This window comes from Chitinophaga sp. SVR4-12A (genome assembly GCF_056754765.1).
The window spans coordinates 3,114,260-3,307,500 of record NZ_JBPGWP010000001.1; the positions used below are offsets into that span (position 1 = coordinate 3,114,260).

General features: G+C 49.0%; 147 protein-coding genes and 2 rRNA genes (2 of these 149 running past the window's edge). 47 read left to right on the forward strand and 102 right to left on the reverse strand.

Annotated elements, in window-relative coordinates; genetic code table 11:
- On the reverse strand, positions 1-1,689 hold the 5' portion of the coding sequence (locus ACR9Y8_RS12705) for an amidohydrolase family protein (protein WP_481213621.1). 1,356 nt of this gene lie to the left of the window's left edge; only the first 1,689 of its 3,045 coding nucleotides appear in the window; the start codon lies at positions 1,687-1,689; its stop codon lies off the left edge, out of view.
- Positions 1,690-1,860: 171 nt separating this feature from the next.
- Here ACR9Y8_RS12705 and ACR9Y8_RS12710 point away from each other — a divergent pair, with 171 nt between their 5' ends.
- The 3 genes from ACR9Y8_RS12710 (at position 1,861) to uxuA (ending at position 4,871) form a co-directional block, all read left to right on the forward strand.
- Positions 1,861-2,301 carry a hypothetical protein gene (locus ACR9Y8_RS12710; protein ID WP_481213622.1) on the forward strand — a complete coding sequence of 147 codons (441 nt, stop codon included), beginning with the start codon at positions 1,861-1,863 and terminating at the stop codon, positions 2,299-2,301.
- Entirely contained in the window at positions 2,298-3,602 is a 1,305-nt protein-coding gene (locus ACR9Y8_RS12715) for a glycerate kinase type-2 family protein (RefSeq protein ID WP_481213623.1), read from the forward strand. The genes ACR9Y8_RS12710 and ACR9Y8_RS12715 overlap by 4 nt, the downstream gene beginning before the upstream one ends.
- Before the next feature lie 93 nt (positions 3,603-3,695).
- Positions 3,696-4,871 carry a mannonate dehydratase gene (uxuA, locus tag ACR9Y8_RS12720; protein WP_481213624.1) on the forward strand — a complete coding sequence of 392 codons (1,176 nt, stop codon included), beginning with the start codon at positions 3,696-3,698 and terminating at the stop codon, positions 4,869-4,871.
- 87 nt (positions 4,872-4,958) lie between these two features.
- Here the strand turns inward: uxuA and ACR9Y8_RS12725 are convergent, their stop codons facing one another.
- Positions 4,959-5,669, reverse strand: a complete 711-nt coding sequence (locus tag ACR9Y8_RS12725; protein ID WP_481213625.1) for an SDR family oxidoreductase — start codon at positions 5,667-5,669, stop codon at positions 4,959-4,961.
- An 86-nt stretch (positions 5,670-5,755) separates the two neighbouring features.
- Positions 5,756-6,586, reverse strand: coding sequence for an AraC family transcriptional regulator (locus ACR9Y8_RS12730; protein WP_481213626.1), 831 nt, complete (start codon positions 6,584-6,586; stop codon positions 5,756-5,758).
- A 51-nt stretch (positions 6,587-6,637) separates the two neighbouring features.
- Here ACR9Y8_RS12730 and ACR9Y8_RS12735 point away from each other — a divergent pair, with 51 nt between their 5' ends.
- On the forward strand, positions 6,638-7,111 hold the full coding sequence (locus ACR9Y8_RS12735; protein ID WP_481213627.1) for a MarR family winged helix-turn-helix transcriptional regulator: 474 nt from the start codon (positions 6,638-6,640) through the stop codon (positions 7,109-7,111).
- A 120-nt stretch (positions 7,112-7,231) separates the two neighbouring features.
- Positions 7,232-8,539 (forward strand): hypothetical protein, encoded by a 1,308-nt coding sequence (locus tag ACR9Y8_RS12740; protein ID WP_481213628.1) that lies wholly within the window; start codon positions 7,232-7,234, stop codon positions 8,537-8,539.
- Between the two features lie 17 nt (positions 8,540-8,556).
- Here ACR9Y8_RS12740 and ACR9Y8_RS12745 read toward each other — a convergent pair whose 3' ends face one another.
- The 18 genes from ACR9Y8_RS12745 to ACR9Y8_RS12830 all read right to left on the reverse strand — a co-directional run bounded on the left by ACR9Y8_RS12745 (position 8,557) and on the right by ACR9Y8_RS12830 (position 38,487).
- Positions 8,557-8,790: a hypothetical protein gene (locus ACR9Y8_RS12745; protein ID WP_029465766.1), complete on the reverse strand. Its 234-nt coding sequence runs from the start codon at positions 8,788-8,790 to the stop codon at positions 8,557-8,559.
- A gap of 77 nt (positions 8,791-8,867) precedes the next feature.
- Positions 8,868-10,745 (reverse strand): alginate lyase family protein, encoded by a 1,878-nt coding sequence (locus tag ACR9Y8_RS12750; RefSeq protein WP_481213629.1) that lies wholly within the window; start codon positions 10,743-10,745, stop codon positions 8,868-8,870.
- An 18-nt stretch (positions 10,746-10,763) separates the two neighbouring features.
- Complete coding sequence (locus ACR9Y8_RS12755) at positions 10,764-11,786, reverse strand: alpha-galactosidase (RefSeq protein ID WP_481213630.1); 1,023 nt, start codon at positions 11,784-11,786, stop codon at positions 10,764-10,766.
- 47 nt (positions 11,787-11,833) lie between these two features.
- Positions 11,834-14,395: a glycoside hydrolase family 95 protein gene (locus ACR9Y8_RS12760; protein WP_481213631.1), complete on the reverse strand. Its 2,562-nt coding sequence runs from the start codon at positions 14,393-14,395 to the stop codon at positions 11,834-11,836.
- Between the two features lie 6 nt (positions 14,396-14,401).
- Positions 14,402-16,834 (reverse strand): glycoside hydrolase family 2 protein, encoded by a 2,433-nt coding sequence (locus ACR9Y8_RS12765; RefSeq protein WP_481213632.1) that lies wholly within the window; start codon positions 16,832-16,834, stop codon positions 14,402-14,404.
- A 61-nt stretch (positions 16,835-16,895) separates the two neighbouring features.
- Positions 16,896-17,612 carry a hypothetical protein gene (locus ACR9Y8_RS12770; RefSeq protein WP_481213633.1) on the reverse strand — a complete coding sequence of 239 codons (717 nt, stop codon included), beginning with the start codon at positions 17,610-17,612 and terminating at the stop codon, positions 16,896-16,898.
- Between the two features lie 17 nt (positions 17,613-17,629).
- Positions 17,630-19,045 carry a RagB/SusD family nutrient uptake outer membrane protein gene (locus ACR9Y8_RS12775; RefSeq protein WP_481213634.1) on the reverse strand — a complete coding sequence of 472 codons (1,416 nt, stop codon included), beginning with the start codon at positions 19,043-19,045 and terminating at the stop codon, positions 17,630-17,632.
- A gap of 10 nt (positions 19,046-19,055) precedes the next feature.
- Complete coding sequence (locus ACR9Y8_RS12780; RefSeq protein ID WP_481213635.1) at positions 19,056-22,100, reverse strand: SusC/RagA family TonB-linked outer membrane protein; 3,045 nt, start codon at positions 22,098-22,100, stop codon at positions 19,056-19,058.
- Between the two features lie 602 nt (positions 22,101-22,702).
- On the reverse strand, positions 22,703-24,016 hold the full coding sequence (locus tag ACR9Y8_RS12785; protein ID WP_481213636.1) for a glucoamylase family protein: 1,314 nt from the start codon (positions 24,014-24,016) through the stop codon (positions 22,703-22,705).
- A gap of 26 nt (positions 24,017-24,042) precedes the next feature.
- Positions 24,043-25,566, reverse strand: coding sequence for a RagB/SusD family nutrient uptake outer membrane protein (locus ACR9Y8_RS12790; RefSeq protein WP_481213637.1), 1,524 nt, complete (start codon positions 25,564-25,566; stop codon positions 24,043-24,045).
- Between the two features lie 10 nt (positions 25,567-25,576).
- Positions 25,577-29,023, reverse strand: a complete 3,447-nt coding sequence (locus tag ACR9Y8_RS12795; protein WP_481213638.1) for a SusC/RagA family TonB-linked outer membrane protein — start codon at positions 29,021-29,023, stop codon at positions 25,577-25,579.
- Between the two features lie 99 nt (positions 29,024-29,122).
- On the reverse strand, positions 29,123-30,151 hold the full coding sequence (locus tag ACR9Y8_RS12800; protein ID WP_481213639.1) for a FecR family protein: 1,029 nt from the start codon (positions 30,149-30,151) through the stop codon (positions 29,123-29,125).
- 148 nt (positions 30,152-30,299) lie between these two features.
- Positions 30,300-30,899: an RNA polymerase sigma factor gene (locus ACR9Y8_RS12805; RefSeq protein WP_481213640.1), complete on the reverse strand. Its 600-nt coding sequence runs from the start codon at positions 30,897-30,899 to the stop codon at positions 30,300-30,302.
- Positions 30,900-30,945: 46 nt separating this feature from the next.
- Positions 30,946-31,413: a helix-turn-helix transcriptional regulator gene (locus tag ACR9Y8_RS12810; protein ID WP_481213641.1), complete on the reverse strand. Its 468-nt coding sequence runs from the start codon at positions 31,411-31,413 to the stop codon at positions 30,946-30,948.
- A gap of 637 nt (positions 31,414-32,050) precedes the next feature.
- Positions 32,051-33,424: an alpha-L-fucosidase gene (locus ACR9Y8_RS12815; RefSeq protein ID WP_481213642.1), complete on the reverse strand. Its 1,374-nt coding sequence runs from the start codon at positions 33,422-33,424 to the stop codon at positions 32,051-32,053.
- Between the two features lie 742 nt (positions 33,425-34,166).
- The gene (locus tag ACR9Y8_RS12820; protein ID WP_481213643.1) at positions 34,167-34,445 is read right to left on the reverse strand and encodes a hypothetical protein; all 279 of its coding nucleotides are present in this window, start codon (positions 34,443-34,445) and stop codon (positions 34,167-34,169) included.
- A 745-nt stretch (positions 34,446-35,190) separates the two neighbouring features.
- Positions 35,191-35,886: an AcvB/VirJ family lysyl-phosphatidylglycerol hydrolase gene (locus tag ACR9Y8_RS12825; RefSeq protein WP_481213644.1), complete on the reverse strand. Its 696-nt coding sequence runs from the start codon at positions 35,884-35,886 to the stop codon at positions 35,191-35,193.
- Positions 35,887-35,904: 18 nt separating this feature from the next.
- Positions 35,905-38,487 (reverse strand): phosphatidylglycerol lysyltransferase domain-containing protein, encoded by a 2,583-nt coding sequence (locus ACR9Y8_RS12830; RefSeq protein WP_481213645.1) that lies wholly within the window; start codon positions 38,485-38,487, stop codon positions 35,905-35,907.
- A 160-nt stretch (positions 38,488-38,647) separates the two neighbouring features.
- On the opposite strand from ACR9Y8_RS12830, the gene ACR9Y8_RS12835 reads away from it, so the two are divergent.
- The 4 genes from ACR9Y8_RS12835 (at position 38,648) to ACR9Y8_RS12850 (ending at position 42,863) form a co-directional block, all read left to right on the forward strand.
- Positions 38,648-39,451: a mechanosensitive ion channel family protein gene (locus tag ACR9Y8_RS12835; RefSeq protein ID WP_481213646.1), complete on the forward strand. Its 804-nt coding sequence runs from the start codon at positions 38,648-38,650 to the stop codon at positions 39,449-39,451.
- A 112-nt stretch (positions 39,452-39,563) separates the two neighbouring features.
- On the forward strand, positions 39,564-39,911 hold the full coding sequence (locus ACR9Y8_RS12840) for a YciI family protein (protein WP_481213647.1): 348 nt from the start codon (positions 39,564-39,566) through the stop codon (positions 39,909-39,911).
- Between the two features lie 10 nt (positions 39,912-39,921).
- Complete coding sequence (locus ACR9Y8_RS12845) at positions 39,922-41,214, forward strand: RNA polymerase sigma factor (protein WP_481213648.1); 1,293 nt, start codon at positions 39,922-39,924, stop codon at positions 41,212-41,214.
- Between the two features lie 65 nt (positions 41,215-41,279).
- On the forward strand, positions 41,280-42,863 hold the full coding sequence (locus ACR9Y8_RS12850; RefSeq protein ID WP_481213649.1) for an FMN-binding glutamate synthase family protein: 1,584 nt from the start codon (positions 41,280-41,282) through the stop codon (positions 42,861-42,863).
- A gap of 80 nt (positions 42,864-42,943) precedes the next feature.
- Here the strand turns inward: ACR9Y8_RS12850 and ACR9Y8_RS12855 are convergent, their stop codons facing one another.
- The 8 genes from ACR9Y8_RS12855 to ACR9Y8_RS12890 all read right to left on the reverse strand — a co-directional run bounded on the left by ACR9Y8_RS12855 (position 42,944) and on the right by ACR9Y8_RS12890 (position 53,772).
- Positions 42,944-43,684 carry an amidohydrolase family protein gene (locus tag ACR9Y8_RS12855; RefSeq protein WP_481213650.1) on the reverse strand — a complete coding sequence of 247 codons (741 nt, stop codon included), beginning with the start codon at positions 43,682-43,684 and terminating at the stop codon, positions 42,944-42,946.
- Positions 43,681-45,138 (reverse strand): alpha-L-fucosidase, encoded by a 1,458-nt coding sequence (locus tag ACR9Y8_RS12860; protein ID WP_481213651.1) that lies wholly within the window; start codon positions 45,136-45,138, stop codon positions 43,681-43,683. Before ACR9Y8_RS12860 ends, ACR9Y8_RS12855 begins: the two co-directional genes overlap by 4 nt.
- 88 nt (positions 45,139-45,226) lie before the next feature.
- A complete protein-coding gene (gene pgl, locus ACR9Y8_RS12865) occupies positions 45,227-45,949 on the reverse strand; it encodes a 6-phosphogluconolactonase (RefSeq protein WP_481213652.1) in 723 nt (240 codons plus the stop codon).
- Between the two features lie 76 nt (positions 45,950-46,025).
- Positions 46,026-47,528, reverse strand: a complete 1,503-nt coding sequence (zwf, locus tag ACR9Y8_RS12870) for a glucose-6-phosphate dehydrogenase (RefSeq protein WP_481213653.1) — start codon at positions 47,526-47,528, stop codon at positions 46,026-46,028.
- 95 nt (positions 47,529-47,623) lie between these two features.
- Positions 47,624-49,039, reverse strand: a complete 1,416-nt coding sequence (gene gndA, locus ACR9Y8_RS12875) for an NADP-dependent phosphogluconate dehydrogenase (RefSeq protein WP_481213654.1) — start codon at positions 49,037-49,039, stop codon at positions 47,624-47,626.
- A 138-nt stretch (positions 49,040-49,177) separates the two neighbouring features.
- Complete coding sequence (locus tag ACR9Y8_RS12880) at positions 49,178-51,757, reverse strand: phosphoenolpyruvate carboxylase (RefSeq protein WP_481213655.1); 2,580 nt, start codon at positions 51,755-51,757, stop codon at positions 49,178-49,180.
- Between the two features lie 160 nt (positions 51,758-51,917).
- On the reverse strand, positions 51,918-52,751 hold the full coding sequence (locus ACR9Y8_RS12885; RefSeq protein ID WP_481213656.1) for an energy transducer TonB: 834 nt from the start codon (positions 52,749-52,751) through the stop codon (positions 51,918-51,920).
- Positions 52,752-52,896: 145 nt separating this feature from the next.
- Positions 52,897-53,772 carry a sterol desaturase family protein gene (locus ACR9Y8_RS12890; protein ID WP_481213657.1) on the reverse strand — a complete coding sequence of 292 codons (876 nt, stop codon included), beginning with the start codon at positions 53,770-53,772 and terminating at the stop codon, positions 52,897-52,899.
- Positions 53,773-54,603: 831 nt separating this feature from the next.
- Here ACR9Y8_RS12890 and ACR9Y8_RS12895 point away from each other — a divergent pair.
- Positions 54,604-56,664, forward strand: coding sequence for a TonB-dependent receptor (locus ACR9Y8_RS12895; RefSeq protein ID WP_481213658.1), 2,061 nt, complete (start codon positions 54,604-54,606; stop codon positions 56,662-56,664).
- An 18-nt stretch (positions 56,665-56,682) separates the two neighbouring features.
- Here ACR9Y8_RS12895 and galK read toward each other — a convergent pair whose 3' ends face one another.
- Together galK and ACR9Y8_RS12905 are read right to left on the reverse strand one after the other, a co-directional pair.
- A complete protein-coding gene (galK, locus tag ACR9Y8_RS12900; protein WP_481213659.1) occupies positions 56,683-57,873 on the reverse strand; it encodes a galactokinase in 1,191 nt (396 codons plus the stop codon).
- A gap of 159 nt (positions 57,874-58,032) precedes the next feature.
- Positions 58,033-59,076 (reverse strand): LacI family DNA-binding transcriptional regulator, encoded by a 1,044-nt coding sequence (locus tag ACR9Y8_RS12905; RefSeq protein ID WP_481213660.1) that lies wholly within the window; start codon positions 59,074-59,076, stop codon positions 58,033-58,035.
- Positions 59,077-59,138: 62 nt separating this feature from the next.
- Here ACR9Y8_RS12905 and ACR9Y8_RS12910 point away from each other — a divergent pair, with 62 nt between their 5' ends.
- From ACR9Y8_RS12910 to ACR9Y8_RS12920, 3 genes are all read left to right on the forward strand, one after another.
- Positions 59,139-60,266 carry an acyltransferase family protein gene (locus tag ACR9Y8_RS12910; protein WP_481213661.1) on the forward strand — a complete coding sequence of 376 codons (1,128 nt, stop codon included), beginning with the start codon at positions 59,139-59,141 and terminating at the stop codon, positions 60,264-60,266.
- A 124-nt stretch (positions 60,267-60,390) separates the two neighbouring features.
- Complete coding sequence (locus tag ACR9Y8_RS12915) at positions 60,391-61,176, forward strand: SDR family oxidoreductase (protein ID WP_481213662.1); 786 nt, start codon at positions 60,391-60,393, stop codon at positions 61,174-61,176.
- 47 nt (positions 61,177-61,223) lie between these two features.
- Complete coding sequence (locus ACR9Y8_RS12920; protein ID WP_481213663.1) at positions 61,224-61,736, forward strand: hypothetical protein; 513 nt, start codon at positions 61,224-61,226, stop codon at positions 61,734-61,736.
- A 137-nt stretch (positions 61,737-61,873) separates the two neighbouring features.
- Here the strand turns inward: ACR9Y8_RS12920 and ACR9Y8_RS12925 are convergent, their stop codons facing one another.
- From ACR9Y8_RS12925 to ACR9Y8_RS12945, 5 genes are all read right to left on the reverse strand, one after another.
- On the reverse strand, positions 61,874-63,319 hold the full coding sequence (locus ACR9Y8_RS12925; RefSeq protein WP_481213664.1) for a SusD/RagB family nutrient-binding outer membrane lipoprotein: 1,446 nt from the start codon (positions 63,317-63,319) through the stop codon (positions 61,874-61,876).
- A gap of 24 nt (positions 63,320-63,343) precedes the next feature.
- On the reverse strand, positions 63,344-66,541 hold the full coding sequence (locus tag ACR9Y8_RS12930) for a SusC/RagA family TonB-linked outer membrane protein (RefSeq protein ID WP_481213665.1): 3,198 nt from the start codon (positions 66,539-66,541) through the stop codon (positions 63,344-63,346).
- 770 nt (positions 66,542-67,311) lie between these two features.
- Positions 67,312-68,142, reverse strand: a complete 831-nt coding sequence (locus tag ACR9Y8_RS12935) for an N-acetylmuramoyl-L-alanine amidase (protein ID WP_481213666.1) — start codon at positions 68,140-68,142, stop codon at positions 67,312-67,314.
- A gap of 54 nt (positions 68,143-68,196) precedes the next feature.
- The gene (locus tag ACR9Y8_RS12940) at positions 68,197-69,975 is read right to left on the reverse strand and encodes an ABC transporter ATP-binding protein (protein ID WP_481213667.1); all 1,779 of its coding nucleotides are present in this window, start codon (positions 69,973-69,975) and stop codon (positions 68,197-68,199) included.
- A 142-nt stretch (positions 69,976-70,117) separates the two neighbouring features.
- Positions 70,118-72,412: a GH92 family glycosyl hydrolase gene (locus ACR9Y8_RS12945; RefSeq protein WP_481213668.1), complete on the reverse strand. Its 2,295-nt coding sequence runs from the start codon at positions 72,410-72,412 to the stop codon at positions 70,118-70,120.
- 157 nt (positions 72,413-72,569) lie between these two features.
- On the opposite strand from ACR9Y8_RS12945, the gene ACR9Y8_RS12950 reads away from it, so the two are divergent.
- The 3 genes from ACR9Y8_RS12950 (at position 72,570) to ACR9Y8_RS12960 (ending at position 75,483) form a co-directional block, all read left to right on the forward strand.
- Positions 72,570-72,944 carry a hypothetical protein gene (locus ACR9Y8_RS12950; protein ID WP_481213669.1) on the forward strand — a complete coding sequence of 125 codons (375 nt, stop codon included), beginning with the start codon at positions 72,570-72,572 and terminating at the stop codon, positions 72,942-72,944.
- Between the two features lie 9 nt (positions 72,945-72,953).
- Positions 72,954-73,526, forward strand: coding sequence for a hypothetical protein (locus ACR9Y8_RS12955; protein WP_481213670.1), 573 nt, complete (start codon positions 72,954-72,956; stop codon positions 73,524-73,526).
- Between the two features lie 400 nt (positions 73,527-73,926).
- Positions 73,927-75,483 (forward strand): S41 family peptidase, encoded by a 1,557-nt coding sequence (locus ACR9Y8_RS12960; RefSeq protein ID WP_481213671.1) that lies wholly within the window; start codon positions 73,927-73,929, stop codon positions 75,481-75,483.
- A 185-nt stretch (positions 75,484-75,668) separates the two neighbouring features.
- Here the strand turns inward: ACR9Y8_RS12960 and ACR9Y8_RS12965 are convergent, their stop codons facing one another.
- Positions 75,669-76,565, reverse strand: a complete 897-nt coding sequence (locus tag ACR9Y8_RS12965; RefSeq protein ID WP_481213672.1) for an aldo/keto reductase — start codon at positions 76,563-76,565, stop codon at positions 75,669-75,671.
- 142 nt (positions 76,566-76,707) lie between these two features.
- On the opposite strand from ACR9Y8_RS12965, the gene ACR9Y8_RS12970 reads away from it, so the two are divergent.
- Positions 76,708-77,184, forward strand: a complete 477-nt coding sequence (locus ACR9Y8_RS12970) for a VOC family protein (protein WP_481213673.1) — start codon at positions 76,708-76,710, stop codon at positions 77,182-77,184.
- A gap of 2 nt (positions 77,185-77,186) precedes the next feature.
- Here ACR9Y8_RS12970 and ACR9Y8_RS12975 read toward each other — a convergent pair whose 3' ends face one another.
- Positions 77,187-78,530: an alpha-L-fucosidase gene (locus ACR9Y8_RS12975; RefSeq protein WP_481213674.1), complete on the reverse strand. Its 1,344-nt coding sequence runs from the start codon at positions 78,528-78,530 to the stop codon at positions 77,187-77,189.
- Between the two features lie 55 nt (positions 78,531-78,585).
- Complete coding sequence (locus ACR9Y8_RS12980) at positions 78,586-79,851, reverse strand: endonuclease Q family protein (RefSeq protein ID WP_481213675.1); 1,266 nt, start codon at positions 79,849-79,851, stop codon at positions 78,586-78,588.
- Between the two features lie 49 nt (positions 79,852-79,900).
- Between ACR9Y8_RS12980 and ACR9Y8_RS12985 the strand changes: the two genes are divergently transcribed.
- Together ACR9Y8_RS12985 and ACR9Y8_RS12990 are read left to right on the forward strand one after the other, a co-directional pair.
- Entirely contained in the window at positions 79,901-80,563 is a 663-nt protein-coding gene (locus ACR9Y8_RS12985; RefSeq protein ID WP_481213676.1) for a GIY-YIG nuclease family protein, read from the forward strand.
- A gap of 39 nt (positions 80,564-80,602) precedes the next feature.
- Positions 80,603-81,808, forward strand: coding sequence for a serine hydrolase domain-containing protein (locus tag ACR9Y8_RS12990; RefSeq protein ID WP_481213677.1), 1,206 nt, complete (start codon positions 80,603-80,605; stop codon positions 81,806-81,808).
- Here the strand turns inward: ACR9Y8_RS12990 and ACR9Y8_RS12995 are convergent.
- The 7 genes from ACR9Y8_RS12995 to ACR9Y8_RS13025 form a co-directional block, all read right to left on the reverse strand.
- Complete coding sequence (locus tag ACR9Y8_RS12995; RefSeq protein ID WP_481213678.1) at positions 81,805-82,698, reverse strand: hypothetical protein; 894 nt, start codon at positions 82,696-82,698, stop codon at positions 81,805-81,807. The two genes, ACR9Y8_RS12990 and ACR9Y8_RS12995, sit on opposite strands and share 4 nt — an antisense overlap.
- Before the next feature lie 81 nt (positions 82,699-82,779).
- Entirely contained in the window at positions 82,780-84,090 is a 1,311-nt protein-coding gene (locus ACR9Y8_RS13000; protein WP_481213679.1) for a hypothetical protein, read from the reverse strand.
- Between the two features lie 160 nt (positions 84,091-84,250).
- A complete protein-coding gene (locus ACR9Y8_RS13005) occupies positions 84,251-85,213 on the reverse strand; it encodes a DUF1735 domain-containing protein (RefSeq protein WP_481213680.1) in 963 nt (320 codons plus the stop codon).
- A 21-nt stretch (positions 85,214-85,234) separates the two neighbouring features.
- Complete coding sequence (locus ACR9Y8_RS13010; protein ID WP_481213681.1) at positions 85,235-86,833, reverse strand: SusD/RagB family nutrient-binding outer membrane lipoprotein; 1,599 nt, start codon at positions 86,831-86,833, stop codon at positions 85,235-85,237.
- A 23-nt stretch (positions 86,834-86,856) separates the two neighbouring features.
- Positions 86,857-90,315 (reverse strand): SusC/RagA family TonB-linked outer membrane protein, encoded by a 3,459-nt coding sequence (locus ACR9Y8_RS13015; RefSeq protein WP_481213682.1) that lies wholly within the window; start codon positions 90,313-90,315, stop codon positions 86,857-86,859.
- Between the two features lie 223 nt (positions 90,316-90,538).
- Positions 90,539-91,729 carry a FecR family protein gene (locus tag ACR9Y8_RS13020; RefSeq protein WP_481213683.1) on the reverse strand — a complete coding sequence of 397 codons (1,191 nt, stop codon included), beginning with the start codon at positions 91,727-91,729 and terminating at the stop codon, positions 90,539-90,541.
- A gap of 84 nt (positions 91,730-91,813) precedes the next feature.
- On the reverse strand, positions 91,814-92,497 hold the full coding sequence (locus ACR9Y8_RS13025; protein ID WP_481213684.1) for an RNA polymerase sigma factor: 684 nt from the start codon (positions 92,495-92,497) through the stop codon (positions 91,814-91,816).
- A 325-nt stretch (positions 92,498-92,822) separates the two neighbouring features.
- Between ACR9Y8_RS13025 and ACR9Y8_RS13030 the strand changes: the two genes are divergently transcribed.
- Complete coding sequence (locus ACR9Y8_RS13030; protein ID WP_481213685.1) at positions 92,823-93,836, forward strand: phosphatidylinositol-specific phospholipase C; 1,014 nt, start codon at positions 92,823-92,825, stop codon at positions 93,834-93,836.
- Positions 93,837-93,891: 55 nt separating this feature from the next.
- Entirely contained in the window at positions 93,892-95,034 is a 1,143-nt protein-coding gene (locus ACR9Y8_RS13035) for a glycoside hydrolase family 88/105 protein (RefSeq protein WP_481213686.1), read from the forward strand.
- A 66-nt stretch (positions 95,035-95,100) separates the two neighbouring features.
- On the opposite strand, the gene ACR9Y8_RS13040 is transcribed toward ACR9Y8_RS13035, so the two are convergent.
- The 10 genes from ACR9Y8_RS13040 to allB form a co-directional block, all read right to left on the reverse strand.
- Positions 95,101-98,127 (reverse strand): glycosyltransferase family 117 protein, encoded by a 3,027-nt coding sequence (locus ACR9Y8_RS13040; RefSeq protein ID WP_481213687.1) that lies wholly within the window; start codon positions 98,125-98,127, stop codon positions 95,101-95,103.
- Positions 98,128-98,257: 130 nt separating this feature from the next.
- Positions 98,258-101,695, reverse strand: a complete 3,438-nt coding sequence (locus tag ACR9Y8_RS13045) for a right-handed parallel beta-helix repeat-containing protein (RefSeq protein WP_481213688.1) — start codon at positions 101,693-101,695, stop codon at positions 98,258-98,260.
- A gap of 266 nt (positions 101,696-101,961) precedes the next feature.
- Positions 101,962-102,333: a DUF1801 domain-containing protein gene (locus tag ACR9Y8_RS13050; RefSeq protein ID WP_481213689.1), complete on the reverse strand. Its 372-nt coding sequence runs from the start codon at positions 102,331-102,333 to the stop codon at positions 101,962-101,964.
- Between the two features lie 211 nt (positions 102,334-102,544).
- The gene (locus ACR9Y8_RS13055; protein ID WP_481213690.1) at positions 102,545-103,729 is read right to left on the reverse strand and encodes an acyltransferase family protein; all 1,185 of its coding nucleotides are present in this window, start codon (positions 103,727-103,729) and stop codon (positions 102,545-102,547) included.
- Between the two features lie 13 nt (positions 103,730-103,742).
- On the reverse strand, positions 103,743-105,176 hold the full coding sequence (locus ACR9Y8_RS13060) for a DUF6986 family protein (protein ID WP_481213691.1): 1,434 nt from the start codon (positions 105,174-105,176) through the stop codon (positions 103,743-103,745).
- Positions 105,177-105,190: 14 nt separating this feature from the next.
- Positions 105,191-105,532, reverse strand: a complete 342-nt coding sequence (gene uraH, locus ACR9Y8_RS13065) for a hydroxyisourate hydrolase (protein WP_481213692.1) — start codon at positions 105,530-105,532, stop codon at positions 105,191-105,193.
- On the reverse strand, positions 105,529-106,032 hold the full coding sequence (uraD, locus tag ACR9Y8_RS13070) for a 2-oxo-4-hydroxy-4-carboxy-5-ureidoimidazoline decarboxylase (RefSeq protein WP_481213693.1): 504 nt from the start codon (positions 106,030-106,032) through the stop codon (positions 105,529-105,531). The genes uraH and uraD overlap by 4 nt, the downstream gene beginning before the upstream one ends.
- On the reverse strand, positions 106,032-106,778 hold the full coding sequence (allE, locus tag ACR9Y8_RS13075) for a (S)-ureidoglycine aminohydrolase (RefSeq protein ID WP_481213694.1): 747 nt from the start codon (positions 106,776-106,778) through the stop codon (positions 106,032-106,034). The genes uraD and allE overlap by 1 nt, the downstream gene beginning before the upstream one ends.
- Position 106,779: 1 nt before the next feature.
- Entirely contained in the window at positions 106,780-108,030 is a 1,251-nt protein-coding gene (locus ACR9Y8_RS13080; RefSeq protein WP_481213695.1) for an allantoate amidohydrolase, read from the reverse strand.
- Positions 108,027-109,373, reverse strand: a complete 1,347-nt coding sequence (gene allB, locus ACR9Y8_RS13085) for an allantoinase AllB (protein WP_481213696.1) — start codon at positions 109,371-109,373, stop codon at positions 108,027-108,029. The genes ACR9Y8_RS13080 and allB overlap by 4 nt, the downstream gene beginning before the upstream one ends.
- 77 nt (positions 109,374-109,450) lie before the next feature.
- Between allB and pucL the strand changes: the two genes are divergently transcribed.
- Positions 109,451-110,296, forward strand: a complete 846-nt coding sequence (gene pucL / locus ACR9Y8_RS13090; protein WP_481213697.1) for a factor-independent urate hydroxylase — start codon at positions 109,451-109,453, stop codon at positions 110,294-110,296.
- A gap of 1 nt (position 110,297) precedes the next feature.
- On the opposite strand, the gene ACR9Y8_RS13095 is transcribed toward pucL, so the two are convergent.
- From ACR9Y8_RS13095 to ACR9Y8_RS13110, 4 genes are all read right to left on the reverse strand, one after another.
- On the reverse strand, positions 110,298-112,403 hold the full coding sequence (locus ACR9Y8_RS13095) for an LTA synthase family protein (protein WP_481213698.1): 2,106 nt from the start codon (positions 112,401-112,403) through the stop codon (positions 110,298-110,300).
- 68 nt (positions 112,404-112,471) lie between these two features.
- Positions 112,472-113,440 carry an XdhC family protein gene (locus ACR9Y8_RS13100; protein ID WP_481213699.1) on the reverse strand — a complete coding sequence of 323 codons (969 nt, stop codon included), beginning with the start codon at positions 113,438-113,440 and terminating at the stop codon, positions 112,472-112,474.
- On the reverse strand, positions 113,403-115,712 hold the full coding sequence (locus ACR9Y8_RS13105; RefSeq protein ID WP_481213700.1) for a xanthine dehydrogenase molybdopterin binding subunit: 2,310 nt from the start codon (positions 115,710-115,712) through the stop codon (positions 113,403-113,405). Before ACR9Y8_RS13105 ends, ACR9Y8_RS13100 begins: the two co-directional genes overlap by 38 nt.
- Positions 115,709-117,166: an FAD binding domain-containing protein gene (locus ACR9Y8_RS13110; protein WP_481213701.1), complete on the reverse strand. Its 1,458-nt coding sequence runs from the start codon at positions 117,164-117,166 to the stop codon at positions 115,709-115,711. The genes ACR9Y8_RS13105 and ACR9Y8_RS13110 overlap by 4 nt, the downstream gene beginning before the upstream one ends.
- A 130-nt stretch (positions 117,167-117,296) precedes the next feature.
- On the opposite strand from ACR9Y8_RS13110, the gene ACR9Y8_RS13115 reads away from it, so the two are divergent.
- The 3 genes from ACR9Y8_RS13115 to ACR9Y8_RS13125 all read left to right on the forward strand — a co-directional run bounded on the left by ACR9Y8_RS13115 (position 117,297) and on the right by ACR9Y8_RS13125 (position 119,663).
- Positions 117,297-118,169 carry a lysophospholipid acyltransferase family protein gene (locus tag ACR9Y8_RS13115; protein ID WP_481213702.1) on the forward strand — a complete coding sequence of 291 codons (873 nt, stop codon included), beginning with the start codon at positions 117,297-117,299 and terminating at the stop codon, positions 118,167-118,169.
- A gap of 37 nt (positions 118,170-118,206) precedes the next feature.
- The gene (locus tag ACR9Y8_RS13120; RefSeq protein ID WP_481213703.1) at positions 118,207-119,157 is read left to right on the forward strand and encodes a fatty acid desaturase family protein; all 951 of its coding nucleotides are present in this window, start codon (positions 118,207-118,209) and stop codon (positions 119,155-119,157) included.
- Positions 119,158-119,225: 68 nt separating this feature from the next.
- Positions 119,226-119,663, forward strand: a complete 438-nt coding sequence (locus ACR9Y8_RS13125; protein ID WP_481213704.1) for a MauE/DoxX family redox-associated membrane protein — start codon at positions 119,226-119,228, stop codon at positions 119,661-119,663.
- Positions 119,664-119,667: 4 nt separating this feature from the next.
- Here the strand turns inward: ACR9Y8_RS13125 and ACR9Y8_RS13130 are convergent, their stop codons facing one another.
- The 8 genes from ACR9Y8_RS13130 to ACR9Y8_RS13165 form a co-directional block, all read right to left on the reverse strand.
- Complete coding sequence (locus ACR9Y8_RS13130) at positions 119,668-120,294, reverse strand: response regulator (RefSeq protein WP_481213705.1); 627 nt, start codon at positions 120,292-120,294, stop codon at positions 119,668-119,670.
- A gap of 102 nt (positions 120,295-120,396) precedes the next feature.
- The gene (locus ACR9Y8_RS13135) at positions 120,397-121,611 is read right to left on the reverse strand and encodes a lanthionine synthetase C family protein (RefSeq protein WP_481213706.1); all 1,215 of its coding nucleotides are present in this window, start codon (positions 121,609-121,611) and stop codon (positions 120,397-120,399) included.
- A gap of 79 nt (positions 121,612-121,690) precedes the next feature.
- A complete protein-coding gene (locus tag ACR9Y8_RS13140; RefSeq protein WP_481213707.1) occupies positions 121,691-121,843 on the reverse strand; it encodes a hypothetical protein in 153 nt (50 codons plus the stop codon).
- A 38-nt stretch (positions 121,844-121,881) separates the two neighbouring features.
- Complete coding sequence (locus ACR9Y8_RS13145; RefSeq protein ID WP_481213708.1) at positions 121,882-122,079, reverse strand: class I lanthipeptide; 198 nt, start codon at positions 122,077-122,079, stop codon at positions 121,882-121,884.
- 59 nt (positions 122,080-122,138) lie between these two features.
- On the reverse strand, positions 122,139-122,312 hold the full coding sequence (locus ACR9Y8_RS13150) for a hypothetical protein (RefSeq protein ID WP_481213709.1): 174 nt from the start codon (positions 122,310-122,312) through the stop codon (positions 122,139-122,141).
- 78 nt (positions 122,313-122,390) lie between these two features.
- On the reverse strand, positions 122,391-122,555 hold the full coding sequence (locus tag ACR9Y8_RS13155) for a class I lanthipeptide (protein ID WP_481213710.1): 165 nt from the start codon (positions 122,553-122,555) through the stop codon (positions 122,391-122,393).
- Between the two features lie 32 nt (positions 122,556-122,587).
- Positions 122,588-122,764 (reverse strand): hypothetical protein, encoded by a 177-nt coding sequence (locus ACR9Y8_RS13160; protein ID WP_481213711.1) that lies wholly within the window; start codon positions 122,762-122,764, stop codon positions 122,588-122,590.
- Between the two features lie 18 nt (positions 122,765-122,782).
- Positions 122,783-122,926 (reverse strand): class I lanthipeptide, encoded by a 144-nt coding sequence (locus ACR9Y8_RS13165; RefSeq protein ID WP_481213712.1) that lies wholly within the window; start codon positions 122,924-122,926, stop codon positions 122,783-122,785.
- A 309-nt stretch (positions 122,927-123,235) separates the two neighbouring features.
- On the opposite strand from ACR9Y8_RS13165, the gene ACR9Y8_RS13170 reads away from it, so the two are divergent.
- The 4 genes from ACR9Y8_RS13170 to ACR9Y8_RS13185 all read left to right on the forward strand — a co-directional run bounded on the left by ACR9Y8_RS13170 (position 123,236) and on the right by ACR9Y8_RS13185 (position 129,867).
- Positions 123,236-126,400 (forward strand): lantibiotic dehydratase, encoded by a 3,165-nt coding sequence (locus tag ACR9Y8_RS13170; RefSeq protein WP_481213713.1) that lies wholly within the window; start codon positions 123,236-123,238, stop codon positions 126,398-126,400.
- Between the two features lie 40 nt (positions 126,401-126,440).
- On the forward strand, positions 126,441-126,827 hold the full coding sequence (locus tag ACR9Y8_RS13175; protein ID WP_481213714.1) for a cysteine peptidase family C39 domain-containing protein: 387 nt from the start codon (positions 126,441-126,443) through the stop codon (positions 126,825-126,827).
- 53 nt (positions 126,828-126,880) lie between these two features.
- Positions 126,881-128,653: a glycoside hydrolase family 9 protein gene (locus ACR9Y8_RS13180; RefSeq protein ID WP_481213715.1), complete on the forward strand. Its 1,773-nt coding sequence runs from the start codon at positions 126,881-126,883 to the stop codon at positions 128,651-128,653.
- A gap of 89 nt (positions 128,654-128,742) precedes the next feature.
- Positions 128,743-129,867 carry a hypothetical protein gene (locus tag ACR9Y8_RS13185; RefSeq protein WP_481213716.1) on the forward strand — a complete coding sequence of 375 codons (1,125 nt, stop codon included), beginning with the start codon at positions 128,743-128,745 and terminating at the stop codon, positions 129,865-129,867.
- 61 nt (positions 129,868-129,928) lie between these two features.
- On the opposite strand, the gene ACR9Y8_RS13190 is transcribed toward ACR9Y8_RS13185, so the two are convergent.
- Entirely contained in the window at positions 129,929-130,819 is an 891-nt protein-coding gene (locus ACR9Y8_RS13190) for a LysR family transcriptional regulator (RefSeq protein WP_481213717.1), read from the reverse strand.
- Between the two features lie 132 nt (positions 130,820-130,951).
- On the opposite strand from ACR9Y8_RS13190, the gene ACR9Y8_RS13195 reads away from it, so the two are divergent.
- From ACR9Y8_RS13195 to ACR9Y8_RS13205, 3 genes are all read left to right on the forward strand, one after another.
- Positions 130,952-131,347, forward strand: a complete 396-nt coding sequence (locus tag ACR9Y8_RS13195) for a rhodanese-like domain-containing protein (RefSeq protein WP_481213718.1) — start codon at positions 130,952-130,954, stop codon at positions 131,345-131,347.
- Between the two features lie 452 nt (positions 131,348-131,799).
- Positions 131,800-134,916, forward strand: coding sequence for a SusC/RagA family TonB-linked outer membrane protein (locus ACR9Y8_RS13200; protein WP_481213719.1), 3,117 nt, complete (start codon positions 131,800-131,802; stop codon positions 134,914-134,916).
- A 19-nt stretch (positions 134,917-134,935) separates the two neighbouring features.
- Positions 134,936-136,828, forward strand: coding sequence for a SusD/RagB family nutrient-binding outer membrane lipoprotein (locus tag ACR9Y8_RS13205; RefSeq protein WP_481213720.1), 1,893 nt, complete (start codon positions 134,936-134,938; stop codon positions 136,826-136,828).
- Between the two features lie 71 nt (positions 136,829-136,899).
- Here the strand turns inward: ACR9Y8_RS13205 and ACR9Y8_RS13210 are convergent, their stop codons facing one another.
- Positions 136,900-138,096, reverse strand: coding sequence for an acyltransferase family protein (locus ACR9Y8_RS13210; protein ID WP_481213721.1), 1,197 nt, complete (start codon positions 138,094-138,096; stop codon positions 136,900-136,902).
- 311 nt (positions 138,097-138,407) lie between these two features.
- Between ACR9Y8_RS13210 and ACR9Y8_RS13215 the strand changes: the two genes are divergently transcribed.
- On the forward strand, positions 138,408-139,640 hold the full coding sequence (locus ACR9Y8_RS13215) for an acyltransferase family protein (protein ID WP_481213722.1): 1,233 nt from the start codon (positions 138,408-138,410) through the stop codon (positions 139,638-139,640).
- A gap of 109 nt (positions 139,641-139,749) precedes the next feature.
- On the opposite strand, the gene ACR9Y8_RS13220 is transcribed toward ACR9Y8_RS13215, so the two are convergent.
- Complete coding sequence (locus ACR9Y8_RS13220) at positions 139,750-140,508, reverse strand: LytR/AlgR family response regulator transcription factor (protein WP_481213723.1); 759 nt, start codon at positions 140,506-140,508, stop codon at positions 139,750-139,752.
- 27 nt (positions 140,509-140,535) lie between these two features.
- The gene (locus ACR9Y8_RS13225) at positions 140,536-142,311 is read right to left on the reverse strand and encodes a histidine kinase (protein WP_481213724.1); all 1,776 of its coding nucleotides are present in this window, start codon (positions 142,309-142,311) and stop codon (positions 140,536-140,538) included.
- Positions 142,312-142,446: 135 nt separating this feature from the next.
- Between ACR9Y8_RS13225 and ACR9Y8_RS13230 the strand changes: the two genes are divergently transcribed.
- From ACR9Y8_RS13230 to ACR9Y8_RS13240, 3 genes are all read left to right on the forward strand, one after another.
- Entirely contained in the window at positions 142,447-145,503 is a 3,057-nt protein-coding gene (locus ACR9Y8_RS13230; protein WP_481213725.1) for a sensor histidine kinase, read from the forward strand.
- 90 nt (positions 145,504-145,593) lie between these two features.
- Positions 145,594-145,989, forward strand: coding sequence for an Hsp20/alpha crystallin family protein (locus tag ACR9Y8_RS13235; RefSeq protein ID WP_481213726.1), 396 nt, complete (start codon positions 145,594-145,596; stop codon positions 145,987-145,989).
- Positions 145,990-146,112: 123 nt separating this feature from the next.
- Entirely contained in the window at positions 146,113-147,759 is a 1,647-nt protein-coding gene (locus ACR9Y8_RS13240) for a tetratricopeptide repeat protein (protein WP_481213727.1), read from the forward strand.
- Between the two features lie 6 nt (positions 147,760-147,765).
- Here the strand turns inward: ACR9Y8_RS13240 and ACR9Y8_RS13245 are convergent, their stop codons facing one another.
- From ACR9Y8_RS13245 to ACR9Y8_RS13290, 10 genes are all read right to left on the reverse strand, one after another.
- On the reverse strand, positions 147,766-148,851 hold the full coding sequence (locus ACR9Y8_RS13245) for an NAD(P)H-dependent flavin oxidoreductase (RefSeq protein WP_481213728.1): 1,086 nt from the start codon (positions 148,849-148,851) through the stop codon (positions 147,766-147,768).
- A gap of 12 nt (positions 148,852-148,863) precedes the next feature.
- On the reverse strand, positions 148,864-149,244 hold the full coding sequence (locus ACR9Y8_RS13250; RefSeq protein ID WP_481213729.1) for a nuclear transport factor 2 family protein: 381 nt from the start codon (positions 149,242-149,244) through the stop codon (positions 148,864-148,866).
- A gap of 173 nt (positions 149,245-149,417) precedes the next feature.
- On the reverse strand, positions 149,418-150,152 hold the full coding sequence (locus tag ACR9Y8_RS13255) for an SDR family NAD(P)-dependent oxidoreductase (RefSeq protein ID WP_481213730.1): 735 nt from the start codon (positions 150,150-150,152) through the stop codon (positions 149,418-149,420).
- Positions 150,153-150,171: 19 nt separating this feature from the next.
- Positions 150,172-150,390 carry a tautomerase family protein gene (locus ACR9Y8_RS13260; protein WP_481213731.1) on the reverse strand — a complete coding sequence of 73 codons (219 nt, stop codon included), beginning with the start codon at positions 150,388-150,390 and terminating at the stop codon, positions 150,172-150,174.
- Positions 150,391-150,401: 11 nt separating this feature from the next.
- Entirely contained in the window at positions 150,402-150,938 is a 537-nt protein-coding gene (locus ACR9Y8_RS13265; protein WP_481213732.1) for a YceI family protein, read from the reverse strand.
- Positions 150,939-151,014: 76 nt separating this feature from the next.
- Entirely contained in the window at positions 151,015-151,599 is a 585-nt protein-coding gene (locus tag ACR9Y8_RS13270) for a Crp/Fnr family transcriptional regulator (protein WP_481213733.1), read from the reverse strand.
- 80 nt (positions 151,600-151,679) lie between these two features.
- A complete protein-coding gene (locus ACR9Y8_RS13275; protein WP_481213734.1) occupies positions 151,680-153,113 on the reverse strand; it encodes a TolC family protein in 1,434 nt (477 codons plus the stop codon).
- Positions 153,106-156,270 (reverse strand): efflux RND transporter permease subunit, encoded by a 3,165-nt coding sequence (locus ACR9Y8_RS13280; RefSeq protein ID WP_481213735.1) that lies wholly within the window; start codon positions 156,268-156,270, stop codon positions 153,106-153,108. Before ACR9Y8_RS13280 ends, ACR9Y8_RS13275 begins: the two co-directional genes overlap by 8 nt.
- Before the next feature lie 25 nt (positions 156,271-156,295).
- Positions 156,296-157,378, reverse strand: coding sequence for an efflux RND transporter periplasmic adaptor subunit (locus tag ACR9Y8_RS13285; protein WP_481213736.1), 1,083 nt, complete (start codon positions 157,376-157,378; stop codon positions 156,296-156,298).
- A gap of 154 nt (positions 157,379-157,532) precedes the next feature.
- Positions 157,533-157,919, reverse strand: a complete 387-nt coding sequence (locus tag ACR9Y8_RS13290) for a hypothetical protein (RefSeq protein WP_481213737.1) — start codon at positions 157,917-157,919, stop codon at positions 157,533-157,535.
- Between the two features lie 260 nt (positions 157,920-158,179).
- On the opposite strand from ACR9Y8_RS13290, the gene ACR9Y8_RS13295 reads away from it, so the two are divergent.
- Entirely contained in the window at positions 158,180-159,373 is a 1,194-nt protein-coding gene (locus ACR9Y8_RS13295; RefSeq protein ID WP_481213738.1) for a winged helix-turn-helix domain-containing protein, read from the forward strand.
- A gap of 11 nt (positions 159,374-159,384) precedes the next feature.
- On the opposite strand, the gene ACR9Y8_RS13300 is transcribed toward ACR9Y8_RS13295, so the two are convergent.
- Positions 159,385-159,795 carry a hypothetical protein gene (locus ACR9Y8_RS13300; protein ID WP_481213739.1) on the reverse strand — a complete coding sequence of 137 codons (411 nt, stop codon included), beginning with the start codon at positions 159,793-159,795 and terminating at the stop codon, positions 159,385-159,387.
- 182 nt (positions 159,796-159,977) lie between these two features.
- Between ACR9Y8_RS13300 and ACR9Y8_RS13305 the strand changes: the two genes are divergently transcribed.
- Positions 159,978-160,607: a MarR family winged helix-turn-helix transcriptional regulator gene (locus ACR9Y8_RS13305; RefSeq protein ID WP_481213740.1), complete on the forward strand. Its 630-nt coding sequence runs from the start codon at positions 159,978-159,980 to the stop codon at positions 160,605-160,607.
- Positions 160,608-160,609: 2 nt separating this feature from the next.
- Here the strand turns inward: ACR9Y8_RS13305 and ACR9Y8_RS13310 are convergent, their stop codons facing one another.
- Entirely contained in the window at positions 160,610-162,448 is a 1,839-nt protein-coding gene (locus tag ACR9Y8_RS13310; protein ID WP_481213741.1) for a helix-turn-helix transcriptional regulator, read from the reverse strand.
- Positions 162,449-162,791: 343 nt separating this feature from the next.
- Here ACR9Y8_RS13310 and ACR9Y8_RS13315 point away from each other — a divergent pair, with 343 nt between their 5' ends.
- From ACR9Y8_RS13315 to ACR9Y8_RS13330, 4 genes are read left to right on the forward strand one after another with little or no spacing between them, the layout of a single operon-like run.
- Positions 162,792-163,259: a hypothetical protein gene (locus ACR9Y8_RS13315; RefSeq protein WP_481213742.1), complete on the forward strand. Its 468-nt coding sequence runs from the start codon at positions 162,792-162,794 to the stop codon at positions 163,257-163,259.
- Between the two features lie 19 nt (positions 163,260-163,278).
- Positions 163,279-164,256 (forward strand): hypothetical protein, encoded by a 978-nt coding sequence (locus ACR9Y8_RS13320; protein WP_481213743.1) that lies wholly within the window; start codon positions 163,279-163,281, stop codon positions 164,254-164,256.
- Positions 164,237-164,911, forward strand: coding sequence for a hypothetical protein (locus ACR9Y8_RS13325; RefSeq protein WP_481213744.1), 675 nt, complete (start codon positions 164,237-164,239; stop codon positions 164,909-164,911). Before ACR9Y8_RS13320 ends, ACR9Y8_RS13325 begins: the two co-directional genes overlap by 20 nt.
- A gap of 58 nt (positions 164,912-164,969) precedes the next feature.
- On the forward strand, positions 164,970-167,237 hold the full coding sequence (locus ACR9Y8_RS13330; protein WP_481213745.1) for a tetratricopeptide repeat protein: 2,268 nt from the start codon (positions 164,970-164,972) through the stop codon (positions 167,235-167,237).
- Between the two features lie 28 nt (positions 167,238-167,265).
- Here ACR9Y8_RS13330 and ACR9Y8_RS13335 read toward each other — a convergent pair whose 3' ends face one another.
- The 4 genes from ACR9Y8_RS13335 to ACR9Y8_RS13350 form a co-directional block, all read right to left on the reverse strand.
- Positions 167,266-167,655, reverse strand: coding sequence for a Rid family hydrolase (locus tag ACR9Y8_RS13335; protein ID WP_481213746.1), 390 nt, complete (start codon positions 167,653-167,655; stop codon positions 167,266-167,268).
- Positions 167,656-167,755: 100 nt separating this feature from the next.
- Complete coding sequence (locus ACR9Y8_RS13340; RefSeq protein ID WP_481213747.1) at positions 167,756-168,103, reverse strand: nuclear transport factor 2 family protein; 348 nt, start codon at positions 168,101-168,103, stop codon at positions 167,756-167,758.
- 3 nt (positions 168,104-168,106) lie between these two features.
- Positions 168,107-168,535 carry an EthD family reductase gene (locus ACR9Y8_RS13345; protein ID WP_481213748.1) on the reverse strand — a complete coding sequence of 143 codons (429 nt, stop codon included), beginning with the start codon at positions 168,533-168,535 and terminating at the stop codon, positions 168,107-168,109.
- Between the two features lie 125 nt (positions 168,536-168,660).
- Positions 168,661-169,455, reverse strand: a complete 795-nt coding sequence (locus ACR9Y8_RS13350; protein ID WP_481213749.1) for a winged helix-turn-helix domain-containing protein — start codon at positions 169,453-169,455, stop codon at positions 168,661-168,663.
- 247 nt (positions 169,456-169,702) lie between these two features.
- On the opposite strand from ACR9Y8_RS13350, the gene ACR9Y8_RS13355 reads away from it, so the two are divergent.
- Complete coding sequence (locus ACR9Y8_RS13355) at positions 169,703-170,242, forward strand: hypothetical protein (protein WP_481213750.1); 540 nt, start codon at positions 169,703-169,705, stop codon at positions 170,240-170,242.
- 196 nt (positions 170,243-170,438) lie between these two features.
- Positions 170,439-170,630 carry a hypothetical protein gene (locus tag ACR9Y8_RS13360; protein WP_481213751.1) on the forward strand — a complete coding sequence of 64 codons (192 nt, stop codon included), beginning with the start codon at positions 170,439-170,441 and terminating at the stop codon, positions 170,628-170,630.
- Between the two features lie 182 nt (positions 170,631-170,812).
- Here ACR9Y8_RS13360 and mnmE read toward each other — a convergent pair whose 3' ends face one another.
- The 5 genes from mnmE to ACR9Y8_RS13385 form a co-directional block, all read right to left on the reverse strand.
- Positions 170,813-172,195, reverse strand: a complete 1,383-nt coding sequence (gene mnmE / locus ACR9Y8_RS13365) for a tRNA uridine-5-carboxymethylaminomethyl(34) synthesis GTPase MnmE (RefSeq protein WP_481213752.1) — start codon at positions 172,193-172,195, stop codon at positions 170,813-170,815.
- 78 nt (positions 172,196-172,273) lie between these two features.
- Positions 172,274-173,110: an energy transducer TonB gene (locus tag ACR9Y8_RS13370; RefSeq protein ID WP_481213753.1), complete on the reverse strand. Its 837-nt coding sequence runs from the start codon at positions 173,108-173,110 to the stop codon at positions 172,274-172,276.
- A 47-nt stretch (positions 173,111-173,157) separates the two neighbouring features.
- A complete protein-coding gene (locus ACR9Y8_RS13375; RefSeq protein ID WP_481213754.1) occupies positions 173,158-173,751 on the reverse strand; it encodes an ExbD/TolR family protein in 594 nt (197 codons plus the stop codon).
- Positions 173,752-173,822: 71 nt separating this feature from the next.
- Complete coding sequence (locus ACR9Y8_RS13380) at positions 173,823-174,491, reverse strand: ExbD/TolR family protein (protein ID WP_481213755.1); 669 nt, start codon at positions 174,489-174,491, stop codon at positions 173,823-173,825.
- A gap of 70 nt (positions 174,492-174,561) precedes the next feature.
- Positions 174,562-175,134, reverse strand: a complete 573-nt coding sequence (locus tag ACR9Y8_RS13385; protein WP_481213756.1) for a MotA/TolQ/ExbB proton channel family protein — start codon at positions 175,132-175,134, stop codon at positions 174,562-174,564.
- A gap of 963 nt (positions 175,135-176,097) precedes the next feature.
- On the opposite strand from ACR9Y8_RS13385, the gene ACR9Y8_RS13390 reads away from it, so the two are divergent.
- Positions 176,098-178,671, forward strand: coding sequence for a zinc-dependent metalloprotease (locus ACR9Y8_RS13390; RefSeq protein ID WP_481213757.1), 2,574 nt, complete (start codon positions 176,098-176,100; stop codon positions 178,669-178,671).
- Positions 178,672-178,799: 128 nt separating this feature from the next.
- Here ACR9Y8_RS13390 and ACR9Y8_RS13395 read toward each other — a convergent pair whose 3' ends face one another.
- From ACR9Y8_RS13395 to ACR9Y8_RS13425, 7 genes are all read right to left on the reverse strand, one after another.
- A complete protein-coding gene (locus ACR9Y8_RS13395) occupies positions 178,800-179,900 on the reverse strand; it encodes a bile acid:sodium symporter family protein (RefSeq protein WP_481213758.1) in 1,101 nt (366 codons plus the stop codon).
- 13 nt (positions 179,901-179,913) lie between these two features.
- Entirely contained in the window at positions 179,914-181,365 is a 1,452-nt protein-coding gene (locus ACR9Y8_RS13400) for a mandelate racemase/muconate lactonizing enzyme family protein (protein WP_481213759.1), read from the reverse strand.
- Positions 181,366-181,383: 18 nt separating this feature from the next.
- Positions 181,384-182,316 (reverse strand): RraA family protein, encoded by a 933-nt coding sequence (locus tag ACR9Y8_RS13405; protein WP_481213760.1) that lies wholly within the window; start codon positions 182,314-182,316, stop codon positions 181,384-181,386.
- 23 nt (positions 182,317-182,339) lie between these two features.
- Complete coding sequence (locus ACR9Y8_RS13410; protein ID WP_481213761.1) at positions 182,340-183,848, reverse strand: SusD/RagB family nutrient-binding outer membrane lipoprotein; 1,509 nt, start codon at positions 183,846-183,848, stop codon at positions 182,340-182,342.
- Positions 183,849-183,853: 5 nt separating this feature from the next.
- A complete protein-coding gene (locus ACR9Y8_RS13415) occupies positions 183,854-187,285 on the reverse strand; it encodes a SusC/RagA family TonB-linked outer membrane protein (RefSeq protein WP_481213762.1) in 3,432 nt (1,143 codons plus the stop codon).
- A 146-nt stretch (positions 187,286-187,431) separates the two neighbouring features.
- Entirely contained in the window at positions 187,432-188,643 is a 1,212-nt protein-coding gene (locus tag ACR9Y8_RS13420) for a FecR family protein (RefSeq protein WP_481213763.1), read from the reverse strand.
- Positions 188,644-188,707: 64 nt separating this feature from the next.
- Positions 188,708-189,262, reverse strand: a complete 555-nt coding sequence (locus ACR9Y8_RS13425; RefSeq protein ID WP_481213764.1) for an RNA polymerase sigma-70 factor — start codon at positions 189,260-189,262, stop codon at positions 188,708-188,710.
- 219 nt (positions 189,263-189,481) lie between these two features.
- Between ACR9Y8_RS13425 and ACR9Y8_RS13430 the strand changes: the two genes are divergently transcribed.
- Together ACR9Y8_RS13430 and ACR9Y8_RS13435 are read left to right on the forward strand one after the other, a co-directional pair.
- A complete protein-coding gene (locus tag ACR9Y8_RS13430) occupies positions 189,482-190,507 on the forward strand; it encodes a LacI family DNA-binding transcriptional regulator (protein WP_481213765.1) in 1,026 nt (341 codons plus the stop codon).
- A gap of 47 nt (positions 190,508-190,554) precedes the next feature.
- A complete protein-coding gene (locus ACR9Y8_RS13435) occupies positions 190,555-191,367 on the forward strand; it encodes a hypothetical protein (RefSeq protein ID WP_481213766.1) in 813 nt (270 codons plus the stop codon).
- A gap of 63 nt (positions 191,368-191,430) precedes the next feature.
- On the opposite strand, the gene rrf is transcribed toward ACR9Y8_RS13435, so the two are convergent.
- Together rrf and ACR9Y8_RS13445 are read right to left on the reverse strand one after the other, a co-directional pair.
- Positions 191,431-191,542, reverse strand: a 5S ribosomal RNA gene (gene rrf / locus ACR9Y8_RS13440).
- A gap of 133 nt (positions 191,543-191,675) precedes the next feature.
- Positions 191,676-193,241: ribosomal RNA gene (locus ACR9Y8_RS13445) — 23S ribosomal RNA — on the reverse strand (it continues 1,316 nt past the right edge of the window).

A 193,241-nucleotide genomic window follows, 5' to 3' on the forward strand; every position in this document is an offset into this window, starting at 1 on the left:
ATATATTTTACCGATGTCCGGGCCAGTCTTTTTCTTTGTAGTATCAGCCGGGGGCACAAAGGCTTTTGCAAAAACAGCGGACCATTTAACTGCATTGCCGCTGGTGTCCTGCCCGTTGCCGCTCCAGTTGTGATCTGCCAGTACACCACTGAGGCGCAGCGTGCGGCTGCTGCGTTTAGCCAGCGGGAATGCCAGTCTTACCAGTTTGCCGTCCAGCGCAATAGTGCCCGCCAGGGTATCCTGCTGCTGCAGCACAGACAGCGCCGGCGATGCAGGCGTGCCTTTTACCAATATAGTATAGGTAGCGCCCGGGCTAAGGTTCAGGGTGTAAGTGCCCCGTATATCCGTCCAGCCGTCTTCGTTTATTACATAACGTTCGCCCTGCACCCAGTTCTGGAACAACACGGTATTTTCTTTGAACAGGGGGCCTGAAGTGATCAGGAAATTGGCCAGCTTGCCGGCTTCCAGCGTGCCCACTTTATCATCCGCCTTAATAAGCGCAGCGGGAACTTTGGTCAGCGCATCCAACGCTTTCTGTTCAGTCAGTCCGTACTCAATGGCCTTGCGTACATTGGCAAGGAACTGCTTCATATCTTTTATCCCTGCAGCCGTGAGACAGAAGGGGATGCCTGCCTTTTCAAAAGCAGCGGGTTCTGTAGGGGACAGTTCCCAGTCTTTCAGATCGCTGAGCGCCACAAAGCGCGCATCGTTAGGATCTTCTACATCCATGGCGCGGGGGAAGTTCAGCGGTAATATAAATGAGGCCTTTGTAGCAACCATTTCGGGTACACGCTGGTACTCATTACCATTAGCTTTGATGATATACTGCACGCCAAATTCATCGCCTATTTTATCAGCACGCAATACATCCCATTTATCGCCGGCCTCAAAGATCTGCGGCAGGCTTTGTACATCGTTCCAGGCCTGCAGGCTCAGGTTGACGCCTTCTTTTGCAGGTCGGGTCTTATACCATTGCGCATCCAGGTAAGTTTGCCGCAGCAGGGCAATAGATCCCATCAGAGAGCCGGGATAGTTCTGGGTAGAACTGCCTTTGTCAAAAGAATACTGCGCAGAAGCCTTTTCACGGATCACTACCTTGTTCTCCCTTTCATCGGCCAGCGTTACCAGTACGCCGGTGCCACGGGCAATACCATCCTGCTGATGGCTCAGCACAGTACCGAAGCCAGCCTCGCGTAATGTTTTGGCTTTGGTCCCATCTGTCTTGAAGATGTCTGCCGCCTGCACCTCGCTTTTAATCGCCTCATTCCAGCCAAAGGCGCCTTTGGTGTTAGACAGGAACTGCGGTGGCGCCCTGAAGCCTGCAGCGCTTTTCTTAGCAGGCTGAATGCCGTAATCACTGTAGATATCCACGAAAGAGGGATAAATGTATTTGCCCTTGCAGTCTATCACTACTGCATCTTTAGGAATGGCTGCGCCAGGGCCTGCACTAACAATGCGGCCATCGCGTATTACCAGGGTGGCATCCTGCAGCGTGGTAGCGGCATCTTTTACAATAGTGGCATGCGTAAGCGCAAAACAGCCTTCGCGCGGATCATTTACGCCGTTCACAGGAAAAGTTTCCTGGGCTTTTGCATAGGCGCCGGCCAGCAGCCAGGCAAATAGGAGGTAAAAGATTTTGATACGTCTACTACGTAGAACGGTGGGTATTGGTACCGAGGGTTGCTCCATACGTCGTGTTTTAATGTGGCTTTTAATTGGTTAGCGGTTTAGATTCGGATCTTGGCAAAAGCTTAAATTTAATATAGCTATAAATATTTCATTATATTTTTTATGAACGGTTACTTTCAGTACCTTAGTTGCAGGCCAATTTTAAATTCCAGGACACAATATCCTTACTATATGAAAAAAATGATGACGGTTACCGGGGCTTTACTGCTTTGCCTGATGCTTGTGTTTCAGGGGAATAGCTATGCGCAGGCGAAAGACAGCAGCAGTACACATAAAAAAAGCCGTTGGAGCGCAGAGAAAAAGGCCGATAAGATGAGCGACAAATTATACCGTGAACTGAACCTTACACATACACAGGACGAACAGATCTATGCCATCAATGAAGATATTATACGTCGCAGAGACGCTATCAAAGCAGATAAGGGCCTGCCTGCAAAAGATCGTATGCAGCAACTGAAAGCATTGAACGAAGAGCGCTGTCAGCGATTCAAAACAGTATTGTCACCTGCACAATATAAAAAGTGGAACGACTGGGAGATGAAGAAGAGAGAGCAGCTGGAGGCCAAAATGGATAAGAGACAGGAACGAAAAATGGCGAAGCAGGATCGATGAATACTGTCTCCATAGCTACTGCTGTTTTCCGGCAGGCCGTGGCAGCCGTGCAACCGCAACAATTAATTCCCCAACACATACAGATAGAACCGGAAGGTTTACGTATAGCCGGTAAATTATTTCATCTACAGAAAGATAGCCGCATTTTCGTGGCAGGAGCAGGCAAGGCATCAGCCGCCATGGCCCTTGCCCTGGAAAACTGCGGGCTTCCTTATCCGCTGGAAGGCCTGGTGATCACCAAATACGGGCACTCCTTACCCTTACAGCATGTACAGGTGATGGAGGCCGGTCACCCGGTGCCAGACAATAATGGCGTGCATGCCACCCATCAGATGATGGAGCTGCTGTCTGGCGTTAAGACCCGCGACCTGGTACTCTTCCTGCTTTCTGGCGGCGCCTCTGCCCTGCTGGCAGATTATCCTCCCGGCTCCAGCCTTGCAGATATGCAGGCACTATTTGACCTGCTGCTGAAAAGCGGAGCCTCCATCCATGAAATGAACACGGTTCGCAAGCACATCTCTGCTATCAAAGGCGGCCAGCTGGCGCTGCAGATCTATCCCGCCACCCTTTGCACGCTCATCCTGAGCGATGTGGTAGGCGACGACCTGGACGTCATCGGCTCCGGCCCTACCGTACCAGACCGCAGCACTTTTGCAGATACACACGCCATCCTGGAAAAATATAAGCTCTCCCGCCTGATCCCGCTGGCCATTCAAAAATACCTGCGCCAGGGACTGATCGGACAAATTGCAGATACGCCCAAACCAGGTCATCCCGGCTTTAACAACACCTATAATTACCTGATCGGCAGCAATGCCATCGCCCTGGAAGCAGCCGCCCGCTACGCAGAAGAACAGGGCCTTCATACCACACTGCTAAGCAGCAGCGTAAGCGGCAACGCCCACACGCTGGCACAGGCACTGACGCAACAGGCCATCCGGTGGACAGGCCCGCGCCCTGCCTGCCTCCTCATGGGCGGCGAAAGCACCGTGGTAGTAAGCGGCAATGGCCTCGGCGGACGTAACCAGCAGTTTGCCTTGTCTGCCGGTATCACCCTCCAATCGCATCCTCATATCACCATTCTCAGTGCAGGTACAGACGGTACAGATGGGCCTACAGATGCTGCAGGCGCCGTGGTAAACGCCTCCATTATGCAGCAGGCAGCGGCAATGAACCTTGATCCCTTCAAATACCTGGAGAATAACGATGCCTATCACTTCTTTGAGCAAACCGGCGGCCTGATTAAAACAGGGCCTACACAAACCAATGTGATGGACATCATGCTCGCAATTATTGAATAAATATTGAATAAAGTAAAAATTTGCATATCTCCTGAGACATTCTATTTTTGGGGTTTGTACTAAAACATTTTTAATTCTTTTAAACCTATAGATATGCCGAGAATGGAACAGACATGGCGATGGTTTGGCCCCAAGGACCCTGTAAGCCTGCAGGACATCAAACAGGCCGGGGCAACCGGCATCGTAACGGCGTTGCATCATATCCCGAACGGGGCAGTATGGACAAAGGAAGAAATACTTGAACGCAAAGCCCTGATAGAAGCAGCCGGGCTTAGCTGGTCTGTAGTGGAAAGCGTACCGGTGCATGAGGACATCAAAACACAAAGCGGGCGTTTCAAGGAATATATACGCAACTACCAGCAAAGCCTTCGCAACCTGGCGGCAGCAGGTATCTATACCGTTACCTATAACTTTATGCCGGTGTTGGACTGGACCCGCACGGACCTGGCCTACACCGTAGAAGATGGCTCCAAAGCCCTCCGTTTTGAAAAGGCGGCCTTCATCGCTTTTGATCTCTTTATACTCCAAAGGCCCGGCGCTGAGAATGATTATGATGAAATGGATATCTCCCGTGCCAAAGAGCGTTTTGACAGCATGACTGATGCAGAGAAACAAACCCTCCAGCGCAACATCATCGCCGGCCTGCCCGGATCAGAAGAAAGCTTCACCATCCAGCAGTTCCAGGAAGCCCTGGATAAATATAAAGGCATCGACGCCACCCAGCTGAAGCTGCACCTCTTCTATTTCCTGCAGCAGATCGCCCCGGTGGCAGAAGAAGTAGGTGTTAAGCTGGCCATCCATCCTGATGATCCTCCCTTCCCGATACTGGGGCTGCCACGCGTAGTAAGCACCGAACAGGATGCCCGCGAACTGCTGGCTGCAGCCCCCTACGCTTCCAACGGCCTGTGTTTCTGTACCGGCTCTTACGGCGTGCGCGCCGATAACGATCTGCCGGGAATGGTAGAACGCCTGGGAGAGCATATTCATTTCATTCACCTGCGCAGCACCCAGCGTGATAGCCTGGGTAATTTCCATGAAGCCAATCACCTGGAAGGCGATGTAGATATGTATGCCGTTATAAAGAACATACTATCGGTAATGAACAAACGCAATATATCGATCCCTATGCGCCCCGACCACGGGCACCAGATGCTGGACGATCTTCACAAAAAGACCAATCCCGGTTACAGCGCCATTGGCCGCCTCCGCGGCCTTGCAGAGCTGCGCGGCCTTGAGCTGGGTATTGCAAGATCAACGGGGAATAAATGACTGAATGGTTATAAAGTCAGCAGCAGAATATTTGCCTGATGCTTTCAACCCCTGGAGGGTTTAAAACCTTCCAGGGGTTTAGAGCTCCTACAATCCCAACCCTCCATCTACCGTTAATACCTGCCCTGTAATAAAAGTATTGCTGATCAGCTGTGCGATGGCCTGCGCGATATCTTCCGGCTTACCTACCCGTCCTGCGGGCGCTGCCTGCGCATACTGGCTGAATGTTTCCCGGCGGGCCTCCTCAGGCAAGAAATTCCACCATGGCGTATCTATCACACCCGGAGAAACCGCATTGATACGAAGCGGTTTTAATTCTTTGGCCAGCACAGGCACCATCAGTTCCAGCGCTCCGTTAATGGCGCCCAGTCCGGATACTCCCGGCGCTTTGGCCCGCGCGCTGACTGCTGTAATAAAAGTAACACTTCCATTGGCGGCCAAATAAGGTAAGGCTGCCTGCAGGGCCTGCAGCTGGGGAAAGAATTTCTCTTCAAACCCGGCCTTTAACTGTGCCAGATCCAGATCTCTGAACAAGCCACCGCCTTTGGCGCCGCTCAGCGCCAGCACCAGGTGATCAATTGACCCGGCAGCAGCCATGCATGCTTTCAGCGCCGGTGCATCTGCAGCATCTGCCAGCTGTCCTTTTACAGTAGCCGGCAATGTGGCCAGCGCCTGTTCCATCTTCTCCCGGTTACGGCCTGTTATGACCACTTCCGCTCCGTTGTTGGCCAGGAGCGCCGCTGTGGCCAGGCCTATGCCCGAAGTGCCTCCTGCGATTACTACTTTCATCTTTGACATCTTTTGAGTGATTTATGATGACTCAAAAGTAGATGGCCCTGAACGCTGGCTTTTCCCGGTTCTTGCGAACCGTTTTGCATTTCTTGCTATTTTGGCTGTATGCCGATGCAGATAGTGCGGTAATGTTGAGAGTAAGGTTGATTGAAATCTATTTCGGAGAAGTATTCGAAACCGGGTGTTCCCTGTATCATTTCATAACCGCTGTCGGGCAACCAGCGTTGCTTTACATACAGTGCATAATCCATTGTTACATCAAAACCACCCATTACCGGTATCCGGGCAATGGTAGTCCCTCCTAAGGAATAAGACTCCCTGCCGCTGAAAGCTTGCTGAATACGGATACCTGCGAGGTAACGGCATTTGTTCCAGGCGGTAGTATGCGGTGTGTCCAGGAAAACGCCGTAATATTCCGGGTGTGGGCCCAGCAGTTCCCTGGCTGCTGCCCATTGATGCAGTTTCCTGAATAAGGGAATGATATCTGCTTCTTCTGAAAGGTGGGTGATCTCGCAGGCAATATTCACCCGCTCCATACGGGTAATGCTAACCGGGTACTGCTGCACATCCGGCGTAATGGCATCCGTTCTTTCCCGGATAGCCTGTAAGGCTTGCTCACGGTATTGCTCAGCGCTTAGCTGATACCTGGCTTTGAATGCCCGGGAAAATACAGGCTGCGAGCTGAAACCGCAGTCCATTGCAATCGCATAAACGGATTTCTCCGGATAAAACAGCAACTCTTTGGTAGCCTTCTCCAGGCGCAGACGTAACAGGTATTGTTTAGGCGCCTCGCCTACCTGTTGCTTAAAAAGCCGGTGAAAATGGTAAGGTGAATAATGCGCCTCCCTGGCCAGTACTTCCAGTGACAGCTCACGGTCAAAGTGTTGTTGAATATAATATAGTATATTGTCGATTACTTGCATTGCCTGCAACCAAGATAATAAATATATATTTGGCCCTAAAAATAGTGCGTTATGACCAGTCCGCTGGACGACAAATTACAGGAATATATTGCACAGAGACGGAACCTGCTGATACGGGCAGTGAACCTGCTGAAAAAGGAAATGGACAACCGCCTGACAGAAAGTTTACAGCAAAAGGGATATGCCGACTTTAAAATGGGAGACATGGTACTGATCGCCAATATCGCCCCGGAAGGCATTATCAACAATGAGCTGGCTAAAAAAGCACATATCACCAAGCAGGCGATGAGCAAGGTAGTGAAGAACCTGGAAGCCTCCGGGTATATTGTTACCCGCAAACATGAGAATGACAACCGCGCTACGGTGATATTTCTCAGCGATAAGGGAAAAGAGCTGGTCATTGCCGCCACAGAAAGCGTGCTGGAAATAGAACGGTATTACGCCGGCCTGGTAGGAGAAACAGACCTGAACACAGCGAAAGACGTACTAATCAGACTAGTACATTTTGTATATCCGGGCTTATAATGCTGAATCTGGCACGTAAACTGTATGTACCTACCAGCTGTTCAAAATTTTTTCGCGTATTGACCAAGGTTTAATACTTTTATAAGAGAGCAGCCCAAAATCAGAACAAGCGGCGAACGTATGACCTCCACACGGCTTTTATATAACGACGATGAGTATATAGACGGCTTATTGGAAAGCTCCCCGGCCATTATAGATGCTATATACCGGCATTTTGCGAAGAAGATCAGCTCTTACATTCTGCAACATGGAGGGAACAGGAAAGATGCAGCACATATTTTTGAGATTGCCCTTACCGATATCTACTCTTATGCCCGCAGGCATGCCATTGAGCTGACAGCCCGCTTTGAGCCCTTCCTGATGCTTATCTGCAAAATAGCGTGGCGTAAAGAACTGCAAAGGCGCGGTATGGACCTACGGGAAGAAGCCGAAGCAGAAATCGCTGCCCTCGACAATACGCACCTCAAATACGTACAGGAGATTGTGGAGAATGGCAACAAAAAAAGATGCTGGGTACAGCTTTACTACCAGTTAACACCTACCTGCCAGAGCACCCTACAGCAAGCCCTGATCCGTCCTGTGGCCGATGGCGCAGGCACTAATCCGCAGCCTACAGCAGGCCTGCCACCTGAGCTCTCCGCCCCCTGTATGGCCACCCTCATCAAAAGCAGCCTTACCCAGCGCAGCGGCAAGGAGCTCTATCCCGGCAATATTGAACAGGCTGCCCTTTACGTGATGAACGAGCTGCCCGAATCAGAGAAACAGGCATTTGAACAGCAACTGAACGAGCAGCCTGCCCTGAGGGAAATAGTAGAGCAGGGAAGAGAGGCGATAGAATGGCTGCGCCGCACCTTAACGCCCGACAATACCAAACGGGAATTGATGCAGATACTTGCCGACATGCGCCAGCGCTGGTTTTACGGCAAAGACAGAGATACCAACCGCATGGGATGGTATGTAATGGGCATCACCGTATTTGCCATACTAATGGCCGGACTGCTGTTCATCAGCCCCTGGCGCAAAGACGTATACCGGCAGTTTGCCCCTACCGAAATGGTGCACCATCACGTTCCCAATAACGACACGTCCAGACTGTTGCACGAAGCATCGCGCAACTTTAACAGGCGTCGCTTTCCAGCTGCCATTCAGCAGCTGAACCACGTAGTGCAACTCGATCCGTCCAATACCTTTGCACGCTACTACCGTGGAGTGTCCCTGGTTGAGATCAACCAACAGGCACAGGCACGGGCAGATCTGCAGGCAGTGTATAACAGCAACGAACCTATCCGCTACGATGCGGCCTTTTACATGGCACTTAGTTTCCTGAAAGAAAGGGATAAACAGCAAGCCCTGGAGTGGCTCCTAAAAATACCGCCACAAGCGGCTGTTTATACGAAAGCTCAAAAGCTGATGGAGGAACTGAGATAGTTAGGAATTGTCCCGTCTTAATTTAATCTGCTATACTGTATAATGCTCTCTACCTCTCTTTTGATCACCTCATAGATCTGAACCTTGTCTTTCTTGATCAGCACCAGCTGTTGCAGTACCAGGAAGTAGGCTTCTGCCCCGTTTACACTGCAACCATACAGGTGTGCCTTTACAATTTCTTTTTTTACGTCGTCGACACCGATTTCATCAAGTTTCTGATAAATGGTGTACAGGTCTTTCATCCAGCTCATATAAAAACATTTTCATAGGATAGATATATATAAAAATATTCATAATATTTAAAATAAACAAGGGTTCTGAAAAAAAATTATTCCAGCCAGATAAGCGGGTTACGCACGGGCAGATTACGCAATACTTCCTCTACCTGCGGGTTATGATCCAGCTTCAGCCAGCTACGATAATAATCCTGGTTGTTATAAGCCACGGCGCCAAACAACAGGAATGGCTGTGCTACCGGCCAGTTATCCCAATACATCACATCTTTTGCGAAGGGCCAGCTGTGCTTGTCTTTTACATAAGGAGCAAGGTAAGCAATGCCTTTTTGTATGTTCCTGCCATCCGGTGTTGTGTATGTCCACAGGTTGTTATTACTATCGCTGAGTATCTGGCATATCATCGTCATCGCGTCGAGGTTAAACAATGAATAACCGTAAGGTTTGGTACGTCCCAGCTCACGGGGAAAACTGCCATCTGCCGCCATCTGGTTAGGTAATAATACCGTTTTGTAACGCTCCCTGCAGAAGTCCATCCAGTGCTGATCACCTACCCATTTGGCAAACGCCGCTACCTGCATTACCCAACAGGTACCATGGTTATTGGTGGCATTCATTTCATCCTTTCCGTAAGGATGCGTGGTCATCCAGTGCAGGTAACGCGAGAACCACTCCTTTATCGCTGCCAGGTCTGCAGGAGGAATAACACCTGCCTGCTCCATGATACGAAGCGCCTGTACTACTTCCAGGAAGTGAATGGTATCTATAATGCCAATCCCCCTGCCGGTAGCGCGGCCTTTAATGGCCTGGGCGTACTGCAGGTTGGGATTCATCATGGTAGCAGTATCTACAAACCAGGCGCGTGCATGCACCAGCGCCTGGTTCAGGTAAGCTTTGTCCTGGCTCACTACATATGCCGCTGCCAGAGCTCCCATTACGCGGCTAAAACGCACCATTGCGCGACGGTGATCTACAAAATTCTCCGGGTTGGTTTGCCCGTCGCGCTGAATGTACGGACTGTCCGCACTTACCGGGTTAGGCCACCAGTAATCACCTTCAGAATAAAAATCATGTTTGCCGCCTGTACTACGGCTACAGCTATACGCAGTTACCGTAATGGGCTTTTGTTGTTTTGCCCATGTTACTTTTGCCAGTATATCCTTCCTTCGGTCTTTTATGATCTGCTGCAACCAGGCTTTTTCATTACCTGCAGTTTGTTTCAGTGCTACTACGATGCCATCATGTCCCTGCAATTGTACACTATACCTGCCGGAGAATTCGCCCAGGCTTTTACCTGTCCAGTAATCCACCACCTCACAGGGCGCATCCAGTGTAGCGGAGATGGTCTTCGCAGTACTGTCCCAGTTCAGTAACACCAGGTATTTGCCCTGCGGGCCTGATATTCTTCCTACTTCAAATTTGCTGTTCTCAAATGCCGCTGCCTGCGCAGTAGGCGGCACGCTTTTCTTCAATATATTCAGGCGTTCAGGAGAAATAGTAGTAAGATCATCACCGCTCAGCAGCATACCACCGGTAGCATAGATCAGCGCTGCATGAAAACGGTATTCATTGTCCGGCATCTTACCGGTCAGCACCAGGCAATCAGGATCGTTCCACCACAAGCGCCCGTTTTGCCAGGCGCGATACAGGTTTTCACGGCCTGAACGCTCAAAAACAGACCACTGCCGCTTGATGTCCATCGAGCTGCGGGAACCATGTATCAAGCCTAACGAAGGCCATAAAGGATGATTACAACCCAATATAAATGCATCGCCGGTACCTTTCAGGATGGCTTCCATACCGCGGCGGTACGCTTCCACACGGGTAGCTGCCTTATCATAAAAATAACCGCCGTGTATAGCGCCCCAGAAATTGGCGTCCAGCTTAAAGTAGGTACATCCCCACTGCTGCCGCATAGTACGGAACATCTGTTCAAGGTGCTGCTGCACAGCAGGATTGGTACCATCCAGCACATACCAGGGCTTCAGTCGTCAGCCGCCAAAGGTCACCAGGTCACTGCGCAGCGGTTTACCGCCGGCATCTTTTACCAGCCAGTCAGGATGCTCTTTATACACTGTTGAATTGCTGTCGCAGATAAAAGGCGCTACCCATATGGCAGGTTCAAAGCCTTTGTTCCTGATGGTTTGGAGCACCTGCTGCACATTACCGCCAAACGATTTCCCTACAGATAGCCAGTCGCCCATATGCGGCTGATAACCGTCGTCTATCTGGATATATCGCAGCGCCGGTACATTGGTTTTAATATAATCCAGGTTATCATAAATATTCTGCGCCGTAACCCTTGGGCCAAAGCAATACCAGCTACACCATCCTGTTGGCGGCTGTTTAAATGCCAGGCGGGGATGATGCCGGTCTATACGACCGGCAAATTTGTCCAGTAATACATTTCCTTCCATGCCATCCATCAGTGCCCATTCTTCCAGCTCAAAACTGGCGCCGGGTTGTAAGGAAAGATTTTCGAGGTCCATCACTACCTTGATAGTATCCGCGCTCAGGTAAAACTTGCCTACAAAACGACGTGCGCTGGTAAAGCCCAGCAATAGTTGCGGGTTGCCCGCAGGATAAAGGCGCAGTAAATTATAAACGGCGAGGTAGCCATCTGGCTGAGGTATTTTATAGTGTCCGGCGTCGCTGTAATTACCCAGTGTCTGTGGTTTTTCCAGCGTTCCGGCTGTTTGTGTCAGCATCTGGAAACCTTCTGCATAGAAAGGCGTAGTACGTGGCAGTATCCTTCCCGCCTGTGCCAGCACTGCTTCTTTTAAACGTAGCGGCGCACTGCCCGTATTGGTGATACGTGTATTACAAAAATCTCCGTTCCAGCTGCGGCTGATCTGTATAGCAGCCGGTGCAGGTTGTCCATTGGCGCCATACACAATAGCTTTGCTGTTTTTCAGCGCCTGCAGGAACTGGTCTGCCGGCCCTGCCTGTACAACGGCTGCAGGCAGCCATACTGCCAACAAACAGATCAGTGTCTTTTTTATGCCTTGGCTCATATGCTTACATTTATTCTTATCATCAAAAATCTTTTCGTAAGGTTATTTCAGGAGTTCTCCAGGTGATAATGTCCTCCTGCTTTTGTGCTGATATCGTAATCATACGCTTGCTGCAGCGGCAGCTCCGGCAATTTGCTCTTATCTTTTATTTCCAGCTTTGACGGCAATGGTACGGGGTAAAAAGGATTTGTATTCATCCCTTTGGCAGGAGCATAAATAGAACTGGAAGAATGAATGGGCTGACGTACCCGTACACGGCAGTTCCCTCCCAGTGTACTGTAAATATCTGCTGTGACCAGCTTTCCGTTCTCCCATGACAGATCCACTATAAAACCGCCCCTGGCCCTCAGCCCCTTTACACTGCCTGTTGGCCAGGCAGCCGGTAATGCAGGCAGCAGGAAAATAGCACCATCATGGCTTTGCAGCAGCATCTCCGTGATGCCGGAGGTAACGCCAAAATTACCGTCTATCTGGAAAGGCGGATGCGCATCAAACAGGTTGAGATAAGAGCCGCCGGCATCATCTGCTACACTCACGCTGTCTGTAGTAGCCAGGAACAATTGCTTGTTCAGCATCGTATAGGCGTGGTCGCCATCTTCCAGCCTGGCCCACCAGTTGATCTTCCATGCTTTTGACCAACCCGTGCCGCCATCTCCACGCATGAGCAGACTGCGTTTGGCAGCAGCAGCCAGTTCCGGTGTATGACGCGGTGTAATGAAATAGCCCGGGAATAATCCGTATAAATGAGACAGATGCCGGTGATGATCCTCAGGGTCGTCCCAATCCTTATACCATTCCTGCAGTTGCCCATATTGTCCTGCATGGAAGGGATACAGTTTTTCAAGTGTTGAAGTCAGCCTTGCTGCAAATGCATCATCCTTTTTCAACACCCGGTTAGCAAGTATGATATTGTTGAAGAGATCACGGATAATAGAAAGGTCCATTGTGGTAGCAATGCTCACAGAACCTTCCCTTTTGCCCTTCACCAGGAAACTATTCTCCGGGGAAGTAGCCGGGCTGGTCACCCAATTTCCCTGCTCATTTTTTATCAGCCAGTCCAGCATAAATTCTGCGGCAGACCGCATAATGGGCCAGGCAGTATCAGCCAGGAAAGTGCGGTTACCCGTATACTGGTAATGTTCCCATAAATGACGGGTAAGCCAGGCCCCGCCCATTGGCCAGATGGCCCAGCGCGGAGTGCCGCGCGGATCATTGAAATCAATACCGCCGGCGGGGTTGGTCATGGCCCATATATCTGCGTTATGATGAGCCGTCCACCCTTTTGCGCCGTAGTTAACGGCAGCGGTTACACGGCCTTTCCGGGCCAGCTGAGTAATAAAATTGAACAATGGCAGGCCACAGTCAGACAGGTTGGCCGTCTCGGAAGGCCAATAGTTCATCTGCGTGTTAATGTTGATCGTATAATTGGATCCCCATGGTGGTTGCATGGCATTATTCCACAAACCCTGCAGATTCATGGCCGGCCCGCCTTTGCGGGAGCCCGCTATCATCAGGTACCTGCCATATTGATACAACAGGGTGGTCAGCTGCGGATCGCGATGGCCACCGGCGGCGGTATATGCTTTGAGCCTTACATCTGTAGGCTGAGATGCAGAACTGTCTTTACCAAGGTCCAGGGATACTTTGCTGAAAAGTGCTGTGTAATCTTTTTTATGCTCTTCTAACAACTGTTCATAGCTCTTCTGTAAGGCAGCCTGCAGGTAACGCACGGCTGCTGCGCCCGCGTCTTTTCCTGCTTTGCCGGGAGATTTATCCGGACCGTTATAGCTGGTGCCGATAGACAAGAGTAATACTACTTCTGAAGCACCCTGTACTTTCAGCCCGGCGGTATCCGCTTTTATGGTCCCATCTTTTACGCGGGCCCGCAAATGCACTTCATAGTTCATGCCCTCTCCTTTTTCATCTTTTGCATACACGATCTGCCTTGGCTCGGAGGGCCTGTTGGCTACATACTCCGGCGCTTTTCCTTTCATTACCAAATAGCGCGCAGTTACCGCTTCTGTGTGATGCGGCATCTGGTTCTCAAATCTTGTATGGAAGGTAATAGCCCCGCTGCGGCTCGCACTGAAGCGGATCACCAGCAGCTGTGCAGGATAACTGATGAATGCTTCACGGGTATATCTTACACCATCTGCAATAAAAGTAACAGTAGCAACCGCATTGTTCAGATCCAGCTCACGGCGGTATTGCTCAGGCGTGCCGCTAATACTGTTTTCAAAGAACAGGCTACCCAGCGTAAGGTAACGGGCGCTATACAGTCCCATCATTTTACGTGCAGCCTTATCCGCCTCTATATATTTCTCTTCAGAGAGCAGCTGCCGTACCTGCGGCAATATTTCTTTTGCTGCCGGGTTGTTACCGTCGCGTGGACCGCCAGACCACAGGTACCCTTCATTCAGCTGCAGCTGCTCCTGTTTTATTCCGCCAAATACCATGGCGCCTATACGTCCGTTGCCCAGGGGCAAAGCAGCCGTCCATCCTGCAGCGGGCTGCTTATACCACAGCTTCAGCAGCGAATCAGGAGGTGTGGCTGCCAGCACCGAAAAGGAAAACAACAGGAAAACGGTAATGATATAGTAAGGTCTCATATTCGCTTATAATGTGATGAAAGCAGATGGTATGCCTTTTACGCCCGCCGCGGCTACACTTTGCCCTTTATTCAAACGCACGCTGATCTGTGCCTGTCCGTTGGCCAGTTGTACCTTACGTGAACCGGTGGAGGTTCCCAGGTCATCTATCAATACACCGTCACCTGCAATGGAAAAGGTCACATCATCATTTGCGTCCAGGCAAAGCAGGTGCTGTGCATCTACCAGCTTTACCTTTATCAGCGCGGTATCGCCTGATATTGTCTTTTCCAGCAGCAGCTTTGCAGGCCTGGCCCATTGTGCGCTCTGGTATTCAAAAGCTATTTCATTTGTTACAGTTTGCTTTCCTTTACGGGCTACTACTTTTACCTGGTAAGCGCCCTTATGCATGGGCAGTTCCCAGCGAAGGCCAGCCGCCGGAAAATCCTGGCTGTTACGCTTTTTCACACCATAGCTCTTTCCGTTCACAAAGAGCTCAGCTTCCGGACAATTGGAATACACCCATATGGTTTTAAGCTCTCCTTCCCTGCCCCAGCGTACCGGCCATGTATGACCGTAGATATGCGCCATCGGCTTTTCGGTCCAGTAAGACTGGAACACGTAATAGCTTTCTTTAGGTATAAGATCGCGCCCTACCACACCTTTCTGGTTCACATAAGGCACGGGGTTCTCAGGGCGCAGCGGCGTGGAAAAATCCTTGAAGATCCAGTAGGCGCTGCCTGTCAGCTGCGGCAATGTTTCCTGTTCTTTCAGGTGCCAGTCTATCAGCCGGCAGGCATAGGTTTCAGACCAGTCTCCGTCTTTGGAGGCGCGCGCATCACCGCCTTTCAAAGCGAAATCGCCAGTCCGCTCATCGGCTCCTTTGCCAGTGGCTATTGCCTTTATAAAGGCTTCCGGCTCTTCAGCGTGGCGTCCCTGGTGACTGTCAGCGCCCCATTCTGCATGAAAGAAATGCGGCACATCTGCAATGGCCTTTAAGGTTTCCTGTTTGTATTCCGTATAACGGCCGCGATACCAGCCTGCCCAGATAGAAGGAGAATAAACATCTACAATATCCTTACAGAAATCGCAACGCCGGATAGTGGTTTTACGGGTACTATCCAGGGTATGTGCCAATGTATTCAACTCGCTCATAAAAGCGCGTATCTGCTGCTTGTCAAATTCGGGGAAATCTCCCGGCCAGTCGTTCTCATTGCCAAGGCCCCACAATATCACGGAAGGATGATTGCGATGCTGGCTGATCATGTTCTTCAGCATACGGCGGGCCTGCTCCTTATATACTTCGCCTCCCAGTCCACCGCGGCACCAGGGGATCTCTTCCCACACCAGTATGCCCAGGCTATCACAAAGGTCCAGCACCAAACGTGATTGCTGATAATGCCCGAGGCGTATAAAGTTGGCGCCCATATCTTTTATCAGCTGCATTTCATGCCGTATCATATCGTCTGTAAGCGCAGCGGCCACACCGGCGCCGTCTTCATGCCGGTGTGTACCCTGCAGTAACAGGCGCTTGCCATTCAGCAGGAAAGGCCCATGATCTGTAAATGTAAAAGAACGGAAGCCGAAACGCCCGTTCCACACTGCTTCACCGGCAGCGCTTTTAAGCCGCGCCTGCACGGTATACAGCTGCGGCGAAGCCGGCGACCAAAGCGCCGGCCTTTTAATAGCAAGATGATGGAGCGCCTGTTCATCATCCGCTGTGCTCATCTGTTGCGACCATTGATGGACTGTTTTGCCCGCGGGGTCCTGTATGCTGAACTCCAGGCTGGCCTCCCTGATGTGTTGAGGGTTCCTGAAAACAGCGCTCAAGTCTATCTCGCCTTCTTTTCCCTGCGTATCCGTACGCGCCTGTATTTGTAATTGGTCAAATGATAATGCAGGCGTATATACGAGGTTTACATTACGATACAATCCGCCATACACGTTGAAATCAGACATGGTAGAAGGGATCATCTCCGCATCCCTCGCATTGCTGCAACGTATCTCCAGCGGTACCCTGCCTTTGTAGCGTTTGGCCGCAGGGCTTTGTAAGAACTGCTGTACGGCGTCTGTAATATCCACGGTCCACTCATCATACCCGCCGGTATGACTGCCTGCTTTGATGGTGTATATATACACATCGGTCTTTTGCCCGGCGCCTTCAAAATGTAAGAGGGTACGGCCCTGCGCATAAGGGTTCTGCAGCTCAAGGACCGTTCTGTACCAACCGGGGCCCTCGTAATAATTCTGGTCCGGGTCTACGGCGTCCCTGGCATTAAAGCAATGTGGCAGCGTCACCTTTTCCCATAGCGGCACAGATTCCGGGCTGCCCTCGGTAACGGGCCGCACTGCCTCCCATGCACTGCCCAGGTCTTGCCGGATAAACTCCCATGGCTGTGTAAGCCGGCTTTGCTGCTGCGCCCCGGCCGATTGTAATACACCAATTATCAGTACTGTCAAAAGCAGGTTTCTCATCATTATTTATTCCCTATTGTTGATTCTAATATAAGGCGCAAAAGCGCTATTTCACCCCAAATTCCACCACGCGGTCTACCACGTGGGCCGGGCCATTAGTATTTAACAGTCCGGCAGTGCGTACCGTGGTGGCTCTTACTGAGTTCAGAAAATCGTTGATCTTGAGCTTGGAATCCCTGTCGTTCACTATCTTCAGCGTCATAATACTCTGCGGGTTCAGTGGGTCGGCTCCTTCGGGCAGCAGCGTATGTACCGTGTCGTTCTCTATGCCGATAGAACCGAAGGAATGTTCGCCCTGGACGATCAGGTAGAGCAGGTAGTTCTTTACCTGTTCTTTTGGATATTCTGTCCAGCTTTTGGCGGCACGTGTTTTACCGGGAATAGGATTGCCGTTCGCATCACGGTCCGGCACCAGGTAGCGGCCAAAGTAACAGTCGTTGGTCGTTTTATTTTTGTCTATCCGCAGCACCGCATCTTCATGTAACAGGATAAAGGTCTTACCGGTCTGTGTGTAAGTAGTAGAATCAAGGCCTGCATAAGTAATTCCTTCGAGCATCAGGTTAAAAACAGAATCCTGCCCCGGTTGATTCCTGTCCATCATAAAACGCCAGACGGTCTTATTGGTATGCGGGTCTGACACATGCGGCTCAAAGTCCCAGTCTTCCTGCATATCCAGCCCTGCAATTGTGCAGGCGCTCAGGCAGCTAAAGCCGATGCATAGCAGCAGCCATAATCTATATCTGTTAGTTAGTATTATTTTCATAACACGGTAATTTTTATTTACTCAGAATAGGGAGGGTTCTGCCTGAGCAACAGGTTACTGTTAAGATTATTCCTGTGGATCGGGAACAGGGCCAGCCTGATGTCATTGAACCCTGGGCCACCAGGTACACGCTGTTTCAGAATCGGGTCCATTACGGCTATCAGCTTACCGGTACGGATCAGGTCAAACCAGCGACGGCCTTCCAGGAACAGCTCCAGCTGACGTTCGCGCAGGATGCCGTTCTCCATGGCCGCTTCATCTGCAAAATCTGTGGCGGTGAATGCTGGCAGTCCTGCACGGGTATGTACCTGGTTCAGTGCAGCAAGCGCGCTTGCCCTGTCGCCTTTTTTGTTAAAGGCTTCTGCCCTCAGCAGGAGAATATCTGCCAGGCGGTATAGCGTAAACTGCACATTGGCTTCTGAGCTTCTCGGAAAGATCTGGTGCCCGTCCTTATTCAGCTTAACGGCAAAGAACTTATGCATCTTGTCGCGGTTGTCGATCGTAAGGTCAACAGACAAACCGCCCCTGATGTCTGCCGGTGTAGCCACAAAATAGTTCCACAATGTGTCTGTAACAGAGAAGTCGCTGTTGGTTTCATTGGCGCCTATCTGGGATGAGATGCCTGCGCCGCCGTCCACCAGGTAATCCCAGGTAAGGCTCCAGATATTTTCCGGCGTGTTGGAAGGATCCGTGAACAGCTTTTTCCAATCGGCAGTAGCTGCCAGCGAGTACCATTTTAAAGCCATCAGCTTGTCAGACCAGGCCAATGCATTGGTATAGTCCTTTCTCCACATATACACTTCTGTAAGCATGGCCGCTACAGCGCCCTTATTTACCACGTAAACGGATGAATGATCGGTATTGAGCATATCCCAGGCTTTCTGCAGGTCAGGAATGATAATGCCTGTAAAGATGCTGTCTGCTGCTGTTCTGGGCTTGTAAGGGCTCCTGGTAAGGTCGTCATACGGCTCCAGCCATACCGGCGCATCGCCCCACAGGCGCACCAGCCAGAAATAGCAATATGCCCGGATGCTAAGGCACTGTGCCGTATATTGGGCCAGGTTGGCCGGTGTTACATTCTTTACGCCCGGCGCATATTTCATCACCATATTGGCACGTAGGATGGTAACATAAAAAGGCGCCCAGTCTGTACCTGCAGTGGTGGCGCTTAAGCCGTTCTGTGAATACTGCTTGTTACCGTACTGTGTCACATCCATATTGTCTGAACGGCCATCTCCCCAATACACCCAGTTATCGTCAAAGCATCCCTGTACGCCATCATAAACCCCGGCCATCGCAGCTTTAATATCGTCTTCGGTTTGCCAGAACTGTTCCGGTGTAAGTTCGCTCTTCGGTCTTTCATCCAGGAATTTGTTGCATCCGGCAGAAAGCATTCCGCAAGCGATCAATATTATGAGCAATATCTTTTGCATAACGTTGTCATTAAAAGTTAACATTCAAACCCAGTCCTACTTCCCGGCGGCGTGGATAGCGGCCGTTGTCCTGCCCCATCTGCAGCGCATTGCCGGAAGAGAATTCAGGATCGTACCAGCTGTAATTAGTCCAGGTGGCCAGGTTACTGCCCCATACATATACGCCGGCTCCTTTCACCTTTATTTTTTGCAGCCAGTCCGCTTTCAGCGCATACATCAGCTTCACATAGCTCAGGCGTATAAATGAGCCGTCCTCCAGGTAACGTGTGCTGATACGATGATTCCACGCGGTGTTGGATTTTACCCTGGGCACGTCTGTTACATCGCCCTGGTTTTGCCAGGCGTTGTAGATCACGTATGGCTGCGGAATAATGTGGGTAGTGTTGTAATTATTCAGCGTGGCAGCCGCATTGTTGTAGATGTCTGCTCCCCAGCTTACATTGAAGGTAAAAGAGAGCGTAAAGTTTTTATAGCTAAGGTTATTGATCCAGCCTGCATAGAACTTAGGTTGCGCCCTTCCGATAATGGTACGGTCGGCATCATCTATCACACTGTCCTTTCTCAGGTTGGCGTATTCCACATCACCGCCCTTCAGCAGCTGGCCGTTACCATACATTCTGTGCACAGGGCCTTCGTACTTCTGGCCGTTGAAGGTATAGCCCACAAATCTATTGTTATCGAATACCGGCGTCAGGCGTTCCCAGTTATCAGTATATGCATTGGATTGATCATAGGCATATACTCCCTTGTATATGAACCCGTAAAAATCGCCGAGGCGGCCGCCTTCCTGGACCAGCCATTTATCACCGGAGATAAATGTTTCGCCGTTGTACAGCTGCTGTATCGTTCCTTTCTCAAAGGAGATGTTGAAGATGGTATTCCAGCTAAAATTACGTGTACGGTAGGGCGTAGTATTGAAGGAAAACTCAAGCCCTTTGTTCTGTATGCTGCCGAGGTTAATGCGAACGCTCTCGTAACCGGTCTCTGATGGCAGCGGACGCTCATACAAAAGATTACTGGTGGTCTTTACGTAATAGTCGGCCGTAAACAGCAGGCGGTCATTGAACAGGCTCAGGTCCACTCCTACATCAAATTGTTTGGTGCTTTCCCAGCTCAGGGTAGGATTACCGAAATCTGCTGTGGGCACGGCGCCGGTTACCCCGTTATAGTAAGAGCTGCCAAAGGTGATACCCTGCATGGCGTCGTAGTTGCCGATACGCTCGTTACCGGTTACGCCGTAGCTCACTCTTAATTTGGCGTCTGAAAGGTACCTGCGCGTCCAGCGCATGAAACCTTCATCACTGAAGCGCCAGGCGGCAGATATGGAAGGGAAGTCGCCCCAGAGATTGGCTTTACCAAAGCGGGAAGATCCATCGTGCCGTAGCGTGGCATTCAGCAGGTACCTGCTTTTAAAGCTGTAACCCAGCCGGCCGAAGAAAGAGGCCATGCTGTGGGCCGAAGCACCCGTTCTGGTACCGCTGTTCACCAGCTGTGCAGCAGCGTTGGAAGTGAATATATTTTCGCTTACGTAATCACTGCCCTTGATATCAAAGCTGTTGGTCCGCGCTCTCTCTGCACTGAAACCAGCCATCAGGTTCAGACTATGATCTTTATGGATAGTCCTGGTATAGTTTAAATAAGCCTGGTATTGCCATCCTATATTCAGGTCGAAGCTTTCGCCGCCGTCATTACGGGTAGGGTTGGAAGCGCTGATGATCTTGGGGTTGAAGTCGGTTCCATGCGGCAGTGAAAGGTCGACATTAAAGCTGGTGGTGAGCTTCAGGTCTTTCAGCAGTCCTATTTCTACAAAATTGTACAAGCTGGTGCCATAGGTTTCCGTTTCATTCTTATCGTACAAGGCGTTGGCCAGCGGGTTCCGTCTTCCTCCCACGTACCCTGTCAGTGATCCGTCAGGATAATATACCGCAAAATTGGTAGGCCGCTGGAACAGCTGGTTGAAGGTTGTGCCTTCATCAATACCGTTCTTGTTCTGGTAATAGAATTGCATACGGTTGCCATACCTGAACCTTGAAGACGGCGTGTAATCTATATTGATCCTGGCACGGGCGGTTCTGGCCCAGCTGTTTACAATAAGCCCTTTGTCGTCCAGGTATTGCAGGCTGGTATAATAACTCAGTGCCTTACTGGCGCCGCTTATGCTCAGGTCTGCCTGCTGGCGCAACGCATGCTGTCCTACCAGGTCCTGGTAATCATTATCGGCATTGTAGCTCGGGTTCAATGAGTCGGCCGCATTACTGCTGCCCGGGCTCTGTAGTTTCCGGAACAGCTTTACTTCATCGGCATTGGCCTGGCGCAGCTTATGCGCCAGCCTGCCAAAGGTGCTCGAATAACGGAGGTCTATACGGGGCTTCCCTTCCACTCCGCGTTTGGTAGTGATAATAACTACGCCGTTGGCGGAACGGGAACCGTATATGGCTGCAGACGCGGCGTCTTTCAGCACTTCGATACTCTCGATATCATTGGGGTTGATGTTGCCCGCGCTTTCGCTCAGCACACCATCTATCACATACAATGGATTGTTGCCGGCACTGGAAAAAGTGGAGTACCCGCGGATACGGATGGTGCCTTCCGCACCGGGCTCTCCCGCATCGTTCATTACCAGTACGCCGGCGGCCTGGCTTTGCAGGGCGTCAATAAGATTTACCGGCTGCCGCTTTTCAAGGGCATCGCGGTTGATGGAAGTAATGGCGCCGGATACATCCCTTTTTGCGATGTTACCGTAGCCGATAGCCACTACCTCGTCCAGTTGTCTGCGGTCCTGCTGTAAATTGACCTTTAATTTGTTTGCGCCTCCCTCGGGCGTTGCCAACTCCTGCTGCAGGTGGCCGATAGCAGAAAATACCAGTGTGGAGCCCGCAGGCGCATTGGTAATACTGAAATAGCCATCCGCATTCGTAGTGGCGCCCATACTGGTTCCCTTTACCCGTACCGTTACCCCGGGAAAGGGCTGATTGTCGGCGGTGAATACTTTACCGGCAACCGTTACATTTTGGCTGTAAACAGCTGTTATGCCCAGCAGATAAAGGGGTAGCATAAGACATAACACCTTAAGGCATCGTAGAAAATAACCCATAAGAAAAGATTGTTGATGTGTGAAACAATGGCGCGTGACAGCACGTGTTTTGGTTGATAGGGAGTCCGTTCTTTTGCTATTAGTTTTTCCAAACGTGGCGCTACAATTATAATACAGAAACAAAGCCTGTGGAGATCATAGCATATCAGTGGTCATAACGTCTGTCCAGATCACGCAAACGATTGCATAAATAGAGTTAAAGTTTTGGCATTTTAGTGTACGCATTTTTGGTGATAAAAGAATTGTAAACTTTGTCTTACCCCCTGCAGGGTAGAACAGTGGATGTTGTGAGATGATCTTTTTTCATAACCGGAATCTATTCCGAAGTTAGGCAATCGATTGCATAATAATACACGTTATTTTATCAAAGACAGATAGGATTTTACCTGGAAAGACTTATAGTATTTTACCCACCTTCTCCTTGCTTTATCCTTGCAGTATCCTTGCTCTATCCTTGCTGTTTCCTTGCTCCCCCAGCTTTTTGTTAAAATAATACCAGGAAAAGAAAGAGGCTGGCCAAAACGACCAGCCTCTTGGCTATTTTATCGCTGTCTTGTAAGCTCCTACCCTTTTGGAATAGCCGGACTTGTAAACTCCAGTTTCTTAAGGGCCGCCTGTATTTCGGGAACGGACATGAATAGTTTCCACAAAAGCCCGCTGCGGTAATTCTCTATCATCACCACGATCGGTCCCTGGTCTATAGCCAGGTACTGGTAATCAAACCAGTTATGTGTTTCGCTGAACGCGTCGTAAAAACCATATTCTCCCCATAAACGGTCTCCCACCTTATAATAAAAGTACCTCAATGCCTGCATTGAATACTCCGGTGTATAGGGGAAAGATGACAGCGCAGCACTAGGCGTGATCACCCCCAGGTCATTAGTGGGAGAATGGGCATTGTAGAACTCATGGTTGTCGCTGGCGGTCAGTCCCCAGCAATCCGCCCCATAGCCCTTATACCCCTTGGGATTCTTTATACAGTACTCCCGGTTAATTAGGGTATGGTTCCTGTTCTGCTCCCAGTAATCCGCATAACGGTCCTTTAGGCCCCGGGGATCCAGCCCCAGGAAGGAATAATGGGTAAAGAACAGCGGACCGCCGTATTCAAAGCCAAGGGGCAGCTTAATACCATAGTATTCCTTCCCGTTCAGGAAGTGGCTGCTCTCTGCCCAGCCATTGTGGTATACCTTGGGCGATATGGAGTAATTGGGAGATGCTGCCGCCAGTATATAGGCGATCAGGCACTCATTCCAGCCCCGTATCTGGTGGTTCATGGCCCAGCCGTTATTAGGTGACCAGTGCCAGTATAAGATATCCTGCCCGTCGCGGGTATACCAGTTCCATTCCGCTTCATTCCACATCCAGGTGATCTTGTTACGCAATTCCGTTTCTTTGGCAGTATTGCCGGTGAAATACTGGCGTACGCATAGCAGCCCCTGGAACATAAAGGCGGATTCTACCAGGTCCCCTCCGTCGTCTTTACGGCCAAAAGGGATGGTCTTGCCCGTTGCCCCGTTCATCCAGTGCGGCCAGATACCATGATAATGGTTGGCCGTCCACAGGAAGTTCACGATCCTGAGCAGGCGGTCCAAACCTTGCTCCCGGGTAATGAACTTCCTTTCAATGCCTACCAGTATGCTCATCACGCCAAAGCCTGAGCCGCCGATGGTAACCGTATCAGGCGTGGTAGTACGCTCCGGCGCCAGGCCGGATACGGGGTGGGCAAACTTCCAGAAATAATTGAAGGTACGTTGCTGTACCAGGGTCAGTAAAGCGGAGTCGCTCAGCTGTTCCCTCTTTTCACTCCTTTTCTGCTGCGCCTGTACCGTCCCCAGGACGGACAGGAACAGCAATGCTGTTGTGGTGATCAATCTCATCGTCTTCTTTGAACTTTTACTCATTATTAATAACCCGGATTCTGTTGCAGCTTATTCTGGCTGAACTGTATCTGGGTAGCCGGTATGGGGAACACTTCATTCTTTCCCCTTACGAATGTTTTACCGTGCGCCTGGAACGCAGCTGCTGCGGTGCCGGGCACCAGTGCATCTTCTCTTACCAGCTCAAAGAAGCGGTCGTGCTCCATGGCCAGCTCCACCCTTCTTTCATGCCAGATATCCTGGCGGGTAAGCGTAGCTTTCGGCAGCAGGCCGGCACGCTGGCGCAGAGCAGTAATATCGGTGATCGCAGCGCCTTCATTACCCAAAGCTAATGCAGCTTCTGCATGTATCAACAATATCTCCCCGTAACGCAGGATACGCAGATTCTTGGGCAGACGGTCTGCATTACCGCAATACTGCTCACGGGTACGGCTGTGGTATGCTTTATAGTTGTAACGGTCGTTCTCCACACTATCCCTGCCGGGAACACGGAAACCATCCCACAGTACGGTGCCGCCCGGGTTAACGAATATGATGGTGGCCTCCCTGCGTTTGTCTCCTGCCTCATAGGCATTTAAAAGACTCTGAGAAGGCGTACCAAAGCCCCAGCCCAGGTCTGCCCAACCACGTTTGCCACCGGCACGCGGCCCCTGGCAAACACTATATACTTCAATTGCGGCATCGCAGGAAGCATTGATACCCGCCTGCACTTCAAACAGGGATTCACTACCGTTTTCACCCGTTTCTCTCCAGATATTTGCATAATCAGGCAGCAAGGAATAAGCGCCTACTTTACCGGTAATAATAGAATCGGAAAGGCTGTATGCACGCTGCCAGTTCTGGCGGTATAAAGATACCTTGGCCAGCATACCTGCAGCGGCACCTCTCGTAGCACGGCCAGACTGGCTGCCAGCTTCGCCTTTGACGGGCAGGTTAGCCAGCGCATATTCCAGGTCTGCAGCGATGAATTGATACACGGCCTCTTTGCTGGCTTTGGTCTGGTATTGGTCGCTGCTGGCCTCAGTAGGTGTCAGTATTTTATCTACCAAAGGCACCCCGCCAAAGAGGCGTACCAGGTTAAAGTAAAGATAAGCCCTGAGGAAACGTGCCTCGCCCTGCAGGCGGGCTTTTATTGCTTCATCGATAGTAGCAGGGCCTAATACCTGCAGCGCTTTATTGGCGCGTGCAATGGCCTGGTAATAGCCAGACCATATATCATTCAGGGAACTGGTATTGGGGTCCATCGTCAGGTTGTCCAATGCGCCCTGTGTAGCAGCGGCATCATCCGGGTTACTGCCTTTGTCGGCATCGTCTGACGCAATATTGGTAACTCCTATATACGGGAACCCATGTATGTTACCCAGCCAGAGATTATTATAGATACCGGTTACCAGGTTCTGCGCAGCTTCCGGATCACTGATGGATGCTTCTTCATCTATCTGCCCCTGCGGCTTTACATCCAGGTAATTATTACAGGCTATCAGGGCGGCAGAAAGCACAAATCCCAGGCACACGGTTTTAAACACGATACTTTTATGTATGTTCTTCATAACTCTTTTTTTAGAATGAGACATTTACACCAAAGGCAAACGTACGGGTCGTCGGATATGCATTCAGCTCAATACCTGCATCCAGTATCCCGCTGGTGTTATTGGTATTGTTGGCGTTGCTGCTGTTACCGGTCCCTGATCTGTTGTTGACCCTGTTATTAATGCTGTTGTCGAAATCAATAGTGCCGCCGGGCAACTCAGGACTGAAGCCACTGAACTTTTTAAGCGTGAACAGGTTCTGCGAGGTAAGGTATACCCGGAACCGGCTGATACCAATAGCTTTCAGCTTTTGCGAAGGAATAGAATAACCAACAGTCAGGTTATTGCAACGAAGGAATGCGCCAGACTCCACAAAGTAAGTGGATGCAGGCATGGACGACGTCAGCAGCTGCGGATCTGTAGTGGAAGGACGATCAGGCCTCCAGCGATTGTCAGCAAATTTAGCCTCTATGTTATCGGTAGTCTCATAACGGAATGCTTTCTTACCGTTATAGATCTTATTACCACCATTGCCGTAAAAGTCGGCAGTCAGATCAAAGCCCTTATAGTTCAGGCCCAGGTTAAAGCCATAGTAGAACTTGGGCTGATAAGAACCTACATATTGCCTGTCGTTATTATCGATCATTCCGTCACCATTGGTATCCTCGTATTTCAGCTCGCCTGGTTTAGCGCCGGGCTGTATCACTTTACCGTCTTTGTTCTTGTAGCTGTCTATTTCGGCCTGGTTCTGGAAAACGCCCAGGGATTTCAGCACGTAAAAGCTGGCCACCGGCTGCCCGTTGTCGGTACGCGTTACAAAACTTTGCTGGCCAACGCTACCGCCCAGCAATGCCTGCCCGCCTGCGAGGTTGGTGATCTCATTCTTGTTAAAGGTGATATTACCGCCTACGCTATAGCTCAGGTCCTTCGTGATGTTATCCTTCCAGTTCAATGATACTTCATAGCCGGTGTTCTTGAAGGAAGCTGCATTGGTGATGTAAGCATTGTTCGGGTCGCCCAGTATGCTGGGGATATTCACTACTACCAGCGCGTCTTTGGTTTTCTTATTATAATAATCCACTTCACCGCTCAGGCGATCATTCAGCAGGGTAAATTCCACGCCAAAGTCAAACTGGTGAGTAGTTTCCCATTTAAGGTTCGCATCTTTCGTATCCTGCAGGGCGGTACCCAGCGAGATCATATTATCAAAGAAATACGGCAGATTCACGGTAGCGGTATTGATATAGGCATTGGTGGGAATATTATCGTTACCCAGTATGCCCCAGCTGCCTCTCAGTTTCAGGAAGCTGAAGGTTTTCTGATCCTGCATGAATGGTTCCTGCGAGATCACCCAGCCTACTCCCACTGTTGGGAAATAACCCCACCTTTCACGGAATTTGGAACTACCATCTGCACGGATAGAAGCGCTTAAGAGATAACGGTTATCATAACCATAATTCACGCGGCCTACAAATGACTGACGGGCGTATTTATCACCGCCGTTGTATACTTTCGATTGTACGTCCGGGTTACCCAGGTCCAGGTACCACAGGTCTTCGCTTTCGGGCACATTGATACGGGAGCCGGTCAGGAAAGTGCTGTAAAAACCTTCTGTAACAGAGCCACCCAATAAGGTCAGGCTGTGTTTGCCAAAGGTCTGGTCAAATGTTACGGTATTATCCCATACCCATCCCTGTGAGCGCGAATTATCAGTGGTCAGCTGGCTGTTATCTACGCGCTGGTTACCGCCCGCCACCAGGAAGGTTTTGTCATCATTAAGGAATTTGTACTGGTAGATGCGGTCATTGCTCCACCGCAGGTCTGCATTGAAAGCAGAGCGGAAACGCAGGAACTTGACAGGCGTAAACTCCAGGGCCAGGTTGCCCTGTAAGCGGCTATCCTGCTGGCGATAATTCTTTTTATCGAGCGACAGCAAGGGATTAGCTACGTTGCCCCAGGCAGAGGTATTACCATAGCGGCCGCCTTCTTCCGGGATAACGATAGGTGCGGCGCGATAAATATTACCATAGATGCCGTTCAGGTCTACGTTGCGCCCGTCGCCCCTTGAATAGGACAGCTGCGTGCTGAATTTCCACTGGTCGGATATGTTTACTTCGTTATTGGCGCGCAGTGTGAAACGGCGGAAAGTATTTGTTTTGATGATACCATCATCCTGTATATATCCACCACTGAAGAAATAAGTATGTTTCTCTGTACCACCGGATACAGACAGGTTGTGATTCATCTGGAAGGCTTTGCGCAGCACGTTATCATACCAGTTGGTAGAGCCCGGATATGCCACCGGGTCATTGATCGGGTCTTTGCTTGGGGCCGCGTCTTTCAGGTAATCAATATACTGGTTCCGGTCTGCCATTTTCACCAGGTTGGAGGCCTGACGGAAACCTGCATTGGCATCATAACGCACCTCTGCTTTACCGGCCTTGCCTTTGCGGGTGGTGATGATGATCACACCGTTGGCAGCACGCACACCGTAAATAGCGGCGGAGGCATCTTTCAATACGTCCATGCTCACGATGTCTGCGCTGTTGATGTTACGGATATCATCCGTCAGCACACCATCCACCACATACAATGGATTAGCGCCTGCCATTACAGAGCCGGTACCGCGTACTCTTATTTGCGGTTGCGTATTAGGCTGGCCCGAGCTGATGATCTGCACACCGGCTATCTTGCCCTGGGCAGCTTGTGTAGCGGTCAACACGGGTTGCTTTGCCAGCTCCTCTCCCTTTACGGAAGAGATAGACCCGGTGAGATCTCTTTTACGCTGTGTGCCGTAACCCACTACCACCACCTGTTCCAGCTGCTGGTCGCCTGACTGCATAACAATGTTTATACTGGCGCGCCCTGCAATGGCGATCTCCTGCGACTGATAACCCAGGTAAGAGATCTGCAGGGTGTCCTTACCTTCCGGCACGTTAATGCTGAAAGTGCCGTCGGGGCCAGTAGTACCTCCTACCGCGGTACCTTTCACACGAATGGTAACACCTATCAGCGCTGTGCCGCTTTGATCCGTTACCTTGCCTTTAATGGGAGCAGCCTGCATAAGGGCCGGGGCTGTGCCTGTTCCACCTTTACCGTTTGCGTCTTCCACGGTGTCTGCAGCTTTTATAACATAGACATTGCCTTCTATCTGCTTGCACTGCAGTTCCAGCGGCGCCAGTAAGGTTTGCAGCAGATCCTGCAATGATGCATGTTCGCTGTTCTCCAGTACCTGTGCCGGTACTTCCTTATTGGCTACCAGCTTTGCATTGTAAGCGAAACTGATGCGGTAAGCCTTCTCCAGTTGCTGCAACGCAGACCGTAGTGGAATGGTAGCTGATCTTGATGAGGGAAGCGGTGTGTCCGAACCTGCGGACTGAGGGTGTTGGTAAGCAAGATCCTGCGCCTGCACAGTAAAGGCGGCAGCCAGGAACAGCACCAGCAAGGAATTGCCCTTGTAAGTACCTGTTACTTTCATAACGATTTGTTTTGTTTACGAGCGTGAAATTAACTTGAGCGCTTAGCTGTTAGCTATTGGCTTCCAGCGCAGGCATTGCTAAAAGCTAATGGCTAAAGGCTAGCGGCTCAATAGAAATGTACTGTCATCTTGTTGTTGTAACTGCGCGCTAAAAGCTTCCTGTATAGCTTTCAGCACTACTGTATAATCTGCCTGCTGTAAAGTGGCGCTAAATTGTTCCTGTGAAAGAGAACTATCTGCAAAAAGCACATGTATTCCGTATTTATTATGCAACTGAAGGGCAACATCATCCAGTCGTGTATTCTCAAACACCAGCGTATGGTCAACCCATGCCACATATTTTTCCGTTGCTACTTTACGACGTATATAGCGATTATCATCCGGCCGGTATTCCACCAGTTCTCCCGGTGTCATTACAATGCGCGATGCTTTGCGGGTATTATCCTGTAAGGCAACTTTGCCACTGTGCAGCACTACCTGCGAATGTCCATTGTAATTATTCACATTAAATTCCGTGCCCAGCACCTCTATATCGAGCTCACCTGCATGTACGGTGAAAGGTGTTGCCATGGAGGGATCCTGCTTTACGATAAAATAAGCTTCTCCGTCCAGCCATACTTCTCTTGTGCGCACATCTTTCCGGAAGGAGGTAGCGCGTAAGGAAGAGTGTGGCCCCAGTATCACGATCGAGCTGTCCGGCAATACCAGGCGCCGGTTTTCTCCAAACTGGCTGGTGTAAAGCGCCCGCTTGTCTGCAGGCTTTAACAGCCAGTATGCGCCCAATGCCATCGCTCCCAGTACGCCGGTAAGTATGGCGGCGCGGCGCCATCTCCGGCGATGATCAGTACGCTCATAGCGCATGGTTTCCGGCATGGCTTCGTCCATCTTTTGATGGAGTGTGAGCCATATACGATCATAACTTTCCTGCGGCATGTTGTGCCGCTCATATTCGAACGATAATAGCATAGCGCGCGCCTCTGCTATTACCGCCTGCTTTTCAGGATAATGCTGTTGCCAGGCCTCCCAGAAAGCCTGGTTCTCTGCATCAGGTCGCAGTACCCAGTCTATAAAAAAATCATCGGCCAGGAAATCAGCCGCGGTAAAATCTGCGTAGTCTTTCCATTCCATAGCAACAGCGCTGGTTTTATCAGGTGGTTTAATACATAGAGGAGCCGTTTCCGGTTTTTATCCCTTCTGAATGGAAAATATTTTTTCTGCTTGCTGTAAAGAGGATGAATGGTTTCCCGGAGGTATAACAAACAAAACAAAGTAAAGGTTAAGCTTTCATAGCAAGATAGCAGAGCAGCAGCCAGAACGGGAAGTCGGCCAGCTTCTGCCGCAGTTTGTCAAAGGCTTTGTAGATCATTTTATACACCGACTTCTGATCGATATCCATAACAGCAGCGATATCTTCAAAGGAGAGGTTCTCGTAGAAACGCAGGTACAGCACTTCTTTCATACGGGGAGGCAGCGCGTTCACCGCTACCTTCACCTGTTCGCGGCGGCGCAGACTGCTTTGCTGGGCTATGAGCCTGCTTTCAGGAGAGATCACAATTTCAAAGCTCGCCTCATCCATTAATCCAACGGGTATATTTTTACGCACATTGCTTATTTTTCGCAACAGGGCGCGGCGATAGGCTTTTACAAGATAAGCGCGTACATTGGAAACCGGCGAGAGCTGGGCACGATGCGCCAGGAGGTATTCAAATACATCCTGTATGCAATCTTCTACAAGGCGCGGGTCTGCGCATTGTTTACATCCGTAATTATAAAGTAACGGCGCAAAGCTGGCATATAATGTTGCAAATGCTTCCCGGCTGCCTTCCAGAAATTGCTGCCATGTAGCAGCATCCCCCTCCCTAGAATGTAAGGCCATGCGGCAAGATAGGAATTTATTTGGAACCGGCGTGTATGCGACAGGGTCATCCGCGCATTGCCTTCACAATAGCGGCGCTTCGCGAGTTAACTTCCAGCTTGCGGTAAATGTTCATGATGTGGGAACGTACTGTGCCGACGCTGATATGACAGAGCTCTGCAATTTTCTTATAGGTATGCCCGTCTACCAAACGGTCAAGCACCTCCTGTTCGCGGGGAGAAAGGCCATACTGTGTAATATCGGTTTGCGAACGGCGGTTGAAAAAGGCCAATACTTTCTGTACAGCGGCAAGGTTGGTTTCAAGCGCTGCTTCGTACACCTGGGTAATGAAATCTGTTAATGAGCCGGGAGCAAGGCCGGGGATGCCGTCAATAGCGTTTAAACGGGGAGCTATACTTGTAATGGACTTCTTATCCTTTTGCACAGTGAGCAGCAGCACATTTATTTCAGGATAAGCGGCTTTGACAATACTTGCTGCTTCGATGGCACTTAGGCCAGGGATATCAAAATCCATGAAAACAATATTGCATATGTCCTTAGCAAGTTGTTGTAACATCTCCTGGGAGTCACTATGTATGCCCGCGACTTCAAGCATATCCGCTCCATTTAAGTGACCTGCGCTGTCACGCCGCACTTTTTTCATAATATTTCTTTTGGGTTTATTATTTTGTGAAATCTTCGCACAGTACTGCAAGTTCTCTCAATGACGTAAGGCGCTATCGTAAAAATTAAGAGGACACAATTCTCTATAACGAAACAAATTTGAAACAAATACCCTCAGCAGTCAATCGGATATATATCTGGTTTTTATAAAATTATTAATAAACAAATTAGTTTATATTATTTATATAAGCAATACGTGGATACCTGTGCGATCAAATAGCTAAAGTGGACAACTAATTTGTGCTCAATCCCTTAAAGTGGAACTTTTGTCGGTCTTCGGGGGAACGCTCCCGGCCGGGTTATAGCATCCTGAGGAAAATGATACAACCGGCTTTTTCTCTAATTTGTCATAGGATCATTATGGCATGATACAGGATTATATGGATATATCGGGTCTTTATTATGCATAGGATAAGCGGCCCATTGCCGTTTGATACAAGTTATAAAAAAAACGGCAATGGACCACTGCGCCAATATCGGAAATAATATTAGTTTAAAATGAGTTCTATCACCGGTATCTCCACGTCGGGTTTCTTAACAGGCAGGCTGAGGTTAATGTCATTTTCCTCCTGGTTCTTACCCAGGCTATGATGCATAGCGGGCTCGCTCATCTTTATTTCTGAAGCATCATGCAGGAACTGAGCATATTTTATCTTGCCTTTATAGCCGGGTAAAGTAAAGTTCTGCAGTGGGTAATCCAGCAGATGTACATACAGGCGTTTGGTGGCAGGGTTATAGGTCAGGAGGCAGTTATCCGGTTTTGCAAAGGCTGCCGGCGCCTGTGTACAACCGTAAATAGAACGGCTGTTCACCTGCATCCAATCGCCCATGGCTTTTAATGCCTGCTGTGCCCGTACATCAAAGGTGCCGCGTGCGGTAGGGCCTACGTTTAACAGGAGGTTACCGCCCTTGCTCACTGATTCTATCAGAAGGCCCAGGAGTTGCTTAGTATCTTTCCAGGAAGTTTCATCACGATAATAGCCCCATGAGCCGGAAAAGGTCTGGCAGGTCTCCCAATGCACTTTTTTGCCGTTACGTGTAGGCCATTCCGATACTTTATATTGTTCGGGCGTCACAAAGTCGCCGCCGTCTTCATACTCCCCAAGGTCCAGCCGGTCATTGATGATAATATCCGGCTGCAGCTTGCGGATCATTTTAATCAGCTCAAGAGAATTCCAGTCGTTATGGTCTTTCCCATGGTTTCCGGGGAATGAGAAGTCGGTCCAGAGAATATCAATTTTACCATAGTTGGTGAGGATCTCTTTCACCTGGTTAAACAGGTACTCCCGGTATTTGGCCATATCCCTTCCCTGGTTCAATTTGGCGTATTCTGTCGTATCGTTGGGGCGTTGGGGATGCACACGGTCTATCGTATACTCCGGGTGATGCCAGTCGATCAGCGAGTAGTAAAACCCTACTTTCAGGCCTTCCGCCCTGAAAGCATCCACCCATTCTTTAATAATATCTTTGCCATAAGCTGTTTTAGTAGCTTTATAATCTGTATAACGCGAGTCAAAAAGACAGAAGCCTTCGTGATGCTTACTGGTGATCACGGCATATTTCATACCCGCAGCCTTGGCCATCCGCGCCCATTCCCGCGGGTTGTAAAGATCCGGGTTAAAATTGTCAAAGTATTGCTGGTAGTCTGCATCCGTGAGCCGTTCCCTGTTCTTAACCCATTCATGGCGGGCAGGCAATGCGTACAGGCCCCAGTGGATGAACATACCAAAGCGGTCATTCACCCACCATGACAGGCGCTTTTCCTTTTGTTCAGGTGTTTCATTGAAGATCTTCTTTTCCTGCGCGGAAAGCTTCGTTAACAGGAAAAGGCTGCACAGTAAGAGTAGCGTACGTTTATTCATTTTGTTCAGTTTATGTTATGTGAAAAGCAGGCAGTGTAGCCCTGTCTGATCGTGGAATGCACGGGTTTCATGATGCAGTTCAAGTTCGTGGAATTTATCGGTTTTTTATAATAGTGAATTAGCGAATGATGATACTGGAGTAACGGGCCAGCCCCTGCATCAGGCTTACTAATCAACTGGTTTTCAATATCCGGACCTTAAGTACAGGCCATCATAACGCGGGTAGCGCCTGAAAATTCGGGTATTAACCTCTTATTAACGGATGACGGTAAATACTGTTGTAACATTGTGCAACGTAATTCAGCAAAACGTATTCTTTTTCCTATCGTTATATCTAACGCCTGAGTGTCTACTCCGGCGGTTTTATCTTCTTCCCCATCTTCCCGTCCGGATTTACTACATCGTGTATTAACTATTTGCTATTGAATATTTTAAAGCAGGCAATGGAACGGCTGTAAAAAAACAGCAGGTAACTTAAAAGAAACCTGCGTTGCTAGTTTGTAATCTAAACCGTCTTTTATATTCAGTGTGAGAATTGAATATCCGTTAATATTCTCGCATGAAATTCAGGCTTTAAATTTTCTTATTAGTTAATATGCCGTTAAAGAGGAAGTTAATACGAGGTTAACCAAAAAGAATAGCCAGGGCACAATGGCTATGATAGCAGGAATAGTACCTGTTATGGGGCTGGATCATTATTGCTTATACGTATATACGTTCAGTAAAGAGATGGACTGGCGGTCTACCACCAGTCAATAAAAAGGGAGAAGACCATGGTTCCGGCAGTTACCAGGTTCTTTACAAAACGGATATTAAAACCGCCCTTCTCTGTATAATAATAACTTTCTTTATACCTGTCATATTCAATAGGCGCTCCCAGATCCTTCATCATTTTGAGAAACTCATACAGGGTTCTTTCGGAAATACGGAGCCTTTTGGCTAACTGGGCGGGTTTGCCGGTACCTTTAATGCGAATGAGGTAATCGATCGTTTGTAACCTTTCAAAATAACGCTTGGGCATGTGGCATAGGGGGTTTAACGATTAATGGAATTTACAGCATACATAGCATTATACCAAAATATTTTCATATACCGCAGTTATGTCACATGCAGGCGTTGGCAATAGGTTGATAATAAACGGATTTTCTCTGTTCATGATATATGGGTTTTTCGAGGGTAAAGTAAAACAGCTTCTTACTACCGGTCAGGCGTTCGCTAGCTGCAATTTAGCATCCTCTACTGCAATAGGGTCGCAGTTAATGTACATGTGGTAAAAATGGCATTTATTATCAGGTTTTTACAGCCTTGAAAGGAGATGGCCAAGGCTTTTAAAATGCCGTACAAACAGGAGATTCTGCCTTTTTATAGGAAGCCCCCGGTGAAAACCGGGCGCGCAGAGATCGGCCTATAATTTTAGAGGGCCTGTAAGCCCTGGTTAAAAAGATATATCCGATCTCCCTTCGTGCAACAAATAGTAATTTTTAACACTGATTAAATCATTGCAACAATGTTAGGGCTTTATTTAGTTTTAACAGTTAACTGCACGTTAACAGCAGAAATAAAAAACCTTGCCGGCCATAAAGACCGGCAAGGAGCAGAACCCTGAAAGGATCGGAAACAGACGCTGATAGCATAAAAGCAGGAAAGCACTACAGCACCGCCCTACCTTCCTTTGGTACAATTAACATCATACCTGCTGCAATTATACATTGGTTTATTTTTTCAGCAGTTAATTGAAAGTTAATCCCTGGCGGAAAATCGTGCGATCATTGCCGTAAGAAATGGGAAACAATGGTCTGTACCACATTACCGGCTTCATTGTCATAATGATGTCCCCCCGGCAATACCATATGCTGATAGTTGGAAATATGCAGCTCCTTCAGATCAAAATCTTTCTCCCCCTCGCCAAATAATAGTAACAAAGGATGGTCAGTGATCCTGTTAATTGCCTCCGGTACACTCAAACCATTCTTCATGGTTTTACCCAGCATTTCCGATACATGCACCTCCATATCCGTAAAACGGGAAGGCGACATGAATACCAGCTGCTTTGTCTGCGCCCGCAGATTGGCAGGCAGGTTATTAAAGATAAAGGGCAGCACATCCGCCCCCATAGAATACCCCACCAGCAAAAAGGTCTGGTGCTTCCACTGTCGGCCGTAGTATTGCAGGAGGGCGGCTACATCGGCGCCTGCCTCTTCGGGTGTCTTCTTCTTCCAGAAATATTTGAGCGCGTTCAGGGCTACTACCGCATATCCCTTGTCGCTGAACGCATCCACCATATTGACGCTGAACTTCTTCATTCCCCCGTCGCCGGTAATGAACAACACCAGCGGACGATGTTCACTGCCCGCCGGCGATACCGCCGTGACGGGCAGCTGGTCTATCGCCCTGCTCTGTGCAAAGCCCGTAGTTAACAACATTTGGAGGAAGACCATTAAACAGATAGATCGTATATGCATAAATCCGGCTTTATTATCCTAAGGTTGCATCACCTTGCTTAAGGCATTGGGTAATTGTATCAGGTCAAAATCATGTTCATATACCAGGTATTTGTTGGTCCACATAGTGGCGTATTTTTCCTTGAACTCCCGCAAGCCATGATAATGGCGAAAAGCACGGATCTTCTCATACGCAAACTTTACCACCTGCTCTGCCGTGTTGCTGGGTTGTACAATGCCCGACATGGGTACCATTCCCAGGTTCAGGAACTGCATGTTACGCTGCTGCGCATCCTGTATCAACGCAATGATCAGTGCATCCATACAGCCGCCCGGCGCATCCGTACGCTTGCGGATCAGGTCATAGGTACATTCTCCCGGCGCATAATCAGGTATCATGTTAAGAAAGGCCGCCACCTGCCCCTCTGCATTACTTACCGTAATCACATCCTGCCCCGCTATCACTGCTGCGTCAAACAAACCCTGGGAAAAGGTCATCTCTTTTACTTCATATTGCTCCAGCCACTCGTCAGACACTATCTTCAATTCCTGTACCAGGGCAGTAGAAAGAGGGGCCCGGTGTATGGTGGTCGTATAACCTTTGGCGTTAAGACTGTTCAACGCATTACGCAGTGATTTTTTATCTTTCCCGCTAAGGGTAAATGTGCGTATGTCCAATATCGCTTCCTGCCCTATCAGCAGCTTCTTTTTCTTCAGCCGGTTAAAGTAGTATACACTCCCTTCATCCACACGATAGAAAGCCGGCCTCAGTCCCATCTTTCTGCATTGCATCTCAAATTCCTGCAAAAGCAATAGTTTATCATCTTCGCTGCATACCGGTTCTTCCAGCACAATGGCAAAGCCATTGGCCACCCGGTAGGCAATGAAGCCCTGGTGCACATCCGATACGTACAGCAGTTTATCCTCTCCTACCTTGAAATAATCCATCGCCGAATCGCCATACTGGCTCAGGTAGAAACGAGCCTTCTCCAGCGCCGTATTACTTTGCTGGATATGGAGATAAGGACGGATAATAGTATAGAACAGGAAAGCCCAGGCACTTACGCCCAGCACATGTATGGCGCTCAGAAACTCCCTCCCGAAACGGGTAACCGGATGCAGATCTTCGTCATTCAGCAGCAGAAAACCATGAAAGGCCGCGCGCAGCGAATGCTGCCAGGTAAAGTCTATACCAAAATGCCGGGCCTTTAGAAAGTAAAAGCCGGTAGCGCCAAATACCAGCACCACGGCAAAGGTGGCCAGCGCCGTCATCACCCCGATATTAATCAGCTGCGGATTGCTTCTCACGCGATACTGCTCCGCGGTAATCAATAATATCACCGCTGTGATCAGCGCCAGCGAAGCTTCCTCATAATCCAGCGCCTTACTCATGTGCCCTATGACCGATAACAATGATACTACCAGGGCCACCACCCAGGCGCCACGTAAACCGCGGAACAGGAAGGTGGCTGTTACCAGCAATACCAGCCCGAGAAAGATCACAAAGAGGTTGGAAGCGTGTATAGAATCACCAGGTATATAGGTATGCAGCAAGCGTAAGCGGTAGGCCAGCGGCGGCGTAAGCACCGAGAAGATATTCACCATGCCCAGTAAAAAGATCAATACCGGCGGCACCAGACGCAGGGCCAGCTCCCGCCCTTTCAGGGCAAATGGCAGCAGTCCGCCTGATAAAGGCAGCCAGAATTCGAACAACCTGTACAGTAATGTTATCTCTACTGCCTGCACCGGGGTATAGCCATAATTGCCCAGCAGCCAGGCCAGTGATAGTTCTATGGCGCCCAGGCCACGTAAAAAAGGCGAAATGATCAGGAAAATGGTAGCTATAATATAGCCCACACAGGCGGCCTCAAAAGAAGGGGTCACGCCAATGGCAAGCATTCCCAGGTATAAATGCCCGATACCTGTCAGCTCTATGGCCACAGAAGCCAACACGGTCTGCACAAATGCCCTGCGTTGCACATTAAAGGCAAAGATCTCCTGCAGTTGTTGTATAAACGCAGGAAAATACCGCAACAACATTTTGTATACCACTCCCTGCTGTTGCATGGAACGGACGATCCATACTACGCCCGCCAGCAACGCACAGATAGCCGACAAAGCCGGTACGGCCCGCCCCATGGCAGGGTTGCGCAATATGGCGATCACTACCACCGGGATACCCACCAGGAATACCGATAAGATGCCCACATAACCATAGATACCCGAAGCCTGGTGTACCTGCTGCTTATTAACATCAGCAGCCCGCAAACGCGGCGGCAGATAGGCCAGTGAGCTCACTCCGCCTGCCGGAAGGAACACGGACAATAAATTACGCTTCAGGAACAGCTCTATGCCCATACTTAAACTTAAGCGTGCGCCCACCGCTTTAAAACTGTATTGATACATCAATGCCTGCAGGCAGATGTATACTAAAGTAAGCACTATGCCCAGCAACATCCACACCCGCTTAGCCTGCTCAATGGCGGGTACCAGGGCGCCTAATTCATGTCTTTCCTGCCTGAAAAAGTAAATAGCCAGCAGCAGGAACAGCACCGACAGCAGTTCCTTGAGATGCAGCTTCCGTAGTAAAGGTGTTATTTGCAAGGGATACTTCAAGGGCATAACGGGCTACCTTCATTTTAGTAACACACAAAGCTACAGCTAAGTTGTGTGGGCCAGCCGCCACCAGTTTAAGTTTAAGTGAATTTTAATACCCCCAACCTTTAAAAACGGCACAATTATTCGTGCCTCAGTACGCGGGAGATATCAATTTATGCGGTATATGCAATGGGGAAAACTGATATATGACAAAATATACGCCTGGGTAAAGATAGCTATCGCTATGCTGCCCAACCTGGCAGTGGCCGCCATCGTATTAGTACTGTTTGTTTTACTGGCCCGGCTGATGAAAAAGCTGGTATTCAAACTGGTATCACGCCTGTCTGATTCAGCTGCACTCGCAGGACTGTTTTCCAGCGTTGCCTATTTCATGGTTCTCTTTATAGGCCTCTTTATTGCCCTGGATGTGCTGAAGCTGGACAAAACCGTTTCTTCCCTCCTGGCTGGCGCCGGGATCATAGGCCTGGCCCTGGGCTTTGCCTTCCAGGACCTTACCGCCAACTTCATTTCCGGCATCTTCATCACCTTTCGGAAACCTTTTGAAGTAGGCCACCAGATTGAAACCAACGGCTTTACCGGCACCGTTGAGAATATACAGCTGCGCTCTACTACCCTCCGTACAATAGACGGCCTGCACGTAATAATTCCCAATAAGGATATTTTCCAGAAACCCATTATCAACCACTCCCTCACTCCTGAACGCCGGGTAAGCCTTACGTTCAATGCCCCTATCACTAACGAGCAAACCGGCCATGCCCGTGACCTGATCCAGCGCGAACTGGCCGATCTGCCTCATATCGCTACCCATAAACCCTGTAAAGTACTGTTTTCCAATATAGACGGGGCCAATGTTAAAATAACCGTCTCCTGCTGGGTGAACAATGAGAACGTGGATATCTACGACGAAAGCATGCACGCCATTATCAAGGACGTAATAGCCGTACTGAAGGAGAACAAACTGGTCTGACCCCACAAAAAACCACCCCTTCTGAAAAATTTTCGGGATTTTTGTCCTGCACAGATTTTTCCGCCCGTCATTACACTGTTAACAGCATTAATAACCTACAAACAATTTAGTCATGAAAGACTTCATGTTCATTTTCAGCAACGGCAGCAGCTCCGGACAATTATCCCCAGAACAGATGCAGGACAATATGCAGCAATGGTTTGCCTGGATAGAAAAGCTGAAGGCCAATAATACTTATGTGGCAGGAGAAGCTTTGCTGCCCGGCGGTAAAACCGTAAAAGGCCCCAAAGGAGTAGTAACAGACGGTCCCTTTGCAGAAAGCAAGGAACTGGTAGGCGGCTTCTTTATCATCCGGGCCGCCTCTATCGAGGAAGCCACCGAGATCGCGAAAGAGTGTCCCGATCTGCCACTGAACGGCAATGTGGAAGTCAGAGAGGTAATGAAATTCGACAACATGTAAACAAGGCATTATGCCATCCAGCCCCTCCTCTCCGCAACAAATTGTAGATCATCTTTTCCGGCACGAGTCGGGAAAGATGATCGCTGTATTGACCCGCATCTTCGGTATGCACAATCTTAGCCTGGCCGAAGATGTAGTGCAGGAAGCTTTTCTGAAAGCCGTTCAGACCTGGGCTTTCGATAAGGTACCCGATAATCCCTCTGCCTGGCTGATGACAGTAGCCCGCAATAAAGCGCTGGATATTATCCGGCGGCAGCAGCATTTCCAGCACCTCTCTGGTGAACTGGCCTATCACCTCCGGTATACCACAGAAAGCACGGTGCGCCAGCTGTTCCTGGATACTGAAATTACCGACAGCCAGTTGCGTATGATCTTTGCCTGCTGTCATCCGGCCCTGAAAGAGGAAGACCAGATAGCGCTTACCCTGAAAACCGTTTCGGGTTTTGGAACAGTAGAAATTGCCCGCGCACTTGTCACCAATGAAGCGGTGATACAGAAACGCCTGTACAGGGCCAGGCAATTCATTAAAGATCATGACATACAGCTGGAGATCCCCAGCGGACAGGAACTGGTGCCTCGTCTTGAGACGGTCTACACAGTGTTGTATCTCCTGTTTAACGAAGGCTATAACTCACTGAAAGCAGATGAGCTGATACGAGAAGACCTTTGCATGGAAGCCATGCGCCTTTGCCTGCTGCTTACAGAGCATAAAGTAGGTAAACAACCTGCTACCTTCGCTTTATTATCTCTCATGTGCTTCCAGGCCTCCCGTTTCGATAGCCGGGTAGATGAGAACAACGCCATTGTATTATTGCAGCACCAGGATCGCAATACCTGGAACCGTGACCTGATCAGCCTGGGATACCGCTACCTCGGCCAGTCTTCCCAGGGCGAGCTCCTGACCGTTTATCACATTGAATCAGCTATTGCTGCAGAACATTGTCTCGCCGCTTCTTTTGAGCAAACCAACTGGCATCGCATGCTGCAGCTATACGATCTGCTGCTGGAAGAAAAACCAATGCCAGTAGTATGCCTTAACAGGGCCATTGTACTATCCCAGCTGGGCCACAAAGAAGAAGCCATTCATGAGATCATCACTATTCCTGACATAGAAAAATTACTCTCCTCCCATTACATTTACAGCGCCGTATTGGGTGACCTCTACCTGCAGAACGGCGACATTGCGAACGCCTGTAAATATCTCACACAGGCCCAGCAGCTAACCATCTCACATGCAGAACAACAGCTGATCAGGGAAAAATTACAACGCATTACCAGCAACGGAAACCCGCAGGCCAACTGATAGTTTTTCGCGTCCTTCACGATTCATTCTTTATTGTTGCTACCTTTACGCCCAAAGAATCAGTTATGGCAAAAAGATTTCTGGTATTTGCAGTGGGCAGCATAGTGCTCATTGGCGTAACAGGTTATTTTTTTCATTGGGTATGGTGGCTGCTGTTAGTAGTAATGCCGCTGATTATCATGGGGATAGTAGATATGCTGCAGACCAAACACGCTATCATGCGCAATTATCCCATCTTCGGCCGCATGCGCTACTGGATGGAAGATCTGCGCCCGAAAATATACCAGTACTTTGTAGAAAGTGATACCGATGGCAGCCCGGTGAACCGGATAGACCGTTCTACCATCTACCAGCGCGCCAAAAGGGAATTGGATACGCAACCTTTCGGCACGCAGTTTAACGTATATGCGGAAGGGTATGAATGGATGGCGCACTCCATACAACCGCAGGATTTTGAAAAGATGGAAAAGGATCCGCGCGTAATTATCGGCGGTAGCGAATGCACACAGCCCTATGCGGCCAGTATCCTGAACGTATCTGCCATGAGTTACGGCTCCCTGAGCGCCAACGCAGTAGAAGCGCTGAACGGCGGCGCACGTTTAGGCAATTTTGCTCACAATACCGGCGAAGGGGGTATCAGTCCCCATCACCTGAACCAGGGCGGCGATATCATCTGGCAGATCGGCACCGGCTACTTTGGCTGCCGCAACGAACAAGGGAACTTTGACGATACTTCCTTTGCAGAGAAAACTGCATTGCCACAGATAAAAATGATAGAGCTGAAGATCTCCCAGGGCGCTAAGCCCGGCCATGGCGGTATCTTACCGGCTGCCAAGAACACGCCTGAAATTGCTGCCATCCGCCGCGTGAAACCTTATACCACTGTTTTTTCTCCGCCCTATCATACTGCTTTTAACACTCCCCGTGAAATGATGCAGTTCCTGGCACATATGCGCACACTGAGCAAGGGAAAGCCGGTAGGTTTCAAACTTTGTATAGGACAGCCCAGGGAATTCTATGCCATCTGCAAGGCGATGATCGCCACCAACATTTATCCTGACTTCATTACGGTAGATGGTGGCGAAGGCGGCACCGGTGCGGCGCCTCCCGAGTTCTCCAACTCTGTAGGCATGCCCCTGATGGACGCCCTCTCCTTTGTACATGACACACTAACGGGATTCAATATACGTCACAAGGTAAAGATCATCGCTTCAGGGAAAATACTGACCGGCTATCATATACTACGGGCAATGGCGCTGGGCGCCGATGCCTGCAACAGTGCCCGTGCCATGATGATGGCCATTGGCTGTATACAGGCCTTGCTGTGCAATACCAACAAATGCCCCACCGGTGTGGCTACACAGGATAAATGGCTTGCCGCAGGATTAGTGGTGGATGACAAAAAGCACCGTGTAGCCAACTACCACCGCGATACCATAGAAAGCGCCATGGAACTGACTGCCGCGGCGGGATTAACAGATCCGCATCACATTACCCGCAGCCATATTTTCCGCCGCGTGTTTATGAACCAGGTAAGAAGTTTTGAAGAAATATATCCCAGCGTTGCTGCGGGCCTTTATTTGAATGGACAGGTATCGGAAACACTGAAAAAGGAATTGGAGATAGCAAGTGAAGACAGGTGGAATTAACACTCCCTGCCCGTCATTGCGAGGCCCTCAGCGGCTCCTCGCAATGACGGGGATGAGGAAAGCGACTGCGTAAACCGGTACTACAACCTATAAAAATCCTGTCCGTTCTGATACAATATCCTCCTCGCACTCTCCCTCGGAAAATTATCTTTGATCAACTGCATATCCTCATCCTTAAACGGCTCCGGCGCCCTGGTAGACGGCAGATCCGTACCAAACATCAATGCCGCAGGATTTACATCCATGATTGCCTGCATGGCTTCTACCACATTAAAATTACAACGGCTAAAGCCAGTCGCTTTAACCTTAGCGCCATAAGATACCAGCTCCAGCAAATACGGCAAGCCTTCTTTCGACAATCCCAGGTGATCTATGCTCACCCCTGGCAATAGCTTTAACACCGGCAGCAGATCCTTCAGCATAACTGAATTAATATACAGCTCCGTATGCCATCCCACCAGGTCAAACACACGGCGTGCCAGGCGCTCCAGGTGCTCCACTCCTTCTGAGCCTCCCCGCTGCACATTAAAACGTACCGCCCTTACCCCTGCTTCATGCAAACGCTGTATCTCTCCGTCCGTTATATCTGCAGGTATCTGGGTAACACCCACAAAGCCGGAGCCCAGGGCCTGCAAAGCAGCTACCAGGTATTGCTGGTCAAATGCCTGGAAGGAACCAGATACCACCGCGCCCCCTGTAATGTTCAGCTGCTGTACCCTTGCCAGGTAATCTTCCGCAGAAAATGCCGGCGGCAGGTAACCCTGGTTGGGCACCAGCGGATAACGGGGGTCGATGATATGAAAGTGTGCATCAAAGATCATGATCTGGCTATTTTTACCACAAATATTTTATAGGGCACATCACCAGGATGCAGGGCACTGAGATCGATCACACAATCCTTACCCTGCTGTTGTAAGCGGACGTTTGCTTTGCTGCCCAGGATACTGGCGCTGGCGCCGCCGGGCGCTGTATAGTCGCGGATCAGCAGCCGGGAAGTATAAGCAGGTACGATACAATAAAGGTCATTATTTTTTTGGGTAAAGAACATTTCAATATTGGCATGTTCTTTAGACGGCTGTACCATCTTCACCACATCATACTCCGCCATATATGCGGCCTGTTTTACGGTAGGTTGTTTACCCGGGCTCCACTGACGCGTAGCTTTCCAGGCAGTAGTGCCATAGACAGCCTCTCCGTTCACCTGTAGCCAGTCTCCTATATCAACCAGTCTTTGCTGCATGATCACAGGTATGCGGCCATCTGCTGTAGGCCCGATGTCCAGCAGGAGATTTCCCCCGCGGGAAACAATATCGATCAGCGCCAGCAGCAGATCATGGCTGCTTTTATAGTCATTCACATTCTCCATACGGTTGTATCCGTAGGACTGACCTATGCCCCTGCTTTCCTCCCAGATCACGCCCGGTTCCATACCGCTGCCGTACTCTGAAGTGAGATAGGTGCTGGCGGCATTGTGTCCGCGGGTATTGCTACCCCAGCGGTCGTTCACTACGATCTCTTCTTTCACCGGTGATTCATTATACAACCACGACAACAAAGAGGGAGAATGCCATACGGAATCCGGCAGGTCCCACTCACCGTCAGAAAAGATCACGCTGGGCTTGTAACGGGTCACCAGGTCTTTGAACTCCGGCTCCATCACCTGCCTGATGTATTGTTGTTTATCAGCAAGCCATAAAGGGTTGTACCACTCATACAGGGAGTAATAATATCCCATACGCAAACCTGCTTTTCGCACAGCATTGGTAAGGTCTCCCAGCAAATCGCGTTTGGGCGTGCCAGTTACAGCATTCCAGGAGCGGCCCCATGCCTTATCAGCCCAGGGACTGTTCCATAAACAGTATCCTTCATGGTGTTTGGAAGTAAGCACTACATAGCGGGCGCCTGAGCGGCGGAAGATATCAGCCCACTGATCAGGGTCAAACAATGAAGCAGTGAACTGCGGTTCAAACTTTGCATAAGGGAAATCCTTTCCGAAATTCTTTTCATGAAAGGCCTGTACCTGTTTGTGCGATCCGGCATCCTTTGTCATCAGGTTATACCAGTACCATTCTGAATATCCGCCGGGGCCTACCACCGCATAAGAGGGTACGGCATACACGCCCCAGTGAATGAAGATGCCAAACTTTGCATCATGAAACCAGCCGGGTATTTTGCGCGTATTCAGCGATTCCCAGTTGGGTGCATACTGCTGTGCCATACATGGCTGCAGCCAAAACGATACCAATAACAGTAACAGTGAGAAGGTTCTCTTCATGAAGTGGAATATTAACAGCTGGTAAAATAATGAATATTCCCGCCACCTGCAATCATTTCCGCTTCAATGCGGCTGCCGTTTCCTTGTGTTATTCCAGCGCGCTGGCGGCCGCTTCGTCTACAAACCAATGCAGCTCGCCCTCCTGCGGGCGGATCAGTTGAGAGGGAAATTGCTCTGCATTGAAAGTACCTTCTATCACATTCTTAAGGGTAAGTGCTTTACCTGCACCTGTGGCCATAAATACCACGCAGGCGGCACGGTTCACTACCGGTGCAGTGAGGGTAACACGGTACATATGTTGGGCCGGCAGGAAAAATGATTTTACCCAGGCCTTTTGTTCCTGTACGATCGGCAGGCCGGGGAACAGGGACAGTGTATGCCCGTCATCTCCCATGCCCAGCAATACCAGGTCGAAGGTAACTTTGAAGTTGTCGAAATATGCTTTCAGGAGCTTCTCATATTCTTCAGCAGATGCTTCCGGCAGCAGATCTGTACGCATTACATGGATGTTCTCTTCCGGCACACCCAGAGGGGTCAGCAGGGTTTCATAAGCCATGCGTGCATTGTTGCGTTCATCGTCAAAAGGTACTACCCGCTCATCGCCCCAGAAGAAATGGATCCTTTCCCAGGGTATCATCTGGCTGTAAGGTTCCTTAGCCAGCAATGTATACAGCTGCTTGGGCGTGCTACCGCCAGAGAGCACGAACGTGAAACGTTCATTCTCCTGTAGTACTTCCTGTATATAATTGCTGATCCAGGCTGCCAGGTTCTCGCTGAGTTGCTGGGGGTCTTTGGCGATGTGAAGCTCCATATTTATTTTTTGATGTGCTGAACGCAAAATGCGAGACTCATTAGCGTTCACATTTTGCGTTCAGCGTATTAAATCACTACTTAGTTAAGTTGATCCAGGCGTGCCCGTCCTGTGCTATCAATGCATCTGCATCATTAGGTCCCCAGGAATCCGGCGCATAGTTCGGGAAGTCCTGCGGTGTGCGGTTCTCCCATGTTTCCAGGATCGGCATGATCACCTTCCAGGCTGCCTCTACCTGGTCTGCACGCATGAACAGCGTTGCATCTCCTTCCATTACATCCAGTAGCAGTGTTTCATATGCTTCAGGCGCATGTTCTCCGTAGGCGGCATCGTAGTTGAACACCATCTCTACAGGATCCAGCGTCATGGTCTGTCCCGGACGTTTAGCCTGAAAGCGGATACGGATATCCATTTCCGGCTGTATGCTGATGGTAAGACGGTTAGGCCTCCAGGTCTCTGCTGATTCCGGCGGGAACGCATAATGCGGCGCCTGGCGGAACTGCAGCACGATCTGTGTTGTTTTCTGGTGCAGGTATTTACCGGTGCGCACATAGATGGGCACACCCTGCCAGCGCCAGTTATCAATGTAGAATTTTACCGCAGCGTAGCTGTCTATATTGGAATTGGTATTGACGCCTTTTTCTTCGCGGTAGCCTACCACTCTTTCGCCTTTCTTCCATCCGCTGGAATACTGGCCGCGTACGGCATATTCGTGTACTTTATCGCGGCTGATGGGGCGGATAGCATTGAGCACATCCACTTTCTTGTTCCTGATCTCATTGGCGTCGAAAGATACGGGCGCTTCCATGGCCACCATACATAAGAGCTGCAGTATGTGGTTCTGCACCATGTCGCGCAGCGCTCCTGAACGTTCGTAGTAACCACCCCTGCCTTCCAGGCCAACGCTTTCTGCAGCAGTGATCTGGATGTATTCAATAAAGTTGCGGTTCCATACCGGTTCAAACAGGGCGTTGGCAAAACGCAGCGCCAGTATGTTCTGCACAGTTTCCTTACCCAGGTAGTGGTCTATACGGAAGATCTGTTCTTCAGAGAACATGCGGGTAAGCAGGGCATTCAGCTCATGCGCGCTTTTCAGGTCATGGCCGAAAGGCTTTTCAACCACAATGCGGGTACTGTGCGTATCGCTGCAAAGGTTCAGTTTACCCAGCTTTGTTGCAATGGCAGGCACCAGCTGTGGCGCTACTGCCAGGTAGAAGATCACGTTCGGGTGTTGACCCCATTCCTGCTCCTTTGCTTTCACAAATTCGCTGATGGCGTCGTAAGACTCAACATTCTCGGCATCCATCTGCAAAAAGCTGAGATGTTGCGAAAAGGCATCCCAATGGCCATTCTGCTCACCTTTACGACGGGAGAACTTGCTGATCCCGTCCAGCAGGTGTTTGCTGTAAGCCTCATTGGTGTAGGCGCTTCTGCCTATGCCAACAATGGCAAATTGTTCTGGCATCCAATCGTCCAGGAAAAGATTGTATAAAGCGGGCGATAGTTTCCGGTAATTCAGGTCGCCACTGCCACCAAAAATAAACAGCACGGAGGCAGGCGGGCGCTTGTGGTCTTGCATATATCGATTATTTAAGAAAGCTTTTAGCCTTTAGCTTCTGGCTATTAACTACTGCATTAGCTAAAATGCTAAAGCTGGCAGCCAATAGCTGTTCTTCAGTGTTGTTCCCAAACAGTATGGAAGGTACCTGGCATGTCTATACGCTGGTACGTGTGTGCTCCGAAATAATCGCGCTGTGCCTGTACCAGGTTGGTAGGCATGCGCTCGGTACGGTAAGCGTCGAAGTATGACAGTGCTGCCATAATAGCGCCCACCGGTATACCTGCCTGTGCGGCCTGCGCCACCACGGTACGGGTATTGGTCTCTACTTCATTTACCAGAGCCGCCACATCCTTGCTCAGCAGGATATTCGGCAGGTCAGGCGATTGCTCGTATGCCGTTGCATAGGTTTCCAGCAGTACGGAACGGATAATACATCCGCCTCTCCATACTTTCACCGCCTTTGGTAAAGGTATTTCCATTTTCAGTGCAATGGAAGCCTGGTACAGCTGCGACAATCCCTGCGCATAGCTCATGATAGTGCCAAAGTACAGTGCATCCTCTACCAGTTGTATCCAGGTGTCTACCGGTGTATTGACCTTAGCGGCAGGGCTTTTATACAAAGCGGAAGCCTGTACTCTTTCTTCTTTATAACCGCTGATGGTGCGTAACGATACTGCGGTGTCTATTACAGGTATCGCCACCGGCAGGTCCATGGCCTCCTGTGAGGTCCATTTACCCGTGCCTTTAGATCCGGCCTTGTCAGAGATCACGTCTACCAGGCGCTGATCGGTCTTGTCATCCTTTTGCAGGAATATATCTGCGGTGATCTCTACCAGGAAAGATTGCAGCTTGCCTTCATTCCATTTGCGGAACACCTCATGTAAACGGTCGTTGTCCAGTCCTGCGTGCTTCAGCAGCGCATATGCTTCACTGATCAGCTGCATGATGCCGTACTCAATACCGTTGTGCACCATCTTTACATAGTGGCCGGCGCCTTCTTTACCCAGGTAGGCTACACATGGCTCTCCCTTTACTTTGGCCGCAATGGCTTCCAGCATCGGCCTTACTTTTTCATAAGCTTCCACGTCGCCGCCGGGCATAATAGCCGGACCGGTACGGGCGCCCATCTCACCACCGGAAACGCCGATCCCCATGAAATGGAGCTGCTTTTCCCGGAGGTATTTTACTCTTCTCAGTGTATCTGTATAATGAGAGTTACCACCATCTATTACTACATCACCGGGCTCCAGCAGAGGCAACAGCGACTCGATCACATCATCTACGGGCTGTCCTGCAGGCACCAGCATCATAATACGGCGCGGGCGCTGTAACAGCTGTACCATAGTAGCCAACTCTGCTACGCCCTTAACCGTTGTACCTGCCGTGGCGCCAGACTCCAGCGCAGTGGTCTTGGTAGCATCCTTATCAAATCCTATTACGGAGAAACCATGGTCGGCCATATTGAGTAACAGGTTCCTGCCCATTACACCCAGACCGATCATTCCGAAGTCATATAAGCTGTTTGACATAAGCAAAAGTAAAAGTGAAAGTAGTGGTAAAATTAGAACAAATACATTTATAAATTATTAACTCTCGACCGTAAAATGATCCGGATCAGTGAAAAACACAATAAAAACAGTGATAATGACAATCCGGTGGCAGTCTCATTAGGCAGAATTCCGGCCCGCATTGATAATACCAAAAGAGCAACGCACTACCAGCTTTTCAAATACCGCCTTTTGCTCCTTGCCTGCCCCCTGCTTTTCCGCCTCACGGATACGGGTAAGCGCGTACTGCTGTATGGTAACCAGCGGCAATACGATCCTTTCCCGCATCTGTATGGACAACTGGTCAACAGGACTGTCTGCCATCAGGGAAGATTGGCCCGACAGCTGCAGCAGGTACTTCTTCGTGAGCTCAAACTCGTCCCGGATCATCCTCCACACCGGGCCGTAGCGCTCATCTTTGGCCAGGTGGGCGGTTAAAGGCATATAGCTCTTGATCATCGCCATTTCACAGTTGTCCAGCAGGGTTTTGAAGAAAAGCGAACGTTTATACAGCTGCCGCAGGGCTTCCCACTTGCCCGCCTTTTCCAATTGCTGCAGTGCAGATCCCACGCCGTAGAAGCCAGGCACATTCTGTTTCAGCTGGCTCCAGGCGCCTACATAAGGCACGGCCCGCAGGTCGTTGAGCGTAAGCCTGGCTGCCGCATTACGTTTGGAAGGACGGCTGCCGATATTGGCCTCTGCGTAATACCGCAGCGGACTGGTATGTTCCAGGTAATCCAGGAAATCGGGATGTTGTTTCAGCTGGTTAAAGGAGCGGTAGCCTTCATCTGCCAGGGCCTGTAACAAGGCTTCTTCTTCAGCGCTCAGGGTCACCTCTCTTGAAGAGAACAGCTCATTGGCAATACCTGCATGGACCAGCTGCTCCAGGTTATACTGGGCCGCGTCTATGGTACCGAAATTGGAGCTCACAGTTTGCCCCTGTATGGTGAGCTGGATCTCCTTATTGGCAATGTTACGTCCCATAGAGGCGTAGAACTGGTGGGTCTTGCCCCCGCCACGACCGGGAGGGCCTCCGCGGCCATCAAAGAACACGACATCAATACCGGCTTGTCTTGACAATTGTGTCAGCTCCTCTTTGGCCTTGTAGATACTCCAGTTGGCCATCAGGTAGCCGCCATCCTTGGTGCCGTCAGAAAAGCCCAGCATGATGGTTTGCTTATTGCCACGCCTTTGCAGATGCTGGCGATAGTCTTCATTCTCATACAGGGAGCGCATTACTTCTCCCGCCTGCCGAAGGTCGTCAATGGTCTCAAACAAGGGCACAATGTCCACGCTGAGTTGCTCTTTTTCCCAGCCTGCCAGCAGGAAAAGCCCATAGATCTCTATTACGTTCAGTGCACTGGTGCTATGGCTGATGATGTAACGATGACAGCCTTCTTCGCCATTGGCAGCCTGTATGGTCTGCATGGCTTTAATAGATTCGAGCGTATCATATTGCAGCGGATCCTTTAACTGGCTGCTGCTGATACGGCCTTTGATATTCAGTAATGCCTTTATTTTATCTTCATCGCTGAGGGATGCATAGTCTTTGGGAAGCACATCGCTTTCAGCGGCAATAGTTTCCAGTAAGGGCCCATGTACCGAGCTGTCCTGCCGGATGTCCAGGGTGGCAAAGAACAGTCCAAACAGCTCCACCTTGCTGATCAGCGATTCTACCAGGTGCACAAACAGCCCGTTATGCTGTTCCAGGATGGTAGTACGGATCCGCTGCAAAGTATCCAGTATCTCATCGCGGCAAAGGTTGGTTCTATGACCGGGTATGAACAGGTTACCGTATAGTTTCTGCTCCAGTGCTGCCAGTTCATTCTCTACACCACGGAAAGTAAGGCGGCGTTTCAGCCTGCGCACATCCAGGTAATAGCATTTGATAACAGCGCTCCGCAGGGCATCTGCCACCTGCAGGGTAGTGGCCGCCTTTACAAAGGGGTTGCCGTCACGGTCGCCGCCTGGCCAGAAGCCCATCCGGATCAGCGGGTTGGCTGAGCTTACGGCTTCCGGGAAATGCGATTTCAGGTAATACATAATACGTCCCGCGGCCTGGTAAAATACATTTTCCAGGAACCACACCAGGCTGATGGCCTCATCATAAGGGGTTGGCTTCTCCTTTTTGAAGAAAGGCGTTTTACCCAGCTGCTGCAGGTACATATTCACCTGGGCAGTGTTATCGCTGATAAGCGCTTTGGAAAGGTCGTTGATAATGCCCAGTACCTCGCCGGGGTAGAACTGGGTGGGGTGGGCCGTTAACACCAGCCGTACGGCAAAGTCTTCCAGCTTCTTCGCCAGTTGCTCTTCCTTCTGGTACTGTGTTACGGCGGAATGCAGGTGCCGCAGGGTACCCGCCCCCTGCATATCATGGATATCGCGGAAGGCGGCATCTTCCAGGGCGTCGAACAGCACTACCTGCCGTTCTGAATATTGTACAAAACGAAACAGCAGGTCCAGCTGCTGTTGCTCATCCCGGTAGGTGGTATATTGTTCAAAAAATGAGTTCAGTATCTCCTGCGGGCTTTGTTCTTTAGCGAACCCTTCCTCGCAGTGCAGGAGGAAAAGGGACAGAAAGATGCCTGTTTTTTCAACCCTGTGGAAGGGTAAGGCAGTAAAAAGGCTGTTATAGAGCTGAAATTTAGTTCCTACCAGGTTCCTGAATAGTTGCAAAGTATTATTAACCGGTGCTTCCATGAATGCTGATTTGCTGATTCCCGGACGACAAAGTACGAAAAAAATTGAGGGTTTGAAAGTTTGTGGGAGGAGAAGACCGGGGGCTGGGCTACAAACAGCAAAAGGCCCGGCCTTACGGCATCGGGCAATTGCTTTCCATCGGCTGTTTTGTGTTATTTGATCAGTTACTTAACCTGAAATTCACAGGGATGGAATATAACACCGAAACGTTCCGCCCGTTCTGCCGACCGGGTTTCCATTTCGGCATTGCTTTTATGACGCGGGTGGCTTCCTGTTCCAGTCCTCCGCCTTTGGCCGCGCTAATTACTTTTACATCTTTTATATTTCCTTCATAGTCTACAACAAACTGTACTGTCACAATTCCTTCAATACCGTTTTCCGCAGCAATGTTCGGGTAGCGGATGCTCTTGCTAAGGTAGCTGAAAAGCGCACCCTCCCCTCCCGGGAAAGAAGGCATTATTTCTACAGTGACCCATGGCTTATCACTCTCATCCTTTTCTTTTGGGGCAATGAGTACGTCTCCGGAACCTGTTTCAGGAAGTAATGATGGATCTATACCGTCTTCAACACCAGCAGTAGTTGTCACTCCTACGGATTTGTTCTCAAATTCACTCATACGTGGAGGAACATCCTCCGGACTGACTTCATCATTCCTCGTAATCACAGGTGGCAGAAATTTTACAGAAGGTCTTGCAGGAGGTGGGGTACTGGATGGAAGGGCCGGCGGGGGAGGTGTTCTTGTTTCAGGAGGTAATGATGTCAGTTTCACAACATCAACAACCGGCCTGTTAAGTAGGTGCGTTTCCGTTACAGAGAGGCGATTGCTCAATGCATATCCGCCAATGATCAACATCGTAACAGAAGCTGTACCTACTATAGCATTGCGCACCCGCCTGTCATACTTACGACGTAAGTCATAAGCGCCGTAATCTTTATTCCTTCCATTGAACAGGATATCAAGGAAGTCATTCCCGGAGATAGTAGCTGTGTTCATGGTATAAGCTTTACAATTAGATGCAGACGAAAAATAAATTCCATACAGAAAAATAAAAAAACTGAAAAGCCGCTACCAACGCAGCGGCCTTTCAGCAGGTTTCCGACATCTAATGAGTAAAACTGATGTACTGGTAATAAAGATACTATGTAGCGGGAGCAGCTGACGGAACCGGCGGTTTCTCTTCTGCCGCCAGCTCACTGCCCTGTTTCTTTGATTTAAATATGGGATATAAGACCTGCGCATACCACTCTTCTTCATGATAATCCTCCAGGCCATACTCAGCAGGATACTTACGTGTGATCTTTGCGGTACCGAATATCACATCCCACAGGAAGAACATGTTACCGTAATTACCATTATAATGGCCTACACCATCCCTGTCGTGCGCCGCATGATGCGCGTGATGGGTAGCCGGCAGTGAAATGGTGCGCTCCAATACCCAGGCCAGCGGATGCAGCCACTTAATATCATACAGCGGTTTATCCCAACGGATACTCGAATGCGCCATAGTAGTAATAATACCCTTCACGCCTTTCACTATCAAAGCCGGTAATCCAAGCCCCAGGTACGTCAATGTTACCGTAGCGTAGATCTGCGGAAATAATACGGTATAGATAAAGTTCTGCCGGCTGGCCATTGCCATGCCCATATAGGGAGCAGAATGATGCGTGCGATGAAACTTCCATAACCAGGGCACTTCATGATGCAGGCGATGGTACCAGTATTGCGTAAGATCATCCGCCACCGCCAGCAGCAGCAATCCCCAGCCAAGGGGCACCCAGGCAAATGTATTACGCAGGCCCGGGATCACAGCTGGTAAAAACGTAAGTGCGAAGTAAGAGATGATCACCGGCATCAATACTCTTCCTAACAATATACTGGCAAGGTCAGTGAGCTTTTCGTTGGTCTTCCAGTTCTTGTAAAGCCCGAATGAAAATTCCAGCACACCTGTTACCAGCAATATAACAGTGAGCCCCCACCCGTTCAGGTGTTGAAAGATCAGTTTTACTGTTTCCATTTTTAATTACTAATTAATAATGAAGAATGAATATCGACATAACTATGATCTGGTAAGACACTTGTTCCGCGCATTATTAATTATTAATCATTCATTATTAATTAATGCACGAAGTGCTTCAGTACCTGTAATATCACCCACACAAATAATAAAGGCAGCAGGTAAAGCAGTACGCTCACCGCCAGCTTGCGTATAAGCAGCCATACATCTTGCCATGTCATAGTAAAAAGGTTTATCCGTATTTTGATAAAATACCAGCCCAGATTGATATCCGGGTCGGGATCACCTATCTTGCTAAAGGAAGTATTATATCTATATGCAATTTCAGATCGAAGAGAAAGGTTTGCCGCAGAGATGCCACGGGGCGCGGGAGGCACATTACATAAAATTTACCACCAATAAATTCGCAATATGCCAACCCCGCAGACCTTACCGGGCGTTTATTTACAGCTTACAGCAAACAACGCTTAGCAACAACAGCAACCGCAACGGGCACTGCTTACAGAATGATAATAAGTAGTTTGGATAACCACCTCACCCCTTAAAATAGCATGTTTAGATACATGGGCAAACTGTTGCATAACAGCAATATTTTTCTTGGTTAATTTTTGATCGGCTGACAGTATCCTGCTGGTGAGACATGTACTGCCGGAGCACTGAGCCTTGCACTCCAGGGTGGTGGTAAATTCTTTGTATTCCCTATAGAATTGGTAGACAAATATACATCGCTTATTCAGATTTCCAAAGAACTACGCAGAATTTTTTTTCAGTTTCACCACCGGTCATGTTAATAATGGCAGGCTCCCGAATATTTTCTACATTAGTTCCCGTATGAAACGAATGCTATTCTTTCTGACAGGTATATTGTCTGTAACGGAAATCGCTGCGCAAACCGCAGATACCACGCGTCAATTGCATGAAGTAGTAGTGGAGGCCTACCTCAACAAACAGCACCTCTTACAGGTTCCCACTTCCACCAGTGTCATCACCGCAAAACAGCTGCAGCTGCAACCCGGCATTACCCTGGTGCCCGCCATGAATACGGTACCGGGCGTACGAATGGAAGAACGCTCTCCAGGCAGCTACCGCCTTTCGGTAAGGGGCAGCTTGTTACGCTCGCCCTTTGGCATCCGCAATGTCAAAATCTATATGGATGAAATGCCCCTCACCGACGCGGGCGGTAATACCTACCTTAACCTGGCCGATCCCGGCGCCATACAAAGCACAGAGATCCTGAAAGGGCCTGACGGCAGCCTGTTTGGCGCCAACTCAGGCGGCGTGATCCTGCTGCATCCCCTGGGTTTGAACGGTGCAGACAGCACCCGCCTGCAGGCCACCCTGCAAGGCGGCTCCTACGGGCTATTCCATGAAAAGGCGAGCTGGCAGCAACAGTATGGGCCCTATCAGTTGAGCCTGTACCAGGCTTACCAGCGCGCTGATGGTTATCGCAGCAACAGCGCATTGAAAAGATATTATGTACAAACTGCACAGCAATGGCAGTATAACGCGCATAACCGTTTAAAACTGCTGGCTTTCTATAGCGACCTTTCTTACCGCACTCCAGGTGGATTGACGGAGTCACAGGCCCTCGCCAACCCGCGGGCGGCACGTCCTGCTACCCCTGCCCTTCCCGGTGCAGTCACCCAACAGGCAGCCGTGTATAACCGCACCTTCCAGGGTGGACTGGTGCATGAGTCCAACATCACTTCGCACTGGCGGCACGTGATCACCGTCTTCGGCGCCAACACACATTTTGAAAATCCTTTCATTACCAACTATGAAGCGCGTGACGAGAACACTGCCGGGGCTCGCACCTATATCTCCCTGCATGATCAGGCCATAGGTGCTAGTGGTCTTCTTTTCAACTGGAATACCGGACTGGAATGGCAGGCGACTAATACCGACATCATTAACTACGGCAACCGCGCAGGTAAACGCGATACTATACAGGCGGCAGACAAGCTTACCGCACAACAGCATTTTTACTTTACCAGCCTGAGTGTACGACTACACGAAAAATGGATCTGGGAAGCAGCCGTCAGCTTAAACTATTTTCACTATACATTTAATGAAGCAGGGAAGTCAGACAGTACCCGCAAATTCAGCGCACAGCTGATGCCGCGTTTTTCAATGTCTTATCTTATCACAGACGATCTCGCCGCCCGCGTTACAGTAAGCCGTGGCTACTCCCCTCCGGCTATTGCAGAAGTACGCGCCTCAGATAACATCATCAACACCAGCCTGCAGGCAGAGAATGGATGGAACCACGAAGCAGGGCTGCGCTTCAACGGGCGCCGCAACCGCTTCTGGATAGATGCATCCGTATATTACTATCACCTGCAGCATGCTATTGTAAGAAACCTGCATGACGATGGCACGGAATTTTTCAGGAACGCCGGCTGTACCAGGCAGACCGGTGTTGAAGTGCAGGGCATGTTATGGCTTTTGTCGCCACGCAGACAGGGCATTATAAAAGGTATACAATGGCAGGCAGGATATACGTACAGCCATTTCCGTTTCAGTGATTATGTAAGTGCGGGACAGGATTATTCAAACAATCAGTTAACCGGCGTGCCCAAACAGGTGATCATCAACAGCCTGCTTATACAGCTGCCTGCAGGCATCTACCTGTTTGGCCAGCATAATTTTACCGACCGCCTGCCACTGAACGATGCCAATACTGCCTATGCACGTTCCTATCACCTGGTACAATGCAAAGCAGGATGGCAGCTGCCGCTGAATAGTAAATGCCGTATGGCTGTTTTTGCCGGGGCCGATAATCTGCTGAACCAGTCCTACAGCCTGGGTAACGACCTCAATGCTGTAGGTAACCGGTACTATAATCCAGCCCCGGGACGAAACTATTTCGGAGGAATATCGCTTATGCTATAGCTAATAGCTAAAAGCTGGTTAATACAATCTGCAACCATCTTCAATGCTGGTCACGTATGCTTTCAATGGTACATTGAACTGTTGCTGGTAACCGTGACCAGCTTTTGCGATAAAGTCGTTCACCGCATCCTTCCGCACTACGTTAATAGTGCAACCGCCAAAACCGCCGCCCATCATACGGGCGCCCAGTACCCCAGCCGCACCGGAAGCCATCTCCGCCAGCCAGTTCAGCTCCTTACAGCTTACATCATACAGTTTGTCAAGCCCTTCATGGGTAGCAAACATGCGCTGACCGAATGCTGCCAGGTCATTACGCAGCAGGTCATTACAGGCATCCTGCAAACGCGCGATCTCTTCTACCACATAGCGGCAACGGTTATACGTGATATCATGCTCCGGCTTAACGTAGGCATCCAGCATATCCATACTAACCTGGCGCAGGCTGCTTACTTCCGGGTGATGCTGACGTACCAGCGCCACGCCGCGCTCACATTCCGCCCGCCTTGTATTGTATTCAGATGATGCCAGGGAATGTTTTACCTGCGTATCCAGCAGCACCAGGCTGATATCGTCAAACCGGAAAGGAATGTATTCATGCTCCAGCGATCCGCAATCCAGTTTGATCAGGTGCTGACGCTTTCCGAAGATGCTCGCAAACTGGTCCATGATACCGCAACGAACGCCTACAAAATTGTTCTCCGCTGCCTGGGCGATCAGCGCCATGTCCATCATGGAGATGTTCAGCTCAAACAGGTTGTTCAGCGCAAACAGCACCGCGCATTCCAATGCTGCGGAAGAGGACAGACCGGCGCCCTGCGGAATATTACCACCAAATGCACATTCAAAGCCGCCTATCTGGTACCCTCTTTGTACCAGCTGCGCTACCACGCCCAACAGGTAATCCGGCCAGTGCTGGGGAGAGGCCTGCAGGCTGTCCAGGCTCCCGCTGTAATGATCGTCCAGGTCCAGTGCATGAAATTGCAGCTGAGCGTCGTTCCGTTTTGTAATGCCCAGGTAAATGGCCTTGTCTATGGCGGCCGGTAATACAAAACCATTGTTGTAATCCGTATGCTCCCCTATCAGGTTGATACGGCCGGCGGCGCGCACCAGTAAAGGCGCCGTGCTGAAGTTTTCTTTACAGAAAGCCTGTAAGGTGGCTGCCGGATCGGCATGCTGACGGAAGATAGTTTGCGCGTGTTGCAGTTCCATGTGGAATTATTTCTTTGTATTTTCTTCGTAATCGATTACGTCACTGTATAAAAGGGTTTTGAATATTTCCCTTAAATGATAAAAGTAATCGTTTACTTTCTAATATGCAATAGGATAAGGGAAGTTCTCCCGACCTCTTATGCTCTCATAATTAATTACTTATGATTTTCGTTGGCTGGATTGCCTGAAAACAGGCACCGGTTCCAGGATGATCCTGGACTTGGTATGGCTTTTTACCGCCCCTCCCCCTTCTTCTATCATTTCCAGGAGGAGCTTAAAGGCTTCTTTGCCCATTTGAACGGTTTGCTGGTCAATGCTGCTCAGACTGGGGCTGATATGCTCCCCAAATCCTTCATTGGCGAAGCCCACTACCCCAAAGCTGGCCGGTATGGCGACCTGGCGGTCTTTTAATTCTTTAATGGCCCCCAATGCGGAAAAATCCTCTACCGCAAACGCGGCATCCGGCGGCTGGGGCAATTCCAGGAAATGGCGGATGGCCTGCCGTCCGGCATCTATGGATACATTCCCGTAGTAGATCAGGGACTCATCCACTGGTATATGGTTGGCCGCCAGGGCGGCTTTATAGCCTTCCAGGCGATCGCGGAATATCTTGAGATGCTGCTGCCCCGCAATGTGGGCAATGCGCCGGTAGCCCTGCCGTAACAAATGTTCCGTGGCGTACATGGCGCCCTTATAATCATCTACCACTACAGAGGGGATATTTAGACTATCATTGGCGCGGTCAAAGAACACCAGTGGCAGGCCCCTTTCCTTGATCTCCAGGTAATGCCCGAAATCGGTGGTTTCCTTGGCAATAGAGGCCAGGATACCGTCTACACGGGTGCCCAGGAAAGTAGCGATCCCTTTCTTTTCGAACTCCGTCTGCTCGTTAGACTGGTATATCAGCACATTATACCCGTGCTTATTGGCCATGTTCTCAATGCCATGTATCACAGAGCCGAAGAAATTGATCTCCGCGCTGGGAATGATCACCCCAATGATATTGGTACGGCCCGAGCGCAGCGAATAGGCTATCCGGTCGCGATGATAGTTCAAACGCTCGGCAGTATCCTGCACCAGCTTACGGGTACTTTCACTGGTACCCTTGCGGTTATTCAACGCCCTGGACACAGTTGCCCCTGTAAGATTCAGCTCCCTGGCTATATCAGCTATGGTTACTTTCCGGCTCACCAGTTTATTCATTTGCCGCTAATGTAGGAAAAACAGCGTTTTTTACGTATTATTCGAAATTAATTCCTTCACGTATGTCGACAGCACCACAACGCTTTCTACCCCTGGATGTGTTCCGGGGCATGACCGTATGCTTCATGATCATCGTAAACACACCTGGTACAGGCGTGGCTTTCGGGCCGCTGAACCATGCCCACTGGCACGGCTGTACGCCTACAGACCTGGTGTTTCCTTCTTTCCTTTTTGCCGTAGGCAATGCCATGAGCTTCAGCATGCGTAAGTACGACCAGTTGGGCAGAGGGGCGGTGCTGTCCAAGATCTTCCGCCGTACTTTCCTGATCTTCCTGCTGGGATTCCTGATGTACTGGCTGCCCTTTGTACGGCACTCCCCTTCCGGCGGCTATGAATTCATCCCCCTGGGAGATACCCGTATACTGGGCGTGCTGCAACGTATTGCGCTTTGCTATGGCCTGGCTTCGCTGATGATCTACTTCCTGCCTAAAAAAGGCGTATGGGCTTTATCCGCCATCCTGCTGCTCGGTTACTGGGCAATACTCTGGTGCTTTGGCGATCCGGGCGATCCGTATAGCCTTCACGGTAATGCCGTGCTGAAATTTGACAGGATCATACTGGGCGACAGCCACCTGTACAAAGGAGAAGGTTTTCCCTTTGACCCTGAAGGGCTGTTAAGTACCCTGCCCGCTATTGTAAATGTGGTGGCAGGCTATTACACCGGCCTGTTTGTACAACAGCAGGGCAAAACACAACAGGGCCTTAGCCGCCTGATCATAGCCGGGGTTGTACTGATCATCGCCGCACAGCTGTGGAACCTGGCGCTGCCCATCAACAAAAAAATATGGACCAGCTCTTATGTGCTGTACACCGTAGGTATTGACCTGCTGCTGCTCTCACTGCTGATCTTCATTATTGATTTTAAACACCTGACAGGCTGGACCGGCTTCTTTACCGTGTTCGGTAAGAATCCACTGTTCCTCTACCTCCTGTCGGAAGTGCTGGTAATCTTCCTGTACTTCTTCCAGACAAGCTCCGGTAAGTCTGTATATGTGTGGATCAATGAAACGATCTTCCAGCCCATAGCGCCCGGTAAGGTAGGCTCATTGCTGTTTGCCGTGGTATATATGCTGTTGTGCTGGAGTGTGGGCAAAGTGCTGGATAAAAAACGTATATACGTACGCGTATAAAAGAAAGAATGAATAATTAATAATGAATAATTAAGAATTAAGAAACCAAGTACCGGGATAAGGCGTTAGTATTGTGGCCATTATTAATTCTTAATTATTCATTATTAATTAAATTGCGGAAACCATGGAGCTTTCATTAAAAGGGAAGACTGCCCTTATTTGCGGTAGTTCCCAGGGAATAGGTTTGGCGATCGCCAAAGAACTGGCTGATGCCGGTGCGGAATGCATCCTGATGGCCAAAACAGAGGCGCGCCTCCAGAAGGCAAAGGAGGCGCTGACTTCGGGCCCCCAGCAACAGCATCACTATGTAGTGGCGGACTTCCGCGACCCCTCCTGGGTAGAGCAGGTGATCAATTCTCTTACAGAAACCCGCACCATCCACATATTAGTGAACAATACCGGCGGGCCGGCGCCCGGCCCCATCCTGGATGCAAAAGCACATTCTTTTTCAGAAGCTTTTAACCAGCACCTGGTATGTAATCACATCCTGTCGCAGGCCGTTATCCCGGGCATGACAGCAGCCGGCTACGGACGCATCATCAACATTATTTCCACCTCGGTAAAAGCCCCTATCAGGAACCTGGGTGTTTCGAATACCACCCGCTGGGCCGTAGCAGCCTGGGCAAAAACACTGGCCAGCGAGCTGGCCCCTTATGGCATCACCGTGAACAACATCTTACCCGGCTCAGTTTCCACCTCCCGCCTGCATTCCATTATTGCCACCAATGCAGAAGCCCGCAATATGACGGAAGCAGCAGTAGAACAGGAAATGCTGGCCGAAATACCTATGAAACGTTTCGGACAGCCGCAGGAAGTGGCCGCACTTGCAGCTTTCCTGGCCTCGCCTGCCGCCAGCTATATCACCGGCACCAATATTACAGTAGATGGAGGTAAAACACCCGTAGGCTGATCTTACATTAAGGCATCAATATTGCATTCAACCATAAAACACTATCTATGAGACTCCCGAATATCAAATGGGGCCTGACCCTGTGCAGCCTGTTATTACTCGCCGCCTGCGGACAACGAACATCGCCCGGCGAAACATCCGGCCAGGCAGACAGCGATTCCGTTGCCGGCCCCAAGGCCATTACCGCAGCGCCAGATCTGGGCCCTCCGCCAACCGTACCGGATACCCAGTTCGTGATCGTAGATTCCATGGTGAACATAAAGGTGAATAACGAAGCGGTACCCCGCCGTCCCGCCGCTTTAGACAGCACACTGGCCGCCTCCTGGATACAGTTTTATAACAGCGGGAAAAAGCTGCCCTCCTTTCTCCGCTTCAAATACCAGGGTACTGTCATGATGGGCGCACGTGGTAACATCATGGACCAGGTAGCACATGTGCAGGACTCCCTGAGAAATCACATCGCGCAGGATAAATACCAGCAAAATTTCAAGCAGCTGGATGCAGGCAAACAAAAGGAACTGGCGAAGGATTTTCCCATACTATTCCAGAAACAGCTTTAACACAACTGTCATATAAACAAAAGCTGCAAGCCGCAAGCTACAAGCTACAAGTATTAGCCGGAGTAATAAGCAGAACGCTTAAATTACCCTTTAGTACTTGCAGCTTGTAGCTTGCGGCTTGCAGCTCTATAGCTTTATCACTTTACATCAAACCACAGCCTGGTGGTGAGCAGATCGGCTCCCTGGCTGGCTACTGCTGCGCGATAATTCACCCTGTTCACGGCTTGCTCCGTGGAAGGATAAGTGAAACGCAGCGGTATCAAACCATTCAGCGCGCCTGTATAGGCGGGTGTCAACCGGGGATAATCCAGGCGGCGCCATTCTGCAAAAGCTTCGAGGCTATTGCCAAAGAGGGCCAGCCATTTCTGATCACCGATAGACTGTTTGTAATTAGCCGTGTTATAGGCTACACTTGCCTGCGCCAGGTAAGTGGCTACATCCGCATCGCCTACGCCATATTGCTTTAAGGAAGCGCTTATCGCCTGCCTGTAATAATCAGCGGCAACACCACCGAGTAATCCTCTTTGTGCAGCTTCCGCCTTTATAAACAGCAGCTCAGCATAGGTGAACAATACCGCAGGCGCGGTAGTAGCGGTAAAAACAGCACCTGCATCGGAGGTTTTATCAAAACCCAGCCTGGCGGCAGAATCAACGGATAATCCGTTGGTCACGCCAATGATCTGGTGTACACTGGTATCTTTAGGATTAGCGGCATAGATGGTAAGCCGCGGATCATTCAGCGCCTTCAGCTTATCCACGATCGCTTTGCTGATACGGTAGTCGTTACGGGTTTCGCGGTTACGGCCTACCGGGTTCTGGTTGGGAGAAGCCAGGTAGTTCAGCTGCACATTCTCTGCGTTGGACGCTATCAGCAGCGCATCATTGGCGCCTATCTCATCGAATACCGCTTTGGCCTCAGCCGGCAGCCTGTCTGCAATACGCAGGGCAATACGCAGGCGCAGTGAGTTGGCAAACTTTTTCCACCGCAGCATGTTGCCGTTAAACAGCAGGTCGCCCTGGATAGGGTTGCCTGCTACATCGATCTGTGCTGCCGCCGCTTTCAGCTCAGCCAGTATACCGGTGTAGATATCTTTCTGCTCATCATACTTCGGCGTAAGGTATTGCTGAATATTGGCGGCCTGTGAATAAGGAGCATTGCCGAAAAGGTCTGTCACCACCTGGAACAGCCAGGAGCGCATGATCACAGCAGTTGCTTTATAGTTAGGATTTCCCAGGGTATCGCCCAGCTGGCCCAGGGTGGTAAAATCCTGTATGCCTTGTGCATAGAAATTGCTCCATACCGTCTGGATATTGGCAGCAGAAGGAATATACCTGTCAGGGTCCGTGTACTGGATCTTGGCCCAGTACTGGATGTACAACAGGGTGCCTTCCATGGTAGCTTCCGGTCCCCAGTAAGTATCCACGCTGGATTTAATGCCATTGCTGAGCAGGTAGTCCGGCTGGGGGTCCGTCACCTCATTCGGGTTGGTGTTGATCTCCTCCAGCTGTTTCTTGCAGGACGCCAGTAAAACAAGTACCGGCAATGCCCACAATAATGTATATACGATCTTAAATTTTTTCATGTTTTTTCAGTTTCGCGTTCACAATTAAAATGATGCCCTGAGGTTGATACCAAAGCTGCGGGCAGTAGGTATCTGGAGGGTTTCCAGGCCCTGGCCGTTACCCGTATTGAAAGCCGTTTCCGGGTCAATATTGGGCACCTTTTTATCAATGTACCAGAGGTTCCGGCCCGTAAGGGTCAGGTTCAGGTTCTGGAAGCCCCAGTGGCGGATCAGCTCATTGGGGAAGGTATATCCTATCCTTACTTCCCGCAGCTTGATGAAAGATGCATCATATACACTGCTTTCATTGAGGCTGCTGTTGTACACCGCTTTATAGTAGTTCTGGGCAGCGAGTATGCGGGTGTTCTTTTTGCCATCTGCGGTTACGCCGTCAAAGATGATCCCGTCGTGATAAACAGTCTCTCCACCTGGTGTGCCGGCGTTATGCGCGGCCAGCTGTACCGGGGTTGCTTTCTTATCATTACCCGGATAGTAGTAAGCCAGGCCTCCGTGCTCTTCATCGCGGCCGGGCAGACTGGCTGCCAGTACACCGGTATAGATCCCGGTATAGTTGGTGCCAGACCACAGCTGGCCACCCTGCTTGGTATCTATCAGGAAGCTTACGCTGAAACCTTTAAAGGAAAGAGTATTGTTAATGCTGCCGATCCATTTAGGCGTATAATACCCCAGGATCTTTTTGTTAGGATCAATCGCCGGTGTACCATCAGCATTTACCACGATCTGTCCTTCCTCATTGCGCAGATAGGCTTTGCCGTACAGGGCGCCGTAACGTTGCCCCTTACTTGCCAATACCTGCATGTTTCCGCTGCTACCCAGCACATAATCATTCAGGAAACCGTCTTTATCCAGCTCCACTACTTTACTGATGTTCCTGGAGTAGTTGATGTTCACATCCCAACGGAAACCGGAGGCGGTGCTTACAGGGCTTCCACCCAGGGTAACTTCCACACCGTGGTTATTGATCTTCCCTGCGTTCAGCAGTTTTTTCGTATAGCCGGTAGTGGGGCTCACATCTGCCAGTAATATCTGGTTCTTACTGCTGGAGCTATAGTAAGTAACATCCAGGCGGGCGCGGTCTTTGAACAGGCCTACTTCAGTACCTACTTCTGTAGCAGTGGTGATCTCCGGCTTCAGGTCTTTGTTCAAAAATTTATCAGACACTGTTAACAGCGGCTTATCGCCAAAGGGCTGGTTAAAGGGATAAGTGTTGATGATCTGGTAAGGATCTGCATCTTTACCCACTTGCGCCCATCCGCCGCGGATCTTCAGCAGGCTAAGTACATCGCTCTCCAGGTGCAGGGCTTCGCTCAGTACCAGACTGGCGTTCACGGATGGATAGAAATAAGAATTATTATTTACCGGCAGTGTGGACGACCAGTCGTTACGCGCTGTAAAATTCAGGAAGGCATAATCGCGGAAACCCAGCTGCGCAGATGAGAACAGGCTGTATACCCTCAGCTTGGAAAAATAGCTGGTAGAGATCACCGGGTCGCGTGAGTTGTTAAGGGTATATACCCCCTTTACGGCCAGCTTAGGCGCCTGCTGATAGTTGTTCTCATACTGGTTGTTGCGCACGTTGCCGCCTACCAGTACATCCAGGTTAAAGTCCTGGTTCAATTTTTTATTGGCATTCAGGGTAAATTCCGCATTGGTTTCCGTTACTCCGTAGTTATCTTCGGTATAAGAGCCAAAGGGCGTACCATTGGTGCCGTAAGCCACTTTATACTTACGACGGTCATTGTAATAGTCCGTACCTACACGCAGGTTGGCTGTCAGCCAGTCCAGCACCTGGTAAGACAGGCGGGCATTGCCGAAGAAGCGGTTACGCTGCTGCCCCACGGTGTTCTCATACTGGATCCAGTACGGGTTGCTGTAATAGCTGTGGTTCCAGTTATAATCATTGCCCTGGGCGTCTTTATAATTGCGCAGCAGGCGGGTATCTACCTGGCGGCCAAACCAGATGAACTGCAGGGTAACACTGTTGCCCCTTTTGCCATCTACGCCCGGCAGGTTGTCGGCGCCGCCTCTCACATAAGTACCGTATGTGCTCAATGTAAGTTTGGGCGTGATACGGTAGGTGCTGTTAATGGTGAAAGTATTGCGGGTGATACCGGTATTCGGCAGCAGGCCGGTCTGCTTGGTATTGTTGTAAGAGAAACGGTAGTCCAGCTTTTCATTGCTGCCGGAAAGCGACAGTCCATTGTTAAATGTGGACCCGGTCTCATAAAAGTCGCGTACGTTATCCGGGTGAGCTACCCAGGGCGCCGGCTGGCCATTAGAAAAGAACTGGCGGATCGGTCGGCCGTCCAGTTTCGGGCCCCAGCTTTCATCCACCCCGTCGTTCAGGCCACCGCCTTTACCGTCTACGTAGTCAAACTGTCCACCGGAACCTTGTCCGTATACATCCTGGTACTCCGGTAATACCAGCAGCTTTTGCATACTGGCGCTGGAGTTAACCGTGATACCTAATCCCTTGGTGCCCCGGCCAGTTTTCGTTTTCAGTACCAGTACCCCGTTGGCAGCGCGGGAACCATAAAGGGCCGCCGCGTTGGGACCTTTCAGCACGCTCACAGATTCAATATCATCCGGGTTCAGGTCGGAAATGGCATTGGGAAAGTCGCGGGCATTGGCTACGCCTACACCCAGCTGGCTGTTATCTACCGGTATACCGTCCAGTACGAAGAGCGGTTGGTTATTGCCCGCAATGGAGGTCTCGCCCCTGATCACGATACGGGAAGATCCCATATCGCCCTGGCTGTTGGTGATGTTCACCCCGGCAATTTTACCAGACAATGCGTTCACCAGGTTGGTCTCCCTGGCTTCTGTGATATCCCTGGATTTTAATTCCTGTACGGAATATCCAAGGGACCTTTTCTCGCGGGAAATGCCCAAAGCCGTCACCACTACTTCCTTCAGGCTGCTTTCCGTGCTTTCCAGCGAGATATTTATAGCGTGGGTGGCGCCTACAGCTATGTCCACCCCTTTGTACCCTATGTAGGAAAAATGCAGTGTATCCCCCTCGGATGCACTGATGGCATATTTGCCGTCTGCATCGGTCTGCGTCCCCCTGTTAGTGCCTTTCACCGTAACAACGGCGCCTGGCACGCGCTGGGCATCGGCTTTAAAAGTGACCACCCCCGTGATCTTCGCATCCTGTGCATAGCCTGCCTGCAGCCAAAGCAGCAGTGCCAGCAGGAATACGGTTGTTTGTAAAAATCTCATGATTGTAGCTGGTTTTAGTTTATTTTGACAAAAGAAGGTCTGTTGCGTACCAAAGACCGCAATAAGAGGCGCGCCGCCAATAGATTGATAGCTTAATTAAAAAGTAAGAATGCTGTTAACATATGCCCTGCCGGGGCATACACATTTCAGTTTGATGTGAAAGGAAATGAATATGAGTCTGGCGTTTCCTACAGTAGCACGAAGCATAAAGCAGCGTGCGCATATAGTCTGTATCTGTCTTCATTTTACAGCATGGATTAAGGTTCCGCGGGCAAAAGTATAAAATTTAACAATATTCTACAAATTATATGGACTAAATGGAATAGGCAATCTCATCAAGATAAATTCAGGAAGGGCCTGGTTATTATTCCTCGTAGCTATTCATCCGCACTGTAAACCTATTCCAAATCGATGCTCCTTTTCGATTACTCCGACTGATCTCCACTTACCATCCGTATGAGATCCGGATTAAACCGGAGGTGTACCTTACGCCCAATCGGGCTGAAACGCCCGCCAGTTCTATCTAAACCGGGAGATATTCCCTATATATTCCCTTTCTAATCCCTTATTACTCCCATTTTTATCCGTTTCTTATTAGGAAGGGAATATCTTGGGAAGTAATTGGTAGTGCATAAAGGTCTGTTTGAAATGACCAAAAAAGGCCGACACAACCTGGATACAGTACACAAAGGGGTATAAGCGGATCGCCCCCGGGAATGACTAAGTCAGTACCCGGGGGCGATATTCCTGGAAGTAATAAAATAAGCGGATTACAGGCTCTGCTCCATCACGCTGTACAGGATCTTCCTGGCGCCTTCATTCAATTCCGTGCCGGTAGTAGAATCGGCCGGGATAAAGTGCCGCTTGAAGGCGGCAATAGCGGCGCTGCTGTCTTTTACGCTATACCCGATGATGCGCAGGGCCTGGAGATTGTTGAAATTTTCAGGCAAGATCACCTGGGAGGTATCCCCGTACCAGAGGCCAAAGCCTTTCTCAGCCAGCTGCTGCCAGGGAAACCAGGCGCTGGGATCTACCTTGCGCCCGGGGGCAATATCCCCGTGGCCAATAAAGTTAGGGGTGGGAATGTTATAACGGTGCTTCAGGGTATCCAGGAGGATCAGCAGGCTGCGTACCTGCAGGGAGTCGAACGGCTCTGTGCCGTTATTATCCAGCTCTATGCCAATGGACGAAGAATTAATGTCCGTAAGATTGCCCCAGCTGGCTACTCCGCCGTGCCAGGCGCGCAGGTAGTCGTTCAGCATCTGGTGCACAACCCCGCCCCGGCAGATCACGTAATGCGCGCTTACCTGGGTACGGGTAATGGTGAAGGTTTGCAGGGTCTGATCACAACTGTTCTGCGCCGTGTGATGGATGATCACCAGGTTAGGCTTGCGCATATTGAAATTGGTAGTGCCGGCCCACCAGGTCACATCCTGCACAGAATCTATATGCACCGGGCCTGGCTGCAAACGCAAAGTGCTGGCATAGCCTTTGGCCTGTTGCTTATAGACTTTATTGGTGCTTTTATATGGCGAATAGGAGCAGCAATATAACATTACTATCATCGCTACACAGAGTAGCGGCTTAAGAACGCTGTTCATTTTCAAATGATTAGGTCGATAAATGGAAGCCAACTTTATGCCAAAAAGTTCGGTTTACTGGTAGTGGCGGCCTACGGTATCCTTCTGGTGTTTCCAGAGCTCCTGGAATACCGGGCTATTATTACGCAGATGCTCAAAGGTGCCTTCATCTATAATGTATCCCTGCCGCAGAATATATACGTAGTCAAATTGTCCCAGGAGATGCAGGCGGTGCATGGATGAGATCAGGGCCTTGTCTGAAAAGGCCTTGAACAGCTTATCATAGATCATCGCTTCTGTTTTGGGATCTACGCTGCTGGTAGGCTCGTCCAGCAGCACTACCTCGCTTTCCCGGGCGGCCAGGATGCCGCGTGCCAGCGCCAGGCGCTGTTTTTGTCCGCCGGAGAGGTTCACGCCCTTTTCCCGGATGTCTGATTCCAGGCCCTGTGGCAGTTGTTTGATCACCTCCGTGAAATGCGCGCTTTCGCATACGCTCATAATGTCTTCCTCGCTAAAGGGCAGTCCCAGGGTAACGTTATAGGCAATGGTATTTTCGAAGATCTCCGGTTCCTGGGGGAAAAGGGTGACCGTTTCGTTGATGGTGGACAGCTCGTATTTCCTGCCATCTACGGTCAGTTCCATGCCCGGCTCGGGATTATATAAGCCCCGGAGCAGGGAGAGCAAGGTACTTTTACCGCTGCCGCTTTCGCCAATCAGGGCAATCCTTTTGCCGCGGCCTATTTCTATGTTCAGGCGGTGCAGGCTCTGAGGGGCGTGTTCCGCATCATAGGCCTGCCGGTGAGAAAAGTTCAGCCCTTTGATGCTGATAGACTGCCAGTCTGCCGGCAGATCAGTAGGCGCGTCCGGGCGGTGCTGCTGCTCAAAGGCTTGCTGGATGCCGGCGGCCGTTTGTACGGAAGTGTTATGCTGGATGATATCTGTATACTGCCAGGCAAAATTGTAAAATACGCTGGTGAACTGGTTCACATATCCCACCAGGGTCACCAGGCCGGCTACCTGGAATACCTGTCCCGGGGTCCAGTTCTGCAGCACATAGCCCACCGCCAGCACGCAATAGATGAGGGTCACCAGCATATCCGCCACAAACCATTTCCATTCATTGATCCTTACATTTTTGCGGAAGGGCGGCAGGATCTGCATGACCTTGCCCATTAAGCCGGTTTCCATGCTCTTTTCCAGCCGCAGGGTAATGACCGTCATGATATTGGAAAGGCTGTCGAACAAGGTGGAAGATACCACATGTTCCTTTTCATTTACCTCGTCCAGGGTTTTGATGAAGGGTTTGTCGAATTTGAAGATCACCCAGATGGTGAGTGCGCCCAACAGCACGCCGATCATGCCAAAGAGCGGTGAAAAATAGACCATCGCTATGATGGAGAAGATCAGCTTATTGATAGACTGCAGGTACATGAAGCCCTGGTCAAAGAAAAGCTTCAACGCCTCGTATGCCTTACGGATACGGTTAATGGTAGCTCCGCTGTGATGGTCCTGCTGCCATTTTACGGGCAGGTGCAATGCCTGGTGATAGCGCTCCTGCAGGAAGTTGCGGCTCAGGTTAAACGCCAGTTCCCGTTCCATTACACGGGCAGGCCCGTGGAGGGACCATTCCAGCACTTTCAGGCCGAAGTAACAGCCCGCGTATATGAGGGCGTAACGTAATACGGCGCCTGTGTTCTGCTGCACTTTACCTACGAACCACCCGAACAGCACGGGATAGATAGCGGCAAGAATAGCGGAGCAGAAGAACATGGAGTATACCAGTACATATTTCTTCCGTTCATGGCGCGCGTAGTGCCAGGCGGTACGCAACAGCGAGATATAAGGGTTTGCCATCTTCACCTTTTTTAAAAGTTTGAGGTTTGAGGTTTGAAGTTTGAGGTTTAGACAAGTATACCTTCCCGGTCATTTGTTCTAAACCTCCAACCTCTTACGAACCTCAAACCTCAAACGTCAAACATAAAACCCCAAAGTTAAATTATTTCAGCTTCTCGTCGCGGGAGAAGGAGTAAGGAGCAGCATCAGCAGCTGTTCCTCTTGTTTTGGAAGGCGTAGCGCTCATGTCAAAATTGATGGCGCCGCCCTGCTGCAGCTGTTTGTGGTCAAACCAGTTCTTCGTATATACCTGGCCATTCACTTTCACAGCCTGTACATAACGGTTCTGTGCATTGTTGGCCGGTGCAGCGATCACCAGCTTTTTGCCGTCTTCCATCGTTACGGTCGCTTTTTTGAACAGCGGCGCACCGATCACGTATTGCTGGGTACCCGGACAAACCGGGTAAAAGCCCAGGGCGGTAAATACATACCATGCAGAAGTTTGCCCGTTATCTTCATCACCACAGTAACCATCGGGTGCGGGCGTATACAGCCTGTTCATCACCTCGCGCAGCCAGTACTGGGCTTTCCAGGGCTGACCTGCATAGTTGTACAGGTAGATCATGTGCTGGATGGGCTGGTTGCCGTGCGCATACTGCCCCATGTTCATGATCTGCATTTCGCGGATCTCGTGGATGGTCTGGCCATAGTAGCTGTCGTCATACACGGGCGCCATATGAAATACGGAGTCCAGCATGCCGGCGAACTTGTCTTTGCCGCCCATGAGGTCTGCCAGGCCCTGTACGTCGTGGAATACAGACCAGCTGTAATGCCAGCTGTTACCTTCTGTAAACGCATCTCCCCATTTGAAGGGATTAAAGGGCGCCTGGAAACGGCCATCCTTGTTCTTGCCACGCATCAGCTTTGTTTCCGGATCAAACACGTTGCGGTAATTCTGGCAGCGTTTAGCGAAACGGGCAATTTCGTCTGCCGGACGTTTCAGCGCTTTGGCCAGCTGGTAGATGGTAAAATCATCATATGCATATTCCAGCGTGCGGGCAGTGTTCTCGTTGATGTCTACATCGTAGGGCACATATCCCAGCTCGTTGTAGTATTTGGCGCCTTTACGGCCAACGGAGGTCAGCGGGCCTTCGTTCTCGGAGTTCTTCAGCAGCGCTTCGTAGGCGGTGTTCACATCAAATCCCCTGATACCTTTCAGGTAGGCGTCGGCAATGATGGAGGCAGAGTTGGAACCGATCATACAATCGCGGTGACCGGGGCTGGCCCATTCGGGCAACCAGCCGCTTTCCTTATAGGCGTTCACCAGCCCTTCCATGATATGCCCGTCCATAGTAGGATAGAGCAGGGTAAAGAAAGGGAAGGCAGAACGGAAAGTATCCCAGAAACCATTATCAGTGAACATATAGCCCGGCAATACCTTTCCGTTATAGGGGCTGTAATGCATTACCTGGCCTTTGGCGTCTATCTCATAGAACTTGCGGGGGAAGAGCATGGCCCTGTACAGGCAGGAGTAGAAAGTACGCGTCTGATCCACCGTGCCGCCTTCTACGCTTAAGCGGCCCAGTTCTTTATTCCAGGCGGCTTTGGCCTTCTGCTCTATTTCAGCAAAAGAGCTGTTGCCGATCTCCTGCTGCAGGTTCAGTTCTGCCTGTTCGGGGCTGATGAAGGAGGAGGCTACTTTTACGTTCACCTGCTCGCCCCTTTTTGTGGCGAAGCCGATCACCGCGCCTACATGGTCATCCTTTGCTTCCAGGCGGCCGGGCGCCAATGCTTTGTTGGCGAAGGTAGCCTGGTAAGTAAAGGGCTTATCGAAAACCAGTACGAAGTAATTTTTAAAATTGTCCGGTACACCGCCGCTGTTCTTGGTGGTGTAGCCAATGATCTTGCCTTCCTGTGGCAGTACTTTCACATAGGAGCCTTTGTTAAGGGCATCCACTACTACAAATGCGCTGTCCGTAGCCGGGAAGGTAAAACGCAGGCGTGCAGCCCTTTCTGTGGGAGTGATCTCGGTAGTTACGTCGTGATCTGCCAGGTAAACGCTGTAATAGTAAGGCCTGGCTATTTCAGATTTGTGGGAGAACCAGCTGGCCCGCTCATCTTCGTCGAAGCGCACTTTACCGGTAACCGGCATCACGGCAAATTGTCCGTAATCATTGATCCAGGGGCTGGGCTGGTGGGTTTGTTTAAAGCCTCTCAGTTTCTCTGAATGATAGGTGTACGCCCAGCCATCTCCCATCTTGCCGGTTTGTGGCATCCAGAAGTTCATGCCCCAGGGGCAGGCGATGGCGGGATAGGTGTTACCATTGGACAGGCTGAATTTAGAGTCGGTACCCATCAGGGTATTCACCCAATCAGCCGGATCTGTGACCTTGTCCACGGTTTGCGCCTGGGCCAGGCCCGATGCCAGCACCAACGCAGTTGCAATTATTTTCCTCATAGTACGATAACGTGATTTTAGTCCCGATAAAGGGTGTAAAAATAATGGTTCAGGGGAATGTTGTTCTAATTTTTATCAGCGACAGGTGTGTTTTAACTGTTTTACATTTAAATGTTTTTTGCTATATTTGACTTTTAACCCCGTAATCACTAATACCATGAATACGAATACCCCTAAGGTACTTCTCCTTATTATAATTGGTGTGCTGGTCGTTAACCTGGCCTTCAACCTCTTTGGTTCCAGTACGCTGAAACAGGCTGCCAAGGACCTGGAAAATGCGCGTAAGAGCATTGATACTGCGCTGGTACAATTAGGCGACGCCCAGACCCGGCTGGACTCTATCCAGGTTAATCTTGACCGCCAGCGGGAAGTGATAAAGGGCATTTACGTGCGCACAGAGCTGATGGACCTGGAAAAGAAGGTAAAAGATGCCAAGAACAAAGCCCAGGCAGACAGCATCAAAGAAAGGATCGCCAACCTGAAGGATTTTCAGCCCGCGGATTCTACCATCATTCCAATTGTCAATCTTTAAACACTTCCTATGCTACAACATCTTAAACTATACGGGCTGCTGCTGTTGGCCCTGGCCCCTGCACTGAATGCGCAATCACAAGGCAAACTGAAAGTATTTGATCAATGCGCTGTAAAAAGCGGTTTCCGTTTAACAATGGGAGATACCATCCTGGTAAGCTGTGACAGCGTCATGCTGATGAACAGCCTAACCTTCCAGATGTACGAAACGGCTTACCAGGCATATCGCAAACAGAACCCGCGCACGGCGGAGATCATTAAATCATATGAAGCGCTGGTGATCCGGCAGGATAGCATGATCCTCGAAAACCAGCGGGATTATAGTGCCCTGAAATTGAAATTTGACACACTGTTCAATTCCTCACTGTCGCAGATCAACCAGACCAGCCAGGATATAGGCACCGTGAAGCATGACCTCAGCAATGTAAATAATACATTGAACAATACACAGGTACTGATCTCCGATGCACTTGACAAGGTGAATACTGCGAGGCGAAAAAGCTTTTTGGACAAGCTGTATTGGGGTATAGGCGGTTTGGGTATAGGCGTGGCAGTTACGGCAATATTGATGGGGATTAATTAAAATGTTTGAGGTTTGAAGTTTGAGGTCTGAGGTGCGTTAGAGGTTGAAAGTTCATGATATGTCTGCTGTACGATGTTAAAGTGCAGGCGAGGCTAACAGCTGTTGGACCTGTAACCTCTAACAAACCTCAGACCTCAAACTTCAAACCTCAAACATGTCATATTTGTTTAATCCGTCCCAGGCAACTGACCATGGTCAGCTTCCGTATTAAAAGAAATTCGTAATATTAGGTAGGGACCCGGTGCTTTCACCGGTCATTTTACGCTTTTCATCGACTTGTTCGCAGAAACGCACTTTTTTTCCGTTAATATATAGAACAGAACATTACCATTGCAGGATCATCATCTTTTCAGAAAGCCAACGAACATCCTGACATAACAGCAATAAAATGGCATGTGCAATGAAAAAACATCGACTATCGCCTGGAGTACCTATGTTAATGGTGAGCCTGCTATGCAGTATTATTTTCTTCTCCTGTAAGAAGGATAAGACAGCGCCGCAGGACAACAACAATAACAATAATAACGGGGGCGGCGCTACTTCCTCCACCACTGATGAGGATTCGCTTAAATACCTGATGTACCGCATTATGCAGGTGACCTATGCAGATGGCGGACGTAATTCGGGCAACGGCCTTCCTACCTATTACTGGTACAACCAGGTACCTACCCTGGACCCTTTCAGCACGAATTACAGTACTGCAGAGAACCTGCTGTCTACCATGATCAGCTATCCGCAAGTGAACGGTCAGAAAATAGACCGCTACAGTTTCCTGGACCGCACCGGCTCACTGGCCAACAAACTGCAGAACGGGGTGATCGAAAAGACGCAGGGTGAAAACGGCAACTTTGGGATGGAAGTGACCTTTGCATTGGATAACAATAATAAAAGCCACCTGCTGGTGCTGTATGCCGATAAGAACTCTCCTGCAGGCGTAAAGGGCATACAGCGCGGCTGGGAGATCACTGCCATCAACGGGGATAATAACCTGTCTTACGACGGCAGCACCGGCGCCAATACCACCAAAGTGACCGATGCCGTGTACAACTCCTCCTCCTCGACCTTTACCTTTAAAACACCTGCCAACGCTACACCAACTATCACGCTGACCAGCGGTTCCTACAATGTGAACCCGGTATTGTACGATACTATTTACACGGTGAACGGGAAACAGGTAGGATACTTCGTATTATACACCTTCTCCAGCGTAACCAGCAGCACAGGATCTTCCACCGTTACTAAACAGGTGCTGGACCAGGTGTTCAGCAAGTTCAGGTCAGCCGGGATCCGTGAGCTGATCGTAGACCTTCGCTACAATACCGGCGGCGCCGTATCTACCGCGCAATACCTGGATAATGCCATTGCGCCTGCCAGTGCACAAAGCAAGGTGATGTACTACTACACCTATAATGATAAACTGACCCAGAACCTGGCTGCCACCGGCCTGCCTGCCTCTATCAGCTTTGGCAGCACGGGCGGCCTCAGCCTGGATCATGTATTCTTCATCACCGGCGGGCAAACAGCCTCTGCCAGCGAGCTAACACTCAATAACCTGAAGCCGTATATGAACGTGAAGCTGGTAGGCGACACCACTTATGGAAAACCAGTAGGGTTCTTCAGCTATACCATCTCTGATCACGACGCTTCGGGGAGTGAAAAATACCTGGCCGATCTCTTTGCCATTAATTTTGAAACCAGGAACGCACAGCAGTCCGGCGGCTATTACAGCGGTATCAAACCCGACCAGGCAGCAACAGACTATGTGAACGTTCCCTGGGGCAATAGTGAAGACGACAACCTGAGCAAGATATTCAGCTATATCAGAACGGGCGCGTTCCGCCAGGCCAGTACAGAACGTGTAGTTGCCAATCCGAATGCCCGTATCAACATCAAGCGATCTATCACCCCCGGACAGTTTAACGGGATGGTAGACTTTGACATCAAGACTAACAGATGACCGGTAACAGCCGTCTATCCCTCGATAAAAAACGGGTTATGTAGATCTTCACATAACCCGTTTCCTTTTATATTTACTGCATGGTGGCGCCCACGGCTATACGCAGGGAGTTAGCACAGCAAAATACGCTGCAGTTGAAACTGATCTTCCCAGAACAGGGAAAGGTACTTACATTTTAAACGCCATCAACGATGGTCCTGGTACTGGTTGATTGGTACGGCCTGGCGCAGTTGCTCCATTTCAGCAGCGGAGAGCGAAGGCGCATTTACGGCGGCAACTGCATCGGCTAATTGTTCCGCTGTGCGTATGCCTACTACTGCCGATGTGATAGCCGGGTGCTGCAATACAAAACGCAAAGCCGTTTGCGCGGGCCCCCGTTGTGCAGTGGTCAACGCCTTTACGGCAGACGCAGCCTGCTGTACCTGGTCAGCGCTGTAGTTCAGGAAAGGCGCAGCCGGTTTATTGACCAGTAAGCCTTTGGCCACACTGCCACGGGCCAGCACACTGATGTTATGCTGACGTAACAGCTCCAGGATTTCCTCTTCCGGACGGCGGTCCAGCAGGCTGTACTGCATCATCACACTTACTATGCGGGAGCGTTTTATATATTCGCGGATCACGTTGGGCCGTATCGAAGAAATGCCGTAGTGGCGGATCTTGCCTTGCTGCTGCAGCAGCTCAAATGCCTCAATGGTCTCGTCTATAGGATCCTGCAGGGTACCGCCGTGCAGCTGGTACAGGTCTATATAATCGGTTTGCAGACGCTGCAGGCTGCCTTCTACCGCGGAAAGGATGTATTCCTTGCGCGGATTCCAATCCCAGCCGTTACCACCCGGACGCGGCTGATTTCCTACCTTGGTTGCGATGATCACCTCTTTACGTTTGCCCTGCAGGGCTTTACCTACCATTTGTTCGTTACGGCCCTGATCGTAAATGTCTGCTGTATCAAAATAGTTGATACCGGCGTCCAGGGCCTGGGCGATGAGTGCCGCATTTGCTGCGTCATTCCCTTGTAAGGACATAGCGCCGAAACTTACCTGGCTGATATTTAAACCGGAAGAGCCTAGCGGATGATAAAGCATAAAAAAAGGTTTGAGGTTTGAGGTTTGAAGTTTGAGGTTTGTTAGAGGTTAGAGGTCCAAATTTTATACGGCGACCTGCCTTGAACTTCTCACTTTTAAGGAACTTCAGACATCAAACTTAAAACCTCAAACTACAAATTTTATGTATTTTGGGATAATGAAAAAGCTGATCATCGCCGGGCTGCTCACAGTGGCCGGTATAACGGTACAAACCATGCAGGCGCAGGCACAACATAAAGGCGCCATCCTGAACCACGTCGCCATATCGGTATATGACCTGGAAAAGGCCACCACCTTTTACAGGGATGTAGTAGGTATTGATACGATGCCGGAGCCTTTCCACGACGGCAAACATACCTGGTTTAAAGTAGGCGAGCATGCCCAGCTGCACCTGATAGCGGGCGCGAAAGAGATCACCCAGCACGACAGGGCTTCCCACCTGTGTTTCAGCGTACCCTCTGTAGATGAATTTGTAAAACGCCTGAACGAGCGCCATATCCCCTTCATTAACTGGGTGGGAGAAAAGCAAAAATTCAATGTACGGGTAGACGGCGTAAAACAGCTGTATATCCAGGATCCTGACAATTACTGGGTAGAGATCAATGACGACAAATACTAAGCTTATTTGGCGCCTTCCAGCTCTGCCCGTGTAGAGCGGTCCTGGTAAGGACGGTACTCCGCGTTCTCTATTTTCAGCACTACGGGGTTAGGCCACTGGTTATTGGTGTAAAAGCGCTGTCCGTTCACGGCGCTGATCACCAGTCCCATGGGTGTGCTTTTTACATATACATGTGCATCGAAATCCTTTTTATATTCCACCAGCTCGCTGCCAAAGCCCAGTACAGTTACTTTGGTCTGATCGCTGCCCTGCAGGTTTCTAAGCACCAGTTCCTTCCGTTCGCCGTACTTCCATTCGGTGCCCGCAGGTACAAAGGCGTAGATCGCCTTACCATCTTTTGACTGGGTGAACCAGATCTTTCCTTCACGGATGATCTTCCAGGGACGAATGCCTGCAATGGCTTCTTCATTGGCCAGGTTCCAGAGGGCCAGCTCACGCAGCAAGGCATCCTGTTCTATCTGGATCTCACCGTCTGGCTTAGGCCCTACGTTCATGAGCAGATTACCACCTTTAGCCCTTGTTTCGATCAGCATGTCGATAATGGCAGTGCCTGATTTCTGAGGATCGTTGGTGGGCTTGTATTGCCAGTCGGTTCCCATGGTAAAGCATGCCTCCCAGGGGCCGGGCACTGGCTGGTCTGGCAGTTCCTGTTCAGGTGTTCTCATTTGGCCGCGGGTAACAACAATATCCGGCTGTAGCTGCCAGGCATATTCTTTCAGTCCTTCAGCAGGGCCATCAAAAAAGATGAGGTCTATTTTACCATATTGAGTAAGCAGCTCTTTTACCTGCGCCTTATCATAGGCCATCAGCCCGGGATTGTTAGCCGGAAAATGCTGCGGCACCTGCATTCTGCCAATAGGGATCTTATGCTGGTAGAAATAGTAAAAATCTTCAGGAGAGAAATATAGTCCGATGGCAATACCTTGCCTGCGGAAGGCGGCGATGATCTCCTTCAGTGCATCGCGTTTAAACGGCGTGCGCATGATATTGAAATCGGTGGTCCTCGTATCCCACATGCAAAAGCCCGCGTGGTGCTTGGTAGTGAACACTACATACTTCATGCCCGCCAGTTTAGCGAGTACAGCCCATTCTTCAGGATCAAACTTTTTGGGATTAAATGTTTGCGGCAGGGTTTTGGTAAATTTCTCCAGGTATGCATCGGAAGCGCCGGCCATAGAATGGCTGATGACTGCGCCCACCTGTACATCCACGCTCCAGTGGATGAACATGCCGAGGCCCATATCCATGAACCACTGTTCCCTTTCGGGCTTATTGGCTGACTGCTGCGGGAATACAGGCGCACACCAGAGCAGCAGTGCACCCAGGAAGAATAAATACCTGTGCATAGAACCGGGCTTGTTTATCTATACAAGATACGCTCAAAAGGGATTGAGCGGTAGTTTAAAAAAACGAAGGCCGGTTCAGTTCTTGTTCATTGAATATTTTAATTACGCCATATAGCCCGTCGTAACCAGGCACGGGCTTTACTTCGTGATCGCGCATACGGCGTATGGCTTCTGCCAGTACAGGGCTGCCCTGCCGGCGTATATCCTCTACCGGTACTGCCTTCAGCAAATTGAATTCGTTGCCGAAAATGGAAATGGCCTGGTGGAAATCTTTCAGTACTGCCTTAGTGCCAGGCCCGCTCTTCCTGATCTCCGCCAGTATTTCGGGCAGGGGGATGATGTAATCAAATGCCGGTGCGTGTTGTGGCGGTTGCGGCGCTTTACGGTCTGCCAGCTTTTGTATGCGGTGTAGTACGCCTACCGTCAAGAGACCGCCGCATTCGGGGCAACGGCCATTGTACGAGACCGTTGCTTCCGGCAGCAAACAAACGCCACAGTTACGGTGACCATCGTGATGGTACTTACCTTCTTCCGGGAAGAATTCATAGGTACCAACGAATCCCTGCCTTGTTTTCATAGCGTTGAAAAGTCCGTCGTAGCTACGTTCTGTATTGAACAGTGTAGCCTCCCTGCCCAGCTTGGGCGCAGAATGCGCATCTGAATTGGAGATGAGGGTAAAACGGTCTAAGGCGCTCCATTGCCAGTTCATAGCCGGATCAGAGGAGAGGCCGGTCTCAATAGCGAAGATGTGCCCCGAGAGATCGCGGAAGCATTCATCTACACTATCGTAGCCGCCTTTGGAGCCAAGGGTGGAGAACCAGGGCGTCCATACGTGGGCGGGCACGAGATGAGATCTTGCTGAAGATTCCAGGACTATTTCCAGGAGATCACGGGATGGCAGGCCCAGGATGGGGCGGCCGTCAGACGCCAGGTTGCCGATGGCAGAGAGCCGTGCATTGATGCGGGCTACGGTCTCGAAATCCGGCGCATATACGAGATTATGGTTCTTTCTTACTTTATCGCCGTGCTTGTAAATAGAGCTGATCTCTGTGGAGAGAAGGAAGCGCACGTCGATGTCCTGCACTTTCATGCCTGGCAGCGCGGGATCAGCCGGTGGATGTTTAAGCCGGAAGAGACCGTTGCCATCAGGCTCCAGTTTTTCCTGCAGCTCCTTAAACCACTGTGGATGCGTGAAATCGCCGGTACCGATGACGTGGATACCTTTGGTACGCGCCCATTGGTACAAAGATTCCAGGTTGAGGTCTTTGCTGGTTGCGCGGGAGTAATGCGAGTGTACGTGCAGGTCTGCGATGTAGAACATAGCGACGAAGTTAGGATCAAATTGAGAAAATTACCTTATTTTCGTTTTTATGGAGCAGCTGCAAAATGGCCATTCCGTTTACATCCTGAAAACCGGGAAGAACCTCTACAAGATCGGCAAAACGCAGGATCTTCAGAAGCGGCTTGCCTCCTATCATACCCACCTACCCATCCTTTTCCGCCTCGTAAGACAATACCTCACGCCACAGATGAGCAGCCTGGAAGAAAGCCTCCATACTGTATTCCAGCACAAACGTGTAAAAGGAGAATGGTTTGAGCTGACACCTGCCGACCTGGTAATATGCGACAATATTGCCCGCAGCTTTGAGCAGGCACAATGGCGCAGGCAATCGTCTTCCAGGAAGAACAGGGAGATCCATTACAGCGGCAACCCGATGCTGCAGGTGATGGAAGCCAACGAAAAATACCTGCACGACTACTCGAGGATAGCCGACGACCTGCGGCTCGGCCTGAGTATAGACGAAGTATTTGCACTGCACGATGGCGAAGTAAGTATGACCATCATCGCCACCGTCAGGAAAATATTGCAATACCGCACGCCTAATGCCGAGCTCCTGGGACAGTGGTGGTACATTGTGAATGACCTGGGAACGGGTATGAGCGAGCATAAAATAGCTGAAAAATATAAGGGTCAAACCAGCCGCACTACCATCAAAATGATCAAACGGATACTCGAGAACCAGCTGTACTAAAAATTCCGATTCCCAAACCGGATTTTGTAATTTACCCATATGAAACGTTCCTTTTCCCTTCTCCTGCTGTTGTGCAGTGTCATCACTGTTTTTGCTCAATCCAAATCTGCCAGTACCAATGACTATTTTCCGCCGCGCGGGGAATGGGAGCATCGTCAGCCGGCGTCTCTGGGACTGAAAGCAGATAAACTGCAGGCGGCTATCCAATTTGCCAGGGATAACGAAGCTAAATATCCCCGCGACATGGAGCTGACGCAAGCCATACAATTCGGCAAGGAACCCTTCAGCGCAGGCGTTGGCCCATTCTCTGAACGTGGCGAGCCCACCGGTGTAATTGTGTACCATGGATATATTGTGGCGGAATGGGGTGAGCCTTTACGGGTAGACATCACCAACAGCGTGACCAAAAGCTTTCTTTCTTCAGTAGTAGGCCTGGCAGTAGACAGGGGCCTGATCCGCGATGTGCACGACACCGTAGCTTCGTATATCCCGCCCATTGAAGTATATGATCCGCTGACACCCAATGGGCATCCGCTTTTATACCCTTTTACCAGCGCACATAACCGCACTATTACCTGGGACGATATGTTGCGGCAAACCAGCGACTGGGAAGGAACGCTTTGGGGCAAACCTGACTGGGCGGACCGGCCGGAAGGCACTAACCCGGATGTATGGCTGCATCGCAAAAGGAATACCCCCGGCACTGTTTATAAATACAATGATGTGCGGGTGAATGCGCTGGCCCTCGCGGCAACCTGCGTATGGCGGCAGCCTTTACCACAGGTGCTAAAGACGAATATCATGGACCCTATTGGCGCTTCCAACACCTGGCGCTGGAATGGTTACCGTAATGCCTGGATCGTAGTGGACGGCGCACCGGTACAGTCAGTAAGCGGCGGTGGCCACTGGGGCGGCGGTATGTTCATCCATGCCTATGACATGGCGCGTTTTGGACTGCTGACCTTACACAGGGGTAAATGGAATGGTAAACAGCTGCTTTCGGAACAATGGGTAAAGCAGGCCTTAACACCTACCCAACCGCAGCCCACCTATGGTTATATGAACTGGTTCCTGAACACCGATCACAAATTATTGCCAAGCGCCCCGGTGACAAGTTTTGTGCACATCGGCAATGGCACTAATCTTATTTATGTAGACCCTGAGCATGACCTGGTGGCGGTGGTAAGATGGATAGAGAATAAGTCGATGGATGAGATGATCAAACGGATATTGGAAGCCATTTAATGGTCCATTAGCTCCAGCAGGAGATCACGTTGAATCGTGAAAGGGAATTCGCCCTGGCAGCCGGTATAGGCGGCGTCGCAGTTCAGCTTTAGTTTCAGTGTGAGCGTGTTGCTCATCACGGCGCGGGTGATCTTTCCATCGCGCTTTTGCAGGGTGCTCGTAATATAAAAGACCTCTTTTCCAAACAGCACGTTGACTTTACCATTGGCAGTTGGCCTAACCATTTGAAAATTATTAAGGGTATCTTTCACTACTGGCGTATGCATCTCATCCAGCAGGTAATGCAGGCAAGGCGCAGCAGGGGGTAAAAAGTCAGTTTGTATCACTACGCTATCTTTCGAATCTTCCAGCATTAATACGGTCATCTGAATGCAGTCATCTCCTGATATAATATCTTTTCCATTGGCAAAATTACCCCGCACCGGCTCCGGTTTAGTATAGTGGTCACCTTTACGGTTTAGCTGCTGTACACCGGAGGCGGGAGCCACCGCAACAAAGAAAGTATTCAGATCAGTGATCTCGCCGGTCATACCGGGTACTGTAATTGCAGGCAGGTCCAGTTTTCCCTTCGGGTGTAATGAAACACGGTAAGGCCTCACTTGTACCGCCTCGGAACTCAGGTCTGCTGTATCCTTTTGACTGAGCACCTTTTTAGAGATCCAACGCAGCTCATCGGCAGGAATGCCATTACTATCTTTTACTACTTTCAGCTCGCATACGGCGATGATCCGGGATTGCCATTTACCGTTGTGGGTAACATTGGTGGTCAGACGGTAGTGGTAGGTTTCTCCGGCGGCATAGTGGCGGGAAAAGGAGGAAGATGACTGTGCTGCCGTCAATAACGGGGAGCAGCACACGAAAGCGGCCAGGTACAGCATTAACTTACACATCAGATATAGGTTTATCCAAAAATAAGCTTTTCGACCCTGAAATATTACCAAATTGTTACTAGGAAGGTTTAGCTGCTTGACCTATTGTGCAAGCGGGCCTTTCTTATTACCTATTTCCAAACTGGTTTGTATATATCTGCCGCGGCTGTTCTTTTTTATCACCAGGTATTTCCCTTTGTATAACAGCAATGGCGGTATGTGATTGCCAGTCTTTGAATAAACGATATCAACGGCAACAGCGCCAGCACCGGATCTTCTGAATTCATCCGCGTAATAGGCGCTGAACAGGCAAGGGCAATCCCTCAGCTGCGTTGCAGGAATATTATACGCCCACCTTGGCTCTGCGTCATAAAACATAAAACCGGGCCGGCCCAGCGAATCTTTTATTGCAGCGTTGAATATACTATAGTCTACCGGGCCGGCTAAGCCTGGATTGAAAAATCTTTGCTTGTCTTTCATCCACAGCAGATAAGCGAAATTCATTTTGATCGTATCCTGCGTCAGTGTATCAATAACAGGTACCCGCGCATTTACGCTCTGCTGGTCTACTGTCAGGATGTCTTCCTGGTTCAGTAAGGCGCGCAGCTGTGCTCCCATCATTGGTCCGCTTTCGTACAGATGCCCGTGCCCAACATGAATAATGGCCTTTGCACCGGGATTGCTCTCCAATACTTTCACGATATTGGCGGCCTGGTTTTTCTCTCTGACGTTTGTAAGATAGGTCCAGGTTACTTCACCTTTTTCATTCAGGATGATTGTCATAGAATCTTTAGGCTCGTAACTGATGTATTTCATTGAGCCGTTCTTGTCAATCTTTATACTGTCATCCCAATACTTTTTCATAGCTACCTTGGAATAATCGTAGCCTTCCACTTTGTAACCTGTTTTTAAGGCATAGCGGATCAAAGACGCATAGGCAGGCTCATTCAAATAAATGCCATCGGTACTGACCGGGTATTTCTTAGCCATTATGGTATTGTTGGCCCAGATACCTTCGGCCATAAAAATTCTGTATCCTTGTTTATAAAGATCCAATAACAGGGATTTGGTGAACAAGCGGTGCTCCGGGTGGCTGTGCCCTTCATTGATCAGTAATACCCGGTATTTAGACGCCTCTTCCAGGATCAGGTTTCTGGCGTCTACCACTTCCTTATCGGTCATTGAAAGACGTACGGTGGGCGGTGGTCCCATAAGGGTATCTTCATACTGCCAGCTTTCGCGGTAGTGGCCGGACACCGATAGCGCATTCAGGTTGGCATTCACATACCCGAACTTTCTTTCTTTTTTGGCGACAATTGAATCGGGGAAATCATAGTTTGGGTTACCAGCTTGTTCCTGGGCGTGAACATGATAGGCAAGCAGGAGTAACAACAGGGGGACGAGCCACTTCATAGATAGCGGTTTCTGGTAAAACGGTTACAGGGCCGTTTTATTTTTCACAAAAAAGATATAGCCCTGCCTTAGCAGGGCTATATTCTCGCTTATGAAGGGAAGCCTTCGCACAGACTTCCGGACGTTATGCCTGAGCATCAGCTGGACAGCTGTTATCTCATTATCTTGGTGATTTATATGTGAATTTTTCTTTGAAGTAAGTTCTGGGCGCGCCGTTCTGGATCATGATATAGCTTACTTCAAAGGAGGCAACGGTACCATCGCCATTAAACGTGATCTTGTTAACCCCGGTGGGATCCAGTTGGCCGGAACGTTTGTTAGCGCCTGCCTGCTGGCCGTAGTAATTGGTCACGTCGGTGATATTTCCATTGGCGTCAAAGATGAATACCGGGCTAAAAGTACCATAGTATGAATTGCTTGTTCCGCTCTTGATAGGATGGCCATAAGTGCTGGCCACGTTAGGATCGTACATGGCAATTGAATTACCGTTGTAGGTGATCAGATCCATATCCAGCGGATAGTAGCCCGTGATGGTGGAGGCCGCCTGATCTGTCAGCGTGCCAGACATGGTATACACACCGTCGTAAATATTGCGGGCGGCAAATGAGTAGATCGCCGTGCCGAAGTTGCCGCTGATAATGCCGGAAGAAACGGACTGGATTTTCAAGGGCAATGCATAGTTGACGTTGAAGTCAAAGCTGCTGTTATTGGTAATGGCCACCTGTACCTGTATTTTCCGGCTACCGGCTTTGATCACTGCGGTAGCTGGCAGACTGTATATCTCCTTGGGCGGCAATGCATAATTTGTTCCTTCGTCTGCATTATACGCGGCCAGTGCAGCCGAATCAACGACGAGGTTTACGGTGATATCCTGCGGAGCATTTTCTGCCCCTGAATAGCTCAGATTAACATTGATCGGGGAAGATTTTCCGCTTGGGAGGCTGCCCAGATCTATCTGGTACCTGGGATGTACGGCGCCCGCGCTGGATACGATAGAGCCTGTATTGGCAAATTCCACCACGCTGTTTGACTGTGAGGGATCCACAGCGAGGTGGTCCTTCACACAAGACGTGAATGCCAATGCGATAATGGCAAGTGAAGCTTTATTTATAATCTGTTTCATCAGCATGTTTTTGTCTTTTAATTATTGCAAAGCCCAGAAAATAAATGACCTGGTATTGCTTATATCTTTAGGCATATTGGTTGAATTGTTGGAAGCCTCTGTAGTGGGATACAGTACCCTGGTAGGCAATTTATCCGGGCGGTTGATGATGGATTGCGTAGATGCAAAGGTCTGGTAAGGATCGCTGGAGCCATTTACAATCGCCGGATAGTGTGTTCTGCGGTACTCATTCCAGGCTTCGTGGCCATGGATAAAGTTCAATGCAATATACTTCTGTGTGATGATGGCTTCTATCTGTTGTTCCAGACCTGCCGCCAGTTCAAAATGAACGAGGTAGCTGCCGCTGTTATCATCCATATAGGCAGCGTAATCTGTTTCGGGTACCCAATCAGGATCATAAGTGCCGTCTGGTTTCAGGTACAGGTATTTGAAGGAGGCCAGTACGCCTGCATCGAAAAGGGCCTTTGCATTACCACCGGTGGAGATGCCGCGTACAGCTGCTTCTGCCTGCAGGAAATAGCTCTCAGCAGCCAGCATCAGGGGTTCTCCCCAACTTGCTGCTTTTAATATACCGATGCTGCCACCGCCGGTGGTGCTGCCTCTGTCTGATCCTGCATTGGCGCCGGAGAGCCATGCGCCGCCTGATGGAGCAGAAGGCACGCTGTTGCTTTCAAAGCCCAGCTGGTTAGCAGGTGTGCTCGGAAAGTTATAGTAAATGGCATATCCCCTTGCATCAGACAATTTCTGGCCATTATAAAAGCCCATAATGAAACGGCTGGGTACCCAGGCCCTGTTGCCATTTGAACCATCGTAGCCAAATACCCAGGAGTTCCATGAGGGATTCTGCTTTCCGTTCTCCCTGGCATAACCGGGGTTTACGATCGCATCGGTAGTAAGGAATCCGGCATCGTCGAAGGTAGTGTTAGCGAATGTAACCTTACCGCGTGCACGGATCATCAGGCGGAGCTTCAGGGTATTGGCCAGCTTTTTCCACTGGGTAGTGCTGCCTCTGAACATCGGATCGGTTCCTGAGCCCAGGGCTTTTACATTGCTGGTGCTGCTGGCGTGCTCCCGCTCTTCAGTAGCCTTGATAACGAGGATAGCAGAATCCAGTTGAGCAGCCAGGTCGGCATAGATCACTTCTGCTTTGTCATAGGCTGGAGTAAGTTCAGCTGTTCCTTTCAGCGCTTCCTTATAGGGCACATCATTGTAAGCGTCTACCAGCATCTGGAAGTTCAGCGCCTTTATGATCCTGGCGGCTCCGTTGAAATAGCCGTAATCGGGATCCTGGTTGGTCTTATCTATCACAAACTGGCAATCTGTCAGCACATCATAGCCAATGGTCCACAGGTTGCTGAAGGTGGAGTTACTGAACCCATAAGTAACAGATGTACCAAAGCCGCCATAACCGCCGGCGTTGGCACTGTAACCTACCAGCTGGGAACCGTAGGTATTATAAGCGTTGATATTGCTGGCGGTATAAACAATAGCCTGTGGCAATACTACTTCTGCGGTAGCGGTTGTAGCCTGGTTCGGGTTATTGTTAATGTCCAGGTATTTTTTACAGGAGGTACCAAAAACTACGATCCCTGCTGATATAAAAAGTATGAGCTTCTTCATTTTTGCTGTTTTTTAAGATGCGGTTAAAATGTCAAAGACACAGTAGCGCCATAGAAACGGGAAGGCGGTGTCTGTCCAAGACCGGTAAGGCCTATACCGTTGCTGTCATTACCTGCATCGCTATATTCAGGATCTGTATAATAGTTGGATTTAGCCAGCCATACAAACAGGTTACGGCCCTGCAGGCTAATGCTCGCAGCTTTAATGAACCGTGATTTAGACAGCAGGGATGCCGGCAGATCGTAAGTAATGGATACTTCCCTCAGCTTCCAGAAATCACCGGAGGTTATGTAGTTGGAAGCAATGCCCCTGTTCTCTTCATTGGTCCAGAAGCCGGAGTTACCATTGCCATCCACCACGGTGATGTTGGTATTCTTAATGTAAGTACCTGGCTTGTTAGGATCTTCATATACTGAGTTGGGGAACACGAAACGGTCGCGGTTAAACGCAGCGCTACGATAACCGGTGCCAGACCAGTCCAGTTCGCCACCCATATTATTATACACCATATAACCTCCGCGGTATTCAACCAGGGCGGTAAAGCGGAACTGCTTAAAGCGGATGTTGAGGTCCAGGCTCAGGCGGTTGCGGGGAGTAGCATTACCCAATATTTTGATAGTATCATCCAGCAGCGGGGTGCCTGTAACACGGTCTACCACCACATGCCCTTCCTGATCACGGCGGTAGTCCTTACCCATGATAACAGGGAATACCTGGCCGGCTACGGCATATGAACCGGTAGCATTGGAATAAGTGGCAAGGGATAAGCGGGGCAGATCCGCGCTGATGTTGTTCACTTTATTATCCAGGTAAGTATAGTTACCACCTACTGTTACGTCCAGGTTGGCGGTTCTGACAGGTGTAAAATGCGCAGTTACTTCCAGGCCTTTGCTGGTTGTTTGACCGCTGTTCACGCGGTAAACAGAATAACCGGTGGCATTGGATACAGTAGTGCTTACCGTTTGATTATCTGTTTTTGTATTATACCAGGTTAAAGCAGTAGTAATGCGGTCGTCCAGCAAATTGAGGTCAAAGCCAGCCTCATAGCCTTTCGTCATTTCCGGTTTCAGGCTGGGAGAGATGAGCACGTTGTTCACCGTATAACCAGCTACACCGCTATATGGATAACCGTTTGCCTGGCTGAATGTCTGTTGCAAGTAGTAGGCTCCAAAATCTGTATCGAAGGAGGGGCCCAGGTTCACCTGACCAACTTTTGCCCAACCGGCCCTCAATTTCAGGTAGGATATTGTTTTGTTGTCTTTCAGCGCCATGATAGCGTCGCTGGCAACGAAAGAGAGGTCTACTGAAGGATAGAAGAAAGACCTGTTCTCAGGCGCCAAAGTAGATACCCAGTCGTTACGGCCGGTACCATGCAGGAACAGGTAATTTTTATAGCCGATACGGAAGTCGCCGTAGAAGCCCATTTGGCGGGCCTTGAAATTGGTTTCAGCAGCTGAAGGATTGGAGGTGCTGTTGCTCACGTTGAACAGGCCGGGTATCGTCAGGCCATTAGCGCCTATAACGATGTACTTGGCTTCATCCTGGCGCCATTGACCGCCAGCGATCAGGTTAAAGCTGAAATCTCCGAACTCCTTGCGTGCCTGCGCAAATGCGTCTGTCAGCAATTCTGTGGTATAACTGCTGGCATCACCAACAGATGCGGGAATATCGGATTTAGAACCACTGGTGGTTTCTGCGTAGGTAGTATAATCAAATGCACCTACTGTTCCTTTCAGCGACTGATTACGGGTGGAAATACCCTGGCGTGCGGTAAGGTCGAGCCATGATGTGGGTGAATATCTTAATTCCAGGTTACCTGTCAGGTAATCCTTTCTTTCCTTGGCGCGATAGTTATCCAGCGTAAAATAAGGGTTCTGGTACCAGGGATTATAGAAACCGTTCGGGTTGGCGAATTTATCGGTCTTCCAGTTCTTATACTTGGTGATATCCACGTTCTGCGGCATGTTCAACAGCTGCGTGTACATGTTGGAGGTTTGCGTGGTAATATCATTTCTCTTCTGTGTATAACCGATCGCATAAGTAGCCAGCACTTTTTCGCCAATTTTGCGTGTGCCGTTTGCTCTCAGCGTAGCGCGGTTAAATTTATCTTTAGGCGTAGTGCCTGTGATGGTGGCATATTGGCCGGAGAGATAGAAGGTTGACTTTTCATCACCATTGGTCAGCGAGAAATCTGTCTGGTTGGTAATACCTTTTTCCCAAAAGTTATTATGCTCTTTGTTTGCGCTATACATGGCAGAATCCTGGCTGCCGTCTTCCAGGGGAACGCCCAGGTCTTTTTTGGTACCATCAAAAGCAGGTCCATAAGACTGGTTTTCCAGGTTGGAGAACAGGGGGCGGCCGTTTTCATCATAACCGTATGCGCTACCACCTGCGCCAAATCCGTACTGTAGCTTAGGGAAGAAAGCTACGGATTCAACGGTTGTTGTATTGGAAATTTTGATGGAAGTAGTGCCATTCTTACCCTTTTTTGTGGTAATGATCAGGGCGCCGTTGGAGGCCTGGGAGCCGTATAGTGCAGCGGCGCCGGCGCCGTTCAGCACTGTCAGGTTATCGATATCTTCAGGATTGATATTGCTCAGCACTTCGTTGGGCACGATCACATTGTCCAGCACTACCAGGGCCTGGTTGTTACCGGTAAGCGAGCGCTGACCTCTTAATACGATACGGTAGTTGGGATTTACGCCACCGTTGGTAGCGTTGATCTGTAAGCCGGCCACCTTACCCTGCAGGCCACCTGCAACGTTCACCGCTTTACCTGCGGTGATGGTCTCTGCATTTACTACGGTAGTGGCGGTACCTACTTCGCGGCGTTTAGCCTTGATACCACCTGCCGTTACGATCACCTCTTCCAGTATGGATGTATTTATTCTTAAGGTGATCTTCAGCGGACCAGCAGATTCCACTTTTATTTCCTGTGAATCAAAACCTACAGACCTGATCACCAGGGTGGCGCCAATGGGCGCCTCCAGTGAGAAATGCCCGTCGGCGTCTGTAACGGTACCTTTATTAGTGCCTTTGATCTGCACCACGGTGCCGGGTATGGGAGAGCCGTCGGAGCTCAGCACCACCCCGGTAACGGGAGGCGCAGCCGGGGCCAGGTTTTCTTCCGGCGTAATTTCGTTTGCATTGCCGGGCTTTCTTTTAATGATCACTACTTTGTCTACAATGCTGTAGGTAAGCGGCTGCTGGTGAAAGCAGAGGTTCAGCACTGATTCGATGTTCTGGCTTCTGACATCGAGGTTGACAGATTGTGTTTTCTCCAGATCCTCTTTGGAATACAGGAATGAGTAACCTGTTTGTTTCTGGATCTCCTTGAAGGCTTTCGTAAGCGGGATGTTCTTCAAAGAGAGGGTGACTGATTGCGTGTTGCCGGCGCTGGCAGGCAGGGATGCAGCGATAAGCGAGGCGAATAACAAGCATAGCGTAACAAGCCTGTTCTTACACCGTACGGTGAAAGTCATAGATTAGATTTTGGTTGATGAATAAAATTCTAAATACTTTGGTTTAGATCACCCGGGACAGATACGGGATGCGACCGGTATTTCTCACCGGGTATTAACTTTTGTTGTCCTCTCTACATTAATAGCTGGCTGTTTTTTAGATGAACAATAGTAACGATTTCTCTTTCCATGTTTACACTTGGATAACGGTTTACTTACGGTTTTTGAATAACAAGTTTCTTACTTACGGTTCTGCTACAGTAATTTTTCTCCCATCGATCCTGAAGCGCAGCCTGCCTGTGAGCTCGAGCATGGTCAATAGTTTAGAGACCTGCACGTTCCTGGGTATGGTGCCTATAAAATGATCGGGGATGCGGGCTTCATAGACTATCTGCGCATCGTACCAACGGTTCACCTGCCGCATAATGGATGCTATATCCTCATCATTGAAAGAGAACATACCATCTTTCCAGGCTACGACAGATGCAGTATCTACCTCATTCTTCACACTGAAACTCCCGTTTGGCGATACCTGTAACTGTTCTCCCGGTTTGAGCAGGCAGCTGTTGGCGCCCTTGTTGATCTTCACGGCTCCTTCGAGCAGTGTTGTATTGATGACTGGTTCATTGGTGTAGGCATTAATGTTGAACTTAGTACCCAGCACCACTATCTCCATTCCGTTCACTATTACTTTAAATGGCCTGGCAGCATCTTTAGTCACTTCCAGGTATGCTTCACCGGTGATGGCCACCTTACGTTCTCCGGGCCCGAAGGTCAGCGGATATGTAATAGAAGATGCTGCGTTGAGCCATACGCGGCTGCCATCAGGCAGTATTAATCTGAACTGTCCGCCGCGGGGAGTGGTTAATTTGTTGTAACCTGTTGTCCGCGCGGTGCTGCCGCTGCTATTATAAACCAGTTCGCCGCTGTCCAGCCGGAGAAAATTTCCGCTGGCCAGCTGCTGCCGGCTCTTGTCGTCCATATCGTGCAATGCAAAGGAAGCGCCGTTTGCCAGGGTCAGTATGGCTTTGTTGCTTCCGGGCGGTATATCGTTCCTGAACCTGTCGGCTATGGTCAATTGTTGCGGTTGCGGCCTGTGGGCCAGCAGGAACCAGATACCCGCCGAAGCCACCAGGATAACTATAGCCGCCGCTACCAGCGGGCGGGTAAACAAGCGCTTTACGATGCCCTTTTTCTCTGCTGTAGCAGGCTTCTCCTGCTGCATGATCCTGTTGTACATATCATCCCAGTTAACTTCCGTAAGGTTGTTGCCTGGGGAGATATGATGGAGGTGGTCTTCTGCCAGCTCATGCAAGTCCTGCCTCATTTCAGGTATCCGCACATATTCAAAAAACTCCTGTAATTCCTCTTCAGTACTTGTTCCGTCAATATATTGCTGATATAAGTAGGCTAAGCGTTCGGCAGTACCCCTCATCTTGGTGGTGATTTGGTCTTACATATATATAGACTGTCTGGAAAGATCATAGTACCGGAAAATTCAAAAAAAAATTTCCGGGCACTAAAAAGCCGGCCCATCCTGGAAGAGCAGGTAACTAAATTGCATAAAGAAAGCAATAGCAAGCAGCTCAGAATGACCGGAGAGATACATTCTAACATATTTCAATATGTCAGTCAGATTGTTTTTGACTGTCTGTACAGACATGTTCATACGCTGGGCGATCTCCTGGTGAGTTAATCCATCCCGGCGGCTTAACCAGAAAATGGTCTGCTTCTTTTCGGGCAGCCGGGCCAGCGCCTGATAGATCAGCTGCTGGCTCTCCTGTGCCTGCAGTAATTCCTCCGTGGCGTTGTTGGCGTCTGAGATAGTATCATAGATAGCCTGTATGGCCTTCTTATTCCTGGCAACGCTGCTAAGGTGGTCCAGGGCGCGGTTACGGGCCATGGTATAAATATATTTACGGGGATAGCTTACCTGGGAAAGCTGTGCCCTGTTCTCCCATAATTTCAGGAAGATGTCTTGTACGATTTCCTCTGCGTCTGCAGTTGAGTGAGCTATCTGGCTGGCGAAAATAAAAAGCCGCTCCCTGTATAATTCAAACAGGCGGCGGAAAGCAGGCTCCTCCCCTTCCGATATACGGATAAATAACTCCACTTCATTGTAGGCGTTTTCCTGCATTTCATCCGTGTACAATTGTCCCTCGCTGACCGGATGGACGCGCTCCTTTACTTTGTCCGCTAACATGTTTTCTTTTCGATGGCATACGTAATTCTGCCTGCGGCAGCTCATTCCCTTCTTGTGCGAATTCCCTATGCCAGTTTCAATGAACCGGTCTGCTTCCCTAATAAGTTGTCGAAATAAAATTAAAAGAAAAATTATTTCTATTTATGAAAATTTGGCAAATACCACTTTCGTGTATAAGCTCCTGAAAGAAAAGCGCTTATTTTGGAACAACAGTTATCTGCGTGCGGGTATACGTTCCGGTTGTATTATTTTATTGTTATACCTGGGCCCTCCCGCCGACAGACTGCCAACTACTTGTATTTTTGCGAAACCTACAACTGTTTCTATGAAAACGCAGACTTTCATTGCCGCTGTTCTGTGCCTGGCGGCGATGTTATCACAGTTTGGCTGTGTGAGAGAAGTATATAGTTATGACGCAAGCCCCAGTGCCGCTCCATCCGTCGATGCTACTGTATCTCTGAGCAGCTGGATGGCCACTCTCCCCGACCAGGTAAGCCTATCACAGCTTTCACTACCCGGCTCGCATAATGCCGCGGCAAGGTATGAGCATATCGGCGGCACTGCCAGGTGCCAGGCCCTCACCATCAGCGAGCAGCTGCAGGCAGGCATCCGCTTCCTGGACATACGCTGCCGCCACACTGGTGACAGCTTTGTGATACACCACGGGTATGTATACCAGAACATGGACTTTGACGATGTGATGAAGGCCTGTACAAAATTCCTGGAACAGTATCCCAGCGAATGCGTGATTATGAGCATAAAGGAAGAATATACCCCCGCCCATAATACGCGTTCCTTTGAAAGAACCTTTGATGATTATGCCCGCCGCTATGCCGGTAAATGGTACCTGGGCGCAACCGTTCCCACCCTGCATCAGGCCCGTGGCAAAATTGTGCTGCTCCGCCGGTTTACCGCCCAACAGCTGCCCAAAGGCATTGACGCTTCCGGCGGATGGGGACGTAATACCACCTTTACGATCAACAGCCGTGAGGCCCGCCTCAGGGTGCAGGACCAGTTCGTAGTGCCGGATGATCATGCTAAATGGACCTGCAGCACAGCGCTGTTGACAGAAGCCCGGGACCGTAACCCCGATGCCCTGTATATAAATTTTACCAGCGGCTACCGGCCGGCTTTATTCAGTATCCCCAATATCAAGCACGTGGCCAATACCATGGGCTCCTACCTTAAGGAATATTTTACTTCCCATCCCCGGGGCAGGTTTGGTATTATTGCCATGGATTTTGCAGATGCCAGCAAATCATCCCTGATCATCACTACCAATTATCCTCCGGGAGGCAGGCCGCCGGTGTTAACCTACGCGCTAAACAGGGGAAAATAGAATCAGCCCGTTTATACAGGAGTGTTAACTTAGGCATTGCCTAATATAAACACGTATGAAAAAAAACACCCACCTGCTGGCGATGGTATGTATCACTGCCCTTATTGGCCATACCTCCTATGCACAATCCAAAAAAGAGAACGGAGACCTTACCCATTTTCCCAAAGGAAGCACCCCTGAAGAAGTTGGTAAACGTGTAGCAGATCATTTTATAGCAACGCCGCATACCAATTTTGGGCGCACAACACCTCCCAAATTTATTACCTACCCGGAAACCTGCACCTGGTACGGCGCGCTGACCTTTGCAAAAGTAACGAGGGACAAAGCCATGACCACCAGGCTGGGGGAACGCTTTGCCCCATTGCTGGGCGCTGACTCTGCCATGATACCCAAACCGGACCATGTAGACTATTGCGTGTTCGGATCTGTTCCGCTGGAATTATATATGCAAACCGGGGATCAGCAATATCTGAAGGTAGGCCAGCATATAGCGGATAAGCAATGGGGGCCGCCGGAAGGCCCGCGTGCAAAGCCCGAATCACAGGTATGGTATGATAAAGGGTATACCTGGCAAACCCGTTTGTGGATAGATGATATGTTCATGATCACGGCCGTACAGGCACAAGCCTACCGGGCTACGGGCGACCGTAAATATATAGACCGTGCTGCCAAAGAGATGGTGATGTACCTGGATTCGCTGCAAATGCCCAACGGGCTGTTCTACCATGCACCGGACGTACCATTTTACTGGGGCCGCGGCGATGGCTGGATGGCCGCCGGCATGAGCGAACTACTGCGCTCATTGCCTAAAGACAACCCCAACAGGGCCCGCATTATGAAAGGATACCAGACCATGATGGCCTCTTTGCTGAAATACCAGTCGCAAGATGGTATGTGGCGGCAGCTGATAGACGACCCGGCTTCCTGGCCCGAAACTTCCTGCACCGGCATGTTCACTTTTGCCATGATCACCGGGGTAAAGAATGGCTGGCTGGATGCAAAGACCTATGGCCCTGCCGCACGCAAGGGATGGCTGGCGCTGATCTCCTACCTGAATGAAAACAACGATATACGGGAAGTGTGCGAAGGCACCAATAAAAAGAACGACCGGCAGTATTACCTGGATCGCGGGCGCCTTACAGGCGACCTGCATGGACAGGCGCCGGTACTATGGTGTGCATCTGCACTGCTGCGATAGCAAAGAAAAAGTCCATGGAATATACGCCATGGACTTTTTCTTTATAATGATGATGATCTTCCTGAACTAGTTCAGCATCTGTTTTTGTTTCTCTCCCGTAAATGCCGCTTTCATCTTTTGCAATTGCGGTATAATATATTCTGCAGCTCTTTGGTAATCCTGCTGAAGATCGCCGGAAAGCCTGGAAGCCGGTAATGACTGGTAATAAGCGATCTGCTGTTGACAATCCTTAATGATCTTTTCTGAGATAGTGTTGGCCTTTTCCGGGTTACCGGCCAGATAGTAGGCATATGCCACCTGCATAGCGTTGATATTATGGAAATTGCCGGGAGATGTCATGCCGTAGGGAAAGTTCTCTTCCTTAATGTTCCTGTCCATAGTGTCCAGTACATGCAGCGCACGGGTCTTATCTCCTTTTGCAGCCAGATCAATGGCCAGGCGGGCGTAGCTGTTGCGCAGCTGCTGCAGCATGTTACGGTTAGTCTCATCGAAATACACGCCCTTTACATCAGCGCTGCAGAAGGCAAATTTGTTCATCAGGTTATCGAACATCTTGGCGGTGTTGACTGGCGCGTCATTGCCCACAGGCGCTCCATTATTTGTTTCTTCAGGAGCCAGGGGCACCAGGCGGTAGGTGAGCCCCTCACTGCGCAGGTAATTATCCAATCCTGCAGCGCGGGCGATGCTCGTGTTCGCGAAATACACCGGGCGCTCCCAATTATTGGCAGCCAGGATATCCAGCAGGGCCAGGTCATTCTTGAACAGGGCATTCTTACCGACCTCGAACGCTACCTGTGGAAGCACCCGGGCGCTATCGGCTGCGTTTACGGTACCATTAGCGATCACGCGGGACTTATCTACGGGCAGGAATAAACGCTGTGACGGCAGGAAGTTAATATACTCTCCTGTATTGGTCATGAGCTTTGCACGCTGATCATCACTGCCAACAAACTGCATTACCTCTTTTACGTTATAGAATTTATCCTGCGGGAAGATACCAGCGTCGTGATACATTACGTAGTCATGCTTATCGCCTTTGTACTGTTCTGCGGCCCAGGTCATGGGTATGGGCGCGCTTTTATTCAGTTGTCTTCTTAGCTGATTGATGTACCAATCAGCAGTGAGCAGACTCATATGGACAATACGAACATCCGTGCGGATACCTTCCACTTCCTGGGCATACCATAAGGGATAGGTCTCATTATCGCCTATTGTAAAAAGAATGGCATTGGGCGCGCAGGACTCCAGATAATCGCGGGCAATATCCCTGGCCAGCACTTTATGCGAACGGTCATGATCATCCCATTCCTGAAAGGCCATCAGCGCCGGCACTGCCAGCAGGCATCCCAGGATGGCGGCAGGAGCTGAGAATGCCCAGCGCGTACGCTGTTGAAGATAACGATGCAAGGCCAGCACTCCCAGGCCAATCCAGATGGCGAACGCATAGAAGGAACCTACATAAGCGTAATCACGTTCTCTTGGCTGAGCGCCCGACTGGTTGATATATAATACGATGGCAAGACCGGTGAAGAGGAACAGTAGTCCTACCACCAGTGTATCCCCACGTCTTTGTTTAAAATGGAAAAAGAGCCCTATAATGCCCAGGATCAGGGGCAGGAAGAAGAGGGTATTATGGCCTTTGTTTTCTTTCAGACTATCGGGCATTTTGCTCTGGTCACCGTATAGCAGGTTATCTACGAAGGATACCCCCGAGATCCAGTTACTGTCGCGCACATTACCGAAACCCTGTATATCGTTCTGCTTGCCGACAAAATTCCACATGAAATAGCGCAGGTACATGAAGTTTACCTGGTAGCCCAGGAAGAAATTCATATTGTCTTTGAAGGTGGGTTGTTCTCCCTCAGCCAAACCCAGCCATTGCCTATACGCATCTACATGGCCTGTTTCATTACTGTTATCCCATATGCGGGGGAACAGCATCATGTCCTTGCTGTCAAATACTGCTTTATAACGCTTGCCTGCTTCTTCGTACTGCGTAGCGCCTTTGGTATAAACCGTACCTGTTTCTTTGTACTCCACCGGTTTGGCGGTGAACACCTGGCCGTACAGCAGTGGGAAATCGCCATACTGTTCCCGGCTCAGGTAACGTTGCAGGGTTGCCGCGTTATCTACGTTATACATATCAATGCCGGGATTGGCATTTGAACGGATAATAGTCGTGATATAAGTTGCATAGCCGATGAAAAGGAAGGTGGTACACAGCAATGCCAGCTTTACAAAATAACGGCGTTTACGGTATGCCCAGCGAATGCCGAAGGTGAGCAGACCTATCACTAATGCCACAAAGAACAGGGAACCCGAATTGAAGGGTAATCCCAGGCTGTTCACAAACCATATATCCAGCTTGCCGGCAGCCATGGCGGGATATTGGATGAAGCCTACCTGGATGATACCGGTAAGCGCACAGGCCAGCGTCAGCGCTATCAATGCACCTCTTACCGTTGGCTTGTAACGGCGGAAATAATACACCATTACGATAGCTGGGATGGTCAGGAGATTCAACAGGTGAATACCGATAGAAAGACCAATGATATAAGCGATGAAGATCAGCCAGCGGTCTGCATATGGCTGATCTGCTTCCCCTTCCCATTTCAGGATAGCCCAGAAAGCCATTGCCGTAAAGAGGGATGACATGGCGTACACTTCGCCTTCTACTGCAGAGAACCAGAAGGAATCGGAAAAAGTATAGGCTAATGCGCCTACTACGCCGGCGCCCATGATGAGCACCAGCTGTTCACGGGACATCACTGTTCCCGCCTTCACCAGCAGCTTGCGGGCAAAGTAAGTGATGGTCCAGAAGAGAAAAAGGATGGTAAAGCCGCTGGCCAGTGCACTCATCACATTTATTCCCAGGGCAGCCTTGTCGGGCGGCAGCCACATGGTGAACAGGCGGCCCAGGAGCACAAACAGCGGCGCACCTGGGGGATGAGGGATCTGTAGCCTGTACGAGGCGGCTGTAAATTCGCCGCAATCCCATAAGCTACCGGTAGCTTCCATGGTAGAGATGTAAACGGTACACGCTATCAAACACACGATCCAACCGGTAATGTTGTTGGTCTTGTTGAAGTTCATTTTAAATGGTTTTCGTTTGAGCGAAGGGTTGGTGAGTGCTATTAAAATAAGACATGTATCCTTAAAAGTATGTTAAAGTTAAGGGCCGCTAAATGGCGGCCCTTGTTCTTAAAAAATGGCTGGTTCCTGTTTATTCTACGCGTAACATCTTAACTGACCTGTTAACATGGCCGGCATCTAAGCGGAGTATGTAGATACCCGGCGGTAAATACCCTGGCTGCCAGTTAAGATTATGTTTACCGGCAGGCATTACGGCATCCAGGAGGGTACTTACTGTCCTCCCGTTGCCGTCAAAAACAGCCAGCCGCACTTTGTGTGGTATGGGCATTTCAAAAGTGATAGCGGTGGTGGTACTAAAGGGGTTAGGATAGTTCTGGTATAGTTTTATTCCTTCCAGTCTGGCTGCCAGCATTTCTGCCTCTGTAGGTATAAATCCTTTATCGGTTTCCATTACCGGAGATTGTACTATTGGCGTCTGTTCCAGTGCCCTTAGCGCTGCAATAATCTTACGGGCGGCTGTGATCAGCTGTTCTCCTTTTACTGCTGGCAAACGGCCGAAAAAGCTGAAATTAACGAAGAACCTTACTACGCCTGTGAACAGCTGCGTTGCGCCGATTGCGGCCCCAATATTGCCATCATTATAGAAGCCTTGCGCAGCGCCGAGTATTGCGTTCAACAGATCAGCCTGGGGACGGGTAAGATCGCCGGTGCTTACAAGCGCATTAACCTGCGCACGCAGTTGTGCAAACTGTGCAGCAATGGTATTGGCTTCCTGTACGGTAATCGTTACGCTGCTCTGGTCATCTTCAGTCGAAACGCCATTGCCGGGGGATGAATCAGGATCTGCGACGCCGCTGGCGGTTACTTCTGCGGTGTTGATAAAAGTGCCAGCACTTGTGACAGTGCCTGTAATGGTCAGCACTGCCTGGCTACCGCTGTTCAGATTGGCTAATTGCCATTTACCGGTGGCATTGTTATAAGTACCTAACGTTGCCGTTGCCTGGCCAAAAGTGATGCCAGCCGACAGGAGATCGGTTACTTCAATACCCGTGGCAGCGGAAGGGCCATTATTTACCAGGCGGATAGTGAATGTTACTGTATTGCCTACGGAAAGCTGCACCCTGTCTGCCTGTTTTACCAGTTCAAGATCTGCGGACTGCAGTACTCCGCCAGACAAGCATTTACTGAACTCACTGGTATTATTGTCAGGGTCAGTAGCGGTGGCGGTTACCACTGCACCTGCAGGCAGGCTTACTCCTGTGAGCGGTGCACTAAAAGCTACATTGCCATTGCCGTCTGTAGTTACCTGTTGCGTGCCCAGGAATGTTTCACCCTGACCAAAGCCGGTAGGACTACAGCTTGAATTTGAAAAGAATTCGAGTTTGAAAGTAGTGTTAGGCCTGCTGTTGAGCGTACCCTGTATGGTGGTATTCCCACCTGAGGAATTCATGGCTGTTAATACAGGATAGTTCTGCAGATTATTAGGACCGGTGTCCGGATCGCCTGCATCGTTAGGCGTGACACCATCATTTCCCAGGTCTATTCCCAGGCCCTGGTTATTGAAAATGCGGTTAGCGCTCAGCACAATACCTGTGCCGGAGGTTTCCAGCAGCACACCTGCGCCGTTACCATTGATGGTATTATGGCCAATGGTGGCGGTGGCCTGATCTTTCAGGAGAATAGCGCCTCCATTATCGGAAATGGTATTGCTGTCTATCCTTGCTGTAGAGCTGCCGTCGAGCACGATGGCAGTACCGGTGTTACCGGTAATTGAGCTGTGTGTAAAGCTGTTGCCACCCAGTTTTACATCGAAGAGATAGAATACGGCGTCTCTGTCTTTATTGCCATGTGCATCCAGGTTTTCCAGGGAGAATTTGAAGAGATCGATACTGCTCTTCTCACCCTGTAGTCGCAATGCCGCCCCCAGATTCAGGGAAAGATCAGACTTATCGCCCAGAAAAATGTCTGCCTTTGCTCCGCCGAATGCAGCTAAGGCGAGGCTCATCCCATCTTTACCATTCTCGCTGCCGGAGATCTTTAAGATCCTGTACTGAAGATCCGCCTGGGATTGCAGCTGTATTTTACCTGAAGCGCCTTCAGCGCCGTTCTTGAGATACACATCCCCATTGATGGTAATAGTAGCCCGCACGCCGGGCGCAAAATCATACAGGTATTTAAACCCGATACCAGCATTCGCCTCCCAACGGTTGGTCCTGATGTCTTTCTTGCCGGCAGCTTTAAAGATGATATTGGCGCCGGTTTGTCCATTCTTCGCCGTGTCTCCGACGATCAGCCAGTTGATGGTGCTGTTAAGGGATTCCTCGATATGAAGCCCCAGGTCGTTTCCGATATTCAGGTTATTCAGGTAGTTTACATCAATGGTACGTCCGGGCCCAAAGGTCAGCTTGGCGCCCACCTTTATTTTGCCTTTCATATCATTGTCCTTGATATTGTAAGCGCCGTTGGCATTGAGGTAAATATCCAGCCCTACTGAATCAATATTCGTAAGGATGTTTCCCTGCACCAGCAGTTGCTCTCCCGCCCGGGTGGTAATACCGGCTCTGAATTTAGCGCCCGTGCCATCCTTACCAATGAAGTTGCCTATGATCTCTACACCTTTCGCCAGACTTCCTTCAACTCTTACTCCCTGCTCAACACCTACAATATTATTGCCTTGCCCGGGTTCGGTACCGCCAATCCTGTTTTGTGGGGCGCTTTCATCAAACACGCCTCCTTTCAGGTTGGGCAGTACTACAGTTCTGGAAAAGTCCTGGCCGATCATATTCCCTTCCAGGATGTTACCGAAAGCGCTGTTGGGCTGGCCTGTCTCTGCCGGATCCCGGCCCAGGATGTGAACGCCCCATCCTTTGTTGGCAGATATAATATTGCCTGATACGCCCTTCCCACCGATCCTGGTATTGGGAGTATTTTCTATGAAAATGCCATCACCGCCGTTACCCCTGTCGAGGGTACCTGTTTCATCAGTTCCGATACGGTTTGATTGCAGCAGGTGTCCTCCGTCACCCGGTGGAGGAGTGCCTGCTATAAAAATACCGTGAGAACTAAAATGGGTGATGCCTAAAAAGCTTACTTCGCTTTTACCACCCAGTAAGCGCAGGCCGATGGCATTGCTGCCTGCCATACTGCCGTCTATTTCAACACGGCGGGTATCGCCGCTCTGGGTAACGCTCAGGGCCAGTATGGTTACAGAACCTAAAACGGGCGGTAAAGGTCCCAGGCCGGTGCTGCCTACCTTGATGATGATAGCATCTGTTCCCGCCGGGGCGTCTGTTATTTCAAAATAGATGTAGTTATGGTCCAGGTTGCGGTTGCCATTATGGTTCTGAATGGCAGCGCGGAAGGTACATTGTTCTCCTGGTGTGTTGGGGTCTACATCACACATGCCGTCATCGCCGATCTCTCCTGCATCGGGATCGGCGGCGTCGCCCATTGTGTTTACGGTGAATGTTTTACCGGTTTGGGCCCTGATCTTAAGGGGCACAAAGAGAAAAGCCAGTAAGAGAAGCATAATAGTAATGGGCCCTGATACTTGTAGAGTGCTTTTCATAAGAGTTGTTTTTTGGGGCGTAAAAGGGTAATACAAGCTTGCTACAATGTGTTCACTGCATTATATCCTCAGTTCGCAATAAGTAGGAATGCCTCAGCGGCAATAAGTGTATATCGGAGAATAGTTGGCTGGTTAAAAGAAAGAAGTGGAAACACTCTCGAAAGCAGGATTCACAATGTTGTTGAAAAGGCCAGGATTATCTATCTAAGCACATAGCTCGATTAGGAAGGGAAATTACAAAATTTGCTGCGCACCACCAAATGATTTTATGCAATCCGTTGCTTATAGGCCGCTACTGCAGCGGTTATGAGGACATTCAGAGCGGAACTGGTGATGAGGTCTGGTGTTTTGATCTCAACATAGCGGTGCACTTTTCCAGTGCCCGTAAGGAGGTGTTCAGGATCAGGCAGTTTACTGCCCCTGTAAAATCCGAGTTTGATACCTTTTTTTGATGGAATGATGGTGCAGATCAGGTCCTGATAACCGAAGCCATAGCTATAGCCGATGATGTTGGCAGAAGCATCAGGCATTTCGATGATATTAGGCAGCACAGATACCAGGTGATCACGCAGCTGCATGCCCAGGCTGAATACTGTTGGTTGATATTTGAGAAGGATATCGTGAATAGTTATTGCCATAGTTGAAATTCTAAGGGCACTTAACATTATACATTCTTACAAAACAATTTAATAACGGGTTAACTTAATTGAGATTAAACTCCCTTTCAATTGACTCCATTGCTGCTTTGTAAGCTATTTCTTCTCTATCCATATGCAAACTGTATTTGTCTACAAATGTAAATGAACTTTCAATACGTTCAGCAAACCTACTCATTTATGTAGTGATAAATCACCCTGCTTTTTTCATTTCATTATCTACACCATTTGCCTGAATCGCTTTACTGTTACGTGTTAGCACTCTATCCCTCCACTTCAGAAAAGGTTTCTCAATGATGTAGTGCATCACCAATCCAGCAAGTATTGTTGACACCATACATATCAACATCATCCAATTATTATCAAGTTGAAATCCCCATTTATTGATCCAAAGCTGCGTTACATGCACCACTCCTTTATGGCTTAAATAAATGGAATAAGATAAGGTGGCAATAACGCCAGTGATCCTTGTGCTTGCCCGGTATAAAAAACAACGAGGGCTTAATGCAGCTATTACCATCGCGCCAAATGCAATGGCAATTAAAGGATAGCCAAATACAGAAGCAGCGAATGTAGAAGAATCTTCATACAAAAAGTAAGCACCGGTAAGGAGCACCAGACTCAATAACAGGAATTTATTCCCGTGCCTTGTAATACGCTCCTTTAACTGCGGTTTGAACTGAAATACACCTGCTATACAAATACCTGCCAATAGGCCATCTAAGCGCGTGTAAGTAGGATAGTAGATCCATTTATACCAGATATACCAGAAGCCTTCCGCTCCTCTCACGGGCGCAATGAAATGTAGCCACGAATATATCCGGAGCACAAAGCCGCCTGTAAAAAGCGCCAAGACCAGGTAAAAGGCCAACTTGGGTTTTGAGGACCTGACAAAGAACAAAACAACGAAAGGCAACAGCAAATAGAACTGCTCTTCAATGCAAAGCGACCAGGCATGAGAAAAGGCGCGTTCTTTTGAGAGATCCAGGCCGAAGTTCTGTGTAAAGGTGAGGTATTTCCAAAGCGGCGCCAGACCTTCTGTTTCCCTGAACGACGGAACGGTGAAGTATAGCGTTAATATAAAGAGATAGGCTGGGATAATGCGAAAGAAACGTTTGATATAAAACGCTTTTATCTGTAGAGGCTTCTCTTGTCTGACATCACTGAACAGTTGTCCGGCAATCAGAAAACCGCTCAATACAAAGAACAGGTCTACGCCAATCCATCCAAATTTCCCTATGTCATTCAACCACTCTGGATGATTAAACATACGATAGTGGCATAAAAAAACAAATGTAATGGCAAGGGCCCGTAAATGATCCAGACCAGCATATTTTTTACCGGATGCTTTAACTTGCATGTTTCCGCTTAAATGCATGATAATTGGGTTACTATTTATTTTTTCTTCGTCCTTCTAATATCCGGTAAAAAGACCGGCTCCTGATCTCTTCCAGTGTGAGGCCGGTAGCCAGCGCATCCTCTTCCGAAATCGCACCACAGTTCATGGCTTTCAGGAAGAAGTTAAGCAACCCCTGACCAGTGGCTGCGTCATCAAATATATCCCTGGTAAGCGTGGAGATGGCGGCACGTTCTACAAATGTTTTGAGACGGAACACCGCATCTTCATAACTGCTTAAAAAGAAATTGTAAGTAGCGGCGTAGCGCATGGGCAACTGGGCAGGATTAAGGTCCCAGCCCTGGTAGAAGCCGTTGATAAGTGAATGCATGGTATGATTATACCCCACCCGCCATGCCTTGTGCACAGCCGCACGGTTCTCTGCCTGCTGCTCAAATGTGAGATCATCGCCACGGTGCGGGCCTATGGGCATTACATTGGTAGCGCCGTCTGACAGGAAAATACCTGTGCCACCTAAGGCCACTTTCGTCATATGATGTGCAAAATCACAAACCGGGTGCGCCATGGTCTGGTATTTAGCCGTGATACCACAGGATGCGGTATAGTCATAAGTACCAAAATGGGCGGCAATACAACGGCCTTCTCCTGCTTTAATGATCCGCATCAAAGGGTTACGGCCTTCATCATCCATAATGATCTGGGTGGCCTCCACCATGGTTTCCATTTGCAGTGCTCCGGGCTGCAGACCATGCGCCTGTTCTATCAGCTCAAACAGCCGTACCAAAGTAGTTACCTGCTCGGGGATCGTTACCTTGGGCAGCATGACCACAAAATTAGCCGGCAATACACCATTGGTGGCTTGCAGTAAAGTGCTAAGAAAAAGGTCGAGCGTGCGTACCCCCCGGTGCTTCAGGTCTTCCGTAAAAGGCTTGATACGGATACCGATAAATGGCGATACTGTTTGCTGCTGCATGCCTTTTGCCAGCTCCTGCGCCGCTGCAATAGCAGTGGCATCCTCTTCATCATTGGGGCGGTTGCCGAAGCCGTCTTCGAAATCGATCCTGAAATCCTCTACGGGCTCTGTCTGCAGCTTCTTTATCATCTTATTGTACACCGTATAGGCCAGCCAGGCAGGTTCTTGTCTGCGCGTGGTTTCCGCTAAATTGTCCAGTTTATGGGTAAGCGTTATAATATCGCTTTGCAGGAAGGGCAAGTGCTCATAACCGGGCAATTCCAGCACCCTGGCCAGCACGGTAAAATCAGGGGAGTACGTTTGCAGGCTTTTCAGCGCCACCTCTCCCATCTTTACACAGGTATCTGCCTTAAACAGGTTGGCGCCTCCATATACCGTATGCACGGGCTGCCGGTCTGTTCTATCACCGGGATAGACCTGCTGAAACTTCCGGTTGGCCGCTCCTAAGATATCCAGCAGCCGGGCCTGTTCATTTTCTTTGATGGATAGTTGCATGATGTGCAGGTTTGTCAGGAACCGCGATAAGTGGAGTAGCCGAAAGGGCTTAACAGCAAAGGCACATGATAGTCCTCACCCTTGTCTACATAGAACACGATCTCTACAAAAGGATAAAAAGTGTCGGTGTCCATTTGCTCGTAATATTCCTCTGTGGCAAATTTCAGTTTGTAAACGCCGGCAGACAATACTACATCGTCCCCGATCATATCTCTCAGGCGGCCGTCGTCATCAGTGGCACCGCCGCCAATGGCTTCCCATTCGTTGTTTTGCTGCCGGTATAAAAAAACTGTCAGGTCTGCTGCTGGTTTACCCTGACTGACGTCTAAAACATGGGTAGTTATTTGTCTCATCATATTAATAGTTTTTCCAGTCTGATTTTGGTGATCTTCTCCTGTTCAGCCATCGCCACGTAAATCTCCTCTCCGGGCGTATGAGGCAATCGCTCTTTGAGCAGGCGTAATATTTCAGCGGCTGATTTGCCGGTGGCACAAACAATGAATATATAACCGAATTTTTCCAGGTACTGACGGTTGCCTGCTGCCAGCTCCTCCAGTATACTTTCTGATGCCTGCTGCACAGCTGCCTGCTCACCCGCAGCCCATTGGGCTGTAGCGGCGAACTTTTGTTTTAACGAAGCCAGGTCTCCTATCTGCGGGTGATGGGCGAATGCCTCCTTCCAGTCATCCTCTGTACAGCTTCTCCATATACTGCTTGCTGCATCAAATAATCCGGCGGTATCCTTTACCGGGAAACGCCCGCTCATACGCTCTACCCATGCGGTAGCGCCGCAACACCGGCGAAGTGCTTCTTTCAGTTGCGGCAGCGAAAGGCTATTTAATGCGGTAAGGGTCATTATACCGTAGTTGGAAAGCGGTTTACGTTCTTGTAATAGATATATACTGCCGGTTCCTTGCCCATGGCAGTAAACCATTGCTGGCAGTAAGGAGCCATCCAGATAGCATCCCCTTTTTTGATGGGATACCATTCATGATCCAGCATATACACGCCCTGGCCCTGCAGGTATAAGAGTCCATGCTCCATAATATGTGTTTCCACAAAAGGCAGATGACCGCCTGGATCGTATGTAAAGATATTCACGGCCATATCGAACGACAAATGCTCTGGCAACAGCACCTGTAAACGCAGGGCCGGATCGCCCAGGAAGGCAGCGCCTTCCACCGGTGCAGCGTCGCCAAATATGACCGGCGGCACATCATAACCTTCCAGTTTTTCATACACTTTATGAAAAGTGAGCAGCTGGGTACCGGCGGTTGCATAGCCCAGCTGGTATGATCTGCCAACAGGTATGTACAGGAAATGCCCCGCCGTCAGCACTTTCTCTTCTCCATCTACCGTGGCGGTACATTCACCGGATATGACGTAAAAAAATATCTGCGCAGCGTGTGTACGCCCTGTTAAACGCCCGTCTTCCTGCAGCGTGATCAGCATCTGGCACAGGTGTGCGCCCATTTGTTCATTAATGATCACATTCACGATGCAGTTTGTCCAGCCGGGCACTGTACTGTTCACATATCCGTCCGGGCTGATCACCGCGTGGCTGCTTTTTACGACAGACCTGGTCAATGCTGATATCTCCATATTAAGGTTGATTATGCTGATGAATCATTTGTTGTAAAAAATTATCCCCTACCTGCAAGGCAGCGGCAATATCCTTTAATTCCACATTTTCGAGGGGATTATGGCTGATACCTTTGTAACACCGTACAAACAGCATGCATACAGGAGCTACAGCTGCAATGGCTACCGCGTCGTGCCCCGCGCCGCTGACCAGTTCCAGCGGTTCATAACCGGTCTCTTTTACTGCGCCGGTCAATATTGCGCTTAGTGCAGGATCACAGTTAACCGGACTGGTTTCCTGCACAGCTGTCCACTCAAAGCTGATATTACGGCGGCTGCATATAGCTGCAACTGTTCGTTGCAGTGTTTCATATACTTCAGATAACATGCGGCCATCAGCGCTTCTCAGGTCCAGCGTGCAGGTAATGGCGCCGGGTATTACGTTGCTGGCGGCATTGGCTACCTGCAGCTTTCCTACCGTGGCAACGATCTGCGTTTTATACCGCAGGGCGGTGCTTTCTACCGCCAGGATAAATTCTGCCGCACAACACAGCGCGTCGTTCCGCATATCCATCGGTACGGTGCCCGCATGACCGGCAATGCCTTCAAAGGTGATCTCTGCTCTTTTCTGCCCGGCAATAGCTTTTACAATGGCCACAGGGATATTCCGGTCATATAGCACCGGGCCCTGTTCTATGTGCACCTCAAAATATCCCAGCCAGTCGCTTGCAGCAATGGCATCTGCCCCCAGCAATGCTGTACTGCTGCCATTGGCATGTATCACATTGCGGAGCGGAATGCCCGCAGCATCCTTTCTATCCAGTAAAGCCGGTTCAAAGGCGCCGGCCAATACTTTGCTTCCGAGATAAGTGGTATGAAAACGGCAACCTTCTTCATCGCTAAAAGCTACCAGCGCAATGTTAAAGGGCAGCGCAATATGGCGCGGGGCCAACTGCTCCAGCAGATCCAGCCCCATTATCACTCCCAATGGGCCATCAAACTTACCGGCATTCAGCACTGTATCCATATGTGAGGCGATTACCAGCGTTTTGGCGCCTGGCAATGGGCTACTCAGCAGTGCCCTGACATTCCCGATGTTATCTATCCAGGCATGCAGGCCTGCCTCCTGCATCCAGGATTGTATCGTAAGTGCTGCTTCCCTCCAGGCGCCGGAACCAAAGGTACGGGTAAGGCCCTGCTCCGTTTCACTGATGGAAGCCAGCTCCTCTATACGGGCCATGATCTTTTCTGCTCTTTCTGAATATCCTTTCATGCACGTTGTCTTAATATGCTGTTCCCCGCATGTTCAAGCGGGAATGTTCCATTGTCAAATACTTTTTTACCGGCCAGCCAGGTGGTGGTTACGATGCCATATAAAGTTTCCTGCAGGTAAGGCGTGATCTTATGCCGGTGATGCAGCATATCTCCCGTAACGGTAAAAGCGGCTTCCGGGTTCCACGCCACGAGATCGGCATCATAGCCAGCTGCGATCTTCCCTTTACGTTGCTGCAAACCTGGCAGCAGGGGCGGCGCCTCGCATAGCCAGCGAGCTACAGCAGTAAGGGGGATGCCTTTTTTCCTGGCGGCTGTCCATAATACCGGTAAGGCCAGCTGCAGGGAAGCAATACCGCCCCAGGCACTGGTAAGGTCTCCGCTTTGCAATTGTTTCAGCGCCGGCGGGGCAGGCGAATGATCTGTAGCTACAAAGTCGATCACGCCCTGTTGCAGTGCCTCCCACAGCAGCTCGTTGTTGGCTTTTTCACGAATGGGAGGAGCGCATTTAAACTGCGTTTGCCCATCCGGTATATTCTCTGCATTAAAGTACAAATAATGCTGCGCAGTTTCTGCTGTGAGCGGAAGCCCCTTTTCTTTTGCCGCTTGTATCTGCGGAAGAGCAGCCGCAGCAGATACATGCACAATATGCACACGGCAGCTATACTTTTCGCATAAGCGTATCATCAAGGCTATGGCAGCAGTTTCCCATCGTGGCGGACGCGAATGCAGGTAGCGGCGGTAAGAAGGGTCAGGCCCGGTTACACGCGGCGCCTGTTCATCGCTCAGCTCACAGTGCACCAACAAAGGCAGACCATGGCGGGCTATGACAGGCATTACCTTCTCCAGGTGCACTGCACTTACATTGGGAAAATCGTCAATACCAGAAGGTGTAAGGAACGCTTTAAAACCAAGCACCCCTTTATCAATTAAAGCGTTTATTTCATTTTCGTTACCGGGTACCACTCCTCCCCAATAACCGCAGTTGGCATGCAGCTGCTTAGCGGCTGCATGCAGTTTAGCTTCAAAGGCCGCCGGGGTAGTTGTCACCGGCGATGCATTCAGGGGCATATCTACGAGGGTGGTAATACCTCCGGCAACAGCGGCCCTGGTAGCGGTTTCAAAACCTTCCCAGTCTGTTCTGCCTGGTTCGTTGATGTGTACGTGGGGGTCGGTGATACCGGGCATCAGCACCGCATCCTGCAGATCTACCGTCATTACTTCCGCACCTGCAGGGAGGGCGTCAGCTACAGCAGCTATCCGGCCGTCTTTTATCAAAACAACCGCTTTCCTTATTCCATCAGGCGTCACAATATTATTTCCGCTGAGAGCCAGGTCAAACATAGCGCGGTACCGGTTTTATTAAAAATAGAATTAATTCTTTAAATTAGGTTACGCTAAAGTTAAGTAAAACAAGGGCTATGAAGATCAAACTTGGCGAGAACATGTACGGTAAAAATGCGGTAAACCTCTCAAAGATCATCCGCCATGCAGACCATCATGAGTTCCGGCAGATATCTGTCGATATATCGCTGGAGGGCGACTTTGAAACAGCCTATACTCAGGGAGACAATAGCAGAATTTTACCTACTGACACGCAGAAAAACACCGTTTACGCACTGGCAAAGGACCATTTTACAGGATCTATAGAAGATTTCGGGATCTACCTGGCCAGTTATCTCCTGGGCAATAATCCCCAGATATGGCAGGTGCACGTGGGCATAACAGAACATTTATGGAGCCGGATGACTTTTGACGGCCACCTGCATCCGCATGCCTATGCGAGCAGGGGTTCAGAAAAGCGTACAGCCCTGATCACACAGAACAGGGATGCGATCACAGTTAATTCCGGCTTTAAAGACCTGCTGATATTAAAGACCACCGACTCAGGGTTTGAAAATTACATTAAAGACAAATACACCACCCTTAAAGAGACCAGCGACCGTATACTGGCTACCCAATGTGAAGCCAGCTGGCTTTATGCTATAGCACACCCGGATTTCAGCACTGTTTATAACGGTATCCGCAATACGCTGTTACGCACTTTTGCCTTTCATAAAAGCATGTCTGTTCAGCAAACCCTTTTTGACATGGGCAAGGCAGTGCTGGAGGAGCATGCAATGGTAAAGGAGATCAGCCTGATCATGCCTAACAAACATCATATTCCTTTCAACCTCGAACAATTTGGCATGCAGCATAACAATGACATTTTTATTGCCACTGATGAACCATACGGCTATATTACCGGTACAATAAGCAGGGAATAAATTATTTGCTGTAACCTTTATGCCTGATCAGCCAGCTGGCGCACTGGTAATAAGCAATAGCCTCCTGTACCAGGCTGTCTGTAAGTGGTGTTTCCGTTGCCTGGCCGTTGGTAAAATCGGGGATAAATTCCTTGACAGTCTTGATAGGCGACTGTATGATCAGCCGTTTATCTTTCAAATAGCCCAAACCCTGGTAGGTACTTATAAAAGCCCGCTGCCGGTCTTCCGGCACCGCAAAAACATCCTGTCCGAAAAATTTGCTGCGGTAGCTAAATTTCAACAACCCGAGTATTGTAGGCGCAATGTCTATCTGCGCGGTAAGCCGGTCTGTTACCTGTGCGGGAATATTGGCCGGTGAATAGATGAGCATAGGGATATGATAACCTGTTACGGGCAATGCTACACTGCCGGCGCTGCCGGCGCAATGGTCTGCCACTACTACAAACACGGTATGATCAAACCAGGGCTTTTGCCTTGCTTCGCGGATAAATCTGCCGATCGCATAGTCTGTATATTTCACAGCACCTTCACGCACCTGGCGCGAAGGTGGAATATCGATACGCCCATCGGGATAAGTGAAAGGGCGGTGATTGGATACCGTCATAATATGTGCGAAGAAGGGCTTGCCACCGTTATAATTGCTATCCAGGCGCTGAAGAGCAAGGGAGAACAGGTCTTCATCTGCCACTCCCCAGATATTGGCATAGTGAACCTGGGCCGGTTTCAAGGCTTCCCTGTCTACCACCTTATAACCGTTGTGACTGAAAAAATACGCCATGTTATCGAAGTAACTGTAGCCTCCATAAATGTACTGCGTGGTATACCCCTTTTCATGGAAAACCGCACCCAGAGAGAACAGATCTTCATTGCCCGGGCGCTTTACAATGCTTTGTCCGGGAGTAGGCGGAATGGACAGGGATAAAGCTTCCAGGCCCCGTACCGTTCTGGTACCCGACGCATACAGATTTGTGAAGAAAATGCTTTCATGTGCCAGGGAATCCAGGTTAGGAGTAATATTGCCGGTATTCCCAAAGGCATGCATAAAATCTGCGCTCAGGCTTTCTACGCTGATCAGCACTACGTTCAGCCGTTTCTCCGGCTCCCGGTAGGTGATCTCCCGTTCGATGTTGAATACATTGTTACTGGTAAATGTGCTGCCGGGCGCCTGTAGCTGTTTATGCAGGATAGCGAAAGCCGTGCTATCCGGCAGGGTACGATAAAATTTAAAGAAGTCCAGCTCATTATGCCGGAAGGCCGTGCCAAACTCGAACATGCCATTGCCTGCCAGCTCGTTCACATATTCATTTTTACTGAATTGCCGGAACTGACTGCTCATCATCCAATAACTCACCAGTGGCAAACATAGCAATGCAAAAGCTACAAGGGAGCGCTGTGCAAAAACAGGCGGCTGTTCAACAGTGCGGGTCAGCGGGCGGCGGATCAACCATACCAACAGGATCGTACACAGACCCATGCCTGCCATTAGCCAGCCAACAGGATAAGATTCCCATACGTCCCCGATCACCTCCGTGGTGTACACCAGGTAATCTACCGCGATAAAGTTATAACGCACCCCGAATTCATTCCAGAAATACCATTCTGCCGTTGCATTGAACAGCAGTACAAAGCAGATGATCGTAATATCCAGTATCAATACCGCTTTCCGCCAGTACAGCCGGATCCGGTGACCCGCCAGCGCAAGGAAGAGAAAAATACCCAGGCGGAACATGCAGTACCGGATCAGTATCTTCCGCAGGTCTTCATTAAAATCTTTGGGTATCAGGTCTGTCAGGAGCAATAAAAGTATGATGCCTGCAGCGATCACTGCAACGGGCCATTTCCATCGGGAACTGTAGATGCGTTCATTCATCCACCACAAATGCAGTATCATCGGGATGATGATGTATGACGTTACGGTAAGATCGTAGAGTAAGCCGATGCCGAAGATACCGGCTATGTTTGTAAAACTCCAATTTACGCCGGCAGCAGTTTTGATCAGTAATAGCAGCCGGGTAAGAAATGAGACTGATACTACGAGGATGCCTGTTAAAAGTACGGGATAATAGTAACGCGCCAGCCTGGCGTTTCGACTTCCAATCTTGTTCATGCTTAAATCCAAAATGTACAGGGGATGCAAATTCCGGATAAAATCTGGAGCAAATCTGTAGCGGGCTGCTATGGCCGGTTCTTTACCCCAATGATCTCAGCTGCAATGCTGATGGCAATTTCTTCGGGGGTGTGACTGTTAATGGGCATTCCAACGGGGGCATAGATGGTAGATAGCTGTTTTCCGGGGATACCTTCTTCCAGGTATCCGTCAAACATGGTTGCTATTTTGCTTTTACTCCCAAGGATACCAAAATACCTGAATGTCTTATTTAGCAGCGCCCTGATGGCAATATCATCAGTACGGTAGCCAAAGGTCATCACCACTACAAAATGTTGATAGCCGGACGGTATTTTCTGTGCCAGTTCGCTGTAATCCTCTACGGTATATTGTTCATGCGCAAAGCTGTTCTGCAGCAATGTATGCAGGCCGGGACGGTCATCATACACATGGACATAGAAGTCCAGTTTGCTCATCAGCTCCGACAAGGCCAGGGCACAATGCCCGCCGCCAACTATATGCAAGTGCTGCCGGTACCCGATAGTTCCCCGGTAACTCCAGTCCGCCGGAGAAACCATATTTAGCTCATGAGCAGCGCCCTGGATGTCTCCCCACTCAAAACTGAGGCCCGATGGAGAGAGTTGTAATATGCCATATTGATGCTGCTGCAGGCATGCGATTATTTGCTGCACGGGCTGGATATCCGCTTCTTCTACGGGATAAAGGAGAATTGTTTGCTCACCGGAGCAGATCATTCCACTCTGGTCCTTTGCGGCTTGTTTGTTATGGATCTGCTTTCTGATGGAGATCCCCGCAGTGTGCTGCTGGAGCTGCTCTTTTACCATCTCCACAAACTTATGTTCCATGATACCGCCACCCACAGATCCTTCCATTTGGCCGGCAGCATTCACGGCCATCAGGAAACCTGCGCGGCCGGGGCTGCTCCCGTCACTTTGCAATACATAGAGCAATGTGACAGGGACATGCTGTTCTAAGCTGCTATTTATCAACTGCCAGGTGGCCAACTGTTTCTGCATGCTGTTGAGAGGCGGCGTTCACCGGTTTTGAGTATAAAGCCATCAATACTTTTTCGGGCGTCATGGGAGCTGTAAATGGAATATCAGCAGCAGGGTTAAATGCGCTGATCGCATTCCTTAATGCAAACCAGGCGCCTATGCCATACATCAGCGGCGGTTCACCTACTGCTTTTGAGCGGAAAATGGCCAGGTTATCCTGCTTTGTTTCCAGTTCATGGATCGTTATTGTTTTAGGTGCTGCGTAAATATCCGGCACCTTATAGGTGGAGAGTGCATTGGAGCGCAGGTGGCCGTCGGCATCGTATATCACTTCTTCCATGGTCATCCACCCGATGCCCTGTACAATCCCGCCTTCCATCTGTCCTTTATCTATAGCGAGGTTCATGCTGGCGCCAAAGTCGTGCACCACCTTTACCGCATCCACGGTATAAGTACCCCGCAGACAGTCTACGGTAACTTCCAATATAGCGGTACCGTATACATGATACGCAAAGGGATGCCCTTTTTCCCTGGCAGGATCAAAATTTATTTCAGGGGTGGCATAATGTCCGTGTTCCGAGAGGCTCACTCTTTTCATATAGGCGGCCATCAAAAGCTGCTTCCAATCCCAGCCGCTAGGCTCGTTATTTAACATCACTTGTTCATCCTGCAGGGTAATGGAAGTGGGCGGCGCCTGCATCTCATCTGCCGCCACCTGTTTCAGTCTGTCGACGATCGCATTGCACGCAATCCAGGTAGCTTTACCATTCAGGTCTGCGGTAGCGCTCGCGGCTGAAGGGGAAGTATTTGCTATACGGAAGGTGCTGGTGGGTTGTATCCTGATCCTGTCGGGATGAATAGAAAAAGCGCGGGCGGCCACCTGAACAATCTTGGTATTTACCCCCTGCCCCATTTCTACAGCACCGGTGCTGATGCTCACACTGCCATCCGTATATACGTGCACCAGCGACCTGGCCTGGTTCATCAACGTTTTGGTAAAAGAAATACCGAAACATACGGGCATGAAGGCCATGCCTTTCTTGTATAGTTTATTAATCGCATTGAAAGCCGCCACAGATCTTTCAATGGCAGCAGCATCGTATAGTGCCGCTGCTTTTTCCCAGCAGGGTAGCGCTTCACTCTGGGCACGCTGGCCGTACGGAAACTCATCACCCGTCTGATGCAGGTTCTTTTTCTGGATGAGGGAGGCAGGCACACCTAGTGAGGTGGCAGCTCTGGCGATAGCCGCTTCAATGACAAACATACCCTGCGGACCTCCAAACCCGCGGAAAGCCGTATTAGGCGGCAGGTGTGTACGGCAGCTGTATGCGGTGGCTTTTACATTGGGAATAAAATAGGAATTAGTGCAGTGGAACAAGGTACGTTCCAGTACTGCCGGTGAGAGGTCTGCTGCTGCGCCGGCATTCTGGTAAAAGGTAACCTCATAGGCCTGTATCTTCAGTTCACTGTCCAGCCCTATCTTAAAATCCGCTGCATAGGGATGACGTTTGCCTGTCATAGTCATATCCTCCATCCGGTGCAGGGAATATTTAACGGGCTTCTTCAGATGATGTGCAGCCAGGGCGCAGAGGGCCGCCCAGGTATTGGCCTGATCTTCCTTACCGCCGAAACCTCCGCCCAGGCGGGTCACCTCCACATCCAGCTGATGCATAGGGAGGCCCAGCGCCTTTGAAACGGCCCGTTGTACGGCAGTAGGCCCCTGTGTGGAAGAATAGATCCGGATCACATTATTCTCCTGTGGAACAGCGTAAGCGCCCTGTGTTTCTATATACAGGTGCTCCTGTCCGTTTGTGTAGGTAGTGCCTTCAAATACATGTGCACATGCTAACCAGGCTTGAGCTGTATCGCCCAGTTTGAAGGTGCGGGGCGGGATGATCAGCTCACCCAGGGCCTGCGCTTCACGTGGGTCGGTAATTACCCGTAGCGGGGTAATATCTGCTTTTATTTTCTTCACTGCAGCTTTGGCTGCTTCAGCGGTGCTAGCTACCACAAAGGCCAGCGGCATGCCGCAATAATGCGTTTCTTTTTCGCCAAACAACGGCTCGTCGGGAATAATGCCACCGATCTGGTTCTCGCCTGTAATGTCCTTACAGGTAAATACCCTTACTACGCCCGGCATCTGCGCCGCAGCAGCAGTATCCAGGTGATTGATAGTGCCGTGCGCTACCGGAGACCCGAATGCGGCCCCGTATAAAGTTCCGTTCAGCACCGGGATATCATCCAGGTAAATGGATTCACCCCTTACATGCGTACGTGCATCAATGTTATTCATTCTGCAACATTTAATACCTCTTCTATTTTCAGTTGGGGGAAGAGGGTCAGGAAATGCGCCTTGATCAGTTGCCCGAGCAACAGGCGTTTATAATCCGCACTGCCCCTGGCATCGCTGATCGGGCTTATTTCTGTTTGCGCCACCGCGACGGCATCATTGATCAGGCCTTCTTCCAGGTGTTTACCCTGCAGGAAGTCCGCCGTCTTTTCCAGCAGCATAGGAACGGGGCCTATCCCTCCGGCGGAGATATTTACCTGGGTAATGGTATCCTGTTCCATTAAAATGCTGATAGCGGAATTCACGCTCGCTATATCCAGGTGGGTGCGCTTGCTCACCTTTTCAAAATTGAACATACGGGAAGCGACAGGTAATTGGAACCAGATCTTCTCAATATATTCTTCCGGTGATTTACTTAATGTTTTATATCCTCTATATAAATGGCGGAGAGGCAGTTCTCTTGAATGGTTCCCGTTGCCCAATACCAATGTAGCATCCAGCGCCAGGAAAAAAATGGTAAAGTCGCCAATAGGGGACGCATTGATAAAATTGCCGCCTATGGTGGCCATATTTCGTATGGGGGTAGACGATACCAGCTTTACATACTGATCTATGTGCGGGAAGTATTCCCTGATCAAAGGCGATGCCTGCAGATCTGTAACTGTTACAGAAGGGCCCAGCACGCAACGATCTCCATCTTTGCTAATACCGTTGAGCGGCTGCTGGTCAAACAGGAAGCGAATCGCCTTTTGTTTCATCTCCCCGGGTTTCTGCACATATACATCTGTTCCACCGCCCACGAAATGCGCTGTTACATCTTCTGCCGCTTCAAATTCGCCATTGAGGGATGCGGTTAATGCATGCAGGCGTTCCTTAATACCGGCAAACCAGGCAGGCAGCAGCTGCTGTGATACAGCAAAGGGTACCGGGCTGGTATCATTACGCGGTTCCAGCAATTGCGCTACACGGGCAGCAGCCCGTTCTATGGATTTATAACCGGTGCAGCGGCAGATGTTGCCGTCAACAGCCCTGATAGCATTGGCAGCAGTAGGCGGCTGTTTACCGAGGCAAAAGCCGGCCAGCGACATAACAAATCCCGGCGTGCAGAAACCGCACTGCGTGGCAGATTCGTCATACATAGCCTGCTGAATGGGATTCAGGCCATCTATATTGACGCCTTCTATCGTTACTACATGTTTGCCGTGTGCATTGCCAAGCGGCGTAAGGCAGGACGTAAATGAGCGGTATTGCAGCTCATGACCGTTAAGGGTCCCAATGAGCACGGTACAGGCCCCACAGTCACCTTCGTTACACCCGATCTTGGTACCGGTAAGATGCTGGTGGTAGCGGATAAAATCCAGCAGCAACATGCCGGGCGGCATATCGGTATGGATGGTGTCATTATTGAGAATAAAAGTGATCAAGGCCTGTGATGCTGGTCTATCTAAATTTACCACAATTAAGGCAATAAAGGACAAGGCTTCCCTATTTTAGGAAACATATCTGAAATACCATTTTAATATTATGAAAACTAACTATTAATACATTATATTTACCGGATTAGCTAAACAAACAACTAAAGAGCAATTGTCCCTGTTCCTGTATTACCTGGCTCTGCCATTTGTTTACCTGGTATCGCTGCTGCCGTTTCCTTTGCTTTACCTGTTATCAGACGGTATCTATTTTCTGCTTTACTATGTAAGTGGCTACCGCAAAAAGGTAGTTGAAGAGAACCTGCACAACGCTTTTCCGGATAAAAGTGAAAAGGAAATAAAAAAGATCTGCAGGGACTTTTACCGCTACCTCTGCGACCTCTTTCTCGAGACTTTTAAAACGCTTACCATCAGTAAAAGTAAGATGGTACAACACTGCAGCTTTCATCCTGACACCGTGGCACTGTTTGAGCGGCTGGCGGCAGACAAAAAAAGCGCCATACTGGTAATGGGACATAAGGGCAACTGGGAATGGGCAGGTAATACCTTCAGCATACTTTGCTCACAACAGCTGTATGTGATCTATCATCCGCTGGCCAACCCGCATTTCAACAGCCTGATATATAAGATGCGCACCCGCTTCGGCACCCGGCTGATCGCGATGCAGGATACTTTCCGGGATATGCTGGCACACCGCAACGAAGTAAATGCCACTGCCTTTATAGCAGACCAGACGCCGCATCCGCAAAGCGCACATTGGATGACCTTTCTGCAACAGGACACTCCCGTATTCAAGGGCACTGAGAAAATTGCGCAAAAGATGAACCAACCGGTGGTATATGTGTCCGTACAACGGATAAAAAGAGGATACTATACCGTGATGGCGGAACTATTGTTCTCTCAGCCGGCCGGCGCAACAGATGGAGAGATCACGGTGGCCCACACGAAAAAACTGGAAGAAGATATTATAGCACAACCGGCAACATGGCTATGGTCTCATCGCCGCTGGAAACATAAACGCATTTAAAATACTGTACTCCTATCCTATGCTAAATGGAAAAGAATTGATTCTGGCAACCAAGCCGTTTGCCAAAGAGATCAGATATAAAAGCTGGCTCTATACCTGTTCCACGCTTACCTTATTGCTGCTGTCATTAGCAGGCACACTGTTCATGCCACATTTTACCCTACAGCTCTGCTGCAGCGTGCTTTCCGGCCTGCTGATCGTGCGTATGTTCGTTATCTATCACGACCATCAGCATCATACCATCCTGCAGAAATCGTGGCTCGCAAATGTGATCATGACCGCTTTCGGTATTTATGTGCTGGCCCCTACCAGTATATGGAAGCGTTCTCACGATCACCATCACAAACATAACTCGAAGCTGTTCAGCGCAGATATCGGTTCTTATCCTATTTTCACCAGGAAGAAATTCCAGTCATTGCCTTCAGGGCAAAAGCGGGTTTACCTGGCTACCAGGCATCCAATGACTATTGCCTTCGGTTATCTGTCCATGTTCGTCCTGGGCATGTGTTTAAAACCTTTTTTGTGCAGCCCGCGCAAACATGTTGACTCCCTGCTGGCGTTGCTGCTGCACATAAGCGCCACCGTACTGGTGATCCTGCTGTTGGGCTGGCAAAGCTGGCTATTCTTTATATTTATTCCATTCTTTGTGGCCTGTGGAATAGGCGCCTATCTTTTTTATGCCCAACACAATTTCCCGGGTGTTTCTTTCAATACAAATGAAGACTGGTGTTATCATGAAGCGGCATTGCTATCTTCCAGCTATATTGAAATGCACCCGGTAATGGCGTGGTTTACCGGTAACATCGGCTATCACCACATACATCACCTGAATGCGCGTATTCCCTTTTATCGCCTGCCGGAAACGATGAAAGCCATTCCGGCCCTGCAACAGCCTAAGACCACTTCGCTGCGGTTCCGGGATATATATGCGTGTTTCCGGTTAAAGGTGTGGGATGCAGACAGTAAAAAAATGGTGGGTATTTCCTGAGCAATGGTCTGGTGGAGATATTGTTAATTGCATTTTTTTTGCTAATTTGAATTAAGCTCCAAACTACTATGAGAAATACTTTGCTGGTGGTCATCACCTTCCTGTTAACCGTCCTTTTCTTCTACGCAGCAACCGTCAAGGCTCTCGACTATAGCCGTTTTATAGACAGCATGGGACAATCGCCGCTACTGGTACATTTCAGCAAACCGCTGCTGGCCCCTGTTATCCTTGGCCTGGAATATATGGCGGCATTATTGATCAATATCCCGGCAACGAGGAAAGCGGGCATGTACCTCTCTTTTTTCATCATGCTGACATTCAGCCTGTACCTGTGCGTGCTGTACTTCTTCTTTGACAACATCCCCTGCTCCTGTGGCGGCATTTTAGGGAATATGTCTTACCCCGTCCACATCGGGTTCAACGTTTTCTTTACGTTATTGGCCCTGTATGGCGTATTGCTGAGCGGTAAAAGCCAGAAGCCGCATAAATTGCGGGTGATTGCATAAACGTTTATACCAGCAGCTTTCTGTCTATTGCACATTTCACCAGCATGGCAGAGTTGCGGGCATTGAGCTTGGCCAGCAGGTTTTTGCGATGGCTGTCTACCGTTGTGGCGCTGATGAAAAGTTTCTCTGCTATTTCGGGATTTGTATAGCCTTCTGCTATTAGCAGCAGGATTTCCTTTTCCCTCCTGGTAAGGTGCGGGTACCGTTTGCCGGCCGGCCTGGACTCGTCTTTCATGGCCTGCGCCGCATCCACCGAAAGATATGTTTTACCGGCATGCACATCGTGGATGGCCTGCAGCAGCTCCTCCTTATCAGCATCCTTTAATACATAGCCACTGGCGCCGCTGTCCATCATACCGCTCACGTATTGTCTTTCTTTGAAAAAGCTGAGCCCCAGTACTACTACTTCGGGATATTTAGCTTTAATAGCGGCGCAGAGGTCGATGCCGCTAATATCCGGCAGGATGCTATCCATCAGGATAACGTCAATGGGATGGTCTATGAGGAATGACAGGCAGGATTGTCCGTGGCGGGTTTGTCCTACCAATTCAATATCAGATTCAGAACGCAGAAGGGAGCAGAGGCCCTCCAACACTAATGGATGGTTATCTACAAAATACAGGCGGATCATGGTTATTAATTTACAACAAACACTATTTTGGCACAGTTAACCCGGGCTAATCTGGAAATACAGGTTTAGATTACCACAGTAATATAATAAAAAGCGCTGAAATCACGACAACAATAAACATCTGTCCCAGGCGGGAACGGTATCTTTATCCAACGAGGCGATCAGGGAAAGCCCTATGCCAGTAATGCCTTCCAGCAGGTTATAGCAGTTCTCATAGGAAGGGCTGTGAAAAAATTTATATCCTGCGGGACCATCCTCCCAGGTATTCATCTGAAGGGTCTGTTGGGTCCAGTGCGCGGCGCCCTGCGCCAGTAAAGTATCGCCGGTAGCCAGAGAGGCCCGGTGGAAGATCTGCGCGATACCCGCGCTGCCATGGCACAGGCAGGCATCGTTCACGCTGCCATTCCTTTTGTCCCTGTTTTTAATGGTATGTTCAAAAATATCGTATGCCGCCTGGCGGTATTGCTGATTTTGTGTACGATGACCGGTATTCCACAGGGTAATGGCGATACCCAGATCTCCGTAACACCATCCTAACCTGCTTTGCTTACCATGCAGGGCTTCATTGTTCATGCCTACCAGGGAGGGGTACAGGGAAGTAACGCCGGCTTCCGGCTCATTCTTTAGGGACAGCAGCCAGGCCATACTGCGGTCTATCAGCGTTAGTGCGGTATCAGTGGCAATGCCTTTTTCGTATACCATTCCCAGGATGGTGATGATAGCCGGCACACCATGCGCCAGGCCCAGGTTGAAGCAGTCCTGCTCACCCAGCTCCTGGCTGGTGCGCGAAAAATGATCTTTCCAGCTAATACCGGATGGCGTTTCCCTGGCGGTACTTTCCAGGAGCATTACCACTTCCTTCAAATATCTTTCTGCTGTTGGATGAGGCAGGCGTTCCAGGAAGTAGAGGGTAATGCCCAGGCCCTGGTGGAGAAAATCGTAGTTATTATTGCGCAGGTCAGTTTCCATGAAATCACCCAGGATACTGTCCGCCTCTTCAAAAATATCCTGCATACCATCTCCTTCGGCAAAGCCGGCCTGCATCAGGTGCTGTATACACCAGCCGATGCCTGCAACGCCGCTGCAATGGGAAAGAATCATTTCCTGTTCAGACAATGCCTGTATGCTTTTCAGCAGCACCTCATGCACTTTCTTCAGGTGTTTCTTTTTACCGGTGAGGTTGTGGTAGTAAGCGTAGAATAATGCAGTACCGCTATATCCGCTTAGCAGGCCGGGGTGAGGTTCCTGCTCAATAAAGCTGTCGAGTACCTGGCTGATCTGCTGTAAAACTTTGCCTGTCTGTTTTGCTTGATCCATAACGTAATTAAATTTAAATAGCAGCAACACAAATTTTCAGGTGCTGCTGCTAAAATACGAGTTATCAGTGTTACTTACACTAACAATCAAAAGTGCGTATAACGGTAGTGGTAGGGCAAACGCCTACATTGGAAATGGCTTGGGCATCTGCTCCGTTTTTCACTTTGGCATTGCTCAGGCTTGCGATCCTGATCTTACCCAGGTTCAGTTTTTTTGCTGTTAACTTTTTCATAAATCGTACTGCTTAAAGGAAATGATCAATTGCTTTTTTTAGAAACGGCAGGAATCTTCGCTGCATACTTCCGCGCCCTGGCTGATATTGTCTGTGCAGATGCGAAGGCTGCAAAGTACGCTGCAGGTACCGGCGGTAAGGGCCATGCCACCTTTCAGCATTTCCTGTTTGGAGGTGCTCAGGCTGGCAATTTTGATCTTGCCCAGGCTAAGCTTTTTGCCTGATTGCTTTTTCATATGCATACTAGTTTTTAGGGTGAATAAATAATAGTTTCCGTGTTATTCCGGGAGCAGCATTACACCATGGTGCAGTCTTCAATTTGTCTGCTGAAGCAGTCAATAATCTCAGATTGGCAGGCGTTGCTCACGAAACTGTAAGCGGGATCTTTTAATGCATTTTGTTTTGTCTTATTCAGGTTGGCAATTTTAATCTTACCCAGGCTTAATTTCCTGGCTGCTTGCTTTTTCATAAAAAGGTGGGTTTAGGATGATAAATAGATGAAAGTCCGCCATGCATACAGCGGACTTTCTTATTCATAGCTTAATTTTTAGAAAATGCAGGAGTCATCACTACAGAGCTGCGCAGTGGTGCTCACACAGGCGATTTTTATAGAGCCTGCCATGCCGCCGTTAAGGGCTGCCTGTTTTGATTTACTAAGACTGACAATTTTAACTTTTGCCAGCTGCAATTTTTTGGAAGTTTTCTTCTTCATCAGATTACAGGTTTTAATAAAGCTTCCCGGTGTTATCTGAACTGATCAGGCGGTGGAGGCGTAGTGCATGGCCTTGTAGGGCAAAGCACACTACAGGTGGTCATGAAGGTTGCCAGTACTTCGCCTTGCGGCATTCCAGACGTTGACTGGCTGAGAGGGGCAATTTTAATTTTGCCCAGGCTGAGTCTTTTTAAGGGTTGCTTTTTCATGATGAAAAGATTTTAAAATTATACCAGATCAGGAGGTGGTGGGCATTTTAAAGCGAGGCTGCAACCTGTATAGGTAGGTTTCTGGCCTTCCTGTGCAGCGCTGTTCAGTTTAGCGATCTTAATCTTGCCAAGAGACAGTTTCTTTTCCATTCCTTTTTTCATAATGAGGACAGTTTAGATTTGAGAGATAAGAGTGATATAAAAAGTATAAGGGACGCCCAATATGCTGTACCCGTCTTGCGGATACTTCATATAAGATGTCCCCCATAAATGTTGCTACATTCCGGCTATATGCCTGACAATTCTTAAAAGTAAATAAAAATACAAGTAAGGCGCCTCATGTAAAAAGGGGATTTTTTACATTTACAGCTATATACTACTGCCGCCAGCTCACAAACAAATATCCCCGTTTAAGGGGATGTATGCCATTATCCAAATATGCTAATTTTCATTTTTAACAACCCGTGAGACATGATAGCCGCCAAAGATTTTTATTTAATAAGAACGCCCCTTCTGCCACTGAACTTCCTGGATCAATTCAATGATATCTCCTGGCCGCAACTGCATGATAAGGTCAAAACCATTTTTACCCAGCCTTACCTGCTGGAAGCCATCTATGTTGCCTCTCCCGAACTGTACCGGGAATTGCTGAAATGGCAGGAAGGCCGGCTAACAGATGAGAAAGAGGTAAATAAACTGGTATCTGCACTATTCAGGTACCTGCTGCGTATGTGTACACGCTGCACACCATACGGGCTTTTTGCAGGATGCGCTACCGGCCGCTTTGATGAGGCCACAAAGGTGGTGCTATCTCCTATCGAAGCACATAAAAAACACTGCCGGCTGGATATGAACTACGTAGCGGAACTGGCTGCCATGCTCACCCGCATACCGGCTATCCAACAGCAGCTGATCTATTTTTCCAATAATTCGCTGTACCAGATAGCCAATACCTACCGGTATGCCGCATTTACCATCCGGAACAAGTTCAGGCATTATGACCTGACATCGGTGAACTGCACCGAATATCTTGAAAAGATTATTCATACCGCCACCAATGGCGCCACTATAGACACCCTGTATCAATGCATTGTAGATGATGAGATCACCGGGGCGGAAGCAAGGGAATTCATACAGGAGCTGATCGACAGCCAGATACTGGTGAGCGAGCTGGAACCGACCGTTACCGGCGACGAGTTCTTCAACCGTCTTATTCAAAAGCTGGATACCCTGGCGCATTCCGGGGAGCTGACAGCTACGCTAAAAAATATCCGCAGTTTGTTGTTAAACCCGGCGGCAAGCACGGATAAATACCTGGAAACGCATGCACTGGTAAAAGAGCTGCTGCCAGATACCAACAGTAAAGACCTGGTACAGACCGACCTGTTCCTGGCTACCCGGTACAATACCATCAGCCATACGCTGATCAACTCCATACAGCAGGAGCTCATCCCGCTCTGGAAATTAACGCGGCCCAATAACAACGGAGACCTGCAGCAATTCTCCCGTGCTTTCAGGGAACGTTATGAGGAACAGGAGATCCCGCTGGCCATTGCCCTCGATGCAGAAACAGGCATAGGATACGCCGGCAACAGTGGCGGTCATGCAGATAATACGCCGCTGATAGATGATATCTTCATCCAGAAGGCGCAGGAGAATAACAGCATTTCGTGGAGCAAGCTGCATGAGTTCCAGCTGAAACGCCTGCACGAATGTTTAAAGCTGCAGCAACAGGAAATTGTGCTGACGGATAAAGACCTGGACGATCTGAAAACAAACGATACACCTGCACTGCCAGACAGCATGTACCTGATGGGCAGCATACTAAGCAGCAGCGCAGCCGCGGCCGATGAGGGCAATTACCTGTTTGAGCTAAGCACCTGCGGCGGCCCTTCAGCAGCCAACCTGCTCGGAAGGTTCTGCCACGGAGATACGGCACTCACGGAGAAAGTAAAGTCCTGCCTGGAAGAAGAAGCACAAAGACATCCTGACCACATTTACGCCGAGATCATACACCTGCCCGAAGCCAGGGCTGGAAACATCCTGCTACGGCCACAGCTGAGAGAGTATGAGATCGTATACCTGGGCAATGGAAGCGTTGACGCAGCACACCAGATACCCGTAGCAGACCTGATGGTGAGCATACGGCCGGATAATACCATTGTGCTCCGGTCAAAAAGGCTGAATAAGCGGGTAATTCCCCGTTTAAGCACAGCGCATAATTACCGGGCCGGCGGCTTACCCATCTACAAATTCCTGTGCGACCTCCAGTTCCAGCAACTGAACACCGGGCTTGGCTGGCACTGGGACCACCTTGGCAATGAACCCTTTTTACCAAGGGTACGCTACGGAAAGATCGTTCTCAGTAAATGCACCTGGGTACTGCAAAAAAAAGATTACCCTGAGCTGACGGCGAAAGATAAAAAAGGAGGCGCGGCCATCCAGCACGCTCCCCTGTTCCGGAAAATAAGAGAACAACTGCAGCTACCACGCCATGTCGTAATTGCAGAACGAGATAATGAGCTGCTTATTGATATGGAGAATGAAGCCTGCTTACACATTCTGGCCTCCACACTGATCAAAAAGGAGCGGGTAGTATTGCAGGAGTTCCTGCACACAAACGGCCAATGCTGGGTAGAAGGCGCCGAAGGCCGCTATACCAACGAAGTGATCATTCCGCTGAAGAGCACTGGTGTCAAGTCGCAACAGGCTGCCAATGTCCCCGCCCGGGCGGCACAGCTTCCCCAAAGACGTTTTGTTACGGGCAGCGAATGGCTGTACGTAAAAATATACTGTGGCACCAGCAGTGCCGAAAAGATATTAAAGACGGTGATCAAACCCCTGACAAAGGAACTGGTAGAAGAAGGCCTTATCGATAAATGGTTCTTTCTGCGGTATGCCGATCCGGAACACCATATCCGGATCAGGTTCCATCATGCCAGCGATCCGGCATTCTGGAAAACCGTACTGGAACGGCTGTACGCCGCTCTCCGGGAAGACCTGGACAACGGGCTGGCGTATAAGATCCAGACAGATACGTACGAACGGGAGATCGAACGTTACGGAGCCGCCACCATGGAATTAAGCGAGGAGCTCTTCTATTACGACAGTGAAGCCGTACTGGATACCATAGACCTGCTGGAAGGAGAAGAAGGCGAGCATTACCGCTGGCTGCTGGCCGCCAGGGGCATTGATATGTTGCTACAGGATGCCGGCTATACGCTGCACACCAAAGCAGCCTTACTGAAAAGGATGCAGCAAAGTTTCTTCCAGGAATTTGGCGGTGACAAGGGCCTGCAGAATCAGCTGAATGATAAATACCGGGAACATATGCGGCAGCTTGCCAGTTTCCTGGACCCGCAACAGGATAATGACAACAGCATAGAAGAAGTGACAGCCATTTTCACCTTACGCTCCATGCGCACAGTGAAAGCTTTGCAGATGGCGGGTGTGCCTGTTGATGAACAGCTGTCCAGCTACATCCATATGTTCCTGAACAGGATGTTGCTGTCTAATCAGCGCAAACATGAACTGGTGATCTATCATTGTCTGAGCAGGTATTACGAATCGCAGATCGCCATCCAGAAAAAACAATTACAGCAACTACCCAGCAGTCATGGCCTTCCCAATATATAAGCAGTTGGCGGAAATGGATTGTGGCCCCACCTGTTTGCGGATGATCGCCAGACATTACGGCAAGCATTTCGCCCCCGGGCTGTTGAACAGGTTAACCCATATCACCCATGAAGGCACTTCCCTGCTGAAGCTCCGTAAGGCGGCAGAGAAAATGGGATTTAAAACGCTGGCGGCCGCCGTTACCTTTGAGCAGCTGGATAATGAAACGCCGCTTCCCTGTATCGTGCTCTGGAAGCAAAATCATTTTGTGGTGATCCCACCCCAGAACTATTCCAGTAATAACTCCCGTAGCAAAATACTGATTGCAGACCCGGAAAAGGGGCTGGTAAAAATTGACAAGACCACTTTCCTGGAAAGCTGGATAGAAAAAGACAGCAACCAGGGTGTAGTATTGATGCTGGAACCCGCCAAAGCTTTCTACCGGTAAAAGGTGCCTCATATTTATTATCTTACTCCATCTAATTAAGTTTTCTTCATTACATGGGAAAGATCCGTTATTCTCTTGCCTGCGTGCTGGCAATGCTTGTGCTGACTGCTGCGGCACAAAAAGCACCCGGCCCTGTACGCATTAATCAGCTGGGATATTATCCCGGGGCAGCAAAAATTGCCATTGTAAGTGTACCCGCCGGCACGCCGGTCCAGCGCTTTTATATTCTCGGGCTAAACAAACGGGATACTGTTTACCGCGGTAGCACAGGAAGTACGCTGGCTGCTGATTACTCCTCCGTACATACGCAGGTGATTGATTTCAGCGGCTTGCGGCAGGAAGGGAATTTTGTGATCGCTGTACCCGGTCAGCCACTCTCCTACCCTTTCCAGGTAAAGCCTCACGTACATCACGATGCAGCTGCTGCGCTTATAAAAGGATTTTATTATCAACGTGTGTCCATGCCCCTGGATATTGCTTATGCGGGGAAGTGGGCCAGGCCTGCAGGGCATCCTGATACAGCAGTGCTGATTCATCCTGCCGCGGCCAGCTCCCAACGACCGGCAGGCAGTCATATCGCCTGTCCGGGCGGATGGTACGACGCCGGAGACTACAACAAATACATCGTCAATTCCGGCACCACCATGGGCACTTTATTGTCTGCCTATGAAGATCTGGCGCCTTACTTTGATACCCTGAAAACCAATATACCGGAAAGCGGTAATAACATTCCAGATCTGCTGGACGAGGTATTGTATAACCTGCGCTGGATGCTCACCATGCAAGACCCTTTTGACGGAGGAGTGTATAATAAATGCACCAACGCCTCTTTTGACGGTATGGTAATGCCGGGTGTAACCAAAGCGCCGCGCTATGTGGTACAGAAAGGCACTGCCGCCGCGCTGGACTTTGCGGCAGTAATGGCGCAGGCCAGCCGGGTATACAAACGGTTTGACAAAGCGCTGCCTGGCTTGTCTGACTCCTGCCTGCATGCCGCCCTGCGCGCCTGGCAGTGGGCAGATCGTAATCCGTCCGTGGAGTATAACCAGGACAGGATGAATCAGCACTATGAGCCTAAAGTATCTACCGGCGGTTATGGCGACAAGACCTTTACGGACGAACGTTTCTGGGCCGGGGCCGAGCTGCTGGCCACCACTGGTGAGCAACAGTATTATACAGCCCTGGCGCCTTACCTGCCGGATAGCCTGTCTCTGCCTTCCTGGTCGGGCGTCCACCTCTTAGGCTGCTACACCTTACTGCGCTTTGAGCAGGCTTTAGGCGCCGTAGCTGCCACGGATATCAGCGCCTTACGGAGGCGGTTCATCCGGTTTGCGGATAGGCTGCTGCCCAATGTTCAGCGGAGCGCTTTCAGGACGGTAATGGGGCAAAGCCGGCGGGATTTTATCTGGGGCAGTAATTCCGTGGCCGCTAACCAGGGCATTGTATTGATAAACGCCTACCTGCTGACAAAGGAGAAAAAATATATCGCCCATGCGCTGACCAACCTCGACTACCTGCTGGGCAAAAATGCCACCGGTTATTGCTTTATCACGGGCATAGGCAGTTTCTCACCCATGCATCCGCACCACCGGCCTTCTGTGGCAGACGGTATTGCCGAGCCGGTTCCCGGCCTGCTGGCAGGCGGGCCTAATCCAGGCAGGCAGGATGGCGTCCATTACGAGTTTACAGCGCCCGAAACCGCTTATACAGATAATGACGAAGCCTATGCCTGCAATGAGATCGCCATCAACTGGAATGCCCCTGCCGTGTACCTGACCGCTGCGCTGGAGGCGCTGGAGCGTGAAGCCGGGTATACGAAAGATTAAATATGGCAGCGGTGAAATATTGCATAATTTAGCAATTGCGGAAACGTTAATACATTGGTACGTTCATCTATTATTTAATCCATCACATTATGAAACTGAGGATAAAAAGGATCCTGATACTGGCCGCGCTCATTTTACCGCTAGCGTTACAGGCGCAAACAAAGCTCACCGATGCCCTGATCAATGAATTTTCCGAAAAGGCGGCAGAGCGGTTCCAGCTGAAGAATGATCCGATACTGGTATTTATAACAGACCAGATGTCGCGCAGCGGGGCCGGTGGCCTGGAGATAGACAAGACCATGGTAGAGCTGAAAAAAGACCCTGCCGCCCTGGATGCTGCATTGAAATACCTGTACCAGTACAGCGACTGCAATCGCCAGCAGCTGATCGCCAACCTGCGCTCCATGAATTTTCCGAGCAACAGCACATTTGCCCTGGCCACCTATACCGTAAATAAGTTCAAGGGAGAGGCCAAAGAGCTGATAGAGGAAAAGGCCACCCTTGCCAAAACCGGTCAGATCGGCGCTACGCCAACGGCCCCGGTTGTTCAGGCGGCTCCCCCTGCCCCAGCACCTGCTGCCGGCAATGCAGCCAGTACAAGTGCCAGTCCGGCGGCAACGGCAACTGCTCCTGCAACAGCTACCGCTCCTACCGCCGCTGCGCCGGCCCAACCCGCTCCTGCAGAAGATCCTTACGACTGGGATGTACGCAATATATTTCCCATTACCAGCCAGGAACAGCTGGTAGCCAAATATGGGCCGGCAAACGTAGCTACACGCGACGTATATGACCTGGAAGGCAATAACCTTGGCCAGGGATACATTGTTTTCCCGGACACAGACAACGAGATGGAGCTTTTCCTGGATGGAGACAAGGGCAAAGTGATCACCTTCACCAAAGAAAATTCAAAATGGAAATCTCCCTTTGGTATCAAAGTGGGCGACCCGCTCGAGAAGATCGTTAAAGTTAACGGCCGCAACTTCAGGCTGAATGGCTTTGAATGGGTAAACAGTGGTATGGTGGACAGCTGGGAAGGCGGCGCCATGGATGGTAAAGGCGTAACACTTGTGTTTAAAGCGATCAACAGTGGCGACCCGAAATTATATGACCAGGTGACCGGTGATAAAAAAGTTAAGACCGATCAATCTGTATTAAAGAAGCTGGGCGTTGTAGTGGAAAAGGTTTCTTTTAAAACCACTCCTGCCCAACCTTAACCGTTATAATCAGACTTGTTATTCAAAGATGCCGGCGCTATTGCAGCCGGCATCGCTCATTTTATCCCAGTACGATCTCCTTCTGAAGGAATTCAATAAAGCGATGCTGGTATTCGGGACATTGTTTATTACTTAATGTGGCCGCAAAATGCGTTCTTTTCAAGCCGTTCCGGCCAATTCTGACCGCCTTCAGCGTACTATCTCTCAGGTAGGGTTGCAAGGCCCATTTGGCCATTACCATGATACCCATTTCTGCCTTTACCATCTCTATAGACGCTTCAGTCAGCGGCAGCACAATGATCTTTTTAGGTGAAACACCTGCGGGCTCCAGCAGGAACTGGTGTACAGTAACTGTTTCCATGGGCAGGGAATGGATGATAAGATGCTGCTCCGCAAAATCTTCCGCTAATACAAACTTCTTAGCGGCCCAGGAATGGGTGTCTGGTACAACGGCTACCATTTCGTCCTGGAACAATTCTGTGTATACAATGTTGTCGTCCTTTACCGGATCACTGGTAATGGCAATATCCAGCTGGCCTGACAACAGTTTTTGCAGCGGGTGATGGGTAGCTTCCATAACGATGGTCAGCGCCACGTTGGGATAGATGAGGTGAAACTGCTTCATCAGGGAGGGCAGCCAGTGATAGCTGGTATAACACTCCGTGCTCAGGCGAAGCTCTCCGGCCTCACCGTAGATCAGTTTTTTTATCTGTAGCTCCGTATCCGACATGCGGGACAGGATGTCGTTGGCCATCTCATATACTTTCTCTCCCGCTTTTGTGAGCACCATTTTTTTATTGATCCGATGAAAGATCCTGGTGCCGAGATGGTACTCTGCCTCCCTGAGCTGATGGCTTAATGCAGATTGCGTGAGGTGCAGTTTGTCTATCGCCTTGGTAATACTGCCCTCTTCCACTATCGCCTTTATCAGTTTCAATTGCCTTATTTCCATAGGCTATAAAATTACAGGTTCCCTTTTAGGACATCTATTAAAATTTCAGATGATGATCATGAATTCTTTGAGTTGGCGTCAGCCGATGCTCCTGCTTAGTTTTGCGTATCATCTTCAACAAAAAACATACTTATGACTGCACAAATTGAACATTACAAGAACAAGCTTGCTTATGAGATAGACGCTGCCGATCTGTTTGATGCTTTAAACAAGGGAGAGCAGATCGTAGTAATAGACGCCAGGAGCACGGCCGGGTATGAGCAGGAACATATACCGGGAGCGATCAGCTTTCCGCACCGCACGATGAACGCCGATACGACAACCCATCTTGATAAGAACGCTTTATATGTGACCTATTGTGACGGCATTGGCTGCAACGCTTCTACCAAGGGCGCGCTTAAGCTGGCGCAGCTGGGCTTTCGTGTAAAGGAACTGATAGGGGGGCTTGACTGGTGGAAGCGGGACCAGTATACCACTATTGGCAGCGCAGGTGAAGAAAGGAAACTCGGAATAGCGTGTTTTTGCTAAGTACATTTATATAAACCGGGGAGGACAGGAAAGTTTTCCATGTCCTCTCATCTTATCTTGTTCACCTCATTCTCTCATCTCTTTCTAATCTCTCGCTAACATTTCAATCGGTTGCCATCATTCCCGGATAACACTAATGTTGCATTTAGTGTTCATGAGCATTTCTTAATTTGCTAAATCGTTTTATGGTATATATATTGGGCAAAATTTTTTCAACCTAATATGCGCAAAAGTTTCACTATGATCTAAACACGTCAATAGTAAAAATTAAGGCACGTTATCATTAAAGGTTTAAACTAAAACAAGAGAGACAAACACAGGGACGATTTGTAGTCAACCAACACTGGTGGAGCTAAGCCACGTTTTTAGCTTCCACCGGGGAATCACTTTTCTATCATTTATTCTACAGCATTAGCTGCCATTTATTCACTCTCAATCGTAAACAACAATCTATGAAAAGATTACTGATCTTTTTATGCCTGTTCTTATCTGCATACCAAATGGTATCAGCTCAGGAGAAACGAGGCGTCACGGGTACTGTGAGGGACGCAGAAGGAAATCCCTTGCCCGGCATCACTGTTCTGGAAAAAGGAACTAACAATGGCGCCGTATCAGATGGCGCCGGTAATTTTAAACTACAGGTAAATCCCAATGCCACACTGGTGCTTTCAGGTATCGGCTTTGTAGCGCAGGAGATCCCCGTATCCGGCAAATCCAGCGTGGATGTGCGTATGGCAGTAGACAATAAGAACCTGGGTGAAGTGGTTGTAACTGCGTTGGGTATTAAGCGTGAAAAGAAATCGCTGGGATACGCCCTGCAGGAAGTAAGCGGAGAATCGCTGGCCAATGCCAGGGAAACCAACATTACCAATGCGCTTACCGGTAAAGTGGCTGGTTTGCAGGTGGTACGCTCCAGCAATGGCCCGGCAGGTTCTTCCAAGATCGTGTTACGCGGTTTCAACTCACTAGTCGGCAATAACCAACCGCTGATCGTAGTAGACGGTGTACCAATGGACAACTTTACCGGTGCCACCAACAACGATTACTGGAACCCTTCCAGGGATATGGGTAACGGCTTGTCAGACATTAACCCCGATGATGTGGAGAGTATGTCTGTACTGAAAGGCCCTAGCGCGGCTGCGCTGTACGGTACCCGAGGTGGAAATGGCGTAATACTCATTACTACTAAAAGCGGCAAAAAGCAAAAAGGGCTGGGTATCACTTACTCTTCCCAGATCGGTTATTCTGAGCTCTTTACTACGCCTAAAAAACAAAATTCTTTCGGACAAGGTACTGAGGGAGTGTTTGATGCTAATTCAGAAAATTCCTGGGGCCCCCAGATCAGCGGACAAACTGTAAAGGATTGGTCTGGCAGGGATGTGCAGATGCAGTCATATGACAACCTGGACGCCTACATCAACAAAGGCCTGAACTTTAAGAATACAGTCTCTTTCCAACAGCAGGTGAGTAATGGAACTTCTATTTACTCCTCTGTTACGCATCTGACCGATAAAGGTATTATCCCCGGTAGTAAACTGGAACGTACCAACCTGACAGCCCGCGCCGTATCCCGTTTTGGAAAGGGAGACCGCTGGACTACCGACACCAAGATCCAGTACATTAACTCGAAGGCAACGAATCGCCCGAACGGTGGTAATAACGACGGTAACGTATTTAATACACTATACATGCTTCCTGCAAACCTGAACATCCGGGACTTTAGCGCTGCCACCAGGGAGAACGGAAAAATGCTATGGTATGGTTCCAGCCAGAAAGTAAACCCTTACTGGGCGCGGCAATACGACCTGAATCAGGATGCAAGGGACCGCTTCATAATGAGTGGTTCATTGAAATATGACTTCACCTCCTGGTTGAACGCTGAGGTAAGGGCTGGTGCTGATATGTATACTACTGACTATGAAGCAAAGCGTTATGCCGGCAGCCCATCACCAGCGAATGGCAGCTATACCAGCGGAAAACAAACCTTTAATGAGGTGAACTACAGCGCCTTAATCAATGCAAGGAAGGATAATCTGTTCGGTAAAATAGGTGGGTCAGCTTCTGTGGGAGGCAACCTTATGAGGCAAAAGAGCACCCGCCTGGAAGGGAGTTCCGGTGAGTTGCAGATACCCAATCTCTTCGCCATTAACAACAGCAAAAATAATCCTTCCATCACTGAATCCTATAGCGAAAAAAGGATCAATTCACTGTATGGTACTGTTGGCCTGAACTGGGATGCCTATTGGTTTGTGGATGCAACGTTCCGTAACGACTGGTCTTCTGCACTCGCTTCGGCCAACCGCTCATTCTTCTATCCTTCCGTAAGTACATCACTGATCGTAACAGATATGATAGACCATCTGGGCGGACAGGTTCCATCCTGGATAACCTATGGCAAGATCCGTGCATCTTACGCGCAGGCGGGCAATGATATGGCCCCTTACCAGTTGTACAACACTTTTGACGTAACTAAAGACCCCAACGGCAATACCGTTATTAAAAGAAAAAATACGCTGTACAATGATAATGTAAAGAGCGAGTTGCTCAAATCTACTGAACTTGGTGCTGAAGTTCGCTTCTTTAACAATCGCCTAAGCCTGGATGCTACCTGGTATAAGTCCAATGCTACCAACCAACTGATTATCCTCCCAATGGACCCGCTTAGTGGCTATACGGGGAGAATCATCAATGCCGGTAATGTTGAAAACAAAGGGATTGAGTTAATGTTAAATGCACGAATGCTGGATGATATTAAAGGCTTTTCCTGGGATATGGGTGTGAACTATTCTGCCAACAGGAATACTGTAAAAGAACTGGCGGATGGTATCACCTTATACCCTCTTGGCGGCTTTGATGACGTACAGGTATACGGCTCTGCCGGTGAAAAGTACGGTGAAATATGGGGTACTGCTTACCAACGTGTAGAAGATGCAAACAGCCCCTATTTCGGAAAGATCATTGTAGATGATGCTGGATTACCCCTGTCTACAGGGAATAAAGTAAGACTGGGTAATCAACAGGCAACCGGTCTGCTGGGTGTAACCAATACTTTCTATTATAAGGGCATTTCCCTCGGCTTCCAGGTAGATGCACGTTTCGGCGGACAGATATTCTCCGGTACACTCAACTCCATGCAGAGAAGCGGTACCTGGGAAGGCACTGTTGTGAACGGACAGCGCGGCGAATTTGTAGTAGATGGTGTGAAGTACGATGCCAATTCAAAGACCTACAGCCCGAATACTAGCGCTGTAACTCCCCAGCTTTACTGGGTGAACGCTATCGGCCGCAATAACGTGGGTATAGTAGAAGCCAACCTCTATGATGCATCTAACGTTCGCCTGAGAAATGTGCAGTTAGGCTATTCACTGCCCGCTAAATTACTGGCCCGCACCCCCATTCAGCGCGCCAGCATCGGCTTCTCCTGCAATAACGTATGGATGATATCCAGCCATGCGAAAGGCATCGATCCCGAGTCTGTGTTTGCCACCAATACCAATGCGGTTGGTTTTGAAAATGGAAGCGCACCTACTTTCCGCACCTTCCTGTTTAACTTAAACGTTACTTTCTAATTGCTGAAAAAAGAATCGTATGAAAAGTATCATAAAAAGTGCATGTTTGTTGTTTGCAGGAGCAGTGCTTATGCAATCATGCTCAAAATTCGACGAGCTTGGCACAGACCCGAAGTCTGCAAGTGAAAGCCAGGCAGAAGTAGAATATGCCATCAACGGCTCCATTATTGGCGCACAGATGAACCCTGATGTGGCCGAACGTTCATTCGTATTATACTGGAAAACAGCCGCACGTCAGCACAGGCAAGGTGGCTTATCCAGCGGCGGATATGATGACGGCTGGACAACCGCATACTACAACCAGGTATCCGGCTGGCTGAACGGCGTTAACCTGGCAGTAGAACTGGCGCAAAAGAAAATAGCTAACGGTACTGCACAGCCTCATACCAATAACCTGCTACAGGTAGCCCGTATATGGCGCGCTTACCTGATGAGCGAAGCTTCCGATAACTTCGGCCCTATTCCGATCGAAGCCTTTCAGGGAGTAAACCCGGAATTCTCCAGTGTGAAGGATGTATATTATGCTATCCTGAAAGAGCTGACAGAAGCCGTAGCAGCGCTGGATGTAAATGTTGCCAATCCTAATAATCTGAGCGCTTACGATCCGGCCTTCGGATATGATTACAACAAATGGAAACGTTATGGCAACTCCCTGCGCTTACGCCTCGCCATGCGTTTGTCTGAAGTAGACCCGGCTAAAGCAAAAGCAGAGTTTGAAGCAGCTGCCGCCACCAACCTGCTTATCACTGAAACAGACCATACATTCAAGGTACAGGAGAAAGACGGATGGAGCGACCTCTCAGGCGTAATGAGCCGTGAATGGAATTCACAGTTGCTGTCTGCCACACTCAATAACCTGTATATCGGTTTAGGCGGCATCCGTTCTGCTGACCAGCTGCCTGATTCCCTGCGCCCTTATATCAAGCCGGCTGACTGGCTGGGCCTTAAATTCTCAAACCATATTACTACCCTGACCAACGATCCTGTTGCTGGTTACTGGTTTGATGGTTTGCCGGATTCAATTGACCCACGTGCTTACAAGGCATTCATCATACCCGGTCAGTTCAACAACCCGAATTTCTCCTTCTATCCAAGCTATACCAATGATGCCAGAACCGTTGTACGTAGCATGGACGGATATGGAGATGTAGACGCCACTTTCACCTGGAACGCTGCCACTACCGGCGATTGGGGCGACAAAGGCGCCAAAAACTTCCTGTACAGCTACATTGGCACTAATCCCAGGCTGGGCCAACAGTTCAGGAAAAGCACCAATCAGCGCATCTTTTTTGCTCCCTGGGAGACTTACTTCCTCCTGGCAGAAGCAAGCGTAAGAGGTTGGGCTTCTCCGATGTCCGCTCAGGCAGCCTATGAAGCAGGTATACAAAGCAGCTTTGAATACTGGGGAGTTACCCAATACCTCGGCGCTTATCTTGCTTCCCAGAGCTATAACAGGGCAGGTACCTCTGTATCCTGGTCACATATCACAGAGCCGCCCGCTGCGCATACCATGAAATATAAAGATGCATACAGCAAAGCGGATGGTACAGCTAACATCGTTTATCCGTCCAATACATTGTATAAAGGCGGTAGCGTAAAGAACGACCTGCTGACCAAGATCATTACGCAGAAATTTATTGCGCAAGTGCCCTGGTTACCGCTGGAAGCATGGAACGATCAGCGCAGGCTGGGTCTACCCTTCTACGAGAATCCTGCTATAGAAAGGCCGCTGCCTAACCTGCCGGCTTTGAATAGCAGCAACTATATGACCAGCAATATCGCCTTCTTCCCACAGCGTATCAAATATCCCAGCAGCCTTGCCAACAGCAATCCTGCAGGATATCAACAGGCAGTACAACTGCTTGGCGGTGCAGATGGCGTGCTGACACCTCTGTGGTGGGCAAAGCATTAATGCATAACATCACGTAAATAAAAAAACCGGCTGTATAAGCCGGTTTTTTTATTTATATCTAAAATTATGCTCTACTCTGCTAACTGCGATGTCCTGATAGAGGGCACCAGCTCCGGCGGATATCTTTTATCCAGCAGGCGTTTACCCATCAGGATAAACGGTTTCTCCAATGTTCTGTATAAAACATACCCCAAAGCAAAATTGATCGCAACAAAAAGGGTAAGGGCAACGATAACAGTAGTCATCTTTCCAAGGCCCAGTGCAATAGTAAAATGTAATATTGCCGGCAACAAAAGCATGTGCAGCAGATACAGGGAATAAGAAATATCTGCCCCAAACTTGCCTACTTTCCCGGAGAATATTTTCTTACCCGCTTCAATAGCATTATACATCCAGGCAGGCACCCTTTCCTTTAGCTCATGCGTAAACATAAATATGGTAATCACCAGTGTCACAGCAAAGGAGATGGGCGGGATCACACGCACACTGAGCACCAATATGAAAAGTAAATAATAAGGGCTTAACCGCTTCAGCAGCACCTGCGATAACAACATGCCCACTATAAAATAAAGGAACTTATGTATGATCAGCGAAGGCGCACCAAAAGTAACCAGCCTGCCGGGCTGCGCCCAGTTACCGAATAATTTGTCTGCCGCTATATAGAGAGCCACTGAAGCCAGTATGGTCAGCGGTACTCTTAACTTCGGACGCTTTGTAAAGAAAAGGAAGAGAAACGGGAAGATAATATAGAACTGCATCTCCAGCGACAAGCTCCAGGCTGGCCCTAACAAGCTCACGTTCCGCCCCGGTATAAACCCATGCAGGAAAGTAAGGTGCAGGAAAACATCCCAGAAATCAGGATACTTGGTCGGATCGTAGGTGGTGTCAAAACGAGGTGCATGCCCTGAAAAATATTGATAACTGTCATACAGAAATCCTGTATTGACACTAAAGAGCAGGTAGGAGGCTAATATGGCCAATGAATAAAGCGGGAACAGGCGGAAAAACCTTCTCAGGTAAAATTTATTAACCGTTGATGCCGCACTGGGTAACTCCTTATCTTCCCTTAATGTGTAGTGATACATCATCAGGAAACCGGTGATCACCATAAAGCCATCTACCGCGGGAGTGGCGTCCATAAATGGCCTCATGAAAAAAGGAAGCTGTGCAAAAGAAGCGCCGCCGATATATTTATAAAAATGCCCCAGTGCTACCCATAGTGCCAGGCAAAGTCTTATTCCGTCCAAGAATTTAGTATCGTGCTTCAAGGCTTGCAGGTTTTTTAATTAGATTGGTTTTTGTAAAAGTACATGATTCCCCGAAAAGTTAGAAACAGGTTCAGCGGTCAGTAAATGGCACATACTTTGCAAAAACCAGACCGTTAAAACAGGCACAGGAACATTGCTTTTTTCTCAGATATGTAAACACGTGAACCTAAAATATCATTATACAAAGGCAGTACAGTACCTTTATCGCACTTACTTATTTTAGGAATACTTATCTACTTGTTTTAGGAATAGCAAAAACCGCCAGAATGCGTCAACTTTAATATTACAATAACCTAGCTATAAAAGGAGTAATGGAAAAACCTATTTCAACAAACCAGCCAACATTTGACACCGCTTTCCTTAATGGATTAAGAATACTATTGGCCTTGTGGGTGGCAGTGGGGCACTTTTATTATTATATAGGAGCAGACAAGGTCTTTCCTCTTCCTCTATTAGGCAAGGTGCTTCATCATAATTCTTCCGCCGTTAGCGGGTTTATGATCATCACCGGCTTCCTCATGACCTTCCATTATACCCTGCGTGAAAGAAAAGAGCTGCCCGAGAAAAGGGAAACATTCATCAAATTCTGGCTGAGACGTTTCTTCAGGTTGTATCCCATCTACTTCATCGCTATCATGGTGGCATTTTTCCTGCTACCCGTTACCAGGGATTTCGCTCATGCCAATGTCACTTTCTTTACCGGCGAAACGCCTCACTTCAAGTGGACCTATGATCCTGCGCTGAGCCCAGGCTTTAAAGACCTGTTTTTACACCTCACTTTCCTGCATGGCTTTTTCCCTGTAATTAATGCAAGCATACTGGGACCTGCATGGAGCCTTTCTCCTGAGGTGCAGTTCTATGTTATCTTTCCCTTGCTATACCTGCTATTCTTTTACAGTAAGCGGAGTAATTTTTTAAAGCTGCCCCTGATCGTTTTAATCGCAGGCGCTTTATATATATTATCATACAAACTTTTCGGTGATGCCTCCCTGGTAAGAAAAGCCCGTATAGTTGACCTCGGGCTGCCAACCCTGGTTACTTACCAGCTGATCTACTTTGTAACAGGTATGATCATGGCCAAGGTACTGATCAATAAAGCCGGTTATTTTCACTTATTCTTCTGTTCATTCATCTGTATCTGCCTGAAGGTGGATATTTTCACCATCGGCATATTGGTCACTATCCTGGCCTTTATGTTCAGTGAAGAACTGAAGGATAACATGCCGCGCTGGGCCTATCGCATCCTGATCTTCTTTAAAAAGCTATTAGGTGGCAAGGCCGGTACCATGGGCGCCAACCTATCCTACTCTTTGTATCTCATACATAGCTTCACCCTGCAGATCATCCTTTTCTACGCCACCAAACTGCCCGCAGGCAAACCACTCATTGTACTGATCGCGTTTGTTGCGTTCCTGGTGATCAATTTACTGCTTAGCTATGTGCTCTACCGGTGGGTGGAAGAGCCATTTATCGCCATCGGCAAACGGATCGTAGACAAAAAATATCCTGCCGAAGTGAAGGTGAAATATACGCCTGCTCCTTAATTCACGCTCTTTTAAATATAATAAGGCCGGTGCTACAAATCGTGTAGCGCCGGCCTTATCTGCACCTGGCACTTAGCGCCATGAGCCGTCATATGCCTTCGCAATGATATTACACCAGCCTTCTGGACATTAATTGCACAAATTCTTCCTTTTTCTTGGGGGAGATAGCGATCATGGATTCATCGCTCATGACAGCATAACCACCATCGGTCCTGATCATTTTCTTCACCTCCTTTAAGTTAATGATATGGGAGTTATGTACCCGAAAGAAACCATGCCCGCTAAGCAGCATTTCATATTCTTTCAGGTGCCTGCTTACCATAATTTTGCGATTGTCTTTTATAAAAAACGTAGTGTAAGGGCCGTTAGCTTCAAGGCGCGTTATATTGTTCAGCTGTACAAATTCAATTCCCTCAGCGGTAGATAAGCTAATGGAAAAATCCTCCCCATCAGGGCGCTGCAGGTTCTTTATTAATAATTCCAGCTTGTTATCGGCATCTTTCTGCCTGAGGCTTTCTATGGCAGTAGCTACTGCCTGTTGCAGCTCTTCGAGGTTAATAGGTTTTAACAGGTAGTCAACCGCGCTGAACCTGATCGCTTTTATCGCGTAGTGATCATATGCCGTGGTAAAGATCACGCGGAAATTACGCTGGGCCACCTTTAATAAAACATCGAAGCCTGTGCCCGACTGCATCTCAATATCCATAAAAACAATGTCGGGCAGGTGGGCATTAATGAATGATACGGCTTCTTCTACATTAGCGGCAGTACCGATCACTTCTATCCGCGGACAGAATTCTGCCAGCAGGTTTTTGAGGAAATCCCTGCTGAGCATTTCATCTTCTACGATCAATGCTTTATAGGTCATTTAATTGATTTTGATGGTTCAGGTAAGTTACGAAAATGGTGCGTCAAATAATGGCTGCGGAATATACAGGCAGGCCCGGTTAACCATTTCTTCGTTTATGTCATTGTCTACGGTATGCCGGAGATCGATCTTGCCCACACCCTGGCGGTTAAATAAGCGTATACGCCTGGACAGCACACTTTCTTCCCCGGAACTTATTCCTTTTCTTTTCTCCAGCTGAACTGCACTTTCGCGGCTGATACCGTTATCTGTCACATGCACCCACAGGCCGTCTTGCTGCAGGTTAAAATCAATGCTTATCTTTCCCATCCTGTTATCCTCTATATTTAATACTCCTTTATATAGCGCTTCCTCTACCAGGCTATGTACGATCAGTGGCAGGATCGGCGCCTGCCAGGTATTCTCCGGCAATGTTATCGTATAATCAAACTTGCCCGGGAACCTGGTTTGCTCCAGCCACAAATACTCCTCCAGCAAAGTTGCCTCATCCCTTGAACAGATATAAAGCTCATCACCAAAATGGATGATCTTTCTTAAAAATGTAGAAAACCTGTTAATGTACTGAAGAGATGCCTTTTTATTGTCTGCTGTTATAAAGTACTGTATTGAATTAAGAGAATTGAAAAGAAAATGGGGATTCATGCGGCCCTGCAACACTTTCAGTTTCAGCAACTGGTTCATTTGCTCTATCTGCTCGTTCTGTTTAACGATCAGCTGGTTTCGCTGGGCCAACTGTTGCACCAGCCTTTTCCGGGTAAGATAGCGGCTATAGAATACGGCAGCAAGTAATAAAATCACAATGGCCGCGGCAAGCAGCAGGCGTTGCTCCATTCGTTGCCGTTCCACTATCAATGCCGTGTCTATCAACCGTTGTGTTACAATCTCCCGCTCCTTTGTAAGCAGCTCTATGTCGCTCTTACCAGCGCCCAGTGTATCCTTTGCTGAAATATCGAGAATAATGCCGGCAACCTCTTCGCCAAGATATTTTCTGATAAGTACGGATACCAGCATGCTGGCTTCAGCACTGTTGAAATATTGGTCTATAGGTTCATCCCAATCACTTTTTCTCGGGTAAATGGCGGCAAAACCTTCCCTTCTTACGTCGAACAGGCGTTGCCGCTTTACTTTAATACCACGCTGCAATGCCACTACATAGATGGAGACCGGCACATAGCCAATACCGGATGGATCTGCAGCAATATCCTTCAATACTTCATAATCATTGACCGGGCTATGATTAACCGACAGCGGCGGGTAATACCGTTCTTTCAATGATAGCAGATCCTGCTCCATGGTAGTGCCCTTCATGGTATAGCCCCTCATTGTTCTTAACCTGCTCACCAGCTGTGTGCCTGCGCCAAAAGCAGGCATACCACTGTTAGTTACCAGCACGTTCAGATCCGGCATATAGGGCGGCGAGAACTTTACCTCTTTTTTCCTTTCAGCAGTAATCGAATAATAAGACAAGGCGAACAAGCCACTTGCATCTGAGCGGCTGATCCGCGGATAGATATTCTCAAACCCTTTTGCATCCACCCAATTGATCTTTAGCTGTACGCCATACTGCCGCTCCATAAATCCCCGGAACCCTTCCATCAGCTCATATTCAATTCCAAGAAGATTTCCATCTTTACCACAATAAATAAACGGCTCTATCTCGTCCCATAAAACGGTAATAGTACCCTGTTTTCGCTGTGATACCTGCTTCCAGGAGTCGGTTTCCCCGCCGGATGGAAAAGCTGCCGCTATAGCCATCCCCGGGCCAAGTAACAAAGCGCTTATAATGTTCAGGAACCTCCGCATGCATAGGCTTTGATCTAAGGTCACAAATTTACCATCACCCGGTTCTTTGGCTTAATGAATGGGGCATTTGAGTTAACGGATAAGAACCCTGGTTTTTGTTTAAAAGTCAGGTATCCGTTACTTTTATTAAAACAATTGTCACGCCTATATTCCATACTTGTTCTTATCCTGGCGTCCTGCCTGCAGCTCTCCGCACAGGAACTTTCCTTCCGGCACCTGACTACCTCCGGCGGCTTATTAAGCGACCTGCGGTTGGTACTTACGGAGGACCGGCAAGGCCGTCTCTGGATTGGAAGCGAAGAAGGGATCAATGTATTTGACGGCTATCAGCTGAGCAGCTATAGCGTGCCGGGCACTTCAGGACTTGTCACCAATAATATCATCAACATACACTGCGATACCCAGGGTACTATCTGGATCTATACACCAGCAGGTATTCAGTACAAAAGGGAGAACGACAGCCGCTTTCGCATATTCAGTCCAGGCATAGCAAGCAGGGGCGGCGTGCTGTTTTTTGGCAACAGCCCGGAAGGGCAACTACTGCTCCTTTCGGCAGACCATCTATACCAGGTAGATCGCCAAATGCAGCTAAAGAGGCTCCCGGGACTTTCTCCGCTATTGCGGCAATATGGAATACCCTTAGCCTTTGAGCACTTCCGGAACAACGAATGGCTTATCGGGTTCAGGGACAAGCTCCTGCTGATAGATACCAGGGAACAGCGGCCGTTAAAAGAATTTGCCTACGGAAAATGCTGGACGGCCTGCAAGGTAAATGACAGCACCATCCTGGCAGGAAGTTTCTCAAAAGACACGCTCGCACTTATCAACATCCATTCAGGCGCCACAACATATATCAATAACTGGCCGGTTGATGATGGCAAACCAATAGGCGGATATGCGGGTACCATCCGGCCAGTCGGCGGCAATAAATTTGTGGTGGCCTGCCGCTATTACGGAGTATATATTATCGATCTGGAAAAAAGAAAAGCATATCATCGTACACACACGCCCGGAGATCCGGGCTCTATAAGCTCCACTTATTGCAGAAGCCTGTTTGTTACCCGGAGCGGCACATTGTTCGTGCATTCCCGGGGCCTTTCGTACACGCCGCTATCCAACACCCAGTTCCGGCTTAAAAAGCATCTTATAAACAGCGCCGGCGACAAGTACGATGGTGGCTTTAATACGTTCTGGCAGGACAGCCATAAAAACCTGTGGATCGGTACTAACAGTCATCTTGCCTGCCTGAACAAACAAACGGGCGTCAGTACCTACTATCCCTATTACGATCCGAGCGGCGGCCTGCGAAAATACAAGACCATCCGCAGCATCGTTCCCGACAAACGCAACAGGATATGGGCTGCCACCTTTGGCGGAGGCATGGGCATGCTGCAGGCGAACGGCACTTTTGAACAATACAGGCGAAACGCACAGGATGCAGCACATACGCTCCCAAGCAATGATATACACGCCATTGTTGCAGACATTCATGAAAACTTTATTATCTGCACCCTTGGCGGGTTTGCCTACTTTAACCCCTTGACCAAAAAAATGCAGACATTTTTTGATCACCCAAGGCTGGAGGCAATTGCAGACCGTGTTACGTACTACGCCATGGCAGATAGCAGCGACAACTGGTGGTTGGCACAGGCAGACGGTCTGTATTTCTACAACAGGCAAAAAGATAGCCTGCGGCGGGTTAAGCTACCTATCAGGCATACAGACCGCAGCATCAGGGCACTGGCCCGCGACAGTGCAGGTATGATATATGCCGGCGGAGCTTCAGGCCTGTTCATGATCTCGCCTGGTACCTTCACTGTGCAAAAAGTCATAAACAGCGAGGCCGGTCTGCCGAGCGATAATGTAATGGACCTGTTATGTGATCAGGCAGGCAAGGTCTGGATCCTGGGAAATATCGGCTTGTCCCGCTATGATCCATTAAGCGGGCTACTGGAAAGTTTCGATGCACGGGACGGGCTTGAACAGAGCAATCATGGTCAGTGCAATTTTCATATGGCGCCTGATGGAGAAATATTCGCCGGCAGCGCAGCCGGCTTCAATCATTTTTATCCCCGGGAAATAAACAGCAGAGCAACACCTTTACCGGTGTTCATTACTTCACTTGGACTTAGAGATACTACAATCAGCACACTTCAAAGAGCCGCCTACCAGTTGGAACATCGCCAGAACAACCTATCCATCTCTTACCTGGCCGTTGATTTCCAGCTGGGCCCATCCGTACAATACCGGTATAAACTCAGCGCTTTTGATTCCGCTTATGTTTACGCCGGGCAACAAAGAACCGCCCGGTATACAAACCTGAAACCGGGTAACTACTCGTTCACAGCAGAAGCGTCTATCAACGGGAAGGACTGGTATGCCGCACAGCACCCTGTCAGCATAACGATCCGCAAAGCCTTCTGGGCCACCTGGTGGTTCAGGTCACTGGCGATATCATTGTTCCTCCTGCTCGTTTATCTGCTTTACAGATTCAGGATCTGGCAGATCAATAAAGAAGCCCGCTTAAGGACCGACTATGAAATTAAACTGAATGAACTGGAAAACAGTGCGCTCCGCACACAAATGAACCCTCATTTTATTTTCAACTCGCTCAATACGATCAATTCTTTTGTTAACAGTAATAACAGAGCGCAGTCTAACCAATACATCAGCAAATTTTCGAAGCTCATCCGGTTGATACTTGACCATTCCCGCCAGAAGAAAATCACATTGAGAGATGAACTGGAAGTGGCAATGTTATATATACAGCTGGAACAGATCCGTTTCGAGCACCGTTTTCAATTCGACATCCACGTAAACGGTGCAGATCCTGACATTACAGAGGTGCCTCCCCTGATCATTCAGCCTTTTGTGGAAAACGCCATTCTGCATGGCCTGCTTCCCAAAAAACAAGCAGGCAAACTGAAAGTAGAGATCATAAAATATCCATCCTGCATTCAATGCATCATTGAGGATAATGGCATTGGACGAGCTGCCGCCCGCCATATAAAGGAGAGTTCAGGCTACCACCGCCAGTCGCATGGTATGGAGATCACTATCAAGCGGATCGCATTGTTTAATAAAGAGAACGGTTTGTCTGCTGCTATCACGATCACTGACCTGCAGAACGAAAACGGGCAGGCTACCGGCACAAGGGTGGAGATCCCCCTGGCCTATACTGAATGCTTCTAATAGAAAAGGCCGCCCACCCCGAAAAATATTCTCCCGGTTCATTCGTCTACCTCTATAGTACTACTATTATTCACTTTAAAAGAGTAGACCATGAACTACAATCAGTCATGCGCCGCAAAAGGCAACTACGGAAACAGGGGAAAGCACCTGTTTATCCGCTCAATGGAAAGAGCCGCTGTAAACATTTACAGAACGGACACCAGCTACGAAATGCTGGTATTTGCCCCGGGCCGCATCCGGGAACATTTCAATGTGGAAGTAAAGGGTAATGAGCTCGTCGTTTCCTACATTCCTCCCGAAGGCTTTCCCCGCCCTGAATGGGTCAGGCGCGAGTATAGCCGCGGAGGTTTTGTAAGAACCTTTACCCTGAATGAATCCATTGATGCAGCCAATATTGCTGCAAAGTATGTGGATGGCGTACTGCAGGTAAGCCTGCCGCTTATTCCGGGTAAGGAAGCTGCACAACATACCATCACAATTGGTTAGGCAGCTGTTCTGATCGTATCTGTCATGGCCTGGGAACGCGGTTCTCAGGCCATGTTTATTTTAGCGGAATTTCGTATTTTGTATAGGTCAACTCACCATTTTTTTCCGCCACAAGATACGTTCATGAAAAATTACCTCCTCTTACCGTTTATGTTTTTGTTTGCCCTTACGCAGGCACAAACAAAACTTACTGTTGCCGACTGGCAATCCGACCTGCGCTTTCTGCAGCAAACCATTCATAAAGATTACCCCTTCCTGTTCCATAAAATAACCGCCGCTCAGTTTGATGCGGAAGCAGATAAGCTGTACGCGGCCATGCCCACCATGCAGGAGCATGAACGTATCGCAGGACTGGTTCGTATGGTAGCCTTACTGAAATACGGGCATACTGCCCTCCGCTGGCGGGAGTCTCCGTCGAAATATCATTCTGCTCCTGTTAACTTCTACTGGTTCAGTGATGGTATTTATGTAGAAGGAGTAAGTAAGCACTATTCATCCATACTAGGCGCCAAACTGGTCAAGGTGGAGGGCGTTCCGGTAATGCAGGCCCTGGAAGCGGTTAAGCCCCTGGTGTCTGCCGAGAACGACCAGTTTTTCAAAGCATACGGGCTTGATTACCTCGGTAACCCTGAAGCCTTACATGCCCAGCGTGTAACCAAAACACTGAAAAAAGACCTTACCTATACTTTTGAGAAAGACGGCAAATCATTTGAACAAACAGTGGCCACGCTGGATACATTCGCACCGCCACGGGACTACGGGTTTATATCTGGTAAAAAAGATTGGTTAACGGTGCGTGATACCAGCGCTACACCTTATTACCTCAAAAACCTGGATAAGATCTATTACTTTGAATACCTGCCTGCCACTAAAACAGTATATGTGCGGCATAGCCAGATACAGGATGATCCGCAGGAAGCCATCCCTGCTTTCTATAAGCGGCTTTTTGAATTCATAGACAAAAATGATGTGGAACGCCTGGTGCTGGATGTACGTCTTAACGGCGGCGGTAACAATACTAAGAACAAGCCTATCATCACCGGCATCATAGAAACCAAAAAGATCAATCAACCTGGAAAATTCTTTGTGATCATTGGCCGGCGCACTTTTTCTGCCTGCCAGAACCTGGTGAATGAGCTCAGTAATTACACCAACGCATTATTTGTGGGAGAGCCTACCGGCGAAAATCTCAACTTTTATGGCGACAACCACCGGGTAGAGCTGCCTAAGACAAAAACACCCGTTTACCTGTCGTTTGCCTGGTGGCAGGATAAAGATCCCTGGGATAATGGCCCCTGGCTGGCGCCACAGCTGGCGGTAGATATGAGCTTTAACGATTACAAGACCAATAAAGATCCTATGCTGGACGCCTGTCTTAGTTTCTCGGACAAGGAAGCTATTATAGATCCAATGGCACACCTGCGGGACTTATTCATGGCCGGTAAAAAGGATCAGCTGGAAGCAGACGCTAAAAAAATGACAAAAGACCCAAGATACCGCTACCTGGACCTGGAAGGCCAGTTTAACCAGGCCGGCTATCATCTCATCAATGCCAATCAGCTGGATAATGCCATCTGGGTGTTCGAATTAAATACCCGTCTCTACCCCGCTTCCGCCAATACGTGGGACAGCCTTGCAGAAGCTTATCAGAAGGCTAATCAAACAGACAAAGCACTGGAATACTATAACAAGGCCATCAGCCTGGATCCCAACAGCCTTGCCGGAGAACATGCAAAAAAAGCTATAGAACAAATAAAAGCAGGAAACTAAAGCTCCTTAAGCGTTGAAATGATTGAAAGCGGCACTTGTTTCTTCAATCAAAGATTGCATCAGCTGCTTAGCGCTGCGGTGTTTGAGCACCGGTGCAATCTGTCCGCCCCAGAAAAGTATCATATCCCATTTCTTTTGTTCCAACGCAGCCTTTCTGAGTGAAGACATGAAGGTGGTTTGTAAAGGGAAAGGCAGGATTTGTTTTTCTTTCGCTACCAGGTCCCGGGCGATCCTGCTGCTGAGGCCACGCCCCAGCCGTCCTGTAAATGCCCTGGACAATGTTGTGTACTTAGCGGCATCAGAGAATAACATTTGCTTATGAACAGGCAGCGCGTTCGATTCATCCGTGGCCAGGAATGCGGTGCCTACCTGGACGGCTTCTGCCCCTAGCGTTAAGGCTGCCGTTATCCCTCTTCCACTTGCGATGCCCCCTGCGGCAATGACCGGGGTCTTTACTTTTTCTTTGATCAGCTGTAACAGCACAAAGGTTCCTGTGGTAGACGCTTCGGCAGGCGCCAGGAATGAGGGCCGGTGACCACCTGCTTCAAAGCCGGAGGCAATGATCAGGTCTACCCCGATATTTTCAAGGGCTATGGCTTCGTCCAGCGTAGTAGCGGCGCCAACGGTGGTGATCCCAAGCCTGCGCAGCTGGTCCATCACATCATCAGGCAGCAGTCCAAACATAAAGCTGAAAACTTTAGGTTTGATGTCCAATACCACCTGCAGCTGATCCCCGAACCTGGACTTAAAGGGAGCAGGTTGCTCAGGCGCCGGTATGCCCAGCTCGTCAAAGTATGGCTGGAAGGTTTTCCGGGCCAGCTCATACTGCTCATCACTCACCATACCATCCCGGGCGTCGGTATCAGATACCCAGAGGTTCAGGTTGTAAGGCTTATTTGTAGCCGCTTTGATCTGTTTATCCACGTCATAGATTTCCTGCGGGCTTAAAGTGTAGGCCCCATAGCCGCCCAGCCCTCCGGCATTGGATACCGTGGAAACCAGTTCAACTGAAGAAAGACCGCCTCCAAAAGGCCCCTGCAGGATGGGGTAATCGATGCCTAATAATGCCGTTGCTCTTGTATTATACCACATGATTGCAATATTTTATACGTTCGTATCCGTGATCATTTTATTAACAATGCGCCACTGACCATTTATTTTGTGAAAAGACAGGAACTCATGGTAGAGGAAATCATACATCTTCACCCTTACCTCGGCTACGCCAATAGAATTCACTACCCTGATATTCAAAATTTCACCTTTAAAAGGCTTACCTGAGTCGCGGGGGGGCTGGCGATTCTTTACGCCGTCCAGGTATTGGTCAAGTGTTTTAGCATACGGCACTCCCTTTACATCTCCGAAAAGCAGGATACCCGGCTGGTAGATCTTATCCAGCGCATGAAGGTCGCCTTCATAGATGCCCTTGAAGTAATAGTCCTCTAATGCCTGTGAGATTGCTAAAGAATCTTGTTGTTGCGTTTCCATATTGGAAGGTTTTAAGGGCTGACCAAAGTAAAGCAGTTTCGTACTATTTTAACAGTCTTCTCCTTGCTCTCTCTATGCTTTCTCCATGCTTTCTCTATGCTTTCACTATGCTTCGGGCACTTATGGTAAAATAGTATCACTACTCAACTTTTCTGGCCAGCCCGTTATTTTAATTAATTGAGATGATGTCCTGCTCCCGCACCGCCATCTACATTGATGATGGCGCCTGTTATAAAGTTACTCTTCGCAACCGTATATGCCATCTGCACAATATCTTCAATCTCCCCCACCCTGTTTACCAGGTGAAGACCGGCCAGTTTATCCACTTCATCACCATGCATAGGTGTACGGATAGTTCCGGGAGCAATGGTGTTCACGCGGATGTTCTGCTTACCGAACTCGGCGGCCAGCTGCAAGGTTAGTGAATGAATAGCCCCTTTGCTGGACATCGGCGCAGTAATAGGCACGCCACCCAGGGCATGGCTTACCAGCGGAGTACCAATATTGATCACTACCCCGTCATGTTGTTTCAGCATTTGCGGGATAACAGCCTGGGTGGTAAAATAGGTACCCTTCAGGTTAGTATCCAGGAAACGGTCCAGGTAAGATTCGTTCACTTCCAGGAAAGGTTTGGTCTCAAAGATACCTGCATTGTTTACCAGCACGTCCACAGCACCGAACTTTCCAATGGCTGTAGCCACCAATTGCTCGCCGGTATGCTTATCGCTCACATCGCCGGCCACCATGGCCAGGTTAGGTCCGGCTCCCAGTTCCTGGTATGTTTGCTCGAGCTTTTCCGGGGTGGTGGAATTGATCACCACATTGTCTCCCTTTTCAAGAAAGTATTGTGCTATTCCCTTACCAATCCCCGAAGATGCACCAGTTACTATGATAGTTTGCTTTTTCATATGTAGTTCGTTTTTACTTTTATTTTTTATCAGCGGTGATTCCCTGTTCGCGTAAAACAGACACCTGGTCGCCTGCATATCCCCAGTCATCCAGCGCTATTTCCTGTATGACAACATGGGTAAGGTGGGGATCTTTATTCAGCACATTGGTGATCACATCTGTCACCCCTTTTATCAGTTGCTGTTTTTGTTCGCGGGTGACGCCTTCGCGGGTCACTTCAATTTTTACGTATGGCATTGTGGTAGTTTTTATGCCAGAGACGGCTCAGCGGCTGCTTTGGCGGTGATGGTTACGTTCAGATCAAAATCATTGTAGATAAGGGTGTCTCCCAGGTCTTTAAAGAAATTGCCTGAGCGGAATTTGATACCGTATTTCGTACGGTCTATTACGATCTTACCGGAGGCGCTAAGGGTGTCGCCGGCAAGGCTCACATTGGCATCGAAACCAACAGGATGCGTAATGCCCTTGATGGTCAGATCTCCTTCAACGTGGTTATCATGTACCCTGCTGATCTCAAATGTGGCTTCGGGGTAGCGGTCAATAGCAAAGAAATCGTCTGATGCCAGGTGCCCTGCAAACTGTGCGTTTGTAGCGGGGTCTGTTACGTCCAGGATCTTAATGGAGGTGGTATCGATCACGAAGCTGCCGCCTGCCAGTTTGCCTTCATCCAGTGTAAGAGAACCTTCTTTAATGGCGATCGTGCCATCATGTGCACCGGTTACTTTCCGGCCAACCCAGTCAATATTGCTCTGGGAAACTACGATGTTAAATTGTTGCTTTTTCATATCCTTTGGTGTTTTTATTGTTAATAATTACAACACAAAGGACGGACAGAATCCCGGGGTGATTACGTGACCTAGATCACTTTTTGGTGTGGGCGTTATACAAACGGCTCAGGGTCTCTCTTGAAACGCCCAGGTAGGCGGCAATCAGGTGTTTAGGCACCAGCTCGTATAACTGGGGATAAAGCTTCATCAATTCTTCATAACGCGTTTTAGTATCATTGTTCATCAGGGACAACAGTCTTCTTTGTGAAGCTACATAGCCCCTGTTGGTGCGCCAGCGGAAAAAATGCTCTACCTGGTGTATCTCACTGCAAAGCTTTTCACGATCGGCACTACTCAGGCTCAGCACATCGGCATCGGTAATACAGTCTACATTGATAGTGGCCCTGGTTTGAGAATACAGCGCGTTGTAGTCAGAGGTCCACCAGGTTGGCATGGCAAACTGCAGGATGTGCATTTTAACCTCGTCATTAATGTAGAATGATTTAAGACAACCGGCAAGCACAAAGTATTCACAATCTACCTTGTCTCCTTCCCTGATCACCACCTGGCCCTTTTTGAAAGAATGTGGCTGGAAATGGGAGAAGAAATAGTCAAACTCCTCATCACTTAAGGCGGCGGTTTTGGCAATATGCTCTTTTAAGATTGCGTTTGGTTCCATCGTCTCCAAAATTAAAAAATTATAGCCGGCAAAAATACCGGCTATAATATACTGCGCTACCAGGTGTAAAGGACCAAAACTTAGTTCCATCCACCTCCCAGTGCCTGGTAGATATTCACCATGGCATTCATCTGTGCTTTTTTCGTTTCGATCAGCTCAAATTTTGACTCCAGCGCGTCACGTTGGGTCAGCAGTACTTCCATATAGTCAGCCCTTGCAGATTTGAAAAGGTCGTTTGAAATGGTGATTGACAGGACCAGTGCATCCACTTCTTTTGTTTTCAGATCATAGCTCTTCTGCAGGTTAGTGATCTTTGACAGTTGATTGGCCACTTCAATATAAGCGTTCAGGATAGTACGCTCATAGTTGTAAACGGCCTGGATCTGCTTGGCATTAGCGCTGTAGTAGGTAGCTTTGATCGCATTTTTATTGACCAATGGCGCAACCAGGTCTCCTGCTACGGAATACAGCATAGACTCGGGTGTTCTCAGCAGGTAGGACGGATTAAATGCGTTGTAGCCAAAAGCCGCAGAAATACCTAAAGACGGGTAGAATTGGGCCTTGGCCACCTTAATGTCCAGGCGGGCTGCCGCCAGGTCCAGCTCGGCCTGTTTAATATCAGGACGGTTGCCTAATAACTGCGACGGAATACCTGCGTGAATGGATGCAGGCACTGCGCTGCTGAAAGCCTGGGCATTCCTTTGAATGGGCTGCGGATACCTGCCCACCAGGAAATTGATCTTATTCTCCGTTTCGGTGATCTGTTGCTGAATGTTGAACTGAAGGCTTTTTGTATTGAGCACTTCTGCTTCAAACTTCTTAACCGCCAGTTCGGTAACGCGGGCGGCGTCTTTCTGCGCTTTCACTATTTCCAGGGCATTGGTCTGGATCTCAATGTTCTGCCTGACGATATCCAGCTGGTTGTCGAGGGCCAGCAGCTCATAATAAGAATTGGCGATTTCAGCGATCAGGTTGGTCACCAGGAAATTCCGTCCTTCTACGGTAGACAGGTACCGGGTAACTGCTGCTTTCTTGGCATTGTGCAGTTTATTCCAGATATCCACTTCCCAGTTGGCATACACCCCTACCAGGAAGTCTGGCAAGGGGTCCGGCATTTCTTTTCCCGGTTTGATCTCGGTAGTAGCGTCGCCGGCGCCCTGGCTGGTATACCTGCCAACCTTTTCAAGACCGGCAGCCCCTTTTACACCAACAAAGGGCAGGTACTCTCCTTTCCGGGCCCTTACCTCATTCCTCGCGATCTCTATTTCCTGTAAAGTGATGTTCAGCTCCTGGTTGTTCTTTAAGGCCGTATCGATCAGCGCTGCCAAGTAAGGATCCGTAAAATATTCCCTCCACTTCACCGTTGCCGTATTGGCGCTGTCCTGCGAGCTATTATAGCTCGCAGGCACCGTTTTGTTCTCTGTTTTTTCTACCAGCGCTGGCACTTTACACGCCGCATAGATAAAGGGGATGCAGGCGAGCCCCATGTATTTATATATACTTCTTCTAAACATTGTGATCAATTTCTTCAGTTAACGGATTTTCGTCTTCATCTCTAATGAGCTTCCGTTTTGCTGCGATGACGCCGAACAGGTAGTACAGACCGGGAATGATGATCACCCCGAAAATGGTACCGATCAACATACCCCCGGCAGAGGCAGCACCAATAGTACGGTTACCAATGGCGCCGGGGCCTGTAGCAAAGACCAGGGGAACCAGGCCGGCGATAAACGCAAGTGAAGTCATTAATATCGGGCGGAAACGCGTTTTGGCGCCTTCGATAGCCGCCTCGAGCACCGTGGCGCCAGAGCGGTGTTTCTGAACAGCAAATTCCACGATCAGCACGGCGTTCTTACCCAGCAAACCAACCAGCATTACCAGTCCCACCTGGGCATAGATGTCGTTTGAAAGGCCCATGACCTTCACCAGCAGGAATGCGCCGAAAACGCCCGCAGGCAAAGAAAGGATCACCGCCAGCGGCAGCAGGAAACTTTCGTACTGCGCAGCCAGGATGAGGTAAACAAACGCAAGCACAACCAGGAAAATGTAGAGTGCTTCATTGCCACGGCCTACTTCATCTTTTGAAAGGCCTTCCCAGTCTATACCATATCCCCGCGGCAATGTTTTTGCAGCTACTTCCTCGATTGCCCTGATCGCTTCACCGCTACTGTAACCGGCTGCAGGCTCGCCCCTGATGGCCGATGAGGTGTACATATTATACCTGGTGATCTCGTTCAGGCCGTGCGTCTTTCTGATAGACATGAAAGCTGAATAAGGCACCATCTCATCACGGTTGTTTTTCACATACAGCTTCATAAGGTCGTCCGGCAGCGCCCTGTATTCAGGAGCAGCCTGTACGAATACCTTGGAGAAGGTACCGAACCTGATAAAGCCCAGCTCGTAGGTACTTCCTATTAAAATGGAAAGGTTATCCATCGCCTTACCAATGGACACGCCTTTCTGCATCGCAGCCTGGTTGTCTATCACCAGCTCATACTGGGGGTAATTGGCGCTGAAGAAGGTGAATAAACCGGTCAGCTCCTTACGTTTACCCAATGCCTCCATGAAATCGTCATTCACCTTTTCCAGCTCTCTGTAATCATCGTTGTTCGTTTTATCGAGAAGACGCAATGCAAAACCACCTGCGGCGCCGTATCCTGGTACTGCCGGTGGCCCGAAGAATTCTATGGTGGCGCCGGGAACGTCGTGGCATTTCTCTTCCAGCTCACGGATGATCTCCGTCACTGAATGTTTACGCGCCGACCAATCCTTCAGGTTGATCAGACAGGTGCCTGCGTTAGATCCGCGTCCTTCCGTCAATACCTCATAGCCCGCCAATGCAGAAACAGATTGAACACCGTCTACACGCAGCGCAATTTCCTGCACCCTCTTGGCGATCTCATTGGTTCTTTCCAGCGTAGACCCCGGAGGCGTTTGCACGATAGCATAGATCATACCCTGGTCCTCATTCGGAATAAAGCCGGAAGGCAGGGTGTTGCTAAGGCCGAAGATCCCGAAACAAAAGGCCAGCAACAGGACGAAGGTGACCAATCTGCGGTTCACGATCACTTCCAGCAAGCGGGTATATCTTCCCGTTAGTTTCTCAAATCCCCTGTTAAAGGCGTCGATGAATTTATCTACGGGTGATTTTTTCCGCGGCTTTCCATGATTATTCTTCAATATGATCGCGCAAAGCACGGGTGTAAGCGTCAAGGCTACTACACCGGACAATACGATAGCTGTAGCCATGGTAATGGAGAACTGGCGGTAGAAGATACCCACGGGGCCTGACATAAATGCCACAGGAATAAACACCGCTGTCATTACAAAGGTGATCGCCACGATTGCACCCGCGATCTCATGCAACACCTGCCTGGTAGCCTGGTAAGGCGATAGGTGCTTTTCCTCCATTTTCGCGTGCACAGCCTCTATCACCACAATGGCATTATCCACCACTATACCGATGGCCAGTACTAGTGCGAACAACGTAATAAGGTTGATCGTAAGGCCAAAAAGCTGCATGAAGAAAAAAGAGCCTACCAGGGATACGGGAACGGCCAGTGTTGGAATAAGGGTAGAGCGCCAGTCGCCCAGGAACAGGAACACCACTATGGCCACCAGCACAAAGGCTTCTCCCAGTGTATGGAGTACTTTCTCAATAGAGGCATTCAGGAAAGCAGAAACGTCATAACTGATCTCGTATTCCATTCCCGGAGGAAAGGAAGCCTTGAGCTCCTCCAGTTTGGCTTTCACCTCCTTAATAACCTGGCTGGCGTTACTGCCATACGTTTGTTTCAGCATGATAGCTGCTGAAGGGTGATTATTCAGGTTACAATAAATATCGTAAAATTCGCTTCCCAGCTCAACATCCGCTATATCTTTCAGGCGAAGGAGCTCACCGTTCGCATTAGCGCGGATAATAACATCTTTGTACTGTTGCGGTTGATTATACCTTCCCTGGTACGTCAACACATATTCCAGCGATTGTGATTCTTTACCGTCGGCTCTTCCCAGCCTGCCGGGTGAACCAATGATGCTCTGGCTGCCCAGCGCCTCCATCACTTCATCTGTTGATACATTGTATGCCCGCATCCGGTCAGGTTTCAGCCACACACGCATCGCATATTGACGGCTACCCAGGATCTGGGCGTTACCGATGCCCTTCACCCTTTTCAGCTCATTCAATATGTTAACGTTCGAATAGTTGTAAAGGAACTTCTCATTTGCCTGAGGATCCTTACTGTAAACATTCACATACATCAGCATGTTGGGCTGCAGGATGTTCACCACTATACCTTCGCGTTGCACCAGTACAGGCAGCCTGTTGGTTACCTGTTCGATACGGTTCTTAACGTTTACTACCGCCTGGTTAGGATCGGTTCCCAGGTCGAAAACCACCTGGATATTTGCTTCACCGGCGCTGGTCGCGTCTGAAGTCATGTACTTCATACCCGGCACGCCGTTTACGGCCCTTTCCATTGGAATGAGCACAGATTGCACCAGTACATCAGCGCTGGCCCCCGGGTAGGCTACACTCACTATTACCCTCGGCGGCGCAATAGAAGGGAATTGCGATGTGGGAAGGGTATTAATAGCCAGTATGCCCATGAAGACAATGACAACAGATATCACTATCGCGAAGACCGGCCGCTTCATGAATATATTAAACATGTTCTTTCCTTTTTTAGTCTTTATTTTATTCGGTTTCCACCTTTAAATGCGCGAGTACCGACCTGGGCTCTTCATAATCAAATGTGATCTTATCATTGTCTTTTACTTTACGCAGGCCCTCCAGCAGGATCTTCTCATTTTCATTCAACCCGCTTTTGACCACGTATATATCCGGCATCTCCACATCAATGGTAATAGGCCTCAGCTTCACTACGTTGTCTTTATTCACTACATATACATACTTCTTGTCCATGATCTCCATGGTGGCTTTCTGCGGGATCACGATGGCATTCTTCAATTGTGCATCCATCAGTATGCTGCCTGTTTCTCCGTGCCTTAAAAGTTTTTCCGGGTTCGGGAAGGTTGCCCTGAATGCGATGTTGCCGGTTTCATTGTCAAACTCACCTTCAATGGTTTCTACCACGCCGGGCTGTTTGAACAGCTCCTTGTTGGCCATCAGCAGGTTCACTTTCGGCTTGCCCTGGTTTTTCACCGTGGCTTCATAGTTCAGGTATTCCGGCTCTGAAACGTTAAAATATACCCACATGTGGCTGTTATCAGACAGGGTGGTGAGCAGGTCGCCTTCGCCTACAAGGCTTCCCAGCTTTAAATGCAGGTGGTCAATGATACCATCAAAGGGAGCCCTGATCTCTGTAAAAGCCAGGTGAGCTTTAGCCAGCGCTAATTCAGCCTTTGCCTTTTCATACCTGGCATTGGCCATCGCCAGTTCATTTTTGGATACCACGTTGCGGTCTGCAAGGGCTTTGGTGTTCTGTAATTCTATTTCGGCAGTTTTGGCTTCCGCTTCTGCTTTGTTTGCCTCAGCCTCGTAAATGGTGGGCATGATCTTAAACATGAGTTGTCCGGCCTTTACAAACTGGCCTTCATCAACATAAATGCCCTGCAAATAGCCTTTTTCCTGCGCCCTCACTTCAATGTTGCGGATAGAGCGGATCTGGCACACATACTGTTTCGTGTATGCGGTGTCCATTTTCATTGCGCTGGTAACGAGAAATTTAGTGGAAGCTTCTTTTTCTTCCTCTTTTTGTTTACAGCCTGTGTGGCACAACAAAGCCCACGAGCCAGCAAGCATGAGAATTCTTTTCATGATATATTATGTGTTCTTGATTCGGATTCAGGTAATTCTTTCCTGCGGGGACATGACATAGGGAGCCGCTGTAGCGCACAGCGCTATGCAGGAAGAACTGTAAAAAATGTTGGTGAAGAGATCAGGCGAATATTATTGCCTGAGGGGTGCAAAATCAAATCCTGATGACCAGGTGGATGATAAACTTGTAAGAAGAGAGATAAGAAAAATGCTCGCAGAAAGGCAGTGCGCCTTCAAAATATCGGTAGACAGTGGTGGGTTCGTAAGCGTTCAGAAAGGCGATGAGGGTGTTACCGGTCTCTAAATATTTCCTGAAAAGCGCCGACTCCTCATCTTCCTCCTCTATTTCGATCGCTTTGATCTTTTCCCTTCCCTTCTTGGTCTTAGGTGAAGGCGCCGTGCTGATCTCGGCCTTCTCGTATCGTAAGCAGGAATAATGGATATGCGGGCTTCTGTCAAAGACTTTCTTCGGCGTATAGCCGATGACATTGTGACAGCTGAGGGCGTACCCTCCCAGGAGAAGCACACATATTGACAGCAAAAATTTAATTACTACCCTCATCATTCAGCTTCAAAAATACAATGAAGTTTATAAAATAGGTATATGGATTTCGTTACGCTCAAAAAAATAAAAGCTTTCCTATTCAGTGGAAAGCTAGCAAATTACCCTTGCTACATATCGTAACAGGCGCCGTAAAATTAGTAACAAAGTAGGCAACCTGCAAGCCTGCGGGGTAAATTAGGGGTAATTTTAAGGAAGCTTTAAGGTGATTGAATATTTCCGTATTTTACTTAACACGTATGAAACAAGTCACTCTTACCATACCACAAGCCAGAAAAATAATCCTGCACGCCGCAGGATTATCTAAGCAGGCGCAATTTGGAAAAGGACGTGAAGCGGTCTTTAAAGTCATCGACCATCTTGGTTTTATCCAGATAGACACCAACTATGTTGTCGAGCGTGCGCATCATCATGCCCTTGCATCGCGCGTGCCTGACTATAAACCGGAATGGCTCGAAGAACTACAGGAGGACGGAAGGATCTTTGAATTCCTTACTGCCGATTCAGGATTTCAGCCCATGCATAACTTCCGCTTCTCACTGCCCGTGAAGCACGGTTTCTTATCAAGTAGGAAACCATTGACCCCGGCGGAGACCAATCTTATGAACAGGGTGCTGGACAGGGTAGGTAGAGAAGGCCCCCTGATGGTAAAGGATTTTGAAAATGACCGCCAGGCGCCCAGTGCGGGCTGGTGGGATTGGCGGCCCTCTAAAGTGGCCCTTGAACGCTTGTACCTGGATGGAAGCCTGATGGCCACCCGTACAAAGGAATTCCTGAAAGTCTATGACTTGCCTAAGAATTTAATCCCGCATGATATTGATACTACGATGCCAACACCGGAGGAATATGCAAGGCATGTCATCCGGCGTGAACTGAAAGCCCTCGGTATCGCCTATACAAAAGAGCTGGCCTGGCGTACCCGTTACGTGAAAGATAACCTTGTCAAGAAGGAATTGCCAAAACTGGTAGAGGAAGGCGAGATTTGCCCTGTTGTCATAGAAGGTCTTAAAACGGCCCCGCTTTTCATGCATCCTGATTATAAAAACAAAAAGATCCAGCTGTCCGGCGACGTATTTATCCTTTCTCCGTTCGACGTATTAAATGTCTTCAGGCATCGTTTAAGAGACTTCTTTAATTTCGACTACCAGATAGAATGTTTTGTTCCGGAAGCAAAGCGCAAGTATGGATATTTTTCACTCCCTATACTAGCCGGTGATACCTTCGTTGCAAGGATGGATTCAAAGGCAGATCGGAAACAGCGGGTATTGATTGTTCATAACCTTCACTTTGAGCCTGTGAAATTAAGCGAAGAGGTGATCGATAAGCTTGTGGAGGCAATTAAGGCATTTGCACAATTTAACCGCTGCATGGACGTCAATATTGCGAAATCAAATAACAGGCAAGTGCTGAAGACCATCAGGGAACGTCTCTGAAGAACATTTCTTTAACCGCCAATTTTATCGAAGCGGATCACGCTGATTATTATTATTAAGAAGAAAAGGGTCAACTGAAGCGGGTAAAAGCGGTTCATGCTTTCCCTTATACTCATTGTATGCTGTATAAAATCAGCACTGTGAGCGGTAACAGTTTCCCGGAGTTTATGCCCTTGCTTATTGCCTACAAATAAACCATTCAGCACTAATAAAGCCACCAATACCATTTTTATTTTAAAAGATGTTCCCCACCAGGCACTTTTTTCCGACGCCAGCAGCATGATCCCGGTAAGTATTATCGTTCCGGCCCCTGTCCGTATAAAGGCGCCATATTTAGCCATTAATGGGATCAGGCTAAGAGATCGGGAATCCCCTTGATCTGCAAACTTCCAAAAGGTCTTAAAAGTTAAATAATCTATCATTGTGGTGCCAGCCATTATTACAATGCCGGTAATATGCAGGGCCAGTAATACCCGGAGTACCAAATATGTCTTCATATTTACTTCTTTTTAGTTGTTTTATACTGCTAAATAAAACCTTTTGGTAGTATAAAACAACTATTTAGTATTTATTTTTTATTTTTACATCCAAATAGTAGTAATCAATGAATCTAACTGTTGAACTGGTACGGCTCTGGGGAGAATATGAGCAAAAGCACCCTCATGCCACTATTGAAGATTTTTGTCGTAGTCAATTAACAGGGTCAATAAAAAGGGAAAAAACGGTTCAACCGGAATGGCAATTGCATCCTGATCTGAACGGCGCATTAATTAAGCTGATCAGCCGTATCGGTAAATTCCAGGAGATCTATGCCAACAAAGCATTGGATGGAACAGGCTTAGACCAGATTGAAGAATTTGGTATGATGGTTACCATTTTTAATTTGAAAAACCCGATCAAGTCAGAAGCGATCTTCAGCAATATGCTCGAATTGTCCAGTGGCACGAACATATTAATAAGGCTGAAAAACAAGGAGCTGATCACTGAATATGATGACGCAGAAGACAAACGGGTAAAAAGACTTCAATTAACCCACAAAGGAGAAAAAGTGCTCATGAATGCAAAGCAACAAATTCTAAAGGTGGTGGCTATGCTGACACAGGGCTTAACGGACGATGACAAACAATTATGTGTTCAGATACTGAGCCCTATAGATGCCCGGTTCTCTCCTGTTATTCAAAAACAAAAGAGCAAAACATTTGAAGAGGTATATGAAGAAAACCAAAAGTTATAAACTCAAAGTGTGATGCTTCCTTGTCCTCCCAGCCCCTGCAGGAAACTATTCAAATCATCTTCTTTTTCAAGTCCCAGCTTTTGCTTGATCCTGTAACGGCTCATTCTTACACTTTTAGCTTCAATATGCATCAGTTGTGCAATTTGACGGGTATCCATCTTAAGATACAGGTAAGCGCAGAGCTTCAGATCAAGTAAGGTGAGCTTCCTTTGCGCCCTTTCGCTAAGCAGGTTAAAAAAATCCGGATGTACCTGCTGTATCTGCAATTTTGCCTGTTCAAAATTGCTGTCGAGCACCATTTCTTCTTTAATGATCTTCTCTATATTGACCTTCTCTCCTTCTGCGAGTTTATGCTTTATATCGAGCAAGGTCCGGTTTTTATGCTCCAGCTGCAGTACATTGGCCATTACCTCTTTTTTCAGTTGCTGCTGTTGTGTTTCCAGGAGCTGTTGTTCTGCCTTCAGCCTGGCCTGTTCTTCCTTCTCCAGCTTTATCTGCAAGGCTGATTCCTGCCTTTCCAGTTGCAGTTGCTTTTCCCGTTGTACATAGTATCGTGCTCTGAAACGATAAGCCATGAACATAAAAAGTAATCCTATACCAGCGGCAAGGGCTATACAGCCGTACAGGTAATTCTGCCTGCTGCGGCTTCTCTCCCGTTCCTTCAGGATCCGCATTTCATTATTCTTCTTTTCCGTTTCATACTGGATTTCCAGCTTCTGGGCATTGAGCGCCTGTTGCTGGTTAAAATTCTTGTTATTATATGCCGTTACTTCCTTTTGAAAATCCAGTGCTTTCTGGTAATCTCCCTTTTGTGCGTAAAAAATGGACAGCGCCTGCACCACATTGATCATTGTATAATAAGAATAAGGCGGCTGCTGGGTTTTCATCACCTGGTAAGCCTCTGACAGATAGTTTTCTCTCTCAGTCTCATTTCCTGCCCGGCTGGCATATTCACTTAAGATGCCCAGACTGCTGCTCACCACCTCCTGACAGTTCGCTACACCCTTTGATACCTTCCTGGCAGTATTAGCGTAATAAATTCCTTTTGCCCGGGCCTGCTCGTCGGTTTCAGGATAATATTTCAGATAGCAGTTGGCGAGGTTGATACAAGCAATGGCATAGGTAAAATCCGCCACTTGTCCGGGGTACCTCTCGTAAAGATCTTCCACCCTGTTCAGGTAAAACAAAGTACTGTCAAGCTCCTGCCGGCTTTTAGCAGCATTAAAGTTATACTCATGCGCTACTGATAGCGCCATATAACAATTGCTTAGCAGGTTATAATCTTTTGTACGCAGGGCGCTTTCAGTGGCTTTCCGGGCATAGTGGTTTACCCGGGCTTCATTATTCCAGTCTGAATAAACGGCGTAAAGCCGGTAATAGACCTTGGCGGTGATAAAAGGATCATCTGCCTTTTCAAGCTCCTTTAGTGCCTGGTTACAGTACCTCACCACGTCTTCCCCATTATCCAGCATTTTGAAAAGCAATACCTGGGAATAATAACCGTATGCCATGGCAAGCGGATGATTGGCCTGTTTGGCCAGCGCTAAAGCAGAATCACTCACCTGCTTCAGCGTACTGAATTGCTGTGTGTTGATCTTTATATCCACCAGCAAGGTGTAAGCCTTTACCGCATCAGTGTAGTTCTTGTGCCGCAGGGCGATGTCAGCACTTTGCCGTGCCCGGGCCTCGGCCGCCTTATAGTTTTTATTCATCCTGTATATTTCCACCAGCTGATTCAATAAGGGCGGTTTCTCATCGTCTTCCAGCCTGCTATGATCAATCACCGCCGCTAAGCTGTCAGACAATCTGGTTTGTGCAATGCTGCCGGAAGGTATCACCATAAAAATGCACATTACTAATACATGGAGGCAGGGTTTCATGCGGCCAAATTACAATAAAATCAGCAGCAGCCACTCTTTCTGGCGCTTTGCCTTAGCTATAGTCAATATTCATAAGGTACTATAAACCAATAACTAATCAACCTTGTAGACATTCTGTATATGCCCGTTTTGCAAAAAGTAGATGTACTGTAGGACACCGGAGTTTGGAAACAGGTAAGGGTTAAACAGAAATTTGCAGGTATTAAAGATAATAGTTTCAAGAAGTAAATAGTTACCCATGATAAACCATATATATATAAAAGTCATGCTAATGCTGTGTATGATGGCGGCAATAGCTTGCCAAATGCCCGCATCTCCCGAAAAATACTTTGATGCGGCGGCCCTGAATGCCGGTGCGATATCACATTTTGGCAGCGATTATTTCATTACAGCCCTGGAATACAGCAAAAAGACAGCAGGTACGGGTGAGTATAACTATGAGCAGCAGATAGGCTTTGCCATTCAGCGGGTAGAGCGTTATCTGAAGAACGTTGATGGCCTGATGTCCACCAAAGATACCAAAGCATTACTGGATGCATCCAAAGACCTCTTCCGGTTCACACTCGACAGCTACCGTACTGATCACCTGCGGATAGCCAGAATGATTGATCGCCAGGCGCCGCAGGAAGAAATAGCCAAAGCGATGGAAGCCCTGGATAAAAAATCGTATGAAGCATTTCAGGCCAAGTATGACAAGTTGTACAACATCGGCACTCAATATGCCAAAGACCACGATATTCAATTAGTGGAAATGCCAAAATTTAACCGGTAAGCCGCAATAACATAAGACTATGAGAAAATTTGATTTTGGACTTTCTTTCTGGTCCTTATACACGCTCGGCTTTACCGTCGTGCTGCCAACGGTGCTATACTATACTACCGGCGGACTGGAAACTCCGCCTGAAGAAAGCGCCGTTATGGCCTTTATGTACCTGGGGCTTGGCATCGTCATCTGGCTGACCGCCCTCCTCTTATATAGCCGTTTTTTTATTAAGCTGATCTTTGGAGATAAACAACGCTTAGAGAAAACGGCGATGGAAGGGAAAACGATTACGGCGAAAATAACGGGTAAAAGACAGGTGGGTACCATGCGCGATTCAGCGGTGCTCGATCTTAAACTGGCATTTAACAATTTTGCAGGTACAGCTATAGAGATGCCTTACCAACTGAACGATGGCAAACCTTACGAAAACCGTTTTGAAATAGGCAATACCATCGAGATGCGCGCCAGTTTAGACGAACGAAACCCGGTATTGGTTCCAAAAACAATGCAGGCAGTGCGCAATAAAGGCATCGTATTGCTCTATTCCTTTATTTTTCTACTACTGCTGGTAGCTGCAATCGTCTATCCGATTTTTTCTTACCAACTGGAAAGCCAGGGGTCTGGCTGGCGTTTTCTAAAGTTTACACACCCCTGGATCATGGTGCCACTCATCAACTTTGCTATTGGAGCATTTATATGGGTCATCTCTGGTTTTATCGGAAAAGCATCGGGCGATCCGGCGCAACCACTCCGCCTGGTATTGTATGGGATAAAGACCACCGCAACCATTTTAAATTACCGGCAGACAGGCATGTATATTAACGAGCAGCCACAAGTACAATTCGAGATCGAATTTATTGACCAGCAAGGTTTCAGGCAGACTGTCCTTTACAAAAAATTAATTTCATTATTAGAGGTACATAAAATCAGCACAGGACCCAAAGAGATCATATATCTGCCTACCCAACCTCAAAATATTGTATTGTATGAAGACCTTATGTTATAACGCATTTGCTGTTTTGCTGAGCTTTTTCTTACTGGCATCCTGTAAAGAGGTGAAAAAAAGCATTGAAGCGACCTTATACCCGAAGCCACAGAAAAAAGCGCAACCAGCAGCCGGCCCGACATCCTCTACTGTAGTTTCCCCCTCATCCGGTAACTTTTCAATACCGGAGCAACAGTCGTATAAAAGCATTTTTGAAAGTGCCGCGGCGCTGGACAGCATTCAACAGGAGCTCAGAAACATTCCCCATTTTAAAGGGAAAAAGCTGTTCTTTCTCCGCGGCTTTTACTTTTACGATTATCAGGGTGGCATTATTTCTATCGACTTGCAAGACCCGGACAAACCTGAAAATGTTGACACCTATACCTACAGTAATGGAGAATGGAGCATGCGTCAACCCGTAAAGATCAGCGGACATTTCCCGCTTAAATTCCTGCTCGCGCCCCTGGATGAAGTAAAATTCAGCACGGCAAAAAAAGTATATGATGCCGGAGTGGAAAAATCGAAAACAATTGAGGGAGCAGAGCCCATCACCCATGTCTATTTTAACCAGATAAAAGAAGTACATGTAAAGGAATGGTACCTGATGATAAGTGGGGCCAGGCACAATTACCAGGTTAAGTTTGATGTAAACGGAAACTTTATGGCAATGAAATAGGTGAAACAAATAACACACAAAAAAGTCCCATGCAAACCAATAAAAATAAACGGTAACCATGTTGAATGTAGAACAATTGCAATCGCTTTACAACCAGGGGGATTATCACAAATGTCTTGAAGAAATAAATCTCTTGCTGCTTTTTAATGCTCAGGATATAGAAGCCCTGTTACTGAAGGGACGTTGCCTTTACCAGATAGCTCTGAACGAGGCAGCGCCGGACGATACCAACGGATTCACCGCTGCCAGCAGGAGCTTTGAGGACGTGCTTAGCCTGTCTCCTTCAAATGAAGAGGCAATGACTTTCCTGGCTTATATCAATATTTTCGTCACACAATCCAATGTGGAGGCAGCCATCAACTACTGCACCCGGCTCACTGCATCTCCCCATCCGGAACTGCAGGCACGCGCTATGGGCTATCGTCACCAGGCTTACTGCCTGAGCGGCAATTTTGATCTTGCCCTTGAAGACCTGGCGTCGTTAATTGAGCTGACCAGGGAAATTTATAGCAAGCACCTGCCTACCTTAGACCAGGAGCTGGGCAACATATACTTTAGAAAAGGAAGGGTGCACCTGGAAGGATATGGTGACCACATCAGGGCCCTGGAAGCTTTCAGACAGGTGCTCAAACACCGTCATACCGACTTCAGAGTCTATTGCCAAATCGTGGATATAGCGCTTGATAACGGAGATTATGATACCGGCGGAGAAGCCGCTATCCTGGCGTTCTTTTCGGATACGCAGGAGGAAGAAGACCGGTTGGCGCTCTATCACAGGCTGGATGAGCTAAACCAGCAAGGCGTCATTCATCAACCGCTGGTGCAGGCGATGTTCATTGGACAGAGAATATTTGCTGAAGCATTAGGGACAGACACTACCAGATTACTAAACTTCGCAAAACAGTACATTCAGATCTATCCCAACTGGTATGTTGCCTATCACTATACCGGTACTGCCTTATATGATGCCCGCAGCTATGAAGCCGCACTTCCCTATCTTGCAAAAAGCCTGGAGCTGGGCGGCACCGCCTTTGGCCTGCAGCGTTTCATCGAATGTGCTTACCATGTGAATGGTGAATTGCCTGCTATAAAAAAGTGGCCAGATGGCCCTCCTGTTGATTACTACAATGCGGGGGTAATTTTTGCTGAATTTGAGGCGCTGATGGCTGGGACACTTGCCGCGCCGGAACTACTGAAGATCAGAACTGCATTCTACCGCATCTCCTATGAAGGCTTTTATGGTTATTTCTATAACAATAAAGAGACAGCCAAATTCACCGAGGGCCACATTTTTGCCATGTGCTGCAACAATTATGGCATAGCGTTAAGTGAAGGAGGGGAATACGAACAGGCCGTTGAAGTCCATACATTGGGTTATTCCATTTCTCCCTTCTGGGAACAATCGAGCAGCCTGGGAACCGCCCTCTTGCGGCTGGAAAGATACAAGGAGGCCATTACTGCCTTTAACCAGGCCCTGGAAGACGGGCACAACTATCTTGATTTTGCCGACTATATTCAATTAAAAGGGGATATACTGACAGCTACTTTCAGCCTCGGACGCACAGATGAAGTGAAGACACTGCTCGAGCGTACCGAAGAAGAATATAATAATTTCATCAGCGACCATGGCGCCAAACTTTCCGAAGAAGAATTATTTATATTGAGCGAGCGCTATATTACCGTCCAGAATACACGGCATGACCTGCTGAGCAGCGCAAGTATAGAAGATGCCATCAAAGCCTGGCAGGAACAGTTAGAGAAACACCCGGATGACAATTCGGCGTGGTTCATGCTGATGCAAAACTATTACCAGCTGAAAGATTACCACCAGTGCATTGCCTGCGCTAAAAATTACCTGTCCGTAAAAGGGAAAGCCATTAAACCGGAATCCATTCTGAAGGTGCATTACATGCGTGGCGTTTCATATCTGAACACCGAAAAGTACCAGCAAGCTAAAGAAGACCTTACTAAGGTACTGAACAGCATAGATCCGGCAGATGAAGGTATGCAGTCGAGTCTATCCAATGTCAACATGCTGCTCGCAAAATGTTGCTATCTGCTGCAGCAATGGGAAGCATGCAAAACCTATGCCCTGAACACTGTTGGCTGCTATAACAATAACGGCTGGAAATGGGATGAAGAGTGCATCACCGCGGCGCTTCAATACGCGGATGCCTGCATGGCTACCGGTGACAAACAGGCGGCCATCGGGACTGTAAACACGGTGCTGGAAATGTCGCCGGGAAACGACGAAGCATTGAAACGGAAAAAGGAATGGAAACCGGGCGGCTTATTTTCTTCCATGATCAGCCGCTTTGTTAAATGATCACGTAATTCATTTATACCTTACGTGATTACTGGCGCGCAACAATTTTGATCTCCACCAGCTGCCCGGGCAATGCCAGTCCCTGTACCACCACGATCGTACTTGCCACGCTCTTCGGGTTGGGATAAAATTCTGCTTTGTTTTTTCTCCGGGCTTCAAATGCAGTCTGCATATCCAATACATACAGTACTTCTTCCACCACATCATCCATCGTCATGTTGAAGCCGGTCAGTAATTTTTTAATATTCACATAAGATTGTTTCATCTGTGCTTCCATGCCCTCAAGCAAGGTACCTTTCTCATCGTGACCAAGCTGTCCGGCTATCCATACCGTATCACCTTTTCTTACGGCTTGTGCATACCCGTAATCATCTTCCCAGGGCATACCCAGCCCTTGAGATTCTTTTTGTTGTTGCATAGTCTTTATTTTATCATTAATAAAAATATCATTATCGCAAAGCCGGCGTTATCCGATATGAAAGCGTCCTGAAATCTTATCCGCCCCAAAAGCCTGGGGACTAATTTTTAATCACGAAAGCCCTCAATTCAACCATCTTACCATCACGAAACCGCCAGACGTCACAGTACGAGTAATGGACCTCCTTGCCCTCGTCGTCCTTCATTGTAATAATACCGAGTGCCGTCACAAAATCTCCTTCAGCAATTAGGTTCGTGACCGTAAACTTTGGCGGTTCCGTGTACGCGCCTGCCATCCACTGGCGAACAGCTTCTTTTCCTTTTAGTGTTTTGTCGCCTATAAATGTCCATACCGTATCCTCCGAGCAGAACGAGAGGAAGCCCTCATAGTCGCCTCGCGTGATAGCCTCGTTTGCCCTTTCTAATATTGCTTTATTATTCCCGGACATAAGTTACTTTACCACTTCACTAACCAAAATTACCGGAGCTATATTCGTATAATTCGCAAAGTCAGCCCTTATAGCATCCCTGTTCGGACCAATTGCCGCCTGATACTCACTAAGGCTCTTTACATAAAATGTTCCGATGGCCATATAGGGCAATGGTTGATTGGGAATGCCGCTGGCAATGCCTTTTTCAATGGTGTATTTTACCAGGTTTGAACCTAGAAACCCTGCCACCATAGGCATGTGCTTAGTTTCATAATACTCCATATTAAATGTTTTGCCTTCTGCAAAAGGGTACATGATAGATACTTTGATCAATCCTTTTTCAGCAGCAGCGGAAGCGGGGTTCTCGGATGCAGGAGATTGCTTTCCCTGACTAAATGCAGCAATGCTTGCCATCAGCATCAGAAACGATGTTATGAGTCTAAATTTCATTTGTATTTATTTATTTGAATAAAAAATAAGCTCAAATTCTATTTCCCGATACAAAAAAAATAAATATCTTGATTATCAACAATTCAGATAACACGAGGGGCACAATAGGGGCAAAAAGATTCATCTTAAGAGCTAATTTCAAGTTTATATCCTTTGCCACGTATAACAACAATGTTGATATTGGGATCAGGTTCCAATTTTTTTCTAAGTTTTGATATGAACATATCAAGGCTGCGGCCTACTATAACACCTTCATCCTCCCAGATCTCTTTTTGTAGCCTGCTTCGCTCTATGGTCTCATTTGGAGAAGATGCAAAAATCTGCAATACGCGGGTTTCGGTTCCGGTCAGGTTTATCGCGTTTCCATTTATTATGAGCTTACGGTTCTTTGCATCAAACAACATTGAGCCCAAAGTGATTGTAACTGTATTTTGACCATCACCTAGGGGTCTCTGCGGCTTAACAGATCTCAAAAAAATGAAACCAACAAATGCTAAAAATGACAGGCTGCCCAAAATATATCCACCCTTTGCTGTATTTATTGCTGCCGGTTTAAATTTAATGTTGATCATGTAACATCCTTTGGGTTGCACTCTTCCCCTACAAGCTATAATATCATTTCTTTTATTGTTGGATATAGCGTATCCATAGGCAATACTGGAGTTGCTACAATTCAGAACATTAACAACATAATCACTTGAGAGGGGGTCTTTGGCCAACAAACTCCGGGTAGTATTCACCAGCGACTCCGGTTGAAAAGTAAGCTCATTTTCAAAGCTGATCTGGTATTCATTTTCGGCGATCTTTTTTACCGGAAGCACCCTGGATTTACTGTCGCCCGACTGGGTGAGTAGTTCATCTCCTATCCTCCGAAGCAAAACTTCCCTCCTGGCAATATCAAAGTCGTCACTGCCGATCATACTAAAAGTCACGCATGTTGCAGAGATAAACAGGAGTAGTATCAATCCCCACAGGTATTTGCGTTTCCCGGAAAGTAGCTTTCGGCTATAAACCATACCTTTTTACGATTTATTTACAAAGGTTACATTTTTATTTACAATCCAAGTTCCTCAGGCTGAAATATATCAAAGTATTTTTGGTGCACCAACTTTGAAAGGATATGAAAAATAAAAAAAATGTCTTTTATCATTTAAACCAACAAAAATTATGAAAAAAATCATTTATGCGCTAATCTTATCGCTGGTTGTGGTAAGCGGGCTGGTATATGCTAATCGCGAAATTAAAAATGAAACTTCTAAAAGGCCAACCCCAAAACCCCTCTCCGCTGCCGAAAGGGAAGCCCAACGGAAAGAATGGGAGGCTACCCCTGCAGGTATAAAGTACAAAAAATGGGTAGCTTCTCCTGAAGGTAAAAAAGTGTTTGCCGGTGCTGCAAAAATAAGGAAGAATATTAGTGATTATACTAATATGGAGGCTGTTGTGACGGATCTTTCTCTTCCGCCGGGATCAAGATTAGGTTTCGGTGTGATGGCCAGGATCAATGGTGATGATTATATTGTAAAGTTTGAGCCGGAAAAGTCTCAACTTGAGCAACTGCATAGCTTGAAAGTTAACGACAAAATAATCATAAGAAGCCATACCGTATCGCACGCGCCCAAGTATTCATACCCGATAATATCGGCCGAATATGCAGAACGAGATAATAAAGTAATTTTTAAACGTGTCCCTCCCAAAGGCGGTTGCTGAGCAAATAAATTATGAAATACATAGAAGTATATGCTTTGTTCCTAATGGTTTTGAAACTGCCGGAGGTCCAATTTTCATTGGCACCAACAGCGGCCTTTTTAAAACTGCTAACAGTGGCATAACCTGGAAACATATCCATGCCGGAGGCGGGGTAGGGAATTTGGCTGAGTCGAATGGCGTACTGTTGGCGATCAGTATGAGCAGGATAATAAGATCTACCGATAATGGCGAAAACTGGGCGGTGGTGGACAGTGAGGGTGGTGTGGCTTTCGATGTAAAACAGATCAAAGGTGGATTCGCTGCTATCACATCCGGTTCAGCGTCGGATACGAGGAGGCTAAGGACATCCTACGACGGCGGTAAAACCTGGCAGCCCATTGGATGTTGAAAACTCAGATTAACATTCAAGGATTTCATGTCTGCCGGGGTCTTGCCATTGATATTTTCGTCAAGAGCTTTACCCCGGGCAGACATAATCTTATTTGAATAGCTAAGCTACCGCCTACATCGGATCGTCATACCCCATTGTAAAAAACGAACCTTAAAATAGTAAAGGGTTTCATATACTTCCTACTTCCCGATACAAAACTTACTAAATATAAAATCCAACTGATCCTCATTCGTGATCTCCCCTGTTATCTCTCCCAGGAAATGCAAACACCTCCTGATATCCAGCGCGAGCAGATCTCCCGGCAAACCGCTATCCATCCCTTGTTTCACATCCTGTAATGACTGCAGCACAGATTGCAGTGCCGCATAATGCCTGGCATTAGTAACAATAGTGGACTCTGTATTAATATCCCCGCTCATTACCCGCTGCACCAGCATCTCTTTCAATGTATCAATATGATCATGCGCCTTTGCAGAGATGAACAGTATACCCGGAATACCTTTGAACTTCTCCTGCACCGCTCTTTCTCCAAGCACATCCATCTTATTTCCCACCAGCAAATGGTTAACCCCATCCTGTTCAAAAACATCCACCTGCGTGCGTAATTCTTCTGCACTTACTTCATTCACATCGAACAGGTATATTACTACCCCTGCTTCCTTTATTTTCTCCAATGTCTTTTGCACACCAATGCTTTCAATCGTATCCACACTCTCCCGGATCCCCGCCGTATCTATCAACCGGAAAAGCACTCCTTGTATATTCAATACTTCTTCGATCGTATCCCTTGTAGTACCTGCAATATCGCTCACAATGGCCCTGTTCTCATTCAGCAGTGTATTCAGCAAAGTAGATTTCCCTGCATTAGGCTTCCCAACAATCGCCGTATTCACCCCGTTCTTGATCACATTCCCCATCTGGAAAGAATCCGCCAAATGCTTCACCACTTCCATGGCAGTTTTGATCAGTGCATACAATTGCGTGCGGTCCGCAAACTCTACATCTTCCTGGCTGAAGTCGAGCTCCAGCTCTATCAGCGCAGAAAAACGGATCAGCTGTTCGCGTAAGGCCTGCAGCTCTTTAGAGAAGCCGCCCCGCATCTGCTGAATAGCCGTCTGATGACTGGCGGCAGAGTGGCTGGCAATCAGATCCGCTACTGACTCAGCCTGTGCAAGATCTAACTTACCGTTAAGAAATGCCCGCATGGTAAATTCACCCGGCTTTGCCATACGGGCGCCCGCCTGTATACAGGCGTCAATGATCTGCTGTTGAATATAAGGAGAACCGTGGCAGGAAAGCTCCACAACATTTTCACCGGTATAAGAACGGGGACCTTTAAAGAGACTAACCACCACTTCGTCGATGATCCTTCCCTGGCTCACGATGTTGCCTACATGCAGCGTATGGCTGGCCTGCTGCAGCAGGTCCTTGGAAGGGAAAAGGGCATTACAGATAATGATAGCCTGTGGCCCGCTCAACCTGATCACTGCAATGGCGCCTATGCCCGGGGCCGTAGCCAGGGCCACAATCGTTTCATCGTATCCTGTAAGTTTTGCCGACATAAGGCAGCAATATAGTACAAATAAAAATTCCTCACCGGCGTACCGGTGAGGAATTGCAAGAATATTGTTCTAACAGTACTACTCCTGTAAAGTAAAGCGGATGGGCAGGTTGAACTGTACGGATACCTGACGGCCGTTCTGCTTACCAGGTTTCCATTTGGGCATGGTTTTCACCACGCGTACAGCTTCTTCTTCCAGACCACCACCTTTTGCGGCGCCAACTGTTTTAACGTCTTTGATGGTACCTTCAGAGTCTACCACGAATTGCACAAACACTGTTCCGGAAATACCGTTCTCCTGTGCTACGCGCGGATAACGGATATTCTTGCTCAGGTATTTGGCCAAGGCTTCCTCTCCACCCGGGAAGGTCGGAGGTTGCTCCACGAAGGTGAAGATCTCTTCTTTAGGAGGCGGCGGCGGTGCTTCTACCACACCAGAACCTTTGCTATCTTCCAGCAATCCCGGATCGATACCGTTGGGATCACCTTCCATAGTTTTGGTACTTACCGCTTTGTCCTTTATTTCTTCCACTTTTGGTGGTTCTTCTTCCGGTGGTACTTCCGCATCCTTTTTAATTACGGGCGGAGTAAATTGTACAGAGGGTTTTACCGGCGGCGGCGGAGCAGGAGGAGGCGGCGGAGGAGGCGGAGTCTTCGGATCATCCGGCAACTTGATATCCTCCATCTTGATCTGCTCTATAACGGGCTTCTTGGGGTTTCTGGCCTCAATGCCCTTTATAATGTTACTAACAACATAACCACCGATCGCCAGGAGACACACGGCGCCAGTGCCGATAAGGGCATTGCGTACGCGTTTCTCATATTTTCTTCTCAGTTCATAAGCCCCATAATCCTTATTCCTGCCCTCAAACAGGATATCAAGAAAATCGGCTTTTAGTACTTTAGCTGAATCCATTGTTGCTTGTTTATGGATGGATGCAAAAAATTAGATAATTCCACAAATTACTGGGAGCCACCAGCATTCGCTGTTTCGGTTTGCTTGATCCATGTCTTATCCTGATCGCTGATATCAACGGTAGCATAGCGCTGGATGCGGTTAATGGCCATTTCGTCTAAGATGTCCACGAAGTTCTTGTAAGTAGCATCGTCGTCTGCTTTGATGATCACTACCACATCTTCCGGTTCACCCTTGGCGTTCCTCAGTTGTGCAACTTCATCCCTCTTTTTAATGATCACATCCCGTATACCATCTTTGTTGGCAAAGCTGGTTGCTTTGAAGAAGTTCGGATCAGCGGATGCGTTCGGGTCCTGGGCTAAGCCCGCGTAATAATAAACCCTGTTATTTTTTCCAAGCAGTATGGTAAGGGCTGTACTCTCCTTCACCTTGTTCTGTTCCTTCTCATCTTTGGTATCTTTCGGCATGATCAAGTCCATTGTTTTGGGCTTGGACATGGTTGTCGTCAGCATGAAGAAGGTAATAAGGAGAAAACCTAAGTCCACCATTGGCGTCATATCCACACGGGTAGAAAGTTTCTTCGATTTCGTACCCTGGTGTTTTTTACCACCACCACTACTGCTGGTATCCATTTCTGCCATAGTAGCTCTTTTTTTTGGTTTTTAATTGGCAGCGTTCTTTCCGCAGAATGAACCTGCCGTTTACTTAAATATTATTCTCCGGCTTTCTTGGTAGCACCTTGCTGTCTTTGGAATTCTGCTGCTGCAGATCCGGCAGGCGCTTCTTCCAGGTTAGTTACCAGGTTGAGCTTCTGTATCTTCAGATCCTTAAATGTCTGCATGATCTGCTTGATCTTAGGATAAGGCGTACCATTGTCCGCCTTGATACAGTACTGCAGCCTGGGGTTTCCTCCCTGAGCAGTCCTGGCGTAGTTAACCCAGGTAGCAAGTTCGTTGTTGGCAGAGTCTGCGGGGATACCGGTTTCTACGCCGGATGCCTTACGCTGCTCCATCTTCATATTCAGGTAGCTATTCAGGTTCTTTAATTCAGTACCCACAATAGCGCCAACTATGAAGTTATTCATCGCCTTCTGGTCAAGATTGAGGTGGAACTGTGAGTTCAAATCCTCGATCAGTTTCTTCCGTTTGGGCTGCCCGTCCATGCTAAAGAATATCCTGCCATCCTTGCCCACAGTAAGCAATATTACATCGGAGTCGGGAAGAATCTTGGTATTAATAGAAGACGGAGTAACCACAGTTACCGGTTCCTCCGGCTTAAAACTGGTGGCCAGCATGAAGAACGTGAGCAACAGGAACGCAACGTCACACATTGCGGTCATGTCGATCGTGGTACTCTTACGGGCCATTTTAACTTTTGGCATGTTTACTCCTTTTTAGTTTGTACTTTAATTAGATTCAGATTCACTGATTTTCCATACAAATAATTAAAAATTATTTGTGGTTGGCAGCAAAGCTCTGAGTTAATGTAAAGCCAGACTCATCGATAGCGTAAGTGATGCTGTCGATATTGGTAGTGAAGTAGTTGTACATGATGATGGATACAGCAGAAGTACCGATACCCAGTGCGGTGTTGATCAGCGCCTCGGAGATACCACCTGCCAGCTGAGCAGAGTCAGGAGCACCACCGGTTGCCATCGCAGAGAACGCGCGGATCATACCCAATACTGTACCGAACAGACCTAACAGGGTAGCGATAGAAGCGATAGTGGACAGGAACACCAGGTTCTTTTCCATCATCGGCAGTTCCAGTGCAGTTGTTTCTTCGATCTCGTTCTTGATAGAAAGGATCTTCTGATCAGTATCCAACTCAGTGTTGGTGATCATCTCTTTGTATTTTTTCAGACCTGCTTTCAGTACGTTACCAACAGAACCTTTCTGTTTGTCGCACTCAGCCAGTGCAGCATCTACGTTTTTGTTAGCCAGGTGATATTGTACTTTCCTTACCAGTTCACTGCCGCTGAATTTACCTTTGGCTTTAGACAGATAGAGGAAACGCTCGATCACGAAAGTCAAGCAGATTAAGAGTACTGAAATCAGAATAGGTACCACAAAACCACCCATGTAAACTGTGCCGAACCATTTACCAATGCCTTCCTCAACTGGATGTGCGCCAGGACCTGTGTGCCCTCCCTGGAAGTTGGCAGGATTACCTAATACGAATACGTAAAAGAGAATACCTATAGCCAAGCAAATTGGAACCGCCAACGCCGCAAACAGGTTGGATGATTTTTTCGGTTGATGAGAAGTCGTTGTCGATTTGGCAGCAGCTGCAGTCACAGTTGTTTTAGTCTCAGCCATGTTGATTGAATTTTAGTGTTAAAAATTAAACTATGGTTTTTTTGTATTTCCGTTTGTTGAATTAAATAAATGTAACACTTACAATTACCTGAATTCGCAAATATTGTACGGTTGCCTTAAAAAAACAAGTGCTGCTCAAAAAATCTCACAAAATTTAACCTCTCACACAAAAGCCCATCTGAAGGACTTCTTTCCAGTTTTATTGAGCATACACTTTAAACACAAAACGAGTAGCAACAAAGCAGTGGCCTATTAAACCCTTTACCGTTACTGTCCTTGAAAATCGAAATTTATTGATTTTTTTTCAAAGTTGGACGCACAATTTAAGGAAATTTTTAAATGTTCCAACAAATTTTACAACTATTCGTTTTAAATGTTTTTCGCCACAGTAGCAGGTCTTAACTTATAAGCCCGGCAAAACATATGTTACTCCTGTATTCAAAGCCCTCATTCCCATAATAAAGCATCGGTTTAGCAGTTATATATCAAGAACAATATCAATATAAACACTGACAATTCAATAAAATCCAGGAGATTCCTTCCATTCTTAAGACAATTATAACGTTTATGGAATTTCCTGATAAGTTACTGCTTTATATATTTATTTGCAACTGCTGCCCAAAATAGGCAGCCAGATCAAAGATCAACCCTCGTATAAACACTATGAACATGCATGTAAAAAGCAGATTTGTCGCGATTGCGGCGGGTATACTCTGCACGGGTATCCTCCTTGGGACGCAGGCCTCTGCACAAAGGAAAAAGAAGAAACAGTCTGAAGCTGCCGCTGCTGCCGCCGCCAAAGACACCACCGTAAAACCGCCTATGATACCACCGCAGGGAACTCCCAAAGCCAATCCCAAGCAGTTTGAGGAGCTGATACCTGCCAGCAGCAAGGCTGACTCCGGCTTATTCAATATATATAAGGTGGACGATAAGGTGTATTTCGAAATAGCCGACTCCCTCCTGGGCCGCGATATCCTCGTGGTAAACCGGATCTCCAAATCGGCAGCCGGCCTCCGCGCCATGTTCTATGGCTACAGCGGCGACCAGATCGGTGAAAATGTGATCCGCTTTGATAAGGGCCCTAATAACCGGATCTTCCTTAAAAACGTTTCCTATAGCGAAATATCAAAGGATAGTACCCAGCCCATGTTCAATGCGGTGATGAACTCCAATATACAGCCCATCGCAGCCGCATTTGACATTAAAGCCTTCTCAAAAAATAGTAACGGCTGCCTGATCGACTTCACCGATTATATCAACGGCGATAACGAAATCCTCTTCTTTGACCAGCGCATGAAATCAGGCCTGCGCCTGGGAAGCGTACAGTCAGATAAATCCTATATCGTTGATGTACGCTCCTACCCTATCAATACGGAAATTAAAACCGTAAAAACTTATTCCAAGAGCAGCGGCGGAATGGGTGGTCCCGGCGGCCCCGGCGGCAATGCTACCCTGGAGCTCAACAGTTCCCTGGTGCTGTTGCCCAAGGTGCCCATGCAGCCCAGGTACTTCGATCCCCGCATCGGGTACTTCACCACCAGCGTCACCGATTTTGATGCCGACCCACAAGGGGTGAAACGCGTACAGATGATCACGCGCTGGCGCCTGGAACCCAAACCGGAAGACCTGGAAAAATATAAGCGCGGCGAACTGGTAGAGCCTAAAAAACCGATCATCTTCTATATAGATCCGGCCACCCCCGCCAAGTGGCGTAAGTACCTGATCCAGGGGGTGAACGACTGGCAGCCTGCCTTCGAACAGGCCGGCTTCAAAAACGCCATCATCGCCAAACTGGCGCCCACTCCCCAGGAAGATTCTACCTGGTCGCTCGAAGACGCCCGCTTCTCTGCCATTGTATACAAACCTTCGGATATCGCCAACGCCAGCGGCCCCCATGTACATGATCCCCGCTCCGGCGAGATTCTGGAAAGCCACATCAACTGGTATCACAACGTGATGCGCCTGCTGCGGAACTGGTACTTTGTGCAATGTGCTCCCAACGATCCCCGCGCCCGCACCATGGAATTCGACGATGAGCTGATGGGAGAACTGATCCGCTTTGTATCCTCCCACGAAGTTGGCCATACATTAGGATTGCGTCACAACTACGGCGCCAGCTCCGCCTATCCGGTGGAGAAGCTGCGTGATAAAGCATGGGTAGAGAAGAATGGCCATGCGCCTTCTATTATGGACTACGCCCGCTTTAATTACGTGGCCCAGCCGGAAGACAGCATTACAGGGGCCGACCTCTATCCCCGCATCAATTATTACGACAAATGGGCCGTTGAATGGGGCTACCACCTGGTACCCGGCGCCCATACTGCGGAAGAAGAAAAGGCCACACTTAATAAATGGACCATTAACCGCCTGAAAGACAAGCGCTACTGGTTTGGTACCGAAAGCAATCCGGATGATCCCCGCTCACAAAGCGAAGACCTGGGCGATGATGCCATGAAAGCCAGCTATTATGGGATCAAAAACCTGCAACGCATAGTGCCCAACCTGATGGCATGGACCCGCGAAGCCAACGAAGGATATAGTAACCTGGGCGACCTGTACCGCGAAGTGAACGGACAGTTTGGCCGCTATATGAACCACGTAGCCAAAAACGTAGGCGGCATCTGTGAAACGCCTAAAACCGTTGAACAGGAAGGCGCCGTGTATGAATGCGTGCCCAAGGCCACCCAGCAGGCGGCCATACAGTTCCTCAACCAGCAATTGTTCACCACACCACAGTGGCTGCTGGATAAAGATATCCTGAACCGTACCGGAAATGACGCTACCAATGTGGTATTGACCCGTCAGGATCCTGTATTGGACCGGCTCCTGAGCACCAATACCCTGAACAAGCTCCTGAACGCATCTGCCACGGAAGGCAGCAAAGCTTACCAGGCCACCGAGCTGCTGAACGACCTGAAAAAAGGCATCTTCAGCGAAGTATATACCCATAAGCCGATCGATATCTTCCGCAGGAACCTGCAAAAGGCCTATATCAGGCATCTGTCCGAATTGCTCTCTCCCGGTGGCGGCTCCGGCGGAGGCGGCGGCGGTATGGTGATCATGTTCGGCGCACCGCCCGCAGATCCCACCCGCACTGATGTGAGCAGCATTGCCCGCGCCCAGCTCACCTCCCTCAGGAACGAGATGCGCAGCGCAGCAGCCGCTATGCCTGATAACATGAGCCGTTATCATCTGAATGATCTCGTGGAAAGGATCAATATGGCACTCGAGCCTAAATAAAAGAGTTGTCAGTTATCAGTGTCAGTCGTTAGTCGTTAGTCGTTAGTCGTAAGCTGTTAGTCATGCCAATCCCTGACAACTGACAACTGACAACTCACGACTAACGACTAACGACTAACGACTTACGACTAATAACTGACAACCACTTTTTCCGTTTCATCATCCGCCTTTCTTCCTTTCCACCAGGTGGCCAGCGCAGAACCCGTGATATTCATCAAAGGACCGAATACAGCCGGCGCCAGGCCTACGGTAGACAGCTTTCCCATCGTCAATGCCAGGCCCGAAGCCAAGCCGCCGTTCTGCATGCCTACTTCCAATGCTACCGTACGGCAGTCCTTCTCCGGCATTCTGAATAAACGGGCGCCCCAATAACCCAGGAAATAGCCGGAGACGTTATGCAGTAAAGTAGCAATGACCAACAACGGCCCCACGGTTAACAGGCTATCACGCCCGCTGGCAGTGATCACCACAATGATCAGCCCAATACTGATCATAGATACCAATGGCATGGCAGCATCCAGCCATTTAAATTTGCCATGCAGGAAATGATTGAACACCAGCCCCAATACAATCGGCAGGATCACGATCTGGATAATATGCCACATCATCTCCCAGAAAACGATCTCCACCAGCTGTCCTGCCAGGAGCTTCATCCACATCGGCGTAATAAATGGCGCCAGCAGGGTAACCGTCGCCGTTATAGATACGGAGAGCGCCAGGTTAGCGCCTGCCAGGTAAGACATTACATTGGAAGCCAGCCCGCTGGGACAGCTGCCTATCAGTATAATACCCGCCGCTATCTCCGGCGGAAAATGAAAGATACGCGTGATCGTAAAACCGATCAGCGGCATAATGGTATAGTGACCAATAATGCCTACGCCAATGCCTTTCGGCATTTTAGCCACCTGCGCAAAATCCGCCCAGCTCAGGCCTGTGCCCATGCCGAACATGATGATCTGCAGCAAAGGCACGATCAGCTTTGACAGTTTAAAGCCTCCTACAGTGATGAAGTGCTGCGGATAATACATGGCCAGGCTGACGGCGGCGAAGATCATTACCGTGTACGAAAAGCCTTTGAGCAGGGCGTTCCCCCTGAAGGCAAATGCCAGTAGTGCAAAGAACAGCATCAGGAGCCAGCCTCCTATGTGATGCCATTGCAGAATAGTGATGGCGATGTAGGCGATCAATGCCGCCATGGCCAGATAGGCGGATAGTGTGTATTTATTCATAAGTGGTATTGCTTTAACTCCAGAGGCGATCCCAGGAACGGCTCTCGTCCCAGTCAGGCGTTGGAGCGAAATAACTTTTGTCTTCCGGCAACAGGTGCTTCTTGATCTCCTCATCATTCAGCTCTATTCCCAGTCCCGGTTTATCCGGCACAATGGCGAAGCCTTTTTCTATGAGCGGCTTGTCCGTCTTCACCAGGTTGTTCCAGTAAGGTACATCCAGCGAGTGATGTTCCAGCGCTACAAAATTCTGTGTAGCTGCAGCACAATGCACATTGGCCATGAAAGAGATGGGCAGCCCCGCAAAGTGCATCGCCATCGCCACTCCTTTTTCCTCACCATAATCGCCAATACGCTTTGTTTCCAGGATGCCGCCTGCCGTGGCAAGGTCAGGATGTACCATGTCTACTGCGTGCGCGTCCATTAATTTAATAAATTCTTCCTTCAGATAGATATCCTCACCTGTAAGCGTCGGCGTTTCAATGGCATCGGTGATCTGTTTCCATTGCTCCGTGAACTTCCAGGGGATCAGATCTTCCAGCCAGGCCAGGCGGTAAGGCTCTACGGCCCTGCCCAGGCGGATGGCATTATTATGATCGAAATGTCCATAGTGGTCGGAGGCCAGCGGTGTTTCGTAGCCTACGGCTTCCCGTACTTTGGAAATACGTTCTGCCAGTATATCCAGCCCTTTGGGCGTGATCTGCACCTGGGTGAAGAGGTGCTCCGTTCCACCGTAGGTCATGGGCTGGTTGGTCCACTGACGGCCTACATCCCAGAACTTATTATTCACCAGGGCGCCGGGCGTATCTTTCAGCAGCTCAATGCCGAAATCCATTTTCAGGAACGTATATCCTTTATTCTCCAGGCGGTCTTTCAATTTAGCGGTGAATTCCGCCGGATCTTCTACTTCAGGCGTGTCTGCGTACAACCTTACGCGATCGCGGTATTTACCGCCCAGCAACTGGTATACGGGCACACCATAGGCCTTGCCCGCGAGATCCCAGAGTGCCATTTCCACACCAGATACTCCGCCGCCCTGCCGGCCATGAAAACCGAACTGCTTGATGCGTTTGAAGATCATCTCCACGCTGCAGGGGTTCATGCCCAGGATACGGCTTTTCAGGAACAATGCATAGCGCCAGCTGGCGCCATCCCTCACTTCTCCCAGGCCATAAATACCCTGGTTGGTATCTATGCGGATAATAGGACAGCGGCCGGTGGAGTTCATGCACACAGCATAGCGCATATCCGTGATCTTAAGGTCAGATGGGGAGGAAAGGCGATTCACTTTGGAAGTGGCATGCGCCAGGGTATCTCCCAGCGGGGAAAACATAAAACCGCCCAGGGCCAGGCCGCCTAAGGCAGTCTTCTTCAGGAAGGAGCGGCGATCATTTTCTGGCTGTACTTCCGTATTAGCGGCGCTTTCCTGTACGCCTAATTTTGCGAGGAATTTTTCTGAAGGTGTCATTAGAAAAAATTTAAGCGTTTACCATGTTCTGTTTTTCATGAATTGGTCGAGCTCCTGCCTGCTCATCGGGAGTTTATCACCCTGGGTGTCCAACCATTGCAGGAAGTCTTTTTTGATGGCATCCGTCCACTGCGTGTCTATCTGGCCAGGCGTGTACTTACCTTCCCGCAGGCGCTGATGCCCGAACTGATCACGCAGGGCGATGAACTCCGCATTCAGCACTACCTCTTCCAGCAAATGCGCCGGAATGAAGATCACACCGCCTTTTTTAGCCAGCACCACATCACCGGGTAATACGGTGGCGCGGCCGATACGGATAGGCACATTGATACCCGCCAGCATCATCTGCTGAATGTAAGAGGGATCATAACCCTTTATCCAGGCTGTGAAACCATCGATCTCTTCCAGGCCTTCCATGTCGCGAACAGACCCATAGAAGATGACCCCATTCTTTGATTTCGCATAAATAGAATTGCCCAGGTTATCGCCGATCAGGGTGCCGTCTACTACTTTGCCGTAGCTGTCTGCCACGTACACATCGCCGTTCGTCAACACATCTATGGGCCAGGAATTGGTGCCGCCAATGCGGCCTTCCGCCTTGCCCTTATCTTTGATCAGCTGATCCATATCCGGGCGCATCGGCATGTACTGCGCAGTGACCACCCTGCCTGTCATCACCTGGTTTTGCCGCAGCAGCATCCATTCGCCTTCAAACTGGTTCTGATAACCTTTGTTCCGGAGAATGCCCCAGGCTTCTTCAATAGAGATGTTTTTCAGGCGTTGCAGCAATGCATCCGGAACTTTGGGCCTTCCGTCCGCACTGCGCTCTCCTTTCCAGGCGGGTGTGAGCGCCTTGATCTGATCAGATGTGAGGGTTACCTGCTGCGCCAGGGCCTTGCCTGGTTCATACAGGCAGCCCAGCAACAGGCAGTAAATGAGGAGCTTCTTCATATAATGTTACTTTTATTGCCATGCTATTGTACATCCCACCACATGCGAATATTGAGCTCGTCGGCGCCCTGGCGTGAAAGCGCTTCGTTGTAATGTGTGGTGTTCAGTGATATTTCTGTATCGGGATAACGCAGACGGCGAATGCTCTCGCCCCGCGGGATATCCTGTGTGGCATACGTGTTGGCGGATATAACGGGAAAGCCCGTACGCCTCCAGTTGGCGTAAGCCTCTGTTCCATTCATCAAACAGGCCACCCAGTATTGAGTATTGATCTGTTCCAGGCCATTAGCCGCATCATAGCTGTGGGTGGCCCAGTAACTGTTAATGCCCGCATCCGGGATCACGGCAGTACCGCCGTACACCGCCAGCTGCTGCATATGCGCGGTCACACCCTGCTGGTATAAGACGGATGGATCACCGGCTATCCAGCCCCGCTGCGCTGCCTCTGCCAGTAGCAATTGTGTTTGTGCGTAGGTCACGTGAAAGCAGGGGGCCGTAATATTGCCCAGCGTCAATCGGTCTATCTGCGAATACTTGTATAAAGAGCCGGGGTATCCGGGTGCAGAAGCGATGGTGGTATTATCATAACCGGTGGGCATCCCTGCCTGGTGCGCAGGATCTTTATCCTGCGTGGTCTGTGCGGGATCTTTCGTAGCGTCTCCATAGATCACGGCAATAGCTGCTAAACGCGGATCATTGTTACGCTGAAGGTAATTGATGAATGTTTGGTTCAGATAATAGTTCGCCTTTTCAGAGCCGTTCAGCTGGTTGCCAAATGCATTGGTATAAGTGGCTGAATGCGGCATTAAACAATTATCTGCGTTGGATGTCATTACGCCGCCCTGGAAAGCCTTCTTTGCATAGACCTGTGCTTTTGCAGCGTCTACTTTTGACAGGCGCATAGCGATGCGCAGCAGCAATGAATTGCCCAGTCGTTTCCATTTACCAACATCACCGGCGTAGAACAGATCATTCTTTTCTGCCCTCCTGGCTGGATTGAGGCCGTTCACTGCTTCATCCACTTCTTTCAGCAGATCACTGTAGATCAAATGCTGCGGATCGTATGGGGGGAAATACTGTGACTCGAGAAAACCTTCTCCTGCCTGTGCGTATGGAATATCGCCATACGTATCTGTGAGCACCTGGAAGAGGTAAGCCTTCCAGATACGCGCCATATGATAGAGATTGCTGCGGGCGCTGTCGTTTTTAGTCTTATCCAGGATGTCTACCACGTTGCGCACCAGCGGATAGTATTGGTCCCACTGCAGCCTTTCTACCGCGGGGTTCTTTTGATTCACATTACCGCCCGCCAGCACGCCCAGGAAGGGATGCATGGTGTGCTGCACGATGGCGCTCTGATAGGTGAGGGTACCGGATCCCCAGGAGGCATTCAGCTCCGCCTGTGCCAACAGGTAGGCCGGATCCAGCGAGGAAGGTAATACAGGATTAGTATTGATCTTTTCAAAATTCTTATCGCAACCGGTTATTACAACCAGGCAGGCAATCCAGGTGATCATGATGTATTGCTTCATACACATCAGAATTTAACATGTACATTAATACCCATACTACGCGTCATGGGAAGCCCTCCCGATTCCAGCCCCTGCAGGTTATCACTGGCGGCTGTCACCATTTCCGGGTCTATATTGGGTGTATGCTTGCTGAGCACCGCCACATTGTTGGCCACGAATGATACCGCCAATCCCTTGATCACACGCTGCGTTTCCAGCATCTTCGTAAAATCGTAGCCGATGGTGATCTGCCGCAGCTTGATGAAGCTCGCGTCATACACAAACTCTTCCGCTATATTGTTGTTGCTTCTCACGGATTCGTAATAGGTTTGCACCGGTACCTGCACCGTGTTGGCAACATACTTTCCAGGTGCAGCGGGATCTTCCATCACACCTTTGCCTACTACATAGCCTTCTGCCCTGCCAACCAGTGTGGCCTTATGAAGGCCATGCCGCCAGAGATTGAAATTGGTATTCGAAATCAGCTTATGGCCAAACTTACCATCGATCAATGCAGAGATCCTTACGCCTTTAATAGTGAAGGTGTTGGTAATGCCGCCGGTCCAGGTAGGAATGGCGCTGCCGAATGTTTTCACCACATCATTGGCCGGGCGGCCATTCTTGTATACGATCTGCCCGTCGGGTGCGCGGAGATAGGAAGTGCCCTGCAGGGAGGCCATGGGTTTACCTACTTCATGCGCCAGGCGGCCGGTGTATTCGCCGGTGCCTACGATGATGCTTGGCTGACCGGCAGCCAGTTCCAGCACCCGGCTGGTGTTGTGTGCACCGTTGAGATTCAGTTCCCAGCGGAAATTCTCGCTTTCTACCGGTATGCCGGTGAGCAGCATTTCTACTCCCTGGTTACGTAGCCGTCCTACATTCACCAATGTAGCGCTGTAGCCGGTGGCGCCGGAGATCTGTACAGACAATATTTCGTCTATTGTATTCTTCCTGTACCAGGCCACGTCAAAACCAATACGGCCATCAAACAAGCGACCTTCCAGCCCTGTCTCAAACTCTTTTACTTTCAGCGGGCGCAGATGAGGATTCGGACTGAGCGTACCTGATATGCCGCCCAATGCCACACCCATATGCGGATTGGGATTAAGTATATAATACAGGTTATTCTGGTAAGGATCTGTATCTCCTCCCACTTCCGCATACGCCACACGTAGCTTACCAAACTCCAGCCAGGCAGGCAGTTTGAAAGCATCCGTGAATACGAAGCTGGTGCTTACAGATGGGTAGAGGTAGTTATTGGAATTGGGATTGAGCGTAGAGAACCAGTCATTACGCGCCGTGATGTTCAGGAAGAGATAATTCTTCCAGGACAATTCCGCCGCGCCGTAGAGCGAATTCACCCGTTTTTCGTTGTAGAGATATTGCGGATCCTTGATCTGCCCGTTCTGCACGGTGTACAGGTCACGGATAAAGAAGTTGTCTACTTTCACATTATTGTTCTCAGCGATCTGCACCATCTGGTTGCCGCCCAGCGTAAGGTCCACATCTATATTGCCGAATTGCTTATTTGCACCAACCAGGAAATCGTAGTTACGCTCCCTGAACTTCACCACCTCCTGGTAATACTGTCCATTGAAGCCCGTGGTGACAGGCCCCAGGAAACGGGTACCTGTTGGCACATTATAATCCTGCGAGCGGGTAAAATAATCCTGGCCGATACGCCCCTGTATATACAGCCATGGTAAAAGGTCATAGCGAATGGAAACATTGCCTATCAGGCGGTCGCGCACAATATTCTCAAAGCGTTCATAAGCGATCCAGTAAGGATTGGAACGCGGTGTAAAACGGGAGATGTTACGCTCATTGCCATTCTCATCTTTGCGATGATCTTTGAGATCAGTGAAGTTCATCGTATTCGCCAGCGTATATACGGTAGTGTTAGCATTGTACTGCTGCACAAATACGTTGGGCGGGTTCTGGTGTTTTTCGTGCGAGTAATTCGCAAATACATTCACCCGCAGCTTTGAAGTAATGTTGTAGTTCAATCCCAGGTTGATCGCCTGTCTTCTGTATGTTGAATTGGGCATGATAGACTGGTTATTCATGTCAGACAGCGAGAGATTGAAACTGCCCTGGTCATTACCGCCGGACATGGATACCGTATTGCTCCAGGTAAAACCGGTACGATAGAATTGATTGATGCGGTCCTTTACTGCTGAATAAGGTTTGGTTTGTCCGTCAAACTGGATGGTAGGCTGATTATCTATCCGCTCGCCGAAGCTCCAGGTACCTGTATTACCTGCTTCTGCTATGGTGGTAGGGCGTTTCCCCTGTTCGCCCTGGCCATATTCATACTGGAAATCCGTTTGATCAATAGGGCGGTCTACCACGAAATTGCTGTTCACTTCTACTCCGATCCCCTGGTTCTTTTTACCGGAGCGGGTAGTAATCACAATAGCGCCGTCCTTTGCACGAAAGCCGTACAGTGCAGCGGCGGTAGCGCCTTTGAGTATATTGATAAATTCAATATCATCCGGGTTGATGCTGAGCAAACCATCGCCGCCATCTGTATAAGATTCTGCCCTTGAGGTGTTGCCTTCCGCATCATTCTTGCGCGCGCCATAGCTGTTGTTATTGATAGGCACCCCGTTCAGGATGATCAGTGGCGAGTTGTTACCTTTGAAAGAAGAGGCGCCCCGTATACGGATCTTACTGGAACCTCCTGCGCCGGTATTCACGGAGCTCACATTGAGGCCGGCTACTTTACCCTGCAAACTGTTGCCGATGTTAGGCGTTCTGTTCACCGCTACATCCGCGCCCTTCACCGTAGTGGCGGCATATCCCAGCTGCCGGGCTTCTTTCTGGATCCCCAGGGCGGTAACCACTACTTCGCCCAGTTTGGTGAGGTCTTCCGCCAGTTTCACGTCCAGCACCGTACGGCCGTTCACTGGTACTTCCTGGGAGATATAGCCAATAAAGCTGAACACCAGCACCGAATTATTATCCGGTACCGTTAGGCGGTAATGACCGGTGGCATCAGATATGGCGCCTGTTTTCTGCCCTTTCAGTACGATGCTGACGCCAGGCAAAGGCGCACCACGGGCGTCTGTAATAGTACCGCTCACCGTGAGCGGCGGTGCATATACCCTGGCTGGCGATGAAGTAATGTGAGCAATGATAATAGTCTTGTCTACGATGTTGTATCGCAGCTGCCGTCCTTTAAAGCACTGGGCCATGATCTCGGGCACTGTAGCTTTTGTTACATCCAGGGATACCAGCGTATCCCTGATATCATCGTCGTTGTAGAGAAATTTGTAGTCGCTGTTGCGCTGGATGATCTCAAAGAGCTGATCCAGCTTTACCCCTTTCAGTTTCAGGGTAAGCTTCACTTCCTGGGAATAACCTGTGGCATGTAGTTGCAGGATACAAGCCAGCATAAGAAAGGTAGTGATACGCATAGCAAGCAGAATAACAGCAGGCCATAACTTTTTTTTCATACCTTAGTATGGTTATAGGTTAGACAATAGGCAGGCCGTCCGGGTCCAATTGGAGGCTTACCATTTGTTTACTGAACACAGGCCGGAAATGTTAGCGCATTCCCGGTCTTTCTTTTTAAGGTGATACTGTTCTTTACATGCAGCTATTAAGGAGCTTTTAACACTGAGATATTTTTATCATTGATCGTGAATTTTACTTTCTGTGTCAAAGCCAGCATTTCCAGCACTTTCTGTATAGATTCATATTTACGGATAGTACCTGTAAAACGGATAGCTGTAACAGATGTATCCGGGTATTTTAGCTCCACATCATACCAGCGGCTCAGCTTGCGCATGATGCTGCCTATCGGCTCGCTGCGGAATATAAAGAGGCCGTTCTTCCATGCCAGCGCCTCTTCCAGGTAGGCTTCCTTTACTGTGATCTTTTTGTTCTCCCATACACCCTGGTAGCCGGGGCGCAGGCGCACTGGCCTGGCAGCGGGATTGTCAGTTGTTCGCAGCTCCACTCCTCCTTCCACCAGGGTAGTATTCACATAGTTTTCATCCGGATAGCCTTTTACATTGAATTGTGTGCCTGTAACGGTGACGGATATATTGTTTATGCTGACAATAAAGGGTTTGCTTTTATTCTTAGCGATCTCAAAATAGGCTTCTCCTGAAAGATATACCTCACGTGTATGGCCGCTGAACTGGGTGGGAAAACGCAGGGAGGAAGCGGCGTTCAGCCATACTACAGAACTATCCGGCAATACTACCCTGTACTCTCCGCCGCGCGGTATTTCAAGCGTGTTATACACCGGTGCATCTGTAGCGCCGACAGCTGAATAAGAAAGTACCGCCGCGCTGCTCTTAACGTGGGTACCATCTGCTTCGGTAAATGCCTGTTCGGCCTTATCTTTCAGCTCTACTACCTTCCCATTGCCCAGTATGAGACGGGCCTTGCTGCTGCCGGGAACAATTGGCTGCGGCGCAGGCGGTTCTACCTTGGCAATAGCAGGGGGCACACTGGTATCCGGACGATGCAGCATCAGGTAGAGAAGCCCACCTATTCCCAGCAGCATCCCTGTGATGGCAGCTGCATACAGGAAGATCCGGTAGCCGATATGAGGACGGGGCCTTTCGGCTATCAGCTTTGGCTGCAGGCGGTTCCAGGCAGCGCCTGTACTAGCGGCATCCGGCATGGCCAGTACCTGTTCGCGCAGCGTCGCATCATCATTTATCTGGTCCCACAGGAGTTGATTCTCTGCAGAGGCCTTGATCCATGCCCTTAATACCGCGGCTTCGTGCTCAGCCAGCTGGTCCCTGAAATGTTTAGCGATCAGGTCGGCTATCTCCAGATGTTTGTTTACCGGATCCATGTGTACCATTAGAACAACCCAATTGAAAAAGCGGGTGAAAAGAAATAAGAATTTTTTTGAAAGATCATTGCAGCAGCAACAGGAGGATGCTGATGATCCTGAACCATCCTTTCAGCAGATACAGCCCGCGGGCTTTCTGTGTTTTGATGGTATTGACGGATACATGGAGGAGGCTGGCGATCTCATTATTACGCATGCCCTCGAGGTATCCCAGCTCTATCACCTGCTTGCAGCCGGGAGGCAGCTTATCCAGGGCCTCCCGGAGCTGTCCGGCCACTTCCGCCTGGATGAGCCTGTGCGTCACAGTAGGCTCATCTGCTTCACTGGTTTGTACGCCGGATTCGTGGTGATGCACCACCCGTTGGTGCTTGAGAATATTAAGGCAGGCGTGGCGGGCGCTGATATACAAGAATGACCGCAGGGCAGCAAAACTGGTGAATTGCTGCCGGTGGCGCCATAGCTTCATAAACGCTTCCTGCACAACGTCTTCCGCTTCTATATCATGCTGGAGGATTCCCCGGGCGAAGTAACATAAGCGTGGATACAGCTGCTCAAACAGTTGGCGCAAGGCAGCCTCTTCGCCCTTTTGCAATCCGGCAATGAGATCAGTTTCTTTCATGTAAACCAGATCTTAAACGAGCCTGAAATCAGTTTTTCCGTGGAACAGTAATTAAATAGTGGTAAAAATTATGAATAATTAATCGCTTTATCAAGCCCACATGGAAGGAAGTTTTGATTTTCTGCAACAAACTATGGATTGCAATATGAATGAAAGTTTCAATTGTAATTTAAATTGCTTAATATAGCCTATTATTTGTCATTATTGAAGCCTCAAAAAGTGAAAGAACGTAATAAGATAACCATATATGACATTGCACAGGCACTGAACCTGTCAGCTTCTACGGTATCGAGAGCATTACAGAACAATCCGCTGATCAACGACGAAACGCGTGACAAGGTTCAGAAGGCAGCACAGGATATGGGCTACGTACCTAACTGGATCGCCTCGAGCCTGCGGAAGAAACGCTCCAATATCATAGGGCTGATCGTTCCACGCACGTCAATGTACTTCCAGAGCACTGCCATCAGCGGTATACAGCACGAAGCGCATAAATACGGCTTCAGCATTATGATCGGGCAGTCTGATGAAACAGTGGCCATGGAAAAGGAGCTGGTGCATACCTTTTTCTCCCTGCGTGTGGACGGGCTGCTGGCAGTAGCCTCTATGTTCACCACCAATTACGAGCATTTCAGCCCCTTTATCAAGAACAATATTCCCCTGGTGTTCTATGACCGCGTGCCGATCGATTTCCCTGGCTATTCCATTACGGGGGATGACTTTACCGGGGGCTTCCTGGCAACAGAACACCTGATCAGGCAGGGTTGCAAACGCATTGCGCATTTCTCGGGGGTGCTCACCTGCAACCTGTATCAACATCGCCTGGCAGGCTATAAGGCAGCCCTTGCCAAGTATAATATTCCTTTTGACGAACGTTTGCTGTATATTCACAACCTGACCACTGATGCCGCCACGAACGCAGCACAGCTGCTGCTGACCAGCGATCCTTTACCGGATGGGCTGTTTGCCGCGAATGATACCTCTGCAGTGGCTTTTATCCAGGAAGCCAAGCGCAGGAATATCCGTATACCTGGGCAAATCAAAGTAGTAGGTTATTCCAATGACCTGTCTTCACGTATCATCTCTCCTTCCCTCACCACCATTGAGCAATCCGGGTACAGAATGGGCCAGAAGGCCGTCGAAACTGTAATACAGCTGGTTAACCAGGATGATACCGTAAAAGTGACCAAGAATTTCGTGTTCCCGGTTGAGCTGATGGAAAGAGAATCCACGCAGGCATCATAAACTATTAGTTTTTAGCTGGCGTATATATCTTTGAATAAACCTACAACATGAAAAGACCTTTTGCGATTCCCTATTTGCTGGCAGCAGGCCTCTTCCTTGCCTCCTGCAACAAGTACATCTATGTACCTAATACCGTGAATGCACCTTTATTAAAAGAAAAGTATGAATTCAAGGGCAGTATCTCGCCCACCAATTACCAGGCAGCATTTGCGGTAGCCGACAAGGTGGCCATAATGGCCAACGGGCAATACGTGTACCGCTGGAACCTGAATGACAATGACAGCAAGAACAATGATGACGACCTGTTCCTGGACAAGTATACCCGTGGCGGTGTATTTGAAGGCGCCGTTGGATTTTTCCAACCTTTAGACAGGAAGAAAAGAATGGTATTCGATACCTACGCTGGTTTCGGCGGCGGGCGTTTTAAAACGCTGGACCGGGCCTATAACGACGATGGCAGCACTGGTGTGGTAAACGACTACCAGCTAACCACCCGGTTCAGTAAGTTCTTTGTACAGCCCAGTATTGGCTTTGTACACCCGGTGTTTGAAGCAGTGTTCAGCAGCCGGGTATCTGTGTTGAATTTTTATGGAATGGGCGCAGGTGATAAAGCCTTTGCCGGACAAGAAAGCCAGCGGGCAGAATTCCTGCGGATCAGCAATGGCACACATGCCTTACTGGAGCCTGCCTTCACTTTCCGGGTAGGATATAAATATGTGAAGTTCCAGTCGCAGCTTTCCTTTATGTTGCCTTTTGATGATGCTACCTATGGCGGTTATGAATTGAATGAATATTTCCAGCCGGTATCTGTGGGGATGGGAGTGAGTATTAATATCGGGCAATGGTATAACAAACAATAACTATTAGCTAAGAGCTATAAATGAAAAAGGCCCTGGTCAAATGACCAGGGCCTTTTCTAATAAATACGGCGGCTACCTACTCTCCCGCATTGTGGTGCAGTACCATCGGCCATGAGGGGCTTAACTTCTCTGTTCGGAATGGGAAGAGGTGAACACCCTCGGCATAACCACCATAAGATCTTATGCCAGCTGTCAGCTTTTAGCTATCAGCTGTTAGCGCCGCACCTGGTTTAGCTAAGGGCTAAGGACCAGCTGCTGACTGCTTCAATAATGTACATATTGGGAGTTGTATACAAGTGTATTAAATAAAATTAAAGCTTACGGGCAATTAGTACTACTCGGCTTCGATGTTACCACCCTTACACCTGTAGCCTATCAACGTCATAGTCTCTGACGGCCCTTAAAAGTAAACTCATCTTGAGGTTGGTTTCACGCTTAGATGCTTTCAGCGTTTATCCATGCCGTACATAGCTACTCAGCACTGCACCTGGCGGCACAACTGATACACCAGCGGTACGTACGACCCGGTCCTCTCGTACTAAGGTCATGTCCTCGCAATTTACTAACGATCACAACAGATAGGGACCGAACTGTCTTGCGACGTTCTGAACCCAGTTCACGTGCCACTTTAATCGGCGAACAGCCGAACCCTTGGGACCTTCTCCAGCCCCAGGATGTGACGAACCGACATCGAGGTGCCAAACCTCCCCGTCGATATGAGCTCTTGGGGGAGATCAGCCTGTTATCCCCGGAGTACCTTTTATCCTTTGAGCGATGGCCCTTCCATGCAGAACCACCGGATCACTTTAGCCAGCTTTCGCTCCTGCTCGGCTTGTCTGCCTCACAGTCAAGCACCCTTTTACTAATGCGCTCTTCGTACGATTACCAACCGTACTGAGGGTACCTTTGCGAGCCTCCGTTACTTTTTAGGAGGCGACCACCCCAGTCAAACTACCCACCAAACAATGTCCCCCTTGCAGGGTTAGACTCTAAGTAACAGAAGGTTGGTATTTCAACGATGACTCCACGACTCCTGGCGAAGCCGCTTCATAGTCTCCCAACTATCCTACACATCTGTCACTCAAAATCAATGTTAAGTTGTAGTGAAGGTTCACGGGGTCTTTCCGTCCCGTTGCGATTAACCGGCATCTTCACCGATACTACAATTTCACCGAGCTCGTGGTAGAGACAGTGTCCAACTCATTAGACCATTCGTGCAGGTCGGAACTTACCCGACAAGGAATTTCGCTACCTTAGGACCGTTATAGTTACGGCCGCCGTTTACTGGGGCTTCAGTCAAGAGCTTCACCTTGCGGCTGACTCCCTTCCTTAACCTTCCAGCACCGGGCAGGTATCAGGCTCTATACGTCATCTTACGATTTTGCAGGGCCCTGTGTTTTTGTTAAACAGTTGGTTGGACCATTTTACTGAGACCACATCACTGTGGTACGCCTTATCCCGAAGTTACAGCGTCAATTTGCCTAGTTCCTTTACCACGGATCACTCGAGCACCTTAGGATATTCTCCTCGACTACCTGTGTCGGTTTACGGTACGGGCTGCTATAACCTAACCTTAGAGGGTTTTCTTGGAAGTCTGTTTAGGGACATTATCTGCGCTGCCGAAGCTTTGCAGTACTATCAGGTTCAGCATCCCCGGCGGATTTGCCTACCAGAGATATACCTACTCCCTTTAACGCACTATTCCGTAAGTGCGCAGTCCTTTCACTCCTCCGTCACCCCTTCGAAATTATAGCAGGTGTTGGAATATTCACCAACTTGCCATCAGCTGCGCCTCTCGGCTTTGCCTAAGGACCCGACTAACCCTGATCCGATTAACGTTGATCAGGAACCCTTAGTCTTACGGTGATAAGATT

Coding starts and splice junctions, on each gene's coding strand:
- ACR9Y8_RS12710 (WP_481213622.1), top strand. CDS start 1,861: ATGAAAAAAATGATGACGGTTACCGGGGCTTTACTGCTTTGCCTGATG.
- ACR9Y8_RS12715 (WP_481213623.1), top strand. CDS start 2,298: ATGAATACTGTCTCCATAGCTACTGCTGTTTTCCGGCAGGCCGTGGCA.
- uxuA (WP_481213624.1), top strand. CDS start 3,696: ATGCCGAGAATGGAACAGACATGGCGATGGTTTGGCCCCAAGGACCCT.
- ACR9Y8_RS12725 (WP_481213625.1), bottom strand. CDS start 5,669: ATGTCAAAGATGAAAGTAGTAATCGCAGGAGGCACTTCGGGCATAGGC.
- ACR9Y8_RS12730 (WP_481213626.1), bottom strand. CDS start 6,586: ATGCAAGTAATCGACAATATACTATATTATATTCAACAACACTTTGAC.
- ACR9Y8_RS12735 (WP_481213627.1), top strand. CDS start 6,638: ATGACCAGTCCGCTGGACGACAAATTACAGGAATATATTGCACAGAGA.
- ACR9Y8_RS12740 (WP_481213628.1), top strand. CDS start 7,232: ATGACCTCCACACGGCTTTTATATAACGACGATGAGTATATAGACGGC.
- ACR9Y8_RS12745 (WP_029465766.1), bottom strand. CDS start 8,790: ATGAGCTGGATGAAAGACCTGTACACCATTTATCAGAAACTTGATGAA.
- ACR9Y8_RS12755 (WP_481213630.1), bottom strand. CDS start 11,786: ATGAGCCAAGGCATAAAAAAGACACTGATCTGTTTGTTGGCAGTATGG.
- ACR9Y8_RS12760 (WP_481213631.1), bottom strand. CDS start 14,395: ATGAGACCTTACTATATCATTACCGTTTTCCTGTTGTTTTCCTTTTCG.
- ACR9Y8_RS12770 (WP_481213633.1), bottom strand. CDS start 17,612: ATGAAAATAATACTAACTAACAGATATAGATTATGGCTGCTGCTATGC.
- ACR9Y8_RS12775 (WP_481213634.1), bottom strand. CDS start 19,045: ATGCAAAAGATATTGCTCATAATATTGATCGCTTGCGGAATGCTTTCT.
- ACR9Y8_RS12780 (WP_481213635.1), bottom strand. CDS start 22,100: ATGCTACCCCTTTATCTGCTGGGCATAACAGCTGTTTACAGCCAAAAT.
- ACR9Y8_RS12785 (WP_481213636.1), bottom strand. CDS start 24,016: ATGAGATTGATCACCACAACAGCATTGCTGTTCCTGTCCGTCCTGGGG.
- ACR9Y8_RS12790 (WP_481213637.1), bottom strand. CDS start 25,566: ATGAAGAACATACATAAAAGTATCGTGTTTAAAACCGTGTGCCTGGGA.
- ACR9Y8_RS12795 (WP_481213638.1), bottom strand. CDS start 29,023: ATGAAAGTAACAGGTACTTACAAGGGCAATTCCTTGCTGGTGCTGTTC.
- ACR9Y8_RS12800 (WP_481213639.1), bottom strand. CDS start 30,151: ATGGAATGGAAAGACTACGCAGATTTTACCGCGGCTGATTTCCTGGCC.
- ACR9Y8_RS12805 (WP_481213640.1), bottom strand. CDS start 30,899: ATGGCCTTACATTCTAGGGAGGGGGATGCTGCTACATGGCAGCAATTT.
- ACR9Y8_RS12810 (WP_481213641.1), bottom strand. CDS start 31,413: ATGGATTTTGATATCCCTGGCCTAAGTGCCATCGAAGCAGCAAGTATT.
- ACR9Y8_RS12815 (WP_481213642.1), bottom strand. CDS start 33,424: ATGAATAAACGTACGCTACTCTTACTGTGCAGCCTTTTCCTGTTAACG.
- ACR9Y8_RS12820 (WP_481213643.1), bottom strand. CDS start 34,445: ATGCCCAAGCGTTATTTTGAAAGGTTACAAACGATCGATTACCTCATT.
- ACR9Y8_RS12825 (WP_481213644.1), bottom strand. CDS start 35,886: ATGCATATACGATCTATCTGTTTAATGGTCTTCCTCCAAATGTTGTTA.
- ACR9Y8_RS12830 (WP_481213645.1), bottom strand. CDS start 38,487: ATGCCCTTGAAGTATCCCTTGCAAATAACACCTTTACTACGGAAGCTG.
- ACR9Y8_RS12835 (WP_481213646.1), top strand. CDS start 38,648: ATGCAATGGGGAAAACTGATATATGACAAAATATACGCCTGGGTAAAG.
- ACR9Y8_RS12840 (WP_481213647.1), top strand. CDS start 39,564: ATGAAAGACTTCATGTTCATTTTCAGCAACGGCAGCAGCTCCGGACAA.
- ACR9Y8_RS12845 (WP_481213648.1), top strand. CDS start 39,922: ATGCCATCCAGCCCCTCCTCTCCGCAACAAATTGTAGATCATCTTTTC.
- ACR9Y8_RS12850 (WP_481213649.1), top strand. CDS start 41,280: ATGGCAAAAAGATTTCTGGTATTTGCAGTGGGCAGCATAGTGCTCATT.
- ACR9Y8_RS12855 (WP_481213650.1), bottom strand. CDS start 43,684: ATGATCTTTGATGCACACTTTCATATCATCGACCCCCGTTATCCGCTG.
- ACR9Y8_RS12860 (WP_481213651.1), bottom strand. CDS start 45,138: ATGAAGAGAACCTTCTCACTGTTACTGTTATTGGTATCGTTTTGGCTG.
- pgl (WP_481213652.1), bottom strand. CDS start 45,949: ATGGAGCTTCACATCGCCAAAGACCCCCAGCAACTCAGCGAGAACCTG.
- zwf (WP_481213653.1), bottom strand. CDS start 47,528: ATGCAAGACCACAAGCGCCCGCCTGCCTCCGTGCTGTTTATTTTTGGT.
- gndA (WP_481213654.1), bottom strand. CDS start 49,039: ATGTCAAACAGCTTATATGACTTCGGAATGATCGGTCTGGGTGTAATG.
- ACR9Y8_RS12880 (WP_481213655.1), bottom strand. CDS start 51,757: ATGGAAGCACCGGTTAATAATACTTTGCAACTATTCAGGAACCTGGTA.
- ACR9Y8_RS12885 (WP_481213656.1), bottom strand. CDS start 52,751: ATGAACACAGCTACTATCTCCGGGAATGACTTCCTTGATATCCTGTTC.
- ACR9Y8_RS12890 (WP_481213657.1), bottom strand. CDS start 53,772: ATGGAAACAGTAAAACTGATCTTTCAACACCTGAACGGGTGGGGGCTC.
- ACR9Y8_RS12895 (WP_481213658.1), top strand. CDS start 54,604: ATGAAACGAATGCTATTCTTTCTGACAGGTATATTGTCTGTAACGGAA.
- galK (WP_481213659.1), bottom strand. CDS start 57,873: ATGGAACTGCAACACGCGCAAACTATCTTCCGTCAGCATGCCGATCCG.
- ACR9Y8_RS12905 (WP_481213660.1), bottom strand. CDS start 59,076: ATGAATAAACTGGTGAGCCGGAAAGTAACCATAGCTGATATAGCCAGG.
- ACR9Y8_RS12910 (WP_481213661.1), top strand. CDS start 59,139: ATGTCGACAGCACCACAACGCTTTCTACCCCTGGATGTGTTCCGGGGC.
- ACR9Y8_RS12915 (WP_481213662.1), top strand. CDS start 60,391: ATGGAGCTTTCATTAAAAGGGAAGACTGCCCTTATTTGCGGTAGTTCC.
- ACR9Y8_RS12920 (WP_481213663.1), top strand. CDS start 61,224: ATGAGACTCCCGAATATCAAATGGGGCCTGACCCTGTGCAGCCTGTTA.
- ACR9Y8_RS12925 (WP_481213664.1), bottom strand. CDS start 63,319: ATGAAAAAATTTAAGATCGTATATACATTATTGTGGGCATTGCCGGTA.
- ACR9Y8_RS12930 (WP_481213665.1), bottom strand. CDS start 66,541: ATGAGATTTTTACAAACAACCGTATTCCTGCTGGCACTGCTGCTTTGG.
- ACR9Y8_RS12935 (WP_481213666.1), bottom strand. CDS start 68,142: ATGAACAGCGTTCTTAAGCCGCTACTCTGTGTAGCGATGATAGTAATG.
- ACR9Y8_RS12940 (WP_481213667.1), bottom strand. CDS start 69,975: ATGGCAAACCCTTATATCTCGCTGTTGCGTACCGCCTGGCACTACGCG.
- ACR9Y8_RS12945 (WP_481213668.1), bottom strand. CDS start 72,412: ATGAGGAAAATAATTGCAACTGCGTTGGTGCTGGCATCGGGCCTGGCC.
- ACR9Y8_RS12950 (WP_481213669.1), top strand. CDS start 72,570: ATGAATACGAATACCCCTAAGGTACTTCTCCTTATTATAATTGGTGTG.
- ACR9Y8_RS12955 (WP_481213670.1), top strand. CDS start 72,954: ATGCTACAACATCTTAAACTATACGGGCTGCTGCTGTTGGCCCTGGCC.
- ACR9Y8_RS12960 (WP_481213671.1), top strand. CDS start 73,927: ATGAAAAAACATCGACTATCGCCTGGAGTACCTATGTTAATGGTGAGC.
- ACR9Y8_RS12965 (WP_481213672.1), bottom strand. CDS start 76,565: ATGCTTTATCATCCGCTAGGCTCTTCCGGTTTAAATATCAGCCAGGTA.
- ACR9Y8_RS12970 (WP_481213673.1), top strand. CDS start 76,708: ATGTATTTTGGGATAATGAAAAAGCTGATCATCGCCGGGCTGCTCACA.
- ACR9Y8_RS12975 (WP_481213674.1), bottom strand. CDS start 78,530: ATGCACAGGTATTTATTCTTCCTGGGTGCACTGCTGCTCTGGTGTGCG.
- ACR9Y8_RS12980 (WP_481213675.1), bottom strand. CDS start 79,851: ATGTTCTACATCGCAGACCTGCACGTACACTCGCATTACTCCCGCGCA.
- ACR9Y8_RS12985 (WP_481213676.1), top strand. CDS start 79,901: ATGGAGCAGCTGCAAAATGGCCATTCCGTTTACATCCTGAAAACCGGG.
- ACR9Y8_RS12990 (WP_481213677.1), top strand. CDS start 80,603: ATGAAACGTTCCTTTTCCCTTCTCCTGCTGTTGTGCAGTGTCATCACT.
- ACR9Y8_RS12995 (WP_481213678.1), bottom strand. CDS start 82,698: ATGTGTAAGTTAATGCTGTACCTGGCCGCTTTCGTGTGCTGCTCCCCG.
- ACR9Y8_RS13000 (WP_481213679.1), bottom strand. CDS start 84,090: ATGAAGTGGCTCGTCCCCCTGTTGTTACTCCTGCTTGCCTATCATGTT.
- ACR9Y8_RS13005 (WP_481213680.1), bottom strand. CDS start 85,213: ATGAAACAGATTATAAATAAAGCTTCACTTGCCATTATCGCATTGGCA.
- ACR9Y8_RS13010 (WP_481213681.1), bottom strand. CDS start 86,833: ATGAAGAAGCTCATACTTTTTATATCAGCAGGGATCGTAGTTTTTGGT.
- ACR9Y8_RS13015 (WP_481213682.1), bottom strand. CDS start 90,315: ATGACTTTCACCGTACGGTGTAAGAACAGGCTTGTTACGCTATGCTTG.
- ACR9Y8_RS13020 (WP_481213683.1), bottom strand. CDS start 91,729: ATGAGGGGTACTGCCGAACGCTTAGCCTACTTATATCAGCAATATATT.
- ACR9Y8_RS13025 (WP_481213684.1), bottom strand. CDS start 92,497: ATGTTAGCGGACAAAGTAAAGGAGCGCGTCCATCCGGTCAGCGAGGGA.
- ACR9Y8_RS13030 (WP_481213685.1), top strand. CDS start 92,823: ATGAAAACGCAGACTTTCATTGCCGCTGTTCTGTGCCTGGCGGCGATG.
- ACR9Y8_RS13035 (WP_481213686.1), top strand. CDS start 93,892: ATGAAAAAAAACACCCACCTGCTGGCGATGGTATGTATCACTGCCCTT.
- ACR9Y8_RS13040 (WP_481213687.1), bottom strand. CDS start 98,127: ATGAACTTCAACAAGACCAACAACATTACCGGTTGGATCGTGTGTTTG.
- ACR9Y8_RS13045 (WP_481213688.1), bottom strand. CDS start 101,695: ATGAAAAGCACTCTACAAGTATCAGGGCCCATTACTATTATGCTTCTC.
- ACR9Y8_RS13050 (WP_481213689.1), bottom strand. CDS start 102,333: ATGGCAATAACTATTCACGATATCCTTCTCAAATATCAACCAACAGTA.
- ACR9Y8_RS13055 (WP_481213690.1), bottom strand. CDS start 103,729: ATGCATTTAAGCGGAAACATGCAAGTTAAAGCATCCGGTAAAAAATAT.
- ACR9Y8_RS13060 (WP_481213691.1), bottom strand. CDS start 105,176: ATGCAACTATCCATCAAAGAAAATGAACAGGCCCGGCTGCTGGATATC.
- uraH (WP_481213692.1), bottom strand. CDS start 105,532: ATGATGAGACAAATAACTACCCATGTTTTAGACGTCAGTCAGGGTAAA.
- uraD (WP_481213693.1), bottom strand. CDS start 106,032: ATGACCCTTACCGCATTAAATAGCCTTTCGCTGCCGCAACTGAAAGAA.
- allE (WP_481213694.1), bottom strand. CDS start 106,778: ATGGAGATATCAGCATTGACCAGGTCTGTCGTAAAAAGCAGCCACGCG.
- ACR9Y8_RS13080 (WP_481213695.1), bottom strand. CDS start 108,030: ATGAAAGGATATTCAGAAAGAGCAGAAAAGATCATGGCCCGTATAGAG.
- allB (WP_481213696.1), bottom strand. CDS start 109,373: ATGTTTGACCTGGCTCTCAGCGGAAATAATATTGTGACGCCTGATGGA.
- pucL (WP_481213697.1), top strand. CDS start 109,451: ATGAAGATCAAACTTGGCGAGAACATGTACGGTAAAAATGCGGTAAAC.
- ACR9Y8_RS13095 (WP_481213698.1), bottom strand. CDS start 112,403: ATGAACAAGATTGGAAGTCGAAACGCCAGGCTGGCGCGTTACTATTAT.
- ACR9Y8_RS13100 (WP_481213699.1), bottom strand. CDS start 113,440: ATGCAGAAACAGTTGGCCACCTGGCAGTTGATAAATAGCAGCTTAGAA.
- ACR9Y8_RS13105 (WP_481213700.1), bottom strand. CDS start 115,712: ATGAATAACATTGATGCACGTACGCATGTAAGGGGTGAATCCATTTAC.
- ACR9Y8_RS13125 (WP_481213704.1), top strand. CDS start 119,226: ATGAGAAATACTTTGCTGGTGGTCATCACCTTCCTGTTAACCGTCCTT.
- ACR9Y8_RS13130 (WP_481213705.1), bottom strand. CDS start 120,294: ATGATCCGCCTGTATTTTGTAGATAACCATCCATTAGTGTTGGAGGGC.
- ACR9Y8_RS13135 (WP_481213706.1), bottom strand. CDS start 121,611: ATGGATCAAGCAAAACAGACAGGCAAAGTTTTACAGCAGATCAGCCAG.
- ACR9Y8_RS13140 (WP_481213707.1), bottom strand. CDS start 121,843: ATGAAAAAGTTAACAGCAAAAAAACTGAACCTGGGTAAGATCAGGATC.
- ACR9Y8_RS13145 (WP_481213708.1), bottom strand. CDS start 122,079: ATGAAAAAGCAATCAGGCAAAAAGCTTAGCCTGGGCAAGATCAAAATT.
- ACR9Y8_RS13150 (WP_481213709.1), bottom strand. CDS start 122,312: ATGAAAAAGCAAGCAGCCAGGAAATTAAGCCTGGGTAAGATTAAAATT.
- ACR9Y8_RS13155 (WP_481213710.1), bottom strand. CDS start 122,555: ATGAAGAAGAAAACTTCCAAAAAATTGCAGCTGGCAAAAGTTAAAATT.
- ACR9Y8_RS13160 (WP_481213711.1), bottom strand. CDS start 122,764: ATGAAAAAGCAACCCTTAAAAAGACTCAGCCTGGGCAAAATTAAAATT.
- ACR9Y8_RS13165 (WP_481213712.1), bottom strand. CDS start 122,926: ATGAAAAAAGGAATGGAAAAGAAACTGTCTCTTGGCAAGATTAAGATC.
- ACR9Y8_RS13170 (WP_481213713.1), top strand. CDS start 123,236: ATGATAGCCGCCAAAGATTTTTATTTAATAAGAACGCCCCTTCTGCCA.
- ACR9Y8_RS13175 (WP_481213714.1), top strand. CDS start 126,441: ATGATCGCCAGACATTACGGCAAGCATTTCGCCCCCGGGCTGTTGAAC.
- ACR9Y8_RS13180 (WP_481213715.1), top strand. CDS start 126,881: ATGGGAAAGATCCGTTATTCTCTTGCCTGCGTGCTGGCAATGCTTGTG.
- ACR9Y8_RS13185 (WP_481213716.1), top strand. CDS start 128,743: ATGAAACTGAGGATAAAAAGGATCCTGATACTGGCCGCGCTCATTTTA.
- ACR9Y8_RS13190 (WP_481213717.1), bottom strand. CDS start 130,819: ATGGAAATAAGGCAATTGAAACTGATAAAGGCGATAGTGGAAGAGGGC.
- ACR9Y8_RS13195 (WP_481213718.1), top strand. CDS start 130,952: ATGACTGCACAAATTGAACATTACAAGAACAAGCTTGCTTATGAGATA.
- ACR9Y8_RS13200 (WP_481213719.1), top strand. CDS start 131,800: ATGAAAAGATTACTGATCTTTTTATGCCTGTTCTTATCTGCATACCAA.
- ACR9Y8_RS13205 (WP_481213720.1), top strand. CDS start 134,936: ATGAAAAGTATCATAAAAAGTGCATGTTTGTTGTTTGCAGGAGCAGTG.
- ACR9Y8_RS13215 (WP_481213722.1), top strand. CDS start 138,408: ATGGAAAAACCTATTTCAACAAACCAGCCAACATTTGACACCGCTTTC.
- ACR9Y8_RS13220 (WP_481213723.1), bottom strand. CDS start 140,508: ATGACCTATAAAGCATTGATCGTAGAAGATGAAATGCTCAGCAGGGAT.
- ACR9Y8_RS13225 (WP_481213724.1), bottom strand. CDS start 142,311: ATGCGGAGGTTCCTGAACATTATAAGCGCTTTGTTACTTGGCCCGGGG.
- ACR9Y8_RS13235 (WP_481213726.1), top strand. CDS start 145,594: ATGAACTACAATCAGTCATGCGCCGCAAAAGGCAACTACGGAAACAGG.
- ACR9Y8_RS13240 (WP_481213727.1), top strand. CDS start 146,113: ATGAAAAATTACCTCCTCTTACCGTTTATGTTTTTGTTTGCCCTTACG.
- ACR9Y8_RS13245 (WP_481213728.1), bottom strand. CDS start 148,851: ATGTGGTATAATACAAGAGCAACGGCATTATTAGGCATCGATTACCCC.
- ACR9Y8_RS13250 (WP_481213729.1), bottom strand. CDS start 149,244: ATGGAAACGCAACAACAAGATTCTTTAGCAATCTCACAGGCATTAGAG.
- ACR9Y8_RS13255 (WP_481213730.1), bottom strand. CDS start 150,152: ATGAAAAAGCAAACTATCATAGTAACTGGTGCATCTTCGGGGATTGGT.
- ACR9Y8_RS13260 (WP_481213731.1), bottom strand. CDS start 150,390: ATGCCATACGTAAAAATTGAAGTGACCCGCGAAGGCGTCACCCGCGAA.
- ACR9Y8_RS13265 (WP_481213732.1), bottom strand. CDS start 150,938: ATGAAAAAGCAACAATTTAACATCGTAGTTTCCCAGAGCAATATTGAC.
- ACR9Y8_RS13270 (WP_481213733.1), bottom strand. CDS start 151,599: ATGGAACCAAACGCAATCTTAAAAGAGCATATTGCCAAAACCGCCGCC.
- ACR9Y8_RS13275 (WP_481213734.1), bottom strand. CDS start 153,113: ATGTTTAGAAGAAGTATATATAAATACATGGGGCTCGCCTGCATCCCC.
- ACR9Y8_RS13280 (WP_481213735.1), bottom strand. CDS start 156,270: ATGTTTAATATATTCATGAAGCGGCCGGTCTTCGCGATAGTGATATCT.
- ACR9Y8_RS13285 (WP_481213736.1), bottom strand. CDS start 157,378: ATGAAAAGAATTCTCATGCTTGCTGGCTCGTGGGCTTTGTTGTGCCAC.
- ACR9Y8_RS13295 (WP_481213738.1), top strand. CDS start 158,180: ATGAAACAAGTCACTCTTACCATACCACAAGCCAGAAAAATAATCCTG.
- ACR9Y8_RS13300 (WP_481213739.1), bottom strand. CDS start 159,795: ATGATAGATTATTTAACTTTTAAGACCTTTTGGAAGTTTGCAGATCAA.
- ACR9Y8_RS13305 (WP_481213740.1), top strand. CDS start 159,978: ATGAATCTAACTGTTGAACTGGTACGGCTCTGGGGAGAATATGAGCAA.
- ACR9Y8_RS13310 (WP_481213741.1), bottom strand. CDS start 162,448: ATGGTGATACCTTCCGGCAGCATTGCACAAACCAGATTGTCTGACAGC.
- ACR9Y8_RS13315 (WP_481213742.1), top strand. CDS start 162,792: ATGCCCGCATCTCCCGAAAAATACTTTGATGCGGCGGCCCTGAATGCC.
- ACR9Y8_RS13320 (WP_481213743.1), top strand. CDS start 163,279: ATGAGAAAATTTGATTTTGGACTTTCTTTCTGGTCCTTATACACGCTC.
- ACR9Y8_RS13325 (WP_481213744.1), top strand. CDS start 164,237: ATGAAGACCTTATGTTATAACGCATTTGCTGTTTTGCTGAGCTTTTTC.
- ACR9Y8_RS13330 (WP_481213745.1), top strand. CDS start 164,970: ATGTTGAATGTAGAACAATTGCAATCGCTTTACAACCAGGGGGATTAT.
- ACR9Y8_RS13335 (WP_481213746.1), bottom strand. CDS start 167,655: ATGCAACAACAAAAAGAATCTCAAGGGCTGGGTATGCCCTGGGAAGAT.
- ACR9Y8_RS13340 (WP_481213747.1), bottom strand. CDS start 168,103: ATGTCCGGGAATAATAAAGCAATATTAGAAAGGGCAAACGAGGCTATC.
- ACR9Y8_RS13345 (WP_481213748.1), bottom strand. CDS start 168,535: ATGAAATTTAGACTCATAACATCGTTTCTGATGCTGATGGCAAGCATT.
- ACR9Y8_RS13350 (WP_481213749.1), bottom strand. CDS start 169,455: ATGATCGGCAGTGACGACTTTGATATTGCCAGGAGGGAAGTTTTGCTT.
- ACR9Y8_RS13355 (WP_481213750.1), top strand. CDS start 169,703: ATGAAAAAAATCATTTATGCGCTAATCTTATCGCTGGTTGTGGTAAGC.
- ACR9Y8_RS13360 (WP_481213751.1), top strand. CDS start 170,439: ATGAGCAGGATAATAAGATCTACCGATAATGGCGAAAACTGGGCGGTG.
- mnmE (WP_481213752.1), bottom strand. CDS start 172,195: ATGTCGGCAAAACTTACAGGATACGATGAAACGATTGTGGCCCTGGCT.
- ACR9Y8_RS13370 (WP_481213753.1), bottom strand. CDS start 173,110: ATGGATTCAGCTAAAGTACTAAAAGCCGATTTTCTTGATATCCTGTTT.
- ACR9Y8_RS13375 (WP_481213754.1), bottom strand. CDS start 173,751: ATGGCAGAAATGGATACCAGCAGTAGTGGTGGTGGTAAAAAACACCAG.
- ACR9Y8_RS13380 (WP_481213755.1), bottom strand. CDS start 174,491: ATGCCAAAAGTTAAAATGGCCCGTAAGAGTACCACGATCGACATGACC.
- ACR9Y8_RS13390 (WP_481213757.1), top strand. CDS start 176,098: ATGCATGTAAAAAGCAGATTTGTCGCGATTGCGGCGGGTATACTCTGC.
- ACR9Y8_RS13395 (WP_481213758.1), bottom strand. CDS start 179,900: ATGAATAAATACACACTATCCGCCTATCTGGCCATGGCGGCATTGATC.
- ACR9Y8_RS13400 (WP_481213759.1), bottom strand. CDS start 181,365: ATGACACCTTCAGAAAAATTCCTCGCAAAATTAGGCGTACAGGAAAGC.
- ACR9Y8_RS13405 (WP_481213760.1), bottom strand. CDS start 182,316: ATGAAGAAGCTCCTCATTTACTGCCTGTTGCTGGGCTGCCTGTATGAA.
- ACR9Y8_RS13410 (WP_481213761.1), bottom strand. CDS start 183,848: ATGAAGCAATACATCATGATCACCTGGATTGCCTGCCTGGTTGTAATA.
- ACR9Y8_RS13415 (WP_481213762.1), bottom strand. CDS start 187,285: ATGAAAAAAAAGTTATGGCCTGCTGTTATTCTGCTTGCTATGCGTATC.
- ACR9Y8_RS13420 (WP_481213763.1), bottom strand. CDS start 188,643: ATGGATCCGGTAAACAAACATCTGGAGATAGCCGACCTGATCGCTAAA.
- ACR9Y8_RS13425 (WP_481213764.1), bottom strand. CDS start 189,262: ATGAAAGAAACTGATCTCATTGCCGGATTGCAAAAGGGCGAAGAGGCT.
- ACR9Y8_RS13435 (WP_481213766.1), top strand. CDS start 190,555: ATGAAAAGACCTTTTGCGATTCCCTATTTGCTGGCAGCAGGCCTCTTC.